Genomic DNA, 166,645 nt, shown 5'->3' on the forward strand with positions numbered 1-166,645 from the left:
GCCTTATTTTCAAAGGCTTTTCGAGGTTATCGACGAGGTTGTTTGCGTTGCCGCTTGCCCTGTCGATGTGGCGCATTATAGGGATCTGGATCACGCTTGCAAGGGGGTTTTCGAATTAAATTCGCATTTTTGGCTCAACCGTTCACTAATCACCCAAAAAGCGCATTTATCCTGCAATAACACACTCATTTGGCGATATCGCTACCTTTATATGGTCTGGCGGCGGGAGCAGATCAAGGTTGTGGCGATTTGGTCTCTCTACATCTATATGCATGGTGATCGAGGTCACGCCTTCGGGTAACATAGCGCCCCTTTGCGATTCACACACTCTTGGGCTTTGGAGAGTTTAATGCCTTTTGCACTTGGCCAGCGTTGGATTAGTGATACAGAGACGGATCTGGGGTTGGGGACTGTCGTTGCTGTTGAAGGACGCATGGTTACCCTGTTGTTTCCGGCTACCGGTGAAAACCGCATGTATGCCAAAGAAGAGGCGCCGGTGACCCGGGTCAGCTTCAATGTGGGCGATCAGATCACCAGTCACGAAGACTGGACCATGACGGTCGAAGAAGTGCAGGAGAAAAACGGCCTGCTTATATATGTAGGTGTGCGCACCGACAATGATGAGCCCGTTGCCCTCAAGGAAGTGTTTCTCAACAACTTTATCAAGTTCAACAAGCCGCAGGATCGCCTGTTCGCCGGTCAGATTGACCGGATGTCCCGCTTTACCCTGCGTTACGAGGCATTGATCAACCAGCACCAGCGTCGTCGCAATCCGACTCGCGGTCTGGCCGGTGGCCGGGTCAGCCTGATCCCGCACCAGCTCTATATCGCCCACGAAGTGGGTCACCGCTACGCCCCGCGCGTACTGCTGGCCGATGAGGTGGGTCTGGGCAAGACCATCGAAGCGGGCATGATCATTCATCAGCAGTTGCTCTCCGGCCGCGCCCATCGCGTGCTGATCCTGCTGCCCGAGACTTTGCAGCACCAGTGGCTGGTCGAGATGCTGCGCCGCTTCAACCTGCACTTCTCCCTGTTTGACGAGGAGCGCTGCATCGAGGCATTCGCCGATGCAGAGAACCCCTTCGAGACCGAACAGCTGGTGATCTGCAGCCTCGACTTCCTGCGCAAGAAGCGTCGTCGCTTCGAGCAGGTGCTGGAAGCCGAGTGGGATCTGCTGGTTGTCGACGAAGCACACCATCTGGAGTGGAGTGAAGAGGCCCCCAGCCGCGCCTACGAAATGGTGGAAGCGCTGGCCGAACAGGTGCCGGGCGTACTGCTGCTGACCGCTACCCCGGATCAGCTGGGCCACCAGAGCCACTTTGCCCGTCTGCGCCTGCTCGATCCCGAGCGTTTCTACGACTACGAGGCTTTCCTCGCCGAGGAGCAGGCTTATGGCCAGGTCGCCAGTGCCGCGCAAGAGCTGCTGGAAGGCGAGACCCTGAGTGATGCAGCCAAACAGATCCTCGCCAGCCAGCTGGAAGGGCTGGACTTAAGCGATGCAGCTGCCCGTCAGCAGGCGGTCGCCAAGCTGCTGGATCAGCACGGCACCGGCCGGGTGCTGTTCCGCAACAGCCGCGCCAATATTCAGGGCTTCCCCGAGCGTCATCTCAACGTCTACCCGATGCCACTGCCGGATCAGTACAAGACCGCCATCAAGGTAATGGGCATGATGGGTGGCAACGGTGGCGATCTGCAGACCCGCGCCCTGCGCTACCTCTACCCCGAGAAGATCTTCCAGCAGTTCGAAGGCGACAACGCCACCTGGACCCAGTTCGACCCGCGCGTCGAGTGGTTGCTGGGGCTGCTACTCTCTGCCCGCCAGCAGAAGGTGCTGGTGATCTGCTCCGAAGCGGCCACCGCCATCGCACTGGAAGAGGCGCTGCGCACCCGTGAAGGGATCCGCGGCACCGTATTCCATGAAGGGATGTCGATCCTCGAGCGGGATAAGGCCTCTGCCTATTTTGCGCAAGAGGATGGTGGCGCCCAGGTGCTGCTCTGCTCCGAGATCGGCTCAGAAGGTCGCAACTTCCAGTTTGCCAGTCATCTGGTGCTGTTCGATCTGCCGCTCAATCCGGATCTGCTGGAACAGCGGATCGGTCGACTGGATCGTATCGGTCAGCAGAATACCGTCGAGATCCACGTTCCCTATCTGGAGGGCACCTCCCAGCGCGCCCTGCAGCTCTGGTATCACGATGGTCTGGACGCGTTCGAGCAGACCTGCCCGACCGCTCGTCCGGTATTCGAAGCGGTGCGCGATGAACTGTTCGAGCTGCTGGCCGCCAACACCGGCGATCAGGCCACCCTCGACGCTCTGCTGATCAAGACCCGCGAACTGCACGAGCCGCTCAAGGCCCGTCTGGAACAGGGTCGCGATCGCCTGCTGGAGATCCACTCCAGCGGTGGTGCCGCCGCCCAGCAGCTGGTCGACAAGCTGGCCGCCGAAGATGACGACACCGGCATGATCTCCTTCGCCCTCAAGATGTTCGACGAGATCGGCGTCAATCAGGATGACCGTGGCGAGAACGCGCTGGTGCTGACCCCCGGGGATCATATGCTGGTCTCCAGCTTCCCGGGCCTGCCGCAAGACGGCATGACCATCACCTTCGATCGCAATACCGCCCTGTCGCGGGATGACATGGCGCTGCTCTCCTGGGATCACCCCATGATGCGCGGCGGCATCGACCTGATCCTCGGATCCGAGATCGGTGCTACCTCGGTCGCCCTGCTCAAGAACAAGGCGCTGCCCATCGGCTCCATCCTGCTTGAGCTGATCTTCGTTGCCGAGTCTGCGGCCCATCCCCAGCTCTACCGTTTCATGCCGCCGACGCCGATCCGTCTGCTGATGGACAAGAACGGCCAGAATCTGGGTGAGAAGGTGGCGTTCGATGCCTTCAACCGCCAGCTGACGCCGGTCAACCGCCACCTCGGCAGCAAGCTGGTCACTGCGTCCCAGCCGGTGATCCACGGTCTGATTGGCCAGGCTCAACCGATTGCCGAAGAGCTGAAAGCCGTGATTGTCGACAAGGCCCGTGCCCAGATGGCGCAGACCCTGCAGCAGGATCTGGATCGTCTGGAAGCGCTCAAGGCGGTCAACCCGAACGTGCGCGACAGCGAACTGGATTATCTGCGCAATCTGCAGGCAGAATTGCACCACCTGATCGATCAGACCCAACTCAAGCTGGATGCAATCCGCTTTATCGTGGTCACCCATAACTGACAAGGTACCGACCGACAGCGGCCAGCCCCAGCTCAAACTGGATACCCAATGCCGCTTTATCGTGGTTACCCATAACTGATGGGGGCTTGCCCCCACCTTCTGATGCGAGACATTTATGTTTGAATACTCACCGCCTCTGGAACCCTGGCTCGATATCCTGTTCAAGGACAAGGACATCATGGTGGTCAACAAGCCCACTGGCCTGCTGAGCGTCCCCGGGCGCGGCCCCGAGAATGAAGACAGCGTCCTGCATCGGGTGAAGCAGCAGCACCCCAAGGCGGCGGCGGCCCATCGCCTCGACATGTCCACCACGGGCGTCATTGTCATTCCCCTCAACCCCAATTCCCATCGGGAGCTGAGCCGACAATTTCGCGAGCGGGAGACCGAGAAGCACTACCTCGCCTGGGTGTGGGGCGAACCGGAGGCCGAGTCGGGTCAGGTAGACCTGCCGCTCTGCGTCGACTGGCCCAACCGCCCGAAACAGAAAGTTGACCACGAAGAGGGCCGCCACGCCCTGACCCTATGGGAGAAACTGAAGGTGGAGAACGGCAACAGCCTGATCAAGCTGACCCCCATCACCGGTCGCTCCCACCAGTTGCGCGTCCATATGCTGGAGCTGGGACACCCCATTCTGGGTGACAACCTCTACGCCCATCCGGATGCACTGGCGGCAGCGCCCCATCTCTACCTGCATGCGGCCAGCCTGACCATCAGCCACCCCCGCAGCGGCGAGCGGATGACCTTCGAGGCGCCGGCCCCCTTCCCGCTCTGAGCGGAAGAGGCTCGCGCCAAATCGCAGAGATAAAAAAGCCCCCATCGCGAGATGGGGGCTTTTTCATTAGGGTCAGACGCGAATATCGATCTTGCTTCCCAGAGAAGCGCTGGCCGATGTCGGTGCAACCGGCGCTGATTGCGCTGCGTTTTGCAGCAGCTTCAGCGCAGCTTCGCCCTCTTGGGTCTGCTGTTTCTTGGCCAGACTGGCCGTCATCAGAGCAGAACCAAACGACGCATTTGCAGAACTTGATATATCCATAGGGTTCCTCCTGCACTCAACAGTATCGGCCAAGCGGCCCGGAACATAAGCACTGAATACAAAACAATCTGAAAGTCACTTTTCTATCAATCAGATAGCGCGAACATTCATGGCCCCTGTTCACCACTAGATAACGCCTTCAAGCTCCTGTGCCGTCATCGGTCGAAGCACCTTGCAAGGGTTGCCAGCCGCCACCACGTTGGCTGGCACATCTTTGGTCACTACCGATCCTGCGCCGATGACGCTGTTGTCACCGATAGTAACGCCGGGGCAGATCACGACGCTGCCGCCAATCCAGACGTTGTGGCCTATCCGAACCGGCTTGCCGAACTCCACCCCCTTGATACGCGGCGCCACGGCAACCGGGTGAGCGGCGGTGTAGATCTGCACCCCAGGCGCCAGCAGCACGTTGTCGCCGATGTGCACCTCGCAGACATCTAGGATGGTGCAGCCCACGTTGGCGTAGAAGTTCTCGCCGACGAAGATATTGGCGCCATAGTCGCAGAAGAACGGCGGGTTGATGGCGCACTCTTGGCCGCGGCCACCGAGCAGTTCATGGAGCAGGGCATCCCGCGCCGGTTTCTCCTGCCAGCTGGTGTTGAAGGTGTGATAGAGCCGGCGGCAGCGCTCGCGCGCCGCCTTGAGCTCAGGGTCGCCTGCATCATAAGGCGCCCCCGCTACCATCTTCTGCCACTCGGCGCCACGCACCGCCGTCTTCGTCATCACCTCGTTCATCGCCTACTCCACCAGCCAGATCAGGGATTCATAAGGGCGCAGCATACAGGACTGCGGTCGGGCCGGGCTATCTGGGTAGTTGCCCAGCAGCAGGCGCCCCTTGCCGGTGGCCAGCTCCTCCGGCAGGGCGAAGGTGGCCGGCTCGCCGTAGAAGTTGCTCACCACCAGCAATGTCTGGCCGTTGGCGCGGCGGGCATAGGCCCAGATCTGCGGGTGCCCCGCCAGCAGCTCCTGATAATCCCCCTGGGTGAAGATGGGATGAGTCTTGCGCAGGCGGATCAGATCCCGGTAGTGCCAAAACACCGAGTGCTGGTCGGCCAGCGCCGCCTCGGCGTTGATCACCGGGTAGTTGGTGGCAGGCTTGAGCCAGGGCGTTCCGCTGGTGAAGCCGGCGTTGGCCCCAGCGCTCCACTGCATCGGAGTGCGCGAGTTGTCGCGGGACTTGGCGCCGAGAATGGCGAGGATCTCGGCCTCGCTCATCCCTTCGGCCTGCTTGATGGCGAAGATGTTGCGGCTCTCCACATCCTGATAGTCATCGATGCGCTGATAGCCGGGGTTGGTCATGCCTATCTCCTCCCCCTGATAGATGTAGGGGGTGCCCTGCAAGCCGTGCAGCGTGCTGGCCAGCATCTTGGCGGCCACGACCCTATGCTCACCCTCGTCACCGAAGCGGGAGACGATGCGCGGCTGATCGTGGTTGCACCAGAACAGCGCCGACCACCCCTTGCCGTGCATGCCGCTCTGCCAGTGGTTGAAGATGCGCTTGAGTTCGAGGAAATCGAACGGCGCCTTGGTCCACTTGTCGCCATTGGGGTAATCCACCTTCAGATGGTGGAAGTTGAACACCATGGAGAGTTCAGAGCCATCGAGGGCGCCGTAGCGCTGGCAATGTTCCAGACTGGTCGATGACATCTCCCCCACCGTCATGGCCCCCACGGGGGCAAAGACATCGCGGCTCACATCCTGCAAAAATTCGTGGATGCGCGGCCCGTCTGTGTAGAAACGGCGGCCATCGCCCACCTCGTCGTTCGGGAACGCCTGATCCTTGGAGATGAGGTTGATGACGTCGAGCCGGAAACCGTCCACTCCCTTCTGCGCCCAGAAGTGAATGATGTTTTTCACCTCGGCGCGCACCGCCGGGTTTTCCCAGTTCAGATCCACCTGCTCGCGGGCAAACAGGTGCAGATAGTACTGACCGGTGATCTCATCCAGCTCCCAGGCGCTGCCGCCAAACTTGGACTGCCAGTTGTTGGGCACGCCGCCATCGACCGGATCGCGCCAGATGTAGTAGTCGCGGTAGGGGCTGTTTTTATCCCCCAGCGCCGACTTGAACCAGGCGTGCTCGGTGGAGGTGTGGTTCACCACGATATCCATCACGATACGGATGTCGCGCGCGTGGGCGGCAGCCAGCAACGCTTCGAAATCGGCCATGGTGCCGTAGGCGGGATCGATGGCAAGGTAGTCGGCGATGTCGTAGCCGTTGTCCACCTGCGGGGAGACGTAAACCGGGGTCAGCCAGAGGGCATCGACACCGAGAGTCTTGAGATAGTCGAGGCGGGCCATGATCCCCTTGAGATCACCGGTGCCACGGGCAGCGGAATCCTGAAAGCTCTTGGGGTAGATCTGGTAAATCACGGCACTCTGCCACCAGGGTGTTTGGCTCATGGGTCTTTCTCTTGTCTCGAATAGAAAATGGAGAGGGCGACCCGCGGGTCGCCCTGATGCGTGGAATCAGGCGCTGGCCTGGGCCAGCTTGCCGGCCGCCTGCTGGCGCTTGTAGACCAGCAGGGTCAGCACCACCGGCACCACGATGGCGACCAGCATGGCAATGGAGTAAACGGCCCAATATTGCGGCTGGATGGAGAGGATGCCCGGCAGGCCCCCTACCCCGATGCCGTTGGCCATCACCCCGGCAAAACCGCAGATAAGGGCCGCGAGGCTGGAGCCCACCATGGCGCACAGCATGGGGAACTTGTACTTGAGGTTGATACCGTACATCGCCGGCTCGGTCACCCCGAGGTAGGCGGAGATGGCGGCAGGTACCGAAATCTCCCGCTCGTTCTCCTTGCGGCTAATCAAAATGATGCCCACCACGGCAGAAGCCTGAGCGATGTTGGAGAGGGCGATCAGCGGCCAGATCGGCGTGCCCCCCATGCTCTGCATCAGCTGTAGATCCACCGCGTTGGTGGTGTGGTGGATACCGGTGATGACCAGCGGCGCATAGAGGAAGCCGAACAGGGCGGCACCGATGGGGGCAAACGAACCTGTCATGGCCGCCTTGGCAGCGAAACCGACGCCGTCACCCAGCCAGCGACCGAACGGGCCGATAAAGGCGTGGGCCACGATCACTGCCAGCAAAAGCGAGACAAACGGCACAATCACCAGATAGAGGTAAGCCGGAATGATCCGCTTGAGGTTGGTCTCCACCCAGGCGAGGAAGACACCCGCCAGCAGCGCCGGAATGACCTGGGCCTGATAGCCCACCTTCTGGATCACGAACAGACCGAAGTCCCACACCTCGGGAGTCTGCTGACCGATGCCGTAGGCGTTCATCAGCTGCGGCGACACCAACGTCACCCCCAGCACGATACCGAGAATCTCGGAGCCGCCCATCTTCTTCACCGCAGACCAGCAGACACCGACCGGCAGGAAGTGGAAGATCGCCTCACCCAGCAGCCAGAGGAAGGCATGCACCTGAGCCCAGAACTGGCTGATCTCGGTGAGGGTGTGAGTACCATCGTCGAACATCTTGATGTCGCCGATGACGTTGCGAAAGCCCAGGATCAGACCGCCGGTGATGATGGCGGGCAGCAGCGGCACGAAGATCTCCGCCAGATGGGAGATGCCCCGCTCCAGCGGGTTCATGTTCTGGCGCGCCGCCTGCTTGGCGGCCTCCTTGCTACCACCGCTGACGCCGAGCTGTTCGGTCAGCGCCTTGTACCACTGCTCCACCTCGTTGCCGATCACCACCTGGAACTGACCGCCCTGGGTGAAGCTTCCCTTCACCGCCGGGATGGTTTCGATGGCCTTGCTGTCAGCCTTGGCCGGATCGCTGAGGACGAAGCGCAACCGGGTCAGGCAGTGGCTGACGGTGGCGATGTTCTCCTTGCCACCGATCTTGTCGATCAGGATGGCCAGGTGCTGTGCGTTGATCTTGGACATGGGTCTTCCCTCTGTGACGCCATTGAATAGTGGTCTGCATCGCCCTTGCGAGCCACTCTTTGGGCTCGAGCGCTTTTGGTATCGTTCCCATTTAGCATGCCGACAATCTCGCCAGATCAAAATGGGAACGTTCCCAATTCGTGGCCAGCGTCACAAAAAGCGCGTTTTTTGTTCAATCCAGAGTGATGGGGCTCACAGGGTGCGGCAGGGTGCTATGGTCGCCAGCGGCGGCTGCTCCTGCTCGATCTGGCCAAGCAGCTGGCGTGCCGCCTGCTCCCCTGCCCCCTTGTAACCGAGATCCAGGGTGAGGGCGTTGGGGAAGAGGAAGGTGAGCATGGAGTTGTTGCCAAGGCCGGTCACCAGCACCTCGCTACGCCCTTGTTCTTGCAGGTATTTTGCCGCGCCGATGGCGAGGGTATCGCTGGCGCAGACCAGTGCGCCAGTGGTCGGGGTGAGCAGCTCGGCAGCCAGCCGGTAGCCGCTTTGCAAGCTGAGATCGCCGAGGGCGCTGCGCGCCGCCAGCCCCTGCTCGGCGCAATAGCCGAGGTAGGCGTCGAGTCGGCGCTGGCCGGTGGTGAGATCCGAGGCATCCACCCCCAGATAGGCGATGTCGCGGGCGCCACGGCTTGCCAGCTGCGCCAGCATGGTGCGCACCGCTCCGGCATCGTCGAAGCAGACCGAAGAAAAACCGGGGTATTCGCGGGCGACCAGCACCAGCTTCTCTTTCAGCGGCGCCATGGCGGCATAGTCCAAGTCATTGAAGGCGAACAGGATGATGCCATCCACCCCGCGCCGCTCCAGCACCGCCAGATGCTCCTGCACCTTGGCGGGGGAGAACTTGCTCTCCATCAGCACGGCATCGTAGCCACGCTGGTAGAGGGTCTCCAGCATGCCGCGCACCGCCTGATTCTCCGAGCTGGAATCGAGCCGCGAGACGATGATCCCCACCACCTGCTGACTCTGGCTGCGCATGGCCCGCGCCGACTTGCTCGGCACGAAGCCATGCTCGGCGATGATCTGCTCCACCCGCTCGCGGGTCTCCTGCTTCACCTTGGGATCCTGATTGAGCACCCGGGAGACGGTCGACTTGCCGACGCCGCTCAGTCGGGCGATATCGAGGATGGTCAGTTTCTTGTCCATGAATTGGCTCACAGGAGGCTAGGCGGTGGAATTGCCCACATTGTTGTGATTAACCCCTGTGAATACAAGTCCATGGCGTTAGAATGCCCTTTTTGCCCCGCCGTCAGGGTATGTGGGCACAGCACAGGATGCTCATCATGGATCTGCTGGCCAGTCTGCTCTTCTCCCTCTCCATCACTGGCCCCATCTGCGTGGTGCTGCTGCTCGGCATCTTGCTCAAGCGGCTGGGACTGCTACCGGATCCCTTTACCGAATCCGCCTCGCGACTGGTGTTTCAGGTCACCCTGCCTGCCCTGCTCTTTCTCAGCATTCTGGGCACCAACTTCGCCACCATGCCGAGCCTCTGGTTTATCGGCTATGGCCTGCTGGCCACCGTTATCAGCTATCTGGTGCTGGAGCTGCTGGCGGGCCGTTTTATCGGCGAGCAACGGCTGCGCGGCATCTTCGTGCAGGGGAGCTTTCGCGGCAACAGCGCCATCATAGGGCTCGCCTATGTGCAGAACGCCTACGGCCACGAGGGGTTGGGGGCGGCGGCCTTCTATGTCGGCGCGGTGACCGTGCTCTACAACATCCTCGCGGTCATCACCCTGACCCGCAGTCTCGGCGGCGCCACCGGGATCCGCCCCATTCTGCTCGGCATCATCAAGAATCCGCTGATCATCGCCATTGTGGCGGCGCTGCCGTTTACCCTGCTCGGTATCAAGATGCCGCAACTGCTGCTCACCACCGGCAGCTACTTCGCCAACATGACGTTGCCGCTGGCGCTGCTCTGCACCGGCGCCTCCCTCAGTCTCGATGCCCTGCGCGGTGGCGCGGCGCTGGCAGGTTGGGCCAGCATCATGCGGCTGTGCCTCATTCCGGCAGCGTTCACCCTGGGAGCCGCCCTGCTCGGTTTCAGCCATCTGGAACTCGGCATTCTGTTTCTCATCAGCGCCACCCCGACCGCCGCGGCCAGCTACGTGATGACCCGCGCCATGGGGGGCGACAGCGTACTGGCCGCGAACATTATCGCCACCACCACCCTTGGCTCGCTGGTTACTACCAGCCTGGGGGCGACCCTGATGAACTATCTGGGCCTGATGTACTGACTGCTTGACCTTGCCGGAGGCGGCAGCTTTAGGCTGGCGCCCATCAACAGAGGAGATATTCCATGACCATCGAACTCACCGTGTCCGGCATGTCCTGTGGTGGCTGCGCCGCCAGTCTGCAAAAAGCGTTGCTGACCCAGCCTGCGGTAACCACCGCAACCGTCGATTTCGCCAGTAGCAAGGCCGTCATCGAAAGCGGGCTGAGCAAGGCCGAGCTGATCGCCCTGATCGAAGCCCAGGGCTTTCAGGTAGGTTAATTTATCTCTATAGAGGTATTAAACAGGTTAAAAATCTGTACCCACCTGTCTTTTGGTGAGTTTTATCACAGATATTGCTGTTTAAATGGGCAAACTTGCTGCGATTATTCCAACCATAAGGATTTGCAGCATGACCCTACCGATCCGCAAGACCCTGCTCGCCGCCGTCGTTGGCCTGACCCTCTCCCCCATGGCAATGGCCCTGCCCAGCGTCCATATTCTGGCTACCGGCGGCACCATCGCCGGGGCAGGCCAGTCGGCTACCCAGTCCAACTACGAGGCAGGCAAGGTAGCCATCGAGACCCTGATTGCTGCCGTTCCCGAGATGAAGAACGTCGCTGACGTGCAGGGTGAGCAGGTAGTCAAGATCGGCTCCCAGGACATGAACGACGAGGTGTGGCTCAAGCTGGCCAAGCGGGTCAACGAGCTGCTGGCCAAGGATGACGTGGACGGCATCGTCATCACCCACGGCACCGACACCATGGAAGAGACCGCCTACTTCCTCAACCTGACTGTCAAGAGCGACAAGCCGGTAGTGCTGGTTGGCGCCATGCGCCCCTCCACCGCCATGAGTGCCGATGGCCCGCTCAACCTCTACAACGCCGTAGTGACTGCTTCCGACCCGAGCTCCAAGGGCCGTGGCGTGATGGTGGCAATGAACGACACCGTGCTGGATGCCCGCGATGTCACCAAGACCAACACCACCGGGGTGCAGACCTTCGCCTCCCCCAACTTCGGCCCGCTGGGTTACATCCACAACGGCAAGATCGACTATCAGCGCACTCCGGCCCGTCTGCACACCAGCAAGACGCCGTTTGACGTGAGCAAGCTCGACAAGCTGCCGCAGGTTGGCATCGTCTACAACTATGCCAACGCCACCGATCTGCCGGCCAAGGCGATGGTGAACGCCAAGTTCGACGGTATCGTCAGTGCCGGTGTGGGTAACGGCAACCTCTACCATACCCTGTTCGATACCCTGGCTCAGGCGAGCAAGGATGGTATCCGCGTGGTGCGTTCCGCCCGCGTGCCGACCGGCGCCACCACCCTGGATGCCGAGATCGATGATGCCAAATACGGCTTCGTGGCCTCCGGCACCCTCAACCCGCAAAAATCCCGCATCCTGCTGATGCTCTCCCTGACCCAGAGCAAGGATCCGGCCCAGATCCAGCGCTGGTTCCAGCAGTTCTGATCAAGGTTGTCTGACAAGTGATGAGCAAGGGCGGGACTTCCCGCCCTTTTCCATCCCGTGGCGCCCACCTCGCCACGCGCTCCGTCTCGTTGGTTCCATCCTTTCCCCTTTTCTCGCCATCGCGGACTCTCGTCAGCAAATTAGCGAGCCGGATCACCCGCTTTCACAAGCGCATCGCGGCCAAATTCATTACACTGCCAGCGATCTTATCTACTCAAGAGGTGCTGTTGCTGTATGGAAATATTGATCCTGCTGGGATTGATTTTGCTTAATGGCGTCTTCGCCATGTCAGAAATCGCCATCGTCACCGCACGCAAGGCGCGCCTCGGCAAACTTGCCAATGAAGGCAACCGCTCCGCCGCCATCGCCCTCAAACTGGGTGAAGACCCGACCCATTTTCTCTCCGCCGTCCAGATAGGCATCACCAGCATCGGTCTGCTCAACGGTATTTATGGCGAATCGCTACTGGCCCAGCCCTTCTCGCTCTGGTTGCAGGAGTGGGGACTATCCCCCAAGAGCAGCGGCCTGATCGCCACCGTCATCGTGGTGGTGGTGGTTACTTACCTCTCCATCGTGGTGGGGGAGCTGGTGCCCAAGCGGCTTGGCCAGCTCAATGCCGAGCGCATCGCCTGCCTGATGGCCCGCCCGATGCACTGGCTCGCCACCCTGACTCGCCCCTTCGTCTGGCTGCTGTCGGCCTCCACCAATGCCAGCCTGCGGCTGCTGCGGGTCAACCAGAATGGCAGTAACAATGTCACCGAGGAGGAGATCCACGCCATGCTGGTGGAAGGATCGGAAGCCGGGGTGATCGAGGATCATGAACACACCATGCTGCGCAACGTCTTCCGTCTCGACGAGCGCAGCCTCTCCTCCCTGATGGTGCCGCGCAGCGATATCCGCTATCTGGATCTGGCGCTGCCGCTGGAGGCCAACCTGCAGCGGCTGGTGGAGTATCGCCACAGCTATTTTCCGGTCTGCGACGGCAACCTGTCAGAGCTGGTGGGGATCATCAATGTCAGCAAGGTGCTGCACGCCTATATCAAGGGAGAGCCTATCGATCTGGCGGCCCTGACCCAGGAGGGCAGCCTGCTGCCCGAGACCCTCAACGGCGTCGAGCTGCTCAACCACTTCCGCACCCACAGCGAACAGATGGTGCTGGTGGTGGACGAATATGGCGAATTGCAGGGGCTGGTCACCCAGCAGGATCTGCTGGAGGCGCTGGCAGGGGATTTCCAGCAGGAGGATGGCAGCGACAACTGGGCCTTCCGGCGCGCCGACGGCAGCTGGCTGCTCGATGGCCTGATCCCGCTGCCGGAGTTGAAGGACTGTCTGGAGCTGGTTCGTCTGCCAGAAGAAGAAAAACATCACTATCACACCCTCGGAGGGCTTATCATGCTGCTCCTTGGTCGTGTTCCACACACCGGAGACCTGGTGACACTGGAACAGTGGCAACTGGAAATTGTTGACATGGATGGCCTGCGCATCGACAAGGTGCTCGCCATGCCCTTGACCGATCAACCCAGCTAACCTGCGGAGTTTGCAAGTATGGAGCAGTTTTACCAACTGGCTCACGCCTTTATGAATCACGATCTGAACACACTTTCCGATCCCAAGATGGCCTTCATGATCTGTGGTGTGATTTTGACGTTTCTGGTACTGGAGAACGGATTCATCCCTACCGCCTTTCTGCCCGGTGACAGCCTGCTGCTCCTCACCGGCGTGCTTATCTATCAGGATGTGTTGTCACTCGGGGTGATCCCGCTGTTGATCATGGCTACCTTTGTCGGCACCTGGCTCGGTTACATGCAGGGGCGCTTCCTCGGCCATACCCAGCTTTACCACCGGCTGATGTCCCACGTGGAAGAGCGACACCAGCAGAAGGTCTACCACCTGCTGGACAAGTACGGGATCATCACCCTGATCACCGCGCGCTATATCGCCTTCGTGCGCACCGCCTATCCCTATATCGTGGGGGCCACCGAGCTGCCGCAGGGGCGTTTTCTCATCGTCAATCTGATCAGTTCCATCATGTGGATCTGCCCGCTGGTCGGCACCGGCTACTACCTGAGCCACACCAAGCTGGCAGCCGAATACCAGACCCAGTTCTTCAACATCATCATCTATCTGCCGGTAGTACTCCTGGTGGGTGGCATGGTGGCGCTGGTCTGGCGCTGGATCAGCAAACGCAAGGCCGCACAGCCGCGGGATTGACCCCTCGCGCAACGCCCGACCCGAAAGCCCTCGCCAGAGGGCTTTTTTGATCGCCTATTTTGCGCAAATAGCAGAAATAGTCCCGCTCGGCCCTTGTAAAGCCGGGGTAAAAATGAGTGAATCTAGCGCCTTTTTTTGGATGGGAATGGAGTCGGTTGTATGTGGTGTCGGATTCGCGCAGCAGCGCTGGTGGTCGGGTTGATGGGAATGCTGGGATTGCCTGCGGTCAACGCGGCACCCAACCCAGCCAAACTGGAAGTACGCTCAAGCAGCGCCCTGGTCGTGGATGTAAAAACGGGCAAGACGCTCTACCAGAAGAATGCCACCAAGGTGCGTCCCATCGCCTCCCTCACCAAGCTGATGACAGCACTGGTGGTGCTGGATGCCAAACAGAATCTCAACCAGACCATCACGGTCGACAAGAACGATCTGGATCGGGTTAAACACACCCACTCCCGCATTCGCATGGGCACCAAGGTGACCCGTCGCGATGCCCTGCATCTGGCGCTGATGTCCTCCGAAAACCGGATGGCCTCGGCACTGGCGCGTCACTATCCGGGTGGTCGCAGCGCCTTCGTGCGGGCCATGAACAACAAGGCCAGACAGTTGGGGATGCGCAATACCCACTTCTACGACTCCACCGGCCTCTCCACCCGCAACGTCTCCACCGCCCAGGATCTGGGCAAGCTGGCCGCCGCCGCCTATCGTCAGCCGCTGATCCGTCAGTTCACTCAGGATGAGAACCGGGAGATGCGCTTCAGCACCCCCGCCTACAGCCTGATGTTCAACAACACCAACCCGCTGGTAAAAAACCCGGATTGGGACGTGCGCCTCTCCAAAACCGGCTTCACTGACGAAGCGGGCCGCTGTCTGGTGATGCGCGCCAAGCCGGACAATCAGGAGCTGGCCATCGTGTTGCTCAACTCGGTGGGCAAACGCACCCCCATCGGCGATGCCAACCGCATTCGCAAATGGCTGAAAAGCTGAGTAATGCTCTCAACACCAAAGGATGCTGCGGCATCCTTTTTTATTGCCCGCAGAACGCCTCAGCAGGCCTTACGGGATGTTGATAGCCAAACCCTGAGTGATGAGCTGCGCACAGTCCCCCGCAGCAACAGCAGGCATACAGCCCACTTGCAGATGAGGCAAAGGCTTGTACCGTTCAGAAGAACGCGGCGCAATAACAGAAGAGGTATAAAAGAGGACAAGAACAGACAGGCAGGAGAGTGACCCGGACGCCACAGCGAACGCGGATCCACACGACAGGGGTAAATGTCGCCCATAAAAAAACAGCCCCGACCGAAGTCGAGGCTGTCTGTATGGTGCGCCCGAGAGGATTCGAACCTCTGACCACCTGGTTCGTAGCCAGGTACTCTATCCAGCTGAGCTACGGGCGCTCACAAACTTTTGGTACTGCTTGAAAAATGGTGCGCCCGAGAGGATTCGAACCTCTGACCACCTGGTTCGTAGCCAGGTACTCTATCCAGCTGAGCTACGGGCGCTCATAAACTTTTGGTACTGCTTGAAATATGGTGCGCCCGAGAGGATTCGAACCTCTGACCACCTGGTTCGTAGCCAGGTACTCTATCCAGCTGAGCTACGGGCGCTCACAAACTTTTGGTACTGCTTGAAAAATGGTGCGCCCGAGAGGATTCGAACCTCTGACCACCTGGTTCGTAGCCAGGTACTCTATCCAGCTGAGCTACGGGCGCTCACAAACTTTTGGTACTGCTTGAAAAATGGTGCGCCCGAGAGGATTCGAACCTCTGACCACCTGGTTCGTAGCCAGGTACTCTATCCAGCTGAGCTACGGGCGCTCACAAACTTTTGGTACTGCTTGAAAAATGGTGCGCCCGAGAGGATTCGAACCTCTGACCACCTGGTTCGTAGCCAGGTACTCTATCCAGCTGAGCTACGGGCGCTCACAAACTTTTGGTACTGCTTGAAAAATGGTGCGCCCGAGAGGATTCGAACCTCTGACCACCTGGTTCGTAGCCAGGTACTCTATCCAGCTGAGCTACGGGCGCTCACAAACTTTTGGTACTGCTTGAAAAATGGTGCGCCCGAGAGGATTCGAACCTCTGACCACCTGGTTCGTAGCCAGGTACTCTATCCAGCTGAGCTACGGGCGCTCATAAATCGTTGTGTCGTTTTAAATGGTGCGCCCGAGAGGATTCGAACCTCTGACCACCTGGTTCGTAGCCAGGTACTCTATCCAGCTGAGCTACGGGCGCCCTGTTTTAAAACGATAAAAAAAGCTTACTTATCAGTAAGCCTTTTCCAAAGTGTCGACTTGCTGATGGTCAACACATGACTCTTGCTTGAGTCGTAATATGGTGCGCCCGAGAGGATTCGAACCTCTGACCACCTGGTTCGTAGCCAGGTACTCTATCCAGCTGAGCTACGGGCGCTCATAAACTTTTGGTACTGCTTGAAATATGGTGCGCCCGAGAGGATTCGAACCTCTGACCACCTGGTTCGTAGCCAGGTACTCTATCCAGCTGAGCTACGGGCGCAAATGGCGGAGAAGGGGGGATTCGAACCCCCGATGCGGGTATAAGCCGCATACTCCCTTAGCAGGGGAGCGCCTTCAGCCTCTCGGCCACCTCTCCGTTTGCGGGGCTGATAATACTTCACAGGGATTTTTAGTCAAACACTTTTTTGGAGAAAAAAGCGCGTTCGCTCAGCATTTGGTCAAAGCGTGGAATATTCAAACAATATCGGCACTTATCCCGCAGTTTCGCACCTTGCAGGGCGATTTTTTGGGGGCCAGAAAAACAAAAGGCGACACATAGGGTGTCGCCTTGTCACAGCCATGAACGCAGCTTAGAAGCCCGGTTGGCCCGGTACTTTCTCGGCCTGGATGCGCTGGTAGATCTCTTCACGGTGCACGGAGACCTCTTTCGGTGCATTCACACCGATACGGACCTGGTTGCCTTTAACGCCCAGTACGGTGACAGTCACTTCATCACCAATCATCAGGGTTTCCCCAACACGACGAGTCAAAATAAGCATTCGCTTGCTCCTGTATCCTGTTTTGTTTTTATATCGATATGCGACATTATCTTACAAAGATACCGATATGGTAAATGGTTGAAACTAAATCAATCAGAGATTGTTAGCCCAAGGGCTGCTCCTGCGGTGCCTGATCCAACCCGAAAGCCGCGTGCAGGGCGCGCACTGCCAGCTCCAGATACTTCTCGTCAATGACCACAGAGATTTTGATTTCAGAGGTCGAGATCAACTGCATGTTGATCCCCTCCTCGCCCAATACCTTGAACATGGTGCGCGCAACACCGGGATGGTTCCACATGCCGACACCGACAATGGAAACCTTGGCAATTTCGCCATTTCCCTGCACGCAGGAGGCACCCAGCTCAGTCGCTGTCTCCTCCAGCAGTGCCCGGGCGCGGCGGTAGTCGTCACGATTCACCGTGAAGGTGAAGTCGGCGGTGCCATCTCCCAGGGTATTCTGCACAATCATGTCGACATCAATGTTGGCGTCGCTGATCGGATTCAGGATCTGCGCGGCAACGGTTGGTCTGTCCGGCACGCCCAGAATGGTCAGGCTGGCCTCGTTGCGGTTAAAAGCGATCCCGGATACCAGGGGAGCTTCCATCCTATCACCTCCATATGTGATTAAGGTTCCCTCTCCATCGATAAAGCTCGACAGCACCCGCAGCGGGACGCGGTACTTGCCCGCAAATTCCACCGAGCGGATCTGCAGCACCTTGGCACCGAGACTGGCCATCTCCAGCATCTCCTCGAAGGTGATGGTGTCGAGACGACGCGCCTTGGGCTCGATGCGCGGATCCGTGGTGTATACCCCATCCACATCGGTAAAGATCTGGCACTCATCGGCCTTGATGGCCGCCGCCACGGCAACCGCCGTGGTATCCGAACCGCCGCGGCCCAGGGTCGTGATGGCGTTATGCTCGTCACGGCCCTGGAAACCGGCGATCACCACCACCTTGCCTGCTGCCAGTTCGGCATGAACCAGTTCGGTGTCAATGTGAGTGATGCGCGCCTTGCCATAAGCGGAATCGGTATGAATGCGCACCTGATCACCGGTCATTGAGACCGCAGGACAACCGCGTTTGTTCAACGCGATCGCCAGCAGCGCTATGGTGACCTGCTCACCGGTGGAGACCAGCACATCCATCTCGCGCCGGTTGGCATCAGGATCCAGCTGCTGGGCCATGCCCAGCAACCGGTTGGTTTCGCCCGACATGGCGGAGACAACCACCACCACGTCGTGTCCCTGGGCGCGGGTCTGCTCGACCCGCTCAGCTACCGCCTCGATCCGCTCCAGTGTGCCGACCGAGGTGCCGCCGTACTTCTGTACATAGAGTGCCACAGATCACCTCGCCCTATTACAGGCGCTCTTCCAGCCAGGAGTGAACGGATTGCAGCGCTGCCGGCACCGCCTCAGGCTGGGTACCACCCGCCTGTGCCATGTCCGCACGACCACCGCCCTTGCCACCCACCTGCTGGGCAACCAGATTGACCAGCTCACCGGCCTTGACCTTGCCGGTCAGGTCGTTGGTCACACCCGCGATCAGGTTAACCTTGCCGTCGGCACAGGTTGCCAGCAGCACGACACCGGACTTCATGCGATTTTTCAGCTCGTCCAGCATGCCGCGCAGAGATTTCGGATCGGCCCCTTCCAGCGCTGCAACCAGCACCTTCTGACCATTGATCTCGATCACCTGACTCAGCAGATCGTTACCGGCCTGAGCGGCCAGCTTGGCCTTGAGCTGCTCCAGCTCGCGCTCCATCATCTTGGACTTGTCCAGGATCTGGCGCACTTTGCTGCCGATGGAGAACTGATCGCCTTTCACCAGTGCGGCAGCCTCTTCAAACTGCTCGGCCAGCTGGTGCATGAAGTCGATGGCGCCCTTGCCGGTCACCGCTTCGATACGACGCACACCGGCGGCGATACCGCTCTCGGCGATGATCTTGAAGAAGCCGATGTCACCGGTGCGCTTGGCGTGAGTACCGCCACACAGCTCGGTGGAGTAGTCGCCCATGCGCACCACGCGCACGTCGTCTTCATATTTTTCACCAAACAGCGCCATGGCACCGGCAGCCTTGGCGGCGTCCAGATCCATCACCTGAGTGCTGACTTCGTGGTTGGCACGGATCTGGGCGTTGACCAGCTCTTCGATGCGACGAATGGTCGCCATGGTCAACCCCTCGAAGTGGGAGAAGTCGAAACGCATGCGCTCGGCCCCTACCAGAGAACCTTTCTGGGTCACGTGATCACCCAGTGACTGGCGCAGGGCGGCATGCAGCAGGTGAGTCACGGAGTGGTTCAGGGCGACGGCCTGACGGCGATCGCCATCGACCACGGCTTCCACTTCGGCGCCCTTCTCCAGGGTACCCAGCTCCATGTAACCCTTGTGGATGATCGCCTTGCCCGCTTTCTGGGTGTCGGTCACGGCAAAGATGCCGTCGTCCACTTTCAGGGTGCCGCTATCGCCCACCTGACCACCAGACTCGGCGTAGAAGGGGGTCTGCTCCAGAACGATGACGGCTTCGTCACCGGCGATCAGGCCATTCACCTCTTCGGTGCCCTTGTAGATGCCGAGCACACGGGTGCGCTCGCTCAGGTTCTTGTAACCGGTAAACGGCGTTTCGAAGTCAAGCTTGAGCATCTCGTTGTAGTTCACGCCGAAGCTGGAGGCCTCTTTGGCACGAGCACGCTGCTTCTCCATCTCGACGGTGAAGCCCTCTTCATCGATGCCGATGTCGCGCTCGCGCACCACGTCAGCAGTCAGATCGGCCGGGAAGCCATAGGTGTCATAGAGCTTGAACACCACCTCACCCGGCACGACTTTGGCGTCGCCTAGGTTGGCCAGCACATCTTCCAGCAGCAGCAGACCGCGATCCAGGGTGCGGACGAACTGCTCTTCCTCGATGCGCAGTACGCGCTCGACCAGCGGCAGCTGGGCGATCAGCTCGGCGCCCACATCCTTCATCTGCACCGCCAGCTCGGCAGCCAGTTTGTAGAAGAAGACGTCGGTAGCACCCAGCTTGCGACCGTGGCGCACGGCGCGACGGATGATGCGGCGCAGCACATAGCCGCGACCTTCGTTGGACGGCATCACGCCGTCAGCCACCAGGAAGGCGCAGGAGCGGATGTGATCAGCGATGACGCGCAGGGACTGGTTGCTCAGATCGGTGGTACCAACGATCTCGGCCGCTTTCTTGATCAGCGCCTGGAAGATGTCGATTTCGTAGTTGGAGTGGACACCCTGCATGATGGCGGAGATACGCTCCAGACCCATGCCGGTATCCACGGACGGACGGGGCAGCGGCTCCATGGTGCCGTCAGCCTGACGGTTGAACTGCATGAACACCACGTTCCAGATCTCGATGAAACGGTCGCCATCCTCTTCCGGCGAGCCGGGACGGCCACCCCAGATGTGATCGCCGTGGTCATAGAAGATCTCGGTGCAGGGACCGCACGGGCCGGTATCACCCATCGCCCAGAAGTTGTCGGAGGCGTAAGGGGCACCCTTGTTGTCACCGATGCGTACGATGCGATCGGCCGGTACACCGACCTCTTTCTCCCAGATATTGAACGCTTCATCGTCAGTCGCGTAGACGGTCACCAGCAGGCGATCTTTCGGCAGCTGCAACACTTCGGTCAGGAAACCCCAGGCAAACTTGATGGCGTCATGCTTGAAGTAGTCGCCGAAGCTGAAGTTGCCCAGCATTTCGAAGAAGGTGTGGTGACGGGCGGTATAGCCGACGTTTTCCAGGTCATTGTGTTTACCACCGGCACGGACACAACGCTGGGACGTGGTGGCGCGGTTGTAGGCACGCTTCTCGGCGCCAAGGAACACATCCTTGAACTGGTTCATACCCGCGTTGGTAAACAACAGGGTCGGGTCGTTATGCGGTACCAGCGAGCTGGAGGAGACAACCTGGTGTCCCTGGGAACGGAAATACTCGAGAAACGCAGCGCGTATCTCTGACGTGGACATATACATGGAAAATCCTGCTTGATTCGAATACGGACTTTTAACCGCATTAATGTAAGTTTTCTGCGGGGTAAAGTAAAACGTACAGGCCCGTCACGGGCGAAAAAGCGCGCATAAATGGATACGAAGAGAAAAGGGAGGCAAACAGAGGCTTTTTGAGCCGGGGATCAGGCCAAAAGCAGTGGAAAATAGCCATGTGGCACGGCAGAACCGGCCTTTCGCCATCCCCGTCCCTCAAGCCACTGAATGGGCAGGGAAAATCCTGTAAATGCGAGATAAGGGGTATCAGCGCGTGCTGCATAGAAGAGTAAAGAGTGCAGCGGGAACGCTGTCACAGCTGCTGGCAGTATGGCCATCGGCACTGGCCGAAACAGAAAGTCAGTCACGTGATCAATATGCCTGACAACAGAGCGGGCACGGCATCGTCTCATGACCTTGCATCACGCAACAGGGTGCCAGCCCCGACTACTCTGAGGCCGACTCTTGCAGGGTTGATATCGCATAACGCGCCTGATCCTGGGTAAAGCCGCGCCCCAGCAGGTATTTGAGCCACTTCATCCGCAGCTTGAAATCCGCCAGATCGGCCACTCTGGCACGCCGTTCGAGCAGGGCAAACGCCAGTTCAAACCAGTCCAGCTCCGGTTGATCGAAGGCGGCATCGATCTGCATATCATCGAGCCCCTTGCGGCGCAGATCAAAGCGGATTTTGATGGGGCCATGCCCCTTGGCTGCACCGGCCCGTACCGCCATGCCACCGTAACGTTCGTCATTGACCCAGTTGTAACCGCGGCAGTAGTCGACCACCGCCTCGATCACCTCTTCATTGAAACCCTGCTGGCGCAGCCGGTTGGCCAGCTCGGACTCGGCGCTCTCGCGACGTGCCAGACTGCGCATGGCAAAGGCGCGGGCAGCGGCAAACAGCTCTTCAAAGGAGAGTTCAACGGGTTCGGGGAGAGATTCATCGACCATAAATGACAAGGCCGGGTATCAACCCGGCCTCCTTTACCTTATTCGAACTCTTGTTCGCTTTCGTCTTCAAACTCTTCGGCGGCAGCTGCCACCGGCTTTTCTGCCGGTACGGCACCGGAGAGCAGCAGTTCGCGCAGACGCGCTTCAATTTCGCCAGCCATCACCTTGTTCTCGGCGAACAGCTTCATGACGTTGGCCTTGCCCTGGCCGATTTTCTCGCCGTTGTAGCTGTACCAGGCACCGGCCTTGTCGATCAGCTTGTGCTTGACGCCCAAGTCCACCAGCTCGCCCTCTTTGGAGATACCGGCACCGTAGAAAATCTGGAATTCAGCCTGTTTGAAGGGCGGGGCCACCTTGTTCTTGACCACTTTGACGCGGGTCTCGTTACCGACTACTTCGTCACCTTCCTTGATGGCGCCGATGCGACGGATATCCAGACGCACGGATGCGTAGAACTTGAGCGCGTTACCACCAGTGGTGGTCTCCGGGCTACCGAACATGACGCCAATCTTCATCCGGATCTGGTTGATGAAGATGCACAGGCAATTGGCGTTCTTGATGTTGGCGGTCAGCTTGCGCAGCGCCTGGGACATCAGACGGGCCTGCAGGCCAACGTGGGAATCACCCATTTCGCCTTCGATTTCCGCTTTCGGGGTCAGGGCCGCAACGGAGTCGACGATGATGACGTCAACGGCGTTGGAGCGAACCAGCATGTCGCAGATTTCCAGCGCCTGTTCACCGGTATCCGGCTGGGAGATCAGCAGGTCGTCGACGTTGACGCCCAGCTTGGCAGCATAGATAGGGTCGAGCGCGTGTTCCGCATCGACGAAGGCACAGGTTTTGCCTTTCTTCTGGGCTTCCGCGATCACCTGCAGGGTGAGGGTGGTTTTACCGGAAGATTCCGGGCCGTAGATCTCGACGATACGACCGCACGGCAGACCGCCAATGCCCAGCGCCACGTCCAGCGAGAGGGAACCGGTAGAGATGGCTTCGATATCCATGGTCTTGCTGTCGCCCAGACGCATGATGGAACCTTTGCCGAACTGCTTTTCAATCTGACCCAGCGCAGCCGCCAGTGCCTTCTGTTTGTTCTGATCCATGCCAATCTCCGCTGGAAATCGTGAGTAAGAAGTGAAGTTGGGCTAAGTATACTGTCTATTCATACAGTATCAAGCCCAATTTATCTGAGCAGGGCCAACAGACCCGACAAGGCCTGTCTCACCGCCTGCTGACGTACCTGTCGGCGATCCCCGTCGAAGCGGGCGAGCAGAGAGTGGTGGCGACCGTTGCGGTCGGCCCAGGCGAACCAGACGGTGCCGACCGGCTTGTCCTCGGTGGCGCCGCCGGGGCCAGCGATGCCGCTGATGGCCACGCTAATGGCGGCCGACGAGTGGGCCAGCGCGCCACGTGCCATCTCCAGCACCACGGCTTCGCTCACCGCGCCGTGCAGCTCAAGGCTATCGCTGCTCACCCCCAGCATCTGCTGCTTGGCCTCGTTGGTGTAGGTAACAAATCCGCGATCGAACCAGCCGGAGCTGCCCGCGATGTCGGTGATGGCGCTGGCCACCCCGCCGCCGGTACAGGATTCTGCGGTTGCCGCCAGCCAGCCCCGTTGACCGAGGGCTCGTCCCAGCTCAATGGCAAGGTGCTCTATCTCTGCATCCAGTTTCATCACGACTCCTGCTGATCCGCTCAAGAGGCACATTATGCGATCCCGCTACCACCCCCCGCAACCACGGCAGACCGCCACGGCAACCGCCCTTGCCTGTTGCAATGGGAGGTTGCTCCGGTGCCATGCCTTCAATAGTGCCGAGCAGCCGCCCCCGGAACACCCGCTCCCCCGTCGCGGCGCTTATGTGTAGAATGGCGCCATCAAGCTCAAGGCTCATCACCGCAGACACTGGCCCGCAGAGGCCCCTTCTGGAACAGAACATGACCGCACAACACCACGCTACTGGCGCTGCGCCAAGCGCCAATCTGAGCGCCCACACACCCATGATGCAGCAGTACCTTGGCCTCAAGGCCGAGAACCCGGAGATCCTGCTGTTCTACCGGATGGGCGACTTCTACGAGCTGTTCTACGACGATGCCCGCAAGGCCTCCCAGCTGCTCGATATCTCCCTGACCAAGCGCGGCCAGTCGGCCGGCAGTCCCATTCCCATGGCAGGCGTCCCCTATCACGCCATCGAGGGCTATCTGGCCAAGCTGGTGCAGCTCGGCGAATCCGCCGCCATCTGCGAGCAGGTAGGGGATCCCGCTACCAGCAAGGGGCCGGTGGAGCGCAAGGTGATCCGCATCATCACCCCGGGCACCGTCTCCGACGAGGCGCTGCTCAGCGAGCGACAGGACAACCTGATCGCCGCCGTTTATCACGATGGCCGCCGCTTCGGCTATGGCACCATGGACATCGGCTCCGGCCGCTTCTTCATCAACCAGTTTGAGAAAGAGGAGACCCTGCTGGCGGAGCTGCAACGCACCAATCCGGCCGAGCTGCTCTATCCCGAATCATTCGAGTTCCTGCACCATATCGAGGGTCGCCGTGGCCTGCGCCGCCGCCCGGAGTGGGAGTTTGAGCTGGGCACCGCCCGCAAACTGCTTTGCCAGCAGTTCGGCACCCAGGATCTGGTGGGCTTTGGCGTCGACAAGAGCGAGACCGCCCTGTGCGCCGCCGGTTGCCTGATGCAGTACGTCAAGGATACCCAGCGCACCGCCCTGCCCCACATCCGCAGCGTGCGCCTCGAGCAGCCCGATCACGCCGTCATCATGGATGCCGCCACCCGCCGCAATCTGGAGCTGACTCAGAATCTGGCCGGTGGCTATGAAAATACCCTGGCCGAGGTGCTGGATCGCACCGCCACCCCCATGGGTAGCCGTCTGCTCAAACGCTGGATCCACCAACCGATCCGCGATCGGGTAATCCTCAAAGGCCGTCAGAGCACCATCAAGGAGCTCATCGAGCAGAACCTCTACGACGAGTTGGGCAACCTGTTGCGTCAGGTCGGCGATGTGGAGCGGGTGCTGGCCCGTCTCGCCCTGCGCTCGGCTCGCCCGCGCGATCTCACCCGCCTGCGGCAGGCGTTCGCCCAGCTGCCCGAGTTGCAGCGCCTGCTGGCGGATAACGAGCACGAAGCGGTGCAACAGCTGGCCGAGCGCGCCAGTACCTTCCCTGAACTGCTCGACCTGCTGGAGCGTGCAATCATGGAGGTGCCACCGGTGCTGATCCGCGATGGCGGCGTCATCCGTGACGGCTTCAATCAGGAGCTGGACGAGCTGCGGGATCTGGCCAACGGCGCCACCGCCAGCCTCGCCCGCATCGAGGAGCGGGAGAAGCTGCTGACCGGCATCAACACCCTCAAGGTGGGTTACAACAAGGTGCACGGCTTCTATATCGAGGTGAGCCGCGCCAACAGCCATCTGGTGCCGGCCCACTACATCCGCCGCCAGACCCTCAAGAACAACGAGCGCTACATCATCGATGAGCTGAAGAAGTACGAGGACAAGGTGCTCACCGCCCAGGCCCAGGCGCTGGCGCTGGAAAAACGGCTCTACGAAGAGCTGCTCGATGCCCTGCTGCCCCACCTCGGTGATCTGCAGGAGTCCGCCGCCGCACTGGCGGAGCTGGACGTGCTGGCCAATCTGGCGGAGCGGGCCGAGACCCTGGACTACCGCTGCCCCACCCTGATCGACGAGGATCAGATCCTGATCGAGGCGGGCCGTCATCCGGTGGTGGAGCAGGTGATGAGCGATCCCTTTATCGCCAACCCGATCCGGCTCGAGCGGGAGCGACGGATGCTGATCATCACCGGTCCCAACATGGGCGGTAAATCCACCTACATGCGCCAGACCGCGTTGATCGTTTTGCTGGCCCATATCGGCGCCTTCGTGCCGGCCGACAGCGCCCGCATCGGCCCCATCGACCGCATCTTCACCCGCATCGGGGCGTCGGACGATCTTGCCTCCGGCCGATCCACCTTTATGGTGGAGATGACCGAGACCGCCAACATCCTCAACAACGCCACCGCCCGCAGTCTGGTACTGATGGATGAGATTGGCCGCGGCACCAGCACCTACGACGGCCTCTCGCTGGCGTGGGCCTGCGCCGAACAGCTGGCGAGCAAGATTGGCGCCTATACCCTGTTCGCCACCCACTACTTCGAGCTGACCCGCCTGCCCGAGCTGATGAGCGGGCTGGCCAACGTCCATCTGGATGCAGTGGAGCACGGCGACACCATCGCCTTTATGCATGCGGTGCAGGAGGGGGCAGCCAGCCGCTCCTACGGCCTGCAGGTGGCGGCGCTGGCGGGGGTACCTAAATCGGTGATCCAGCAGGCCCGTCACAAACTGCACGAGCTGGAAAGCGCTACTCCGGTCGCCGCCGGTGAAAGCAGCCCGGCTCCGGTGGCTCTCGCCCCGCAGCTCCATCCTGTGGTGGAAGAGCTGGAAGCGGTGCGCCCCGACGAGCTGACCCCCCGCCAGGCGCTGGACCTGCTCTATCGCCTCAAGCAGATGCTGTAAGCAGCTGCCGCCGCGCCAGCATGCAAAAGGGGAACCGCGAGGTTCCCCTTTTTATATTCAGCACGTGATGCTCAGCACCGACCCCAGCCGTTCAGGCCACCGCTCGCGCCTCCCTGCGGGCCCGCAGCAGGCTCTGGCGCCCCTGCCAGTAGCCCTGCAGATAGCCGGACTCCAGCTTGAACGCGTCGCGGGTAAAGCGGGAGACAGGAAAATCGGCCGGTGGCGCGATCACCTCGATCTCGCAGTCGGCAGGCGGCATCTCGATAAAGTCGAGAGCCCGGTTGTAGGCCACATCCCGTGCCAACATCGCCTGTGCCAGCGCGGGCTGGGTCTTCAGCAAGGCTTTGACCATCCAGCAGAAGCGGGCCGGCTTCTTGCGATACCCGCGCGGCTCGGAGAGCACCACCGTCATCCGCCGCGCCCCGCGCCGATAGGCCTCGATCACCGGAATGGAGTCGCTGATGCCGCCATCGGCCATCGGGCGCCCCTCGACACAGGGGGTCTCGTGCTGCACCACCGGCAGGGCGCAGGTGGCGGTCAGCACCTCGTCCATATTGTCGGGGCACACCGGCAGGTAGACAGCCGCGCCGGTCGCCACCTCGGTGGTGACCGCATAGAAAGGGATGCGGCAGGCGGAGAAGGTATCGAGGTCGAGGGGAAAGCGGTAGCGACTGGTGCGCCAGAGCCAGCTGACATCCACCAGATCGCCCCCCTTGACGAAACGCAACGGGTCGAGAAAGTCGCTACTACAGGCCAGCTCGGTGATGATGTGATGACTGCGGCGCGGCTGCTCGCTCAGATAAGAGACCAGATTGGTGGCACCGGCCGAGACGCCCATGACGAAATCGAACGGGTAGTGGTGGCTTTCCACGAAGGCATCGAGCACACCGCTGGCGAAGATGCCGCGCATGGCGCCCCCTTCGACAATCAGGGCGCGAGGGTGGGGATTAAACATAACAAGGCTCCGTCAGCTGTAATACCTGCCGGGATCGATCCCGGCCCAGTGATGGACGCCTTCATGCAGAACATCAAGACGCCGCAGCAGGACGGTTCAGACTCGCATCGGCAAGGCAGCAGCCGGACAGATGCAAAACGTGAAACCGTGAAGCGACCCCCAGTATATGCAGCGCAACAACCTTCAAAAAATGAATTTAAATAATAAAAAACATGCCAATTTGGCATAATTGGCCTGATGAAAAGGCCAGCCGCAGGGCTGGCCACGTCACTGATTGCTGATTCCGGCTCAGGGCAAGCCGGGGCCGAAGTGCCCCGTTACCGGATCGTAGTGGTAGGCGTCGTAATCAAAGTCGATCCCCTTGAGCAGCGGGTTGGGCAGCTCGAACAGCTGCCGCTCGTGGAGCCTGGCCTGATCGAGGGAGGGCTTGAAGTAGCGCAGCCAGAGCTGCTGTAGCGAACCATCCTGCCACGCCAGCTTGAGCCCGGCCTGAATGCGCCTGAGCCCCGTCTGATTCCCCTTGTAGGTGTAGAAGAGATGGAGGAAGGGGTAGTGCAGAGCGATGTGCGGCTCCACGGTGAGACCAACCACATCCCGATGCTGCTCCAGCTCGGTGAAGAGCTCGTTGGCGCCGCGGCAAAAGAGGTCGGCCCGCCCACGGGCCACCAGCTTGAACAGGCGCTCGTAGCTGTCCACCTCCAGCACCTGCAGACCGGCCGCCCGCAGAATGGCAGCATCCTGCCAACCGCGCCCCTGCACGTTCTGGTACTGCTTGAGCTGTTCGAAGCGGGTCACCCCCGCAATTGCCTTCGCCTGCTGCGGACTGACGAAGCAAATGCGATAACCGAGGATGCCCAGCTCCACCGGGAAGCGGACATAGTCGAGGGCATCGCCGCGATCGGGCTGTGGGGTATCGACGGCAAAGAAGTTGGGGTAGAAGTTGGTTTGCAGCACTTGGCGCAGCCGGATCCGATTCATCGGCGGCGCGGCCCGCAGCTCGTAGTCACCGAAGCTGTCACGGGTCTTCTCCAGCGCCAGCTGCAACAGATCGCGAAAATAGAGAGTGCGCTGATCCCGCTCGCTTTCGGGGCTGATATGAGTAAAGACGTCGCTCGCCCGCAGGGGGGCGGCAAGAAGGGAAAGGCTGCACAGCAGCAAGCAGGAAGCGAGGCGATGAAAGGTCATACTGCTCATCCCGGGAATACACGCTCCCTAGAGTGTAGCGCCGGGATGAGCCGCCTTCTAAAGGGAAACTCGACCTACCAGAACATCTGGCCCAGCAGGGGCGCCAGCAGCACGGTCACCATGCCGGCGATCATCATCACCATGCTGGAGACCACCCCCTCCTCGTTGCCCATCTGATAGGCCTTGGCGGTACCGGCACCGTGGGCCGAGGCACCAAAGCCCGCCCCCTTGCCAAGACGGCTGCGAATGGCCAGCACGGTGAGCACGCTCTCCCCCACCGCCATACCAATCACCCCGGTCAGCACCACAAACAGCGCGGTGAGATCGCTCTGACCGCCGATGGCGCGGGTCGCCTCTACCGCAAACGGCGTGGTGATGGAGCGCATCGCCAGACTGCGCTGCAGCATGTCGGAGAGATCCAGCCAGCGGGCCAGCAGCACGGTACTGCCCACCGCCATGATGACGGAAGCGAACACCCCCACTGACAGCGACAGCCAGTGGCGGCGAATGAGCTGGCGGTTCTCGTAGACCGGCACGGCGAAGGCAACGGTGGCGGGGCCCAGCAGCCAGAGCAGCCAGTGGGATTCCGCCATGTAATCCTGATAGGGGATGTGGAACAGCAGCACCACCGCCACCAGCAGGGTCGGCGCCAGCAGTAGCGGCATCAGCGGCAGGATGCGCTTTTTGCCGTAGAGCCATTTGCTGGCGTAGTAGAAGATTAGAGTGAGGGCGAAGCAGAGCAGCCCGAGCAGGGTATCAGACATGACGGCGACTCCGGCGGGCCAGTTTCAGTTCGAGGCGGTAAACCCGGTCCACCACCAGCGCGGTGGTGCCGAGCACTAGCGTGGTACTCACCAGCAGCACCACCATGATCCGCCACCCCTCTTGCAGCAGCAGCTCCTGATAGTTGACCACCGCCACCACGGCGGGGACGAAGAACAACAGCATCTCCGCCAGCAGCCAGCGAGCACCGGCCTCAAACCACTGCGCCTTGACCACCCCGAGCAGGATGCAAGCCAGCAACAGCAACATGCCGGTGAGGTTGGCGGGCAGCGGCAGATGGAGGGTGCGCACCGCGATATCGGCCAGCAGCCAGATGGCTGCCAGCAACACAATCTGGAAGGGAGTCTGTAACCAGCGCAAGCAGAGGGCTTTCATGATCGTCGTCTTTCTGTGAACCGGCTCACAGTATAGAGTTGAGCAAAACCTGCCAGAAATGAATTAAAATTATCAAATTCATGCCGCATAGGCATACTTCATCCCGTACCCGCCAACACGAGTCGAGAGAGTCCATGGATATTCGCGCCCTGCGCTATTTTGTCGAACTGGTGCGGGAAAAAAGCTTCACCCGCGCCTCTGAAAAGCTGTTCGTCACCCAGCCCACCATCAGCAAGATGATCCGCAATATCGAAGAGGAGCTGGGCCAACCCCTGCTTAACCGGGAGGGACGCCGCTTCACCCTGACCGACAGCGGCCAGGTGCTGTTCAACCGGGCCCAGATTATTCTGGCCCAGATGCAGCAGCTGGAGGCCGAACTGGCGGATCTGCAGAGCCTGCAACACGGTCGCCTCACCCTCGGCATTCCACCCATGGTGGGGCACGTCTATGCGGATCTGATCCGCGCCTACCGCACCCGCTATCCCAAGGTGGAGCTGACGCTGGTGGAGTACGGCGGTCGCCGCATCGAACAGGCGGTGCTGGAGGGGGAGCTGGATCTCGCCATCACCATGCTGCCGACCAAAGAGGGGGGCGCCCTCAGTGCGCTCGAGCTGGATCAATACCCGATTAGGGTGGTGCTGCCGGATCAACCGCGCTGGCGCGGCGATGCGCCGCTGCGGCTGGAGTCCCTGCAGGAGGAGCCCTTCCTGCTCTATACCCAGGCATTTACCCTGAGCGAGCGGCTGGAGCAGGCGTGTCAGGAGGCGGGCTTTGTGCCGCAGGTGGCGGCGCGCAGCAGCCAGTGGGATTTTCTCACCGCCATGGTACGCAGCGGCATGGGGGTCGCCTTCTTGCCGGAGCCGGTCTGCAACCGGTTGACCCCCGATGGGTTGGTGCTGCGGCCGCTTGAGCCCGAACTGAGCTGGCGACTCGGGGTGATCTGGCCGAGCGAGCGCTATCTGTCGCGCACCGCCGAGGCCTGGCTGGCCCTCTGTCGCACGCGGCAGGCACCTCAATAATCACCGAAGCGATCGGTCTGCGGATTGTAGAAGTAGGGGCGGTAATCGAAGCTGATCCCCTCGAGGAAGGGGTTATCCAGCCGCAGCAGTCGGCGCTGGGAAAACTTGGCAAAGGCGATGGCCGGGCCAAAACTCTTGCGCCACAGCGCCTGTAGCGAACCATCCTGCCATGCCAGTTGCAACCCCTGCTCGACCCGTAACAGTGCCTCGCGATTATTGGGGTTGGTGTAGAAGACCCGGGGCAGTGGGTAGTAGATCAACAGCGCCTCATCCACCAGCAGATCCGCTATCTCCTTGTGGGTGAGCTGCTCGCTGCGCAGCTCGCTCGCCCCGCGGCAGAAGAGATCGAAGCGGCCCCGCGCCACCATCTTGAACAGCTTCTCGTACCCCTCTACCTCAACCACCTCCATCCCGGCGTAGCGCAGGATATCCACATCCAGCCACCCCTTGCCCTGACCAAAGGTGAACTGACGCAGCCCCTTGAGGTCGGTCACTCTGCTCACCGCCGCCTTTTGCTGTGGGCTGACGAAACAGATGCGGTAGCTGACGATGCCCAGATGGATGGGAAAACGGACATAGGTGAGCCCCAGCCCCTCGCGGGTGCTGCTGTAGCTGTCCATCACAAAGAGGTTGGGGTAGCTGTCGAGCTGCATGCTGAGCCGCTCGCGCGCCTTGGTCATGGGCGGTGCGGGGACCAGCTCATAGTCGCCAAACTGGTCGCGGGTCTTCTCAAGGGCGAGCCGCAGCAACTCCCGATCATAGGTGGTGCGCGGGTCCCGCTCGCTCTCCGGGCTGATGTAGGTAAACCGGGTGGCCGCCTGCCCGGTCAGCGACAACAGGCAGAGCAGCGCGGCGGCCAGCAGATGCAGGGAGGACATAAACCGGGCCTTGGCTGAAGGGGTACTTTCAGTGTAGCCCCTGAGCGCGGGCGCCCGACCCAGCCACCACCCCATGGTCTCTTCCCCTTTTTGGCCAGTTGCATCCATCAGCCTACTCCCCCGCCGGAGGCGTGCTTCTGAGCGACGCGGCATAACGTTGGTAGGCAGCTGAGTCGCGCACCTGCTCGATGGCATCCCACACCTGCCGGCTTTGTTGGGGATAGGCCTGATAGAAGTGGTGAGAGAAGACCAGATAGTAGGGTTTCTCCACCAGCACCGGCGACAGCCGCTCGATACGGGCTTGCAGCTCGGGATGAGCCGCCAGAATGCTGTCAGCCACCTCGGTCTGGATGGCCGTCGCCTGCGCCCGATCCATCACCAGCTTTTTCAAAATAATCAGCGGGTCACGGCTGGAGTCATCCACCTCGGCCCCCGCCGCCAGCAACAAGTCGACGATGGAAAATCCCGACTGGGCCGCCACCATGCCCTTGACCCTGAGGGTGGTGCCATCCCACTGGCTCTTGCCCCCCTTTAGCTGATAGAGGCTGTAGCTCTCTATCAGCAGCCGCTTGGCGGGGTCTGGTTTGCCCCCGCGCATGGGATAGACCCCCACCTTGGTCGCTCGCTCGACGCTGTAACTCATCTTGATGGCCGCATCCATCTGGCCACTGCTCACCTGAGAGAGGCAGCGCTTCCACGGTAGCGGCGTCAGCTCGATCTCGGCATTGAGGGCGGTGGCAACCGCCTTGAGGTGATACTGGACAATCCCCTCGCCCGATTGCAGCAGCCAGGGGTAGGAATCACTGTTTTCGAGGCAGGTACGCAGCGTAAAGGCCGGGGCCGCGCTGCCGGTGGCGGACAGCAGCAACGCGATGAAGAGCAGGATGCGGGCAGATACGCGCATGGGCCATCTCCTTGGCGGCAACAATCTCTCCCTTACTCTATCAGAGCCAGTGCACCTGATAACCCGGCTCAGGGCAGTGAACCGAAATCATCCGCCTGCGGATTGTAAAGGTAGGGGCGGTAGTCAAAACCCCCCTTGAGTAGCAGCGGGTTGCCGAGCCGGAAGATCTGGCGAGCCCCCAGATTGGCAAACACCAGCGAGGACTGGAAGTGGTGACGCCAGAGCCGCTTGAGGGAACCATCCTGCCAGGCCAGTTGCAGACCGCGCGCAAGACGCTCGCGCTCCTGAACATAGTGGGCATTGCTGTAGAACACGTGGATCAGCGGATAGAAGAGGGCCAGATGGCGATCGACCGTCAACCCAGCCACCTTGCCCTGATGAGATTGCCACTCCGGCAGGATCTCGTTGGCCCCGCGGCAGAAGAGGTCGATGCGCCCCCGCGCCACCATGCGAAACAGCGACTCATAGTTATCCACCTCATGCACGGTCAACCCGCCGTGGCGCAGGATCACGGCATCCTGCCAGCCGGTGCCCGCCCCCAGAGTGAAGTGGCGCAACTGATCCAGGGTGTTCACCCGCGCCAGCTCGGCAGCCCGAGCCGAGCCGACGAAACAGACCCGATAGCCGAGGATCCCCATATCGATCGGGAACGGGATCGATGCCACCTGATCCGCCCCCCCCTGATAGGGCCAGCTGTCGACAATAAACAGGGCGTTTTCGCCCTGCTCCTGCACCTCGATCCGCATCCGCGCCTTGTTCATCGGCAGGGAGTCCAGCAACTCGTAGTCACCATATTCGGGGCGGGTCTTCTCCAGCGCCAGCTGCATCACCTCACGGTAATAACGCATCCGCATATCCTGACTGTTTTCAGGACTGAGCAGCGTAAAACGGGTGGCAGCCAGCAAGGCAGAGGGGAAGGATAAACAGAGGCAGAGCAACAGAAGTCGATAGATCATGGCTGAACTCATACAACGGGGTTCATCCAGTATAGACTGGCTCTCCCCCCGTTGAGGGCGGGCCAGTTGCGGCTTGCGCGCCCGATCACCGGTGGGGAAGTCCGGGCCGACACCGGCCCGGAGCGCGGGATCACGCCGTGCCCGGCACTACTCTTCGCCGATGGGAGCGGCGATCCACTTCATCAGCGTCAGCATATCCTGCGGCGCCACCCCGACCGAGAGGCCGCGCTTGCCGCCACTCACCAGGATCTCGTCAAACTGCAGCGCCGACTCGTCGAGCACGGTAGGCAACAGCTTCTTCTGGGCCAGCGGGCTGATGCCACCCACCTTGTAACCGGTCAGCTTCTCCGCCTCCGCCGGTTTCATCATCTCCACCTTCTTGAGGCCGGTCGCCTTGGCCAACTGCTTCAGGCTGCACATGCCGGATGAGGGAACGATAGCCACCACCGCCTGCTTGTCGTGGTGGGCGACCAGGGTCTTGAACACCTGCGCCTCCGGCAGCCCGAGCTGGGTCGCGGCATGCTTGCCGAAATCGTCGTGGGCTTCGCACTCGTAGGGGTAGAGCTTGTGGGGAATTTTGAGCTTCTTCAGCAGGTTGATGGCAGGAGTCATGATGGTTGCCTTGGATAGAATCACATGAAACAAGTGTAAATAGTCTGCGCCTGCATGGCGAGGGATGCAAGGCGAGAGGCTTGTTTACTGTCTGCAGACGCGAACCTGGCAATAAATGACAAGTTTAATAAGGCGATCACCAATGTCGTGCCGATAGTGACTCCCTCGGAAAAAACAATTGACAACAATTCTCATTTAATCAATGATTGATTCCCAAATGAACCACTCTGGAGATAGCGGATGAAGCTCTGTTTGGCCACAGCCATTTTTGCTGTGCAGCATTTCAAATGCCAATGCCAATACTTGCCCATTGAGTAACTGCAACACACTACACGCTGGTGAACATTACTCTATTAATGCCAATGAAAAGTATTGTATCAATTTCAACAAAGAAAACATCACGGTGGTAAACCTTTCGAGTCGATACATTGAAATAGAAGACAAAAATTCAAATCCAACTGTTATATACTCTGGTGAATTTGTTGATGTCGATACCATATCAACAATCGCAAATTCAACCAAGGTAGTTATCAGCATAGAGCACGATAGCTTTATCGTGATAAGAGATATAAATGAAAGCAAGCGTAATAAGAGAGCGGCACCAGTAGTATGGGCAGGCGGCGGTGCCGTTATTGGGGTGATGGGTGTCATTGCCAACAATCCTGATGCAAACATGAGAGAGATTGCTGCAGGTGCATTTGGTGGTGCCGTTACCGGCGTGTTGAGCCCCATTATGGGAAGTGGTGTCGCAGGCATGATGGCTTCAGGCAGTGCTGGCCTGGCAGCAAGCGGTGGCTGTGCTTCCTGTCACTCGTGATGATAATCGTCATATTGATGGCGGCCGTTGCAGCAACCTTCATGTTAAGCAGCAAGCTGGTCCATCGAATTGCATTGCTGCTAATTTCGAGCGGTTCAATAATATTTAGTTATCTCTCGGGCAATCCCTCAGCCTGGATATACATCACCTTTATTATACTCACCATTATTTTAAAGGTAAAATATCGCTCCACTAAAATGCGTTGTGATGATGTTATACTGGGTTGCTATATAATTTTCTACATCCAGCCATTAGTCTTGAGGCTAATCTGATACACTCTCTTTAAATGCAGTAGACGAGATAAGCTCGCAAAAAAAGAGCGCATATTATGCGCTCTTTTTATTTCAGACCTGTTTGGTAATATTTATCAACCCGTATTACGCATACCTGCGGCAATACCGGCGATGGTGACCATCAGCGCCTTATCCAGCTCGGGGTGCAGGGTCTCCGGGTGGTTGCGGGAGCGGTTGAGCAGCTCGGCCTGCAGCACGTTGAGCGGGTCTGTGTAGGGGTTGCGCAGCTTGATGGACTCCTTGATCCAGGGCTGATCCTCCAGCAGATCCTCGCGCGGGCTCAGTTTCAGCACCACCTCGATGGATTCGGCGAGCTCCTGACGCAACTGTTTGCCAAGGCCCCACAGCTCCTGCGGCACCAGACGGGTGTCGTAGTACTCGGCGAGCCAGACGTCAGCCTTGAGGAACACCATCTCCAGCATCTCGAGGCGAGTGCGGAAGAAGGGCCACTGGGCGCTCATCTCTTCCAGCACCGCCAGCTTGCCGCCGTCGATGGCCTGTTGCAGCGCCTTGTGGGCACCGAGCCAGGCCGGCAGCATCAGGCGGTTCTGGGTCCAGGCGAAGATCCATGGAATAGCGCGCAGGCTCTCGACGCCGCCGTTGGGCTTGCGCTTGGAGGGACGGGAGCCGAGCGGCAGCTTGCCGAGCTCCATTTCCGGGGTAGCGGCACGGAAGTAAGGGACGAAGTCCGGATGACCGCGCACGATACTGCGGTAGTGATCGCAGGAGTCGGCAGCCAGCTGTTCCATCACCTCGCGCCAGCACTCTTTCGGCTTGGGCGGCGGCAGCAGGTTCCCTTCCAGCACGGCGCTGGTGTAGAGCTCCAGGCTCTTGATCGCCACTTTCGGCAGGCCGAACTTGAAGCGGATCATCTCCCCCTGTTCGGTGGTACGCAGACCGCCGCGCAGGGATCCCGGCGGCTGGGAGAGGATGGCCTGATGGGCAGGCGCACCACCACGACCGACGGTACCGCCACGGCCATGGAACAGGGTGAGGCGGATATTGTTGGCTTCGGCCAGTCCCACCAGCGACTCCATGGCAGCGTACTGGGCCCAGCCAGCGGCCATCATCCCCGCATCCTTGGCGGAGTCGGAGTAACCGATCATCACGTACTGACGGCCCTGAATGTAGCCGCGATACCAGTCCACCGAGAGCAGGCGCTCCATCACGGCGGTGCCTGCCATCAGGTCATCCTGGGTTTCAAACAGCGGGGCGACCGGCATGCGGAACTTGCAGCCCGCCTCCTTGAGCAGCAGCTGTACCGACAGCACGTCGGACGGCGCACCGGCCATGGAGATGATGTAGATGCCGAACGCATCGGGGTCGTGCTGGGCGATGACCTGACAGGTATCCAGCGTCTCGCGCACCTCGGCGCTCGGCTCCCAGTCGTGGGGAATGAGCGGGCGGCGCGAGTTCAGTTCATTGAGCAGGAAGGCCTGCTTGTCATCTTCGCTCCACTCGGCGTAGTCACCCAGACCCAGATAGCGGGTCAGCTCGGAGAAGACCAGCCCATGGCGCTCGCCATCCTGACGGATATCCAGCTTGACCAGATGGATGCCGAAACAGGCGACCTTGCGCAGCACGTCCAGCAACATGCCATCGGCGATATTGCCCATGCCGCAGGCGTGCAGTGAGTGGTAGCAGAGCTCCAGCGGCTCGCGCAGCTGGGCGGTGGTGGTGATCAGGTCGCGACTCTCGCTCACCTGACCCTGCACCTTGGCAGTAAGGTGCTCCTTGGTTTCGCGCAGCGCTTCACGCAGCTCGCGCACCAGCGCACGGTAGGGCTCGGGGTGATCGCCTACGCGAGCGCGCACGGCGTTGGTACAGTCGGACATGGAGAGCTCGGAGGTGAGCTCCTTGATGTCTTTGTAGAACAGGCTCACCGCCATCCAGCGGCCCAGCTCCAGCACTTCGGCAGTCACCTTGGCGGTGACGAAGGGGTTGCCGTCGCGGTCACCGCCCATCCAGGAGGTGAACTTGACCGGCGCGGCATCCAGCGGCAGCCGCACACCCAGATGGTGTTGCAGACGCTCGTCCAGATTGCGCATGAATTCGGGGATGGCTGGCCACAGGCTGTTCTCCACCACCGCAAAGCCCCACTTGGCCTCGTCGACCGGGGTTGGGCGCTGTTCGCGGATCTCGTTGGTGTGCCACGCCTGATTGATCAGCTGTTCGATGCGGTTGAGGATCTTGTCCCGCTCGCGGGGCAGCAGGTCGGAGAGCTCCAGCGCCTCGAGGCAGTCGTTGAGCTGCACGTGCTTGTGGATCAGGGTACGACGGGTCACCTCGGTGGGGTGAGCGGTCAGCACCAGATCGATATCCAGCTCGCGCACGGCCTGAATGATGGCCTCCTGCGACAGGTTGGAGGCTTTAAGCTTGTCGAACATCTGCTCCAGCGGATCCGGGGTGCAGACCTGCTCTTCGCAGCGACGGGAGATGGTGTGGAACTGTTCCGCCACGTTGGCCAGATTGAGGAACTGGCTGAAGGCGCGGGCCACCGGCAGCAGCTCGCTATCACTCAGGGTGCGCAGGGTATCGAGCAGACGTTCCCGGTCTGATTCATTGCCCTTGCGGGAGGACTTGGCCAATTGGCGAATGGTTTCGATCTTGTCGAGAAAGGCCTGACCCTGATGATCCTTGATGGATTTACCCAGCAGCTGACCCAGCATGCCTACGTTGGCGCGTAGTGCGGCGTACTTTTCGTTCATTCCACATCCTTATCTTGTTGGTGCCTGACACCCATCCGGGGTGCAAGACGACCTCACTTATTGTTGTGCGATTACAACATATGCTCCGTCATCTTAGGGTGACAATCTACCCAGATTGTCTGCGCAAGGTCAAATAACAGGCCGATTCAGAACATGTATTTCCATCACCACTCAACAACCGGCTTGTTATGTAACTTACTTACAGTTTTACGCCCCTTTCACCGCCGCCGCTACAGGCAAAAACGTCTGATCAGGTGCTGCAACACCGTGGTGGTCGGCTTGACGAAGGAGAGGTCGAGATACTCATCCGGCTGGTGCGCCTGGGTGATATGGCCGGGGCCCATCACTATAGTCTCGCAACCAAGCTGCTGGATAAACGGTGCCTCGGTGCAGTAGTTGACCGACTCAGCGGCGCGGCCGCTCGCCTTCTCCGCTTCGCGCACCAGCACAGAGTCGTCGGCGCAGGCATAGGCGGGAATGGGCTCGTGCAGATGTTGCAGATGCAGGCAGCCCGGCTGGTGAATTTCGATGGGCGACAGCGCCTCTTTGAGCATCCCCATCAGCTCGTCCGGCCCCACCTGCGGAGTGGGTCGCAGATCGATATGCAGCTCGCAGCAGCCGCAGATGCGGTTCGGGCTGTCGCCCCCCTGAATGTAACCAAGGTTCAGGGTCGGCTGTGGCACGGCAAAGCGGTGGTCAGCGTAGCGATCTTTCAGATCCTGCTGCAAGCGCAGCACCTGCCCCATCGCCTTGTGCATGATCTCCATGGCGTTGACGCCGTTGGCGGGATCCGAGCTGTGACCGCTCTTGCCGGTAATGCGGATCGCCTCCGACATATGCCCCTTGTGGGCCACCACCGGCACCAGTCCGGTCGGCTCGCCAATCACGGCGTAGTCGGGTTTCAGCTCGGCCGCCGCGGCAATGGCGCGAGCCCCCGCCATGGTGGTCTCTTCGTCGGCAGTCGCGAGAATGCGCAGCGGCTTGCTGAGCGTCTTGAGGTCAATCTCTTTCAGTGCCTCGACGATAAAGGCGAAGAAGCCCTTCATATCGATGGTGCCGAGGCCATAGAGGCGGTTGCCCTCTTCGGTCACCTTGAAGGGATCCTTGCTCCAGCCCCCCTCATCGAACGGCACCGTATCGGTGTGGCCCGCCAGCAGCAGACCGCCCTCCCCCTGACCGATCGTCGCCACCAGATTGAACTTGCCCGGCAGGTCGGGGAGCGCCGTCACCTCGCACTGAAAACCGAGCTGACCGAACCAGTCAGCCAGCAGCCGGATCACCGCCTCATTGCTCTGATCCCACTTGGGATCCGTGCTGCTGATAGAGGGAATCGCAATAATATTCTTATAAAGTGAAAAAAAATCCAGATTGGCCATCAGCTCCTCCTTGCGTCCCCGGAATGTTTCTGTTAGAAAATACAAATGCAAAGTGAGTGCATTAATATTCTGTAATTTTACCTGAATATCTGGCTCATCAACAAAGGCTTCTAGTTGTAAGGGAAAGTTAATGTTCTGTCACCTGATCTATAACCGACGACACACACCCGCCTGAATTGCCCCTCCGCACTTGTGCAAAGGGGCGATCGAACACCCTTGTGCACTGCAGCGTCATGCTGTGAATCTCGAACTCTGACTTGGAATATTCAACATGCTTAACACCGTTATCGTCGGTGCCAGTGGCTACGCGGGAGCCGAACTGGCCGCACTGGTACAGAACCACCCACAACTCAAACTGTTCGGCCTCTATGTCTCCGCCGGCAGTCAGGATGCCCACAAGCGCTTCTCTTCCCTGCATCCCCAGTGGGTCGGCGCCCTCGATCAGCCGCTGCTGCCGCTGGATGACGACGGCATGACCCGGATCCTGACCCAGGCCGATCTGGTGCTGCTGGCCACCGCCCACGAGGTGAGCGCCACGCTTGCCCCCAAGTTTCTCGCCAAGGGGCTGCCGGTGTTCGATCTCTCCGGCGCCTTCCGGGTCAAGGATCAGGGCTTTTACGACAGCTTCTACGGCTTCACCCACGACAGCGAACAGTGGCTGGATCAGGCCGTCTACGGTCTGGCTGAGTGGAATGCCGATGCCATCGCCACCGCCCAGCTGATTGCGGTGCCCGGTTGCTACCCGACCGCATCGCTGTGCGCCCTCAAGCCGCTGCAGCAGGATGGCCTGATTGCCAAGGGGTGGCAGCCCATCATCAACGCCGTCTCAGGGGTTTCCGGCGCCGGTCGCAAGGCAGCCATCAACACCAGCTTCTGCGAAGTGAGCCTCAATCCCTACGGCACCTTCAATCACAGACACCAGCCGGAGATCGGCCATCACCTCGGCAAGGAGGTGCTGTTCCAGCCCCACCTTGGCAACTATGTGCGCGGCATCCTGGCCACCATCTATGTGCAGCTGGCGGACGGCGTCACCCCCACCCAGGTGGATCAGGCCTTCCTCAAGGCTTACGAAGGCAAGCCGCTGGTGCGCCTCACCGGCCAGATGCCATCCATTCGCGGTGTGGCAAACACCCCTTACTGCGACATCGCCTGGCAACAGCAGGGCAACATGCTGGTGGTGGTCTCGGCCATCGACAACCTGCTCAAGGGCGCCGCCTCGCAAGCCATGCAGTGCATAAATATCAAATTTGGTTTTGAACCGGCCACCGGCCTGATTTAAGGACTTAGGAAGGATCTCGAACATGGACAAACAGACGTTGGTAATCAAGCTGGGCGGCGCCCTTATCGAGAACGACGAGGCGCTGACCGCCCTGTTCGCCACCCTCAAAACCTTTCTCGACGATCAGCACCGTCCGCTGGTGCTGGTGCACGGCGGTGGCTGTCTGGTGGATGACCTGCTCAAGGGGCTGGGTCTCACCTCCACCAAGAAGAACGGTCTGCGGGTGACCCCGTTCGAGCAGATCCCCTTTATTGCCGGGGCGCTGGCGGGCACGGCCAACAAGCAGATGATGGCCAAGGCCATCGCCACCGGCATTCCGGCGGTGGGGCTCTGCCTCGCCGACGGCGGCCTCTGTCAGGTCACCCAGCTCGACCCGGATCTCGGCGCGGTCGGCGAGTGCAAGCCGGGCAACCCGGCGCTGGTAGCAGGCATCCTCGGTCAGGGCTTCCTGCCGGTGGTGAGCTCCATCGGCATCACCGCCGAGGGGCAGCTGATGAACGTCAACGCGGATCAGGCGGCCACCGCCATTGCCGAGGCGCTCGGTGCCGATCTGGTGATGCTCTCCGATGTGAGCGGCATCCTCGATGGCAAGGGCAAGCTGGTGCCCCAGCTCGACAAGCTGACCGCGCTGGATCTGATGGAGAAAGGGGTGATCCGCGATGGTATGGCGGTCAAGGTAGAAGCGGCTCTGCACGCCGCCGAGACCCTCGGCAAGCCGGTCTGTGTCGCCAGCTGGCGTTACCCGGATCAGCTGCTCAAGCTGCTGGCTGGCGGCGCGGTCGGCACCCAAGTGGCCATTTAATCTCCACCGGAACAAGGAACATCCGATGCAACATCTTCTGAAAGACAGTGATCTGAACAAAGCCCAGATTGAAGCGCTGATTGCGCTGGGCAAAGCGGTCAAGGCCGACCCGAAGAAGTACAGCCAGGCGCTGGCCGGCAAGAGCGTGGTCACCCTGTTCGAGAAGCCCTCCCTGCGTACCCGGGTCACCTTCGACATCGGCATCGCCCGGCTCGGCGGCCACAGCGTCTATCTGGATCAGCAGAACGGCGCGCTGGGCAAGCGGGAGTCGGTGAAGGATTTCGCCGCCAACCTGTCACGCTGGTGTGATGCCATCGTCGCCCGGGTGTTCGATCACCAGACCCTGGTCGAGCTGGCAGAGCACGGCTCTGTGCCGGTAGTGAACAGCCTGTGCAACCTCTACCACCCCTGTCAGGGGCTGGCCGACTTTATGACCATTGCCGAGCACTACGACGACCTGTCGAAGGTAAAACTCGCCTACCTCGGTGATGGCAACAACGTCAGCCACTCTCTGCTGCTGCTGGGGGCCACTCTGGGCACCGATGTCACCCTCATCTGCCCGAAAGGCCACGGCCCGGATACCCAGATCTTCCTGCAGGCGCAGGCACTGGCGGCCAAGTCGGGGGCGACCATCCACATCAGCGATGACGTGGCGGATATCGAAGGGTTTGACGTGGCCTACACAGATACCTGGGTCTCCATGGGCGACAACACCCCGATGGAGCAAGTCACCGAGCTCTTTATGCCTTACCAGATCAACCAGGCCCTGCTCGACCGGACCGGCATCCAGCACGTGCTGCACTGCCAACCGGCGCACCGGGAGCTGGAGATCACCTCGCAGGTGATGGATGGCCCTGCCTCCCTCATCATGGACGAGGCCGAAAACCGGATGCATATCCAGAACGCCGTGTTGCTGACCCTGTTTGGGCATAAATAGTCAGGGCAACAAGTAACGCGGCAATCAACCTGAATCACGACCCTTTTATTGAATCATCATCGAATCATCACGGAGAGAAGTAACATGAGCGGAATCAACAAGATCGTACTGGCTTACTCGGGTGGACTGGATACCTCGGCCATCATTCCCTGGCTGAAAGAGCACTATGACGCCGAAATCATCGCCTTCGTGGCCGACGTGGGTCAGGAGCGTGACGATCTGGAAGGGATCGAGCAAAAAGCCATCGCCTCCGGTGCCACCAAGTGCATCATCAAGGATCTGCGCGAAGAGTTCGTCAAAGAGTACGTCTACCCGACCCTGAAGACCGGCGCCGTCTATGAGGGCACCTATCTGCTGGGCACCTCCATGGCCCGCCCGATCATCGCCAAGGCGATGGTCGAAGCGGCACTGGCGGAAGGAGCCGATGCCATCTCCCACGGCTGTACCGGCAAGGGCAACGATCAGGTGCGTTTCGAAGGTGCGGTCGCTGCGCTGGCGCCCCAGCTGAAAGTGATCGCCCCGTGGCGTCTGTGGGACATGCGCTCCCGGGAAGATCTGCTGGCCTATCTGGAGACCCGCGGCATCCCCTGCAAGGCGACCCTGAAGAAGATCTACAGCCGCGACGCTAACGCCTGGCACATCTCCACCGAGGGTGGCGAGCTGGAGAGCACCTGGAACGAGCCGTCCGAAGCGGTCTGGCAGTGGACCGTATCGGCCGAGCAGGCCCCGGATCAGCCGGAGTACGTCAAGCTGACCGTGGCCAAAGGCGAAGTAGTGGCCGTTGACGACCAGCCGCTCAGCCCGCACCAGATCCTGATGACCCTGAACGAGCGTGCCGGCAAGCACGGCGTGGGCCGCATCGACATCACCGAAAACCGGATGGTGGGGATGAAGTCCCGCGGCTGCTACGAGACCCCGGGCGGTACCGTGATGGTCGCCGCGCTGCGCGCCGTGGAAGAGCTGGTACTGGATCGCCCGACCCGCGCCTGGCGGGAAAAGCTGGGGGCCGAGTTCTCCCATCTGGTCTATGACGGTCGCTGGTTCACTCCGCTGTGCAAGGCGATCGTCGCCTCTGCCAACGCCATCGCCGAAGATCTCGACGGTGAAGTGGTGCTGAAGATGTACAAGGGTCAGGTCACCGCGGTGCAGAAGAAGTCACCCAACAGCCTCTACTCCGAAGACTTCGCCACCTTCGGCGCCGATGAAGTGTATGACCAGAGCCATGCCGAAGGCTTTATCCGTCTCTACACCCTGGCCAGCCGGATCCGCGCCATGAAAGAGCAGCATCAGGCTATCGGTGGCGACCACACCCACGGCTAAGCAAGCGCGATAACCCGTTGATTCCGTTGAGGGGGCATGGCCCCCTCTTCTACAGGCAGAGGGCATAACCCCTGACCCATCATCGGCGGGTGTGACAAGAGCGGCAGCGCCCCGGCCGCTTCTGTGAGATAACAGACTCGCAGAAAAACAGGGCACGATTTCAAGCTCGGTGGCCAGGGCGCCGCCGACAACGCATTCAAGGAGAGCAGTATGGCACTTTGGGGTGGACGCTTCAGTCAGGGAGCCGATAGCCGGTTCAAGCAGTTCAACGATTCGCTGCGGTTCGATTACCGCTTGGCGGAGCAGGATATTCAGGGCTCCATGGCCTGGGCCAAAGCGCTGGTAAAAGTGGGAGTGTTGACCACCGATGAGCAGGGCAAACTGCAACAGGCGATGGAGGTGCTGCTCGCCTCGGTGCAGCAGGATCCCCAGCAGATCCTGAGCTCGGACGCCGAAGATATCCACTCCTGGGTCGAGAGCCAGCTGATTGCCGCCGTCGGCGATCTCGGCAAGAAGCTACACACCGGCCGCTCGCGCAACGATCAGGTCGCCACCGACCTGAAACTCTGGTGCAAGGCGCAGGGCGAGCTGCTGCTCGGCTCCATCACCGCCCTGCAGCAGGGGCTGGTCGCCTCCGCCCGTGCCAATCAGGCGGCCGTGCTGCCCGGTTACACCCACCTGCAGCGGGCCCAACCGGTCACCTTCGCCCACTGGGCGCTGGCCTATGTGGAGATGCTGGAGCGGGACTACTCTCGCCTGCAGGATGCCCTCAAGCGCCTCGATACCAGCCCGCTCGGCTGCGGTGCGCTGGCGGGTACCGCCTACGCCATCGACCGCGAAGCGCTGGCGCTCGACATGGGCTTTGCCGGCGCCACCCGCAACAGTCTGGATTCGGTCTCCGATCGGGATCACGTGGTGGAGCTGATGCATGTGGCGTCCCTCTCCATGACCCACCTGTCGCGCTTTGCCGAAGACCTTATCTTCTACAACACCGGTGAGGCAGGCTTTGTCGAGTTGTCCGATGCTGTCACCTCGGGTTCCTCCCTGATGCCGCAGAAGAAGAACCCGGATGCGCTGGAGCTTATTCGTGGCAAGACCGGTCGGGTGGTCGGCGCCCAGATGGGCATGCTGATGAGCCTCAAGGCGCTGCCGCTGGCCTACAACAAGGACATGCAGGAAGACAAAGAGGGGCTGTTCGATGCCCTCGACACCTGGCACGACTGCCTCGATATGGCGGCGCTGGTGCTGATCGATCTGAAAGTGAATGGCGAGCGCACCATGGCGGCGGCGCAGGGCGGCTACGCCAACGCCACCGAGCTGGCAGACTATCTGGTAGCCAAGGGCATTCCGTTCCGTGAAGCGCACCATATCGTCGGCGAAACTGTGGTATTCGCCATCAGCGTGGGTCGCCCGCTGGAGGAGCTCTCCATCGGCGAATTCCAACGCTTCAGCCCGGTGATCGAGTTCGACGTCTACCCCAATCTGGAGCTGGAAGCGACCCTCGCCAAGCGGGTCGCCAAAGGTGGCGTTGCCCGCGAGCAGGTAGAAGCGGCCCTTACCGCTGCAGAACAGTGGCTGGCCAAACGGGCGGGTTGAACCAACCTGCTTGTCATTCGAATAAGAAAGCAAAACGGCAACCCGAAGTTGCCGTTTTGCTATTTGTCCGTCACCAACAAGGATGTTCATGACACCCAATAAGATATTGAGATTTTTCTATTACAGATATTTTATAAAAATAGCATTAACACTAACCTTTCATTTTAAAAACAGCAACGTAAATCATCTTTATGATGACTCATTAATCGGAACTGCTCACTTATCTTTTATGGGGCAGATATTATTAAATGTGGGTTCAATGAGCACATATGCTTCATACCATGTCTTTTTATGACGCCTTAAGTTTGATATAGTCGCATCAATTCGTACCTGGTAACATCCTTAACTCTACCTAATATGTCAAAGAGAAATAACAATGACTCTACTTTCAAAAGAAACTGCATCGCAAGTACATAATGACATATCAAGATACCAAAATGAATTGTTACAAGCCATATCAGAAAACAAACTGCAAGATATTGATACCCTATTTAAATTTCTACTGGATAAATTTGTTCTCATTGGGACGTATAATAAAATCACTTGGCCTATAAAGCAAACAAGAAGATGGTGGGATTTTTTCTCAAAAATCAGTAAGTACGAGCAAGCATCTCACTTTATTTCTCTTATAGACGATAAGATGCCTGAATGCTCTCCATCACAACTAGAACCATTGGAGTTTGTTCGATTAGAATTGCTTTGGGGAATCACTGATGAATCTGATAGTTTGGAGTGCATAGCAACTTCATATACAAAGAAATACCCATTTAACATAGAGTTCCTACATACATCGGCACATATTTTAATTCGCAATACAAATACACGTTTTGATGCCATCCATTTATACAGAAAATGTATAGAGTCATGGGGACATGAAAATAACGATTTAATGAAGGTGGTTTATAATTATGAAATTGATATTTTCAGAGACACCTTGGAAACGCTAGACTATCTAAATGCAGAAAAGCAACTTGACTATATTATAAGTTTTGAGCCTTACAAGAACACCATCGCATTTAATAATGCATCTCTCATGCATAAGGAAAGACTTCGGGATAGAAAATTTACTGAAGCAAAAACAAAACAACTGGAAAGAGAAATTCGTGAATCGATTAAAGCAGAACTTGATACTCAATCAAAGAAAAACATTGAACAACTGAGTTTCTTTTGTGCTGTAATCACTTTCATTATCACAATTGCAATGTCTGCATTTAATACCGACTCTAAAACAGCCCCTATAGTTGTATTATCAACTGGAATTTTTACATTTTTATTGGTCACAGCATTCTCTTTATACAACTTTCCACCAAAAAACATATTCAAAGATTATCGCGCATATATAATGTCCATATATACATTACTGCTTATCTGCCTGTGCTACTCTATAGTTTTATAATCCATTTTAACAAAAATCAACTGACATTTTTATCATATTCATCGGTAGAAAATTAATAAAAACGGCAACCAGAGGCTGCCGTTTTTTATTGCTCACCGCCGTTCAGGCGCTGGCATTGAGCAGTTTGCCAACCCCTTCCCCCTTGCCATTGGGCAGAGTCTGTTTAAAGGCGCCGAGCAGCTGATCGAGGTTGAGATCGCTGGCACCAAGGGTGCCCTTGAGGGTATCGAGCTCGCTTTGCAGCGCGTCGAGGCGGGTGCTCTGGGTCCCGCTCGCCAGCTGGCTGCGGGCGCTATCGATGGCGGCAGGAAGTGACTGACCGCTATTTTCCTGCCCCAGAGTCTGCATCAGCTCACCCATAAAGTGGTTGATGGCAGCGCGGTTCTGCTCGCTATTGGCATCCTTGGCTCCCAGCCGCTGGAACAGGCTCTGGACGGTCGGCGGCAGGCGCTCCTCCTGCACGGTTTGTTGCACAGGCTCAGGTTTGCTACTGCTGCCAAGCAGCTGACTGCCCAGCTTGAGGGCGATTGAGGCAAGGGGAAGCAGGGTACTGATCATGATATCTCTCCGCGATGGCAGCCCTTGGTGGTGATGTGAGAAGGTGTGCATAAGCGGGGCCAGAACGATGAAAAAAACGCCAACAATAGTCAACTCATTGAGCCGTCGCGTGATTTGAATCGCTGCCTCGTGCCTGGGCATGACCATTGCGAGTATCAGAAGGGCGCCGGGCGGCCAGCGGCTGCCGCTGCGGATAAGCGCGGCAAAGGGGCATTGCCGGATCAAACCGGAAGCGGCGGAATGTCCTTATTCTCCGCGCCAGCCATCTCCGCGAGCGCACTTTTTTCATTCATGAAGCTTATGACCATTAAGAACATGTAAATTTTCTTATTTAACATGTTCACGCATGATGGCTCTCAAACCGGATTTGCCGTTGCCGCTATGCTGTCCGGCAGCTGCGCCCCCTCGCCTCTTTCGATTCTGGAGTCGTTATGTCACTGATTACCCCCCATATCTCCCCCGACGTCAGCCAACTGGCCCCCGGCTTTCGCGCCCTGAGTATCACGGTGCAAGCCGCGACCGTGGTTGACCCGAACGTGGGGGCGCGCGCCCTTGATGAAGCCTGCACCGCCATGCTGACCGCCGATGTGCCGTGGGCAGAGGCACATCTCGCCGCCTGGGCCGAGCTGTTCAGAAAGTTCGGCGCCAAGCCGCAGCGGACTCCCTGCTCCGCCGAGGCCCTGAGAAAACGGGTCGCCCGCGATGGCAACCTGCCCGCCATCGATCCCGTGGTCGATCTCTACAATGCCATCAGCATCCGCTACGCCATTCCAGTCGGTGGCGAAAACCTGTGCGCCTATGAGGGACTGCCGCGACTGGTAGTAGCCGATGGCAGCGAGCAGTTCGATACCATGAAAGGGGGCGAACCCGCCCACGAATCTCCGGAACCCGGCGAGGTAGTCTGGCGGGATGACAAGGGGGTAACCTGTCGGCGCTGGAACTGGCGGCAGGGGGTGCGCACCCGACTAAGTGTCGATTCGGGCCAGATGTGGTTCATTCTGGAGAGCCTGCCCGAGATGCCGCTGGCCGCCTTGCAAGAGGCTGGAGATAAGCTGATTGCAGGACTCCGGGAGATGATGCCGGAAGCGGTGATCGCGCAGAGCCTTATCGGCAATATCGAATAAACCGGAGACCAGATGCGTTTCGTCAGCAGATACAGAGAGGGGCGCCGCAGCGCCCCTCTCTCTTTCATCACAGTCAACCCAGCAGCATATAGAGCTGGTGCGCGGCCACCCCGGCACACAGGCCGCCGATGGTGTGGGCGACGATGGCGCGGGAGGTGAGATGACGATAGCCGAGGGCATCGAGCATGGCGGTGTGGGTGCTCAAAAAGCCGCTCCAGCACATCCCCATGGCGGTAAACACCGCGACCTCGTTACCGGTGATCCACCCCTTGGCAATAAAGGGGGGCACCAGCGACATGGCGGCACCGACCGCACCGAGCGAGGTGGCCGGGAAGGCGACCAGCTCCGGCTGCTTGAAGCCAAACAGCAGGTCAAACAGCCAGCTCACCTTGGCGGCCAGCACCGGCAGCAGGGCAACCCCCTGAAATGCTTCGCCGGTATACCCCTTGTCACCCGGGCCGAAGGTCAGCAGCATCACGAAGGTGCTGATGATCAGCACCCCGGGGATCACCGCCATCCCCAGCTCCACGCCAGATTTACCGCCATCGAGCAGCGAGTTGAGGATCCGCAGCCAGCCGGGGGCCGCCTCTTTGGTCACCCCGACCTTGGGGCCATTGCCAGCTGGTTGCTCATCGATCAGCACTTCCCCCACCAGTGGGCGGATCATCCGCTGCATCAGTCGGGTAGAGACCACCGAGCCCACCAGAGCACCGAGCAGACCGATCAGCGCCGCGCTGGCGGTGGATTCACCGCTCGGCAGCTGCAGGGTGGCCATAAAAGTGACCACGATCAGCCCCATGCCAAAGGCAGTACCAAAGTTGGTCAGCGATACCAGCTGCCAGGGGGTGAAGCCCTTGCGAAAACGGCTGTCCTTGGCGAGGCTGATCACCGCCGGGTTGTCGGAGAAGAAGGTCATCAGGGCCGCCAGCGCGGTGCGACCAGGCAGACGAAACACCGGCTTCATCAGCGGTGCAAGCAGCACTTCCAGCAGGCGGATCACCCCGAACTCGCTCAAGAGCTGGCTCAAGGCACCGGAGAGCACTGTGATCCCCATGATAAAGAGCACGGTATTGAGCAACAACTGGTGGGCGGTATTGAACAGGGTGTTAACCATGGCCGAGAGGCCCATCTGGCTGCCGAGGTAGCCGAACAGGCTGCCGAGAATAAGCAGCACCAGCACCGGCTCCAGCCAGTCCCGAATAGCGGCAAGTCGCCCCTTTGACTCTATAACTACATGATTTTCCATATCTATCCTGCGGTTCATCTGTGCGTGTGTGGTTGTTTTTATGGTTGTAAACGGGCCGGGCCCAATAGAAAAAAGCCCTTGTCTTGCGACAAGGGCTTTTTGAATTGGCTCCTCCTACTGGACTTGAACCAGTGACATACGGATTAACAGTCCGCCGTTCTACCGACTGAACTAAGGAGGAATTGTACTTCGGAGACCAGATATCGCTATCTCATCNGGACTTGAACCAGTGACATACGGATTAACAGTCCGCCGTTCTACCGACTGAACTAAGGAGGAATTGTACTTCGGAGACCAGATATCGCTATCTCATCAACCTTAATTGGTGCCCAGAGACGGAATCGAACCGCCGACACGGGGATTTTCAATCCCCTGCTCTACCGACTGAGCTATCTGGGCAAATGGTGCCGGCTACCGGAATCGAACTGGTGACCTACTGATTACAAGTCAGTTGCTCTACCTACTGAGCTAAGCCGGCACACTTCAAACCATTGTGCATGAACAAATTTTTTCTTTCATGGCACCAAAATTGGTGCCCAGAGACGGAATCGAACCGCCGACACGGGGATTTTCAATCCCCTGCTCTACCGACTGAGCTATCTGGGCGTGGGCGCTATTAAACGGATTTTAAGCCGGATGGTCAACGGGAAATTTCACTTTTTGTCTCGTTCGTCTCTTTTTTGCGCAACATCGCTCATTTCTGCCACTTCCTCGGCACAGGCCGCGCGTTTTCGCCCCCAGACTCTGGGTTCCTCCCCCTTAAGCAGACGGGAGATGTTCTCGTGATGGCGGATCAGGATAAGGCAGGAGAGCAGGGAGACTGGCAGGGTGTATTCGGGTTTGAGCAGGTAGGTAAAGAGCGGCGTCAGCAGCACGGTAATGATGGAGGCCAGCGAGGAGTAGCCGCTCACCAGCAGCACCAGCAGCCAGGTACCAATCACGGCGCCCCCCATGGTGAAGCCGATTGGCATCATGGTCCCCAGTGCCGTGGCGACCCCTTTGCCACCACGAAAATGAAAGAATATAGGGTACATATGGCCGAGGCAGGCGGCGACCCCGATAAAGCCGAGGTAGACGGGTTTGATCTGCAGATACCAGGCGAGATAGACGGGCACAGTCCCCTTGAGCACATCGAGCAGCAGCACCACCAGCGCCGCCATCCGGCCACCGAGGCGCAGCACATTGGTTGCCCCCGGATTGTGGGAGCCATGATCCCGCGGGTCGGGCAGACCGGTGCAGCGGGAGACCAGCACAGCACTGGATAGTGAACCACCCAGGTAGGCCAGAATAATCATCAAAATCGTCAGGGCCGTCATCTTGGTCGTTTTTACCACGATATGAATGGGGTATGATGCGGGCCACATACGCTGGCATGGGCCCATGCCCACCCAGAGCGCCTCGGCAAGCCTGTTGCCCGGCCAGCATCCCTGCGCTGTCATCACAGCCCATCAAGAGTAAAGAAGAAGTACAGTCATGGACAAGGTGTTTATTCGCGGACTCGAAGTTTTGACCACCATCGGTGTATATGAGTGGGAGAAGGGCATTCGCCAAAAGCTCCGTTTTGACCTCGAGATGGGGTTCGACAACCGCCCCGCGGCAGCAACCGACGACATCAATCTGGCACTGGATTATGCCGACCTCTCCAACAAGATTTGCGAGCATGTCACCGGTAAGGTCGTCGAGCTGGTCGAGACCATGGCCGAGCAGGTTGCCATGCTGGTGCTGACCGACGAACGGGTGCAGTGGGTCAAGGTGACCCTCACCAAGCCGGGTGCCGTGCCCAATGCCGCCGGGGTCGGCGTCGAGATCCTGCGCCATCGCACGCCAGCTGCGAGCAGCAACTGATGACCACCATCTATATCAGCCTGGGCTCCAACATCGAGCGGGATCGCCATATTCGCGCCGGACTCGATGCCCTGCACGGCGAGTTTGGCGAGCTGCGGGTCTCCCGGGTATTCGAGAGCGAAGCGGTCGGTTTCAACGGCCGCCCCTTCTACAACCTGGTGGCGGCTGCCGAGACCGATCTGCCGCTGGCCACCGTCTGCCAGCGACTGCGGGCCATGGAGTTCGCCCACGGCCGCGAGCCGGATGCCAAGAAGTTCGCCCCGCGCACCCTGGATCTGGATCTGCTGCTCTATGGCGATCTGGTCTGCGAGACGCCGCTGGTACTGCCGCGCGGTGAAGTGCTCACCAACGCCTTCGTGCTGTGGCCGCTGGCCGAGCTGGCCCCCACCCTGTGCCACCCCGTCGATGGTCGCACCATGGGCGAGCTGTGGCAGGCCTATGACAAGGCCTCACAGCAGCTGTGCCCTATTCCCTTTCACTGGGAAGCGTGCGAATTGCAGCATCACTGATCGACAAGGGCGCCTCACGGCGCCCTTGTTGTTTATAGCGGATAAGAGGGCCTGACCCTGCGAGGCTGGCAGGAGTGTGCCCACGACAGGAGAACCTTATGCCACTCGATACCATTCACCATTTCAACTGCCAGCTGCTCGCCGAACTGCCCCACCAGCGCTATGAGCATGAACCCATCCTCGACTACGCCACCGACGAACGGGTCAAAGCCCGCCTCGGCTGGCAGGCGGAGTTCAGCAAGACCCTGTTTCTCAAGTTCAAGGATGGCCGCTTCGCCCTGTTGCTGACCCACAGGGACGGGCGGCTCGACAACAAGGCGGTCAAGGCCGCACTCGGTGCCAAGCCCTCCATCTGCACCGCCGAGGAGATGCAGGCGGAGATCGGCTGCCTGCCGGGAGCTGTCTGCCCCTTCCTGCCCCGTGCCGATATTCCGCTACTGGTGGACCCGCAACTGCTCAACCACACCGCCTTCACCTGGACTCCGGGCCACCCGGAGCAGACCTTTTTGCTGGCGACCGAACATCTGGCCGAGGTGCTGGCACAGCTCCCCTGCGAGGTCAGCTATCTGCCCGTCCCGACGGCGTAGCCCCATCGCGCGCCAGCTGGGCAAAGATCAGCGCCGCCAGCATGGAGAGCAGCCCGACACAGAGGTAGGTAAGGTGGAACCCGGCCAGCCACTGACCCTCGGCCGCTAAGGTGCCCGCTGACGTGCCCGCCGAGAAGAGCCCGAGCAGGCTGGCGGCAATCGCCACCCCCAAACTCATGGAGAGCTGCATCACCACCGAGAGCAGACCGTTGCCACTGCTGGCCAGGGTCGGGCTGAGATCTTGCAGCGTGAGAGTGTTCATGGCGGAGAACTGCAGCGAGTTGATGGCGCCGAAGATCGCCAGCCAGCCCAGCAAGACCCCGTAGGGGAGCTGGTTGTCGATAAAGTAGAAGCTGGCGATCATCGCCCCCAGCAGCAGGGTGTTGCCGATCAGAATGCGGCGATAGCCCACCTTCGGAATCAGCTTGTTCACCAGCGTCTTGGTCAGCATGGCGCCAATCACGGTGGGGATCATGGTCATCCCCGCCTTGCTCGGGGAGAAACCGAGCCCCAGTTGCAGAAACAGCGGGGTGAGGAAGGGCATGGCGCCGCTGCCGAGGCGGGCAAACAGGTTGCCCCAGATGCCGATGGCAAAGGTGGTGGTCTTGAACAGGGCCAGGCTAAAGAGCGGCTGCTCGGCATTGGCGGCATAGAGCCAGTAACTCGCCATCGCCGCCAAGCCGAAGATCAGCGCAAACAGCGCCCAACCGGTGGAGATGCTGTGCTCCCCCAGCCCCTGCAAGCCGACCGACACCAGCACCATGCCGACACTGAACATCACAAATCCCTGCCAGTCGAACCGGGCTGTCTGCTGTCGCAGCTCCGGCATAAAGTGCCAGCTGGCGATAAAGCCGAGCAGCCCCACCGGCAGGTTGATAAGGAACACCCAGTGCCAGCTCGCCACTTCCACCAGCCAGCCACCGAGCGCCGGCCCCATCAGCGGGCCGAGCAGCCCTGGGATAGTGACAAACGACATCACCCGCAACAGCTCGTGCTTGTCATAGACCCTCAGCACCGCCAACCGTCCCACCGGCATCAGTAGCGCACCGCCAATCCCCTGCAGCACACGAGCGGCCACCAGCATGGAGAGCGAATTGGAAGCGGCGCAAGCCAGCGAACCGAGCGTGAAGAGCGAGATGGCGGCCAAATAGATACGGCGGGTGCCGAATCTATCTGCCAGCCAGCCGGAGGCCGGGATCAGCAGCGCCACCGTCAGCATGTAGGCGATGATCACCGACTGCATCTGCAGCGGGCTCTCTCCCAACGTCTCGGCCATGCTGGGCAGGGCGGTGTTGAGAATAGTGCCATCCAGCGCCTGCATAAAGAAACCGACTGCCGCCAGCAGGGGCAGCCACTTGCGCTGGGCAGGAGTCACCATGTTTGTGCTATCGGGCATGAGCCGCTACCTCCTCTTCAGATAAAAAATGACCCGCACGAAAGCGGGTCATATCAGCATATCAGGCGTCCGGTTGGCCGAGCATGGCTTTGAGCCGCTCTTCCAGAGTGGGCTCGGGGGCCTTGAGGGTCTCCATAAAGAGTTGCTCTATGCCCGCCTTGTCCTGACTTTTCACGATAAACACCAGCCGGGACTGGGCCTTGCCCTCCGGCCAGTCGCCCAGCGCCTGCAGCGGATAGAGCTGGCCGTGGACACCGTGGATCACCACAGGCTGGCTCTCCCCTTCCAGCTGCAATATCCCCTTGAGGCGCAGCAGGGCATCGCCGTATTGGGCCTGCACCGCATCGATGGCAGCCAGCAGACGGGATGGCTTGAGCGGCTCGCCGATGCGAAGAGAGAAACTCTCGATGTTGCCATGCTCGAAGTGGGTGGGCGCCGCCGTGCCCACCTTGGCGGCGAACGGCTTCATCTTCGGCTGCATCGGCGAGGCCAGCCCCTGCTTGGGGGATTCGGTGCGCAGCCATGCCAGCAGCTGGCGCACATCGCGCCCCGCCGCTTCGTTGTAGGCGCCCAGCTTCTCCAGCACCGCTGGCGACAGTTCGCCATTGGTCACCTGCTGGATCGGGGCCGCCGGGTTGAGGGCCGCCAGCTGGGCTTCGACCCGCGCCAGCTGTTCGCCGTCCACCAGATCCCCCTTGCTCACCACCAGCAGATCCGCCAGCGCCACCTGTTTCACCGCTTCATATTGAGCCGCCAACTGCTGCTCGATATGGCCGGCATCCACCACGGTGACAGTGCCATCGAAGCGGTAGCGCTGGGCGATAAAGCCCTCTTCGCGCAGGGTAAATAGCACGGGAGCAGGATCGGCCAGACCAGTGGTCTCGATAATCAGCCGCTTGAACGGTTTGATCTTGCGCTGGATGGCCTTCATAAACAGCCCCTGCAACGCCTCCACCAAAGAGCCCTGCACCGAGCAGCAGATGCAGCCGGAGTCGAGCAGCATCACCTGCTCGTCCACCTGTTGCACCAGATGGTGATCCAGCCCCACCGAGCCGAACTCGTTGATCAGCACGGCGCACTCGCCAAGCTCCGGCTGCTTGACCCAGTGGTTGAGCAAGGTGGTCTTGCCGCTGCCGAGAAAGCCGGTCAGCAGGGTCACTGGAATACGGGTATCTTGCATATCGGTCATGTCAGATCCTTACCGGTTGGCAAACAGGTCGCTGAGCCAGCGGTTTTCAAAGCGGCCGTGGGGGTCGAGCTCGGCTTTCAACGCAACAAAGTCGTTCCAGCGTGGCAGCAAGGCCGGGAAGTCATAGAGATCCATCGCCAGATGCTTGCCGAAATGGGGAATGCCGCCAAGCGGCACCAGCAGTTGCTGCAGCTCGCGCATCTGCTCCATCGAGCCGTTGACGAAGGTGCCGTCCGCCGCCAGATAGACCAGGAACCCAATCCAGCAGACCGACTGGCCATAAGCGGCGCTGAGCCAGGCCTCGGAAGGGCCGGTGCAACGCAGGATAAAGGGGTAGTGCAGCACGCCCGGATTGGCCTCCTGCCACGCCTGCAGGGTCTCCAGCGCCTCGTTCTTGCGATTAAGCGGCACCGCCACCTCGCAGTTGATCTGGGGCGCCGGGATCCCCTTGCAGAGGATCTGGTAGACGTTGCCCACCAGATCGGAGGCATCCTTGAAGCGGCGCACCGTCTCGAAGTGCTCACCGGCCAGCGCCTCATCCTTGGTATCTTTCGCCATCTTCTGCAAAGTGGCATCTATGGTGGCGTTCATGCGGGCGTCGATATCGCCATCCAGCAGCAGCGGCTCGCTGCCACCGGCGCGGTAGCGAGCCACCTCTTCATCGGAGGCGGGATCCACCAACCAGATGTGGCTCTCGCCGGTCCAGGCAAACCACCAGCTCTTCACAAAGCCGTGCTCGCGGTTGAGCCGCTCGTTGTGCTCCAACAGGAAGGGGTAATCGGTGGTGAACTTGGTGCAGCGCATGATGCGGTTCGGTACGGTACGCAGGGTGACGTCGAGCAGGATGCCGAGCATCCCCATCCCCATCACGAAGGCGCCGAAGCGCGGGTCGGTGCGATCCACCCGGATGATGTCGCCATTGGCCAGCATCACCGTCATCGCCTCCACCGCATCGCAGAGGGCAGACTGGTGCAGCCCCTGACCGTGGGTGCCGGTGCTGAGGGCGCCGCCCAGGGTCTGGATACCGATAACGCCCGGGGATGCGGGCAACATCCGCTCCATGGCGATCAGCTCGGCATAAACGGTGTCGAGTGGCGTCCCCGCCTGATAGGTCACGGTATCGGCCGTTTTCGCCAACTGGCCGCGCAGGTGGTGCAAGTCCACCAGCAGCGCCTGACTGCCCTCGGCATAGACGCTGTGGATGGGTTCGAAGGAGAGGCCGGAACCGATAAGGCGCAGCTTGCGCTCGGGGTGTTCCCGCAGCAGCGCTTGCAACTGGTCGTGGTTTTTCGGGCGCCACACTTGATCCAGCGCACCGAGGGGATTGGTTCTCGACCAGTTGAACAGCACCTCCCGATTACCGATCGCCTTGATGCTGTGAAATGCCTGGAACTGAACCGTCATACCGCGCCTCATCTGACTTCTAAATGAGCGCTGATTCTACCGAAAAGCGAGTCACAAGGCATGGAAAACAAGCCCCTGCACTAGAGGGGGAATAGGGGAGAAGGTCTCTCCCCGAGCTTCAACGCGTCTGCTGGGTCAGTGCCAGCAGCATGCCGAATCCTACCAGCAGCCCGCCAAACACCCGATCGATCCAGTGGCGCACCGCCAACAGCCGACCCCGCACCGAGTCGGTGGAGAAGAAGATCGCCACTGCGCTGAACCAGACGGCGTGGGCCAGCACGATGAAGGCGCCATAACCGAGCTGAACCGCCAGCGACGTCTGCGGCTGCACCACCTGCATAAACAGGCTGACGATGAAGATGGTGGTCTTGGGGTTGAGCACATTGGTCAGAAAACCGGTGCGCAGTGCCCCCAGACTGGAGAGAGCGGGCTGAGCGACCAGCACCTCATCTGTCGTCGGTTTGGCGCGCAGCATTTTGATGCCGAGGAAGATCAGGTAGGCGGCCCCCGCCAGCTTGATGAGGTTGAACAACCAGAGCGACTGCTGGATCAGCAGGCCCACCCCGAGCAGGGTGTAGGTCACATGAACACAGACCCCGGCGGCAATGCCGAGCGCCGTCAGCACGCCGGTGCGACGGGAGAGCAGCAGGCTGTTGCGCGACACCATGGCAAAATCGGGCCCCGGGCTGATGACAGCAAAGAAGGTAATGGCCACTACGGCTAACAGTTCGGTCATGAAAAAGAGTCCTGATGCAGAGAGATATCGGCTATTTTATTTGGCATCAACACCAATAACGAACGATAACTTCTGACATGAATGGTGATAATAACTCACAGAAAGACCTCTCCCTCCCCTCCCTGACGGCCCTGCGCTGTTTCGAGGTGGCAGCCCGCACCGAGCACTTCAGCCGCGCCGCCGATGAGCTGCACCTCACCCACGGTGCCGTCAGCCGTGCTGTACGCCTGCTTGAAGAGGATCTGGGGGTCAGGCTGTTCGAACGCCGCCAGCGCCGGGTCTTTCTGACCGAGGCGGGCGAGCAGCTCTATCAGGCGGTCAGAGAGGGTTTAGGTGGCATCCGCCAGACAGCACAGTCACTGCGCCAACAAAGTCGCCCCCAGTCGCTGGTCATCTCCTGCGAACCCACCCTGCTGATGCGCTGGCTGATCCCGCGCTGGCCCGCCTTTCAAGCCCTGCACCCCGAGCTGGACGTGCATCTGATGGCGGGCGGTGGCGCCCTCAGCTTTGGCAACGGCATCGATCTCGCCATTCGGCGCAACGACTTTCACTGGCCTGATGACCTTTACAGCCAGCTGCTGTTTGAGGAGCAGACAGGGCCAGTCTGTCAGCCGGGCAAGGTGGCGCAGTTTTTCGAGCCACAAGGAGGGCTGCCAGCGCTGCGCCCCTCTGCCCCCCGCCTGCACACCAAGACCCGTCCCGCCGCCTGGCAAAGCTGGCTGGAACAGGCCGGGCTGAGTGCAAGCGATGAGGCGCCGACCCAGACCTTCGAACACTTTTACTTCAGCCTGCAGGCCGCCGTGGCGGGCCTTGGCATCGCCATCGGCCCCTACCAACTGGTGTGCGACGATGTCGCCGCCGGCCTGCTGGCAGCCCCGCTAGGATTCATCCCAGATGGCACCGGCTATCACCTGCTCGCCCCCGCGCCGCCGATTCCTGGCAGCCCCCATGAGAAGCTGGCGAACTGGCTGCAATCCCTGAGCAAATAGGTCGCGACACCCAGCGAGCCCCACCCAAGTCCCCGTCTCGCGTGTGGCCGCTGGACAGTGACGACACAGATTCAGCGGGCCCGAAAACCACTGCCACGCGCTTGCGCCGCCTGCAACAAGGCGTCGACCACGATACGCACCTTGAGCGGCATGTGCTGACTCTTGGCCCAGATAACATTGATCGGCATCTCGCCACCAGACTGGTCATTGAGCACACAGACCAGCGCTCCCGCATCCAGCTGCTCCCTGACCAGCCAGGTCGGTACCTGAACCAGCCCAAGACCAGCCAGCGCCGCTGCTCGTACGGCTTCGCCATCCCCCATCTCGTAGCGTACCGGGATGTCGTAATCTTCCATTTTCCCCGCCCCGTTGCGGAGCAGCCAGCTATGACGATGTCCAGAGCGCCAGTCGATGATGCAATCGTGCCGTGACAACTCATCCGGGGTCAGGGGAACCCCACGCCGTGCCAGATAGGCGGGCGCCCCGCAGATGACCAGCTGCTGCTCCCCCAGGCGGCGAGCAACGAGATCGGCCTGATCTTCCAGCACACCAATCCGCACCACCAGATCGATGTTGGCCTCAATGAGATCAACCTTGCGCTCGTTGAAGCTCACCGACAGATCCAGCAGTGGATGCTTGCCCGCCAGTTCCAGCAGGATCGGCAGCACATGCCTGCGGCCAAACGCAGCGGGCAGATCGATGCGCACGCGCCCCGACGGACTCTGTTTGCCCGATGCAAAGCTCTGTTCCGTCTCCTCCAGCACCTGGATAGCCTGGAGACAGCTGGCCAGATATGCCTCCCCCTCCAGGGTCAGGCTCACCCGACGGGTTGTTCTGTGCAACAGCTTGACCCCCAGTCGCGCCTCCAGCCGCACTATGCTCTTGCTCAACGCTGAACCGGTCAGCCCCAGCGCCAATGCGGCGGCGGTAAAACTGCCCGACTGCGCCACGGCGACAAAGTGTCTGACGCTCAGAAAAGGGTCCTGCTCTGCCATCGACTCGGTCCTTGAGGGAAATAGAGATTGGAATAATAGCTACTTAATCAATTCCAAGGAATCAATCACACTGTAAACAGGTTCATTCAACGCCATCCCTGGCTTGAGGTGGCCCGGAGAGCCTTGAGTTCCCGACTCGCTCAGACGTTGCTTTATCACCAGACAGGAGAGACCAGATGTTGACCGTTAAACCCCTCAGTGGACAAGTTGCCTTCGTACAAGGTGGTTCGCGCGGCATCGGCGCCGCCATTGTAAAACGCCTCGCTCGCGACGGTGCCGCCGTGGCCTTCACCTACGTTTCCTCGACCAGCAAGGCAGAAGAGATTGTCGCGACCATCACAGCCGCTGGCGGCAAGGCGCTGGCCATCCGGGCCGACAGCGCAGATGCCGTGGCCGTTCAGCACGCCATCCGCCAAACCGTCACTACCTTTGGTCGACTGGATATCCTGGTCAACAACGCCGGGGTGCTGGTATGGGGCAACATTGAGGAGCTGACCCTGGACGATCTCGATCGCACCCTGGCGGTCAACATCCGCAGCGTGTTCGTGGCCTGTCAGGAGGCGGCGCACCACATGGGTACTGGGGGGCGCATCATCAACATCGGCAGCACCAACGCTGACCGTATCCCCATGGCGGGAGGGGCTGTCTACGCCATGAGCAAATCGGCACTGGTCGGCTTGACCAAGGGCATGGCACGGGATCTGGGCCCGAAGGGCATCACGGTGAACAACGTGCAGCCTGGCCCGGTCGATACCGATATGAACCCGGCTGACGGGGAATCTGCGGCGCAGCTCAAGGGGATGATAGCGCTGGCCCGTTACGGCAAGGATGAGGAGATCGCCAGCTTCGTCGCCTATCTTGCCGGACCAGAAGCGGGATACATAACCGGCGCCAGCCTGACTATTGATGGCGGTTTCTCTGCCTGACCCTTGGTTTTTGGCTACACAAAAAAGCCCCTGCGCTTGCCGGGGCTTGATAACAGGACAAGTTGCGGCGGCACAGGTCGCTATGCGGCCACAGTGGCAAGGCGGATTCAGGCTGGCTCAAGCCGCCCCTCGACTGGCGAAGCCTCCTGCGCCAGCAGCTCCTCGCAAAACTGGCGCAGCGGCATCGGGCGGACAAACAGGTATCCCTGCAGATAATCGACCCCCTTGGCCCTGAGGTAGTCAGCCTGACGCTCGGTCTCCACCCCTTCCGCCACCAGCGCCAGTCCAAGTCGGGTCGCCAGGTCGATCACGTTGTCCACGATATGTTCCGAGAGCGACTCGGTGCCGATGCGGGCGATAAAGGACTTGTCGATCTTGAGGTAATCCACATGAAACTGCTGCAGGTAAGCCAGGCTGGAGTGGCCGGTGCCGAAGTCGTCGATGGCCAGTTTGACCCCCATCTCGTCCAGCTGGCGAAACAGGGAGAGAGTCTGGGGATCGGACATCAGCAGCTCCCGCTCGGTCAGCTCCAGCACCAGAACTACCTTGCCCGGCGCAAAGTGGCCGAGGAAGGTGCGGCACTCGGCCAGCAGGGCAAAATCATGGCAATGGGCCGCGCTGATGTTGAAGCTGATATGAAAGCCATCGGGCAACTGCGCCTGAACCCGATTCAACCGTGTAGCTACCAGCTTCATGATATGGGTGGTCATGGGAACGATCAGTCCCGACTCTTCCGCTTGCGGGATAAAGAGGTCGGGCCGGATCACCCCTTCATTGGCATGTTGCCAGCGCATCAGCACCTCTGCCCCCATCATCTTGCCATCGTGGCTGGCAATCAGCGGCTGCAGATAGGGAACAAACTCCTTGGCTCGCAAGGCGCGTCGCAGCTCATCCGTTGGCGAACCGGGGCGCCCCAGCACCCACCACACCAGCCAGGCCAGCAGCGTAGAGGTTGCGGCCAACCACAGCAGCGCCTGATGCCTGGCGTCCCACAGCGACTTCCAGTAGATCGGCATGGCATAACCGGCATGAATGGTGAAAGGATAATGGGATGAGCCGAGGGCGAGACTGGTTCTGCGATGCAGGGTGGGCGCTTCATTGAGATAGCGACCCGACGCGTCGAGCCAGGCTGACCCCACCTGCAGATAGAGGGCACTGGACTTGCCACTCAGAGAGAGCATGAAGCTGAGCTGGGTGCTGTCGATGGCGCTCAATGCGGCATTCCTGCCCTGTTCGGTTCGCACCACTATCAACGGGTGATTCTGCCGCACCCGATTGCCACTCATCAGCAACAGCTTGTTGCCGGTATAGATCGACCTGTCATCGGCATCACTCACAGCGCCGAACAGGGAGGTACAGCTGATGATGCCGTCGCGCACCAGATTGACCGAACGCAGAAAGGGCTCGATGGCCACCTTTTTGCGCAATACCAGCAGGTTTTCGTCACAGGGCGCATTGACCAGTGGCAATACCGAGCGATTGGCCTGCTCCGCATGATCCAGCATCGCCTCCAGCAGGGTTCTGGCCTTGTGGGCCGAGGCGCTGGAGTCCGCTTTCAGATCCTGCATATAGTTGCTGTGGATGATCCAGCCGCCCGCCAGCAGTGGCAGGACGAAGACCAGCAAGGCGCCGCCGAAGCGTAACCGGGTTCGGGAAAGATCGATCCTGAACAAAAACATAAAGAACCACGCCGCAATTCGTCGGGCCAGCCCGCACAAGCCAAAGAGAAAAGAAGTCATCTCACACCGATAGCGGAGCACTATTTCTTCGCGACCGGTCATAACCAGACAACATAACGCAAAGCGTTTATAAAACGAACTATAAGGTGTGCTCAGGGATGAATCATGCAGCAAACAGCCCCGAACGGATCAATCCCACCTCAAACCCTTCTCATCCTGCAATTCCTTCTCCCAATAGCCCCTTGTGAAGAGATTGACTACAGGCCAGAGCGGTTAACCCTGATAGTTTAAAATAATGTTGGAAGAGCCCTTCCTTGGTAGTACAGGTGATCAAATTCACACAACTGGATGACCGTCATAATAATCCAGTAAATGCAACAAAATTAACCTACGCGCTCAATCAACACTCTATTATTATCAACTCACAAAAATAAGCAGCTGCAAATAATTATGTTTGCCACTGATTAACTTCACCTGCAGACATATAAATATCTATCAATAACCCCACCCATTCTTGCCAAATATTGGCGAAGAAAAATATTGCACAATCATAAATAACATAACCTTGCCAAGGAGTCAGGTCATGAAAAGTAAACTAACGCCACTGGTCATCGCGCTCACCATAGCACTATCTGGCTGTGACAGTGATTCGACCACCAGTTCTGACAACGCGCGTCCGACACCTGATAAGTCGCTCATCCAGTATATAAACCCATTTATCGGTACCGGTGCTGATGGCCACACCTTCCCTGGAGCCGTCTACCCGGGTGGACTGGTGCAGCTATCCCCAGATACAGAGATGGAGGGTTGGGGCTCTGCCGCAGGTTATTTTGACCATGGCAAGCTATCGGATATTCCAGTTTATGGCTTCTCTCACACCCATTTGTCAGGCACTGGTATCACCGATCTCGGTGATATTCTCGTTTTGCCGTTTACCGATAAAAACAACACTACTTACAACACGTTTGATAAATCCAATGAGCAAGCTGAGGCGGGCTACTACTCGGTCATTCTTAACAACGGAAAAATCAAGGCGGAGTTAACAACGTCAGCCCGGGTCGGATATCACAAATATACCTTCCCCAAAGGCAGCACGCCCTCAATTAAACTCGACCTTGATCACACACTGAATAAGAGCTGGGGCAATCGCACCACTATTGGCGATATCGAGTTTATCGATGAATATACCATTCGCGGCAAGCGCAGTTCGGATGGCTGGGCCAACAACCAGCACATCTATTTCTACGCAAAATTCAGCCAGCCGGTGGTCAAGGCCAGCGTCGTTGTCGATGACGTAACAACCGAAGCGACCTTGAAACAGGATGCATTCAGGGGAACTAAAACCATCGCCTATCTGACTTTCAGTCCAAGTGAACAACCGCTCGAACTGAAGGTCGGGATCTCCCCCACCGGAGTTGAAGGGGCGCAGAAAAATCTGGAAACCGAGTTGCCAGGTTGGGGTTTCGAGGCTCAGGTAGCCAGCAACCAGCAGGCCTGGCATGGCGAGCTGGAAAAAGTGAACGTGAGCGGAGGCACTCAGGCCCAAAAAGAGATCTTCTACACCGCCATGTACCACTCCCAGATTGCCCCGATGATTTTCCAAGATGTGGATGGCAAGTACCGTGCAATGCGCACTCAGGAGATCAAGGATGCCGGAGCCATCCCCAACTACTCCGTCTACTCCATGTGGGACACCTTCCGGGCACAGCATCCGCTGCAAACCATCATCAACCCTCGTAAAGCCGAGGAGTATGTCAACGACCTGATCCGCAAGTACAAGGATGGGGGCATTCTGCCCAAGTGGGAGCTGCACGGCCATTACACCGGCACCATGATTGGCTTTCCTGCCATCTCCATCATTGCGGATGCCATGGTCAAGGGGATGAATGTCGATACCCAGGAGGCTCTGGAAGCCGCCGAGTATACCGCCCGCTATCACAAGAAAGAGGAGTTCTCGGACTGGACCGAAGACCAGAACATAGGCGCGGCAAGCATTGCCCAGCTCGAGGTATACGAGCAGAACGGCTATGTGCATTGGGGATACTGGAATTCCACCTCCTATACTCTGGAGTTTGCTTACGGCGACTGGGCACTCTCGGAAATTGCCCGCATGGCGGGTAACAACAAGGTTCAGCAGGAGTTCCTCACTCGCTCGAACAACTACCTGAACCATTGGGATGCCAAAACCGGCTTCTTCCGCCCCAAAAACCACCCTGACAGCTGGAACCCGCACCGCCCGGCCAGCCAGTTCAATCAACCCGTTGATGAGAACTCTCCTGACTGCAAGCTGGAGACGGTCAACAAACCCGATGGTACCAGCGTCGAGATGCGCGTCTGCCCGCTACTGCCATTTGATCCCTACTATGTGGACGAGTTTGCCTATACCGAGGGCAACAGCTGGCAATGGAAATTCCAGCCGCTGCACGCATTCAAGTGGCTCAAGGCGGAAGTGGGTGGAGAAAAGGGTCTGCGCGAGGATCTCGATGAACTGTTCAACGCACGCTCATCCAATAGCGGTGAAGCGCTGCCTGACCTGACCGGCTACATCGGCCAATACATGCATGGCAATGAACCCTCCCACCATATCCCCTACCTCTACAACATGACCGATGAACCGTGGAAAACGCAGGAGTATCTGGATCGGATCATGAACGAGTTTTACACCACCAAGCCAACAGGCCTTATTGGCAACGAAGACGTGGGACAAATGTCTGCCTGGTACATCATGTCGGCCATGGGGTTCTATCAGGTGACTCCTGCCTCCCCGCACTACAGCATCGGCCGCCCACTGTTCGACGAGGTGACGATTGCAGTGAAAGATGGGCTCTTCAGGATCACCGCAGACAACAACAGCCCTCACAACAAGTATGTGAAATCTGTGACCATCAACGGCAAACCGCTATCGGGGGATCTCACCTTTGAGCACAGCGAGATCAGGGCCGGAGGGGAGTTGCACTTTGTCATGACAGGCGACAAGAGAGAGGCAATGACCCGACTCTAACCGTCCGCATAAATGAAAAATGCCGCGTAACAACGCGGCATTTTTATTGGCTGACACAGAGCCCCTGAAGGGGCCCTGTCATCCATTAACTCAGACGGCCTGCTGCAGGATCACAGCATCGGCCTTCTTGGTGTAGGAGGCGATCTCGTTGAAGTTGAGGTAGCGGTAAGTATCTGCCGCTGTGGCATCGAGCGCCTTGGCGTATTGCAGGTACTCTGCCACGGTCGGGATCTTGCCGAGGATGGCGGCAACGGCTGCCAGCTCGGCAGAGGCCAGGTAGACATTGGCCCCCTTGCCCAGACGGTTCGGGAAGTTACGGGTGGAAGTAGAGACCACTGAGGCCCCTTCCGCAACCCGCGCCTGGTTACCCATACAGAGAGAACACCCCGGGATCTCGATGCGGGCACCGACGCGACCAAAGATGCCGTAGTAGCCCTCTTCGGTCAGCTGATCCTTGTCCATCTTGGTGGGCGGAGCGATCCACATGCGGGTCGGCAGCTCGCCCTGATACTTCTCGAGCAGTTTGCCGGCGGCGCGGAAGTGACCAATGTTGGTCATGCAGGAGCCGATGAACACCTCGTCGATCTTGTCGCCAGCCACGTCGCTCAGCAGACGGGCATCGTCCGGATCGTTCGGCGCACACAGGATCGGCTCCTTGATGGTGGCCAGATCGATCTCGATGATTTCTGCGTACTCAGCATCCTTGTCCGCTTCCAGCAGGGTCGGGTTGGCCAGCCACTCTTCCATCCCCTTGATACGACGGGTAATGGTGCGCACGTCGCCGTAGCCTTCGGAGAGCATCCATTTCAGCATCACGATGTTGGACTTCAGATACTCGATGATCGGCTCTTTATCCAGCTTGATGGTGCAACCGGCAGCGGAACGCTCGGCGCTGGCATCAGCCAGCTCGAACGCCTGCTCCACTTTCAGGGTCGGCAGACCTTCAATTTCGAGGATGCGGCCGGAGAAGATGTTCTTCTTGCCCGCTTTCTCGACGGTCAGCAGCCCTTTCTGGATGGCGGCATAGGGGATGGCATGAACCAGATCACGCAGGGTGATGCCCGGCTGCAGCTCGCCCTTGAAGCGCACCAGCACGGATTCCGGCATGTCCAGCGGCATCACGCCGGTGGCGGCGGCGAAGGCCACCAGACCAGAGCCCGCCGGGAAGGAGATGCCGATAGGGAAACGGGTGTGGGAGTCACCACCAGTACCCACGGTATCCGGCAGCAGCATGCGGTTCAGCCAGGAGTGGATGACGCCGTCACCCGGACGCAAGCTCACACCGCCGCGGTTCATGATGAAGTCCGGCAAGGTGTGGTGAGTCTGCACGTCGATGGGCTTGGGATAGGCCGCGGTGTGGCAGAAGGACTGCATGGTCAGGTCGGCAGAGAAGCCGAGGCAGGCCAGATCTTTGAGCTCGTCGCGGGTCATCGGGCCCGTGGTGTCCTGAGAGCCGACCGTGGTCATCTTGGGCTCGCAGTAAGTCCCTGGGCGAATGCCCTGCACGCCGCACGCCTTGCCCACCATCTTCTGGGCCAGGGTGAAGCCTTTGCCGGTATCGGCCACCGGCTGCGGGCGACGGAATACGGTGGAAAACGGCAGACCCAGCGCCTCGCGGGCCTTGTCGGTCAGGCCGCGACCGATGATCAGCGGGATACGGCCACCGGCGCGCACTTCGTCGATCAGCACGTCGGTTTTCAGTTCAAACTGCGCCAGCACCTGCTCGGTACCGTGCTTGCAGATCTTGCCGGCAAACGGGTAGATGTCGATCACATCGCCCATCGCAAGCGCAGAGACATCCACTTCGATGGGTAGCGCGCCGGCATCTTCCATGGTGTTGAAGAAGATCGGGGCAATCTTGCCACCCAGACAGACACCGCCAGCGCGCTTGTTCGGCACGAACGGAATATCGTCGCCCATAAACCAGAGCACCGAGTTGGTGGCGGATTTACGGGAAGAACCGGTACCAACCACGTCACCCACATAGGCCAGCGGGAAGCCCTTCTCTTTCAGGGCATCGATGGTCTTGATGGGGCCGACGGCGCCATCCTTGTCGGGGGTGATGCCGGGGCGGGCGTTTTTCAGCATCGCCAGAGCGTGCAGCGGAATGTCCGGACGGGACCAGGCGTCCGGCGCCGGAGAGAGGTCGTCGGTGTTGGTTTCGCCGGTCACCTTGAACACGGTGACGGTGATCTTCTCGGCCAACTCGGGACGGGAGAGGAACCACTCGGCATCGGCCCAGGATTGCATCACCTGTTTGGCGTGGGCATTGCCCGCCTTGGCCTTCTCTTCCACATCGTGGAAGGAGTCAAACATCAGCAGGGTGTGGGAGAGCCCCTTGGCGGCAAGAGGAGCCAAAGTCGCATCGTCCAGCAGGTCGATCAGCGGTTGGATGTTGTAACCACCCTGCATGGTGCCCAGCAGCTCAACAGCTTGCGCGGCGGTCAGGATGGGAGAGTGGGCTTCGCCCTTGGCGACAGCGGTGAGGAAACCGGCTTTGACATAGGCCGCTTCATCAACACCGGGGGGAATACGGGAGGACAACAGCTCTTTCAGAAAATCTTCTTCACCAGCGGGCGGGTTCTTGAGCAGTTCGACCAGGGCGGCGACCTGCTCTGCATCCAGAGGTTTGGCAACCACGCCCTCGGCGGCACGTTCTGCGACGTGTTTACGGTATGTTTCAAGCACGACTAATTCCTCTTTGGTCTTTTTTTGGGGTTCGCCCAGGCTCGCGGCGATCGTCCTTGCGGGACACCCCGTAGGGTGCTCCCCACTATATAAGTTTTAACGACTAATTAAAATCCAAACCCTGTTTACTTATTCACCACAAAATCGTAACCAATTAAACGGACTGGTATTTTTTGAAAATTAATTGGCCAGCACCGACCACAGTTAACAAATTGGCATCAATTCGGCATTATTCGAACGTACTGCCCAATTGCAGATAAAAGACGTCATTGCCCCCCTCCGCCATGCCGTAGCCGAGGAACACCGGGCCGAGGAAGCTCTCCACCCCGACATACACAGAACCGGCGGTAAACGAGCTATCCAGACTGATATCCGCCCCCTTGTTCCAGACGCCGCCCTGCTCCAGAGATCCACCGAGATAGAGCGGCACCTTGAGGGCACCGAAGTCGTTGTCTGCCACCCGATAGATGTAGCGCAGGCCACCAAACAGGCTGTAACGACCGCTCAGCTGGTAGCGCTGGAAACCGGAAAGGTGGAACAGCCCACCCAGATCCTGGATATAGAGCGGGATGCTCTCTTCACTGCCCGAGCCACCACCATCGAGGATCAGGTTGAGGCTGTGTCTGTCCCAGGACCAGGGTTTGACCATGGAGAGGCGATAGTTCCACCCCTCGCTACGGGAGGCCTGAAAGCCATCCCCATCCAGATTGACGTGGGAGTAGCCCATCTTCACATCCCATTTGACCCCCTGATAGGGGAAATAGCTGCTGTCCAGGGTGTCGTGTTCGAAGCGGGCATAGGGCCCCCATGCCGTGGCATCCCCTTGCAGCTCTTTGACGTTCTTGATCTCGATACTGCCGGTCTGCCCTTCCAGCCCCATCGACAGGCGACTCCAGGGCTGACGATTCCAGCCTACCGCCAGATCGGCGCTGAAGAAGGAGTACTCGGCATCGAGATAGGTGAACAGCGGATCGTCCGGATCCGGGTTGAAGAGGCTTCTCTGGGTCTGGTCATAGGCCAGGCTCGCCTCGCCATAGAAGGTCTGGGAGGGTTCCAGCGGGGTATAGAAGTCGGTCTTGATATGCTTTGCCGTGCCAAGCGACGCTTCGGTCAGCCACTCGGCCCCCCAGTCATTGACGTTGGTAAGGGTATAGGACATGCCGACGTTGTAGTTGGAGGTGTTCTCGAAGTCGTCGGAGAAGCCGAACTGGAAGTTGAGGTAGCCCGGCCCCCAGTTCTTCTCGCTGGCATCCACCACCAGCACGTTCTCCCCGTCGCGCTCCTCCACCTCATAGGTGATGCGGTCGAAGGACTCCAGCGCATAGAGCCGGCGAATGCCCGCCTCCAGGCTCTCGTTGGTCTGGATCTTGTCCGGCCGCACTTTCAGCATGGCACGCACCGTCTCGTCGGAGAGGCGCGACTTGTTGATGATCTCCACCTTGTCGATGAAGTAGGCGGGCTGACCGCTGCGCTCGGCACGGCGGCTCAGCTTCTGGTTGCGATAGGCGTTGTACTGCGCCTTGGTGAGCGACAGCCGGTCGAGTTGCAGCGACGCCTTGTCCGCCGCCGCTTCACCCAACTTGATCCCCTCCGGCATCCGGGCAAAGTCGGCGATCCCCATATCGCCAAACTCGGGGGCGAGCAGGATATCCTTGGGCCCCATCAGCGCCTTCTGCTTGTCGGTGCCGACCTGGGTCATATAGGTAGTGAGTTGGTCAATCATCGCCAACCCTGACTTGAGGGATTCACGGGTGCGCAACTTGGCGCTGATATCCACCGCGATCACCACGTCGGCCCCCATCGCCTTGGCGACATCCACCGGCATGTTGTTGACGCTGCCGCCGTCCGCTAGGATGTGGCCCTCCCACTCCACCGGCTTGAGTGCGCCGGGGATCGACATGGAAGCCTGCATCGCCTTGGCCAGACTACCGTGATCCAGCACGAAAGGCGTCACCGTCTCCATGTCGGTCGCCATGGCGCGGTAGGGGATCGGCAGATCGTCGAAACTCTCCTGCACCGGCAGGTTGGAGGTAGCCCCACGCAGCAGGCTGGCCATGGATTGCCCCTGAAAGAAACCGTCCGGCAGCTGGGTCGTGTCGCCATTCACCCCGATGTCGGTGCGCAGCTGATACTGTTCATTCTGCTGCTTCTTGCGCAGCGACAGCTCGTCACGACCGACCTTGTCCTGATACCCCTTGTTCCAGTCGATGGCGAGCGTCATGCGCTCCACCTCCTCGGCACTGAGCCCCATGGCGTACATGCCCGCCACATAGGAGCCCATGCTGGTACCGACGATGATATCGACCGGGATCCGTTTCTGCTCCAGCACCTTGAGAATGCCGATATGGGCCGACCCCTTGGCGCCGCCGCCGCTGAGCACCACCGCAATTTTCGGGCGCTCCCCTGCTGCCGCCATGGCCAGCAGCGGGCAGGCCGCCAGCATCACCAAAAGCAGACGGGTCCATCCCGCACCTAAGCTGCGCATCATATTTTCCATATTATTCAGAGGGTCAGTCACCAAGGATGGCCTCTACTATAAGGGGCCGGGCAGTTAGCGCAACCGGCAATCCGTATCCCGAATGGCCTGCACGCCGGAGGAGCGAGCCACCGCCGCTGTGAGCGCAAACGTAATCCGCAAATAAAGGGTCACCAGCCTCATGGGCGGGGCTGCGCTGCCGCTAATATGAGAGTCGTCAATCCTCAACCTTTTGAGCACCTTTATGCTGGCAACCCTCACGCTTAAACAGAAAATACTGGCTACGGTCACCCTGGCGGTAGTCGTCTCCTGCCTGCTGGTGGGCTACTTCAGTCAACGCTCGGCCCAGCAGCTGATCGAAAACCGGATGTTCGAGCAGGAGCTGCCCAACCTGACCCAACGGATCAGCAAGGAGATCGAGCAGGATCTCCACGGTATCGCCCAGGCCGCCCGCCAACTGGCCACCGACCGCTTCATTCTCGACTGGGTGGATCGGGGCATGCCCAAAGAGCAGGAGCCGATCCTCATCAACCAGCTCAAGGATGTGGCCAACCAGTATGGTCTGGTGACCGCCTCCTTCGCCGATCGCCAGAGTGCCGCCTACTACAACCAGGATGGCTTCCTGCGCAACCTGACCCCGACGCAGGATGCCTGGTTCTATGACTACACCAAGAGCCAGAAGGAGATGACCCTCAGCATCTTCCGCGAGAGCAACGGCGAGGTGAAGCTGTTCGTCAACTTCCAGCAGCTCAACGGTCGCGGGCTGGCGGGCTTTGCCAAATCCCTCGATACCATGGTGACCATGGTCGCCAACTTCCGGCTGGAAGAGAGCGGCATCGTCTTTATGGTCGATGGCAGCGGCAAGGTAAAGCTGCACCCCGAGGCCAACCGTATCGAACGTGATACCCTGGGCGGCATCGCCAGCGGTGATACCGGCAGCCTGCTGGCCAAACGCCCCTTTGCAGTCATCAACGCCGAAGTCAATGGCGAGCCTATGGTACTGGCCAGCAGCTATATCCCGTTGCTCGACTGGTATTTGGTGGCTCAGGTGCCGCAAGCCGAGATCTATGCCGAACTGGATCAGACCCGCAACGAGATCCTGATGATCTCGCTGGTGATTGCGCTGGCCATGGGGCTGATGGGGATGCTGCTGGCAGGCTCGGTCAGTCGTCCGCTCAACGAACTGGCCCGCCTGTTCAAGGAGCTGGGCAGCGGCGATGGGGATCTCACCCAGCGCCTAAAAGTGGAAGGGCGTGACGAGCTGAGTCAGGTCGCCACCGGCTTCAACAACTTCGTCGCCAAGATCCACGGCTCCATCGAACAGGTGGCAGAGAACTCCCGCCAGCTCGCCGACACCGCCAACGAGGTGGCCAACAAGGCGCAGCTGACCCAGCACAACTGTACCGCCCAGCGCGACCGCACCGTCCAGGTGGCTACCGCCATCCACGAGATGGGTGCCACGGTGAGCGAGATCGCCGGTAACGCTTCGCTGGCAGCCGAAGTAGCCAGACAGGCCAACGATCAGGCCGATGCGGGGGCTGTGGTGGTAGCGCAGGCGCGCCACGGCATCGTCGGCCTCTCCGGCGAGATTGAGCAGGTGGCCGGGGTCATCGAGTCGCTGGCGAGCCAGACCGACTCCATCGGCAGCATCCTCGAAACCATCCGCAGCATCTCGGAGCAGACCAACCTGCTGGCACTGAACGCCGCCATCGAGGCCGCTCGCGCCGGTGAACAGGGTCGCGGCTTCGCCGTGGTGGCGGATGAGGTGCGCAATCTGGCCAACCGCTCCGCCGCCTCGACCGCCGAAATCCAGGGGATGATCAACCGCTTGCAGGAGCAGAGTGCCCGCGCCGTCAGCGCCATGGCACAGGGGCGTAACCAGAGTCTGGAGGTGGTGAGTCAGGCCGATGAGGCCAACGCCGCCCTCGGCCAGATCACCGCCCACATCACCCAGATCAACGACATGAATATCCAGGTCGCCACCGCCACCGAGGAGCAGTCGAGCGTGGTCGGCGAGATCAACCGCAACGTGGAAGATATCAACCAGCTCACCATGGAGACCGCCGATATCGCCCACCAGCTGACCGAGTCCAGCCGCAGCCTGCAGCAGCTCTCCGGTCAACTCGACAAGCTGGTCGGCAACTTCCGTCTGTAGTCTTGTCATCCCACTCCTGAAGACTCACCAGAGGGCGCTGCGGCGCCCTCTGTCATAACCACGGCAAACGGTGACGCACGGCCATTCAAACGCCGTTATGCGCCCCTCGAAATGCCTCATAATCAGGGAAATATGAGGAGGAGTTATGGGCAAGCTGATCGTAATGATATTGCTGGGGGGCGTGCTCGGCGCTTGCAGCAGCGGGGCGGGTACACGGGGCAGATGTCAGCGTGGACGATACCCGGATCCGGGTCAGTGACGGTAGTGGTGGCTATGGCACCTTCTGCCCGCCGGGGCAGGCCAAGAAGGGGCGCTGCTAATCGGACTCCGAAGGCCAGATAGCAAAAAGCCGCTCATTCGAGCGGCTTTTTCATGCAAGCGGGAAGAAAATTACTTTTTCTTCTTGGCCTTGGCGTTCGGCAGGTCGGTGATGGAGCCTTCGAACACTTCGGCAGCCAGACCCACAGACTCGTGCAGAGTCGGGTGAGCGTGGATGGTCAGCGCGATATCTTCGGCGTCAGCACCCATCTCGATGGCCAGACCGATTTCACCCAGCAGTTCACCGCCGTTGGTACCGACGATGGCGCCACCGATGACGCGACCGCTCTCCTTGTCGAAGATCAGCTTGGTCATGCCGTCAGAGCAGTCGGACGCGATGGCGCGGCCGGAAGCAGCCCACGGGAAGGTGGCGACTTCGAAGTTCAGACCTTGTTGCTTGGCCTCTTTCTCGGTCAGACCGACCCATGCCATCTCTGGCTCGGTGTAGGCGATGGACGGGATCACTTTCGGATCGAAGTAGTGCTTCTTGCCAGCGATCACTTCGGCGGCAACGTGACCTTCGTGCACACCTTTGTGCGCCAGCATCGGCTGACCCACGATGTCACCGATGGCGTGGATGTGCGCCACGTTGGTACGCAGCTGCTTGTCCACCTCGATGAAACCGCGCTCGGTCACGGCAACGCCAGCCTTCTCGGCATCCAGCATCTTGCCGTTCGGCACACGACCTACGGCAACCAGAACGTTGTCGTAACGAACCGGCTCGGCCGGAGCGTGCTTGCCTTCGTAGGAGACGTACAGGCCGTCTTCACGGGCTTCAACTGCGGTGACCTTAGTCTCCAGCATGATGTTGAATTTCTTGGCCACACGCTTGGTGTAGATCTTGACGATGTCTTTGTCAGCAGCCGGTACCAGCTGGTCGGCAAATTCCACCACGTCGATCTCGGAACCCAGAGAGGAGTAAACGGTACCCATCTCCAGACCGATGATGCCGCCACCGATAACCAGCAGTTTGCCAGGCACTGTTGTCAGCTCCAGCGCATCGGTAGAGTCCCATACGCGCGGGTCATCGTGGGGGATGAACGGCAGCTTCACCGGACGGGAACCGGCTGCGATGATGGCGTTGTCGAAGGTAACGGTGGTCTTGCCCTCGTCGCCGGTCACTTCCAGGGTGTTCGGGCCGGTAAATTTACCGAAGCCGTTAACAACCTGAACCTTACGCATCTTGGCCATGCCAGCCAGACCGCCGGTCAGCTGGTTGATAACCTTCTCTTTCCACAGACGGATCTTGTCGATGTCGGTCTTGGGTTCGCCGAAGACGATGCCGTGCTCGGCCAGCGCCTTGGCTTCTTCAATCACTTTGGCGACGTGCAGCAGCGCCTTGGAGGGGATGCAGCCCACGTTCAGACAGACGCCACCCAGGGTGGAGTAACGCTCGACGATAATAGTATCCAGACCCAGATCGGCTGCACGGAAAGCAGCGGAATAACCGGCAGGGCCAGCACCCAGTACTACGACCTGGGTTTTGATTTCTTTACTCATCATGACCTCTTTGTCGTTCTTATATCCCCGGACAGCGCAGTCTTATGCCTTCTTTTCGTTGTAAAACAAGGCGGCTGCAGCCGTGAAAAAACGGGGCAAGTTTACGATCATGTTAATGAAATGAGAAGTAAAAAGGGCAGGCTCTGGGCCCGCCCTCTCACTTACAGGACCAGTCGACGAATGTCGGACAACACACCGTTCATGGTGGTGATGAAGCGAGCTCCATCGGCACCATCGATCACGCGGTGGTCGTAGCTCAGAGCCAGCGGCAGCATCAGGCGCGGCGCGAACTCTTTGCCGTTCCACTTCGGCTTCATCTCGGACTTGGAGACACCGAGGATGGCCACTTCCGGCGCGTTGACGATCGGGGTAAAGCTGGTACCGCCGATGCCACCCAGGCTGGAGATGGTGAAGCAACCGCCCTGCATGTCGGCAGCGGTCAGCTTGCCGGCACGGGCCTTCTTGGAGATCTCGGCCAGATCGCGAGACAGCTCCATGATGCCCTTCTTGTTAACATCGCGTACCACGGGCACAACCAGACCGTTGGGGGTATCCACCGCCACACCGATGTGGATGTACTTCTTCATGATCAGCTTGCTGCCATCTTCGGACAGGGAGCTGCAGAAGCGCGGGTGAGCTTCCAGCGCCTTGGCGGCCGCTTTCAGGATGAACACCAGCGGGGTGATCTTCACGTCCGACTTCTGCTTCTCGAGCATCGCGTTCTGCTCTTTGCGGAACGCTTCCAGCTCGGTGGTATCGGCTTCGTCGAACTGGGTGACATGAGGGATCATGACCCAGTTGCGGTGCAGGTTCGGACCGGAGATCTTCTGGATGCGGGTCAGATCGACCTCTTCCACATCACCGAACTTGCTGAAATCGACCTTCGGCCACGCCAGCACGCTCATGCCGTTGCCAGTACCGGTGCCAGCAGCCGGAGCGGACTCGGCGCGCTTGATGGCATCCTTCACATAGGCTTGCACGTCTTCTTTGACGATGCGGCCCTTGCGACCGGAGGCTTTTACCTTGGCTAGGTTGACGCCAAACTCGCGCGCCAGACGGCGTACTGCCGGGGAAGCGTGCACGTAGGCATCGTTGGCAACGAAATCGGTCGCAGCGGCAGCAGCCTGGGCAACCGGAGCCGGAGCTACGGCAACAGGGGCAGCGGCGACCGGAGCGGCAGCTTGAGCAACCGGCGCGGCAGCAGGGGCAGCGCCAGCCACTTCGAAGACCATGATCAGGGAACCGGTGGAGACCTTGTCACCCGCCTTTACCTTGATCTCTTTGACCACACCGGCGAACGGTGCAGGCACTTCCATGGAGGCCTTGTCACCTTCCACGGCGATCAGGGACTGGTCAGCTTCGACCTTGTCACCCACGGCAACCATGATCTCGGTGACTTCCACTTCGTCACCACCGATATCCGGTACGTTGACCTCTTTGGCAGCAGCGGCAACCGGGGCAGCAGCCACGGGCGCGGCGGCTTGAGTCGGAGCAGCAACGGCAGCAGGCGCAGCGCCAGCCACTTCAAACACCATCACCAGAGAGCCGGTAGAGACCTTGGCGCCAGCGGCAACCTTGATTTCGACCACGCGACCGGCGAACGGTGCCGGTACTTCCATGGAGGCCTTGTCACCTTCCACAGCGATGATGGACTGGTCGGCTTCTACCATGTCGCCCACGGCAACCATGATTTCAGTCACGTCCACTTCGTCGTCACCGATGTCCGGTACATGCACATCTTTGCGTACGGCAGCGGCAGGTGCGGCGGCCGGAGCAGCAACCGGTGCAGCCACTTCAGCAGGGGCGGCAGCGCCTTCGGCTTCGAAGATCATGATCTGGGAACCGGTGGCAACCTTGTCGCCCACCTTGATCAGGATCTCTTTGACGATACCGGCAGACGGGGCCGGTACTTCCATGGAGGCCTTGTCGCCTTCTACCGCGATGATGGACTGGTCCAGCTCGACCTTGTCACCCACGGCCACCATGATCTCGGTGACTTCAACTTCATCGGCGCCGATATCCGGCACCATAATCTGTTTGGACATTGTGCTTTATCCTCTTGCGTCGATCCGCGTGGCTGGCTGATACCACCACGCACATCTCGCGTTAACCGTTTTAAAACCTGGCAAGGTCGCGCCGCATGACGGCGCGACCCTTGATCCACTTACGCGTACAGCGGGTTGACCTTGTCGGCATCGATGCCGTACTTGGCGATGGCGTCGGCCACAACCTGCTTGTCTACCTCGCCGCGCTTGGCCAGTTCGGTCAGGGCAGCAACCACCACGTAGAATTCGTTCACTTCGAAGTGACGACGCAGGTTGGCGCGGCTGTCGGAACGGCCGTAACCATCGGTACCCAGCACACGGTAGTTCTCGGTCGGAACGAAGGCGCGAACCTGATCGGCGAAGGACTTCATGTAGTCGGTCGCAGCGATGGTGGCTTCGGAACCCAGTACCTGAGCGATGTAGGGAACACGCGCCTCAGAGGTCGGGTGCAGCATGTTCCAGCGATCCGCGTCCTGACCGTCACGGGCCAGTTCGTTGAAGGAGGTGACGCTGAACACATCGGAACCGATGCCGTACTCGCTGGCCAGGATCTGGGCGGCAGTGCGCACGTGACCCAGGATGGAACCACAACCCAGCAGCTGAACTTTCGCCTTGGCACCCGCCACAGACTCCAGCTTGTAGATACCCTTGCGGATGCCTTCCTCGGCGCCTTCCGGCATGGCCGGCATGGCATAGTTCTCGTTCAGGGTGGTGATGTAGTAGAACACGTTCTCCGGGTTCTCACCGTACATGCGGCGCAGGCCGTCCTGTACGATCACCGCCACTTCATAGGCGTAGGACGGGTCGTAGGAGATGCAGTTCGGGATGGTGTTCGCCAGGATGTGGCTGTGACCATCTTCGTGCTGCAGACCTTCGCCGTTCAGGGTAGTACGACCGGAGGTCGCACCCAGCAGGAAGCCACGGGCTTGCTGGTCACCGGCTGCCCACGCCATGTCGCCGATCCGCTGGAAGCCGAACATGGAGTAGTAGATGTAGAACGGGATCATCGGGCAGTCGTTGGTGCTGTAAGAGGTCGCAGCAGCCAGCCAGGAGGACATGGCGCCCAGCTCGTTGATACCGTCTTGCAGAACCTGACCCTGCTTGTCTTCCTTGTAGTAGGAGACGATGTCGCGGTCTTGCGGGGTGTACTGCTGACCATGCGGGCTGTAGATACCGATCTGGCGGAACAGACCTTCCATACCGAAGGTACGGGCTTCGTCAGCCAGGATCGGCACGATGCGCTTGCCGATGGACTTGTCTTTCAGCATCACGTTCAGGGAACGCACGAACGCCATGGTGGTGGAGATTTCGCGCGCTTGCTCGCCCAGCAGCGGGCCGAAGGCATCCAGTGCCGGGATTTCCAGCTTGGTGGTGCTTTCGCGCAGGCGGGTCGGCAGATAGCCTTTCAGGGCGGCGCGACGGTCGTGCAGGTATTTGTGCTCGGCAGAACCGGCTTCGATCTTCAGGTAAGGCAGATCGGCCAGCTGCTCGTCGGCCACCGGCAGGTTGAAGCGGTCACGCAGGTGACGCACGGAGTCCAGCTCCATCTTCTTGACCTGGTGAGCGATGTTCTTGCCTTCAGCCGCTTCACCCATGCCGTAACCCTTGATGGTCTTGGCCAGAATAACGGTCGGCTTGCCCTTGGTCTGGGTCGCCTTGTTGAACGCAGCGAACAGTTTGCGAGGATCGTGACCACCGCGGTTCAGAGCGAAGATCTCCTCGTCGGTCATGTCTTTGACCAGCGCGGCAGTTTCCGGATAACGGTTGAAGAAGTGCTCGCGGATATAGCCACCGTCGCGGGACTTCATGGTCTGGTAGTCACCATCCACAGTTTCGTTCATCAGCTGGATCAGCTTGCCGGAAGTGTCTTTCTTCAGCAGCTCATCCCACTTGCGACCCCAGATGACCTTGGTGACATCCCAACCGGCGCCAGCGAACAGGCCTTCCAGCTCGTTGATGACCTTGCCATTACCGACAACCGGACCATCCAGACGCTGCAGGTTGCAGTTGACCACGAACACCAGGTTGTCGAGCTTTTCACGCACGGCAACGGTCAGAGCGCCCTTGGCTTCCGGCTCGTCCATCTCGCCGTCACCCAAGAAGGCGTAAACGGTCTGCTCGGAGCAATCCTTGATACCACGGTCGGTCAGGTACTTCAGGAAGCGAGCCTGATAGATGGCGGCGATGGGGCCCAGACCCATGGATACGGTCGGGAACTGCCAGAAGTCCGGCATCAGTTTCGGGTGCGGATAGGAAGGGATACCCTTGCCGTCTACTTCCTGACGGAAGTTGTCCAGCTGCTCTTCGGTCAGACGACCTTCAGCGAAGGCGCGAGCATAGATGCCCGGGGAGATGTGACCCTGGAAGTAAACCAGATCGCCACCATCCTTCTCGTTGCGAGCACGGAAGAAGTGGTTGAAGCAGACATCATAGATGGTCGCAGAAGAAGCGAAGGAAGACATGTGACCACCCAGGTCCAGGTCTTTCTTGGACGCGCGCAGCACGATCATCATGGCGTTCCAGCGGATGATGGCGCGAATGCGGCGCTCCATCTCCAGGTCGCCCGGGTAGTCCGGCTCATCGCTGGACGGGATGGTGTTGATGTAATCGCGATTTGCCTTGGCAGCCACGTCCACACCGCTTACGCGGGCTTTCTCGGCCAACTGTTCAAGGATGAACTGAGCGCGTTGCGGACCCTCTTCACGCAGCAGGGATTCCAGAGAGGCAAGCCACTCCAGCGTTTCTATCGGGTCCACATCGTTCTTCAGGATATCAGACATGGCTGGTTCCTATTTTGTTGTGATTGCACGGCATTGCACGGCAAAAGGCGCAAGCATTCGACAATAAAGCCTTGTGGGATTAGTTTTCCTGCTGACGGATCCGACGCATGGATCGCTGGATCCGGCTGTCTTCCCTCTGCATATCCAACAAGGTGTCCTCGATAAAGGCCAGATGCTCATGACAAGCTGTTCTGGCCCGCTCCGGAGCCCCCGAAAGAATAGCCTCGATCAGATTCGCGCGATGGCGACGTATCTTGGCTACCACTCCCGGGCGGCGATTCAAAATCTCGTTATTCTGCAGAATGTTCTGCTCGAGCATCGGGCTCATGGCCCGCAGCAGGTGCAGCAGCACCACGTTGTGGGACGCCTCGGCCACCGCCAGATAGAACTGGGTCACGGCTGCCGATTCGGCCACCAGCGAGCCCGACTGGCCCGCCTCTTCGATGGCGGTTTGCACCTGACGAATGCGCTCGAAATCAGACCCGGTTCCCCGCAAGGCCGCGTAGTAGGCACAGATGCCTTCCAGCGCATGGCGAAACTCCAGCAGGTCATACCGGGCTTCCGGGTGGGTACTGAGCAGTTCGAACAGGGGATCGGCCATCCCCTTGCTCAGGGCATTCTGCACGTAAGTGCCGCCGCCCTGACGGCGATAAAGCAACCCGCGCGCTTCCAGCCGCTGGATGGCTTCGCGCAGCGAGGGGCGCGATACCTGAAACTGGATGGCGAGTTCCCGCTCGGGAGGCAATTTCTGCCCCGGCTGCAGGCTGCCTTCCAGAATCATCTGTTCCAGCTCGGCGACAATGGAGTCGGCCAACTTGGGTTGCGTAATCTTGCGATAGGGCATGAGGCTACTTTGTTAAATTGGTATTACCAATTTCATGGATGGGGCGAAAATTAGCAGAGCCCTTTTGAAAAGTCCACCCAAAAGATGATCTGAGTCAAGAATCACCCCCACCACTTAAGGGGTAAAACAGGGCAAACATGATTTAGCTCATAGAAAATGGTCTGACCAATATTCTTGACGGCGCTCACAAATAACATTTGCGCAACCAGAGACGAAAATGGCCTGCCAGATCGGCAAGCCATTGATTTTAAAATCCAAACTAAATTTGAATAATTACTTTAGCTGTTTAGCAGCTGCCGGTAGTAATCCCACTGAAAACTGGCTCCGGGATCCGTCTTGCGCCCTGGTGCGATGTCACAATGGCCGACAATTTTTTCATGGGTGATGGCCGGATAGCGCGCTGATATGGCTCGGGTGAGCCCCACCAGCACCCGGTACTGGGCCTCGGTATAGGGGGTCTCGTCAGTCCCTTCCAGCTCGATACCGATGGAGAAGTCATTGCACGCCTCCCGCCCCTGCCAACTCGATACTCCCGCATGCCAGGCCCGCGCGCCAAACGGCACATACTGCACCAGCTCGCCATCGCGGCGGATCAGGCAGTGGGCCGAGACCCGCAGCTGATGAATACCGGCAAAATAGGGGTGAGCATCAGGGTCGAGCCGCCCCATAAAGAGATCGTCGATAAAGGGGCCACCAAACTCCCCCGGCGGCAGGCTGATACCATGCACCACCAGCAGGGATATATCGTCGGGCGTGGCCCGTTCGTTATGATGGGGAGAAGGTACATGGCGCGCCTGCTGGCACCAGCCAGCGGCATCGATAGAAAAGCAAGGTTGCGAAGCGAGTTGAGTCATCGGCTACTCGAGTTGGCTGATTAATGGCGAAAAGATGAAGAGATGTAATGGACAAGCCAGCACCAACTCACTGAATCAACGGGAAATGGTATGTTAGGCTGAGTCATCTTTCGCTCGATATGGATGGGTTATGCAGCACACGGCACGCTGGATGTGGTTACTGGCCTGGCTCTCTCTGATGGGCCTGCTGACCCTCTACTTCCACTCCCGCTCGCAACCGGGCGTCACCGCCAGCGGCGAGCTATTGCTGCGGGCCGACCAGAGCGGCCACTATCGTCTGGAGGGTGCCATCAACGGTCAGCCGGTGCAACTGCTGCTCGATACCGGCGCCACCCGCATCACCATCCCGCAGCAGGTTGCCGAGCGGCTCGGCCTGACCGCTCATGGCAGCAGCCAGGTCAATACCGCCGCGGGGCAGATCCGGGTCGGCAACGGCGCCATCGAAACGCTGGCGATGGGGCCATTGACCTTGTACGATCTGGCCATCTTTATCAATCCGGCGGCAGACGGTGACGAAGTGCTAGTTGGCATGAACGCCCTCGGTCGGCTGGAGCTGGTTCAAAAGGAGCGGCAACTGCTGCTCAGACCCTTGCAGGAATAAGGCATGTTTCAACAGGATGTCAGCCGCGCCGTGCGCGCCGCACTACTCGAAGATCTGGGCGATGCCCTCACTACACTGAACCAACCGGACGCCAGCGCCGATATCACTGCTCAGTTGATCCCGGCCGAGCGCATCGCCAGCGCCCGGGTCATCACCCGTGAGGCAGGCGTGTTCTGCGGCCAGCCCTGGGTTGATGAAGTGTTCGCTCAACTCGGCGGCGAGGTGAAGGTGGAGTGGAAGGTGCAGGATGGCGAAGTGCTCTCCCCCAATCAGGAGCTGTTCCGCCTCCATGGCCCTGCCCGCCTGCTGCTGACCGGCGAGCGCAATGCGCTGAACTTTGTCCAGACCCTCTCCGGCGTTGCCACCCTCACCGCCCGCTATGTGGCTGAACTGGAAGGCACCGACTGCCGTCTGCTCGACACCCGCAAGACCATCCCCGGGCTGCGCACCGCCCAGAAGTACGCGGTCACCTGCGGCGGCGGCAAGAATCACCGCATCGGCCTCTACGACGCCTACCTCATCAAAGAGAACCATATCCTCGCCTGCGGCGGCATCGCCGAGGCGATTAATGAGGCTCGTCATCTCAATCCGGGCAAGCCGGTCGAGGTGGAGGTCGAATCGCTGGCCGAGCTGGAACAGGCGCTGGCGGCCAACGCAGATATCGTGATGCTCGACAACTTCGACGTGACCATGATGCGCGAAGCGGTCGCCATCAATCAGGGCCGCGCCAAGCTGGAAGTCTCCGGCAATGTGACGCTGGACACCCTGGCTGAATTTGCCGCCACTGGCGTCGATTTTATCTCTGTCGGGGCGCTCACCAAGCATGTGCGGGCGCTCGATCTCTCCATGCGTTTTATCCAGCAGTGAAATTCCCCCCACAGGCTTGAGCAAACACTCGATATAACCGGATAAACAACTTGCAAAAGGCGCCATAGGCGCCTTTTCTTTAATCAGGATCCCTCGGCAAAGGAGTGTGATGACGGACCCGCTTCCCCCCATAAAAAAGAGTCGTTAGAAGCCTCTTATTTTATGATTTATATCATGTTTTTGGTAAATGATAGAAAAGTGGTTAACAAAGGCAGCAATCTCTGTTGCCACCCCTGACAGCTCGGATAAGATACTGACGTGCGGATGGTTTTCTACCGGCACTTCCCAGGAACCAAGGATAAAAGGACATTTGACATGAAGAAGCAATCAGGTTTTACCCTTATTGAACTGATGATCGTGGTCGCGATCGTGGCCATATTGGCCGCCATCGCGCTGCCTGCGTATCAAAATTACACCAAAAAAGCAAAATTTACTGAAGTAATCGCATCAACGGGCGCATTGAAGACAGCCGTTGAGCTCTGCTATGCCGATCAGGGGGCATTAACTAACTGTGATTCCAGCTCTCAAGGTATCCCAGCAGCACAATCTGGTGCCGTTGGTCTGGTGAAAAATCTATCTGTCGCTGATGGCGTTATTACGGCTGAGGCGGTTGGTGTGAGTGGTACACCAGTAAATGGCCTTTCTGGTGAGACGTATATATTGTCTCCCACTGCTGTTAATAACAAACTTACATGGGCAACAGTTTCATCCTCAACATGTATTACGGCAGAAATCTGCAAATAAATGACCTCTAGCCCTAATAGCGGCCTGGCGTTAAGCCTGGCCGCCTCTTCACTGATCAGTGAAGAGGACTCCCAGCGCTATCTGAGCCAGGCCAAGGCCCAGCGCAAACCCTTTGTGACCTTTCTGATCGAGAACAACATCCTCGACAGCAAGGCATTGGCCGATTTTTGCGAGCTGGAGTATGGGGTACCTCTGCTGGATCTTGCCGCCTTCGATTTGGCCGAGATCCCGCAGAAGTTCCTCAATCAAAAGCTGATCGACAAGCACCACGTCCTGCCCATCTACACCCAGGGCCATACCCTCTATATCGCCATGTCGGATCCGACCAATGTGTCGGCACTGGAGGATTTCGGCTTCAGCTTCGGGCTCCATACCGAGGCGCTGCTGGTAGAGGAAAACAAGCTCACCGCCGCCATAGCCAAGCTGCTGGAGAGCGAGAACGACGCCCTCGGCATGGAGGATATCGACGAATCCGAGATTTCGGATCTCGAGGTCTCCGACGAGAACAGTCGGCTGGACGAGAGCGTCAATACCGCCGATGACGATGCCCCCATCGTCAAGTACATCAACAAGATCATGATGGATGCCATCAAGCGCGGCGCCTCCGACCTGCACTTCGAACCCTACGAGTTCAAGTATCGGGTTCGCTTTCGCATCGATGGCATCTTGCACGAGATCGCCACCCCGCCGGTCAATCTGGCCAACCGCTTCTCCGCCCGCCTCAAAGTCATGGCACGGCTCGATATCGCCGAGCGGCGGCTACCACAGGATGGCCGGATCAAGCTGAAGCTATCGCGCAACAAGTCGATGGATATGCGGGTCAACACCCTGCCCACCATGTGGGGGGAGAAGATCGTGATCCGTCTGCTCGACTCCTCGGCGGCGCGCCTCAATATCGAGCAACTCGGCTTTGACGACCGGCAGAAGGCGCAATACCTGCGCGCCCTCTCCAAGCCGCAGGGGATGATCCTGGTAACCGGCCCCACCGGCTCGGGCAAAACCGTCTCGCTCTATACCGGCCTCAATATTCTCAACACCACCGAGGTGAACATCTCCACCGCCGAAGATCCGGTAGAGATCAACCTGCCCGGCGTCAACCAGGTGCAGGTCAATCCCAAGGCGGGGCTCACCTTCGCCAGCGCCCTGCGCTCCTTCTTGCGGCAAGATCCGGATGTGGTGATGGTGGGTGAAATTCGCGATCTCGAAACCGCCGAAATCGCCATCAAGGCTGCGCAGACCGGCCACCTGGTGCTCTCCACCCTGCACACCAACTCCGCCGCCGAGACCCTGACCCGGATGATGAACATGGGGGTGCCCGCCTTCAACATCGCCTCCTCGGTGACCCTGATCATGGCCCAGCGGCTGGCCCGTAAACTGTGCGACCACTGCAAGGCGCCGGAGGTGGTGCCGGAAGCCGAACTGCTGGAGCTGGGATTTACCCCGCAACAGCTGGCGGCCGGATTGCGACTGTTCAAACCGGTCGGTTGCAAGGAGTGTTCCGGCGGCTACAAGGGGCGAGTCGGCATCTACGAAATCATGCTGATGTCGGAGAACATCGCCAAATTGATCATGCAGGGGGCCAACTCACTGCAAATCGCCGCGATTGCCCAGAAGGAGGGGATGCGTACCCTGCGTACCTCGGGGCTGGAGAAGGCCCGGCTCGGGGTCACCAGTCTGGCCGAGGTCAACCGGGTCACCACCAACTAATTCGCATGGCGAAACAGTCGCCGCTAATACTCGGTGCGTAGGTTCGATTAGCGCGGCGTAATCGGACATTCGCGCAGGGAAACAGGATTAACGCTACGTCATCGGACGTTTGTGTCATAAGGGCTGGCGCCCGACCCAATTGCAGGATGCAAAGATGGCAACCCTAACCAAGAAGAACAATGCCCCCAAGAAAGTCTTCGCCTTCCGCTGGCACGGGGTAAACCGCAAGGGGCAGAAGGTCTCCGGCGAGCTGCAGGCCGACAGCATCAACACCGTCAAGGCCGAACTGCGCAAACAGGGGGTCAACGTCACCAAGGTGGCCAAGAAATCCCAGGGGCTCTTCTCCAAGGGTGGCGCCAAGATCAAACCGATGGATATCGCCATCGTCTCCCGCCAGATCACCACCATGCTTTCCGCCGGGGTACCACTGGTGCAGAGTCTGCAGATCATCGCCCGCAGCCACGAGAAAGCCTCGATGCGCGAGCTGATGGGGCAGATTGCCGCCGATGTGGAGACCGGCACCCCCATGTCGGAGGCGCTGCGCCGCCATCCACTCTACTTTGACGCTCTCTACTGCGATCTGGTGGAAGCCGGTGAGCAATCCGGCGCGCTGGAGACCATCTACGACCGTATCGCCACCTATCGGGAAAAGTCGGAGGCACTCAAGTCGAAGATCAAGAAAGCGATGTTCTACCCCACCATGGTCATTCTGGTCGCCATCGTGGTGACCTCCATCCTGCTGCTGTTCGTCATTCCGCAGTTCGAGGATATCTTCAAGAGCTTCGGCGCCGAGCTGCCGGTGTTCACCCAGTTTGTCATCGGCATCTCCCGCTTTATGCAGAACTGGTGGTATGTCTTCTTTGGCGGCACGGCCCTTGGCATCTTTCTCTATGTACGCGCCTGGCGGGCCTCCCAGAAGGTGAGAGACAATACCGACAAGTTCGTGCTCACCATTCCGGTAGTCGGGATGATCCTGCACAAGGCGGCGATGGCTCGCTTTGCCCGTACTCTGTCGACCACCTTCTCCGCCGGTATTCCACTGGTAGATGCGCTGATTTCGGCGGCAGGCGCCTCCGGCAACTATGTCTATCGCACCGCGGTCATGGCCATCCGCAACGAGGTAGTGGCGGGCATGCAGATCAACGTGGCGATGCGTACCGTCGATCTCTTCCCCGACATGGTGATCCAGATGGTGATGATCGGTGAGGAGTCCGGTGCCATCGATGATATGCTCTCCAAGGTCGCCACCATCTTCGAACAGGAGGTGGATGATCTGGTCGATGGCCTCACCAGCCTGCTGGAACCCCTCATCATGGTGGTGCTCGGGGTGCTGGTCGGTGGCATGGTTATCGCCATGTACCTGCCCATCTTTAAACTGGGCGACGTTGTAGGTTGATTCATCAGGGCATGGCACCACCGCCATGCCCCTCCCCCTCATTTAACGATTGACGGTTGGTTATGACACTTCTTCTCGAGCTGGCTCACGGCTTGCCCTGGCTCTACTTCTCGCTGGTTTTTCTCTTCTCCCTGATGATCGGCAGCTTCCTCAACGTGGTGATCCACCGCTTGCCCATCATGCTGGAGCGGGAATGGCAGGCCGAATATCGCAGCTACTTCACCCCCGATGAGGAGGCCACTGCGCCAGAGCGCTACAACCTGATGGTACCGCGCTCCGCATGCCCTCACTGTGGTCACGCCATCACTGCGCTGGAAAACATCCCGCTGCTGAGCTGGCTCTGGCTCAAAGGGCGTTGCCGCGACTGTCAGGCACCGATCTCGGCCCGCTATCCGCTGGTGGAACTGCTGACCGCCCTGCTCTCGGTAGCTGTTGCTATGGTGATTACACCAGGATGGAGCACACTGGCCGCCCTGCTGCTCACCTGGATACTGGTTGCCCTCACCTTTATCGATCTCGACAAGATGTTGTTGCCCGACCAGCTCATCCTGCCACTGCTGTGGGGTGGGTTGCTATTCAATCTGGCGGGAGGCTTTGTGCCGCTGGCCGACGCGGTGATTGGCGCCATGGCGGGCTATCTGGTGCTCTGGAGCCTCTACTGGGCCTTCAAGCTGCTCACTGGCAAAGAGGGGATGGGTTATGGCGACTTCAAGCTGCTGGCGGCGCTGGGTGCCTGGCTCGGTTGGCAGGCGCTGCCCATTATTCTACTGCTCTCATCCCTGGTCGGCGCTGTGATCGGCATCAGCCTGATCGCCTTGCACAAACACCATCAGGGCAAGCCCATCCCTTTCGGCCCCTACCTCGCTATCGCGGGCTGGATCGCCCTGTTGTGGGGCGATACCATCACCCGCTGGTATCTCTCTACCCTGCTTTGAGCAAGAGGCCCCCATGTATGTAGTTGCTATCACCGGTGGTATCGGCAGCGGCAAAACCACTATCGCCAATCAGTTTGCCGCGCTGGGTATCGAGGTGGTGGATGCCGATGTGATCGCCCGCGAAGTGGTCGAGCCGGGCACCCCTGCCCTTGCCGCCATCGCCGACCATTTTGGCCCGGATGTGCTTGATCCAAGCGGCCAACTCGATCGTCGTGCCCTGCGTGAGCGGGTCTTTAGCGACCCACAGGCCAAAGAGTGGCTCAATGCCCTGCTTCACCCGCTTATTCGCAGCGAAATGCAGCGCCAGTGTGCCGCGGCACGCTCACCTTACTGCCTGCTGGTGGTGCCACTGCTGGTGGAGAACAAACTCACCGGCCTCGCCAATCGGGTGCTGGTAATTGATGTGGATGAAGCCACCCAGATTGAGCGCACCTGCCGTCGGGATGGGGTATCGGCCGAGCAAGCCCGGGCCATTATCGCCGCCCAGGCGAGCCGGTCGGAGCGCCTCGCTGTGGCGGATGATGTCATCGAAAACCACAATGGCAGCGAAATGGCGATTAAAACGCGGATTTTGGCGCTGCACGAGACATATCTGGCAATTGCCTCTCAACAAGCCCGCCAAGTGTGAGTACACTAGGCCGGTTTATGGCTGGCCAGGATTAGGCATGATTTACGATTTCCCCCTCAATGAAAAAAGCCGGACTTATCTTCGTCTGGAGTCCCTGTTTTCCCAGATCCGCGACAATCTGGAGAGTGAACAATCCTGGGCACATATCGCCTTCTTCAAGGGGCTGTTCGATCTGCAGGAGTTGCTGGAGCGTGGTGACCTGCGCGCCGACCTCATCAAGGATCTGGAGCGTCTCGGCCAGCGTCTGAGCCACTGGGCCAGCCTGCCCGATGTCGATCTGGAACAGATCAAGCAGATGCAGCAAGAGAGCAGCCAGCTCTCCCGCAACCTGCTCAACTCGCCACGCCCGGGTGCCCGCCTGAAAGAGGATCGTCTGCTCGGCTCGATCCGCCAGCGTTTCTCCATCCCCGGTGGCCTGTGTGCCTTCGATGTGCCGCAGCTGCACCACTGGCTCGGTACTCCGGCCATCACCCGTCACCAGCAGATGCAGGGCTGGCTGAGCGACATCAACCTGCTGATGAATGCCATCACCCTGTTGCTGCGCCTGTGGCGTGAGTCAGGCAGTTTCAGTGAACAGGTTGCCAGTAACGGTTTCTTCCAGGACACCGCCGAGAGCGCCGAGCTTATCCGCATCAAGCTGCCGGGCAATCTGTTCTGCTACCCGACCCTGAGCGGCCACAAGAACCGCTTCGCCCTGCGCTTTCTGCCCACCGCAGAACAGCCGATTGGCGATGTGACGTTCCAGCTTGCCTGCTGTTAAGGAGACATCCTGATGGTCACCAAGGTCAAATGCCCGACTTGCCAAACCGAGCTGGAGTGGGGCCCGCAGAGTCCGTTTCGCCCCTTCTGCAGCAAGCGCTGCCAGCTGATCGATCTCGGCGAATGGGCCGATGAAGAGAAGCGCATTCCTGGGGAGATCAATCCGGATCTGCTGCCGGAGCCGGAAGAGGGCGATCAGTGGCTATAAGCCAGTGGTCACTCACCTCTGCAATATGAAAAAAGGGCCGACGGGCCCTTTTTTGATGCTTGTTGGTTGCTATCGGATCACGCCAGCAGGCCCTGTAGCCGCGCCACAATCGGGCCATTGGCATCGGGGAAGTGGTAGTTGTGCAGCTCTGCCACCGGCACCCACAGACACTCTTGCCCCTCCTTGCCGAACGGTTCGCCGCTGAAACGGGTCACCTTCCAGATATCCAGCAACACCTGCTTCTCGGGGTAGTCGTGCTGCAACTCCATGAAGGGAGTGCAATCCTGCACCCGGATGCCGATCTCTTCCCACAGCTCTCTGTCCAGCGCGGTGAGCAGATCCTCGCCCGACTCCACCTTGCCACCGGGAAACTCCCAGCGATCCCCTTGATGGCGATCGGAGGAGCGTCTGGCGATGAAGATATCGCCTTGTTCATTCTCGATGACGCCAACCGCCACCCAGATCCGCTTTTTCTGTTCCATCTTGTTACCTTTGTACACTATGCCTGACCGCGCCGTTCGATGCGCCCAACCTCCGGTTGGGTGAGCGGCCGATGATGCCTGATATCCGATAACCCTTGGTCAGGTGGCGCCACCACAGTGACTTCGCCACTATCTGACAAAAACAAGGCGGGCACCGGGCCCGCCTTGTCATGGCACTGCGTCGATCAGGTCAACTGACCGTGGCAATGCTTGTACTTCTTGCCGGAGCCGCACGGGCAGGGATCGTTGCGGCCGATCTTCTGCTCATCACGCACGAAGGTGGTGTGACCCTCTTCGCCTGCGGCCTCTTCATCGGCCAGCTGGCTCTCTGCGGCGGCGTGGGTGTAGGTACGGGGAGCGGCTTCAGCCTGCTGGCGCTGCTGCTCTTCCATCGCTTCCACATCGCGCTCCTGCACCTGAACACGGCTCAGGATGCTGACCACGTCGCGCTTGAGGGTTTCCAGCATCTGGGTGAACAGATCGAAGGATTCGCGCTTGTACTCCTGCTTGGGGTTCTTCTGGGCGTAACCGCGCAGATGGATGCCCTGACGCAGGTGATCCATGGCCGCCAGATGCTCTTTCCACAGACCATCCAGAGTTTGCAGCATCACCGCTTTCTCGAAGTTGCGCAGCACCTCTTTGCCGACCAGCTCTTCCTTGTGGGCATAGAGCTTGGTGGCTTCGTCCAGAATGCGCTCGCGCAGCTTCTCTTCATACAGCTTGTCATCTTCCGCCAGCCACTGTTGCAGCGGCAGATCCAGCGCGAAGTCCGCCTTCAGGCGTGCTTCCAGACCCGGCACGTCCCACATCTCTTCCAGAGACTGGGGTGGGATGTACTCGTCGATCACCGCGCCGTACACGTCGTCACGGATGACATGAATGGTCTCGGAGATATCATTGGTATCCAGCAGCTCGTTGCGCTGCTCGTAGACCACCTTGCGCTGGTCGTTGGCAACGTCATCAAACTCCAGCAAGCTCTTGCGGATGTCGAAGTTGCGACCTTCCACCTTGCGCTGGGCGTTTTCGATCGCCTTGGTGACCCACGGGTGCTCGATAGCCTCGCCCTCTTCCATGCCCAGCTTCTTCATCATGCCGGTCACGCGATCGGAGGCGAAGATCCGCATCAGGGTATCTTCCATGGAGAGGTAGAAACGGGAGGAGCCCGGGTCACCCTGACGACCTGAACGGCCGCGCAGCTGGTTGTCGATACGACGGGATTCGTGACGCTCGGTACCGATAATGTGCAGACCACCGGCGGCCAGCACCTCATCGTGACGCACCTGCCAGGCGGCTTTCAGCTCGGCAATCTGCTCGCTGGTCGGGTTCTCCAGCTTGGCAATCTCTGCCTGCCAGTTGCCGCCCAGCACGATGTCTGTACCACGACCGGCCATGTTGGTGGCGATGGTGACCGCACCAATCTGGCCAGCCTGAGCGACGATCTCCGCTTCCATGGCGTGGAACTTGGCGTTCAGTACCTTGTGCGGAATGTTCTCCTTGGTCAGGATGCCGGAGAGCAGCTCGGAGTTCTCGATGGAGACGGTACCCACCAGCACCGGCTGACCACGGGAAACGCAACCACGGATATCTTCGACGATGGCGGCATACTTCTCATTGGCTGTCAGGTAGACCAGATCGCCCATGTCCTTGCGCACCATCGGCTTGTTGGTCGGGATAACCACGGTATCCAGGCCATAAATCTGCTGGAATTCAAAGGCTTCGGTATCTGCAGTACCGGTCATCCCCGCCAGCTTGTTGTAGAGACGGAAGTAGTTCTGGAAGGTGATGGATGCCAGCGTCTGGTTCTCGTTCTGGATTTTCACCCCTTCCTTCGCTTCAACGGCCTGATGCAGACCATCGGACCAGCGACGACCCGGCATGGTACGACCGGTGTGCTCGTCGACGATGACGATTTCGTCTTTCTGGACGATGTAGTCCACGTTGCGCTCGAACAGGGTGTGAGCACGCAAACCCGCATTGACGTGGTGCAGCAGGCTGATGTTGGAGGCGGAGAACAGGGAGTCGTTCTCGTCCAGCAGCCCCTCTTTCTTGAGCAGCTCTTCCACGAAGATCTGGCCGTTTTCGGTCAGCAGGGCCTGACGGTTCTTCTCGTCCACCGTGTAGTGACCGTCGCCGGTGTACTCTTCGGTGTCTTCCTTGTCCTGCTTGACCAGCAGCGGGATCAGCTTGTTGACGCGAATATAGAGCTCTGAGCTGTCTTCGGCCGGGCCGGAGATGATCAGCGGAGTACGGGCTTCATCGATAAGCACCGAGTCAACTTCATCCACCAGCGCGTAGTTGAGCGGACGCTGGACGCGCTGCTCCGGCGAGAACGCCATGTTGTCGCGCAGGTAGTCAAAACCGAATTCGTTGTTGGTACCGTAGGTGATGTCGGCGGCGTAGGCGTCACGCTTCTGGGACGCATCCATGCCGGGCACGTTGCAATCAACTGTCATGCCGAGGAAGGCAAACAGCGGACGGTTCGCTTCCGCATCACGCTTGGCCAGGTAGTCGTTCACCGTTACTACGTGCACACCACGGCCACTCAGGGCGTTCAGGTAAGCTGGCAGAGTTGCGGTCAGGGTCTTACCTTCACCGGTCTTCATTTCCGCGATGCGGTTGGAGTTCAGCACCATGCCGCCGATCAGCTGTACGTCGAAGTGACGCATGCCGAACACCCGCTTGGAGGCTTCACGCACGGTCGCGAACGCTTCCGGCAGCAGCTGCTCCAGGGTCTCACCCTGCTCGATACGCTGACGGTATTCGGCCGTTTTGGCCTGCAACTCGGCATCGGACAGAGCCTCGAACTGCGGCTCCATGGCATTGATCTGTTTTACAATTTTGCGCAAAGCCTTGAGCGTTCTGTCGTTCCGGCTGCCGATAATCTTGGTAAGCAGTGTGCTAATCATGGGTACCAACTATTTCTGGTTATAAAAGCGTTCCGTCACTGGAACTGAAGAAAAAAACCTAACCCCGGCTGGCACTGAGAAAGCGTGCGGGGTTGACCTGACGACCGTCTTTCAACACTTCGTAATGCAGATGGACCCCGGTCGCGCGACCGGTACGTCCCATCAAGGCAATCTTCTGACCCTGATCAACCAGGGTGCCCACCTCGACCAGCAACCTGGAGTTGTGGGCATAGCGGGTGACCAGGCCATTGCCGTGATTAATCTCCACCATATTGCCAAATTCCGGATGACGGCCCGCCCAGCTGACAATGCCAGGCCCGGTGGCCAGAATCGGGGTTCCGGGTTTGCCACGGAAATCGACCCCTTTGTGCATCTTGGCACGCCCGTTGAACGGATCGACCCGTCCACCAAACCCGGACGAGACCCAAACTCGCTCCTGTTTGACTGGCGTGCCGGAAATAAAACCGGCATCGGTGATATGGTGATTCATGATGAAAGATTCAAGTACCGACAGCTGCTCTTCGCGGCTGCTGAGCTGCTGGCTGAGGTGTTTCATCGAGGCTTGCAGCTCGTTGAGGCTCACTTCCAAATCTTCATCATAAGAAGGGCCGCCCATCGGGGGCAGCTCTTTGAAATTGAACTCGTCGGGATCGAGATCGGCCTGCTCGGTCAATCGTTCGCCGAGGGCATTGAGACGGCCAAGCTGGCCCTGCATGGTGCCCACCTGAGCAGCCAGCATTGCCAACTGTTCACGGGCTTCGTCGCCACTCTGGTCGACGGACTGTTGCTCGGCAACGGCAAGCGCCACTTCCAGCGCCTCCATTTTCTGGTGCCAGCTCTGCCAGAGCCAACCACCACCTAGAGCCAACAGGGAGAAGAGAATACCGCCGACCCAGGCCAGACGTTGTTTGGGCAGGTGCAACTTGCGTCGCTGCTTGCCGTGGAGGATCAGGGTAATGCTCATAGAACTAAGTCTGCTCGGTCAGGTGCGGCCAGGAGCCTGCACGGGAAATAAAACCGGGAGATAATCGGTATTAAAGGATGGAGTAAACAAATGACGGAACGTCGGTGCGGAGAGAGGACCGACGTTCCGTTGCACAGCTATCAGGCCAGAACCAGACCGTTATCGTAGTAAGCGATAGGCGCTTTGTCGCCCTCACCCTCGAAGGTCACCAGTTCCCAAGCCTCCTGCTCGGCCAGCAAGGCACGCAGCAGCTTGTTGTTCAGGGCATGTCCGGTCTTGTAGGCACGGAACTCACCGATGATGCTGCGGTTACACATATAGAGGTCACCGATCGCATCCAGCATCTTGTGCTTGACGAACTCGTCCTCATAACGCAAACCGTCTTCGTTCAGTACCCGATAGTCGTCCAGTACCACGGCGTTTTCCAGGCTTCCGCCCAGCGCCAGGTTCTGGGAACGCAGGTACTCGATATCACGCATGAACCCGAAAGTACGGGCGCGGCTGATCTCTTTCACGAAGGAGGCACCGGAGAAGTCCAGTACGCAACGCTGATTGCGCCCTTCAAAGACCGGATGCTGGAAATCGATCTCGAGATCCATCTTGAAGCCGTTGCGATAGGGGTGGAATTCCGCCCACTTGTCGCCGTCTTCAACCCGGATACTCTTCTTGATCCGCACAAACTGCTTGGCAGCATTTTGCTCACGGATCCCGACTTCCTGCAGCAGGTAGATAAAGGGATGCGCACTGCCGTCCATCACCGGGATCTCGGGCGCGTCAACCTCGACATAGAGGTTGTCGATCCCCATCCCGGCCAACGCGGCAGAGAGGTGCTCAATGGTAGAGACACGGACACCGGCTTCGTTAACCAGAGCGGTACAGAGCACGGTATCGCGCACCTGATCGGCATTGGCTGGCAGCTCCACCACAGGATTCAGGTCGGTACGCAAGTAAACGATCCCTGTGTTCACAGGCGCCGGACGGAACGTCATGGTGACTTTCCGGCCCGAATGCAGGCCGACACCAGTCGCCTGTACACTCGTTTTCAAGGTTCTTTGTCTAATCATGGGTGTACCCTAAACAGCTTAAAATCCGGACCAGATGGTCGTTGGCAGGCCATCTTAGCACATTCCTTGAACAACAAACAAACAAGAGCCATAAGAGGCTTAGTCGGCTTGCTTGCGCAGGAACGCCGGAATATCCAGGTAATCCGGTTCGCGACGAGCTTGCGGCTCGGCGTTGACCACCTTGGCCGGGGCTTCGTCCATCACGCGGCCTTGCATCATGTCGCTGACCAGCGGCTGACGTACCGGGCGCTCTTGCACCTGGCTGCTCTTGACCAGGGTGATGTCCGGCTTGCGCTCGGCACCGATACCGGTCGCAACCACGGTCACACGCAGCTCGTCGTGCATTTCCGGGTCGATTACGGTACCCACAACAACGGTAGCGTTCTCGGAAGCGAAGGCCTTGACCGCGTTACCCACGGTTTCGAACTCTTCGATGGTCATGTCCATACCGGCGGTGATGTTGACCAGGATGCCACGGGCACCGGCCAGATCCACGTCTTCCAGCAGCGGGCTGGAGATGGCTTTCTCGGCCGCTTCTTCGGCGCGGTCATCACCGGAGGCGGAACCGGTACCCATCATGGCGGTACCCATTTCACGCATCACGGTACGCACGTCCGCGAAGTCGACGTTGATCAAGCCCGGGCGGGTGATCAGCTCGGCAATGCCCTGTACCGCACCAAGCAGTACATCGTTGGCCGCCTTGAAGGCGTCCAGCAGGGAGATACCGCGACCCAGCACCTTCAGCAACTTGTCGTTGGGGATGGTGATCAGGGAGTCGACGTTTTTGGAGAGCTCTTCGATACCGTGCGCAGCGAAGCCCATCCGTTTCTTCCCTTCAAAGGAGAACGGCTTGGTGACGACGGCAACGGTCAGGATGCCCATCTCGCGTGCCACTTCGGCTACGATCGGCGCAGCACCGGTACCGGTACCACCGCCCATACCGGCGGCGATGAACACCATGTCGGAACCGGTCAGCAGCTCACGCAGCGCTTCGCGATCTTCCATGGCCGCATCACGACCCACTTCCGGATTGGCGCCGGCACCCAGACCCTTGGTGATGCCACCGCCGATCTGCAGGGTAGTGTTGGCGCTGGAGTTACGCAGTGCCTGGGCGTCGGTGTTGACGGTAATGAACTCAACACCCTCAATATTTTGACGAACCATGTGCTCGACAGCGTTACCGCCGCCGCCACCTACACCGATCACTTTAATGACGGCTTCGTCAGTGTGGCTATCCATAAATTCAAACATGTTGTCTCTCCGCTTTATTTGCCTGACTCAGCAAAATTCTTAGAACTCGCCACGCAGCCAGTTGCTAACCCGTTTGACCAGGCCACCGACGCTTGCCTTGGCGGCATATTCTTTGTTGCTACCTGTGGCTTGATGGGTGCGGCCATATTGCAGCAACCCGACCGCAGTCGAGTACACCGGTGCCTGCACGTAATCACTCAAACCACGTATGTTCATGGGCTCTCCCACCCGGACCTGGCTCTGGAAGATCTGCTCTGCACACTCCACAATGCCTTCAATCTGGGCAGCGCCGCCGGTCAAGACCACACCGGCTGCCAGCTGATGCTTGACCCCCTGCGCTTTCAACTCGCTCTGTACCCGCACCAGCTCATCATTCACCATGGAGAGCAACTCGGTGTAACGGGGCTCAATCACTTCAGCCAGTGTCTGCCGTTGCAGGCTGCGCGCCGGACGACCGCCGACACTGGGTACTTCAATATTGTCTTCCTTGCTGACCAGACGACCGAGGGCGCAACCGTAGCGCACCTTGATCGCTTCCGCGTCGAGCGGCGGCGTGCCGAAGGCGTAGGCGATATCGCTGGTCACCGTGCTGCCAGCGTACGGGATCACCTTGGTGTGGCGCAGGGCGCCGCCGGTAAACAGCGACATATCCATGGTACCGCCACCAATGTCCACCACGCAGACACCCAGCTCCTTCTCGTCTTCGGTCAATACGGCATAGCTGGAGGCCAGCGCGGAGAAGATCAGTTGATCCACCCGCAAGCCGACCTTCTCCACACATTTCTCAATGTTGCGAGCCATGTCGTTGTGGCAAGTGATCAGGTGAACCTTGGCCGCCATCCGCACACCGGAGAGGCCAACCGGGTTCTTGATCCCTTCCTGATAATCGATGGCAAACTCCTGAGGCAGCACATGCAGCACCCGCAGCTCGTCGGAGAGGCGAACCGACTTGGCGGTGTGGATCACGTTGTCCACATCCTCCTGGGTCACCTCTTCATCGGAGATGGGCACCATACCGGTCTCATTGCGGCAGTCAATATGCTTGCCGGACAAACCCAGATAAACCGAGCTGATCTGGCAATCGGCCATCATCTCGGCCTCTTCCACCGCGCGGCGCAGTGACTTGACCACGGAGTCGAGGTCATTGACCCCGCCCTTCTCCATTCCGCGGGAAGCGTGACTGCCCATACCGATGACGTTGAGTTCACCGTCCGGCAATACTTCCCCGACCAGAACCGCCACCTTGGTTGTGCCGATATCCAGTCCGACAATCAAATTCCTATCTGCGGTGTTGGTCATGCACTTTCTCTTCGCTCTTCTTCCAGCCAACTGCCATTCCGGTGTCGTATCGAAGATCCACGTAGGCAACTTGCGCACGGGGTTCGATAACCGGGAAGGCATCGATAAACCGCTGCAACCGGAGCGCAATGTCATTGCGTCCCAGGAACAGCTTGATATTGCCATCCAGGGTCAGTTCCCAGGCATGGCGGGGGGTCAAATTCACCCCCAGCAACTTGTATCCCTTGGCAGCCAGTTGCGACTCGTACTGCCGACTCTCTTTCAACACCCGGGCGGCCTGGTCATCCGGCCCTGACAGCTGCAACAGCGGCGTCTTGACCCGATCCGGGGCACTGAATACCGTGCCCCTGGTGTTGACGAAGCGGTTGCCATTCCAGCGCGCCGCCACATCTTGTTCCGTGAGGTAGATCTTGATCTTGTTCGGCCACTTCTTTCGTACCGAGACCTGAGCTACCCATGGCAGGGCATTGAGCCGTGCCTGCAATTCGTTGACGTCCAATTCGAAGAAGTTGCGCAGCTCGGCGCCATCCAGCACGGCCATCCGCAGCTCTTCGGTTTGCAAATACTGGTGTTGCCCCTGCAGCAACAGCTCGCTCATGGGCAACCGGTTGGCATCCGTCAGCCAACCTTTAACATCCAGCGCAGTCCGATAGCAGCCCCATATCACCAGCAGGAAAAACACTACGCCTGCGATGAAGCCACCCTTGGTGCGCCCCTGTGCCCTTGCCTCCACCCGTTCGTTCCCCGTGTAACGCGCTAATCCGGCCTTTTGACAGACCGGTTCGCCATTATATAGGCCCCGGCTTGGCGGTCAAAATACTCATTGGGCCCTCAGGCGCCAGATTTCATGCTATCTATGCTCAATTTCATCTCTCCGAGACGACGGGCAAGCGCCCCGACGTTCCCGGCGCCTTGAGTCAGCACCAAATCCCCCTCGCCGATCAGGTCGGCCAGCACGGCTGGCACGTCATCTGGCGTGGCGACGAAGATGGGCTCCAGGTTGCCGCGCGAGCGAATGGAGCGGCACAGTGCTCGGCCATCAGCGCCCGGGATCGGCTCCTCACCAGCAGCATAAACCTCCAACATCACCAGCACGTCTACCTTGGAGAGCACATCGGCGAAGTCCTCGTAGAGGTCGCGGGTGCGGGTGTAGCGGTGCGGCTGGAACACCATCACCAGACGCTTTTCGGGCCAACCGGCACGGGCGGCGTTGATGGTGACCTTCACTTCACTCGGGTGGTGACCGTAATCGTCCACCAGCATCGCCTTGCCGCGACCGGTTTCAAACTCGCCATACTGCTGGAAGCGACGGCCGACCCCTTCAAATTTGGCCAGCGCACAGATGATGGCCTCATCGCTGACACCGTCCTCAGTCGCGACAGCTATCGCCGCTGCGGCGTTCAATGCGTTGTGAATACCCGGCAAATTGAGGGTGACCTGCAGTTCCCCCGCCTCTTTGCGGCGAACCCGGAAGCAGCTGTGGTTGGTGGTCTGGACAAAATCCAGCACCTGCACATCGGCATCGTCAGAGAGACCGTAGGTCAGGGTCGGGCGGGCAATCTCGGGCAACATGCCACGGATCACCGGATCATCGATGCAGACCACCGCCAGTCCGTAGAAAGGCAGATTGTGCAGAAACTCGATGAAGGTGGCCTTCAGCTTGGAGAAGTCACCGCCGTAGGTATCCATGTGATCCGCTTCGATGTTGGTCACGATAGAGACCATCGGCTGCAGATGCAGGAAAGAGGCGTCGCTCTCGTCCGCCTCGGCAATCAGATAGCGGCTGCTGCCCAGGCGGGCATTGGTGCCGGCACTGTTGAGCAGACCACCGATGACGAAGGTCGGGTCACGGTCGGCTTCGGCATAGATGCTCGCCACCAGACTGGTGGTGGTGGTCTTGCCGTGAGTACCGGCAATGGCGATACCGTGACGGAAACGCATCAGCTCGGCCAGCATCTCGGCGCGGCGCACGACGGGGATGCGCAATTCGCGGGCAGCCAGCAGCTCAGGGTTGTCCTGCTTGATGGCGGTAGAGACCACCACCACGCTGGCACCCTCGACATGTTCGGCACTGTGACCGACGAAGATGTGCGCGCCCAGTCCGGCCAACCGCTCGGTCACGGCGTTGCGAGCCAGATCAGAACCCGTTACCTGATACCCTTCGTTGGCAAGCACTTCGGCGATCCCGCCCATACCTGCACCACCGATGCCGATAAAGTGGATGCGACGCACGCGGCGCATTTCGGGGATCACAGTACGCAGTTTTGCCAGTTCAACCTTGGTCATAATCGTCTCTTTAGTCTGCCGCAGGCCATGTGCCGTCAAAACGCGGCTGCACAACGGCATCAATACATACAGGTACAAGGCCGCATGGTGTCACCGCTGCAACCTTGCTCATCAATCTTTACCACTCTGCCCGGTTGCGAGCTGTTTGCACTCATCGGCAACCCGCTCGGCCGCATCGGTGATAGCGACGCGGCGAGCCGCTTTCGCCATGTTAAACAGGGTCTCCCGACGACCAGCCAGCCAGGTCAAGCGCGCCGCCAATGAGGCGGTATTCAGCTCGGACTGGGGCAGAAACTCGGCCGCACCGCCGTCGACCAGCGTCAGGGCGTTGCGGGTCTGGTGATCATCCACCGCATGGGGCAGCGGCACGAAAATGGCAGCCACACCGGCAGCGGCCACTTCGGAAACGGTCAGGGCACCGGCACGGCAGACCACCAGATCGGCCCAGGCGTAGGCGCTGGCCATATCCTTGATAAATTCGCTCACCTCGGCATTGATGCCGTGTTGGGCATAGGCAGCAGACACTGTCTCGGCATTGCCCTTGCCACACTGGTGACGCACTTCAATGGGCACACCGGATGCAGCCACCGCAGCAGGCACCTGCTCGTTGAGCACCCGGGCACCCAGACTGCCACCAACGATCAGCAGATGCAGTGGCTCGGCTCCACTGCGCAGTTGCGGATCCGGCAGGGCGACCACTTCGGGACGCACCGGATTGCCCACCACGGCGGTACGACGGCTCGGCGCGAAGGCGCCCGGAAATGCCATCAGCACCCGCCTGGCGATACGCGCCAGCAGCTTGTTGGTCATGCCGGCAGCGGCATTCTGCTCATGAAGCAGCAACGGGATGCCGGAGAACCAGGCCGCCACGCCGCCCGGGCCGGAGGCAAAACCGCCCATGCCGAGCACCACGTCAGGACGAACGGTCTTGAGTACCTGACGCGCCTGCAGGATCGATTTGACGATGCGATAGGGCGCCACCAGCAGTCGCTTGATGCCGTTGCCACGCACCCCCTGAATATCGATGAAGGAGATAGGATAACCGTGGGCGGGCACCAGCTCCGCCTCCATCCGGTCAGCAGTGCCGAGCCAGTGGACAGTCCAGCCCTGGGCCTTCAGGCGATCGGCCACGGCCAGACCGGGGAACACATGCCCACCGGTACCACCTGCCATCACCAACAGAGTCTTGCTCACTAAACCTCCCGCACGCGCGCCTGGGCTGTCGCCTGACGCAACTCAAAATCGATTCGAATCAACATGCTCACCGCCACCGCCATGATGATGAGACTGGAACCACCGTAACTGACCAGCGGCAGGGTCAGGCCCTTGGTCGGCATCATGCCGCTAGCCGCGCCGACGTTGACGAAGGTCTGGAAGCTGAACCAGATGCCGATGCCGATGGCCAGATAGCCGTCATAGAGCCGCTCTGCCACCAGCGCGCGATGCCCCAGCTTGAGCGCCTTGATCGCCAGCGCAAAAATCAGGAACAGGGCGCCCAGCACCCCGACGTAACCCAGCTCTTCACCGAGGATCGCAAACACGAAGTCGGTGTGCGCTTCCGGCAGGTACTCCATCTTCTGGATGGAGTTGCCAAGCCCTTCGCCAAACCAGCTGCCACGGCCAAACGCCATCAGCGACTGGGTCAACTGGTAGCCACTGCCGAACGGATCGGCCCAGGGATCCATAAAGGAGGTCACCCGCCGCATCCGGTATGGCTCGACAATGATCAGCATCACCACCGAGCCGAGGCCCGCGCCGATCAGGGTTAAAAACTGCCCCAGTCGGGCACCGGCCAGAAACAGCATGCCGAACGAGGTAACGAACATCACCACGGTGGAACCCAGGTCCGGCTGCAACAGCAGCAAGACCGCCAGCACCCCGAACACCGCCAGCGGTTTCAAGAAGCCGATCCAGGCTTCGCGCACTTCGCTCTGACGCCGCACCAGATAACCGGCCAGATAGACAAACAGCGCCAGCTTGCCAAATTCCGCAGGCTGCAGGTTGAAGGGGCCGAGCGGCAACCAGCGCACCGCACCGTTAACGTTGCGGCCCACCAGCAGCACCAGCACCAGCATCAGAATGGCCAGCAGCAGCATGGGGCCGTTGTGCTGTTGCCAGCGTGCCATCGGCACCTGCAACACAAACCAGGAGATACCGAGCGCCATCACCAGAAACAGGGCGTGACGCTTCACGAACATAAAGGGGTCATCCCCCAGCGCAATCCCCTCGGGGATCGACGCCGAGGCCACGATGACCACCCCGACCGCCATCAGGGAGAGCGCCAGCAGTACCAGCTGCCGATCGTAGAGACCGGCAGGGCGCGCTGGTAACAACCAGCGCTGGAACAGACCTGCTGCTGCGCGAAGGGCGTTCATAGCGCCAGCACCATCTCGGTGAAACGATCGCCGCGCACCTCGAACGACTTGAACTGATCGAGGCTGGCACAGGCTGGCGCCAGCAGCACCCAGTCACCGGGATTGGCATCGGCAGCCGCTTTGGCAACCGCAGCGGCCAGGTCGGCCACCTGTTCGGTCTGCTCGCCCAGTGCCAGCAGCACCTCGGCATCCTGACCGAAGCAGTACATGTGATCGATCTGGTTGCCCAGCAGCGCCTGGATCGGGCCAAAATCCTGCCCCTTGCCCTGACCACCGGCCAGCAGCAGCAGGCGCCCCTTGACCGACTCGCGCACACCGGCAACGGCAGCCAGTGTGGCTCCCACGTTGGTGGCTTTGGAGTCGTTGATCCAGCGCACCCCGTTCACTTCGCGCACGAAGCGGGCGCGATGGGGCAAGCCCTCGAAGCGGCGCAGCACGGTGAGCTGGGCAGCGCGGGGAATGCCGACCGCATCGCACAGCGCCATGGCGGCAAGGGCATTGGCCTGATTGTGGGCGCCGACGATCTTCATCTCGTCCACCGCCAGCAGCGGTTCGCCGTGCAGGGTCAGCCAGTAGCGGCCATCCAGCAGGCAGCGGCCATAGCCATTGCAGTCGAGGCCAAAGCTCTGCCATACCTGACCCACATCGGGCAGGGTCTGGGCATCGTCGCGATTGACCAGAATGTGTTTGGAATGCTGATGGATCTCCATCTTGGCGGCGCGATAGTCGGCCATGCCCTGATAGCGATCCATGTGATCTTCGGAGAGGTTCAGCACCACGGACGCGGCAGCACGCAGGCTGTAGGTGGTCTCGAGCTGGAAGCTGGAGAGCTCCAGCACGCAGAGATCCATCGGCTGCTTGAGCAACTCCAGCGCCGGTGTACCGATATTGCCGCCCACACCGACCTTGAGTCCCGCTTCGGCAATCATCTCGCCCACCAGGGTAGTGACGGTGCTCTTGCCGTTGGAGCCGGTGATGGCGATGACCGGGGTCTGGGTCTCGCGGACGAACAGCTCGATATCCCCGATGATCTGCACGCCACGCTCGGCGGCGGCTTTCAGTTCGGGGGTGGCCAGCGCGATACCCGGGCTCGCGACGATCATATGCGCCTGTTTGAGCAGCGCCTCGTCGAGCCCGTGAATGAGCTCCACCTCCGGCGGCAGTTGATCCTTGCCGGGCGGGTTGGCACGGGTATCCATCACCAGTGGCGTGACGCCACGGCCGAGGAAATAATCGACGCAAGAGAGTCCGGTTTTGCCCAATCCGATGATGATGACCATGGTCTTACCTCACCTTCAGGGTGGCAAGACCCAGCAGCACCAGCACGAGGGTGATGATCCAGAAGCGCACGATGACGCGCGGCTCCGGCCAGCCCTTTTTCTCGTAGTGGTGATGGATCGGCGCCATGCGGAAGATCCGCACGCCGCGCAGTTTGTAGGAACCCACCTGCAGGATCACCGAGACGGTCTCCATCACGAAGACGCCGCCCATGATCACCAGCAGGAACTCCTGACGAACCAGCACGGCGATGGTGCCGAGCGCGCCGCCCAGCGCCAGGGAACCTACGTCCCCCATGAATACCTGCGCCGGATAGGTGTTGAACCAGAGGAAACCCAGGCCCGCCCCGACGATGGCGGTACAGACAATCACCAGCTCGGAGGTATAGGGCACGTAGGGAATGTGCAGGTAGTTGGCAAAGTTGACGTTACCGGTCGCCCAGGCAATCAGGGCAAAGCCCCCTGCCACCATCACGGTCGGCATGATGGCCAGGCCGTCGAGACCGTCGGTCAGGTTGACCGCGTTGGAGGTACCGACGATGACAAAGTAGGTCAGTACGATAAACATCAGGCCAAGCTGCGGCATCACATCCTTGAGGAAAGGCACCACCAGCTGGGTCTGACCCTCATGGGTCGCGGTCGCATAGAGGAACACCGCCACCGCCAGCGCTACCGCGGATTGCCAGAAGTACTTCCAGCGCGCGATCAGACCGTCGGTATTCTTGCGCACCACCTTGAGGTAGTCGTCGGCAAAGCCGATGGCGCCGTAGGCTCCCAGCACAAACAGCACCAGCCAGACATAGGGGTTGTCGAGGCGGCACCAGAGCAGTACAGACGTGAAGATCGCCGCAATGATCATCAGGCCACCCATGGTCGGGGTGCCCCGCTTGCTGAGGTGGGACTCAGGACCGTCGTTGCGGATCACCTGGCCGAATTTCAAGATCTGCAGGCGGCGAATGAGGCGCGGCCCCATCCAGAGGGCAACCCCCAGTCCGGTGATGATCGACAGGATGGCGCGAAACGTCAGGTAGGAGAAGACGTTGAAGAAGGTGAAGTGCGGGGTGAGCAGTTCAGCCAGCCAGACTAGCATGTGGCTGACTCCTGATGGCCTTTGACCATCTCGACGATATCTTCCATGCGGGAGCCACGGGCGCCCTTGACCAGAATCGAAATTTCCTGATGTGTATTTATCATTTGCGCAAGCACTTCAAACAACGACGCCTTGTTATCGAAATGTCGACCCGCCGCGGCATCTGCGGTGTGGCGACTCTGTTCCCCCACTGTCAGCACGGCATCCAGGCCGCGCTCGCGGGCATGACGGCCAACCCGGGCGTGTTGCTCGGCAGACTCCTCACCCAGTTCCCGCATATCACCGAACACCAGCACCTTGAAGCCACCCATGGCGGTCAGGGTATCGATGCCCGCCAGCACGGATTCCACGCTGGCATTGTAGGTATCATCCACCAGGGTCAGACCGCCCCAGCGCTGGACGCAGAAACGCCCCTTGACCGGTGCCATCTGCTCCAGCCCCGCCTTGACACAGGCGAGGGAGGCGCCGAGGGCCAGACAGCCCGCGGCGGCAGCCAGCGCATTGGCCACGTTGTGGCGACCCGGGATCGCCAGAGTCAGGCTCAGCTCGCCCTGCGGGGTCACCATCACGAACTCGGCGCAGCCTTGCTCGTTGAGCACCATGTCACGCGCGTGGAACGGCTGGCTCTGATCATCGATGGAGAAGGCACAGCGAATGCCGCGCTCCCGCCACTTCGGCCAGAATTCGTTGTCGGCGTTGACGATGGCGGTGCCGCCCTCGCTCAAGCCCTCAAAAATTTCGCTCTTGGCGTGGAACACCCCTTCCAGCGAACCGAAGCCCTCCAGATGGGCCGCCGCCACGTTGTTGATGATGGCGGCATCGGGTTTGGCCAGTGAAGTCGTCCAGGCGATTTCGCCAGGATGGTTGGCACCCAGCTCCATCACCGCAAACTTGTGTTGCGGCTCGAGGCGCAGCAGGGTGAGCGGCACGCCCACCTCGTTGTTGAAGTTGCCAGCGGTGGCCAGCACTTCCCCTTCATTGCGCAGGATGGCGGTCGCCATCTCCTTCACCGTGGTCTTGCCGCAGCTGCCGGTAATGGCCAGCACTTTCGGGTTGATGCGCTCACGCACCAGCTTGCCGAGTCGGCCCAGTCCCTTCAGGCTGTCAGCCACCACCAGCTGGGGGATGGCCAGCGGCAGTTCACGTTCGACCAGCAGGGCAGAGGCCCCTGCCTGAACGGCCTGCTCGCAAAAATCGTGGGCATCGAAGCGCTCGCCGCGCAGGGCAACGAACAGGGCACCCGCGCCCAGAGTGCGGGTGTCGGTACTGACGACGGTGATCTCGCCATCGTCACCAATCAGACGGGCATCGAGTACCTGCGCCAGCTCGGCAAGCCTGAGGGTCATCATTTGAATGACTCCAATAATGTGTGCAAGGCGGCCGCGACGGTTTCCCGGTCGCTGTAGTGCCGCTTGTCGGTTCCAATGATCTGATAATCCTCGTGACCCTTACCGGCCACCAGGATGATGTCCTGTTTGCTCGCCTGACCGATGGCCAGCGCAATCGCCTTGACCCTGTCGTGCTCCACCTGCACCGCAGCAGGATCGCGAAGACCCGCCACCATGTCGGCCATGATCCGGGCCGGCTCCTCGGTACGGGGATTGTCGTCGGTCAGGATCACGCGATCCGCATACTGCTCGGCCATGGCGGCCATCATGGGGCGCTTGCCGCGATCGCGGTCGCCACCACAACCGACCAGACACCAGAGCTGGCCGGTGCAGTGCACCCGCAGAGCCTGCAATGCCTTCTCCAGCGCATCCGGGGTGTGGGCGTAATCGACCACAGCCAGCGGCGTATCACCACCGCCGAAACACTCCATGCGACCGGTCACCGGCTGCAATTGAGGCGCTGTCGCCAGCAGCTCGTGGAAGTCGTAACCGAGTACCAGCATCACGCCCATCGCGGCCAGCACATTGCTGACGTTGAAGCGCCCGAGCAAGGGGGCGGATAATACACCATTCCCCCAGCTGGAGTTAATCTGCGCGCGAAAACCTTGCTGGTGAAAATCGAGCTGCTGCGCCGTTAATTGACGACCAGAATGGTGTTCAATCGGGCCATCCACACTGAAGGCCACCGCTGTTGGGTATTTTTCGAGCCACTTGGCACCCAACTCGTCATCACGGTTGATCACCGCATTCGACTCATCGACCAGTTGCAGCAGTTGCTCCTTGGCCGCGCCATAGGCTTCCATGGTGCCGTGATAATCGAGGTGATCCCGGCTCAAGTTGGTGAAAACGGCGGCAGCGAACGGCAGCGCGGCGACACGGTGCTGCACCAGACCATGGCTGGAGACCTCCATCGCCACCAGATCCGCGCCCTGCTCTTGCAGCGCAGCCAGATTGGCTTGCACCTGCACGGCGCTACCGGTGGTGTTTTCCGCTTCGATCAGGTTGCCAAACAGGCCGTTGCCGATGGTGCCCATCACGCCGGCCTTGCCACCCAGCAGGGTGCGCCAGTTGGCGACCAGCAACGCGGTAGTGCTCTTGCCGTTAGTGCCGGTGATCCCGACCAGTGCCAGCTTTTTGGCTGGCTGGTCGTAGAAATAGCCGGAGAGCGCAGAGAGGTGAACGGGCAGATCCCGCATCCCGATACAGGGAACGGAAACCGCTGGCGCGATAAATTCACCATCCTCCTCAAACACAACAGCGGTCGCTCCCTGAGCCACCGCCTGTTCGATAAACCGTCTGCCATCCACCTGATGACCACGAATGGCCACGAAGAGCGAGCCGGGGCCGACCCGCCGACTATCCAGCTGGATATCGGTCAGGGTGAGCGCCGGCGCCTGGATGCCGAAGGGGCGCAGTAATGCATCAAGTGCGCGGGACAAGAGAAGCCTCCGTACGGGCAAGTTTGGTGGGTACCGCTGGCGGCACCGCATCGGGACGAATATTGAAGAGCTGCAGCACCCCGCCCATGGCCTCTGCAAACGGCGGGGTCGCCACGGCGCCACCATAGTAGGCGCTGCCTTTTGGCTCGTTGATCACCACCACCATAACGAAACGGGGATCACTGGCGGGCGCGAAACCGGCAAACCAGGCCATGTAATCCTTGCCATAGCCACCGGCGACGGCGACCTTGGCGGTACCACTCTTGCCGCCGACCCGATAGCCCGGGATCTTGGCTTTCGGAATGGCGTTGTCGACCACATACTCGAGCGCCTGCAACATGGCAGAGGCATTGTTGTGGTCGATCACCTGCTCACCCTTGGGCGGCGTAGTCACCTTGACGATGGAGAGCGGCACCCGCTTGCCCTTGTTGGCCAGGGTGGCGTAGGCGGAAGCCAGCTGCAGCGGGGTGACCCGCAGACCATAACCGAACGAGAGGGTCGCCCGCTCGATATCGGACCAGCGACGGCGCTGGGGCAGCATGCCGCTGCTCTCACCCATCAGCCCGCTGCCGGTATCCATGCCGAAACCGAACATGCTGAGGGTGTTGATCATCTCCTGCGCCGGCATCCGCAGCGCGATGCGCGACATACCGATGTTGGAGGAGTAGCGCAGGATGTCGTAGAGGTTGGTCGCCTTGTGGATACTGACGTCCTTGATCTGCTTGGCCCCGATAAAGAGCGGCCCGCCCTGGATGGTGTCTTTCCAGCTGGTCACACCAGCTTGCAAGGCACTGAGCAAAATCAATGGTTTGATGGTAGAACCCGGCTCGTAGGTATCGGTCACCACCCGGTTGCGCACCCGGAAGCTCTGGTACTGGCCGCGGTTGTTCGGGTTGTAGGAGGGGGTGTTGACCATGGCCAGTACTTCACCGGTCTTGATATCCAGCATCACCATGGAGCCGGAGGTCGCCTTGTTCTCGTCGGTCGCCCGCTTGAGCGCGCGGTAGGCCAGCGCCTGCACCCGCTGATCGATACTGAGTTGCAGATCGTTGGCGTTCTTGCCCTCTTTGACGAGGCCAAGCCGCTCGATGACCCGGCCCTGACGATCCTTGCGCACCCGCATCTCGCCGGGCGTCGCAGTCAGCCACTCGTTGTAGCTGCGCTCAATCCCTTCAATACCGCTGCCATCGATGTTGGTCACCCCCACCAGATGGGCACTGATCTCGCCGGTCGGGTAGAAGCGGCGCGCTTCCGGACGCAGGTAAATGCCACCCAGCTTGAGCCCCTTGATATATTCCGCCACCGCAGGGGTCACCTGACGCTGCAGATAGACGAAGCGCTTGCTGGGATTGGCAATGCGGTGTTTGAGAGTATTGATATCTAGCTTGAGCACGGCGGAGAGCGCCAGCCAGGCTCGCTCATTATTGATGGCACCGGATTCGTGGACGGTCTTGGGATCGGCCCAGACCGCTTCGACCGGTACCGAAACCGCCAGCTGCTCGCCGTTGCGATCGGTGATCATGCCGCGCACCGCCTGGGTGGAGGTGGTACGCAGGGAGCGCATGTCCCCCTCCTGACGTAGACGATCCGGATTGATCACCTGGATCCAGGCCAGACGCAGGATCAGACCCACAAACGCGATGCCGATAAACACCGCAAGCGTGCGAAAGCGCCACGGATAGATCGATGGCGCTTTGACAGTCGCTTTGGCAGCTTTGGCTGTAGCCTTGCGTTTCATGGTTGGGTAATTACCTTCTCGGTGGTCACCAGCGGACGACCCATCTGCAACTTGTCCATCGCCAGACTCGCCACCCGGGAGTGTTCAGCCAGGGTGCCCTGCTCCAGCAGCAGATGGCGCCATTCGATATTGAGGCGATCCTCTTCTGCCATCAGATCGTTCTGCTGGGCCGTGAGACCGCGGGTCATGTTGGTCACCAGGATCACGGCAAACGCGGTCACCAGCACGGCGACCGACAGAAAAATCTGCAGCTTGTGCCGCCAGAGATCGGCAACGATCTCCTTGGCCAGATGAACACGCACTTCGCTCATCGCTTACTCCGCCAGCCGCTCGGCAACGCGCAGCACCGAGCTGCGTGACCGGCTGTTTTCAGATACTTCATGATCAGAAGGCTTGAGCGCCTTGCCGACCGACTTCAATTTGCGACCGCCAGCGAGCTGGGCTTCGGTCAGCGGAATGCCGTAAGGCACTTCCGGCCCCTTCTCGTGCTTGCGGATGAAATGCTTCACCAACCGGTCTTCCAGCGAATGGAAGCTGATCACCGACAGACGACCGTGCGGTGCCAGCACCTCCAGCGCACCGTTGAGCGCGGTTTCGATCTCGTCCAGCTCGCTGTTGATATAGATGCGGATGGCCTGGAAGCTGCGGGTGGCCGCATGCTTGCCCTTCTCCTTGCTCGGATTGACCCGGGCAATCATCTCCGCCAGTTGACGGGTACGCACATAAGGCTCGGTCACGCGGTCATGCACAATGGCGCGGGCGATCTTCTTGGCAAAACGCTCCTCACCGAAGGTCTTCAGCACCCAGGCGATGTCATCCACATCGGCCTTGGCCAGCCACTCGGCGGCGCTCTGGCCGGAAGTGGGGTCCATTCGCATATCGAGCGGACCATCTTTCATGAAGCTGAAGCCGCGCTCGGCATCATCCAGCTGGGGTGAAGAGACCCCCAGATCCAGCAGGAAGCCATCTACCTTGCCCAGCAAACCGCGCTCATTCAGATAGGAGGCGATGCCGGAGAAGGGGCCGTGCACGATTTCGAAACGGGGATCCTGGATCTTGGCCGCTTCGGCGATCGCTTGGGGATCGCGGTCGATGGCGATCAGGCGGCCATTGGGACCAAGGTGCTGCAGGATCAGACGAGAATGACCACCACGGCCAAAAGTACCGTCGACGTAGACACCGTCCGGCTTGATCGCCAGACCTTCAACGGCTTCGTGCAGCAGCACTGTGATGTGTTCAGCGGCTTGGGTCATTTATAAAGAGAAATCCTGTAGTCGTGGTGAGCTTGCCCAATCGTCCCCGGGCAGACCCAAGATGTCGTCATTGACCTGTTGTTGCCAGCGGGCTTCATCCCACAGCTCAAACTTGTTGAGCTGGCCCACCAGCATGATTTTCTTGTCCAGCCCAGCATGGTTGCGCAGTGGCTGACTGAGCAGCAGACGGCCATTGCCATCCAGCTCACATTCGGTTGCATGTCCCAACAGCAGTCGCTGCAAACGGCGCTCTTGCGGATTGATGCTGGAGAGGGTCTTGAGCTTGCGCTCGACCTCTTCCCATTCAGTCAGGGGATAAAGCAGCAGACAGGGATGGGCAATATCGATGGTGCAGACCAGCTGGCCGTCGCTTTCATCGCGCAGCCAATCACGGAATTTGGTCGGAATAGCCAGTCGCCCTTTACTGTCCAGGCTGATGGCATGAGCGCCACGCAACAAATTGCAGTCCCTGAAGGTGAGTGAGCAGGCAGATTGCCCTCTAAAAACCACTTTGATCCACTTTTCCCCACGTTGAAGTTTAAGGACGTGCAGGGGGCTTTTCAAGCAAGGAGATGGGACAGAGGGAACATATTGACGCAGCATTTGCATACTGCGGATTGAGTGGGTTGATTTTCCACAAGTTATTTGGCACTAAACTCTGGCGATTAATTGAAATAAGTGAATGAACTGAGAACAGACACAATATGCGGGTGCGAACAGCCATCCGGTGTCCTATCACCATCTATCGCTGCCATTGCGCTAAATACGAGACTATTCGACTGATTTAAAACATATAATTTCATTCAACATGGCGAGACAAAAAATATCCGACCAACGAAGCCATATTTTCTCATGCATAAAAAAGAGCCCCGCGATAAATCGCGGGGCTCTTCGGAATGAGGTCGGAGTCGGCCTGTAAGCCGGGTTCTGTACCGGGTTGCCCCGGGTAGCAATCATTCCTCTAGGCCAGCAATCGCTCGCTGGCTCAAGCAACCTACCCGCCCCCAACGCGGGCCGCGCCAATAGGGGCCTATTTGGTCTTGCTTCGGGTGGAGTTTACCGTGCCACGAACTGTTGCCAGTCGCGCGGTGCGCTCTTACCGCACCCTTTCACCCTTACCTGATCCCTTGCGGGCCATCGGCGGTCTGCTCTCTGTTGCACTGGTCGTAGGCTCGCGCCCCCCAGGCGTTACCTGGCACCCTGCCCTATGAAGCCCGGACTTTCCTCCCCTCCGCCCGTCTGTCCCGAGGGACACAACGACGAAGCAGCGATTGCCCAGCCAACTCCGAGCGCGGATTATAGCCCTGCGATACGCACGGGGTAAACCGGCAATTCCCGTTTACAGCCATTTATCGCGCTTTGGCCCCCGCTGACAGGCTGAATGCTTGCCGGTACGGGGGATTGCACAGGTCAGAAAACAGTCTGCAGGCCTATTTCATCGGCTCAATAGTGCTCGAGACCGTATTTGTAGAGGGCATTTTTCTTCACGCCGTGGATCTCGGCGGTCAGGGCAGCCGCTTTCTTCAGTGGCAGTTCGGCTACCAGCAGCCCCAGAGTGCGGATCGCCTCGGCCGGCAGATCCTCTTCATCTTTGGAGGCGCCAGCCACCACCAGCACGATCTCGCCGCGGCAGCGGTTGTCATCCTCACCGAGCCAGGTCAGCATTTCAGAGGCAGGCAGACCGTGGATCGACTCAAAGGTCTTGGTCAACTCGCGGCACACCACCACCTGACGTTCGCCGAGAATGCGAGCAATCGCTTCCACCGTATCCTTCACCCGGCGTGGCGATTCGTAGAACACCAGCGAGCGGGTGTCTTCGATAACCGCTTGCAGACGATCGTCGCGTCCCTTGCTCTTGGCGGGCAGAAAACCTTCAAACGCGAAGCGATCGGTGGGCAGACCAGCTGCGCTCAAGGCGGTGATGGCGGCACAGGGGCCAGGCAGCGGCACCACCTTGACCCCGGCTTCACGACAGCGGGTGACCAAGTGATAACCGGGATCGCTGATGAGCGGGGTGCCGGCATCGGAGACCAGCGCAACACTCTTGCCCTCTTTGATCCGGCCGATCAGCACATCGGCCTTCTGCTGCTCGTTGTGATCGTGCAGGGCGAAGGTCGGCACCGAGATTTGGTAGTGGCTGAGCAGGATACCGGTATGACGGGTATCTTCGGCGGCCACCAGATCGACACTGCGTAAAATATCCAATGCACGCTGGGTGATGTCCGCCAAATTACCGATCGGAGTGGGGACTATATACAGGGTTGGGATGTCACTCATGGGATCTCCGAGTGCCCCGACAATTGTGTCGCCATATTGGCCCGTTTACACTATGGGGAACTTCAACACTGGTCGGGGAATGAACTTGAACCGGGTTACAAAGCAGCTAAGTGTATCACGACTCTTCGGCATCATACTCGCGGCAGTACTGCTCGCCGCCTGTGCGTCGGAGCCCAATCAACCGTCAGGGCAGTCAGGCATGCCCTCTGCGTTCTCCAATCTGACCAAGAATGCCCAGTGGTATCTTGAACAGGTGGACCCGGCCAAGCCGGCCGAGGCCTTTACCTGGCAGATGCTGGCGGCACGCAGCTATCTGGCGCTGGGCCAGGCCAAACCGGCCTCGGCACTGTTCCAACAATTGCAGAAGCAGGCCAAGGAGCCCGCCCAGAAGGCGCAGCTGCAACTGCTGCAAGCCCATCTGTTGCTGGCGCAGGGCCACGCCAATCAGGCGCTGATCCTGCTGGAAGGCAAACCCGAAGTGGTGCTGGATGCCGATACCCAGAAGGATTGGTATCGCCAACGCGTGGTGCTGCAGCTCGACATCAACAACAAGTTTGGCGCAGCTAAATCGTTGATTGCACTGGAGCCCTACCTCAATCAGAGCGAGCAGGCGACCAACCATCAGCAGATCTGGTCGTTGCTCAAAAGCATGACCCCCTCCACCCTGCAAGCGCTGGAAGAGGCTCCGGCCCCTGATGTGACCACCGGCTGGCTGCGACTGGCGGCACTGGTCAACGAGTTTGGCGCCCAGCCAAACCTGCTGGCCCGCCAGCTGGCAGGCTGGAAGCGCGACTTCCCCAACCATCCGGCTCAGAAAGATATGCCGGCAGGATTGGGCGATCTGGCTACCACTGCCAGCACCTCGGTGCAGCAGATCGCCGTGCTGCTGCCCCTCTCCGGCAATCTGGAGCCTCAGGGCGCCGCTATCCGCAACGGTATGCTGATGTCCTACAAGGAGAATCAGGGGCAATTTACCCTGAACTTCTACGACACCCAGAGCAAGTCGACCGGCGATCTTTACAAGCAGGCGATTCAGGAAGGTGCGGACATGATCATCGGCCCGCTGCTGAAAGATCGGGTCGAGGAGCTGCTCAAGGCCAATCCGACCGTGCCGGTGCTGGCGCTCAACGAGCTGGACAAGCCGATCGTCAACGATACCACCTACTACTTCTCCCTCTCTGCCGCCGCAGATGCCGCGCAGGCAGCCCAGTATCTTTACACACAGGGCTACCGCAAACCTCTGCTGATCGCCGCCCAGGGGCGGATCGGTTACAGCAGTATCAAGGCGTTCGAGCAGAGCTGGGCCACCCTGAGCCAGGATAAGCCGGTCGTTGCCACCTTCGGTGCCCGCAACGAAGTGCAGGGGATGGTCAAGAATGCCCTGAGCGGCCGCTCTACCGCCCGTGCTGGTGAAGTGGTGCAACTCTCTGATGCCACACCGCGCAGCATCGATGCCGTTTACGTGGTGGCCAACAGCCTGGAAACCCGGATGATCAAGCCCTACGTGGATGTCTCGGTCAATCCGATGGGCAGCCTGCCCATCTACACCAGCTCCCGTGGCTACGACAGCGCTGCCACCGAGGTCGCCTCCGAGCTCAATGGCATGCATATCGCCGATATGCCGCTGCTGCTTGGCGGCTACGAGAAACAGCGCGAGCAGATCGCCCTGCTCTGGCCGCAGACTCAGGGTGACCTGCTGCGTCTGTTTGCCATGGGTTACGATGCCGTCAGTCTGGCAGAGAACCTGCAGCAGATGCGCAAGGTGGGTGGCATGCAGCAGGCAGGCATGAGCGGTCAGCTGAGCGTGGATGCCCAGGGCAATATCGTGCGGATGCTGAGCTGGGGGACTTACCAGAACGGCAAACTGGTCGACGAGAACGCCGTTCAGCAGCTGGAGGAGCCCTCCAATGAAGGAACTATGGAAACGGATGCGCCAGCAGTTGCCGAGCCTGTTCCCCTCACCGACGAGCAAGGGACAGCACTTTGAACAAGTCGCTGAGCGCTGGTTGCAGGCCCGGGGCCTGCAACCGGTAGCGCGCAACTACCGCTGTCGTGGCGGCGAAATAGATCTCATCATGCACCAGGGCCAGACCCTGGTGTTTGTTGAGGTGCGCTATCGGGCCACAAGCAGCCATGGTGGGGCCGCCAACTCGGTCACCCGCAGCAAACAGCACAAGATCATGCTGGCAGCGCGCCACTATTTGAAGCAACATGCCATCAACGAGGCCAATCAGGCCTGCCGATTCGATGTGATTGCGTTCGAGGGCGACCAGCCAGCCTGGATCCAGAACGCGTTTTAAGAGGACCCTATGACTGACCGCATCAAAGAGAACTACACCGAAAGCATCCAGACCAAGATAGCCGCCGCCGAGGCGCTGCCGGATGCCATCCATACTGCAGCCCAGATGATCACCATCTGCCTGCTCAATGGCCACAAGGTGCTGGCATGCGGTAACGGTCCTTCTGCCGCACTGGCGCAACTGTTCATCTCCGAACTGGTCAACTGCTACGAGACCCAGCGCCCCTCCCTGCCCGGCATGGCCCTGACGCCCGACATGGCGACCATCAGCGCCATCGCCACCGATCACGGTTTTGAAGAGGTCTACGCCAAGCAGATCCGCGCGCTAGGCCAACCCGGCGACATTCTGGTGGTCATCACCACCTCCGGCCACAGCCGCAGCCTGATCAAGGCTGCCGAGGCCGCCCTCTCCCGCGACATGACCATAGTGGTGCTGAGCGGGGGGGACGGTGGCGAAATGGCAGGTCTGCTTGGCCCGAACGATGTAGAGATCCGCGTGCCATCCGCCCGTCGTCCTCGCATTCTGGAAGTGAACCTGTTGACCCTGCACTGCCTGTGTGATCTCATCGACCAGACACTTTTCCCGCAACAGGAAGATTGAAACCATGAAAAAGCACACTATCCTGCTCGGTCTGCTGGTGAGCAGCCTGCTGCTGCAAGGCTGCGCAGCCGTGGTTGTTGGCGGCGCCGCAGGGACAGCCAAGGCCTCTGGCGATCGCCGAACGTTGGGCGCACAGTGGGATGACCAGGCCATCGAGCTGAAGGCGGCCAATCTGCTGGCCGACAACAAACCACTCAGCGCAGCCAGCAAGATCAGCGTCTATAGCAACAACGGCCGCGTGCTGCTGGTCGGCCAGACACCTTCTGACGTTTACAAGATTGAGGCGGGCAAAATTGTCAGTCGCATCGAAGGGGTCCGCCACGTCTACAACGAGTTGCGCCTCGGCCAGCCCGCCAGCTTCACTACTCGCAGCAATGATTCCTGGATCACCTCCAAGGTGAAGGCCGACATGTTCGGTACCAAGAACTTCGACAGCACCAAGGTCAAGGTGGTCACCGAGAACAGCGAGGTGTTCCTGATTGGTCTGGTGACGCGTCAGGAGGGGGAACAGGCAGTGCAGATTGCCCGCCACGTTGAGGGCGTGAAGCGCGTGATCAAGGCCTTCGAGTTCGCCCAGAACTAAGCCAAACCGGCATAAAAAAACGCAGCCAATCGGCTGCGTTTTTTATTTGATCACTTTCAGGGTCGGACGACCGCTGGGGCGCGGCGGTTCCGGCTCAGGCTCCACCGGCGCTTCGGCCTGTTCCAGCCAGATGTCGTAACCCGGCTCGGGCGGGAACATGGTGCCCACGCCGTTCTCCCGAGCATGGATAGCCAGTACGGCCGCCATCGGGATATAGACCTGCTGGGATACCCCGCCAAAGCGGGCGCTGAAGCTGATAGCCTCATTATCCATATGAAATTGCATCACGGCACGGGGCGCGATGTTCAATACAATCTGACCATCCTGGGCAAACTGCATCGGCACCATCACATGGGGAATGTTGACGTTGACCACCAGATGGGGGGTCAGGTCATTGTCCAGCAACCAGTCAAAGAACGCCCGTAACAGGTACGGGCGGCTCGGTGTCATTGTCGGTTCCATGCTCATACGCCAGAACGGATCTCGCGCTCGGCTTCGGTCAGAGAGGCCTGGAAGGATTCACGCTCGAACAGACGAACCATGTAGGCCTTCAGCTCTTTGGCACCACGACCGGTCAGGTCGATGCCCAGGCTCGGCAGACGCCACAGCAGCGGAGCCATGTAGCAATCCACCAGACCGAACTCTTCGCTCATGAAATAGGGCATTTCACCAAAGATCGGCGCGATGGCCAGCAGGTTGTCACGCAGTTCGTTGCGTGCCGCTTCAGCATCGGTACCGGCCATGATCTTGTCGGCCAAGGAGTACCAGTCCAGCTCGATGCGGTGCATCATCAGACGGCTGTTACCACGGGCAACCGGGTAAACAGGCATCAGGGGCGGATGCGGGAAGCGCTCGTCCAGATACTCCATGATGATGCGTGAGGTATAGAGTGCCAGCTCACGATCCACCAGGGTCGGTACAGAGTTGTACGGGTTCAGCTCGGCCAGCTCATCCGGCAGATTGGCTGGGTCAACCTGGCAGATATCCACGCTAACACCCTTCTCCGCCAGGACAATACGCACCTGATGGCTGAACATATCGTTGGCACCGGAAAACAGCGTCATTACCGAACGCTTATTGGCAGCTACAGCCATTGAACCCTCCCGTCATAAAAAAGCAGAAACGGCAATGAAGCATCTTGGTCTTCATTGCCGTGCATTATATTACCCGGATCTGGTCGCTTAGTGAACGTCGCGCCAGAATTCCTTCTTCAACAGCACAGTGAAGATGAAGAAGATCACGATGAAGCCAAGCACCCAGAAGCCCATACGTTCACGCTCCTGTTGTACCGGTTCAGCCGAGTAGACCAAGAAGTTTACCAGATCCAGCACCGTCTGATCATACTCTTCGTTATTCATTTCACCATTGCCGTCAGATTTGATGCTGACAACCTGATGGGTTTCCACGCCATCGACCGTGTGAGTGGCAAACTCGGCGCGCGGGGTTCCCTGCAACGGCTCCAGTACATGGGGCATGCCCACGGACGGGAATACGGCGTTGTTCACCCCGAACGGACGGGTTTCATCCACATAGAAGGAACGCAGATAGGTGTAGATCCAGTCTGCACCACGCACCCGGGCAACCAACGTCAGATCGGGAGGCGGCGCACCAAACCACTTGGCGGCATCCTTCTCCGAGACCGAGTTTTCCATCAGGTCACCAATCTTGGCGCCATTGACGATCAGATTGTCGGCCATCAGATCAGCCGGGATCCCCAGATCCTCTGCCACCCGGTTGTAACGCTGGTACTGGGTGCTGTGGCAACCAAAGCAGTAGTTCATGAAGGTGGCGGCGCCACGCTGCAGAGAAGCTTTGTCGCTCAGGTCATAGTTGGCCTTGTCCAGATGCACGGCTCCGGTATTGGCAAACACCAGTGACGGCAGCAGGGTCAGCACTGCAAATATTATTCTTTTCATTTAAATGTCACCCTCTCCGGCAGCGGCTTGGTGCTTTCATTCTTGCTATAGAAGAACAGCAGGACGAAGAACCCGAAATAACCCAAGGTACAAATTTGGGCAATCAGCGTCAGAGTCGGCGTCGACGGCAGCACCCCGAGGATCCCCAGAATCACGAAGCACACCACAAACTGGGCAATGTTCAGCTTATGCAGCTTGCTGCGATAGCGCACCGAGCGCACCTTGCATCGATCCAGCCACGGCAGCAGGAACAGCACCACAATGGAGAGGCCCATCATGATGACGCCAAGCAGCTTGTCCGGCACCGCCCGCAAAATGGCGTAGAACGGCGTGAAGTACCACACAGGCGCGATATGTGCAGGGGTTTTCAGCCCGTTGGCCACTTCAAAGTTCGGCTTCTCGAGGAAGTAACCCCACATATCCGGCTTGAAGAAGATGATGGCGCAGAAGAAGAACAGGAAGCCCGCCACACCGATCATATCCTTGACGGTGAAGTAAGGGTGGAACGCCACCGCATCCAGCGGCCAGCCGTTTTCGTCCTTGTGTTTCTTGATGTCAATACCATCCGGGTTGTTGGACCCCACCTCATGCAGCGCCAGAATGTGCATGGCAACCAGCATCACCAACACCAGCGGCAATGCGATGACATGCAGCGCAAAGAAGCGATTCAGGGTCGCACCGGAGATGACATAGTCACCGCGGATCCACAGGGTCAGATCGTCACCGATGACCGGAATGGCGCCAAACAGCGAGATGATGACCTGAGCACCCCAGAATGACATCTGGCCCCAGGGCAGCAAGTAGCCCATGAAGGCTTCCGCCATCAGCACCAGGAAGATCAGCATGCCGAAGATCCACAGCAGTTCACGAGGCTTCTGATAAGAGCCATAGATCATGCCGCGGAACATGTGCATGTAGACCACGATGAAGAATGCAGACGCGCCGGTTGAGTGCATGTAACGCAGCAGCCAGCCGTACTCCACATCGCGCATGATGTACTCCACGGAGGCAAACGCACCTTCCGCGGAGGGGTTGTAGTTCATGGTCAGCCAGATACCGGTGATGATCTGGTTGACCAGCACCAGCATGGCCAGCGAGCCGAAGAAGTACCAGAAGTTCAGGTTCTTCGGTGCCGGATACTTGGCCATATGGTCGTTGTACATGGCCGTGAGCGGGAATCGATAATCGATCCAGCCCATCAGTTTACTCAACATGGTCAGGCCTCCTTGCCATCGGCACCGACCTGAATGGTGGTGTCATTAATGAATTGATAAGGCGGAATGACCAGGTTCAGCGGTGCAGGCACCCCCTGGAACACACGGCCGGCCATGTCGAACTTGGAGCCATGGCACGGACAGAAGAAGCCGGACGTGACGCCCTGCACCTGCTCGCCAAAGCTGTCAGGCAGATAGGAAGGTGAACACCCGAGGTGGGTGCAAATACCGACCGCGACAAAAATCTCGGGCTTGATCGATCTGTACCCGTTATGGGCATAGTCAGGCTGCTGCGGCTCTTCAGATGAGGGATCCCGCAGCTTGTCATCATGGGCGGCCAAGGCATCCAGCGTCTGTTTGGTGCGTTTCACCACCCAGACAGGCTTGCCTCGCCACTCGACACGGATGAGCTGACCCGGTTCCAACTTGCTGATATCGACTTCAACCGGCGCACCGGCTGCTTTGGCCTTGGCACTCGGATTCCATGACTTTATAAACGGCACTGCGGTAAACGCAGCTCCTACCCCACCAACGGCAACCGTTGACCAGGTAAGAAATCTGCGGCGACCGGTATCAACTGGCGCATTGCTCATCCAAAAACTCTCCCATGTGGACTCCGCACATTCTTATAGTGTCCCTGTTCCCCATTTTTCCCGTGACAACAGCGGCGGAAGCTGGATTTACAATTGCCACAGAAAACAGGGGAAATTTTAAAGAAAAGATAACAACTTGACAAGAAAGAGCGGTGAGCAATGAAAACAATAAAGAAACAATTTTTTGTCTTTTGTGACGCGTGGTTAGCATTGATGTCGGTAATATTACCAATAAAAAAAGCCTGGCGGCTGCCAGGCTTTTTTGACACTCGAAAGAGTGAGTACCAAAAGCGAATTAACGCTTGGAGTACTGCGGACGCTTACGAGCTTTGTGCAGACCGACTTTCTTACGCTCAACCTTACGGGCATCGCGAGTAACAAAGCCAGCTTTACGCAGTTCGGAACGCAGGGTTTCGTCGTACTGCATCAGAGCACGAGTGATACCGTGGCGGATCGCACCAGCTTGACCGGAGATGCCACCACCGTTAACGGTGATGTACAGATCCAGTTTCTCGGTCATCTCAACCAGTTCCAGCGGCTGACGAACTACCATGCGGGCAGTCGGACGGCCGAAGTACTGCTCCAGGGAGCGCTGGTTGATTACGATCTTGCCGCTACCCGCTTTGATAAATACGCGAGCAGTGGAGCTTTTGCGACGGCCGGTACCGTAGTATTGATTTTCTGCCATGTTGCCAGTTCCCGATTAGATATCCAGTACTTGAGGTTGCTGAGCAGCATGAGCATGCTCGGCGCCTGCGTAAACTTTCAGTTTACGGAACATGGCACGGCCCAGAGGACCTTTCGGCAGCATGCCTTTGACGGCAGCTTCGATTACCATTTCCGGTTTACGCTGAATCAGCTTGTCGAAGCTGATTGACTTGATACCACCCGGGAAACCGGAGTGAGCGTGGTACATTTTGTCGGTAAATTTCTTACCGGTTACGTGTACCTTCTCAGCGTTTACAACGATGATGTAATCACCGGTGTCAACGTGCGGAGTGTATTCAGCTTTGTGCTTACCACGCAGACGAGCAGCGATCTCGGTTGCGATACGACCCAGAGTTTTACCTTCTGCGTCCACAATGTACCAGTCACGTTTTACGGTTTCTGGCTTGGCAACGAAAGTTTTCATTAAGTTAAACCCAATTACCTGTTACAGACCCAATTGCTTATGGGGGCTCTCCCACAAACAACAAACGATGGCCTACCTGTACCCCTTCGAATACAAGTAAAGCTTAAAGTGTTGCTGTCTTATCGACAGCTGTAACGTGGGCCGGGCGATTATAAGTGAAGTTGCCTTAAATATCACCTGCTAATTTCACTGCCATGAAGCTAGCAAATGTCGCCCGGCCCTACCTGCCGCAGATGCCCATCCGACTGGCAGGCGCGGTATTGTGACTAAGGAAGGTGCACTCTGGCAAGGTATTCGTGCGATTGCATTTCCTGAAGCCGCGAAAGACAGCGTTTGAATTCGAAATTCAGCAGCCCTTCGCCGTAGAGTTCTGCCATGGGAACCGCCGCCGACATGATGAGCTTGACGTGCCGTTCGTAGAACTCATCGACCATGGCGATGAAGCGGCGAGCCGCGTCATCCGTGCCTGTGCCCATTGGCTGCACATTGGCCAGCAGGACGGTATGGAACAGCCTGGCCAGCTCGATATAGTCGTTCTGGGAGCGAGGAGTACAGCAAAGTTGCTCGAATTCCATATAGAGCACCCCTTCCCCCATCCCCAGCGACGTCAGCTGACGATGATTGACCTCAAACCGCCCCTCAGAGACCTCGTGTCCACCGGTTAATTGCTGAAAATAGTGGTCGAGATTGGCTTTTGCCTGCAAATCCAGCGGGCAATGATAAATCTCGGCTTGTTCCAGCGTACGCAGGCGATAGTCGATACCGCCATCCACGTTAAGTACCTCGCAATGGCGCTCGATAAGCTCGATAGCAGGCAAAAAACGGGCTCGCTGCAGCCCGTTGCGATAAAGATCCTGCGGCGGAATATTTGAAGTGGCGACCAGCACGACACCGTGACCAAACAGCTCCTGGAACAGTGTGCCCAGCAGCATGGCGTCGGTGATGTCTGAGACAAAAAATTCGTCGAAACAGATGATGTCTGTCTCGCTGGCAAGCTTGCTGGCCACCAGCTTGAGCGGATCGGACTGCCCGCTCAGCCCCTGCAGTTCATCGTGAATACGGTGCATGAAGCGGTGGAAATGGCTGCGCATCTTGCGCGTCCCCGGCAGGCTGTCAAAAAAAGTATCCATCAGCCAGGTCTTGCCTCGGCCCACTCCGCCCCACATATAGATACCCAGGACGGGCTCCGGCGGCTTGGGCTTTTGCAGCCAACCCAGCAGCCCTCGAGATCTGGTCGGAGTCGGGCGCCGTAGCAAATCCTGATACAGTCGCTCCAGCCTGCTGATGGCCATCCCCTGCGCGGGGTCGGCCACAAAGCCGGGGCGCAGCAGATCCTGCTGGTATTTTTGCTGCGGTGTCATCCTTGAGCGCCTCTCCAAGTCCCTGAATCGAGGACAAAATGGTATCACGGCCTCAGGACGCACGGTATAGTGCCATCAAGGCATGGCGGTTGTGACGACCGCATAAACCCATACTGTTTTAGCTGTAACAAGGAGCATCTATGAGTCTGTTAACTGGGATCCTGCTGGCTGTCGCGGCCTTGATTATCGGTATCGTTCTCGGCCGTTTTTCGGTGCGCAGCCGCGATGCCGGCCGTCTGGAACAGGAACTGAAAAAGGCCCACAAGGAGCTCGAGAGTTATCAGGGCCAGATCAACACCCACTTCGCCGACAGTGCCGCGCTGATGGAGCAACTGGCCGAGCAGTATCAGACCCTCTATCGCCACATGGCCGAGCAGAGCAAATTCCTGGCCAAGGCGCAGGAACCGCTGTTCCGCGAATCCTTGGTAGAAGAAGCCCCTGCCAATGTGGCCGAAGAGCCGGGCGTTCCGCCTCGCGACTATGCGGGCGCCTCTTCCGGGCTGCTCAAGCAACCAAACTAGTTCCTCGCGGAACTAATTGGCCAGTCCTGTGGTCTGACCTTGACGATTGCAATGCAACTTTTTCTGGGAGCTGTTTTTCATATGCGTAAACCTCTTTCCATGCTCAGTGTGCTAGCCCTCAGTGTCGGTATCGCCATGTCTGCGGCCCCTGCTCAGGCTGCACTTCCTTCCCTGTTAGGCTCAAATCAGGAGATGCCAAGCCTGGCGCCTGTTCTCGAACAGGTCACCCCGGCAGTGGTCAATATCTCGGTTTCTGGCAAAAAAATTACCCGTCAGCGTCTGCCGGAACAGTTCAAGTTCTTCTTCGGCCCCAACATGCCCGATGAACAGGTGAGCGAGCAGCCGTTCCAGGCGCTCGGCTCCGGTGTCATCGTCGATGCCAAGAAGGGTTACGTGATCACCAACGCCCACGTGGTTCACGAGGCGGACGAGATCAAGGTCAACCTGAAGGATGGCCGTGAATATGCAGCCAAAAAGATCGGTGAAGACAAGCAGTCCGACATCGCCCTGCTGCAAATCAAGGCCGAGGATCTGGTGCAGATCAAGTTCGCCGACTCCGATGAACTGCGGGTGGGTGACTATGCGCTGGCCATCGGCAACCCGTTTGGTCTGGGTCAGACCGTCACATCAGGCATCGTCAGCGCACTGGGTCGCAGCGGCCTCAACATCGAGAATCTGGAGAACTTCATTCAGACCGATGCAGCCATCAACTCCGGTAACTCCGGCGGCGCCCTGCTCAACCTGCGTGGCGAGCTAATCGGTATCAACACCGCGATTCTGGGCCCGAATGGCGGCAACATCGGCATCGGCTTTGCCATCCCCTCCAACATGGTGCGGGATCTGACCGAGCAGATCGTCAAATACGGTGAAGTGCGTCGCGGCCAGCTGGGTATTACCGGCACCGAGCTCACCTCCGACATCGCCAAAACCTTCGGCTACAACAAGAAGGATGGCGCCTTCGTCAATCAGGTCATGCCTGATTCGGCGGCCGACAAGGCGGGCATCAAGGCCGGCGATATCATCGTCAGCATCGATGGCAAACCGGTTCGCTCCTTCGGCGAGCTGCGCGCCAAGATCGCCACCATGGGCGCTGGCAAGCAGGTCGAGCTGGGACTGATCCGCGATGGCAAGTCACAAACTGCCAAGGTGACCCTGAAGCAGGCCGATGACAGCGAAGTGCGCGCCAGCGCGCTGCATCCGGCACTGGAAGGGGCCAAGCTGAGCACCACCACCGACCCGGTCTCCGGCGTCGCGGTGGCCGACATTGATCCTCGCTCTCCGGCAGCCGCTTCCGGCCTGCAGAAGGGTGACATCATCATCGGGGTCAACCGCTTGCGCATCAACACCCTGGGTGAGCTGACCAAGGCGCTCAAGAACAAGCCTGACGTGCTGGCGCTCAACATTCAGCGCGGCGACTCCTCGCTCTATCTGGTGATCCGCTAACACCTAGGTTGTTCTCCAATCCCTCTATCACCCGCGGCCTTCACCGCGGGTGATTTTTATCCACCGATAGTGTTATTCTCTGCGCGCAGCCTGTACGGATGAGAATGACATGAAAATCCCCCCTTTAGTCAGTTACTTGGGCAAGTCTGTCGGTTTTGGTTTGACCGTCGCGGCGCTGCTGTTGCTGCTGTTTCCCCATTTTCGCGGTGGTGCCCAACTGCCCGGCATCATCACCAATGCCCGTGAACTGAGTTTCTCCTATGCCGCCCATCGGGCAGGCCCTGCCGTCGTCAACATCTACACCCGCAGCTTTGCCCCCAATCAGGGCAATCAGGGAGAACTACGCCCGCAAGGGCTGGGTTCCGGCGTCATCATGAACCAGCGCGGCTATGTGCTGACCAACTACCACGTCATCGCCGATGCCGACCAGATCATCGTCGCGTTGCAGGATGGTCGGGTCTTCAGCGCCGAGCTGGTCGGCACCGATCAACTTACCGACCTCGCTGTGCTCTATATCGAGTCAGACAACCTGCCTGTGATCCCGCAAGATCCTGAACGACTGCCAGAAGTGGGGGATGTGGTGCTCGCTATCGGCAACCCCTACAACGTCGGTCAGACCATCACCCAGGGCATCATCAGTGCCACCGGCCGTACCGGCCTCTCCAGCATGGGGCCCGACAGCAATGGCCGTCAGGACCTGCTCCAGACCGATGCCGCCATCAACGAGGGCAACTCGGGGGGGGCGCTGGTCAACGGCCGTGGCGACCTGGTGGGCATCAACACCGCCACCTATCACCTCAACGGCAATCAGGAGAGCTACGGCATCAGCTTCGCAATCCCCTACCGGCTGGCAAAACGGATCATGGATGAGCTGATCGCCAACGGTCGGGTGATCCGCGGCTACCTCGGGGTCTCCAGCGTCGAGATCAATCCCATCGTCGCGCGAATGATGAACCTCGGCGACCTGCGCGGTCTGGTGGTGGAGAGTCTGGATCCCAATGGCCCGGCGGCCAAAGGCGGCCTGCAGCGAGGGGATGTGCTGCTCAAGATCAACGGAGAGGCCATCAGTGGCGTACGCAGTGCCATGGACAAGATTGTCGAGAGCCGCCCCGGCACCAAGCTGACCATCTCGGTATTCCGCTCCGGCAAGCCATTGGAAGTGGTGGTCACCATAGAGGAAGACCTGCGCTATCAGAAGCGGATGGCCAGCAGCTCGAGCGCCGCATCGGCCAGCTAACGTGCAGCTCCGGCTGTGGCGCTGCGCGCTTGTCATGAGGGAGATTATATTACTGACGAGATAATCGACCGCGACTGGGATTCATCGATGCAACAATGAGGTCGACTACCCCCTGCGGCCATACTGCGAATCCTGAATCATTACACAGCCGATCACTGCATTGCGGATCAGAATAAAACGAGGAGTGACTACTCCTCGTTGAAGCCGGAGGTGAACAGCTCCACCACGGCGGCCAAGGCCTCGACCTCTTCGGGGCCCTCAACCTGAACTTCCACCTGCCGCCCTTGCGCGGAATCCAGCATCAGCAGGCCGATGATGCTGTCAGCATCGGCCTCCACGCCATCTTCGTTGCGCAGCAGCACGTGGGCATCGAACCCCTGTACCAGCTCGAACAGCATCATGGCCGGTCTGGCGTGAATACCCAGCTTGTTTTTCACTTCAACCGAGGCGGAAACAGTCATCGGGTCGTCCTATTGGTCCATCAGGATTGGGGGGCGCTCTTGTCGAGAGTGCGGTGGCGGATCTGCACGTTCTTGCCAAGCAAGCGGAACGCGCTGGCCAACCGCTCTGCAATAAAGACCGAACGGTGCTGACCGCCGGTGCAACCGATGCCCACAGTGAGATAGCTGCGATTATTGCGCTCCAGATGGGGTAACCAGGTCACCAGCATGTTTTCGATCTGCTGGGTAAACAACATCACATCGGCCTGCGCCGAGAGGTAGTTGGCGACCGGCGCATCCTTGCCGGTAAACGGCTTGAGCTCGGGGATCCAGTGCGGATTGGGCAGGAAACGGGCATCGAACACGAAGTCAGCATCCTTGGGAATTCCGTACTTGAACCCAAACGACTCGAACACCAGCACCAGCTCGTTCTCTTTCTTGCCGAGCACCCGGGTCTTGATGAGCTCGCTCAGGTCGTGAATGCTGAGGTTGGTGGTGTCGATGCGCAGATCAGCGGTTGAAGATAGGGGGGAAAGCAGGTTGGTCTCTTCCCGAATGGCCTCATCCAGCGACAGCTTGTTGCGTGACAGGGGGTGCAAGCGGCGGCTCTCGCCATAACGCTTCAGCAGGGTGCCGTTGTCAGCGTCGAAGAAGAAGCTGGAGAACTTTACCCGCCCCTCATTGCGCACCTGGGCCAGCAGATTTTCCAGTTTCTCCGGATCGCTCGGCAAGTTGCGCACATCGATACTGACCGCCAGTTTGTCATACTGGCTCTCGACCGAGACAATCAGCTGCGGCAGCAGATTGACCGGCAGGTTGTCCACACAGTAGTAACCCAGATCTTCCAGCACTCGCAGGGCTACCGTTTTACCGGAGCCCGAACGTCCACTTACCACGATTAACTGCATCTTGTTCCCTCACGCCAAAACGGGTGTCTCATCCTTGGCCTGCTGTCAGGCCGAGGTCATGATCTGATAGAGCTCTTCATCGCTGGTTGCCTGACGCAACTGGCGGCAGACCGCCTTGTCACCCAGCTTGGAAGCCATCAGGGAAAGGGTCTTGAGATGCTGCTTGCACTCGCTTTCCGGCACCAGCAAGGCAAACAGCAGGTCAACCGGTTGATTGTCGATGGCGTCGAAAGGAATAGGGTCGGCAAAGGTCATCAGGATCGCGGTTGGCGGGAATTCATCGTCAATGCGACCGTGGGGGATCGCAATACCGGCACCGATCCCGGTACTGCCCATTTTTTCGCGGGCCAGCAAACATTCGAACAGCGCCTGACGGGAAGTGCCAAGGCGTTCGGCGGCCAGCTCGCTGATGATTTCGAGGGCGCGTTTCTTGCTGGTACAAGGGACTGCACTCTTGGTGCAGTCCCGACTCAGTATGTGTTCAAGTTGCATAGTTATTTTTTGTTTAACTTATCTTTGTGCTTGATGATCTGCCTGTCCAGCTTGTCGAGCAAGGTGTCTATCGCAGCATACATATCGGCATGTTCAGAGTTGGCGAATACTTCACCCCCGCTGACGTGCAATTTGGCTTCCGCTATCTGGTTCAGTTTTTCCACGCTAAGCACCACATGAACATTGTTGATGTGGTCGAAGTGACGCTCGAGTTTGGCAAATTTGTTGTTCACATAATCACGCAGAGCTTCGGTGATCTCGACATGGTGTCCGGTCAGGTTAATTTGCATAACATCATCCTTTTGTTTTGCCTAAACCAGGCGTTTGCGCTGATTGGAAGGTGGGATAAACAAGGATTCGCGATACTTAGCGATCGTGCGTCTCGCCACCATAATACCCTGTTCGGCCAGCAAATCCGCGATCTTGCTATCACTTAACGGCTTGGCAGGATTCTCTGCCGTGACCAGCTTCTTGATGAGCGCGCGAATTGCGGTCGATGAGCACTCTCCTCCTCCTTCGGTGTTCACATGGCTGGAGAAAAAAAACTTCAATTCGAAGATACCACGGGGGGTATGCATGTACTTCTGGGTCGTCACCCGGGAGATGGTCGACTCATGCATCTCCACCGCTTCGGCGATGTCGTTGAGCACCATGGGCTTCATCGCCTCTTCACCATACTCGAAAAAGCCCTGTTGCTGCTCGACAATGCAACTGGCCACTTTCAGCAGGGTGTCATTGCGACTCTCCAGGCTCTTGATGAACCACTTGGCTTCCTGCAAATGGGAGCGGATAAACTGGGTGTCGGTGCTGCTGCGGGCGTTGCGGGCCATGGCGGCATAGGTCTCGTTGACCCGGATGCGAGGGGCAGAGTCAGGATTGAGCTCGACCACCCACTTGTTGCCCTTCTTGACCACGGAAACGTCGGGGATCACGTACTGGGAGTCGCTCTGGATGATGCCGTTACCGGGGCGAGGCTCCAGCAGCTGGATCAGATCCAGCACCTCCTTGAGGTCGCTCTCCTTGAGTTTGGTCTTGCGGGCGAGGGTACGATAATCGCGGTTGCCGAGCAGCTCCATGTGCTCGAGGATCACCTCCTTGGCCTCATTGAGCCAGGGGGTCTGCGGGTCATACTGCTCCAGCTGAATTAGCAGACACTCCTGCACCGAGCGAGCGGCAATGCCGACCGGGTCGAAATGCTGCACCCGCTTGAGCACCGCCTCGACCTCGTCGAGTTCGACCTCCAGCTCGTCGCTGCCCACCGCCTGTTGAATGTCTTCCAGCGCAACGGTCAGATAGCCGGATTCGTCGATAGCATCGATGATGGCGAGCGCAATGGCGGCATCCACGTCGCTGAACGGGGTGAGTCGCATCTGCCACAGCAGATAATCCTGCAGGTTTTCGGTAGTCTCCCCCTGATAGACGCTATCTTCCCCATCGTGGATGGGGCCGGCGCTCTGGGCGGTGCCGGCGGAGTAAACCTCATCCCAGGTCGTATCCACCGGCAACTCGTCCGGCATCTGCTCCTGAGCCATGGCATCGCTGGAGTCCATTTGACTGTCATCGACCGGCGCTTCCGGTGCGCTCTCCTGCTGCTCGCTCTCTTCCTGCTCCAGCAGAGGGTTGTTTTCGAGCGCTTGCTGAATTTCCTGCTGAAGTTCCAGGGTGGAGAGCTGGAGCAGACGAATCGCTTGTTGTAATTGCGGCGTCATGGTCAGGGACTGACCGAGACGCAACTGTAATGTCGGCTTCATCTACGTCGGGATATCCTTATGTTCAGCGAGGCAGGCGTCAAAGGAAATGAAGGCATGCCCCCTTACTATAGACTGAATTGATCGCCCAAATAGACGCGCTTGACCTGTTCATCGGCGAGGATGTCAGCCGGTGCACCTTCGGCAATCATCTTGCCGTGGCTGACGATATAGGCCTTCTCACATACGTCCAGAGTCTCTCTGACGTTGTGGTCGGTAATCAAGACGCCGAGGCCTCTATCTTTCAGATGCTGAATGATCTTCTTGATGTCTATCACAGAAATCGGGTCAACCCCTGCAAATGGCTCATCCAGCAGAATAAAACGCGGCTCGGCCGCCAGTGCGCGGGCGATCTCGACCCGGCGGCGCTCACCACCGGAGAGGCTCTGACCCAGGTTGTCGCTAATGTGGGTGATATTGAACTCTTCCAGCAGCTGCTGAACCTTGTCCTCACGCTCCTCGCGGCTCAACCCCTTGCGGGTCTGCATCACCCCCATCAGGTTGTCGAACACCGACAGGCGGCGGAAGATGGAGGCCTCTTGCGGCAGGTAACCGATACCGTTGCGAGCCCGCACATGCATGGGCTGCAGGCTGATGTCCTGATCGTCGATGGTGATGAGACCGGCATCGCGCTGCACCAGCCCGACGATCATGTAAAACGAGGTGGTCTTGCCGGCACCGTTGGGGCCGAGCAGACCGACAATCTGGCCGGTGCCCACTTCCAGGCTGACGTCACTCACCACCATGCGGCGCTTGTAGCTCTTCTGCAGGCCCACTGCTTTTAACACTGCCATGGTTTATTTTCCCTGCTTCTGCTGATCGGTGGGCTTGTCGAAATTCTCTACCTGATCCGGCAGGAACACGGTCTTGACCCGCTGGTTCGGGCTCTTGCTCTCGGCAATCATCTTCTGTTTGACGATGTCGTAGCGGATCAGATCGCCATTGACCTGGCTATCCTCCTGCTTGAGCTGACCGTTACCGGTGATGGTCACCAGCCGGTTCTTCAGCTCGTAGCGGATGGTGTTGCCATGGGCGTTGACCGGCTTGCCGTTATCCAGGATCTGGAAGAAGGTGGCCGGTTTGCCGTAGGCGGTCATTACCTCGGCCCCTTTCTCGCCGGAACGGGTCACCACCACCTTGTCAGCCTTGATCTTGATGGTGCCCTGATTGATGGTCACATCCTCTTCGAAGGTGATGCGATTGTCCTGCATCTCGGCCACCTGCTTGACGGCATCGACGTAGACCTTCTCGGCAAAGTCGGACTCTTTGGCTGTCACCGCACCACACAACAACAGGGCTGCGAGGGCCAGATTAGCGTTTTTCATTGAAATAGATGGCATGACCTTGATCCAGTAACTCAAAATATTTGCGGTCCAGATGGCCCTTGAGGCCAACCCCTTGGGTCTGGAAATCCCGACCCAGAATGTTCACTTCCCGGTTGCTGCGCACATCCTGTGTCACCAGATCCAGCTCCAGATAGGGCGTATCGAGCGTGGAGATGAAGGAGGTGGGCAGCAGACCATCCAGATGCACCTTGTCCCGCAGGATGACGTTGTCGCCGGTGTTGAGCACGCCGGTTTCGGCGGTCACCTTCCACTCGGCGGCACCTTGCTCGTCATACATGTAGACCACCGGCTTGTCGAAAGTGGCCTGCTCGAGGATCTGATAATACTCGGCGTAGGTCGACTCCAGCCGTTCGGTGCGCTTGCCATTGATATCAAAACGGGTGGTCACCAGATCTTTGGCGACAAAATCCGGCTGATAGTTTTCGATTTTGACGGCGCTCTCCGGCACCCGCTCCACCTTGCCCAACTGCCAGGCCACCAGCGCCACCAGCAGCAACAGGGCGAACAACAGGGTCTGTCTGCTCATACCGAGGCCTCGGGCTGATAGTCGCCGTGGCCTTGCGCCTGCAGGATGAGGTCACACACTTCGCGCACCGCCCCCATGCCGCCACCCAGACGGGTGACCAGATCGGCACGGCTCAGCACCAGCGGATGGGCATCGGCCACCGCGATACCCAGGCCACAGGCAGTCATCACCGGCAGATCGATGGTGTCATCGCCCATGTAAGCGGCCTGTTCCGGGGTCAGTCCCAGCTTGGTCAGCAACGCCTCGAAGTGCGGCAGCTTTTTATCGGCCCCCTGCACCACATGCGACACCCCCAGGCTTTTCATCCGATCGCTGACGATACGGGAGTTGCGCCCGGTGATGATGGCGATCTCGATCCCGGCGTTGAGCAGCGCCCGCATGCCCGCACCATCGCGGGTACAGAAGGTTTTCAGCTCTTCACCGTTGTTTCCCATGTAGATGAGGCCGTTGGAGAGCACCCCGTCCACATCGCACACCAGCAGGCGGATTTGCGCCGCCTTATCGTACTGGCTGCGCGTCACCGGACCATAGAGGGTCGGTAAGTTTTGCATCAAATGACTCCGGCTTTCAGCAGGTCGTGCATGTTGAAGGCGCCGAGCGGGCGCTTCTCTTCATCCACTACCAGTAATCCGTTGATTTTTCTCGTTTCCATCAGCTTGACGGCTTCTGCAGCCATCATCTCTGGGCCTACGGTAACACAGTTGGCGGTCATCACACGGCTGATGGGGGTGTGATGGATATCGATCTGCTGGTCGAGAATGCGGCGCAGATCGCCATCGGTAAACAGCCCGGCCAGCAGGCCATTGCCATCGACCACCGCCGTCATGCCGAGCCCCTTGCGACTCACTTCCAGCAGCGCCTGGCTGATGGTGGCATCGATCCCTACCCGGGGCAACAGCTCGCCGCGGTGCATCAGGTCGCCTACCCGCAGCAGCAGACGCTTGCCAAGGGAACCGCCCGGGTGCGAGAGAGCGAAGTCATCGGCGGTAAAACCGCGCGCTTCCAGCAGGGCGACTGCCAGGGCATCCCCCATCACCAGGGTTGCCGTGGTGCTGGAGGTGGGCGCCAGACCCAACGGGCAGGCCTCTTTCTCCACCTTGATGCACAGGTGCACGTTGGCCTCTTTGGCCATGGTGGAGGCCGGATTGCCGGTCATGCAGATGAGCGGAATGCCGCGGCGCTTGAGCACCGGCAGCAGGGCCAGGATTTCGTCGCTCTCGCCGGAGTTGGAGATGGCGATGATAAGGTCGCCGCTGGAGATCATCCCCAGATCGCCGTGACTCGCTTCCCCCGGGTGGAGGAAGAAGGCCGGCGTGCCGGTGCTGGCGAGGGTAGCGGCGATCTTGCTGCCGATATGGCCCGACTTGCCCATTCCGGTGACCACAATCTTGCCACCGCAGCGCAGCACCATCTCGCACGCCTTGTCGAAGGCGTCATTCAGATACTGATAGAGTCCATCAATGGCTTGCTTTTCTGTGTCCAGCACCGCGCGGGCACTGCGACGAAAATCGAACAGTTCAGACACTTTCTCAGGCTTTACAGACATAAAGACACAGCTCCGGGCCGAAATTAGCTGCGGGATTATAAAAAAGTCTGCCCGGATAAGCGAATCGGATGGTAAGTCCCGCTCCCGATAACGCTCTTTGTTGCAGAAAACTGTCGTGCAAATGGGCTGACGGCCTGTTCAATAGTTGTTCCTTGCTGTTGCTTAGACCTAGACTACCCCATAAAATTCGCACCTCATTTACACCGGATGGACAATTGTTTGAACAATGACCTGATCACCATCTCCGATCTGACCTTCAGTCACGGAGATCGGCTGTTGTATGACGGGATCAACCTGACCATTCCTCGTGGCAAGGTGACCGCCGTCATGGGCCCGAGCGGCATAGGTAAAACCACCCTGCTGCGGCTGATCGGTGGCCAGCTCAAACCGGAGTCCGGTCACATTCTGTTTGACGGGGAAGATATCCCCACCCTCTCCCGTTCGCGTCTCTATGAAGTGCGCAAGCGGATGAGCATGCTGTTCCAGAGCGGCGCCCTCTTTACCGGCATGACGGTCTACGACAACGTCGCCTTCCCGCTGCGGGAGCACTCCGGCCTGCCGGAGGAGCTGATCCACACCATCGTCATGATGAAGTTGCAGGCGGTGGGCTTGCGCGGGGCGGCGAAACTGATGCCGTCCGAGCTCTCCGGCGGCATGGCGCGCCGGGCAGCGCTGGCGCGGGCGATTGCGCTCGATCCCGACCTCATCATGTATGACGAGCCGTTTGTCGGGCAGGACCCCATCACCATGGCGGTACTGGTCAAGCTGATTAAAGAGCTGAACGATGCCCTCGGCATCACCTCCGTCATCGTCACCCACGATGTGAACGAGGTGCTGACCATCGCCGATTACGCCTACATCATCGCCAATCGCAAGGTGGTGGCGCACGGCACACCGGAACAGCTGCGCGAGGAGCACAATCCCGAAGTCGAGCAGTTCCTCAAAGGATTGCCCGACGGTCCTGTTCCGTTTCATTTTCCGGCAGGCGACCTGCTACAGGATCTGTGATGTTGATAAGTCAAATAAGCAAGCTGGGGCGAGTCGGCGTGCGCGTCATCAGCGCCGTTGGCCGCGCCACCATCATGTTGTTTCATGCGCTGGCGGGCAAACCCGAGCCGCGCAAGCACTTCCCGCTGCTGGTCCAGCAGTTGTATGTGGTGGGCGTGCAGTCGGTGGCCATCATCCTGGTCTCCGGCCTGTTCATCGGCATGGTGCTCTCGCTGCAGGGTTACAACGTATTGAAAGACTTCGGCGCCGAGCAGAGCCTGGGGCCGCTGGTCTCCCTCTCCCTGTTGCGGGAGTTGGGCCCGGTGGTAACCGGCCTGCTATTTGCTGGCCGCGCCGGTTCGGCCCTGACCGCCGAGATCGGCCTGATGAAGGCCACCGAACAGCTCTCCAGCCTCGAGATGATGGCGGTCGACCCGCTGCGCCGGGTGGTGGCCCCCCGCTTCTGGGCCGGTGTCATCAGCATGCCGCTGCTGGCCTTTATGTTCAGCCTGATCGGTATCTTCGGTGGCAAACTGGTTGGCGTGGATTGGCTGGGGGTGGACGAAGGGGGCTTCTGGTCTGCCATGCAGTCCTCCGTCGACTGGGGGGAAGACATCATGCAGGGCGCCATCAAGAGCCTGATCTTCGCCCTGGTGATCACCTGGATTGCGCTCTTTAACGGCTATGATGCCAAGCCGACCTCGGCCGGGATCAGTCAGGCCACGACCCGTACCGTGGTCCACTCATCCCTCGCCGTGCTCGGCCTGGATTTTATACTCACCGCAGTCATGTTTGGATAAGGTAAAGATGAAGTTCAGCAAAGTAGAATTCCTGGTCGGCACCTTCATGCTGGCTGGCATAGCAGCCATTCTGGCACTGGCCCTGCAAGTGGCCGGTTTGAGCTTCAAACCGGAAGGAGAAACCTATACCCTGCGCGCGCATTTCGATAATATCGGCGGCCTGAAAGTCCGGTCGCCGGTCAAGGTCGGTGGCGTGGTGGTGGGTCGGGTCAGCGACATAGCACTGGACCCGAAAACCCAGGTGCCCGAAGTGACCCTGATGATGCAAAAGAGTGCCGGTGAGTTTTCCGAAACCAGCTCGCTCTCCATCCTCACTTCAGGCCTGCTCGGCGAGCAGTACATCGGCCTGATGCCCGGCTTCAGCGATGAGGAGATGGGCACCGCCATGCTCAAAGACGGTGACCTGATTGAAGACACCAAATCCGCCATCGTGCTGGAAGATTTGATTGGCAAGTTCCTCTATAGCCAATCCTCCGACAGCAAATCAGACAGCAAGAAGGAGTAATCATGTTCAAGAAAATCGCCCTGCTGCTGGGCCTGATGACCAGCATGCTCTTTTCCCTGTCTGCCCAGGCCGCAGTCGATGCCACCGACCCCAACGCGCTGGTGGATCAGGCTGCCAAGCAGACCTTCGCCCGCCTGAAGGCCGATCAGACCCAGGTGAAGAGCAACCCGGATCACCTGCGGGTGATCATCCGCGAAGAGCTGCTGCCCTATGTGGACAACCGCTTCGCCGCCTACAAGGTGCTCGGCAACCAGATTAAAGAGACCACCGAAGCGCAGCGCAATGCCTTCGTCGAGGTGTTCACCGAGTACATGGTGAGCTCCTACGCCGATGCGCTGGCCCATTTTGACAAGCAGACCGTCAAGGTCGAGCCGGGCAAGGCCCCCAGCGGCAACATCACCGCCGTCAACGTCAGCGTGAAAGAGGCCGGCAAGCCGGACATCTTCCTCGAGTTCAAGCTGCGCAAGAACAACAAGACCGGCGAGTGGAAAGCCTTCGACATGGTGGCAGAGGGGATCAGCCTGCTCTCCGCCAAACAGAGCGAGCTCGGCGGTTTGATCCGCCAGAACGGCATCGATGCGGTGATCGCCCAGTTGCGCGAACACAACGCCAAGCCGCTGGTGCTCAAGTCATGACCCTCTGCGGTGATCTGCAGGCGCCACAGGTCAATGACCTGTGGCAACGCCGTGCCGACTGGTGGCAGGATGACCGACTCGATCTCGGCGGCGTCACCACCCTCGACTCCGCCGGACTGGCACTGCTGGTCAAATGGGCCAAAGCCGCATTAGCGCGAGGCGCCACACCGCAACTGGTGGGCGCCTCCAGTGATTTCTATACCCTGGCCAACCTGTACGGGGTGGCCGGGCTGTTTCAGTCAACCCCGCTCACAACCGAGGACGCATAATGCAAGTCTCTGAAATTGAAGCGATACTCCTTGAGGCTCTGCCATTGTCCGAAGTCCATGTCAAAGGGGACGGTAGTCACTACCAAGTGATCGCCGTCGGTGACATGTTTGACGGCATGAGCCGGGTCAAGAAGCAGCAGGCCATCTATGCCCCGCTGATGGACAAGATCGCCAGCAACGCCATTCACGCCCTCTCAATCAAGGCGTTCACCGACGCCGAGTGGAAACGCGAACGTAAATTCCTATTGCCCTCCTGATTTGGTAACGAAGTAAAAATGGACAAATTCAAAATCGATGGTCGTTGCACTCTCAACGGCGAAGTGACCATCTCCGGCGCCAAAAACGCCGCCCTGCCGATCCTGTTCGCAACCCTGCTGTGTGATGAAGAGGTACACCTCTCCAACGTGCCGCGTCTGAAAGATGTGGGCACCACCATCAAGCTGCTGGAGATGCTGGGCGCGACCACCAAGGTCAACGGCAACGTCACCGTGCTGACCGGTGCGGTGAACAACCACGTCGCCCCCTACGAGCTGGTGAAGACCATGCGCGCCTCCATTCTGGCGCTGGGCCCGCTGGCCGCCCGTTTCGGTGCTGCCGACGTCTCCCTGCCCGGCGGTTGCGCCATCGGTGCCCGTCCGGTCAACCTGCACGTCCACGGCCTAGAGCTGATGGGTGCCAAGATCACCATCGAAGATGGTTACATCAAGGCCCGTGTCGATGGCCGTCTAAAAGGCGCCCACATCCTGATGGACATGGTTTCCGTTACCGGTACCGAAAACCTGATGATGGCCGCGACCCTGGCGGATGGCCGCACCGTGATCGAAAACGCCGCGCGCGAGCCGGAAGTGGTCGATCTGGCCAATTTCCTAAATACCCTGGGAGCCAAGATCCAGGGCGCGGGCACCGATACCCTGACCATCGACGGTGTCGAGCGTCTGCACGGCGGCAACTACAGCGTGCAGCCTGACCGCATCGAAACCGGTACCTTCCTGGTGGGTGCAGCGGTCACCGGCGGCAAGATCACCTGCCGCAAGACAGATCCCTCCCTGCTGGAAGCGGTACTGGTCAAGCTGGAAGAGGCTGGCGCCCTGATTGAGAAGGGTGAAGACTGGATCACCCTCGACATGACGGGCCGCCCCCTCAAGCCGGTCACCATCAAGACTGCCCCCTACCCGGCCTTCCCGACCGATATGCAGGCACAGTTCACCGTGCTGAACGCCGTCGCCAAAGGCACCGGCATGGTCACCGAGACCATCTTCGAGAACCGCTTCATGCACGTTCCCGAGCTGGTCCGGATGGGTGCAGACATCGAGCTGCAGGGTAACGTAGCCATCTGCCGCGACACCGAGCAGCTCAAGGGTGCCCAGGTGATGGCGACCGATCTGCGCGCCTCTGCCAGTCTGGTGCTGGCCGGCTTCGTGGCCGAAGGCTCCACCATCGTCGACCGTATCTATCACATCGACCGTGGCTACGAAGACATCGAGCACAAACTGCAGGGTCTGGGTGGCCGTATCGAGCGCATCAAGGGCTGATAACCCCCTGATCGCTGGCCGATAAAAAGGCCCCCTCGCGTTGGCGAGGGGGCCTTTTTCATGGTTTCGGTTCTGTTGAAACCGGGATCAGTGACCCGCCAGCTTCATATTCTCCACCAGCACCGAGCCGGTCTTGAGGCTGGAGCGCTCGTCTTCGTCACTGCCCACCGCCACTATGTGGCTGAACATCTCGGCCAGATTGCCGGCGATGGTGATCTCCTCGACCGGATAGGCTATTTCGCCATTCTCGACCCAGAAACCGGCGGCGCCGCGGGAGTAATCGCCATTGACGATGTTGACCCCCTGCCCCATCAGCTCGGTCACCAGCAGGCCAGTGCCCATCTCTTTCAGCATGCCCTGAAAATCCTGACCGGAGTTGGAAACCTGCCAGTTGTGGATGCCACCGGCATGACCGGTGGTGGTCAACCCCAGCTTGCGCGCGGAGTAGGAGGTGAGCAGCCAGCTCATCAGCTCGCCGTTACGGATGATATCCATATTGCGGGTACGCACCCCTTCGCCATCGAACGGGGTACTGGCGAGCCCGCCCAGCAAGTGCGGGAACTCCTGAATGGTGAGCCACTCGGGCAGGATCTGCTTGCCCAGCTTGTCGAGCAGGAAGCTCGACTTGCGATAGAGGTTGCCGCCGCTGATCGCCATCACCAGATGGCCCCACAGGCCGGAGGCGGTATCGGGGTGGAACAGCACAGGCGCATGGCGGGTGGAGATCTTGCGGGCGCCGAGGCGGGAGACAGTACGCTCCACCGCTTCGTCGGCAATGCGCTGCGGACTCCAGAGCCCGTCGAGGGTACGGCTGGAGGAGTAGCCGTAATCACGCTGCATGTCGCCATCCTGCTCGCCGATCAGTACGCAGCTCAGGGAGTTGCGCGAAGCCGCGTAGCCTTTGACGAAGCCGTGGCTGTTGCCATAGACCTTGATGCCGAGATGGCTGGAGAAACCGGCACCGTCGGAGTGCTTGATGCGGGCATCGCGGCCGAGCGCCAAGCGTTCGCACTCGATGGCCAGCTCGATGCCGCGCTGGGGATCCAGTTCGATTTGGTGGCACAGTTGCAGGTCGGGGGCATCCCAAGCCAGCAGATCGGCATCCGCCAGACCGGCGCAATCATCGGCCGAGGTGTGGCGGGCAATCTCGATGGCCGCTTCAACGGCGGCACGAATGGCGGGTTTGCTCAGATCGGTGGTCGAGGAGGATCCCTTGCAACCATCGCGATAGACGGCGATGCCGAGGGCACCATCCTTATTGAATTCAATGCTTTCCAGTTCACAACCCCGGGTATTCACCGACAACCCGGTCTGCTTGCTGATGGAGACTTCGGCCAGCGAGGCGCCCAGTCCCTTGGCTATCTCCAGGGCTTCGGCAACCACGGCCTCGAGATGGGCTTGATCCTGGCGGATTTGGTCTTGCTGATCCATAACTCACATCTATATGAAAGAAGGAAAGGGGGGTAAGCATATCAGACCCCTGCGCCCAGCGGGAGAAGCTGGTAACATATCCACCAAACGTGAATGACAGGAATCAAGAGACCGATGAGTCAATATCAAGACGACAACGAGTTCGAAGACTGGGGCCCGAGCAAGAGCCAGCTAAAACGCGACGCCGACGCCCTGCAAAAAATGGGCGATGAGCTGGTCAGCCTTAGCCATAGCGAACTGGAAAAAGTGCCGATGGACGAAGAGCTGGCTGATGCGATCGAGCTGGGGCGCAAGCTCAAGCCGAAAAAAGACGAATCCTACCGTCGCCATCTGCAGTTCATCGGCCGTCTGATGCGCAACCGCGACCCGGAGCCGATCATCGAAGCTCTGTCGATCTTCAAGAATCGTCACTCCACCGTGAATGCCCGCCTGCATCGGCTGGAGCAGTGGCGTGAGCGCCTGATCACCGAAGGTGACAGCGCCCTCAACGAGCTGATGTCCCAGTTCCACGAGCTGGATCGCCAGAAGCTGCGCCAGCTGATCCGTTCCGCCAACAAGGAGCGGGAGCTGAACAAGCCACCGGTCGCCTATCGCGAGATGTACCAGTATCTGCGCGGCGAGATCGAAGACCTGCTGTGATCCCCGACACACGCCTCCCTCGCGGAGGCGTGTTTCTATTGGCCCTTTTTCCCCTCTCCATCTCCCGCCATCCTGCGCGTTTAATATATCCACCATTTTGCTAGCCCAGCCACGACAACCCATCTGAACAGCCCCGTTAAATCGCCACTTCAGAGCAGTTCAAAACAAATCAATTAACAATTTGGCATCATTTTGTTTGACATATTGAACGGCCTTGGCAGACTGGAGAGAGGATCCAGGCTGTTGCTGCCCAGGCTGACCGACGATTCTGCCACCCTGCCCGACGCCGGATCCCATGACCATGCCTTGAGGCATGCCCTTGCCCGGTCGGTTTGCAAGGGCCTGCCCAAGGCGCAGGATGAGACTTCAATGCCAAGGATAATCAAGGTGCCCTATGCCAAATTCCCTGCCTCCCGCCACTCGTAAACCGGTCGTGCTGATGACCATGGGTGCCCAGCCCCGTAACGGCCACGCCTATCAGGTGATGACCCACAAATACATCATGCCGCTGGTCGACATCAGCAACTGCGTCCCGCTGCTGGTGCCCACCTGCTGCGGCACCGCCGATCTGGAGCAGTATCTGGATCTGGCCGATGGAGTCTATCTGAGCGGGGCCGGTTCCAACATCGATCCGGCCCTCTACGGCCAGGAGAACCTCACCCCGGAGAAACAGCAGGACAGAGATCGCGACCTGTTCGATCTGCCGCTGATCAAAGGCGCGCTGGCCCGTGGTTTGCCGATCCTCGGGATCTGCCGCGGCATGCAGGAGATCAACGTGGCACTGGGGGGGGACATTCATCAGAAGGTCTACAACGAACCGGGCTATGACGATCATCGGGAGGATGCCGACGATCCGGTCGATGATCAGTATGGGCCGAGCCATCAGATTGAGCTGCTGCCGGAAAGCTGGTTTGCCGAGCTGATGGGGGAAGCGCGGATTCCGGTCAACTCCCTGCATGGACAGGGCATCAACCGGTTGGGGAACGGACTGGAGCCACTGGCCCACGCCGAGGATGGGCTGATCGAGGCGCTTCATGCCCCCACCCTGTCACCCTTCTTGCTGGCAGTACAGTGGCATCCGGAGTGGAAGGCCAATGAAAACCCCCACTCCATCAAGATCTTCCAGGCCTTTGGCGATGCCTGCCGCCAGCGCAGTGCATTGATGGCAGGCCGCTAAGCCCCATCGATTCAGTCGCCAAACCCCCGCGCCTTGAGTTTGGGCAGTCCGCCCCGCTCGGGGCGCAGGGTGCGGCAGATATCCATCCCCTTGAGCCCACGCTGGATATGGTCAGGGGATTGGCCAAACACCATACCGTTGCTGCGGTAGAGGTTGTTGTCATCCAGCTCGAACTTCTCGCCCCCGATAAGCAACTGCTCCCGACCATTGACCGTGTCGCCGTGCTTGATGGGCACCTTCATATCGGTCAGCACCTCGCCGGTGGCACACCCCTCGCGCCAGCGCGCTTCACTGGCGAAAGGGGTAATGGCTATTTCGCGCCAGGAACCATCCCTGAACTCGACCCGGTACTTGTCCGTCAGCAGATCGCAGCCAGCCAGTGGCAACAGGGCCATCAAACAGATGATTTTCTTTGAAAATTCCACGTAATCGCACTCCTTTGCCTTGTCCTGCACAGGATAAATAAATTGCTGCCCCAACGCACCATTTCCCCGCACCGCAGCAGCTATGCTGGAGGTAAACCACAATAAGGTGCTGCTATGGCTGGCGATAACTTCACTGCGCTACCGACACTGATCTGGATTGGCGAACACCCGTTCTGGACCCTGCTCACCCTCTCCCTGATGCTGACCCACTTCTGGCGCCGCCCGGGACAGCGACGGGAGCTGCTCTCCGAGCTCGGCTTCGTGATGATAAGCGCGGTGGTCATCCTGCTGATCCAGCTCGAAGGGGGCTGGTTCAAACTGCCGCTGCCCCATCAACTGCTGGTCGAGATCTCCACCCTGCTGGCGGGTTTGATACTGGTCAAGGTGTGGGGGATCCTGCTGTTCGAGTTTCTGCTACCCCTCTGCCATGTGCGGATCCCGCGGATCATCGCCGATATCGTCATTACCATCGGCTATATCGGCTGGGGTCTGTTTCGCCTCTACGCCTCCGGTATGGCGCTCGGGGAGATAGTCACCACCTCGGCGGTGATCACTGCGGTCATCGCCTTCGCCATGCAGGATACTCTCGGCAACCTGCTGGCCGGGGTCTCCATTCAGCTCGACAACTCCATTGCCATCGGTGACTGGTTGCAAGTGGATACCACTCAGGGCCGGGTGGTGGAGATCAACTGGCGTGCCACCACCATCGAGACCCGCAACTGGGAGACCGTCGTCATCCCAAACAGCCACCTGCTCAAACAGCGCTTCACCGTGCTTGGCCGCCGTCGGGGCGAACCGCTGCAGTGGCGGCGCTGGGTCTGGTTCGATCTGACGCTGGATACCCTGCCGACCCAGATCATCGCGCTGATCGAGAAATCCCTGCGGGAGACCAAGCTCCCCTGCGTCGCCAAGTATCCGCAACCGGACTGCCTGCTGATGAACGTCGAAGGGGGGATTGCCCGCTACGCGGTGCGCTACTGGCTGACCGATCTGGCTCGCGACGATCCGACCGACTCCATGGTGCGCAGCCTGATCGATGCTGCCCTGCGCCGCAACGATCGCCGCCTCACCCCGCCGATCTTCAACGTCTTCATGAGCAAGGAGAAACAACATCAGGATGCGCGCCACAAGCGCCACACGGCCGAGCGTACCGACACCCTGCGCAAACTGCCGCTGTTTGCCATGTTGCAGGAGGACGAGCTGCTCCAGTTGGCCGATCAGGTGAAGTTCGCCCCCTTCGTCAGCGGCGACATCATGCAGGAGCAGGGGGATGTCTCCAGCTGGCTGTTCGTGCTGGTCAAAGGGGAAGCCGAGATGGTGGTCAACGTCGAGGGACGGGAGCTTAAACTGGGCACCCTCAACGCGGGGGACTTCTTTGGCGAGCTGAGCCTGCTCACCGGTGAGCCCAGCTCCTTCACGGTACGGGCGGTGGCCACCGTCGAAACCTATCGCATCAATCAGGCCATGTTTCAGGAGCTGGTGATGCAGCGGGAATCGCTGGTCGAGCCCCTCTACCGGGTGCTGAGCGACCGCCAGCAGGAGCAGCGGGCGCTGCTGGAGCGAGAGGCGGAAGCCATGAAACAACCACCACAACAGCTTGATCTGCTTGATAAACTGATGAAGCTGTTCGGTGGAAGATGACGTAGCATGGCACGATAGTGAGGATTTGAAGAGAGAGCCGCAGCCATGTTACTGACCACCCTGGCCCTTGCCGCCAGCCTGCAATTTGATTGTCCCGCCACCATCGAGACTCGCCAGCAACTGCTGACACCGCAGCAGGGCTGGCAGGCGTTCACCCGCGATGACGATGGCAAACCGGGCGAAACCCTCAGCCACCGGCTCGATAATCTGGCCCTGCTCGACGGTGATCCTGCCGAGCTGGCCCAACTCAAACCGGATAATGGCGACAACGACGAGATCCACTACTGGAGCCAGCTCGATAGCAGCCTGAGCCCCCTCTATCTGGTCTGCCGCTATCAGAACAGCGCCATCACCCTGCAGCAGGCGCTGCCCGTCGGCATCAGTTACTGCCGCGTCAACCAGCGCGATCGCTACACCCTGCTCGGGCTGGTTTGCCGCAAATAGCGGTCGTAACCCTTTGCCATACATCGCAATTCACTGACAGCCATTGCCGCCTGAGCATGGCCACCCGCCAGCGCCATCAGAGCAACAGCTCGGTCAACTCCTCCAGCGCCGTCAGCTCCACATCCGGCAACAGTTGCAGCTGTTGCCACGGTTGCTGCCGCTCGTTGAGCCAGGCGGCGCGAAAGCCGTGCAAACGGGCCCCCAGCACATCGGTCTCGGGATGATCCCCCACATGGAGGATCCGCTCCGCTGGCAGCTTGAGGGCGCTGCGGGTCTGCTCAAACATATCCGATGCCGGTTTCATTCTGGCGCCCGCCCCCGCCTTGCAAACCAGCGTGAAGTAGCGTTCCAGTCCTGCCTGCGCCAGATCCAGATTGCCGTTGGTGATGACCACCAGCGGGTATCGCTCGGCCAGTCTGGCCAGTAGCCGATGAGTGGACTCGCTCACCTCGATCTTCGAGCGCTCTGCCAGAAACGCAGCAAACACCTGCTCCGCCTCGCGGCTGGCCTGCTGGTCGGCCATCCCCCCCGCGACCATGGCGGCGCGGATGGTCTGCTGGCGCGCCAGACTGACATCGTGGCGTAGCTCGGGGGCGCCGTTCAGCACACTGCGCTTGAGTTCCAGCCAGCGCGGCTTGTCGAGCATGGCGGTGGCCAGATATTCGCTGCGCAGATGGCTCAGCATCCACTGCTCGGCGCGCACGATGGCGGGGCCGTTGTCATAGAGGGTGTCATCGAGGTCAAACGAGATGGCAGCAACCGGCTGCCAGCGGCGATAGAAGTGCATGGACTCTCCTCTGCAACGGGGCTCGGGGCCCGTTATTCATCGTCCTGCGCATCCGGGTCACGCTTGGCCCTTGGGTGGGCGCTGTCGTAAACCTTGGCCAGATGCTGGAAGTCGAGGTGGGTATAGATCTGGGTGGTGGAGAGATCGGCGTGTCCCAGCAGCTCCTGCACCGCCCGCAGATCGCCGGAGGACTCCAGCATATGGGTGGCAAAGCTGTGGCGCAGCTTGTGGGGATGGACGTGGGCGTTGAGCGCCTGCTTGTTGCCCCAGCCATCGAGGCGGGCCTGCACCGAGCGGGCCGACAGCCGCTGCTTGCGGCTGGAGACAAACAGCGCCTCGCTCTCGTCCCCGGCCAGCAGCGGGCGCACCTTGAGCCATTTCTGCAGCCACTCGACCGCCATCCGGCCGATGGGCAGCACCCGCTCCCGCGAGCCCTTGCCGGTCACCTTGAGCTGACGGTCGTCGAGCTTCAGATCCACCAGATTGATCCCCACCAGCTCGGCGAGGCGCAACCCTGAGGAGTACATCAGCTCCATGATGGCGCGATCCCGCACCGCCAGCGGATCCTGCTCGTCGGTGATGTTGAGCAGCTGGTACATCTCGTCCACGTCGAGGTTTTTCGGCAGCGGTCGCCCCTGTTTGGGGGTGACGATGCCGCGGGCCGGATTGGCGGTCAGCCGCCCCTGCCGCACCTGCCAGTCGCAAAAGCTGCGCAGGGCAGAGACCTTGGTGGCGAGCGATCGGGGCGCCAGCCCCCCCTTGTGCATCCGGGTCACCAGAGTGCGCACCTGACTCGCCTCGAGCCTGCCCCAGTCAGCCAAACCCAAGGCAACCAGCTCGACGGTCATCGCCTCCAGATGGGCTTGGTAGTTATTACGGGTGTGAGGGCTGAGCTGACGCTCGACCCTCAGGTATTCGATAAAAGCCGCCAGCTCATCCGCCAGTGCAGCAGGCAGGGGCGGCGCGACGGCGGGAGCCTTGGCAGGCGCCCTGGCCGGTGTTCTAGCCATGAGTCAGCTCGGGCAGACGCAATTGCAGCAGGCGCCCCAGTTGGCCCAGCAGCAAGGTGTCGTTGTGGGGGGTGAAGTGGCTGGGATCCGAGCTGGCGAAGGCCAGCACACCGAGATCGCCGAGCCGCATCAGGGCGACCGAGTTGACCAGCACATCGTGGCCAAACAGCGCTTGCTTCTCGCTCTGGCTCAGGCGGCCAAAGTAGTAATCCTGCCCCGGTAGACGCTGACCCAGCAGGGATTCCAGCTGCTTGCCCTGCGCCAGAAAGCGCTGCTCGGGCCCGCTCAGGGCAAACTTCTTGGGATTGAGCCAGAGCCGCAGCCCGGTCAGACGCAACCGCTGGACGAAGGCCTTGCCCATCACGGCACTCACCTCGAACAGAGTCTGGCAACCGTACAGCTCGCCGTAGAGATCGGCATAGACCCGGAAGATCCGCTCGTTCTCGCTGGCGATCCCCATCAATTCGGTGATCTCCTGCTCCAGCTGTTCGATCCGCTCGCGCTGACGCTCCAGCTGGCGTTCTACCAGCGAGACCGACCCTTTGCGTTCATGGGGAATGCGGATCCGGTCCAGCACGGCGGCATGGCGTTGGAAAAACTCGGGATAACGGGCCAGGTACTCCAGCACAGTGGCTTCATCCACCGATTGCTCCTGCCGTTTGAGTTCGCTCATAAATTGGTTGATCCATCAGAGAAATGGGGCTCGCTGCCCCGACATCATGGGCAAAGGGGGCCAGCGCCCCCCGTACCTGAACCTTTATCGGCTAAACCTCTATCTGGCCGTCAAACACATGCTCGGCGGGGCCTGTCATGTAGACCGGCTGACCCGGCCCCTTCCAGGCGATGGTCAGCTTGCCGCCCGGCAGACTGACGGTGACCCGCTCCTTGAGCTTGCCCTGGCTGATGCCAATCACCGCCGCCGCACAGGCACCGGTGCCGCAGGCCAGGGTCTCACCCACCCCGCGCTCGAACACCCGCAAGCGGATCTCGGTGGCGTTGACCATCTCCATGAAGCCGACGTTGACCCGCTCGGGAAAACGCTCATGGCGCTCCATGATGGCGCCCAGCGTCTCGACCGGCGCATCGGCGACCGAAGGCACCTCGATGACACAGTGGGGATTGCCCATGGAGACCACGCCACACATCACGGTATGCTCCTGCGCCCGCAGCAGATAGGTTTTCTCTGCCTTCTGGGCCCGGAACGGGATCTTGCCCGGCTCGAACTGGGGCACCCCCATGTTGACCGTGACCTGATTTTCCCCCTCCAGCTGCAACACGATGCGACCCCGGGCGGTACTGACCGCGATGCGATCCCGGTTGATCAGCCCCTTGAGGCGCACGAAACGGGCAAAACAGCGGGCGCCGTTGCCGCACTGCTCCACCTCGCTGCCATCGGCATTGAAAATGCGATAGTGAAAGTCGAGTTCAGGGTCATAGGGCGGCTCGACCAGCAGCAGTTGGTCAAAGCCGATCCCGAAGTGGCGATCAGCCATCTTCTTGATGACGTCATTGCTGAAAAATACCTTCTGGGTGACGCCATCCACCACCATGAAGTCGTTGCCCAAGCCATGCATCTTGGAAAAATCTATCAACATCGTGCATTCCTGTGCTGTTAGGGCTGTAAAAACTCACCGTCAACCACTATGAAGTCGTTGTCCACAGCCCCACACATCCCGGAAAAACCTATCCACATCGTGCATTCCTGTGCTGTCAGGGCTGTAAAATTCTGTCGTCTCTATCTACTACATCAGGGCAGCAGGTGCTCACCGCGCCAGAGATCGGCCAACTGCTCACGCTCGCGGATCAGGTGCGCCTCGGCACCATCCACCAGCACTTCGGCCGCCCGCGGACGGGTGTTGTAGTTGGATGACATGGTAAAGCCGTAGGCACCGGCCGAACGCACCGCCAGCAGAGAGCCCTCGGCAATCGCCAGGGTGCGCTCCTTGCCGAGGAAGTCGCCGGTCTCGCACACCGGGCCCACCACATCATAGAGCGCGGGAGCATGACCGGCGCGGCTATCCACCTCGATGATGTTCATCCAGGCGCCGTAGAGCGAGGGGCGCAGCATGTCGTTCATGCCGGCATCGATCAGCGCGAAGTTGCGGGTCTCGCCCGGTTTCAGATACTCAACCCGAGTCAGCAGCACACCGGCATTGGCGACGATGGCGCGGCCCGGCTCGAACAGCAGAGTCAGATCCCGACCCGCCAGCTTCTGCTTCAGCGCTTCGGCATATTCGGTCGGATGGGGTGGCTGCTCGGAACCATAGTTGACCCCGAGACCACCGCCCACATCCAGATGATGGATATGAATCCCTTCTGCAGCCAGACCGTCGATCAGCCGCAGCAGTTTGTCGGCGGCTTCCATGAAGGGATTCAATTCAGTGAGTTGCGAGCCGATATGGCAATCCACCCCGACGATCTCGATGTTCGCCATCGCCGCCGCCTTGCGGTAGATGGCTGGCGCCAGCTCGATGGGAATGCCGAACTTGTTCTGCTTGAGGCCGGTGGAGATATAGGGGTGAGTACCGGCATCGATATCCGGATTGACCCGCACCGAAACGCGAGCTTTCTTGCCCATGCTGCCCGCCACCCGATTGAGGCGCTCCAGCTCGGCTTCAGACTCCAGATTGAAACAGAGGATCTCTTTATCCAGCGCGAGGCGCATCTCGGCTTCGCTCTTGGCCACGCCGGAGAAGACCACTTTGCCCGGATCACCGCCCGCCGCCAGTACCCGCGACAGCTCGCCACCGGAGACGATGTCAAACCCCGAGCCCAGACGGGCCAGCAGGTTGAGCAGCGCCAGGTTGGAGTTGGCCTTCACCGCATAGCAGATCAGATGGGGAATATCGCCAGCGGCCTTGTCGAAGGCGTGCCAGTGGCGCTCGAGGGTCGCCCGGGAGTAGACATAAAGCGGGGTACCGTACTGCTCGGCGAGCTGTTGCAGCGAGGTTTGCTCGGCCTGAAGCTGGCCGTCGGCGTCGTAGTTAAAGTGATCCAAGGGGGCGGTTCCTTCCTAGAATGGGTGCGGCATTAGTGCGGCGCGGCCTCGGTGGCAGCCTCGGAGGTCGCAGGCGGTGCTGCTTGCGGTGTACTCTGGCTCTGTGGCTGCTCGGGGGGCGGCATATAGAGCGGCCCCTTCAGACCGCACGCGGCCAACCCGAGGGACAGAAGAGTGGCAAGCAGACACTTGGTGAACTGGGTGATCATAATGGTTCGCTGCGAAAAAATTTTTGGCCCTCTATAATCGCACTCACATTGTTAAAAGCAACAGGATAAACCGATGAAGGATCACGAGTATCACGCCCTGACCGACGCCTTTTTCCAATATGTGGAAGACACTCTCGACGAGGGGTATCCGGATATCGACTGCGAACGCAACGGCGGCGTATTGACCCTCTCTTTCGAGAACAAGACCAAGGTCATCATCAACAAGCAGGAGCCACTGCACCAGATTTGGGTCGCCACCCGCGAGAACGGCTTCCACTTCGACCTGCAGGGTGACACCTGGATCGACAACCGCTTCGGCCACGAGCTCAAGGCGCTGTTGAGCAAGTCCTGCACCGCCCAGGCTGGCGAAACCGTGGTGTTCCCATGATTGACCTGCACCCGCAGGGCGCCCGCCATGCGGTGATCTGGCTGCACGGGCTGGGTGATTCCGGCGCCGGTCTCGCCCCGCTGGTGGACGCGCTGGACCTGCCCACCGATCTGCCGGTGCGCCATCTGCTGCCGGATGCCCACGAGCGATCCATCACCATCAACATGGGCTACAAGATGCGCGGCTGGTACGACATCAAGAGCTTCGAGGATCCCGCCGAGCGGGCCGTGGAGTCCCATGTCCGTGACTCGGCCGACCAGATTGCCGCCCTGCTCAATCAGCTGGTGGCCGACGGGTTTGCCCCCGAGCGCATCGTGCTGGCGGGCTTCTCCCAGGGCGGGGTGATTGCCTCCTTCACCGCGCTGCGCTATCAGGCAACGCTGGCGGGCCTGCTCTGCATGTCCACCTATCTGGCGGCTCCCGACAAATTGCTCGGCGAGATGAGCGAGGCCGCTCGCACCCTGCCCATCTGCTACATGCACGGCATCTATGACGATGTGGTGAGCCTGTCGCTGGGTTGGGATGCCAAGAACCGGCTGGAAAGTGCCGGACTCGCCCCCGAGTGGCACGAGTACCCGATGCGCCACGAGATCTGCCGTCCGCAGCTCGGCGATATTCGCAGCTGGCTGCTGGCTCGCCTCGGCGCCTGAGCTACCCCGCAAAAGCAAACGGCCTGCATCTGCAGGCCGTTTTTTATGGCGATTTCCACTGACGGATCAGCCCACTTCCCGGGTGGGCGGCACCTGCTCGCGCAGAGTGCCCTGACTGCGATAGGGGATCACATCCAGCTCGCCATTCACTTGTACTATCTCGTAGTACTGGGGCAGGTTGAAGTTGATGAACTGGCCATCATCGCTGAACCGCTCGTGATTGGAGGTGTAGAAGCGGTTGACCCCCGCCACCAGCTCATCCTTGTTGCCGGCGAAGTGCTGGTAGATCTCCACCCGGTTAGCCTCATCGAGGATGTAGATGTTGGTACCCGCATCCCGGGTATCGAAGAAGAACTGCACCAGGCCTTCGCTGGCGTAAGCATCGACGATGCTCGGCAGATGCTGGCTGTGGGTCTTGTCGAGCCGCAGTGGCAGGTGATCCAGCTTGTTGTGGGAGATGTGGCGGTAAAAGTCGATGGCGTTTTCCAGCTTCTTCACCGACACCCCGCGCCGTTCGAAGAAGATGCCGTACTTCTCGCGGCCAAGGGCCATGGTCTTGACCAGCTGCTGCTTGTCACGGGCGAGGCGCAGGTCGATACACTCGGCCACCAGGGTCTGGAAGCGGGAGCGCACCAGAGAGCGGAAGTGCTGGCTGTAGCAGAACACCTCGATCATCTCGGGGGCGGCCGCATCCTGATGCATCTTGCCAAGGATGGTGGTGAGGGCATCGACCACCGCTTCATCCCCCTGGAAGTGCAGGGTGCGGATCTCGCTCCAGGAGTTGCGATAGACCAGATCCACCGAGCCCACCAGACACTCCTGATTGCGGCCGAACGAGAAGACATCCACGGTATTGGCGTCAAACTCGATCACCTGACCAACCCAGTGGCTGGTCGGATCCATCTCCAGATTGAGGAAGATGGAGAGCTGACGGATCTCGCACGGGCGGCTGAGGGCCAGGTTGGTGGCCAGCGGGTACTTCTCGGGGAAGCAGCCGGAGAGATCGCGACAGAACTGGTGCAGATTGTCGATGTGCAGATCCGAGCCCTGATTGAACAGGTGCACCCGCGACTGGGGCGTCAACAGATCGTTGAAATAGGCCCAGGAGACCAGCTTGCTGATGTAACCGTTGAACTCGAGCGGCGCGCGGCCAATGATGTCCACCGGCTCCAGCGAATGTTTGTAGAGATACCAACCGGCGCGGTTGAGGCGACCGTGGGGCACCTGCACGAAGCTGAGATCCGGCTCGCTCAGATCCGGCGCGATCTTGAGGTTGATGCGCTGCACCTTGCCCGGCAGGCTCTCGAACGCGGCATAGAGCTTGCGCGACAAAATGCCGATATCTTCCGGGTTGATCGACTCACTGATGTTGTTGCGACGGGCGAACTGGATCAGGTTGCGGTAGCTCTGCATCAGGGCTTCCAGCAGCTCGGCGTGGGCGATCTTCACCTCTTCGATCTTCCACTCGTGGCGGTGATCGAGTTGATAGAGTTTGTCCTGACTCCAGCCCCAATAGGAGACCAGCTGGCTCATCTGCTCGCGGCGCCACTCGGGGGAGTGATCATCCTTGGGATGGCTGAGGCCGTCGCACACCTTGAGGTAGAAGCAGCGACGCACCAGATCGAGCCGCGCCATGTCGCCGATGGACTTGAGGTAGTTGGTCACCTTGTCCAGCATCAGACAGTAGTTGTCGAGCCGGTAGTGCATCCCCTCGTTGTGCTGGAACCAGTCACGGCCAGTCATCGACAGCAGACGGGTATTGGGGTACTCGTGGGAGTAGGCTTCCATCAGCACCGACTTGAGCACCGCCTTGTAGGGGGAGTCGATCCCCTTGTAGAGCTGCCACAGGGCGGAGCCGAAATACTCTTCGGCCGGAATACGGTCAAAACTGCCCAGATCGAGCCAGTCGTCCTGCTTGAGCTTGCCGCTCTCGAACAGCTCGTTCACATACTCATCGTAGTGTTCGTCACACTCGATGGGCACCAGATACCAGATCAAGCGCTTGCCCGCGATATGCATGGCACTGCGGTAGAACTCGTCGAGCAGCAGCAGGTGCTGGGCACTGCCGCAGCTCTCCCCCTGCATCTGGGCATCATTGGTCTGGCGGAACTTGTCTTCCGGGATCAGGAAGAAGTTGAGATCGACCCCGCGCTGTTCGGCCCACTTGGAGAGTTGCTGGCATTTCAGCTCCAGCAGATCGAGCCGCTCCTGCGACAAACCGGCAACGTGGCAGACCCAGATATCGAGATCGGAGTGACAGCATTGCCCGATGGAGGAGGTGCTGCCCATGGAGTAGAGCCCCTGAATGGCCCGATCATGGGTGGCAAGACCGTTCTGACAGTTGGCGTTGCGACAGAGGTCATCGATAAAGGCTTGCTGCTCGGCGGTGGCGCTGAAGCTCCAGATGCCATGAGGAACATCACCGGAGACATAACCGGGCAGCAGGGGGTGATTGAAGTGCAGCATGACAGGCAGCAGTTGAAATACCTGCTGCCCATAGCGACTCATGAGGCCTAACGCCCGTTGCGTCTTGAGACGGGTAATGTCGTCATAACGCGCAACCAGCGTATCGATGTGTTCCTGCAATGCCCTGCCTATCACCTAAGTGAAAATGACGCACCAAAAGGGGGATACGTCAAAAAAGTGTGATCATGTTAACAATGCAAACAGCAGTGGTAAACAAGCCTTCCGCTAATCGTCAGATTATTTCTGGTATGACCACAAAAAGTATCAGGAGAAATCGTTAAATTCCAATATATTCAATGAATTAATCATCCTGCATGACTTAATGAAAATCATTTTCAGCATGCATTTTTGAGCTTGGCCCCGCTTTTGCCGGCTCCGCCATGAAAGCCCGGGCAAAGGGTGGTAATATCGATTTCCTTCTAAAAATGAAACAACTGATTGATATGGCAGCCCGAACCCTGAAAATTGCCACTCGCAAGAGCCCGCTGGCCCTGTGGCAGGCCAACTTTGTCAAAGACCGGCTCGAAGCCCTGCACCCGCAGTTGCAGGTCGAACTGGTGCCCATGAGCACTCAGGGTGACAAAATCCTCGATACCCCGCTGGCCAAGGTCGGTGGCAAGGGGTTGTTCGTCAAGGAGCTGGAGACCGCCATGCTGGAAGGACGGGCCGATATCGCCGTTCACTCCATGAAAGACGTGCCGGTGGAGTTCCCCGAGGGGCTCGGTCTGCACACCATCTGCGAGCGGGAAGATCCCCGCGATGCCTTCGTTTCCAACCGTTTCAAGGCCATTGCCGAGCTGCCGCAAGGGGCCGTGGTCGGCACCTCCAGCCTGCGCCGCCAATGCCAGTTGCGTGCCGCGCGCCCGGATCTGGTGATCCGCGACCTGCGTGGCAACGTCAACACTCGCCTCGCCAAACTGGATGCCGGTGAGTACGACGCCATCATCCTCGCCGCCGCCGGTCTGAAACGACTGGAGATGGCGCAACGCATCACCGCCTTTATCGAGCCGGAGCAGAGCCTGCCCGCCAACGGTCAGGGCGCCGTCGGCATCGAATGCCGCATCGACGATCACGAACTGCACGCCCTGCTGGCGCCGCTGGAGCACGCCGAGACCCGCGCCCGGGTGCTGACCGAGCGCGCCATGAACCGCGCCCTGCAAGGGGGATGTCAGGTCCCTATCGGTGCTTACGCACTGGTCGAAGGCGAGCAGATCTGGCTGCGCGGTCTGGTGGGTAGCCCGGATGGCACCCAGGTGATCCGTGACGAGATCCGCGGCCCGCTGGCCGATGGAGAAGCGCTCGGCGAGCAACTGGCCCAGCGCCTGCTGGCCGCCGGTGCCGACGAAATCCTGGCCGAGGTCTACCGCGCATGACCCCGCTGGTGGTGCGTCCGGCCGCTCAGGCCGCCGAGCTGGTGCAGTTGCTGCGTCAGCACGGTCATGCACCGCTCTGCTGCCCGCTGCTGGAAACCGTGGCGGGCAGTGAACTCCCCTGCTTGCCCGACCTGCTGCGCAGTGCCGACATCGTTATCGCGGTCAGCATCCATGCCGTTCATTTTGCACACGATTTTCTGTTGCAAACTGGTCAGACCTGGCCACATATTGAGTACTTTGCGGTGGGTCAGGCCAGCGCCGATGCGTTCGCCGCCGTCGGCATAACCGCGACCTGCCCGGATGACCCGCGTAGCGAAGGGCTGCTGGCCCTGCCCGCCCTGCAGCAGGTGGCAGGTAAACGGGTGTTGATCCTGCGTGGCAATGGCGGGCGGGATCTCATCGCCAGCACGCTGGCCTCACGCGGTGCTCTGGTGCACTATTGTGCGGCCTATGAGCGCCACTACCCCGAGCTAGACGGGGAGACATTGACCCATCACTGGCAGGCCGCGGGGCTGGACAGCCTGCTCATTACCAGTGGTGAACTGCTGCAACGGCTGCTGGAGCTGGTTCCCGACCACCAGCGGCCCTGGCTTTTTGACCGCCTGCTGGTGGTCCCCAGCCCGCGCGTGGCCGAGATGGCCAGCGCAGCGGGCTTTATCCATATCACGATTGCCCAAGGTGCATCCAACCAGGCCCTGACGGCCGCACTGGAACTGAGGAAGATGGAATGACAGAACAACAAGAATCCCAGGTCAAACCCCAGCCGACTGCTGTGGTCAATGGCAGCAAGAACCGCTCCGGTGCCGCACTGGGAGGGGTCGCCATCCTGCTGGCCCTTGGCCTGACCGGAGGTCTCTATCTGCACGGTCACAAGAATGCCGTGGCCCAGCAGGCCGAACTGGCCCAGCTCAAGCAGCAGCTGGCGAGCGCCCTGAGCAAGATCGACCAGACCAGCAGCAAGGATGCCGAGCAGCTGGCCGCACTGGATCAAACCCAACAGCGGCTGCAAGGGGAGATGCAGGGCCTGCAGAATCGGGTACTGGATCTCAACGACAAGCGCCCCAACGACTGGATGCTGGCCGAATCCGAGTATCTGGTACGGATGGCGGGCCGCAAACTTTGGCTGGAACATGACCTCGTCTCCGCCATCACCCTGCTCGGCAACGCTGACGAGCGCATCGCTGCCCTCAACGACCCCAGCCTGATGCCGATCCGCAAGGCGCTGGCCGAAGATATCGCCAAGCTCAAGGGAATGCCGCGCATCGACCGCGAGGGGCTGACCCTCAAGCTGGCCGCGCTGTCCGACCAGATCGAGCTGCTGCCCCTCTCCACCGTCAGCATGCCGGAAACCAAGGCCGAACCGGATCAGGCTGTCAGCACCAATCCCGACGAGTGGGAGAGCAACCTGAAGAAGAACTGGGTCAAGTTCACCGAGAACTTCGTCACCATCCGTCGCCGCGATGGCGCAGTCGAGGCGCTGCTTTCGCCGCAGCAGGAGATCTTCCTGCGTGAAAACCTCAAGACCAAGCTGTTGCAGGCCCAGCTCTCCGTCTATCGCGAGCAGCAGGCGCTCTACGAAGACAGCCTGGACAAGGCCCAGCGCTGGCTGACCCAGTATTTCGATACCGACAACAGCGCCACCCGCTACATGCAGGGCGAGATCGACAAGCTCAAGGGTGAGCAGATCCAGATCGACTATCCGGCCCAGTTCAAGACCCAGGCGATGCTGGAGCAGGTGTTGACCGAACGCCTGCAACGCATTCTGGCCAGCAGCTGAGGAGGGCACCATGATCCGTATAATCATTCTGGTTGCCGTGATGGTCGCAGGGCTGATCTTTGGCCCGCAAGCCTCCGGCAACAAGGGCTATGTGCTGATTGCCCTTGGCAATTACACCATCGAATCCTCCGTCACCAGTGCGGTGATCCTGGCGGTGCTGTTCTACGGCGCCCTGCTGATCGTCGAGTGGCTGCTGGGCCGGGTGTTCGGCCTGCGTCGCAAGACCCTCGGCTGGTACGGCTCGCGCCGCCGCCGCAAGGCCAATCAGCAGACCGTTGCCGCCACCCTGGCGATGGCCGAAGGGCAATACAGTCAGGCCGAAAAGCTGCTGATCAAGGGGGCCAGCAACAGCGACACCCCGCTGCTCAACTACCTGAGTGCCGCCAAGGCCGCGCAGGCCCGTGGTGACGACGCCCGCCGGGATCAATACCTGCAAAAAGCGCAGGAGGAGAACCCCAAGGCCGAGCTGGCGCTCACTCTGACCCAAACCCAATTGCAGATCGAGCAGGGGCAGTACGATACCGCACTGGCGATGCTGGAGTCGGTCTACGCCCTCAACCCGCGCCACCCCATGGTGCTGGATCAGCTGCGTCAGGTGCATCTGGCCCGTCAGGACTGGAGCGCCCTGTGCGACCTGATCCCGGCGCTGCACAAGGTGGGCAAGCTGACCCCGAAACAGGAAGAAGATCTGCTGCAACAGGCCTGGTGTGGCCGCCTGCAACAGGCTGCCGGCAGTCTCGAAACCCTCAAGGCCGTATGGCAGGATCTGCCGCGCAAGCTGCGCCTTGAGCCGGAACTGCTGACCTGCTACGGCGATCTGCTGCGCCAGCTCGGTGCCGACAACGAAGCCGCCACCCTGTGGCAGGAGGCGCTGCGCAAACAGCCGATGCCACAGCTGCTGGCTCGCCTGCCCAAGCTGAAACTCGACAGCTACCAACCGCTGCTGGCGCTGTTGCAAAAACAGCAGGGGCAACCGGAGGTAGACACCGCACTGGCCCAGCTCTATCTGCTGGCCGGTCAGCTGGACGATGCCCAGAAGCTGCTGGAGCAGGAAGTGGAGCGGGCGCCGAGCGCCGCCGCCTACCACGCCCTCGGCCAGCTGATGGACAAGCGCCGCCTCACCAACAAGGCCAACGAGTACTATCGTCAGGCGCTGGCGCTGGCGGGGATCTGATCCCCGGCGAACTGAAACGCGAGAGGCCGCATGATGCGGCCTCTTTTTTTATCTCGTCGCCCTACCCTCGTCAGGTAGTGAGCCGCTCCAGCTCGCCGATCAGCCAGATGGCCTCGGCACGGTGGCTACCGCACACATCCGTCATGGGGCGAAAACCGCCGCACACCGCCGGTCGCTCCGGTTGACCGAAGATCTTGCAGCCAAGGGCGCTATCGAGCTGGATACAGGGGACGCCAGCCGGTTTGCCATCTGGCATTCCGGGAATGGCGCTGCTGATACTGGGGGCGATGCAACAGGCAGCGCAGCCGCTACGACACTCCATACACTCCACTCCTTTGGGACGGTCTGAGCCACCATAGCCGAAGCGGCGGCACAAACGTAGCTGGCGCACAACAAAAAGCCCGACCGCACGGGCGATCGGGCTTCAGGCAACACAGCCGGTTCAGCGAACCATCATCACAGGATGATGTCGCGCACTACGCTGTCTTTGCGTTCCAGGTAATGGTTCGACTTGATGCGGCGGCACTAGTACGGGACTTGCCGCCGACCAGTATTCACCACATCACAGAATAATGTCGCGTACCACGCTGTCTTTGCGTTCCAGGTAATGGATCGACTTGATGCGACGGATGGTACGGGATTTACCACGGATCAACAGAGTCTCGGTGGTCGCCATCACGCCATCGCTGGTGATACCGTCCAGCAGATCACCCTTGGTGATGCCGGTGGCGGAGAAGATGACGTTGTCATTCTTCGCCATGTCTTCCAGCTTGAGCACCTTGTTCACATCGATACCCAGCGCTTCGCAGCGGGCAATTTCCTGCTCGCCCAGCGCACGCACTTCCGGACTGTCGCCCTTGACGCGGTGACGCGGCACCAGACGGGCCTGCATGTCGCCATCCAGCGCGCGGATCACCGCAGCGGAGATCACCCCTTCCGGTGCGCCGCCGATGCCATACAGCATGTCGACTTCGCTGTCCGGCAGACAGGTGAGGATGGAGGCGGCAACGTCACCATCAGGAATGGCGAACACCCGCACGCCCAGACCCTGCATCTCCTTGATCGCCTTGTCATGACGCGGCTTGGCCAGCGTAATGACGGTCAGACGGGAGAGCGGCTTGCCCAGCGCCTTGGCCACGGACTTGAGGTTCAGCTCGAGAGCCTGATTCAGGTCGATGGCGCCTTTGGCCTTGGGCCCGACGATCAGCTTTTCCATGTACATGTCAGGTGCCTTCAGGAAGGAACCCTTGTCGCCCACCGCCAGCACAGCCAGCGCGTTGGCCTGACCCATGGCGGTCATGCGGGTACCCTCAATAGGATCGACCGCGATATCCACCGCGTCGCCGTGTCCGGTACCGACCTTCTCGCCGATATAGAGCATCGGCGCTTCATCAATTTCACCTTCGCCGATAACAATCTCACCATCGATCTCGATCTGGTTGAGAATGTGGCGCATGGCCGCTACGGCCGCACCATCAGCGATATTCTTGTCACCACGTCCGAGCCACTTGTAGCCAGCCAGTGCAGCCGCTTCCGTCACTCGGGAAAACTCGATTGCCAGTTCACGTCTCATCGCATATCCAACCTATGGAGCTCGAAAACGGGCGGCATTCTACCACAAGGGCAAACCTTTGCGCACAAAAGTAGCCGTTGCGAGCAAGAATGTAGCCAATTCATCCAATTGCAACCCAATTGCCATCGACTCTTCACCCAACTGTCACCCCGCTGTCATCCCCGCTGCCTAGCATGGCCCCGTCTTCAAAACAAAAGCTTGCAACACAAGGGATTAAGATGAAAAAGCTGACTGTAGTGGCACTGGCTCTGACCGCAGCCTTCCAGGCTCAAGCCGTTGAAGTGTATAAAAATGACACCTCCATGCTGGATCTCTATGGCCGTATCTACGCCGGTCAATTCTTTGGTGACAAGAAAGAAAACGTCGATACTGCCAACCCGAATGGCACCAAGGATTACAGCGCCAAGCAGGGGGCCAACCAGTTTGTCCGTTTCGGCGCCAAGGCCGAGACCCAGATCCAGAGCGGTCTGAAGGCGCTGGCCCAGTACGAAGTGCAGATGTACATCAACGATAGCGAGAAGACCATCAGCGAGAGCTCCGACAACCTGCGTACCCGTCTGGCGTTCGCCGGTGTGGGCGCTGACTGGGGCAGCGTGACCTTCGGTCGCCAGAAAGGGGCGCCGGGCTTCCTGGCCGACTGGACTGATGTCTCCCTCTCCGACGGCTACGGCAACGAAGCACTGGGCGCCAAGACCGACACCTTCGCCACCAACCGTGCCGGTTCCGTGCTGAAATACTCCGGCCTGTTCAATGGCTTCCAGCTCGACACCAGCTACAAGTTCGACGGTGGTGACACCGAAGAGACTACCAGCAAGGATAGCGATGCCGCCTACGGTGCTGCCGTGGCCTACACCTTCCCGTTCAACCTTTCACTGGGTACCGCCTACAACGTCGGTATCCGCGACAAGAGCGGTGAAGAAGATGCCAAGCTGTGGCTGATCTCCGCCAAGTTCGACAACAAGGCCGCCTACGCCGCCCTGAGCTACGCCGATGGCAGCGACTTCCTGGCGACCGGCACCGATCACACCGGTTGGGAAGCCGCGCTGGGCTACAACTTCGAGAACGGCTTCGGTCTGATGGCGCTGTGGAACAAGCAGGAGCAGGACAAAGCCGGTACCAAGAAAGACAACGTGGATTACTACACCCTGGGTGCCCAGTACAAATTCAACAAGAACCTGCGGGTGATTGGCGAGTACCGCATCAACAATCTGGACAGCGTTGCCGGCAAGGCGACGGCCAACCAGGATGACTTCCAGCTGGCTGCCCGCTACGACTTCTAATCGAAGTTTTGCGGATACCCAAAGCGCGATGGCTTGCCATCGCGCTTTTTGCTGGGCGTCGCTCACGACCGGAGAAAGTGGCCTAGGCTCATCAGACAAGGGTCTGCACGGGAGGTGAAAAAATGAGGGGTCAACTGCTTGTCACACTACTGTTGTTGCTGTCCCTGCCGGCTCACGCCCTCTCTATCGCCATGGTGCTGTGGCGCGGCGAAACCGCAGCCGAAGCGGGCTTTCGGGCAGAGCTGACCCGCCTTGGCTATCAGGCCACCATCACCACCTATAACGCCGATCAGGATCGCACGGCGCTGGCAACCATGCTGCGCCAGCAGATGCTGCCGAAACTGGCAGAGTACGACTACATCTACACCTTTGGCACCACCGCCACCACCATGACCAAGAGTCTGCTGGCCAACCGCAAGCCACTGATCTTCAACGTGGTCTCCGATCCGGTCGGGGCTGACATTCTCTCGGAAGACAAAACCCAGAACAGTATGGTCGCCGGGGTCAGCAACATGGTGCCGATGGCGCTGCAACTGGCCAACGCCAGCGAGCATCTGGCCACCAGCAAACGGCTGCTACTGCCCTTCAACCCGCGGGAGCAGAACACCCTGCTGGTGGCCGATATGTTGCTCAACGAGGCGAAACGCTATCAATGGCAGATGGTCACCTGGCGGATGGCCCCTGACCCACGGCGGCTGGACAACGAACTGAAGCGGCTGCAACAGGATGCCAAAAACGACATCGTCTTTCTGGCCGCAGACAGCTATCTGCTCTCCATCGCCCCCCGTCTGCTGAATGCACTGAACGAAGCTGCCATCCCCACCATCTGCAGTGCCGAACTGTTCGTCGAGCACGGCTGTAGCGTTGGCACCATCAGCAGCTACGAGGCGCTGGGCAAGATGGCCGCCGGGATCATCCACCGCCACCAGCAGGGAACACAGTTGCAGGATATACCGCTGCAGACCGACCCCTATCCCAAGCTGGTGTTGGGACAACTGGGCAACGCCACCAAACAGGAGGCGAGCCCCGAAAAGCCGAAGCCTTGATACAGATCTCGGCCAATCAGGCTCCGGGCGGGTATGCTGTTGACCCCCATCGCCCGAGAGCCTGCCCCCATGAGCACCACCGTCTTTTTTGCCGTTCTGCTGGCCGCCCTGCTTCACGCCAGCTGGAATGCGCTGGTCAAAATTGGCGAAGAGCGGCTGGTGGGCGTGTCGCTGGTGGCGATCTTCTCCGGGCTTATCGCCGCCGTGGCGCTGCTGCCCATGGGGCTTCCCTCCGCAGCCGAGCGGCCCTGGCTCGGCCTCTCCATTCTGCTCCATACCGGTTACTGCCTGTTTCTCAGCCATGCCTACAATCAGGGCGATTTTGGCCAGATCTATCCGCTGGCCCGTGGCAGTGCCCCGCTGCTTGCCATGGTGCTAAGTGCCATGCTGCTGGGGGACTACCCCGGCTACGGCGGCATCCTCGGCGCCTGCGTGCTGATCATGGGGGTCTTGCTGATGGCCTGGCGAGGGGGGCAGCAGCGCCTTGGCAGCAAAGCGGTTCGGGCGGCACTGATCACTGCCATGTTCACGGCGACCTATACCCTCTCGGATGGGGCCGGCGCCCGCGCAGGGGGTGAACCGGTACGCTACACACTCTGGCTCTTTGCCTGTACCGGCCTGGCGATGCTGTTAGTGCTGATCATCAACCAGAGGCGCAACGCGTGGCGCCAGATCCGCCGCCATGCGCTGTCAGGAATGGCGGGAGGCGCCATGTCACTGCTCGCCTACGGGATTGTCATCTGGGCCATGACCCAAGCCCCCATTGGTGTGGTCGCGGCCCTGCGTGAAAGCAGTGTGCTGTTTGCCATGCTGCTCTCGGTCTGGTTGCTGAAAGAACCGCTCGGACGCGTGCGACTGACCGCGGCGGCCATCATCACTGGCGGCGTGCTGCTGACCCGGCTGGGATGATGGGACCTCGCGCCATTGGCGCAGGTCTATCTGGCAGGATGGTTTAATTCACTCCGCCAATTATTCCGAACACGAATAATGGAAATAAGTGTCGGCCAGGGCGTAAATGTTTACATCCGCAACGTATCAATTAACTGGCAGCTCTGTTTATTTTAGCTGCGGCTTCATTCGGGGAACTTACCTGCTGAACAGCATTAATGATAAAATCGTTCACAGTTAATTTTCGGCAACGCAGACCAATACCGCTCGTGGCCAAGGCCATGCAGCTCCGCCCATACATTCATTGACCGCCTGACGGGTAAGCCAGCCCTGTCAGCGCTGACCCGATCGTGCCAGCCACAACAGGATGAGATGGCGCGATAGCGTTATTAATTGGCCCGGTTTCGTCTGTTTAATTTTTGATTACTTTAAATCCAGCACCATCAGGGAGTTTTAAATATGTCAGCAAAAAAGCTGAAGTTGGGTGCCTTTATATTGATGATATTAACATCGGTATTTGGCGTCACTAATATCGGGATCGGCTTCTATCGAATGGGATATGCCGCCATTCCGATGTTCGTGATCGGCGGTCTGTTCTTCTTCATTCCGTTCATCCTCATGATGATCGAGTTTGGTACCGGCTTTCGCAAGGAGGCGGGCGGCATCTTTACCTGGATGCGCCACTCGGTCTCGACCCGGTTCGCCTTTATCGGTCTGACCATGTGGTTCGCCTCCTACGTCATCTGGATGTTTGGCAAGGCGCTCTCCATGTGGGTGCCGCTCTCCTTCATGCTGTTTGGCCGCGACATCACCGTCATCCCGGTCACTCTGGGCACCGGCATCGACTTTGGTCCCTTTATTCTGGGGGTCGTTGCCATCGCGCTGGTTGCCACCGTCACCAAGCTCATCACCTTTGGTAGCGCCCGTTTCGCCAAGGTGGCGGCCATCGGCGGTCTCTCCGTGGTGGCGCTCAACGTGTTGCTGCTGGTCGGTGGCGTCTTCACCTTCGCGGTGAGCGGCATGACCCTGCAGGAGCCCCTCACTCAGGCATCACTGGCAGCCTCTCCCAATGCCGCGTTCAACGACATCATTCCCTTCCTCGGCTTCATGGTATTCGCCATCTTCGCCTACGGCGGGGTCGAGGCGATGGCCGGGGTGGCTGACGAGCTGGAAGATCCCGAGCGCGACCTCAAGCGCGGCATCTTCCTCTCCGGCGCCTTCATCGTGCTCTGCTACATCATCGGTTTTCTGGCGGTCGGCTCCATCATGCGCTGGAGCGACTTCCCGGCCGAGGGAATCACCTCACTCTCCGCCCTCTTCATCATCATGCTGGAGCTGGGGCGCCATCTCGGTGGTGAGTGGTTGGGGCAGGTGTTCATGCGCTTTGCCGGGCTGGGCATGTTCCTGAGCTATCTGGGTGCCTTTATCGCCCTCTCCTACGCGCCGCTGCGCCAGTTCATCACCGGCACCCCGAGCTACTTCTGGCCGGAGCGCTTCCAGCGCGAGAACGAGAATGGCGTGCGCATTGAAGCCCTCAAGGTGCAAGCCTGGGTGGTCTGTCTGTTTATTGCCGCCAAGTCCATCTTTACCCTGATCAACCCGGAAGGGGCCGCCGCCCTCTATGAGCTGATCATCACCATGACCAACGTCGGCATGACCCTGCCCTACATGTTCCTCATCTACGCCTGGTATCGCTATCGCAACAACCCGGCGCTGGGCAAGGATCTGATCTTCTTCAAGAGCGCGGGTTCCGTGCTGCTGGCCACCATCATCAGCCTGATCCTGGTCGCCTTCGGCAACGTCTTTACCGTGGTGGCCCCCTTTATCTCCGGGGATATCTCCACCGGCGTCTGGACCATCATTGGCCCGCTGCTGTTCGTGGTGATCGCCATGCGCTTCAAGATCAAGCAGGAAGATGCCCACTAAACGGTGAGCAATGGCTCATGCCAATCGGGACCGCTCTGGTCCCGATTTTTCTTACTCCGCGATGCCCATGCCCCGGCAAACCCTCACCATGATGTCCTGTCGGCAGCCCCCATAAATAGACTCCAGAGAGGCCATTTTCACCCGCGTTTCGCTGCCAGAGCCCCTTTAACGCCGCAAATTATCAATATCAAGGTGAGAATGATTGTGAAGCGCCAGTTCACGACATATAACTTAGCCAGATATCCCTGTATTTCGTCCGGTAGAGCAGATCATGATGATGCGTTCCCTCCTTCCCCTGTTGCTTGGCGCAGTCATGCTGCCGGCCACTATGGACAGTGCCCATGCCAACCCCTTTTCCGCCAGCAGCAAGAGCAGCAGCGGCTTTCTCGAGCGGCGGGATGTGCCCAACCTCAGCTCGGCCGCCTTCGTGGTGGCCAACCACAGAACCGGCGAGGTGATCTCCGAGCGCAACGGCAACCGGGTGATGCCCATCGCCTCGCTCACCAAGCTGATGACGGCGCTGGTGGTGCTGGATGCCAACCTGCGGCTCAACGAAATGCTCACCGTGACCAATGCCGACATCGACCGTATCAAGGGGACCGGCTCGCGCCTGGCCATCGGCTCCAGGCTCAGCCGCGCCGAAATGCTCCATATCGCCCTGATGTCCTCTGAAAACCGCGCCGCCTCGGCGCTGGCCCGCCACTATCCCGGTGGCCAGCGCGCCTTCGTCGAGGCGATGAATGCCAAGGCCCGCATGCTGGGGATGTGGAATACCCGCTATGCCGACAGCACCGGGCTCAACCCGCGCAATGTCTCCACCGCGCAGGATCTCGCCAAGCTCGCTGCCGCTGCCGCCTCCTATCCGTTGATCCGCCAGTACTCCACCGACCAGCAGAGCTATGTGCGCACCAACAAGCGCCAGTTGCACTACCTCAACTCCAACCGGCTGATCCGCGAGGGGCAGTGGGAGTTCACCCTCTCCAAGACCGGCTATATCCGCGAAGCGGGCCGCTGTCTGGTGCTGGGCACCAAGGTCAATCACGAACCGGTGATCATGGTGCTGCTCAATGCCGAGACCACCAACGATCGGGTCGCCGATGCCAAGCGGATCAAAACCTGGCTGGAGAGCTCGGGCAGAACCACCCTGGCAGCCAATCAGAGCAGCATGATGACCCACCAGTAAGCCCGAATCCGCCCTGTCGAAGCGAGGCGCCCGCCTCGCTTTTTTTATTTGCGTGGCTGCGCCAAAAAACGGGAGCCAGCTCCCGTTACAGGTAACACCTCCCGCCATCCCGTTACAAAACGTAACCGCTCAACAACGTGACTCACACGAATAAAATCAATTGGTTGCAAGTTGACGGTGCGGGTTTTAGCGTGCCGTCACAACCCCTGTAACAACGAGCCACCATGCGTATTTCCAGTATCGAGTGCGGGCGGGTGCTGGCCATTCTGGCCGTGATGACCATTCACGTCTCCCCCTTCGCCAATCCGTTCAACCCCGCCCTGTGGGGAGGCGAATCCTGGCTCTGGCTGGGCGGCACCATCAACCAGCTGTGCCGCTTTGCCGTACCGCTGTTTTTCCTCTGTGCCGGCTACTTTCTGCAGCCGAGGCTGACTCGCGAGGCGCCGTTGACCGTGGCCTGGCGCTACTGTCGCCCCTTGCTGCTGCTCTGGCTGGGGTGGAGCCTGGTCTACCTGCTGGTGCCGTTCAATCCGCTGGATGCCGTGCAGCAGGGCTATCTGGTCTCCCTGCGCGGACAGTGGCAATTCCAGCTCGCCGACCCCCTCAACGGCTGGCTGGTGGGCGGCATGATCCATCTCTGGTTCCTGCCAGCCCTGATCATGGCGGTGAGCCTGCTGGCACTGTGCTACCGGCTTGGCAAGCCAACGCTCGCCCTCTGGCTGGGCTTTGGCCTCTATCTGCTGGCGCTGCTGGGTGGCTCCTATGCCAAACCGCTGCTGGGCGCCGAGTGGCCACTGCTCACCCGTAACGGCCCCTTCTTCTCCCTGCTGTTTGTCGCGCTGGGGGCCCTGCTGCGCCAGCGTCAGTGGCAGCCGGATGCCCGCACCGGCTGGCAACTGCTGCTGGCGGGCGTGGCGCTCTATGGATGTGAAGCCTGGGCGCTGCAGCACTTCGCCGCGGTGCCGCTCACCCGCCACGACTTCCTGCTCGGCTCCCTTCCCTGGGCCCTCGGTCTGTTTGGCCTGCTGCTGGCCAACCCCGAGTGGGGCAAGGGCAGCTGGCTGGAGTGCCAGGCCCCCAAGGTGCTCGGGATCTACTGCCTGCACATGATGCTGGTGGTCTGGCTCTTCATGTTCGGCCCGCAGGGTGCATCCATCCTGTGGGAGATTGCCAGGGTGCCGCTGCTGCTGGGAGCGTCTCTGCTGGTCTATCGCCTGCTGGCGGCCCTGCCCCTCACCCGCCGACTGCTGCGCACCCAGTGAGTCCGATATCCGGCCCGTCCTATCGGGCCGGATAGCTCTTCACGTTTCGCCCCTTTTTCTTCCTCTACGCCCTTTTTGCTCTCGCTTCATTCTCGCGCTTTTGCTGCAGGGGATTTTCATTTCAGCAGCGCTCCCCCAACCGCAACAAACCACCGCCACAGATAGCTCCATTTTCACCTTGCCAGACAAATGAAAATCAATATCATTGGCATCCCGCTTCAGCGGGTCAGGCTAATTATAATTAAATCAATATGTTCGAGCCGTCAGGTCGACATCCAAAGAGTCAATATTGAATATGCAGCACCCTCACTTTCGCAGAACGCTGGTCTCGCTGGCACTGCTGGGCACCGGCTTCACTGCCCAGGCCGCCGATGAAACCATGACTGTGGTTGGCAAACGCTCCCAACATCAGGAAGTCGCCACCGCTACCCGTACCAATACGCCAGCCAAGCTGGTTCCCCAGACCATCGACAGCGTCAAGGTCAGCGAGCTGACCGCCTTCGGCCAACCAACGCTGAGTGAAGCCCTGAGCGGCATCCCCGGGGTCAACGCCAGCGGAGACACCCGCTTCGACGGGGTCAATATCCGCGGCTTCAGCGCCAGCAACGACTTCTATCTCGACGGATTCCGCGACGACATGCAGTACACCCGGGATCTCGGCAACATCGAGCGGGTGGAAGTGCTCAAGGGCCCAGCAGCCGTGCTCTACGGCCGCGGCAGCACGGGGGGCATCGTCAACCGGGTCAGCAAGAAGCCACAGAAAGGACAGGAGTCCAGCGTCACCGCCCGGGTTGGCAGCTCTGACAACCAGCGGCTGACCGCCGACCTCAATGGCGAGGCGAGTGAGCAGGTGCAACTGCGCCTCAACATGGCGCAAGAGGACAAAGATAGCTTCCGCAACGGCGTGAAGAGCAAGCGCACGCTGCTGGCCCCTTCCGCCAACTGGGAGATCAGCGACAACCTCAACTGGCTGGTGCAGTACGAGCGCAACGAACATGACCGCACCCCGGATCGCGGCATTCCCGGGGTCAATGGTCGCCCGGCCGATGTGCCGCGGGAGTATGTTTACAGCGATACCAGCCGCGACTTCATCGATGACGTGGCGCAATCCACCCGTTCCCGCCTCTCCTGGGATATCAACGATCAGTGGCAGCTGCGCCAGCAGCTCGGTTACTCCACCCTCGACAGCCAGTTTGACAACACCTATGTCACCAGCGTCAAAGGGGATCAGGTGACCCGCTCCCGCTGGCAGCAGGATCTGAAAGCGAAGAATCTGATCAGCAACACCGAGGCCGAAGGTCTGTTCCAGACCGGCCCGGTGGAACATCGCCTGCTGGTCGGCTTCGAGCAGAACTGGCAGGAGCGCACACCCAAGCTCTACCAGAACGCCACCGCCATCCCGTCCGGCAACCTCTACGATCCGGGCTCACTGCCCACCTACAATGGCGCCATGAAGCTCTCCAGCGATGCCAAACACAAGGTGCGCGGCAATGGCCTCTATCTGCAGGATCAGCTCAGCCTGGGTGACTGGCATCTGGTGGGCGGGCTGCGCCGTGACGACTTCACCGTCACCAGTCGCCGCTACGACCTCAACAAGGAGGAGAGCGTCTCGGTCAACAGCCTGAGCCCGCGCCTCGGTCTGGTGTGGAATCCCCTCGAGGATCACGCCTTCTACACCTCCTACAGCAAGACCTTCACTCCGGTAGGCGGCGAGCTGATCGGCATCACCCCGGGTGACAAGAACAATGGGCTGGAACCCCAGCACACCCGCCTCTACGAGGGTGGCGTGAAGAGTGACTGGCTGAATGGCAAGCTGGCGACCACCCTCTCCCTCTATCGACTGGAGATGTACAACAAGCGCACCAAGGATCCGCTGGATCCCACCAAGGTGATCCTCACCGGCCTGCAGCGCACCGAGGGGGTCGAGCTGAGTGCCCGCGCCGAGCTGACCGACGAGATCTACCTGCGTGGCGGCTTTGCCATTCAGGATGCGGAGCAGGTCAAGGCGGATGCGGATCTGCAGGGCAAGCGCCCGATGAACGTCTCCCGCCAGAATGGCCAGCTCTATCTCGGCTACCAGAGTGGCGAGCAGGGCTGGTTCGGTGAAACCGGCGTGACGGCGGTGGGCGATCGCTTCGCCGACAACGCCAACACCACCACACTGCCCGGTTACGCCCGCTTCGATGCGCGCGCCGGTTATCGCTGGCAGCAGTGGGAAGCCCAGTTGAGCGCTGAGAACCTGACAGATCACGAGTACTTCGTCAGCGCCACCAGTGCCACCCAGATCATGCCGGGCACGCCCCGTCAGCTGAGCCTGACCGGTACCTACCGTTTCTGATCTCTGTGACAACCACCCCGACTGGCCAGCCCTTGCTGGCCAGTTTTTTTATGAAGCAACCACGATGAAACGCAGAAGAGTTCCCCTTCACAACAACAAATGGGTACGCCGCCTCCATGCCTGGGCCGGTTTTTTTACCCTCGCCCTGATGCTGATGTACGGCATCACCGGCCTCTGGCTGCAACACCGTGCCGTGTTGCCCATCCCCGGCCCGCACACCGACTGAATCGCCCCTGGTTTTCTAGACACTCTGTTGCTGAAAAATAAACTGCCTTTCAAACTCTACCGGTGACAACCCATCATTGGAACCATGGCGCCTGATTGGGTTGTAAAACATCTCGATATAATCAAACACATCACTGCGGGCTTCGTCTCTTGTCGCGTAAATCCTGCGCTTGATCCGCTCCCGTTTGAGCAACTGGAAGAAGCTCTCGGCGACCGCGTTGTCGTGA

At 59.7% G+C, this 166,645-nt stretch carries 153 protein-coding genes, 17 tRNA genes, 1 other RNA gene and 1 pseudogene; 68 read left to right on the forward strand and 104 right to left on the reverse strand.

Going from position 1 to position 166,645, the window contains the following annotated elements:
* The 3 genes from BSP75_RS21920 to rluA all read left to right on the forward strand — a co-directional run.
* Positions 1-301: hypothetical protein (locus BSP75_RS21920; RefSeq protein WP_216219158.1), on the forward strand; the 301-nt coding region annotated here is incomplete at its 5' end.
* Positions 302-349: 48 nt separating this feature from the next.
* Positions 350-3,217, forward strand: coding sequence for an RNA polymerase-associated protein RapA (gene rapA, locus BSP75_RS08515; RefSeq protein WP_075112887.1), 2,868 nt, complete (start codon positions 350-352; stop codon positions 3,215-3,217).
* Between the two features lie 115 nt (positions 3,218-3,332).
* Positions 3,333-3,989 carry a bifunctional tRNA pseudouridine(32) synthase/23S rRNA pseudouridine(746) synthase RluA gene (gene rluA, locus BSP75_RS08520; RefSeq protein ID WP_042058808.1) on the forward strand — a complete coding sequence of 219 codons (657 nt, stop codon included), beginning with the start codon at positions 3,333-3,335 and terminating at the stop codon, positions 3,987-3,989.
* Between the two features lie 72 nt (positions 3,990-4,061).
* On the opposite strand, the gene BSP75_RS08525 is transcribed toward rluA, so the two are convergent.
* The 5 genes from BSP75_RS08525 to treR form a co-directional block, all read right to left on the reverse strand.
* Positions 4,062-4,250 carry a hypothetical protein gene (locus tag BSP75_RS08525; protein ID WP_005336040.1) on the reverse strand — a complete coding sequence of 63 codons (189 nt, stop codon included), beginning with the start codon at positions 4,248-4,250 and terminating at the stop codon, positions 4,062-4,064.
* A 126-nt stretch (positions 4,251-4,376) separates the two neighbouring features.
* A complete protein-coding gene (locus BSP75_RS08530) occupies positions 4,377-4,985 on the reverse strand; it encodes a sugar O-acetyltransferase (RefSeq protein WP_075112888.1) in 609 nt (202 codons plus the stop codon).
* Between the two features lie 3 nt (positions 4,986-4,988).
* Positions 4,989-6,650 (reverse strand): alpha,alpha-phosphotrehalase, encoded by a 1,662-nt coding sequence (gene treC / locus BSP75_RS08535; RefSeq protein ID WP_075112889.1) that lies wholly within the window; start codon positions 6,648-6,650, stop codon positions 4,989-4,991.
* 66 nt (positions 6,651-6,716) lie between these two features.
* Complete coding sequence (gene treB / locus BSP75_RS08540; protein WP_075112890.1) at positions 6,717-8,147, reverse strand: PTS trehalose transporter subunit IIBC; 1,431 nt, start codon at positions 8,145-8,147, stop codon at positions 6,717-6,719.
* 192 nt (positions 8,148-8,339) lie between these two features.
* The gene (gene treR / locus BSP75_RS08545) at positions 8,340-9,287 is read right to left on the reverse strand and encodes a trehalose operon repressor TreR (protein WP_075112891.1); all 948 of its coding nucleotides are present in this window, start codon (positions 9,285-9,287) and stop codon (positions 8,340-8,342) included.
* A gap of 137 nt (positions 9,288-9,424) precedes the next feature.
* Between treR and BSP75_RS08550 the strand changes: the two genes are divergently transcribed.
* The 6 genes from BSP75_RS08550 (at position 9,425) to pbpG (BSP75_RS08575) (ending at position 15,019) form a co-directional block, all read left to right on the forward strand.
* Entirely contained in the window at positions 9,425-10,375 is a 951-nt protein-coding gene (locus BSP75_RS08550) for an AEC family transporter (RefSeq protein WP_058053362.1), read from the forward strand.
* A gap of 62 nt (positions 10,376-10,437) precedes the next feature.
* Positions 10,438-10,632: a heavy metal-associated domain-containing protein gene (locus tag BSP75_RS08555; protein WP_075112892.1), complete on the forward strand. Its 195-nt coding sequence runs from the start codon at positions 10,438-10,440 to the stop codon at positions 10,630-10,632.
* A 130-nt stretch (positions 10,633-10,762) separates the two neighbouring features.
* Positions 10,763-11,821, forward strand: coding sequence for an L-asparaginase 2 (gene ansB, locus BSP75_RS08560; RefSeq protein ID WP_058053364.1), 1,059 nt, complete (start codon positions 10,763-10,765; stop codon positions 11,819-11,821).
* A gap of 234 nt (positions 11,822-12,055) precedes the next feature.
* Positions 12,056-13,348: a hemolysin family protein gene (locus tag BSP75_RS08565; protein ID WP_075112893.1), complete on the forward strand. Its 1,293-nt coding sequence runs from the start codon at positions 12,056-12,058 to the stop codon at positions 13,346-13,348.
* An 18-nt stretch (positions 13,349-13,366) separates the two neighbouring features.
* Positions 13,367-14,032, forward strand: a complete 666-nt coding sequence (locus BSP75_RS08570) for a DedA family protein (RefSeq protein ID WP_058053366.1) — start codon at positions 13,367-13,369, stop codon at positions 14,030-14,032.
* A 159-nt stretch (positions 14,033-14,191) separates the two neighbouring features.
* Entirely contained in the window at positions 14,192-15,019 is an 828-nt protein-coding gene (gene pbpG / locus BSP75_RS08575; protein ID WP_075112894.1) for a D-alanyl-D-alanine endopeptidase, read from the forward strand.
* A gap of 333 nt (positions 15,020-15,352) precedes the next feature.
* Here pbpG (BSP75_RS08575) and BSP75_RS08580 read toward each other — a convergent pair.
* From BSP75_RS08580 to pncC, 18 genes are all read right to left on the reverse strand, one after another.
* Positions 15,353-15,429 (reverse strand) — tRNA-Arg (locus tag BSP75_RS08580).
* A 28-nt stretch (positions 15,430-15,457) separates the two neighbouring features.
* Positions 15,458-15,534: transfer RNA gene (locus BSP75_RS08585), tRNA-Arg, on the reverse strand.
* A gap of 28 nt (positions 15,535-15,562) precedes the next feature.
* Positions 15,563-15,639 (reverse strand) — tRNA-Arg (locus BSP75_RS08590).
* A gap of 28 nt (positions 15,640-15,667) precedes the next feature.
* A tRNA-Arg gene (locus BSP75_RS08595) sits at positions 15,668-15,744 on the reverse strand.
* A 28-nt stretch (positions 15,745-15,772) separates the two neighbouring features.
* A tRNA-Arg gene (locus BSP75_RS08600) sits at positions 15,773-15,849 on the reverse strand.
* A gap of 28 nt (positions 15,850-15,877) precedes the next feature.
* A tRNA-Arg gene (locus BSP75_RS08605) sits at positions 15,878-15,954 on the reverse strand.
* 28 nt (positions 15,955-15,982) lie between these two features.
* Positions 15,983-16,059: transfer RNA gene (locus BSP75_RS08610), tRNA-Arg, on the reverse strand.
* A 28-nt stretch (positions 16,060-16,087) separates the two neighbouring features.
* Positions 16,088-16,164 (reverse strand) — tRNA-Arg (locus BSP75_RS08615).
* Positions 16,165-16,189: 25 nt separating this feature from the next.
* Positions 16,190-16,266 (reverse strand) — tRNA-Arg (locus BSP75_RS08620).
* Between the two features lie 100 nt (positions 16,267-16,366).
* Positions 16,367-16,443 (reverse strand) — tRNA-Arg (locus BSP75_RS08625).
* A gap of 28 nt (positions 16,444-16,471) precedes the next feature.
* Positions 16,472-16,548 (reverse strand) — tRNA-Arg (locus tag BSP75_RS08630).
* Between the two features lie 3 nt (positions 16,549-16,551).
* Positions 16,552-16,644 (reverse strand) — tRNA-Ser (locus BSP75_RS08635).
* A gap of 214 nt (positions 16,645-16,858) precedes the next feature.
* On the reverse strand, positions 16,859-17,047 hold the full coding sequence (csrA, locus tag BSP75_RS08640) for a carbon storage regulator CsrA (RefSeq protein WP_005336053.1): 189 nt from the start codon (positions 17,045-17,047) through the stop codon (positions 16,859-16,861).
* A gap of 103 nt (positions 17,048-17,150) precedes the next feature.
* A complete protein-coding gene (locus BSP75_RS08645; RefSeq protein WP_005336054.1) occupies positions 17,151-18,389 on the reverse strand; it encodes an aspartate kinase in 1,239 nt (412 codons plus the stop codon).
* A 16-nt stretch (positions 18,390-18,405) separates the two neighbouring features.
* The gene (alaS, locus tag BSP75_RS08650) at positions 18,406-21,030 is read right to left on the reverse strand and encodes an alanine--tRNA ligase (RefSeq protein WP_075112895.1); all 2,625 of its coding nucleotides are present in this window, start codon (positions 21,028-21,030) and stop codon (positions 18,406-18,408) included.
* A 456-nt stretch (positions 21,031-21,486) separates the two neighbouring features.
* Positions 21,487-21,990 (reverse strand): regulatory protein RecX, encoded by a 504-nt coding sequence (locus tag BSP75_RS08655; protein WP_042657692.1) that lies wholly within the window; start codon positions 21,988-21,990, stop codon positions 21,487-21,489.
* 38 nt (positions 21,991-22,028) lie between these two features.
* On the reverse strand, positions 22,029-23,090 hold the full coding sequence (gene recA, locus BSP75_RS08660; RefSeq protein WP_042058789.1) for a recombinase RecA: 1,062 nt from the start codon (positions 23,088-23,090) through the stop codon (positions 22,029-22,031).
* A gap of 80 nt (positions 23,091-23,170) precedes the next feature.
* Positions 23,171-23,662, reverse strand: a complete 492-nt coding sequence (gene pncC, locus BSP75_RS08665) for a nicotinamide-nucleotide amidase (RefSeq protein WP_075112896.1) — start codon at positions 23,660-23,662, stop codon at positions 23,171-23,173.
* Positions 23,663-23,922: 260 nt separating this feature from the next.
* On the opposite strand from pncC, the gene mutS reads away from it, so the two are divergent.
* Positions 23,923-26,505, forward strand: coding sequence for a DNA mismatch repair protein MutS (mutS, locus tag BSP75_RS08670; RefSeq protein ID WP_075112897.1), 2,583 nt, complete (start codon positions 23,923-23,925; stop codon positions 26,503-26,505).
* 91 nt (positions 26,506-26,596) lie between these two features.
* Here mutS and BSP75_RS08675 read toward each other — a convergent pair whose 3' ends face one another.
* On the reverse strand, positions 26,597-27,460 hold the full coding sequence (locus tag BSP75_RS08675; protein ID WP_075112898.1) for a patatin family protein: 864 nt from the start codon (positions 27,458-27,460) through the stop codon (positions 26,597-26,599).
* A 63-nt stretch (positions 27,461-27,523) separates the two neighbouring features.
* Here BSP75_RS08675 and BSP75_RS21800 point away from each other — a divergent pair, with 63 nt between their 5' ends.
* Positions 27,524-27,664 (forward strand): hypothetical protein, encoded by a 141-nt coding sequence (locus tag BSP75_RS21800; RefSeq protein ID WP_171971586.1) that lies wholly within the window; start codon positions 27,524-27,526, stop codon positions 27,662-27,664.
* An 84-nt stretch (positions 27,665-27,748) separates the two neighbouring features.
* On the opposite strand, the gene BSP75_RS08680 is transcribed toward BSP75_RS21800, so the two are convergent.
* The 3 genes from BSP75_RS08680 to BSP75_RS08690 form a co-directional block, all read right to left on the reverse strand.
* On the reverse strand, positions 27,749-28,645 hold the full coding sequence (locus tag BSP75_RS08680) for a hypothetical protein (RefSeq protein ID WP_075112899.1): 897 nt from the start codon (positions 28,643-28,645) through the stop codon (positions 27,749-27,751).
* A 74-nt stretch (positions 28,646-28,719) separates the two neighbouring features.
* Positions 28,720-29,409, reverse strand: coding sequence for an LrgB family protein (locus tag BSP75_RS08685; protein ID WP_042058778.1), 690 nt, complete (start codon positions 29,407-29,409; stop codon positions 28,720-28,722).
* Entirely contained in the window at positions 29,402-29,803 is a 402-nt protein-coding gene (locus BSP75_RS08690) for a CidA/LrgA family protein (RefSeq protein WP_042058828.1), read from the reverse strand. The genes BSP75_RS08685 and BSP75_RS08690 overlap by 8 nt, the downstream gene beginning before the upstream one ends.
* A 134-nt stretch (positions 29,804-29,937) precedes the next feature.
* Between BSP75_RS08690 and BSP75_RS08695 the strand changes: the two genes are divergently transcribed.
* Positions 29,938-30,822 (forward strand): LysR family transcriptional regulator, encoded by an 885-nt coding sequence (locus BSP75_RS08695; RefSeq protein WP_075112900.1) that lies wholly within the window; start codon positions 29,938-29,940, stop codon positions 30,820-30,822.
* Here the strand turns inward: BSP75_RS08695 and BSP75_RS08700 are convergent.
* The 4 genes from BSP75_RS08700 to ybaK form a co-directional block, all read right to left on the reverse strand.
* The gene (locus BSP75_RS08700; protein ID WP_075112966.1) at positions 30,816-31,700 is read right to left on the reverse strand and encodes a hypothetical protein; all 885 of its coding nucleotides are present in this window, start codon (positions 31,698-31,700) and stop codon (positions 30,816-30,818) included. The genes BSP75_RS08695 and BSP75_RS08700 overlap by 7 nt on opposite strands.
* 112 nt (positions 31,701-31,812) lie before the next feature.
* Positions 31,813-32,604 carry a transporter substrate-binding domain-containing protein gene (locus tag BSP75_RS08705; protein WP_075112901.1) on the reverse strand — a complete coding sequence of 264 codons (792 nt, stop codon included), beginning with the start codon at positions 32,602-32,604 and terminating at the stop codon, positions 31,813-31,815.
* 68 nt (positions 32,605-32,672) lie between these two features.
* A complete protein-coding gene (locus tag BSP75_RS08710) occupies positions 32,673-33,560 on the reverse strand; it encodes a hypothetical protein (protein ID WP_075112902.1) in 888 nt (295 codons plus the stop codon).
* A gap of 147 nt (positions 33,561-33,707) precedes the next feature.
* Positions 33,708-34,172, reverse strand: a complete 465-nt coding sequence (ybaK, locus tag BSP75_RS08715; RefSeq protein WP_005336092.1) for a Cys-tRNA(Pro) deacylase — start codon at positions 34,170-34,172, stop codon at positions 33,708-33,710.
* Positions 34,173-34,440: 268 nt separating this feature from the next.
* Between ybaK and BSP75_RS08720 the strand changes: the two genes are divergently transcribed.
* Entirely contained in the window at positions 34,441-34,989 is a 549-nt protein-coding gene (locus tag BSP75_RS08720; RefSeq protein WP_253186621.1) for a hypothetical protein, read from the forward strand.
* A gap of 367 nt (positions 34,990-35,356) precedes the next feature.
* Here BSP75_RS08720 and ppc read toward each other — a convergent pair whose 3' ends face one another.
* Together ppc and argE are read right to left on the reverse strand one after the other, a co-directional pair.
* Positions 35,357-37,990 (reverse strand): phosphoenolpyruvate carboxylase, encoded by a 2,634-nt coding sequence (ppc, locus tag BSP75_RS08730; RefSeq protein ID WP_075112904.1) that lies wholly within the window; start codon positions 37,988-37,990, stop codon positions 35,357-35,359.
* A gap of 230 nt (positions 37,991-38,220) precedes the next feature.
* Entirely contained in the window at positions 38,221-39,366 is a 1,146-nt protein-coding gene (gene argE, locus BSP75_RS08735) for an acetylornithine deacetylase (RefSeq protein ID WP_075112905.1), read from the reverse strand.
* A 271-nt stretch (positions 39,367-39,637) separates the two neighbouring features.
* On the opposite strand from argE, the gene argC reads away from it, so the two are divergent.
* From argC to BSP75_RS21525, 6 genes are all read left to right on the forward strand, one after another.
* A complete protein-coding gene (gene argC, locus BSP75_RS08740) occupies positions 39,638-40,645 on the forward strand; it encodes an N-acetyl-gamma-glutamyl-phosphate reductase (RefSeq protein WP_075112906.1) in 1,008 nt (335 codons plus the stop codon).
* Between the two features lie 22 nt (positions 40,646-40,667).
* The gene (argB, locus tag BSP75_RS08745) at positions 40,668-41,447 is read left to right on the forward strand and encodes an acetylglutamate kinase (RefSeq protein WP_005336097.1); all 780 of its coding nucleotides are present in this window, start codon (positions 40,668-40,670) and stop codon (positions 41,445-41,447) included.
* Between the two features lie 25 nt (positions 41,448-41,472).
* The gene (locus tag BSP75_RS08750; protein ID WP_075112907.1) at positions 41,473-42,384 is read left to right on the forward strand and encodes an ornithine carbamoyltransferase; all 912 of its coding nucleotides are present in this window, start codon (positions 41,473-41,475) and stop codon (positions 42,382-42,384) included.
* A gap of 84 nt (positions 42,385-42,468) precedes the next feature.
* A complete protein-coding gene (locus tag BSP75_RS08755) occupies positions 42,469-43,704 on the forward strand; it encodes an argininosuccinate synthase (RefSeq protein WP_058053385.1) in 1,236 nt (411 codons plus the stop codon).
* Positions 43,705-43,914: 210 nt separating this feature from the next.
* The gene (argH, locus tag BSP75_RS08760; protein ID WP_075112908.1) at positions 43,915-45,300 is read left to right on the forward strand and encodes an argininosuccinate lyase; all 1,386 of its coding nucleotides are present in this window, start codon (positions 43,915-43,917) and stop codon (positions 45,298-45,300) included.
* Between the two features lie 376 nt (positions 45,301-45,676).
* Positions 45,677-46,696, forward strand: a complete 1,020-nt coding sequence (locus tag BSP75_RS21525) for a hypothetical protein (RefSeq protein WP_148140667.1) — start codon at positions 45,677-45,679, stop codon at positions 46,694-46,696.
* A 102-nt stretch (positions 46,697-46,798) separates the two neighbouring features.
* Here the strand turns inward: BSP75_RS21525 and BSP75_RS08770 are convergent, their stop codons facing one another.
* Positions 46,799-47,254, reverse strand: coding sequence for a hypothetical protein (locus BSP75_RS08770; RefSeq protein WP_075112910.1), 456 nt, complete (start codon positions 47,252-47,254; stop codon positions 46,799-46,801).
* A 431-nt stretch (positions 47,255-47,685) separates the two neighbouring features.
* Here BSP75_RS08770 and BSP75_RS08775 point away from each other — a divergent pair, with 431 nt between their 5' ends.
* Positions 47,686-48,378, forward strand: coding sequence for a B3/4 domain-containing protein (locus tag BSP75_RS08775; protein WP_075112911.1), 693 nt, complete (start codon positions 47,686-47,688; stop codon positions 48,376-48,378).
* A 73-nt stretch (positions 48,379-48,451) separates the two neighbouring features.
* Here BSP75_RS08775 and BSP75_RS08780 read toward each other — a convergent pair whose 3' ends face one another.
* The 7 genes from BSP75_RS08780 to plsY form a co-directional block, all read right to left on the reverse strand.
* Entirely contained in the window at positions 48,452-49,624 is a 1,173-nt protein-coding gene (locus BSP75_RS08780) for a nucleoside recognition domain-containing protein (protein ID WP_042655705.1), read from the reverse strand.
* A gap of 105 nt (positions 49,625-49,729) precedes the next feature.
* Positions 49,730-49,805: transfer RNA gene (locus tag BSP75_RS08785), tRNA-Asn, on the reverse strand.
* A 31-nt stretch (positions 49,806-49,836) separates the two neighbouring features.
* Positions 49,837-49,896 (reverse strand) — tRNA-Asn (locus tag BSP75_RS08790).
* 51 nt (positions 49,897-49,947) lie between these two features.
* Positions 49,948-50,023: transfer RNA gene (locus BSP75_RS08795), tRNA-Phe, on the reverse strand.
* 3 nt (positions 50,024-50,026) lie between these two features.
* Positions 50,027-50,102 (reverse strand) — tRNA-Thr (locus tag BSP75_RS08800).
* Positions 50,103-50,154: 52 nt separating this feature from the next.
* A tRNA-Phe gene (locus BSP75_RS08805) sits at positions 50,155-50,230 on the reverse strand.
* A gap of 47 nt (positions 50,231-50,277) precedes the next feature.
* Positions 50,278-50,940, reverse strand: a complete 663-nt coding sequence (gene plsY, locus BSP75_RS08810) for a glycerol-3-phosphate 1-O-acyltransferase PlsY (RefSeq protein WP_075112912.1) — start codon at positions 50,938-50,940, stop codon at positions 50,278-50,280.
* Positions 50,941-51,097: 157 nt separating this feature from the next.
* Between plsY and folB the strand changes: the two genes are divergently transcribed.
* From folB to BSP75_RS08825, 3 genes are all read left to right on the forward strand, one after another.
* Entirely contained in the window at positions 51,098-51,469 is a 372-nt protein-coding gene (folB, locus tag BSP75_RS08815) for a dihydroneopterin aldolase (RefSeq protein WP_075112913.1), read from the forward strand.
* Positions 51,469-51,978 carry a 2-amino-4-hydroxy-6-hydroxymethyldihydropteridine diphosphokinase gene (gene folK / locus BSP75_RS08820; protein ID WP_075112914.1) on the forward strand — a complete coding sequence of 170 codons (510 nt, stop codon included), beginning with the start codon at positions 51,469-51,471 and terminating at the stop codon, positions 51,976-51,978. Before folB ends, folK begins: the two co-directional genes overlap by 1 nt.
* A gap of 98 nt (positions 51,979-52,076) precedes the next feature.
* Positions 52,077-52,565 carry a YbaK/EbsC family protein gene (locus BSP75_RS08825; protein ID WP_058053393.1) on the forward strand — a complete coding sequence of 163 codons (489 nt, stop codon included), beginning with the start codon at positions 52,077-52,079 and terminating at the stop codon, positions 52,563-52,565.
* Here BSP75_RS08825 and mdtD read toward each other — a convergent pair.
* The 4 genes from mdtD to BSP75_RS08845 form a co-directional block, all read right to left on the reverse strand.
* Positions 52,537-53,961, reverse strand: coding sequence for a multidrug transporter subunit MdtD (gene mdtD, locus BSP75_RS08830; RefSeq protein WP_075112915.1), 1,425 nt, complete (start codon positions 53,959-53,961; stop codon positions 52,537-52,539). The genes BSP75_RS08825 and mdtD overlap by 29 nt on opposite strands.
* Before the next feature lie 61 nt (positions 53,962-54,022).
* Positions 54,023-55,150, reverse strand: a complete 1,128-nt coding sequence (locus BSP75_RS08835) for a GTP-binding protein (protein ID WP_075112916.1) — start codon at positions 55,148-55,150, stop codon at positions 54,023-54,025.
* Between the two features lie 9 nt (positions 55,151-55,159).
* Positions 55,160-56,554, reverse strand: a complete 1,395-nt coding sequence (locus tag BSP75_RS08840) for a D-arabinono-1,4-lactone oxidase (protein ID WP_075112917.1) — start codon at positions 56,552-56,554, stop codon at positions 55,160-55,162.
* A 118-nt stretch (positions 56,555-56,672) separates the two neighbouring features.
* On the reverse strand, positions 56,673-57,290 hold the full coding sequence (locus BSP75_RS08845; protein WP_042058740.1) for a LysE family transporter: 618 nt from the start codon (positions 57,288-57,290) through the stop codon (positions 56,673-56,675).
* Between the two features lie 77 nt (positions 57,291-57,367).
* On the opposite strand from BSP75_RS08845, the gene BSP75_RS08850 reads away from it, so the two are divergent.
* On the forward strand, positions 57,368-58,279 hold the full coding sequence (locus tag BSP75_RS08850) for a LysR family transcriptional regulator (RefSeq protein WP_075112918.1): 912 nt from the start codon (positions 57,368-57,370) through the stop codon (positions 58,277-58,279).
* Positions 58,280-58,350: 71 nt separating this feature from the next.
* On the opposite strand, the gene BSP75_RS08855 is transcribed toward BSP75_RS08850, so the two are convergent.
* Positions 58,351-59,274, reverse strand: coding sequence for a LysR family transcriptional regulator (locus tag BSP75_RS08855; protein ID WP_075112919.1), 924 nt, complete (start codon positions 59,272-59,274; stop codon positions 58,351-58,353).
* A 176-nt stretch (positions 59,275-59,450) separates the two neighbouring features.
* On the opposite strand from BSP75_RS08855, the gene BSP75_RS08860 reads away from it, so the two are divergent.
* Positions 59,451-60,200: a 3-oxoacyl-ACP reductase family protein gene (locus BSP75_RS08860; RefSeq protein ID WP_075112920.1), complete on the forward strand. Its 750-nt coding sequence runs from the start codon at positions 59,451-59,453 to the stop codon at positions 60,198-60,200.
* Between the two features lie 107 nt (positions 60,201-60,307).
* Here BSP75_RS08860 and BSP75_RS08865 read toward each other — a convergent pair whose 3' ends face one another.
* The gene (locus BSP75_RS08865) at positions 60,308-61,879 is read right to left on the reverse strand and encodes an EAL domain-containing protein (RefSeq protein WP_075112921.1); all 1,572 of its coding nucleotides are present in this window, start codon (positions 61,877-61,879) and stop codon (positions 60,308-60,310) included.
* 565 nt (positions 61,880-62,444) lie between these two features.
* On the opposite strand from BSP75_RS08865, the gene BSP75_RS08870 reads away from it, so the two are divergent.
* On the forward strand, positions 62,445-64,880 hold the full coding sequence (locus tag BSP75_RS08870; protein ID WP_253186622.1) for a GH92 family glycosyl hydrolase: 2,436 nt from the start codon (positions 62,445-62,447) through the stop codon (positions 64,878-64,880).
* Between the two features lie 90 nt (positions 64,881-64,970).
* Here the strand turns inward: BSP75_RS08870 and acnB are convergent, their stop codons facing one another.
* Together acnB and BSP75_RS08880 are read right to left on the reverse strand one after the other, a co-directional pair.
* Positions 64,971-67,568 carry a bifunctional aconitate hydratase 2/2-methylisocitrate dehydratase gene (gene acnB, locus BSP75_RS08875; RefSeq protein ID WP_075112923.1) on the reverse strand — a complete coding sequence of 866 codons (2,598 nt, stop codon included), beginning with the start codon at positions 67,566-67,568 and terminating at the stop codon, positions 64,971-64,973.
* A gap of 229 nt (positions 67,569-67,797) precedes the next feature.
* Positions 67,798-70,053, reverse strand: coding sequence for a patatin-like phospholipase family protein (locus tag BSP75_RS08880; RefSeq protein ID WP_042058726.1), 2,256 nt, complete (start codon positions 70,051-70,053; stop codon positions 67,798-67,800).
* Positions 70,054-70,288: 235 nt separating this feature from the next.
* Between BSP75_RS08880 and BSP75_RS08885 the strand changes: the two genes are divergently transcribed.
* Positions 70,289-72,199, forward strand: a complete 1,911-nt coding sequence (locus tag BSP75_RS08885; protein WP_075112924.1) for a methyl-accepting chemotaxis protein — start codon at positions 70,289-70,291, stop codon at positions 72,197-72,199.
* Between the two features lie 390 nt (positions 72,200-72,589).
* Here the strand turns inward: BSP75_RS08885 and lpdA are convergent, their stop codons facing one another.
* The 5 genes from lpdA to ampD all read right to left on the reverse strand — a co-directional run bounded on the left by lpdA (position 72,590) and on the right by ampD (position 80,540).
* Positions 72,590-74,017 carry a dihydrolipoyl dehydrogenase gene (gene lpdA / locus BSP75_RS08890; protein WP_075112925.1) on the reverse strand — a complete coding sequence of 476 codons (1,428 nt, stop codon included), beginning with the start codon at positions 74,015-74,017 and terminating at the stop codon, positions 72,590-72,592.
* A gap of 161 nt (positions 74,018-74,178) precedes the next feature.
* On the reverse strand, positions 74,179-76,062 hold the full coding sequence (aceF, locus tag BSP75_RS08895; RefSeq protein ID WP_075112926.1) for a pyruvate dehydrogenase complex dihydrolipoyllysine-residue acetyltransferase: 1,884 nt from the start codon (positions 76,060-76,062) through the stop codon (positions 74,179-74,181).
* Positions 76,063-76,181: 119 nt separating this feature from the next.
* Positions 76,182-78,842 (reverse strand): pyruvate dehydrogenase (acetyl-transferring), homodimeric type, encoded by a 2,661-nt coding sequence (aceE, locus tag BSP75_RS08900; protein WP_075112927.1) that lies wholly within the window; start codon positions 78,840-78,842, stop codon positions 76,182-76,184.
* 79 nt (positions 78,843-78,921) lie between these two features.
* Positions 78,922-79,686, reverse strand: coding sequence for a pyruvate dehydrogenase complex transcriptional repressor PdhR (gene pdhR, locus BSP75_RS08905; RefSeq protein WP_058053405.1), 765 nt, complete (start codon positions 79,684-79,686; stop codon positions 78,922-78,924).
* Between the two features lie 278 nt (positions 79,687-79,964).
* Complete coding sequence (gene ampD / locus BSP75_RS08910) at positions 79,965-80,540, reverse strand: 1,6-anhydro-N-acetylmuramyl-L-alanine amidase AmpD (RefSeq protein ID WP_075112928.1); 576 nt, start codon at positions 80,538-80,540, stop codon at positions 79,965-79,967.
* A 130-nt stretch (positions 80,541-80,670) separates the two neighbouring features.
* Here ampD and BSP75_RS08915 point away from each other — a divergent pair, with 130 nt between their 5' ends.
* From BSP75_RS08915 to yacG, 9 genes are all read left to right on the forward strand, one after another.
* Entirely contained in the window at positions 80,671-81,141 is a 471-nt protein-coding gene (locus BSP75_RS08915; protein ID WP_042058706.1) for a retropepsin-like aspartic protease, read from the forward strand.
* Between the two features lie 3 nt (positions 81,142-81,144).
* Entirely contained in the window at positions 81,145-82,008 is an 864-nt protein-coding gene (gene nadC / locus BSP75_RS08920) for a carboxylating nicotinate-nucleotide diphosphorylase (RefSeq protein WP_075112929.1), read from the forward strand.
* 315 nt (positions 82,009-82,323) lie between these two features.
* On the forward strand, positions 82,324-82,752 hold the full coding sequence (locus BSP75_RS08930; RefSeq protein WP_075112930.1) for a prepilin-type N-terminal cleavage/methylation domain-containing protein: 429 nt from the start codon (positions 82,324-82,326) through the stop codon (positions 82,750-82,752).
* Positions 82,753-84,459, forward strand: a complete 1,707-nt coding sequence (gene tapB, locus BSP75_RS08935; protein ID WP_075112931.1) for a PilB family type IVa pilus assembly ATPase TapB — start codon at positions 82,753-82,755, stop codon at positions 84,457-84,459.
* Positions 84,460-84,613: 154 nt separating this feature from the next.
* Positions 84,614-85,855, forward strand: a complete 1,242-nt coding sequence (locus tag BSP75_RS08940; RefSeq protein WP_042058699.1) for a type II secretion system F family protein — start codon at positions 84,614-84,616, stop codon at positions 85,853-85,855.
* A 62-nt stretch (positions 85,856-85,917) separates the two neighbouring features.
* The gene (locus BSP75_RS08945) at positions 85,918-86,790 is read left to right on the forward strand and encodes an A24 family peptidase (protein WP_075112932.1); all 873 of its coding nucleotides are present in this window, start codon (positions 85,918-85,920) and stop codon (positions 86,788-86,790) included.
* A 13-nt stretch (positions 86,791-86,803) separates the two neighbouring features.
* Positions 86,804-87,418 (forward strand): dephospho-CoA kinase, encoded by a 615-nt coding sequence (gene coaE / locus BSP75_RS08950; protein ID WP_075112933.1) that lies wholly within the window; start codon positions 86,804-86,806, stop codon positions 87,416-87,418.
* A gap of 37 nt (positions 87,419-87,455) precedes the next feature.
* Positions 87,456-88,178, forward strand: a complete 723-nt coding sequence (zapD, locus tag BSP75_RS08955; protein ID WP_042058692.1) for a cell division protein ZapD — start codon at positions 87,456-87,458, stop codon at positions 88,176-88,178.
* Positions 88,179-88,190: 12 nt separating this feature from the next.
* Positions 88,191-88,385: a DNA gyrase inhibitor YacG gene (gene yacG, locus BSP75_RS08960; RefSeq protein WP_033138127.1), complete on the forward strand. Its 195-nt coding sequence runs from the start codon at positions 88,191-88,193 to the stop codon at positions 88,383-88,385.
* A gap of 77 nt (positions 88,386-88,462) precedes the next feature.
* Here the strand turns inward: yacG and mutT are convergent, their stop codons facing one another.
* From mutT to rsmI, 20 genes are all read right to left on the reverse strand, one after another.
* Positions 88,463-88,867 carry an 8-oxo-dGTP diphosphatase MutT gene (gene mutT, locus BSP75_RS08965; protein ID WP_042058688.1) on the reverse strand — a complete coding sequence of 135 codons (405 nt, stop codon included), beginning with the start codon at positions 88,865-88,867 and terminating at the stop codon, positions 88,463-88,465.
* 185 nt (positions 88,868-89,052) lie between these two features.
* On the reverse strand, positions 89,053-91,773 hold the full coding sequence (gene secA, locus BSP75_RS08970) for a preprotein translocase subunit SecA (protein WP_042655678.1): 2,721 nt from the start codon (positions 91,771-91,773) through the stop codon (positions 89,053-89,055).
* A gap of 58 nt (positions 91,774-91,831) precedes the next feature.
* Positions 91,832-92,737: a M23 family metallopeptidase gene (locus tag BSP75_RS08975; RefSeq protein ID WP_042058684.1), complete on the reverse strand. Its 906-nt coding sequence runs from the start codon at positions 92,735-92,737 to the stop codon at positions 91,832-91,834.
* Positions 92,738-92,877: 140 nt separating this feature from the next.
* A complete protein-coding gene (gene lpxC / locus BSP75_RS08980; protein ID WP_005336146.1) occupies positions 92,878-93,801 on the reverse strand; it encodes a UDP-3-O-acyl-N-acetylglucosamine deacetylase in 924 nt (307 codons plus the stop codon).
* 99 nt (positions 93,802-93,900) lie between these two features.
* Positions 93,901-95,052 carry a cell division protein FtsZ gene (ftsZ, locus tag BSP75_RS08985; RefSeq protein ID WP_005336147.1) on the reverse strand — a complete coding sequence of 384 codons (1,152 nt, stop codon included), beginning with the start codon at positions 95,050-95,052 and terminating at the stop codon, positions 93,901-93,903.
* 39 nt (positions 95,053-95,091) lie between these two features.
* Entirely contained in the window at positions 95,092-96,351 is a 1,260-nt protein-coding gene (gene ftsA / locus BSP75_RS08990) for a cell division protein FtsA (RefSeq protein WP_005336148.1), read from the reverse strand.
* A complete protein-coding gene (locus BSP75_RS08995) occupies positions 96,332-97,084 on the reverse strand; it encodes a cell division protein FtsQ/DivIB (protein WP_042655677.1) in 753 nt (250 codons plus the stop codon). Before BSP75_RS08995 ends, ftsA begins: the two co-directional genes overlap by 20 nt.
* A gap of 98 nt (positions 97,085-97,182) precedes the next feature.
* Positions 97,183-98,637, reverse strand: a complete 1,455-nt coding sequence (gene murC, locus BSP75_RS09000; protein ID WP_075112934.1) for a UDP-N-acetylmuramate--L-alanine ligase — start codon at positions 98,635-98,637, stop codon at positions 97,183-97,185.
* A gap of 111 nt (positions 98,638-98,748) precedes the next feature.
* Positions 98,749-99,831 (reverse strand): undecaprenyldiphospho-muramoylpentapeptide beta-N-acetylglucosaminyltransferase, encoded by a 1,083-nt coding sequence (gene murG / locus BSP75_RS09005; protein WP_075112935.1) that lies wholly within the window; start codon positions 99,829-99,831, stop codon positions 98,749-98,751.
* A complete protein-coding gene (gene ftsW / locus BSP75_RS09010; protein WP_042058675.1) occupies positions 99,831-101,012 on the reverse strand; it encodes a cell division protein FtsW in 1,182 nt (393 codons plus the stop codon). The genes murG and ftsW overlap by 1 nt, the downstream gene beginning before the upstream one ends.
* Positions 101,009-102,292: a UDP-N-acetylmuramoyl-L-alanine--D-glutamate ligase gene (gene murD / locus BSP75_RS09015; RefSeq protein WP_075112936.1), complete on the reverse strand. Its 1,284-nt coding sequence runs from the start codon at positions 102,290-102,292 to the stop codon at positions 101,009-101,011. The genes ftsW and murD overlap by 4 nt, the downstream gene beginning before the upstream one ends.
* A gap of 4 nt (positions 102,293-102,296) precedes the next feature.
* A complete protein-coding gene (mraY, locus tag BSP75_RS09020; RefSeq protein WP_005355120.1) occupies positions 102,297-103,379 on the reverse strand; it encodes a phospho-N-acetylmuramoyl-pentapeptide-transferase in 1,083 nt (360 codons plus the stop codon).
* Positions 103,373-104,728, reverse strand: a complete 1,356-nt coding sequence (gene murF, locus BSP75_RS09025) for a UDP-N-acetylmuramoyl-tripeptide--D-alanyl-D-alanine ligase (RefSeq protein ID WP_075112937.1) — start codon at positions 104,726-104,728, stop codon at positions 103,373-103,375. The genes mraY and murF overlap by 7 nt, the downstream gene beginning before the upstream one ends.
* Entirely contained in the window at positions 104,725-106,257 is a 1,533-nt protein-coding gene (gene murE / locus BSP75_RS09030) for a UDP-N-acetylmuramoyl-L-alanyl-D-glutamate--2,6-diaminopimelate ligase (protein WP_075112938.1), read from the reverse strand. The genes murF and murE overlap by 4 nt, the downstream gene beginning before the upstream one ends.
* Positions 106,190-107,944: a penicillin-binding transpeptidase domain-containing protein gene (locus BSP75_RS09035; protein WP_042058666.1), complete on the reverse strand. Its 1,755-nt coding sequence runs from the start codon at positions 107,942-107,944 to the stop codon at positions 106,190-106,192. The genes murE and BSP75_RS09035 overlap by 68 nt, the downstream gene beginning before the upstream one ends.
* A complete protein-coding gene (ftsL, locus tag BSP75_RS09040) occupies positions 107,941-108,255 on the reverse strand; it encodes a cell division protein FtsL (RefSeq protein ID WP_042058665.1) in 315 nt (104 codons plus the stop codon). The genes BSP75_RS09035 and ftsL overlap by 4 nt, the downstream gene beginning before the upstream one ends.
* 3 nt (positions 108,256-108,258) lie before the next feature.
* Positions 108,259-109,197, reverse strand: coding sequence for a 16S rRNA (cytosine(1402)-N(4))-methyltransferase RsmH (rsmH, locus tag BSP75_RS09045; RefSeq protein WP_075112939.1), 939 nt, complete (start codon positions 109,195-109,197; stop codon positions 108,259-108,261).
* The gene (mraZ, locus tag BSP75_RS09050; protein ID WP_075112940.1) at positions 109,198-109,656 is read right to left on the reverse strand and encodes a division/cell wall cluster transcriptional repressor MraZ; all 459 of its coding nucleotides are present in this window, start codon (positions 109,654-109,656) and stop codon (positions 109,198-109,200) included.
* 441 nt (positions 109,657-110,097) lie between these two features.
* Positions 110,098-110,484, reverse strand: an RNA gene (gene rnpB / locus BSP75_RS09055) — RNase P RNA component class A.
* Between the two features lie 156 nt (positions 110,485-110,640).
* Entirely contained in the window at positions 110,641-111,474 is an 834-nt protein-coding gene (gene rsmI / locus BSP75_RS09060) for a 16S rRNA (cytidine(1402)-2'-O)-methyltransferase (RefSeq protein WP_042655669.1), read from the reverse strand.
* Between the two features lie 199 nt (positions 111,475-111,673).
* Here rsmI and BSP75_RS09065 point away from each other — a divergent pair, with 199 nt between their 5' ends.
* Genes BSP75_RS09065 through dolP form a run of 4 tightly spaced genes read left to right on the forward strand, consistent with a single transcriptional unit; the run spans position 111,674 to position 114,957 of the window.
* A complete protein-coding gene (locus tag BSP75_RS09065) occupies positions 111,674-113,461 on the forward strand; it encodes a penicillin-binding protein activator (protein WP_075112941.1) in 1,788 nt (595 codons plus the stop codon).
* Positions 113,382-113,774 carry a YraN family protein gene (locus BSP75_RS09070; protein ID WP_148140668.1) on the forward strand — a complete coding sequence of 131 codons (393 nt, stop codon included), beginning with the start codon at positions 113,382-113,384 and terminating at the stop codon, positions 113,772-113,774. The genes BSP75_RS09065 and BSP75_RS09070 overlap by 80 nt, the downstream gene beginning before the upstream one ends.
* A gap of 9 nt (positions 113,775-113,783) precedes the next feature.
* Complete coding sequence (locus BSP75_RS09075) at positions 113,784-114,374, forward strand: SIS domain-containing protein (RefSeq protein ID WP_005336275.1); 591 nt, start codon at positions 113,784-113,786, stop codon at positions 114,372-114,374.
* Between the two features lie 4 nt (positions 114,375-114,378).
* Complete coding sequence (dolP, locus tag BSP75_RS09080) at positions 114,379-114,957, forward strand: division/outer membrane stress-associated lipid-binding lipoprotein (RefSeq protein WP_042061511.1); 579 nt, start codon at positions 114,379-114,381, stop codon at positions 114,955-114,957.
* A 42-nt stretch (positions 114,958-114,999) separates the two neighbouring features.
* On the opposite strand, the gene BSP75_RS09085 is transcribed toward dolP, so the two are convergent.
* From BSP75_RS09085 to zapE, 8 genes are all read right to left on the reverse strand, one after another.
* A complete protein-coding gene (locus tag BSP75_RS09085; RefSeq protein ID WP_005336278.1) occupies positions 115,000-115,425 on the reverse strand; it encodes a ClpXP protease specificity-enhancing factor in 426 nt (141 codons plus the stop codon).
* The gene (gene sspA / locus BSP75_RS09090; RefSeq protein WP_042012397.1) at positions 115,422-116,051 is read right to left on the reverse strand and encodes a stringent starvation protein SspA; all 630 of its coding nucleotides are present in this window, start codon (positions 116,049-116,051) and stop codon (positions 115,422-115,424) included. Before sspA ends, BSP75_RS09085 begins: the two co-directional genes overlap by 4 nt.
* Before the next feature lie 87 nt (positions 116,052-116,138).
* Positions 116,139-116,873: a cytochrome c1 gene (locus BSP75_RS09095; RefSeq protein WP_042655665.1), complete on the reverse strand. Its 735-nt coding sequence runs from the start codon at positions 116,871-116,873 to the stop codon at positions 116,139-116,141.
* Complete coding sequence (locus BSP75_RS09100; protein WP_019444835.1) at positions 116,870-118,087, reverse strand: cytochrome bc complex cytochrome b subunit; 1,218 nt, start codon at positions 118,085-118,087, stop codon at positions 116,870-116,872. The genes BSP75_RS09095 and BSP75_RS09100 overlap by 4 nt, the downstream gene beginning before the upstream one ends.
* 2 nt (positions 118,088-118,089) lie before the next feature.
* Complete coding sequence (gene petA, locus BSP75_RS09105) at positions 118,090-118,680, reverse strand: ubiquinol-cytochrome c reductase iron-sulfur subunit (RefSeq protein ID WP_005336284.1); 591 nt, start codon at positions 118,678-118,680, stop codon at positions 118,090-118,092.
* 295 nt (positions 118,681-118,975) lie between these two features.
* A complete protein-coding gene (rpsI, locus tag BSP75_RS09110) occupies positions 118,976-119,368 on the reverse strand; it encodes a 30S ribosomal protein S9 (RefSeq protein ID WP_005336286.1) in 393 nt (130 codons plus the stop codon).
* 15 nt (positions 119,369-119,383) lie between these two features.
* On the reverse strand, positions 119,384-119,812 hold the full coding sequence (gene rplM / locus BSP75_RS09115) for a 50S ribosomal protein L13 (protein ID WP_005336289.1): 429 nt from the start codon (positions 119,810-119,812) through the stop codon (positions 119,384-119,386).
* 266 nt (positions 119,813-120,078) lie between these two features.
* Positions 120,079-121,173, reverse strand: a complete 1,095-nt coding sequence (gene zapE, locus BSP75_RS09120; protein ID WP_075112942.1) for a cell division protein ZapE — start codon at positions 121,171-121,173, stop codon at positions 120,079-120,081.
* Positions 121,174-121,313: 140 nt separating this feature from the next.
* On the opposite strand from zapE, the gene BSP75_RS09125 reads away from it, so the two are divergent.
* The 3 genes from BSP75_RS09125 to degS all read left to right on the forward strand — a co-directional run bounded on the left by BSP75_RS09125 (position 121,314) and on the right by degS (position 124,374).
* Positions 121,314-121,694, forward strand: coding sequence for a YhcB family protein (locus BSP75_RS09125; protein ID WP_005356646.1), 381 nt, complete (start codon positions 121,314-121,316; stop codon positions 121,692-121,694).
* 81 nt (positions 121,695-121,775) lie between these two features.
* The gene (locus BSP75_RS09130; protein ID WP_005336295.1) at positions 121,776-123,137 is read left to right on the forward strand and encodes a Do family serine endopeptidase; all 1,362 of its coding nucleotides are present in this window, start codon (positions 121,776-121,778) and stop codon (positions 123,135-123,137) included.
* Positions 123,138-123,246: 109 nt separating this feature from the next.
* Positions 123,247-124,374, forward strand: a complete 1,128-nt coding sequence (degS, locus tag BSP75_RS09135; RefSeq protein WP_042061517.1) for an outer membrane-stress sensor serine endopeptidase DegS — start codon at positions 123,247-123,249, stop codon at positions 124,372-124,374.
* A gap of 188 nt (positions 124,375-124,562) precedes the next feature.
* Here degS and npr read toward each other — a convergent pair whose 3' ends face one another.
* The 10 genes from npr to BSP75_RS09185 form a co-directional block, all read right to left on the reverse strand.
* On the reverse strand, positions 124,563-124,835 hold the full coding sequence (gene npr / locus BSP75_RS09140; protein WP_005336318.1) for a PTS phosphocarrier protein NPr: 273 nt from the start codon (positions 124,833-124,835) through the stop codon (positions 124,563-124,565).
* Between the two features lie 20 nt (positions 124,836-124,855).
* A complete protein-coding gene (gene rapZ, locus BSP75_RS09145) occupies positions 124,856-125,722 on the reverse strand; it encodes an RNase adapter RapZ (protein ID WP_075112943.1) in 867 nt (288 codons plus the stop codon).
* A gap of 45 nt (positions 125,723-125,767) precedes the next feature.
* Positions 125,768-126,214, reverse strand: a complete 447-nt coding sequence (ptsN, locus tag BSP75_RS09150) for a PTS IIA-like nitrogen regulatory protein PtsN (protein ID WP_042061522.1) — start codon at positions 126,212-126,214, stop codon at positions 125,768-125,770.
* A 2-nt stretch (positions 126,215-126,216) separates the two neighbouring features.
* Positions 126,217-126,504, reverse strand: coding sequence for a ribosome hibernation promoting factor (gene hpf, locus BSP75_RS09155; protein WP_005336323.1), 288 nt, complete (start codon positions 126,502-126,504; stop codon positions 126,217-126,219).
* A gap of 21 nt (positions 126,505-126,525) precedes the next feature.
* Positions 126,526-127,965 (reverse strand): RNA polymerase factor sigma-54, encoded by a 1,440-nt coding sequence (locus BSP75_RS09160; protein ID WP_042061525.1) that lies wholly within the window; start codon positions 127,963-127,965, stop codon positions 126,526-126,528.
* Between the two features lie 65 nt (positions 127,966-128,030).
* Positions 128,031-128,756: an LPS export ABC transporter ATP-binding protein gene (lptB, locus tag BSP75_RS09165; protein WP_075112944.1), complete on the reverse strand. Its 726-nt coding sequence runs from the start codon at positions 128,754-128,756 to the stop codon at positions 128,031-128,033.
* Positions 128,757-128,759: 3 nt separating this feature from the next.
* Positions 128,760-129,287 (reverse strand): lipopolysaccharide transport periplasmic protein LptA, encoded by a 528-nt coding sequence (lptA, locus tag BSP75_RS09170; protein ID WP_075112945.1) that lies wholly within the window; start codon positions 129,285-129,287, stop codon positions 128,760-128,762.
* Positions 129,274-129,834 (reverse strand): LPS export ABC transporter periplasmic protein LptC, encoded by a 561-nt coding sequence (gene lptC, locus BSP75_RS09175; RefSeq protein ID WP_075112946.1) that lies wholly within the window; start codon positions 129,832-129,834, stop codon positions 129,274-129,276. The genes lptA and lptC overlap by 14 nt, the downstream gene beginning before the upstream one ends.
* Entirely contained in the window at positions 129,831-130,385 is a 555-nt protein-coding gene (kdsC, locus tag BSP75_RS09180) for a 3-deoxy-manno-octulosonate-8-phosphatase KdsC (protein ID WP_075112947.1), read from the reverse strand. Before kdsC ends, lptC begins: the two co-directional genes overlap by 4 nt.
* Positions 130,385-131,380: a KpsF/GutQ family sugar-phosphate isomerase gene (locus BSP75_RS09185; protein WP_042655659.1), complete on the reverse strand. Its 996-nt coding sequence runs from the start codon at positions 131,378-131,380 to the stop codon at positions 130,385-130,387. Before BSP75_RS09185 ends, kdsC begins: the two co-directional genes overlap by 1 nt.
* Positions 131,381-131,587: 207 nt before the next feature.
* On the opposite strand from BSP75_RS09185, the gene mlaF reads away from it, so the two are divergent.
* Genes mlaF through murA form a run of 7 tightly spaced genes read left to right on the forward strand, consistent with a single transcriptional unit; the run spans position 131,588 to position 136,108 of the window.
* Entirely contained in the window at positions 131,588-132,388 is an 801-nt protein-coding gene (mlaF, locus tag BSP75_RS09190; RefSeq protein ID WP_058053466.1) for a phospholipid ABC transporter ATP-binding protein MlaF, read from the forward strand.
* Entirely contained in the window at positions 132,388-133,167 is a 780-nt protein-coding gene (mlaE, locus tag BSP75_RS09195) for a lipid asymmetry maintenance ABC transporter permease subunit MlaE (protein WP_042655657.1), read from the forward strand. Before mlaF ends, mlaE begins: the two co-directional genes overlap by 1 nt.
* Before the next feature lie 7 nt (positions 133,168-133,174).
* The gene (gene mlaD / locus BSP75_RS09200) at positions 133,175-133,672 is read left to right on the forward strand and encodes an outer membrane lipid asymmetry maintenance protein MlaD (RefSeq protein WP_058053468.1); all 498 of its coding nucleotides are present in this window, start codon (positions 133,175-133,177) and stop codon (positions 133,670-133,672) included.
* A gap of 2 nt (positions 133,673-133,674) precedes the next feature.
* Positions 133,675-134,307, forward strand: coding sequence for a phospholipid-binding protein MlaC (locus BSP75_RS09205; RefSeq protein WP_042655655.1), 633 nt, complete (start codon positions 133,675-133,677; stop codon positions 134,305-134,307).
* On the forward strand, positions 134,304-134,576 hold the full coding sequence (locus BSP75_RS09210; protein ID WP_075112948.1) for an STAS domain-containing protein: 273 nt from the start codon (positions 134,304-134,306) through the stop codon (positions 134,574-134,576). Before BSP75_RS09205 ends, BSP75_RS09210 begins: the two co-directional genes overlap by 4 nt.
* Positions 134,576-134,833 (forward strand): BolA family iron metabolism protein IbaG, encoded by a 258-nt coding sequence (gene ibaG, locus BSP75_RS09215; protein WP_005306001.1) that lies wholly within the window; start codon positions 134,576-134,578, stop codon positions 134,831-134,833. Before BSP75_RS09210 ends, ibaG begins: the two co-directional genes overlap by 1 nt.
* Positions 134,834-134,851: 18 nt before the next feature.
* Positions 134,852-136,108, forward strand: a complete 1,257-nt coding sequence (murA, locus tag BSP75_RS09220; protein ID WP_075112949.1) for a UDP-N-acetylglucosamine 1-carboxyvinyltransferase — start codon at positions 134,852-134,854, stop codon at positions 136,106-136,108.
* Positions 136,109-136,195: 87 nt separating this feature from the next.
* On the opposite strand, the gene pmbA is transcribed toward murA, so the two are convergent.
* Entirely contained in the window at positions 136,196-137,539 is a 1,344-nt protein-coding gene (gene pmbA, locus BSP75_RS09225; protein WP_075112950.1) for a metalloprotease PmbA, read from the reverse strand.
* 114 nt (positions 137,540-137,653) lie between these two features.
* On the opposite strand from pmbA, the gene yjgA reads away from it, so the two are divergent.
* Complete coding sequence (gene yjgA, locus BSP75_RS09230) at positions 137,654-138,178, forward strand: ribosome biogenesis factor YjgA (protein ID WP_042061545.1); 525 nt, start codon at positions 137,654-137,656, stop codon at positions 138,176-138,178.
* Positions 138,179-138,572: 394 nt separating this feature from the next.
* Positions 138,573-139,355, forward strand: coding sequence for a gamma-glutamyl-gamma-aminobutyrate hydrolase family protein (locus BSP75_RS09235; protein WP_075112951.1), 783 nt, complete (start codon positions 138,573-138,575; stop codon positions 139,353-139,355).
* Between the two features lie 11 nt (positions 139,356-139,366).
* Here BSP75_RS09235 and BSP75_RS09240 read toward each other — a convergent pair whose 3' ends face one another.
* On the reverse strand, positions 139,367-139,750 hold the full coding sequence (locus BSP75_RS09240; protein ID WP_042655741.1) for a hypothetical protein: 384 nt from the start codon (positions 139,748-139,750) through the stop codon (positions 139,367-139,369).
* Between the two features lie 144 nt (positions 139,751-139,894).
* Here BSP75_RS09240 and BSP75_RS09245 point away from each other — a divergent pair, with 144 nt between their 5' ends.
* The gene (locus tag BSP75_RS09245; protein WP_075112952.1) at positions 139,895-141,421 is read left to right on the forward strand and encodes a mechanosensitive ion channel family protein; all 1,527 of its coding nucleotides are present in this window, start codon (positions 139,895-139,897) and stop codon (positions 141,419-141,421) included.
* Positions 141,422-141,466: 45 nt separating this feature from the next.
* Positions 141,467-141,865 carry an STY0301 family protein gene (locus tag BSP75_RS09250; protein WP_075112953.1) on the forward strand — a complete coding sequence of 133 codons (399 nt, stop codon included), beginning with the start codon at positions 141,467-141,469 and terminating at the stop codon, positions 141,863-141,865.
* A 76-nt stretch (positions 141,866-141,941) separates the two neighbouring features.
* Here the strand turns inward: BSP75_RS09250 and BSP75_RS09255 are convergent, their stop codons facing one another.
* The 6 genes from BSP75_RS09255 to BSP75_RS09280 form a co-directional block, all read right to left on the reverse strand.
* Complete coding sequence (locus BSP75_RS09255) at positions 141,942-142,652, reverse strand: HAD-IA family hydrolase (protein WP_075112954.1); 711 nt, start codon at positions 142,650-142,652, stop codon at positions 141,942-141,944.
* 32 nt (positions 142,653-142,684) lie between these two features.
* A complete protein-coding gene (gene xerC, locus BSP75_RS09260; protein WP_058053478.1) occupies positions 142,685-143,662 on the reverse strand; it encodes a tyrosine recombinase XerC in 978 nt (325 codons plus the stop codon).
* On the reverse strand, positions 143,655-144,335 hold the full coding sequence (locus BSP75_RS09265; RefSeq protein ID WP_058053479.1) for a DUF484 family protein: 681 nt from the start codon (positions 144,333-144,335) through the stop codon (positions 143,655-143,657). The genes xerC and BSP75_RS09265 overlap by 8 nt, the downstream gene beginning before the upstream one ends.
* A gap of 91 nt (positions 144,336-144,426) precedes the next feature.
* A complete protein-coding gene (gene dapF, locus BSP75_RS09270) occupies positions 144,427-145,257 on the reverse strand; it encodes a diaminopimelate epimerase (RefSeq protein ID WP_042061560.1) in 831 nt (276 codons plus the stop codon).
* A 152-nt stretch (positions 145,258-145,409) separates the two neighbouring features.
* Positions 145,410-146,660 (reverse strand): diaminopimelate decarboxylase, encoded by a 1,251-nt coding sequence (gene lysA, locus BSP75_RS09275; RefSeq protein WP_075112955.1) that lies wholly within the window; start codon positions 146,658-146,660, stop codon positions 145,410-145,412.
* A gap of 32 nt (positions 146,661-146,692) precedes the next feature.
* A complete protein-coding gene (locus tag BSP75_RS09280) occupies positions 146,693-146,869 on the reverse strand; it encodes a lipoprotein (protein WP_074045189.1) in 177 nt (58 codons plus the stop codon).
* A gap of 73 nt (positions 146,870-146,942) precedes the next feature.
* Between BSP75_RS09280 and cyaY the strand changes: the two genes are divergently transcribed.
* Both cyaY and BSP75_RS09290 read left to right on the forward strand, forming a co-directional pair.
* Positions 146,943-147,257, forward strand: coding sequence for an iron donor protein CyaY (gene cyaY / locus BSP75_RS09285; protein ID WP_042655643.1), 315 nt, complete (start codon positions 146,943-146,945; stop codon positions 147,255-147,257).
* Positions 147,254-147,907 carry an alpha/beta hydrolase fold domain-containing protein gene (locus tag BSP75_RS09290; RefSeq protein ID WP_075112956.1) on the forward strand — a complete coding sequence of 218 codons (654 nt, stop codon included), beginning with the start codon at positions 147,254-147,256 and terminating at the stop codon, positions 147,905-147,907. The genes cyaY and BSP75_RS09290 overlap by 4 nt, the downstream gene beginning before the upstream one ends.
* Positions 147,908-147,973: 66 nt before the next feature.
* Here BSP75_RS09290 and BSP75_RS09295 read toward each other — a convergent pair whose 3' ends face one another.
* Positions 147,974-150,493: a class I adenylate cyclase gene (locus BSP75_RS09295; protein WP_042061565.1), complete on the reverse strand. Its 2,520-nt coding sequence runs from the start codon at positions 150,491-150,493 to the stop codon at positions 147,974-147,976.
* Positions 150,494-150,816: 323 nt separating this feature from the next.
* Here BSP75_RS09295 and hemC point away from each other — a divergent pair, with 323 nt between their 5' ends.
* Genes hemC through BSP75_RS09315 form a run of 4 tightly spaced genes read left to right on the forward strand, consistent with a single transcriptional unit; the run spans position 150,817 to position 154,697 of the window.
* Positions 150,817-151,746 (forward strand): hydroxymethylbilane synthase, encoded by a 930-nt coding sequence (hemC, locus tag BSP75_RS09300; protein ID WP_148140673.1) that lies wholly within the window; start codon positions 150,817-150,819, stop codon positions 151,744-151,746.
* On the forward strand, positions 151,743-152,477 hold the full coding sequence (locus BSP75_RS09305) for a uroporphyrinogen-III synthase (RefSeq protein WP_075112958.1): 735 nt from the start codon (positions 151,743-151,745) through the stop codon (positions 152,475-152,477). Before hemC ends, BSP75_RS09305 begins: the two co-directional genes overlap by 4 nt.
* On the forward strand, positions 152,474-153,523 hold the full coding sequence (locus tag BSP75_RS09310) for a uroporphyrinogen-III C-methyltransferase (protein ID WP_075112959.1): 1,050 nt from the start codon (positions 152,474-152,476) through the stop codon (positions 153,521-153,523). Before BSP75_RS09305 ends, BSP75_RS09310 begins: the two co-directional genes overlap by 4 nt.
* 10 nt (positions 153,524-153,533) lie before the next feature.
* Positions 153,534-154,697: a heme biosynthesis HemY N-terminal domain-containing protein gene (locus BSP75_RS09315; RefSeq protein WP_075112960.1), complete on the forward strand. Its 1,164-nt coding sequence runs from the start codon at positions 153,534-153,536 to the stop codon at positions 154,695-154,697.
* 70 nt (positions 154,698-154,767) lie between these two features.
* On the opposite strand, the gene BSP75_RS09320 is transcribed toward BSP75_RS09315, so the two are convergent.
* Both BSP75_RS09320 and glpX read right to left on the reverse strand, forming a co-directional pair.
* A complete protein-coding gene (locus BSP75_RS09320) occupies positions 154,768-155,019 on the reverse strand; it encodes a YkgJ family cysteine cluster protein (protein ID WP_058053486.1) in 252 nt (83 codons plus the stop codon).
* Between the two features lie 240 nt (positions 155,020-155,259).
* On the reverse strand, positions 155,260-156,270 hold the full coding sequence (gene glpX, locus BSP75_RS09325) for a class II fructose-bisphosphatase (RefSeq protein WP_042061575.1): 1,011 nt from the start codon (positions 156,268-156,270) through the stop codon (positions 155,260-155,262).
* Positions 156,271-156,488: 218 nt separating this feature from the next.
* Here glpX and BSP75_RS09330 point away from each other — a divergent pair, with 218 nt between their 5' ends.
* The 8 genes and pseudogenes from BSP75_RS09330 to BSP75_RS09365 all read left to right on the forward strand — a co-directional run.
* Positions 156,489-157,550 (forward strand): porin, encoded by a 1,062-nt coding sequence (locus BSP75_RS09330; RefSeq protein ID WP_075112961.1) that lies wholly within the window; start codon positions 156,489-156,491, stop codon positions 157,548-157,550.
* 122 nt (positions 157,551-157,672) lie between these two features.
* Complete coding sequence (locus BSP75_RS09335; RefSeq protein ID WP_075112962.1) at positions 157,673-158,596, forward strand: ABC transporter substrate binding protein; 924 nt, start codon at positions 157,673-157,675, stop codon at positions 158,594-158,596.
* Positions 158,597-158,629: 33 nt separating this feature from the next.
* Entirely contained in the window at positions 158,630-159,505 is an 876-nt protein-coding gene (locus tag BSP75_RS09340; RefSeq protein ID WP_083617127.1) for a DMT family transporter, read from the forward strand.
* A 438-nt stretch (positions 159,506-159,943) separates the two neighbouring features.
* A complete protein-coding gene (gene yjeM, locus BSP75_RS09345) occupies positions 159,944-161,410 on the forward strand; it encodes a glutamate/gamma-aminobutyrate family transporter YjeM (RefSeq protein WP_042655634.1) in 1,467 nt (488 codons plus the stop codon).
* A gap of 271 nt (positions 161,411-161,681) precedes the next feature.
* A complete protein-coding gene (gene pbpG / locus BSP75_RS09350; protein WP_075112963.1) occupies positions 161,682-162,593 on the forward strand; it encodes a D-alanyl-D-alanine endopeptidase in 912 nt (303 codons plus the stop codon).
* 224 nt (positions 162,594-162,817) lie between these two features.
* Positions 162,818-163,855 carry an acyltransferase family protein gene (locus BSP75_RS09355; protein WP_075112964.1) on the forward strand — a complete coding sequence of 346 codons (1,038 nt, stop codon included), beginning with the start codon at positions 162,818-162,820 and terminating at the stop codon, positions 163,853-163,855.
* A gap of 295 nt (positions 163,856-164,150) precedes the next feature.
* Positions 164,151-166,193, forward strand: coding sequence for a TonB-dependent siderophore receptor (locus tag BSP75_RS09360; RefSeq protein WP_075112965.1), 2,043 nt, complete (start codon positions 164,151-164,153; stop codon positions 166,191-166,193).
* A 64-nt stretch (positions 166,194-166,257) separates the two neighbouring features.
* Positions 166,258-166,416, forward strand: a pseudogene (locus tag BSP75_RS09365) (peptidase); the annotation flags it as partial.
* 18 nt (positions 166,417-166,434) lie between these two features.
* On the opposite strand, the gene BSP75_RS09370 reads toward BSP75_RS09365, so the two are convergent.
* A partial coding sequence (locus tag BSP75_RS09370; RefSeq protein ID WP_148140671.1) for an IS3 family transposase occupies positions 166,435-166,645 on the reverse strand: 211 nt, incomplete at its 5' end.

It is taken from the genome of Aeromonas sp. YN13HZO-058 (assembly GCF_001921245.1).
Lineage (GTDB): Bacteria > Pseudomonadota > Gammaproteobacteria > Enterobacterales > Aeromonadaceae > Aeromonas > Aeromonas allosaccharophila.

What these genes read in the sequence shown, in the direction of transcription:
- BSP75_RS09035 (WP_042058666.1), bottom strand. Translation starts at nt 107,944, where the DNA reads ATGAAACGCAAGGCTACAGCCAAAGCTGCCAAAGCGACTGTCAAAGCG.
- BSP75_RS08945 (WP_075112932.1), top strand. Translation starts at nt 85,918, where the DNA reads ATGACACTTCTTCTCGAGCTGGCTCACGGCTTGCCCTGGCTCTACTTC.
- zapD (WP_042058692.1), top strand. Translation starts at nt 87,456, where the DNA reads ATGATTTACGATTTCCCCCTCAATGAAAAAAGCCGGACTTATCTTCGT.
- argB (WP_005336097.1), top strand. Translation starts at nt 40,668, where the DNA reads ATGGACAAACAGACGTTGGTAATCAAGCTGGGCGGCGCCCTTATCGAG.
- folB (WP_075112913.1), top strand. Translation starts at nt 51,098, where the DNA reads ATGGACAAGGTGTTTATTCGCGGACTCGAAGTTTTGACCACCATCGGT.
- BSP75_RS09255 (WP_075112954.1), bottom strand. Translation starts at nt 142,652, where the DNA reads ATGCACTTCTATCGCCGCTGGCAGCCGGTTGCTGCCATCTCGTTTGAC.
- ptsN (WP_042061522.1), bottom strand. Translation starts at nt 126,214, where the DNA reads ATGCAACTTGAACACATACTGAGTCGGGACTGCACCAAGAGTGCAGTC.
- argE (WP_075112905.1), bottom strand. Translation starts at nt 39,366, where the DNA reads ATGGCCAATCTGGATTTTTTTTCACTTTATAAGAATATTATTGCGATT.
- ibaG (WP_005306001.1), top strand. Translation starts at nt 134,576, where the DNA reads ATGCAAGTCTCTGAAATTGAAGCGATACTCCTTGAGGCTCTGCCATTG.
- BSP75_RS09315 (WP_075112960.1), top strand. Translation starts at nt 153,534, where the DNA reads ATGATCCGTATAATCATTCTGGTTGCCGTGATGGTCGCAGGGCTGATC.
- ftsW (WP_042058675.1), bottom strand. Translation starts at nt 101,012, where the DNA reads ATGAACGCCCTTCGCGCAGCAGCAGGTCTGTTCCAGCGCTGGTTGTTA.
- cyaY (WP_042655643.1), top strand. Translation starts at nt 146,943, where the DNA reads ATGAAGGATCACGAGTATCACGCCCTGACCGACGCCTTTTTCCAATAT.
- BSP75_RS08550 (WP_058053362.1), top strand. Translation starts at nt 9,425, where the DNA reads ATGGATCTGCTGGCCAGTCTGCTCTTCTCCCTCTCCATCACTGGCCCC.
- ybaK (WP_005336092.1), bottom strand. Translation starts at nt 34,172, where the DNA reads ATGACTCCTGCCATCAACCTGCTGAAGAAGCTCAAAATTCCCCACAAG.
- BSP75_RS09075 (WP_005336275.1), top strand. Translation starts at nt 113,784, where the DNA reads ATGACTGACCGCATCAAAGAGAACTACACCGAAAGCATCCAGACCAAG.
- BSP75_RS08750 (WP_075112907.1), top strand. Translation starts at nt 41,473, where the DNA reads ATGCAACATCTTCTGAAAGACAGTGATCTGAACAAAGCCCAGATTGAA.
- BSP75_RS09320 (WP_058053486.1), bottom strand. Translation starts at nt 155,019, where the DNA reads ATGGAGTGTCGTAGCGGCTGCGCTGCCTGTTGCATCGCCCCCAGTATC.
- hemC (WP_148140673.1), top strand. Translation starts at nt 150,817, where the DNA reads ATGGCAGCCCGAACCCTGAAAATTGCCACTCGCAAGAGCCCGCTGGCC.
- BSP75_RS08530 (WP_075112888.1), bottom strand. Translation starts at nt 4,985, where the DNA reads ATGAACGAGGTGATGACGAAGACGGCGGTGCGTGGCGCCGAGTGGCAG.
- ansB (WP_058053364.1), top strand. Translation starts at nt 10,763, where the DNA reads ATGACCCTACCGATCCGCAAGACCCTGCTCGCCGCCGTCGTTGGCCTG.
- BSP75_RS09305 (WP_075112958.1), top strand. Translation starts at nt 151,743, where the DNA reads ATGACCCCGCTGGTGGTGCGTCCGGCCGCTCAGGCCGCCGAGCTGGTG.
- coaE (WP_075112933.1), top strand. Translation starts at nt 86,804, where the DNA reads ATGTATGTAGTTGCTATCACCGGTGGTATCGGCAGCGGCAAAACCACT.
- BSP75_RS09360 (WP_075112965.1), top strand. Translation starts at nt 164,151, where the DNA reads ATGCAGCACCCTCACTTTCGCAGAACGCTGGTCTCGCTGGCACTGCTG.
- BSP75_RS09070 (WP_148140668.1), top strand. Translation starts at nt 113,382, where the DNA reads ATGAAGGAACTATGGAAACGGATGCGCCAGCAGTTGCCGAGCCTGTTC.
- kdsC (WP_075112947.1), bottom strand. Translation starts at nt 130,385, where the DNA reads ATGCAAAACTTACCGACCCTCTATGGTCCGGTGACGCGCAGCCAGTAC.
- npr (WP_005336318.1), bottom strand. Translation starts at nt 124,835, where the DNA reads ATGACTGTTTCCGCCTCGGTTGAAGTGAAAAACAAGCTGGGTATTCAC.
- BSP75_RS08685 (WP_042058778.1), bottom strand. Translation starts at nt 29,409, where the DNA reads ATGTCTGATACCCTGCTCGGGCTGCTCTGCTTCGCCCTCACTCTAATC.
- argC (WP_075112906.1), top strand. Translation starts at nt 39,638, where the DNA reads ATGCTTAACACCGTTATCGTCGGTGCCAGTGGCTACGCGGGAGCCGAA.
- dapF (WP_042061560.1), bottom strand. Translation starts at nt 145,257, where the DNA reads ATGTTGATAGATTTTTCCAAGATGCATGGCTTGGGCAACGACTTCATG.
- lptC (WP_075112946.1), bottom strand. Translation starts at nt 129,834, where the DNA reads ATGAGCAGACAGACCCTGTTGTTCGCCCTGTTGCTGCTGGTGGCGCTG.
- ftsZ (WP_005336147.1), bottom strand. Translation starts at nt 95,052, where the DNA reads ATGTTTGAATTTATGGATAGCCACACTGACGAAGCCGTCATTAAAGTG.
- treB (WP_075112890.1), bottom strand. Translation starts at nt 8,147, where the DNA reads ATGTCCAAGATCAACGCACAGCACCTGGCCATCCTGATCGACAAGATC.
- yacG (WP_033138127.1), top strand. Translation starts at nt 88,191, where the DNA reads ATGGTCACCAAGGTCAAATGCCCGACTTGCCAAACCGAGCTGGAGTGG.
- lpdA (WP_075112925.1), bottom strand. Translation starts at nt 74,017, where the DNA reads ATGAGTAAAGAAATCAAAACCCAGGTCGTAGTACTGGGTGCTGGCCCT.
- BSP75_RS09085 (WP_005336278.1), bottom strand. Translation starts at nt 115,425, where the DNA reads ATGAGCATGGAACCGACAATGACACCGAGCCGCCCGTACCTGTTACGG.
- BSP75_RS08930 (WP_075112930.1), top strand. Translation starts at nt 82,324, where the DNA reads ATGAAGAAGCAATCAGGTTTTACCCTTATTGAACTGATGATCGTGGTC.
- BSP75_RS09095 (WP_042655665.1), bottom strand. Translation starts at nt 116,873, where the DNA reads ATGAAAAGAATAATATTTGCAGTGCTGACCCTGCTGCCGTCACTGGTG.
- mlaE (WP_042655657.1), top strand. Translation starts at nt 132,388, where the DNA reads ATGTTGATAAGTCAAATAAGCAAGCTGGGGCGAGTCGGCGTGCGCGTC.
- pbpG (WP_075112963.1), top strand. Translation starts at nt 161,682, where the DNA reads ATGATGATGCGTTCCCTCCTTCCCCTGTTGCTTGGCGCAGTCATGCTG.
- murC (WP_075112934.1), bottom strand. Translation starts at nt 98,637, where the DNA reads ATGACCAAGGTTGAACTGGCAAAACTGCGTACTGTGATCCCCGAAATG.
- pbpG (WP_075112894.1), top strand. Translation starts at nt 14,192, where the DNA reads ATGTGGTGTCGGATTCGCGCAGCAGCGCTGGTGGTCGGGTTGATGGGA.
- yjgA (WP_042061545.1), top strand. Translation starts at nt 137,654, where the DNA reads ATGAGTCAATATCAAGACGACAACGAGTTCGAAGACTGGGGCCCGAGC.
- petA (WP_005336284.1), bottom strand. Translation starts at nt 118,680, where the DNA reads ATGAGCAATGCGCCAGTTGATACCGGTCGCCGCAGATTTCTTACCTGG.
- folK (WP_075112914.1), top strand. Translation starts at nt 51,469, where the DNA reads ATGACCACCATCTATATCAGCCTGGGCTCCAACATCGAGCGGGATCGC.
- tapB (WP_075112931.1), top strand. Translation starts at nt 82,753, where the DNA reads ATGACCTCTAGCCCTAATAGCGGCCTGGCGTTAAGCCTGGCCGCCTCT.
- BSP75_RS09210 (WP_075112948.1), top strand. Translation starts at nt 134,304, where the DNA reads ATGACCCTCTGCGGTGATCTGCAGGCGCCACAGGTCAATGACCTGTGG.
- BSP75_RS08570 (WP_058053366.1), top strand. Translation starts at nt 13,367, where the DNA reads ATGGAGCAGTTTTACCAACTGGCTCACGCCTTTATGAATCACGATCTG.
- BSP75_RS09240 (WP_042655741.1), bottom strand. Translation starts at nt 139,750, where the DNA reads ATGGCCCTGTTGCCACTGGCTGGCTGCGATCTGCTGACGGACAAGTAC.
- BSP75_RS08865 (WP_075112921.1), bottom strand. Translation starts at nt 61,879, where the DNA reads ATGTTTTTGTTCAGGATCGATCTTTCCCGAACCCGGTTACGCTTCGGC.
- murE (WP_075112938.1), bottom strand. Translation starts at nt 106,257, where the DNA reads ATGCGGTGCCGCCAGCGGTACCCACCAAACTTGCCCGTACGGAGGCTT.
- pncC (WP_075112896.1), bottom strand. Translation starts at nt 23,662, where the DNA reads ATGAAACTGGATGCAGAGATAGAGCACCTTGCCATTGAGCTGGGACGA.
- zapE (WP_075112942.1), bottom strand. Translation starts at nt 121,173, where the DNA reads ATGACACCGCAGCAAAAATACCAGCAGGATCTGCTGCGCCCCGGCTTT.
- BSP75_RS09235 (WP_075112951.1), top strand. Translation starts at nt 138,573, where the DNA reads ATGCCAAATTCCCTGCCTCCCGCCACTCGTAAACCGGTCGTGCTGATG.
- rapA (WP_075112887.1), top strand. Translation starts at nt 350, where the DNA reads ATGCCTTTTGCACTTGGCCAGCGTTGGATTAGTGATACAGAGACGGAT.
- BSP75_RS09185 (WP_042655659.1), bottom strand. Translation starts at nt 131,380, where the DNA reads ATGTCTGTAAAGCCTGAGAAAGTGTCTGAACTGTTCGATTTTCGTCGC.
- BSP75_RS21525 (WP_148140667.1), top strand. Translation starts at nt 45,677, where the DNA reads ATGACTCTACTTTCAAAAGAAACTGCATCGCAAGTACATAATGACATA.
- BSP75_RS08655 (WP_042657692.1), bottom strand. Translation starts at nt 21,990, where the DNA reads ATGGTCGATGAATCTCTCCCCGAACCCGTTGAACTCTCCTTTGAAGAG.
- BSP75_RS09330 (WP_075112961.1), top strand. Translation starts at nt 156,489, where the DNA reads ATGAAAAAGCTGACTGTAGTGGCACTGGCTCTGACCGCAGCCTTCCAG.
- yjeM (WP_042655634.1), top strand. Translation starts at nt 159,944, where the DNA reads ATGTCAGCAAAAAAGCTGAAGTTGGGTGCCTTTATATTGATGATATTA.
- BSP75_RS09265 (WP_058053479.1), bottom strand. Translation starts at nt 144,335, where the DNA reads ATGAGCGAACTCAAACGGCAGGAGCAATCGGTGGATGAAGCCACTGTG.
- rplM (WP_005336289.1), bottom strand. Translation starts at nt 119,812, where the DNA reads ATGAAAACTTTCGTTGCCAAGCCAGAAACCGTAAAACGTGACTGGTAC.
- aceE (WP_075112927.1), bottom strand. Translation starts at nt 78,842, where the DNA reads ATGTCTGATATCCTGAAGAACGATGTGGACCCGATAGAAACGCTGGAG.
- lpxC (WP_005336146.1), bottom strand. Translation starts at nt 93,801, where the DNA reads ATGATTAGACAAAGAACCTTGAAAACGAGTGTACAGGCGACTGGTGTC.
- recA (WP_042058789.1), bottom strand. Translation starts at nt 23,090, where the DNA reads ATGGATCAGAACAAACAGAAGGCACTGGCGGCTGCGCTGGGTCAGATT.
- murA (WP_075112949.1), top strand. Translation starts at nt 134,852, where the DNA reads ATGGACAAATTCAAAATCGATGGTCGTTGCACTCTCAACGGCGAAGTG.
- BSP75_RS21800 (WP_171971586.1), top strand. Translation starts at nt 27,524, where the DNA reads ATGCAGAACATCAAGACGCCGCAGCAGGACGGTTCAGACTCGCATCGG.
- BSP75_RS08705 (WP_075112901.1), bottom strand. Translation starts at nt 32,604, where the DNA reads ATGCGCGTATCTGCCCGCATCCTGCTCTTCATCGCGTTGCTGCTGTCC.
- mraY (WP_005355120.1), bottom strand. Translation starts at nt 103,379, where the DNA reads ATGCTAGTCTGGCTGGCTGAACTGCTCACCCCGCACTTCACCTTCTTC.
- rsmI (WP_042655669.1), bottom strand. Translation starts at nt 111,474, where the DNA reads ATGAGTGACATCCCAACCCTGTATATAGTCCCCACTCCGATCGGTAAT.
- BSP75_RS09125 (WP_005356646.1), top strand. Translation starts at nt 121,314, where the DNA reads ATGAGTCTGTTAACTGGGATCCTGCTGGCTGTCGCGGCCTTGATTATC.
- nadC (WP_075112929.1), top strand. Translation starts at nt 81,145, where the DNA reads ATGTTTCAACAGGATGTCAGCCGCGCCGTGCGCGCCGCACTACTCGAA.
- BSP75_RS08675 (WP_075112898.1), bottom strand. Translation starts at nt 27,460, where the DNA reads ATGTTTAATCCCCACCCTCGCGCCCTGATTGTCGAAGGGGGCGCCATG.
- mutS (WP_075112897.1), top strand. Translation starts at nt 23,923, where the DNA reads ATGACCGCACAACACCACGCTACTGGCGCTGCGCCAAGCGCCAATCTG.
- ftsL (WP_042058665.1), bottom strand. Translation starts at nt 108,255, where the DNA reads ATGAGCGAAGTGCGTGTTCATCTGGCCAAGGAGATCGTTGCCGATCTC.
- BSP75_RS09335 (WP_075112962.1), top strand. Translation starts at nt 157,673, where the DNA reads ATGAGGGGTCAACTGCTTGTCACACTACTGTTGTTGCTGTCCCTGCCG.
- ftsA (WP_005336148.1), bottom strand. Translation starts at nt 96,351, where the DNA reads ATGACCAACACCGCAGATAGGAATTTGATTGTCGGACTGGATATCGGC.
- sspA (WP_042012397.1), bottom strand. Translation starts at nt 116,051, where the DNA reads ATGGCTGTAGCTGCCAATAAGCGTTCGGTAATGACGCTGTTTTCCGGT.
- BSP75_RS08885 (WP_075112924.1), top strand. Translation starts at nt 70,289, where the DNA reads ATGCTGGCAACCCTCACGCTTAAACAGAAAATACTGGCTACGGTCACC.
- rapZ (WP_075112943.1), bottom strand. Translation starts at nt 125,722, where the DNA reads ATGCAGTTAATCGTGGTAAGTGGACGTTCGGGCTCCGGTAAAACGGTA.
- treC (WP_075112889.1), bottom strand. Translation starts at nt 6,650, where the DNA reads ATGAGCCAAACACCCTGGTGGCAGAGTGCCGTGATTTACCAGATCTAC.
- BSP75_RS08860 (WP_075112920.1), top strand. Translation starts at nt 59,451, where the DNA reads ATGTTGACCGTTAAACCCCTCAGTGGACAAGTTGCCTTCGTACAAGGT.
- rsmH (WP_075112939.1), bottom strand. Translation starts at nt 109,197, where the DNA reads ATGACCCAAGCCGCTGAACACATCACAGTGCTGCTGCACGAAGCCGTT.
- xerC (WP_058053478.1), bottom strand. Translation starts at nt 143,662, where the DNA reads ATGGCTAGAACACCGGCCAGGGCGCCTGCCAAGGCTCCCGCCGTCGCG.
- BSP75_RS08555 (WP_075112892.1), top strand. Translation starts at nt 10,438, where the DNA reads ATGACCATCGAACTCACCGTGTCCGGCATGTCCTGTGGTGGCTGCGCC.
- mutT (WP_042058688.1), bottom strand. Translation starts at nt 88,867, where the DNA reads ATGGAACAGAAAAAGCGGATCTGGGTGGCGGTTGGCGTCATCGAGAAT.
- BSP75_RS08850 (WP_075112918.1), top strand. Translation starts at nt 57,368, where the DNA reads ATGAATGGTGATAATAACTCACAGAAAGACCTCTCCCTCCCCTCCCTG.
- BSP75_RS08755 (WP_058053385.1), top strand. Translation starts at nt 42,469, where the DNA reads ATGAGCGGAATCAACAAGATCGTACTGGCTTACTCGGGTGGACTGGAT.
- BSP75_RS08700 (WP_075112966.1), bottom strand. Translation starts at nt 31,700, where the DNA reads ATGTCCTCCCTGCATCTGCTGGCCGCCGCGCTGCTCTGCCTGTTGTCG.
- BSP75_RS08680 (WP_075112899.1), bottom strand. Translation starts at nt 28,645, where the DNA reads ATGACCTTTCATCGCCTCGCTTCCTGCTTGCTGCTGTGCAGCCTTTCC.
- alaS (WP_075112895.1), bottom strand. Translation starts at nt 21,030, where the DNA reads ATGTATATGTCCACGTCAGAGATACGCGCTGCGTTTCTCGAGTATTTC.
- BSP75_RS08940 (WP_042058699.1), top strand. Translation starts at nt 84,614, where the DNA reads ATGGCAACCCTAACCAAGAAGAACAATGCCCCCAAGAAAGTCTTCGCC.
- BSP75_RS09280 (WP_074045189.1), bottom strand. Translation starts at nt 146,869, where the DNA reads ATGATCACCCAGTTCACCAAGTGTCTGCTTGCCACTCTTCTGTCCCTC.
- treR (WP_075112891.1), bottom strand. Translation starts at nt 9,287, where the DNA reads ATGGACAAGAAACTGACCATCCTCGATATCGCCCGACTGAGCGGCGTC.
- argH (WP_075112908.1), top strand. Translation starts at nt 43,915, where the DNA reads ATGGCACTTTGGGGTGGACGCTTCAGTCAGGGAGCCGATAGCCGGTTC.
- BSP75_RS08690 (WP_042058828.1), bottom strand. Translation starts at nt 29,803, where the DNA reads ATGAAAGCCCTCTGCTTGCGCTGGTTACAGACTCCCTTCCAGATTGTG.
- BSP75_RS08525 (WP_005336040.1), bottom strand. Translation starts at nt 4,250, where the DNA reads ATGGATATATCAAGTTCTGCAAATGCGTCGTTTGGTTCTGCTCTGATG.
- lptA (WP_075112945.1), bottom strand. Translation starts at nt 129,287, where the DNA reads ATGAAAAACGCTAATCTGGCCCTCGCAGCCCTGTTGTTGTGTGGTGCG.
- hpf (WP_005336323.1), bottom strand. Translation starts at nt 126,504, where the DNA reads ATGCAAATTAACCTGACCGGACACCATGTCGAGATCACCGAAGCTCTG.
- BSP75_RS08565 (WP_075112893.1), top strand. Translation starts at nt 12,056, where the DNA reads ATGGAAATATTGATCCTGCTGGGATTGATTTTGCTTAATGGCGTCTTC.
- BSP75_RS08775 (WP_075112911.1), top strand. Translation starts at nt 47,686, where the DNA reads ATGTCACTGATTACCCCCCATATCTCCCCCGACGTCAGCCAACTGGCC.
- BSP75_RS08840 (WP_075112917.1), bottom strand. Translation starts at nt 56,554, where the DNA reads ATGACGGTTCAGTTCCAGGCATTTCACAGCATCAAGGCGATCGGTAAT.
- ppc (WP_075112904.1), bottom strand. Translation starts at nt 37,990, where the DNA reads ATGAACGAAAAGTACGCCGCACTACGCGCCAACGTAGGCATGCTGGGT.
- BSP75_RS09310 (WP_075112959.1), top strand. Translation starts at nt 152,474, where the DNA reads ATGACAGAACAACAAGAATCCCAGGTCAAACCCCAGCCGACTGCTGTG.
- BSP75_RS09065 (WP_075112941.1), top strand. Translation starts at nt 111,674, where the DNA reads ATGCCCTCTGCGTTCTCCAATCTGACCAAGAATGCCCAGTGGTATCTT.
- degS (WP_042061517.1), top strand. Translation starts at nt 123,247, where the DNA reads ATGAAAATCCCCCCTTTAGTCAGTTACTTGGGCAAGTCTGTCGGTTTT.
- BSP75_RS08770 (WP_075112910.1), bottom strand. Translation starts at nt 47,254, where the DNA reads ATGATCAGTACCCTGCTTCCCCTTGCCTCAATCGCCCTCAAGCTGGGC.
- BSP75_RS08835 (WP_075112916.1), bottom strand. Translation starts at nt 55,150, where the DNA reads ATGACCGATATGCAAGATACCCGTATTCCAGTGACCCTGCTGACCGGC.
- rluA (WP_042058808.1), top strand. Translation starts at nt 3,333, where the DNA reads ATGTTTGAATACTCACCGCCTCTGGAACCCTGGCTCGATATCCTGTTC.
- BSP75_RS09205 (WP_042655655.1), top strand. Translation starts at nt 133,675, where the DNA reads ATGTTCAAGAAAATCGCCCTGCTGCTGGGCCTGATGACCAGCATGCTC.
- glpX (WP_042061575.1), bottom strand. Translation starts at nt 156,270, where the DNA reads ATGAGACGTGAACTGGCAATCGAGTTTTCCCGAGTGACGGAAGCGGCT.
- lptB (WP_075112944.1), bottom strand. Translation starts at nt 128,756, where the DNA reads ATGGCAGTGTTAAAAGCAGTGGGCCTGCAGAAGAGCTACAAGCGCCGC.
- pdhR (WP_058053405.1), bottom strand. Translation starts at nt 79,686, where the DNA reads ATGCCCTATCGCAAGATTACGCAACCCAAGTTGGCCGACTCCATTGTC.
- rpsI (WP_005336286.1), bottom strand. Translation starts at nt 119,368, where the DNA reads ATGGCAGAAAATCAATACTACGGTACCGGCCGTCGCAAAAGCTCCACT.
- murF (WP_075112937.1), bottom strand. Translation starts at nt 104,728, where the DNA reads ATGATGACCCTCAGGCTTGCCGAGCTGGCGCAGGTACTCGATGCCCGT.
- BSP75_RS09160 (WP_042061525.1), bottom strand. Translation starts at nt 127,965, where the DNA reads ATGAAGCCGACATTACAGTTGCGTCTCGGTCAGTCCCTGACCATGACG.
- BSP75_RS08880 (WP_042058726.1), bottom strand. Translation starts at nt 70,053, where the DNA reads ATGCGCAGCTTAGGTGCGGGATGGACCCGTCTGCTTTTGGTGATGCTG.
- aceF (WP_075112926.1), bottom strand. Translation starts at nt 76,062, where the DNA reads ATGTCCAAACAGATTATGGTGCCGGATATCGGCGCCGATGAAGTTGAA.
- BSP75_RS08710 (WP_075112902.1), bottom strand. Translation starts at nt 33,560, where the DNA reads ATGATCTATCGACTTCTGTTGCTCTGCCTCTGTTTATCCTTCCCCTCT.
- BSP75_RS08915 (WP_042058706.1), top strand. Translation starts at nt 80,671, where the DNA reads ATGCAGCACACGGCACGCTGGATGTGGTTACTGGCCTGGCTCTCTCTG.
- dolP (WP_042061511.1), top strand. Translation starts at nt 114,379, where the DNA reads ATGAAAAAGCACACTATCCTGCTCGGTCTGCTGGTGAGCAGCCTGCTG.
- mlaD (WP_058053468.1), top strand. Translation starts at nt 133,175, where the DNA reads ATGAAGTTCAGCAAAGTAGAATTCCTGGTCGGCACCTTCATGCTGGCT.
- BSP75_RS09340 (WP_083617127.1), top strand. Translation starts at nt 158,630, where the DNA reads ATGCTGTTGACCCCCATCGCCCGAGAGCCTGCCCCCATGAGCACCACC.
- BSP75_RS08780 (WP_042655705.1), bottom strand. Translation starts at nt 49,624, where the DNA reads ATGGAAAATCATGTAGTTATAGAGTCAAAGGGGCGACTTGCCGCTATT.
- BSP75_RS08825 (WP_058053393.1), top strand. Translation starts at nt 52,077, where the DNA reads ATGCCACTCGATACCATTCACCATTTCAACTGCCAGCTGCTCGCCGAA.
- BSP75_RS08975 (WP_042058684.1), bottom strand. Translation starts at nt 92,737, where the DNA reads ATGAGCATTACCCTGATCCTCCACGGCAAGCAGCGACGCAAGTTGCAC.
- BSP75_RS08845 (WP_042058740.1), bottom strand. Translation starts at nt 57,290, where the DNA reads ATGACCGAACTGTTAGCCGTAGTGGCCATTACCTTCTTTGCTGTCATC.
- BSP75_RS09290 (WP_075112956.1), top strand. Translation starts at nt 147,254, where the DNA reads ATGATTGACCTGCACCCGCAGGGCGCCCGCCATGCGGTGATCTGGCTG.
- secA (WP_042655678.1), bottom strand. Translation starts at nt 91,773, where the DNA reads ATGATTAGCACACTGCTTACCAAGATTATCGGCAGCCGGAACGACAGA.
- BSP75_RS09245 (WP_075112952.1), top strand. Translation starts at nt 139,895, where the DNA reads ATGGCTGGCGATAACTTCACTGCGCTACCGACACTGATCTGGATTGGC.
- murD (WP_075112936.1), bottom strand. Translation starts at nt 102,292, where the DNA reads ATGGTCATCATCATCGGATTGGGCAAAACCGGACTCTCTTGCGTCGAT.
- BSP75_RS09250 (WP_075112953.1), top strand. Translation starts at nt 141,467, where the DNA reads ATGTTACTGACCACCCTGGCCCTTGCCGCCAGCCTGCAATTTGATTGT.
- pmbA (WP_075112950.1), bottom strand. Translation starts at nt 137,539, where the DNA reads ATGGATCAGCAAGACCAAATCCGCCAGGATCAAGCCCATCTCGAGGCC.
- csrA (WP_005336053.1), bottom strand. Translation starts at nt 17,047, where the DNA reads ATGCTTATTTTGACTCGTCGTGTTGGGGAAACCCTGATGATTGGTGAT.
- mdtD (WP_075112915.1), bottom strand. Translation starts at nt 53,961, where the DNA reads ATGCCCGATAGCACAAACATGGTGACTCCTGCCCAGCGCAAGTGGCTG.
- BSP75_RS09130 (WP_005336295.1), top strand. Translation starts at nt 121,776, where the DNA reads ATGCGTAAACCTCTTTCCATGCTCAGTGTGCTAGCCCTCAGTGTCGGT.
- ampD (WP_075112928.1), bottom strand. Translation starts at nt 80,540, where the DNA reads ATGACTCAACTCGCTTCGCAACCTTGCTTTTCTATCGATGCCGCTGGC.
- BSP75_RS08855 (WP_075112919.1), bottom strand. Translation starts at nt 59,274, where the DNA reads ATGGCAGAGCAGGACCCTTTTCTGAGCGTCAGACACTTTGTCGCCGTG.
- BSP75_RS09355 (WP_075112964.1), top strand. Translation starts at nt 162,818, where the DNA reads ATGCGTATTTCCAGTATCGAGTGCGGGCGGGTGCTGGCCATTCTGGCC.
- plsY (WP_075112912.1), bottom strand. Translation starts at nt 50,940, where the DNA reads ATGACGGCCCTGACGATTTTGATGATTATTCTGGCCTACCTGGGTGGT.
- mlaF (WP_058053466.1), top strand. Translation starts at nt 131,588, where the DNA reads ATGGACAATTGTTTGAACAATGACCTGATCACCATCTCCGATCTGACC.
- BSP75_RS08695 (WP_075112900.1), top strand. Translation starts at nt 29,938, where the DNA reads ATGGATATTCGCGCCCTGCGCTATTTTGTCGAACTGGTGCGGGAAAAA.
- BSP75_RS09100 (WP_019444835.1), bottom strand. Translation starts at nt 118,087, where the DNA reads ATGTTGAGTAAACTGATGGGCTGGATCGATTATCGATTCCCGCTCACG.